At 56.3% G+C, this 230,686-nt stretch carries 195 protein-coding genes, 4 tRNA genes and 1 pseudogene (2 of these 200 only partly in view); 138 read left to right on the forward strand and 62 right to left on the reverse strand.

Annotated elements, in window-relative coordinates:
• Positions 1–325: the beginning of an amino acid permease gene (locus tag WG934_RS03780; RefSeq protein ID WP_339977748.1), read on the reverse strand. The gene continues 1,106 nt to the left of window position 1, outside the view; the window shows 325 of its 1,431 coding nt (coding positions 1–325); it begins with the start codon at positions 323–325; the stop codon falls past the left edge of the window.
• Positions 326–374: 49 nt separating this feature from the next.
• A complete protein-coding gene (locus WG934_RS03785) occupies positions 375–1,316 on the reverse strand; it encodes a DapH/DapD/GlmU-related protein (protein ID WP_339977750.1) in 942 nt (313 codons plus the stop codon).
• A 75-nt stretch (positions 1,317–1,391) separates the two neighbouring features.
• Here WG934_RS03785 and WG934_RS03790 point away from each other — a divergent pair, with 75 nt between their 5' ends.
• The 5 genes from WG934_RS03790 (at position 1,392) to WG934_RS03810 (ending at position 5,393) form a co-directional block, all read left to right on the forward strand.
• Positions 1,392–2,285, forward strand: coding sequence for a hypothetical protein (locus tag WG934_RS03790; RefSeq protein WP_339977752.1), 894 nt, complete (start codon positions 1,392–1,394; stop codon positions 2,283–2,285).
• Positions 2,286–2,351: 66 nt separating this feature from the next.
• Positions 2,352–3,128, forward strand: coding sequence for an LOG family protein (locus WG934_RS03795; protein WP_339977754.1), 777 nt, complete (start codon positions 2,352–2,354; stop codon positions 3,126–3,128).
• 47 nt (positions 3,129–3,175) lie between these two features.
• Positions 3,176–3,988, forward strand: coding sequence for a dihydropteroate synthase (gene folP, locus WG934_RS03800; RefSeq protein ID WP_339977756.1), 813 nt, complete (start codon positions 3,176–3,178; stop codon positions 3,986–3,988).
• 203 nt (positions 3,989–4,191) lie between these two features.
• Positions 4,192–4,359: a DUF3117 domain-containing protein gene (locus tag WG934_RS03805; protein ID WP_339977758.1), complete on the forward strand. Its 168-nt coding sequence runs from the start codon at positions 4,192–4,194 to the stop codon at positions 4,357–4,359.
• 158 nt (positions 4,360–4,517) lie between these two features.
• Positions 4,518–5,393 (forward strand): methyltransferase domain-containing protein, encoded by an 876-nt coding sequence (locus WG934_RS03810; protein WP_339978807.1) that lies wholly within the window; start codon positions 4,518–4,520, stop codon positions 5,391–5,393.
• Here WG934_RS03810 and budA read toward each other — a convergent pair.
• Positions 5,390–6,073, reverse strand: a complete 684-nt coding sequence (gene budA, locus WG934_RS03815) for an acetolactate decarboxylase (RefSeq protein ID WP_445228203.1) — start codon at positions 6,071–6,073, stop codon at positions 5,390–5,392. The two genes, WG934_RS03810 and budA, sit on opposite strands and share 4 nt — an antisense overlap.
• Positions 6,074–6,205: 132 nt before the next feature.
• The gene (gene glgA / locus WG934_RS03820) at positions 6,206–7,402 is read right to left on the reverse strand and encodes a glycogen synthase (RefSeq protein ID WP_339988762.1); all 1,197 of its coding nucleotides are present in this window, start codon (positions 7,400–7,402) and stop codon (positions 6,206–6,208) included.
• A 101-nt stretch (positions 7,403–7,503) separates the two neighbouring features.
• Here glgA and glgC point away from each other — a divergent pair, with 101 nt between their 5' ends.
• Positions 7,504–8,721 carry a glucose-1-phosphate adenylyltransferase gene (gene glgC / locus WG934_RS03825; RefSeq protein WP_339977764.1) on the forward strand — a complete coding sequence of 406 codons (1,218 nt, stop codon included), beginning with the start codon at positions 7,504–7,506 and terminating at the stop codon, positions 8,719–8,721.
• Between the two features lie 108 nt (positions 8,722–8,829).
• On the opposite strand, the gene WG934_RS03830 is transcribed toward glgC, so the two are convergent.
• The gene (locus WG934_RS03830) at positions 8,830–9,504 is read right to left on the reverse strand and encodes an O-methyltransferase (protein WP_339988763.1); all 675 of its coding nucleotides are present in this window, start codon (positions 9,502–9,504) and stop codon (positions 8,830–8,832) included.
• Positions 9,505–9,660: 156 nt separating this feature from the next.
• Here WG934_RS03830 and sigE point away from each other — a divergent pair, with 156 nt between their 5' ends.
• The 4 genes from sigE (at position 9,661) to tatB (ending at position 12,575) form a co-directional block, all read left to right on the forward strand.
• Entirely contained in the window at positions 9,661–10,266 is a 606-nt protein-coding gene (gene sigE, locus WG934_RS03835; protein WP_339988764.1) for an RNA polymerase sigma factor SigE, read from the forward strand.
• Between the two features lie 33 nt (positions 10,267–10,299).
• Entirely contained in the window at positions 10,300–10,671 is a 372-nt protein-coding gene (locus WG934_RS03840) for an anti-sigma factor family protein (protein WP_339977770.1), read from the forward strand.
• The gene (locus WG934_RS03845; protein ID WP_339988765.1) at positions 10,668–11,969 is read left to right on the forward strand and encodes a S1C family serine protease; all 1,302 of its coding nucleotides are present in this window, start codon (positions 10,668–10,670) and stop codon (positions 11,967–11,969) included. Before WG934_RS03840 ends, WG934_RS03845 begins: the two co-directional genes overlap by 4 nt.
• A gap of 78 nt (positions 11,970–12,047) precedes the next feature.
• Entirely contained in the window at positions 12,048–12,575 is a 528-nt protein-coding gene (gene tatB / locus WG934_RS03850; RefSeq protein ID WP_339988767.1) for a Sec-independent protein translocase protein TatB, read from the forward strand.
• Between the two features lie 37 nt (positions 12,576–12,612).
• On the opposite strand, the gene WG934_RS03855 is transcribed toward tatB, so the two are convergent.
• From WG934_RS03855 to WG934_RS03870, 4 genes are read right to left on the reverse strand one after another with little or no spacing between them, the layout of a single operon-like run.
• Positions 12,613–13,692 carry a nitronate monooxygenase gene (locus WG934_RS03855; RefSeq protein WP_339988768.1) on the reverse strand — a complete coding sequence of 360 codons (1,080 nt, stop codon included), beginning with the start codon at positions 13,690–13,692 and terminating at the stop codon, positions 12,613–12,615.
• 21 nt (positions 13,693–13,713) lie between these two features.
• Positions 13,714–14,853 carry an Mrp/NBP35 family ATP-binding protein gene (locus tag WG934_RS03860; protein WP_339988769.1) on the reverse strand — a complete coding sequence of 380 codons (1,140 nt, stop codon included), beginning with the start codon at positions 14,851–14,853 and terminating at the stop codon, positions 13,714–13,716.
• Between the two features lie 12 nt (positions 14,854–14,865).
• Positions 14,866–15,456 carry a DUF1003 domain-containing protein gene (locus tag WG934_RS03865; RefSeq protein ID WP_339988770.1) on the reverse strand — a complete coding sequence of 197 codons (591 nt, stop codon included), beginning with the start codon at positions 15,454–15,456 and terminating at the stop codon, positions 14,866–14,868.
• Positions 15,453–16,793, reverse strand: coding sequence for a magnesium transporter MgtE N-terminal domain-containing protein (locus tag WG934_RS03870; RefSeq protein ID WP_339988771.1), 1,341 nt, complete (start codon positions 16,791–16,793; stop codon positions 15,453–15,455). Before WG934_RS03870 ends, WG934_RS03865 begins: the two co-directional genes overlap by 4 nt.
• A 91-nt stretch (positions 16,794–16,884) precedes the next feature.
• On the opposite strand from WG934_RS03870, the gene WG934_RS03875 reads away from it, so the two are divergent.
• Positions 16,885–17,385 (forward strand): general stress protein, encoded by a 501-nt coding sequence (locus tag WG934_RS03875; protein WP_339977785.1) that lies wholly within the window; start codon positions 16,885–16,887, stop codon positions 17,383–17,385.
• Here WG934_RS03875 and corA read toward each other — a convergent pair.
• Positions 17,382–18,455, reverse strand: a complete 1,074-nt coding sequence (gene corA / locus WG934_RS03880; RefSeq protein ID WP_339977787.1) for a magnesium/cobalt transporter CorA — start codon at positions 18,453–18,455, stop codon at positions 17,382–17,384. The genes WG934_RS03875 and corA overlap by 4 nt on opposite strands.
• A 26-nt stretch (positions 18,456–18,481) precedes the next feature.
• Here corA and WG934_RS03885 point away from each other — a divergent pair, with 26 nt between their 5' ends.
• Both WG934_RS03885 and WG934_RS03890 read left to right on the forward strand, forming a co-directional pair.
• Positions 18,482–19,180, forward strand: a complete 699-nt coding sequence (locus WG934_RS03885) for a hypothetical protein (RefSeq protein WP_339988772.1) — start codon at positions 18,482–18,484, stop codon at positions 19,178–19,180.
• A 54-nt stretch (positions 19,181–19,234) separates the two neighbouring features.
• On the forward strand, positions 19,235–19,606 hold the full coding sequence (locus WG934_RS03890) for an ArsR/SmtB family transcription factor (RefSeq protein ID WP_339977791.1): 372 nt from the start codon (positions 19,235–19,237) through the stop codon (positions 19,604–19,606).
• 27 nt (positions 19,607–19,633) lie between these two features.
• On the opposite strand, the gene WG934_RS03895 is transcribed toward WG934_RS03890, so the two are convergent.
• From WG934_RS03895 to WG934_RS03910, 4 genes are all read right to left on the reverse strand, one after another.
• A complete protein-coding gene (locus tag WG934_RS03895) occupies positions 19,634–19,996 on the reverse strand; it encodes an SdpI family protein (RefSeq protein WP_339977793.1) in 363 nt (120 codons plus the stop codon).
• Between the two features lie 186 nt (positions 19,997–20,182).
• The gene (locus tag WG934_RS03900; protein WP_339977795.1) at positions 20,183–23,869 is read right to left on the reverse strand and encodes a multifunctional oxoglutarate decarboxylase/oxoglutarate dehydrogenase thiamine pyrophosphate-binding subunit/dihydrolipoyllysine-residue succinyltransferase subunit; all 3,687 of its coding nucleotides are present in this window, start codon (positions 23,867–23,869) and stop codon (positions 20,183–20,185) included.
• 109 nt (positions 23,870–23,978) lie between these two features.
• Positions 23,979–27,773, reverse strand: coding sequence for an ABC transporter ATP-binding protein (locus WG934_RS03905; protein ID WP_339978809.1), 3,795 nt, complete (start codon positions 27,771–27,773; stop codon positions 23,979–23,981).
• A gap of 105 nt (positions 27,774–27,878) precedes the next feature.
• Positions 27,879–28,727 (reverse strand): hypothetical protein, encoded by an 849-nt coding sequence (locus tag WG934_RS03910; RefSeq protein WP_339977797.1) that lies wholly within the window; start codon positions 28,725–28,727, stop codon positions 27,879–27,881.
• A 107-nt stretch (positions 28,728–28,834) separates the two neighbouring features.
• Here WG934_RS03910 and WG934_RS03915 point away from each other — a divergent pair, with 107 nt between their 5' ends.
• Both WG934_RS03915 and WG934_RS03920 read left to right on the forward strand, forming a co-directional pair.
• Positions 28,835–29,668 carry a (2Fe-2S)-binding protein gene (locus WG934_RS03915; RefSeq protein ID WP_339988773.1) on the forward strand — a complete coding sequence of 278 codons (834 nt, stop codon included), beginning with the start codon at positions 28,835–28,837 and terminating at the stop codon, positions 29,666–29,668.
• A gap of 181 nt (positions 29,669–29,849) precedes the next feature.
• Positions 29,850–30,686: a hypothetical protein gene (locus WG934_RS03920; RefSeq protein ID WP_339977801.1), complete on the forward strand. Its 837-nt coding sequence runs from the start codon at positions 29,850–29,852 to the stop codon at positions 30,684–30,686.
• 67 nt (positions 30,687–30,753) lie between these two features.
• Here WG934_RS03920 and WG934_RS03925 read toward each other — a convergent pair whose 3' ends face one another.
• Positions 30,754–31,302 carry a hypothetical protein gene (locus WG934_RS03925; protein WP_339988775.1) on the reverse strand — a complete coding sequence of 183 codons (549 nt, stop codon included), beginning with the start codon at positions 31,300–31,302 and terminating at the stop codon, positions 30,754–30,756.
• A 254-nt stretch (positions 31,303–31,556) separates the two neighbouring features.
• On the opposite strand from WG934_RS03925, the gene WG934_RS03930 reads away from it, so the two are divergent.
• Positions 31,557–32,777, forward strand: coding sequence for a hypothetical protein (locus WG934_RS03930; RefSeq protein WP_339977805.1), 1,221 nt, complete (start codon positions 31,557–31,559; stop codon positions 32,775–32,777).
• Between the two features lie 78 nt (positions 32,778–32,855).
• On the opposite strand, the gene WG934_RS03935 is transcribed toward WG934_RS03930, so the two are convergent.
• Complete coding sequence (locus tag WG934_RS03935; protein WP_339988777.1) at positions 32,856–35,081, reverse strand: acyltransferase family protein; 2,226 nt, start codon at positions 35,079–35,081, stop codon at positions 32,856–32,858.
• A 280-nt stretch (positions 35,082–35,361) separates the two neighbouring features.
• Here WG934_RS03935 and WG934_RS03940 point away from each other — a divergent pair, with 280 nt between their 5' ends.
• Complete coding sequence (locus WG934_RS03940; RefSeq protein ID WP_339988778.1) at positions 35,362–36,648, forward strand: MFS transporter; 1,287 nt, start codon at positions 35,362–35,364, stop codon at positions 36,646–36,648.
• Here WG934_RS03940 and WG934_RS03945 read toward each other — a convergent pair.
• Both WG934_RS03945 and WG934_RS03950 read right to left on the reverse strand, forming a co-directional pair.
• Positions 36,632–38,515 (reverse strand): hypothetical protein, encoded by a 1,884-nt coding sequence (locus tag WG934_RS03945; RefSeq protein ID WP_339988780.1) that lies wholly within the window; start codon positions 38,513–38,515, stop codon positions 36,632–36,634. The two genes, WG934_RS03940 and WG934_RS03945, sit on opposite strands and share 17 nt — an antisense overlap.
• Before the next feature lie 5 nt (positions 38,516–38,520).
• Positions 38,521–39,219: a hypothetical protein gene (locus WG934_RS03950; RefSeq protein ID WP_339988781.1), complete on the reverse strand. Its 699-nt coding sequence runs from the start codon at positions 39,217–39,219 to the stop codon at positions 38,521–38,523.
• Positions 39,220–39,706: 487 nt separating this feature from the next.
• Between WG934_RS03950 and WG934_RS03955 the strand changes: the two genes are divergently transcribed.
• Positions 39,707–41,998, forward strand: a complete 2,292-nt coding sequence (locus WG934_RS03955; RefSeq protein ID WP_445228204.1) for a DEAD/DEAH box helicase — start codon at positions 39,707–39,709, stop codon at positions 41,996–41,998.
• Between the two features lie 191 nt (positions 41,999–42,189).
• Here WG934_RS03955 and WG934_RS03960 read toward each other — a convergent pair whose 3' ends face one another.
• The 4 genes from WG934_RS03960 to putP form a co-directional block, all read right to left on the reverse strand.
• Positions 42,190–45,831, reverse strand: coding sequence for a bifunctional proline dehydrogenase/L-glutamate gamma-semialdehyde dehydrogenase (locus tag WG934_RS03960; RefSeq protein ID WP_339988782.1), 3,642 nt, complete (start codon positions 45,829–45,831; stop codon positions 42,190–42,192).
• A gap of 174 nt (positions 45,832–46,005) precedes the next feature.
• Positions 46,006–46,506, reverse strand: a complete 501-nt coding sequence (locus WG934_RS03965) for a DUF2269 domain-containing protein (protein ID WP_339977817.1) — start codon at positions 46,504–46,506, stop codon at positions 46,006–46,008.
• 10 nt (positions 46,507–46,516) lie between these two features.
• A complete protein-coding gene (locus WG934_RS03970; protein WP_339988784.1) occupies positions 46,517–47,062 on the reverse strand; it encodes an HNH endonuclease family protein in 546 nt (181 codons plus the stop codon).
• Between the two features lie 191 nt (positions 47,063–47,253).
• On the reverse strand, positions 47,254–48,774 hold the full coding sequence (putP, locus tag WG934_RS03975) for a sodium/proline symporter PutP (RefSeq protein ID WP_339988785.1): 1,521 nt from the start codon (positions 48,772–48,774) through the stop codon (positions 47,254–47,256).
• A gap of 199 nt (positions 48,775–48,973) precedes the next feature.
• Here putP and WG934_RS03980 point away from each other — a divergent pair, with 199 nt between their 5' ends.
• The 8 genes from WG934_RS03980 (at position 48,974) to WG934_RS04015 (ending at position 58,484) form a co-directional block, all read left to right on the forward strand.
• A complete protein-coding gene (locus WG934_RS03980; protein WP_339988786.1) occupies positions 48,974–51,985 on the forward strand; it encodes a DEAD/DEAH box helicase in 3,012 nt (1,003 codons plus the stop codon).
• Positions 51,982–52,929 (forward strand): hypothetical protein, encoded by a 948-nt coding sequence (locus WG934_RS03985; RefSeq protein WP_339988787.1) that lies wholly within the window; start codon positions 51,982–51,984, stop codon positions 52,927–52,929. Before WG934_RS03980 ends, WG934_RS03985 begins: the two co-directional genes overlap by 4 nt.
• Positions 52,926–54,095, forward strand: a complete 1,170-nt coding sequence (locus WG934_RS03990) for a metallophosphoesterase family protein (RefSeq protein ID WP_339977827.1) — start codon at positions 52,926–52,928, stop codon at positions 54,093–54,095. The genes WG934_RS03985 and WG934_RS03990 overlap by 4 nt, the downstream gene beginning before the upstream one ends.
• Positions 54,096–54,098: 3 nt before the next feature.
• Positions 54,099–56,780, forward strand: a complete 2,682-nt coding sequence (locus WG934_RS03995; protein WP_339988789.1) for an AAA family ATPase — start codon at positions 54,099–54,101, stop codon at positions 56,778–56,780.
• Positions 56,781–56,790: 10 nt separating this feature from the next.
• Positions 56,791–57,333: a MarR family winged helix-turn-helix transcriptional regulator gene (locus WG934_RS04000; protein ID WP_339988791.1), complete on the forward strand. Its 543-nt coding sequence runs from the start codon at positions 56,791–56,793 to the stop codon at positions 57,331–57,333.
• 51 nt (positions 57,334–57,384) lie between these two features.
• On the forward strand, positions 57,385–57,924 hold the full coding sequence (locus tag WG934_RS04005) for a MarR family winged helix-turn-helix transcriptional regulator (protein ID WP_339977833.1): 540 nt from the start codon (positions 57,385–57,387) through the stop codon (positions 57,922–57,924).
• A 91-nt stretch (positions 57,925–58,015) separates the two neighbouring features.
• On the forward strand, positions 58,016–58,267 hold the full coding sequence (locus WG934_RS04010) for a PspC domain-containing protein (protein ID WP_339977835.1): 252 nt from the start codon (positions 58,016–58,018) through the stop codon (positions 58,265–58,267).
• 144 nt (positions 58,268–58,411) lie between these two features.
• Positions 58,412–58,484, forward strand: a tRNA-Arg gene (locus WG934_RS04015).
• A 169-nt stretch (positions 58,485–58,653) separates the two neighbouring features.
• Here WG934_RS04015 and WG934_RS04020 read toward each other — a convergent pair.
• On the reverse strand, positions 58,654–59,583 hold the full coding sequence (locus WG934_RS04020; RefSeq protein ID WP_339977837.1) for an alpha/beta hydrolase: 930 nt from the start codon (positions 59,581–59,583) through the stop codon (positions 58,654–58,656).
• A gap of 276 nt (positions 59,584–59,859) precedes the next feature.
• Here WG934_RS04020 and argS point away from each other — a divergent pair, with 276 nt between their 5' ends.
• The 4 genes from argS (at position 59,860) to thrB (ending at position 65,248) form a co-directional block, all read left to right on the forward strand.
• Positions 59,860–61,524, forward strand: coding sequence for an arginine--tRNA ligase (argS, locus tag WG934_RS04025; RefSeq protein WP_339977839.1), 1,665 nt, complete (start codon positions 59,860–59,862; stop codon positions 61,522–61,524).
• A 61-nt stretch (positions 61,525–61,585) separates the two neighbouring features.
• Positions 61,586–62,983 (forward strand): diaminopimelate decarboxylase, encoded by a 1,398-nt coding sequence (gene lysA / locus WG934_RS04030; protein ID WP_339977841.1) that lies wholly within the window; start codon positions 61,586–61,588, stop codon positions 62,981–62,983.
• Between the two features lies 1 nt (position 62,984).
• Positions 62,985–64,319, forward strand: coding sequence for a homoserine dehydrogenase (locus tag WG934_RS04035; RefSeq protein ID WP_339988792.1), 1,335 nt, complete (start codon positions 62,985–62,987; stop codon positions 64,317–64,319).
• Between the two features lie 2 nt (positions 64,320–64,321).
• Positions 64,322–65,248, forward strand: coding sequence for a homoserine kinase (gene thrB / locus WG934_RS04040; RefSeq protein WP_339977845.1), 927 nt, complete (start codon positions 64,322–64,324; stop codon positions 65,246–65,248).
• A gap of 67 nt (positions 65,249–65,315) precedes the next feature.
• Here thrB and WG934_RS04045 read toward each other — a convergent pair whose 3' ends face one another.
• The gene (locus WG934_RS04045) at positions 65,316–67,034 is read right to left on the reverse strand and encodes a long-chain fatty-acid--CoA ligase (RefSeq protein ID WP_339977847.1); all 1,719 of its coding nucleotides are present in this window, start codon (positions 67,032–67,034) and stop codon (positions 65,316–65,318) included.
• A 331-nt stretch (positions 67,035–67,365) separates the two neighbouring features.
• On the opposite strand from WG934_RS04045, the gene rho reads away from it, so the two are divergent.
• The 16 genes from rho (at position 67,366) to nucS (ending at position 83,131) form a co-directional block, all read left to right on the forward strand.
• A complete protein-coding gene (rho, locus tag WG934_RS04050) occupies positions 67,366–69,492 on the forward strand; it encodes a transcription termination factor Rho (protein WP_339988794.1) in 2,127 nt (708 codons plus the stop codon).
• Positions 69,493–69,560: 68 nt separating this feature from the next.
• The gene (prfA, locus tag WG934_RS04055) at positions 69,561–70,634 is read left to right on the forward strand and encodes a peptide chain release factor 1 (RefSeq protein ID WP_339988796.1); all 1,074 of its coding nucleotides are present in this window, start codon (positions 69,561–69,563) and stop codon (positions 70,632–70,634) included.
• A complete protein-coding gene (gene prmC, locus WG934_RS04060; protein ID WP_339988797.1) occupies positions 70,597–71,574 on the forward strand; it encodes a peptide chain release factor N(5)-glutamine methyltransferase in 978 nt (325 codons plus the stop codon). Before prfA ends, prmC begins: the two co-directional genes overlap by 38 nt.
• 52 nt (positions 71,575–71,626) lie before the next feature.
• On the forward strand, positions 71,627–72,283 hold the full coding sequence (locus WG934_RS04065; RefSeq protein ID WP_339977855.1) for an L-threonylcarbamoyladenylate synthase: 657 nt from the start codon (positions 71,627–71,629) through the stop codon (positions 72,281–72,283).
• 35 nt (positions 72,284–72,318) lie between these two features.
• Positions 72,319–73,503, forward strand: a complete 1,185-nt coding sequence (locus tag WG934_RS04070) for an MraY family glycosyltransferase (RefSeq protein WP_339988799.1) — start codon at positions 72,319–72,321, stop codon at positions 73,501–73,503.
• Positions 73,500–73,973: a hypothetical protein gene (locus WG934_RS04075; RefSeq protein ID WP_445228178.1), complete on the forward strand. Its 474-nt coding sequence runs from the start codon at positions 73,500–73,502 to the stop codon at positions 73,971–73,973. Before WG934_RS04070 ends, WG934_RS04075 begins: the two co-directional genes overlap by 4 nt.
• Positions 73,974–74,423: 450 nt before the next feature.
• Positions 74,424–75,236, forward strand: coding sequence for a F0F1 ATP synthase subunit A (gene atpB, locus WG934_RS04080; RefSeq protein ID WP_339977859.1), 813 nt, complete (start codon positions 74,424–74,426; stop codon positions 75,234–75,236).
• A gap of 130 nt (positions 75,237–75,366) precedes the next feature.
• Positions 75,367–75,618 (forward strand): ATP synthase F0 subunit C, encoded by a 252-nt coding sequence (locus WG934_RS04085; RefSeq protein WP_339977861.1) that lies wholly within the window; start codon positions 75,367–75,369, stop codon positions 75,616–75,618.
• Positions 75,619–75,649: 31 nt separating this feature from the next.
• Entirely contained in the window at positions 75,650–76,210 is a 561-nt protein-coding gene (locus tag WG934_RS04090) for a F0F1 ATP synthase subunit B (RefSeq protein ID WP_339977863.1), read from the forward strand.
• 5 nt (positions 76,211–76,215) lie between these two features.
• Entirely contained in the window at positions 76,216–77,034 is an 819-nt protein-coding gene (locus tag WG934_RS04095; protein ID WP_339988802.1) for a F0F1 ATP synthase subunit delta, read from the forward strand.
• 54 nt (positions 77,035–77,088) lie between these two features.
• Positions 77,089–78,732 carry a F0F1 ATP synthase subunit alpha gene (gene atpA / locus WG934_RS04100; protein ID WP_339977867.1) on the forward strand — a complete coding sequence of 548 codons (1,644 nt, stop codon included), beginning with the start codon at positions 77,089–77,091 and terminating at the stop codon, positions 78,730–78,732.
• Positions 78,733–78,784: 52 nt separating this feature from the next.
• Positions 78,785–79,762, forward strand: a complete 978-nt coding sequence (locus tag WG934_RS04105) for a F0F1 ATP synthase subunit gamma (RefSeq protein WP_339977869.1) — start codon at positions 78,785–78,787, stop codon at positions 79,760–79,762.
• A gap of 2 nt (positions 79,763–79,764) precedes the next feature.
• Complete coding sequence (gene atpD, locus WG934_RS04110; protein ID WP_339977871.1) at positions 79,765–81,204, forward strand: F0F1 ATP synthase subunit beta; 1,440 nt, start codon at positions 79,765–79,767, stop codon at positions 81,202–81,204.
• A 12-nt stretch (positions 81,205–81,216) separates the two neighbouring features.
• On the forward strand, positions 81,217–81,591 hold the full coding sequence (locus tag WG934_RS04115) for a F0F1 ATP synthase subunit epsilon (protein ID WP_339977873.1): 375 nt from the start codon (positions 81,217–81,219) through the stop codon (positions 81,589–81,591).
• A 333-nt stretch (positions 81,592–81,924) separates the two neighbouring features.
• On the forward strand, positions 81,925–82,410 hold the full coding sequence (locus tag WG934_RS04120) for a DUF2550 domain-containing protein (protein ID WP_339977875.1): 486 nt from the start codon (positions 81,925–81,927) through the stop codon (positions 82,408–82,410).
• A 28-nt stretch (positions 82,411–82,438) separates the two neighbouring features.
• Positions 82,439–83,131 (forward strand): endonuclease NucS, encoded by a 693-nt coding sequence (gene nucS / locus WG934_RS04125; protein WP_339988804.1) that lies wholly within the window; start codon positions 82,439–82,441, stop codon positions 83,129–83,131.
• A 412-nt stretch (positions 83,132–83,543) separates the two neighbouring features.
• Here the strand turns inward: nucS and mce are convergent, their stop codons facing one another.
• Positions 83,544–83,996, reverse strand: coding sequence for a methylmalonyl-CoA epimerase (gene mce / locus WG934_RS04135; protein ID WP_339977881.1), 453 nt, complete (start codon positions 83,994–83,996; stop codon positions 83,544–83,546).
• 84 nt (positions 83,997–84,080) lie between these two features.
• On the opposite strand from mce, the gene WG934_RS04140 reads away from it, so the two are divergent.
• Positions 84,081–84,377 (forward strand): thiamine-binding protein, encoded by a 297-nt coding sequence (locus WG934_RS04140; protein WP_339988807.1) that lies wholly within the window; start codon positions 84,081–84,083, stop codon positions 84,375–84,377.
• A gap of 69 nt (positions 84,378–84,446) precedes the next feature.
• Positions 84,447–85,526: a tetratricopeptide repeat protein gene (locus WG934_RS04145; RefSeq protein ID WP_339988808.1), complete on the forward strand. Its 1,080-nt coding sequence runs from the start codon at positions 84,447–84,449 to the stop codon at positions 85,524–85,526.
• Positions 85,527–85,663: 137 nt separating this feature from the next.
• On the opposite strand, the gene glgB is transcribed toward WG934_RS04145, so the two are convergent.
• Both glgB and WG934_RS04155 read right to left on the reverse strand, forming a co-directional pair.
• Complete coding sequence (gene glgB, locus WG934_RS04150; protein WP_339977887.1) at positions 85,664–87,859, reverse strand: 1,4-alpha-glucan branching protein GlgB; 2,196 nt, start codon at positions 87,857–87,859, stop codon at positions 85,664–85,666.
• 314 nt (positions 87,860–88,173) lie between these two features.
• Positions 88,174–90,204: an alpha-1,4-glucan--maltose-1-phosphate maltosyltransferase gene (locus WG934_RS04155; RefSeq protein ID WP_339977889.1), complete on the reverse strand. Its 2,031-nt coding sequence runs from the start codon at positions 90,202–90,204 to the stop codon at positions 88,174–88,176.
• A gap of 156 nt (positions 90,205–90,360) precedes the next feature.
• Between WG934_RS04155 and WG934_RS04160 the strand changes: the two genes are divergently transcribed.
• The 8 genes from WG934_RS04160 to WG934_RS04195 all read left to right on the forward strand — a co-directional run bounded on the left by WG934_RS04160 (position 90,361) and on the right by WG934_RS04195 (position 99,239).
• Positions 90,361–91,209: an ABC transporter ATP-binding protein gene (locus WG934_RS04160; RefSeq protein ID WP_445228179.1), complete on the forward strand. Its 849-nt coding sequence runs from the start codon at positions 90,361–90,363 to the stop codon at positions 91,207–91,209.
• 59 nt (positions 91,210–91,268) lie between these two features.
• Positions 91,269–92,117 (forward strand): NUDIX hydrolase, encoded by an 849-nt coding sequence (locus tag WG934_RS04165; RefSeq protein ID WP_339977891.1) that lies wholly within the window; start codon positions 91,269–91,271, stop codon positions 92,115–92,117.
• Positions 92,114–93,370, forward strand: a complete 1,257-nt coding sequence (locus WG934_RS04170) for a class I SAM-dependent methyltransferase (RefSeq protein WP_339988809.1) — start codon at positions 92,114–92,116, stop codon at positions 93,368–93,370. The genes WG934_RS04165 and WG934_RS04170 overlap by 4 nt, the downstream gene beginning before the upstream one ends.
• 312 nt (positions 93,371–93,682) lie before the next feature.
• Positions 93,683–94,468: an electron transfer flavoprotein subunit beta/FixA family protein gene (locus WG934_RS04175; protein ID WP_339977895.1), complete on the forward strand. Its 786-nt coding sequence runs from the start codon at positions 93,683–93,685 to the stop codon at positions 94,466–94,468.
• A gap of 51 nt (positions 94,469–94,519) precedes the next feature.
• Positions 94,520–95,470, forward strand: a complete 951-nt coding sequence (locus WG934_RS04180; RefSeq protein WP_339988811.1) for an electron transfer flavoprotein subunit alpha/FixB family protein — start codon at positions 94,520–94,522, stop codon at positions 95,468–95,470.
• 310 nt (positions 95,471–95,780) lie between these two features.
• Positions 95,781–96,932: a cysteine desulfurase family protein gene (locus tag WG934_RS04185; RefSeq protein WP_445228180.1), complete on the forward strand. Its 1,152-nt coding sequence runs from the start codon at positions 95,781–95,783 to the stop codon at positions 96,930–96,932.
• Between the two features lie 118 nt (positions 96,933–97,050).
• Positions 97,051–98,214 (forward strand): tRNA 2-thiouridine(34) synthase MnmA, encoded by a 1,164-nt coding sequence (gene mnmA / locus WG934_RS04190; RefSeq protein WP_339988813.1) that lies wholly within the window; start codon positions 97,051–97,053, stop codon positions 98,212–98,214.
• Entirely contained in the window at positions 98,211–99,239 is a 1,029-nt protein-coding gene (locus tag WG934_RS04195; RefSeq protein WP_339988815.1) for a methionine synthase, read from the forward strand. The genes mnmA and WG934_RS04195 overlap by 4 nt, the downstream gene beginning before the upstream one ends.
• Here WG934_RS04195 and WG934_RS04200 read toward each other — a convergent pair.
• Together WG934_RS04200 and WG934_RS04205 are read right to left on the reverse strand one after the other, a co-directional pair.
• The gene (locus WG934_RS04200; RefSeq protein ID WP_339988817.1) at positions 99,236–99,937 is read right to left on the reverse strand and encodes an HAD family hydrolase; all 702 of its coding nucleotides are present in this window, start codon (positions 99,935–99,937) and stop codon (positions 99,236–99,238) included. The genes WG934_RS04195 and WG934_RS04200 overlap by 4 nt on opposite strands.
• Positions 99,937–100,617: a 3'-5' exonuclease gene (locus WG934_RS04205; RefSeq protein ID WP_445228205.1), complete on the reverse strand. Its 681-nt coding sequence runs from the start codon at positions 100,615–100,617 to the stop codon at positions 99,937–99,939. The genes WG934_RS04200 and WG934_RS04205 overlap by 1 nt, the downstream gene beginning before the upstream one ends.
• Before the next feature lie 84 nt (positions 100,618–100,701).
• On the opposite strand from WG934_RS04205, the gene ligA reads away from it, so the two are divergent.
• Complete coding sequence (gene ligA / locus WG934_RS04210; protein ID WP_339988819.1) at positions 100,702–102,813, forward strand: NAD-dependent DNA ligase LigA; 2,112 nt, start codon at positions 100,702–100,704, stop codon at positions 102,811–102,813.
• A 3-nt stretch (positions 102,814–102,816) separates the two neighbouring features.
• Here ligA and WG934_RS04215 read toward each other — a convergent pair whose 3' ends face one another.
• The gene (locus WG934_RS04215; RefSeq protein WP_339988820.1) at positions 102,817–103,479 is read right to left on the reverse strand and encodes an amino acid-binding ACT domain protein; all 663 of its coding nucleotides are present in this window, start codon (positions 103,477–103,479) and stop codon (positions 102,817–102,819) included.
• A 211-nt stretch (positions 103,480–103,690) separates the two neighbouring features.
• Here WG934_RS04215 and gatC point away from each other — a divergent pair, with 211 nt between their 5' ends.
• The 4 genes from gatC to WG934_RS04235 all read left to right on the forward strand — a co-directional run bounded on the left by gatC (position 103,691) and on the right by WG934_RS04235 (position 108,012).
• The gene (gene gatC, locus WG934_RS04220) at positions 103,691–103,993 is read left to right on the forward strand and encodes an Asp-tRNA(Asn)/Glu-tRNA(Gln) amidotransferase subunit GatC (protein ID WP_339977911.1); all 303 of its coding nucleotides are present in this window, start codon (positions 103,691–103,693) and stop codon (positions 103,991–103,993) included.
• Positions 103,994–104,001: 8 nt separating this feature from the next.
• A complete protein-coding gene (gene gatA / locus WG934_RS04225; RefSeq protein WP_339977913.1) occupies positions 104,002–105,516 on the forward strand; it encodes an Asp-tRNA(Asn)/Glu-tRNA(Gln) amidotransferase subunit GatA in 1,515 nt (504 codons plus the stop codon).
• Positions 105,509–106,912: a DHA2 family efflux MFS transporter permease subunit gene (locus WG934_RS04230; protein WP_339988822.1), complete on the forward strand. Its 1,404-nt coding sequence runs from the start codon at positions 105,509–105,511 to the stop codon at positions 106,910–106,912. The genes gatA and WG934_RS04230 overlap by 8 nt, the downstream gene beginning before the upstream one ends.
• 68 nt (positions 106,913–106,980) lie before the next feature.
• Positions 106,981–108,012 (forward strand): 6-phosphofructokinase, encoded by a 1,032-nt coding sequence (locus WG934_RS04235; RefSeq protein WP_339977917.1) that lies wholly within the window; start codon positions 106,981–106,983, stop codon positions 108,010–108,012.
• 44 nt (positions 108,013–108,056) lie between these two features.
• Here WG934_RS04235 and WG934_RS04240 read toward each other — a convergent pair whose 3' ends face one another.
• Complete coding sequence (locus WG934_RS04240) at positions 108,057–108,887, reverse strand: class I SAM-dependent methyltransferase (protein WP_339988823.1); 831 nt, start codon at positions 108,885–108,887, stop codon at positions 108,057–108,059.
• An 81-nt stretch (positions 108,888–108,968) separates the two neighbouring features.
• Between WG934_RS04240 and WG934_RS04245 the strand changes: the two genes are divergently transcribed.
• Together WG934_RS04245 and gatB are read left to right on the forward strand one after the other, a co-directional pair.
• The gene (locus WG934_RS04245; protein WP_339977921.1) at positions 108,969–110,207 is read left to right on the forward strand and encodes a YkvI family membrane protein; all 1,239 of its coding nucleotides are present in this window, start codon (positions 108,969–108,971) and stop codon (positions 110,205–110,207) included.
• 59 nt (positions 110,208–110,266) lie between these two features.
• A complete protein-coding gene (gene gatB / locus WG934_RS04250) occupies positions 110,267–111,775 on the forward strand; it encodes an Asp-tRNA(Asn)/Glu-tRNA(Gln) amidotransferase subunit GatB (protein ID WP_339988825.1) in 1,509 nt (502 codons plus the stop codon).
• A gap of 121 nt (positions 111,776–111,896) precedes the next feature.
• On the opposite strand, the gene WG934_RS04255 is transcribed toward gatB, so the two are convergent.
• Positions 111,897–112,982 (reverse strand): glucose dehydrogenase, encoded by a 1,086-nt coding sequence (locus WG934_RS04255; protein WP_339988827.1) that lies wholly within the window; start codon positions 112,980–112,982, stop codon positions 111,897–111,899.
• A gap of 125 nt (positions 112,983–113,107) precedes the next feature.
• On the opposite strand from WG934_RS04255, the gene WG934_RS04260 reads away from it, so the two are divergent.
• The 5 genes from WG934_RS04260 (at position 113,108) to galE (ending at position 119,893) form a co-directional block, all read left to right on the forward strand.
• Positions 113,108–114,547 carry a DoxX family protein gene (locus WG934_RS04260; RefSeq protein WP_339977927.1) on the forward strand — a complete coding sequence of 480 codons (1,440 nt, stop codon included), beginning with the start codon at positions 113,108–113,110 and terminating at the stop codon, positions 114,545–114,547.
• Between the two features lie 276 nt (positions 114,548–114,823).
• Positions 114,824–115,588, forward strand: a complete 765-nt coding sequence (locus WG934_RS04265; RefSeq protein WP_339988828.1) for a hypothetical protein — start codon at positions 114,824–114,826, stop codon at positions 115,586–115,588.
• A gap of 455 nt (positions 115,589–116,043) precedes the next feature.
• Positions 116,044–117,015 (forward strand): UDP-glucuronic acid decarboxylase family protein, encoded by a 972-nt coding sequence (locus tag WG934_RS04270; RefSeq protein ID WP_339977931.1) that lies wholly within the window; start codon positions 116,044–116,046, stop codon positions 117,013–117,015.
• 9 nt (positions 117,016–117,024) lie between these two features.
• Positions 117,025–118,818: a glycosyltransferase family 2 protein gene (locus WG934_RS04275; RefSeq protein ID WP_339988830.1), complete on the forward strand. Its 1,794-nt coding sequence runs from the start codon at positions 117,025–117,027 to the stop codon at positions 118,816–118,818.
• 40 nt (positions 118,819–118,858) lie between these two features.
• Complete coding sequence (galE, locus tag WG934_RS04280; RefSeq protein ID WP_339977935.1) at positions 118,859–119,893, forward strand: UDP-glucose 4-epimerase GalE; 1,035 nt, start codon at positions 118,859–118,861, stop codon at positions 119,891–119,893.
• Here the strand turns inward: galE and WG934_RS04285 are convergent.
• The 5 genes from WG934_RS04285 to WG934_RS04305 form a co-directional block, all read right to left on the reverse strand.
• Complete coding sequence (locus WG934_RS04285) at positions 119,857–121,455, reverse strand: right-handed parallel beta-helix repeat-containing protein (protein ID WP_339988831.1); 1,599 nt, start codon at positions 121,453–121,455, stop codon at positions 119,857–119,859. The genes galE and WG934_RS04285 overlap by 37 nt on opposite strands.
• Positions 121,455–122,423: a right-handed parallel beta-helix repeat-containing protein gene (locus WG934_RS04290; RefSeq protein WP_339988832.1), complete on the reverse strand. Its 969-nt coding sequence runs from the start codon at positions 122,421–122,423 to the stop codon at positions 121,455–121,457. Before WG934_RS04290 ends, WG934_RS04285 begins: the two co-directional genes overlap by 1 nt.
• A gap of 283 nt (positions 122,424–122,706) precedes the next feature.
• Positions 122,707–124,551: a dihydroxy-acid dehydratase gene (ilvD, locus tag WG934_RS04295; RefSeq protein WP_339988833.1), complete on the reverse strand. Its 1,845-nt coding sequence runs from the start codon at positions 124,549–124,551 to the stop codon at positions 122,707–122,709.
• Positions 124,552–124,716: 165 nt separating this feature from the next.
• Positions 124,717–125,277, reverse strand: coding sequence for a PH domain-containing protein (locus WG934_RS04300; RefSeq protein WP_339988834.1), 561 nt, complete (start codon positions 125,275–125,277; stop codon positions 124,717–124,719).
• Between the two features lie 94 nt (positions 125,278–125,371).
• Complete coding sequence (locus tag WG934_RS04305; RefSeq protein ID WP_339988835.1) at positions 125,372–127,303, reverse strand: mechanosensitive ion channel family protein; 1,932 nt, start codon at positions 127,301–127,303, stop codon at positions 125,372–125,374.
• Between the two features lie 93 nt (positions 127,304–127,396).
• Between WG934_RS04305 and WG934_RS04310 the strand changes: the two genes are divergently transcribed.
• The 7 genes from WG934_RS04310 (at position 127,397) to WG934_RS04340 (ending at position 138,328) form a co-directional block, all read left to right on the forward strand.
• A complete protein-coding gene (locus WG934_RS04310) occupies positions 127,397–129,304 on the forward strand; it encodes an acetolactate synthase large subunit (RefSeq protein ID WP_339977946.1) in 1,908 nt (635 codons plus the stop codon).
• A 33-nt stretch (positions 129,305–129,337) separates the two neighbouring features.
• Positions 129,338–129,847: an acetolactate synthase small subunit gene (gene ilvN, locus WG934_RS04315; protein ID WP_339977948.1), complete on the forward strand. Its 510-nt coding sequence runs from the start codon at positions 129,338–129,340 to the stop codon at positions 129,845–129,847.
• 65 nt (positions 129,848–129,912) lie between these two features.
• Positions 129,913–130,929: a ketol-acid reductoisomerase gene (ilvC, locus tag WG934_RS04320; RefSeq protein WP_339977949.1), complete on the forward strand. Its 1,017-nt coding sequence runs from the start codon at positions 129,913–129,915 to the stop codon at positions 130,927–130,929.
• A 196-nt stretch (positions 130,930–131,125) separates the two neighbouring features.
• On the forward strand, positions 131,126–132,814 hold the full coding sequence (locus tag WG934_RS04325) for a hypothetical protein (RefSeq protein WP_339977950.1): 1,689 nt from the start codon (positions 131,126–131,128) through the stop codon (positions 132,812–132,814).
• 219 nt (positions 132,815–133,033) lie between these two features.
• On the forward strand, positions 133,034–134,629 hold the full coding sequence (serA, locus tag WG934_RS04330; protein WP_339977951.1) for a phosphoglycerate dehydrogenase: 1,596 nt from the start codon (positions 133,034–133,036) through the stop codon (positions 134,627–134,629).
• 204 nt (positions 134,630–134,833) lie between these two features.
• Positions 134,834–136,456 (forward strand): ABC transporter ATP-binding protein, encoded by a 1,623-nt coding sequence (locus tag WG934_RS04335; protein WP_339988838.1) that lies wholly within the window; start codon positions 134,834–134,836, stop codon positions 136,454–136,456.
• Positions 136,457–138,328, forward strand: a complete 1,872-nt coding sequence (locus WG934_RS04340; RefSeq protein ID WP_339988840.1) for an ABC transporter ATP-binding protein — start codon at positions 136,457–136,459, stop codon at positions 138,326–138,328.
• Positions 138,329–138,445: 117 nt separating this feature from the next.
• Here the strand turns inward: WG934_RS04340 and WG934_RS04345 are convergent, their stop codons facing one another.
• Together WG934_RS04345 and WG934_RS04350 are read right to left on the reverse strand one after the other, a co-directional pair.
• On the reverse strand, positions 138,446–139,957 hold the full coding sequence (locus tag WG934_RS04345; RefSeq protein WP_339977957.1) for an acetyl-CoA hydrolase/transferase family protein: 1,512 nt from the start codon (positions 139,955–139,957) through the stop codon (positions 138,446–138,448).
• A 201-nt stretch (positions 139,958–140,158) separates the two neighbouring features.
• The gene (locus WG934_RS04350; protein WP_339988842.1) at positions 140,159–141,268 is read right to left on the reverse strand and encodes a GTP-binding protein; all 1,110 of its coding nucleotides are present in this window, start codon (positions 141,266–141,268) and stop codon (positions 140,159–140,161) included.
• Positions 141,269–141,667: 399 nt separating this feature from the next.
• Here WG934_RS04350 and WG934_RS04355 point away from each other — a divergent pair, with 399 nt between their 5' ends.
• Both WG934_RS04355 and WG934_RS04360 read left to right on the forward strand, forming a co-directional pair.
• Positions 141,668–143,179 (forward strand): acetyl-CoA hydrolase/transferase family protein, encoded by a 1,512-nt coding sequence (locus tag WG934_RS04355; protein ID WP_339977961.1) that lies wholly within the window; start codon positions 141,668–141,670, stop codon positions 143,177–143,179.
• A 251-nt stretch (positions 143,180–143,430) separates the two neighbouring features.
• On the forward strand, positions 143,431–144,450 hold the full coding sequence (locus WG934_RS04360; protein WP_339989247.1) for a 3-isopropylmalate dehydrogenase: 1,020 nt from the start codon (positions 143,431–143,433) through the stop codon (positions 144,448–144,450).
• Positions 144,451–144,457: 7 nt separating this feature from the next.
• On the opposite strand, the gene WG934_RS04365 is transcribed toward WG934_RS04360, so the two are convergent.
• Positions 144,458–145,213, reverse strand: coding sequence for a mycothiol transferase (locus tag WG934_RS04365; RefSeq protein WP_339977963.1), 756 nt, complete (start codon positions 145,211–145,213; stop codon positions 144,458–144,460).
• A 215-nt stretch (positions 145,214–145,428) separates the two neighbouring features.
• On the opposite strand from WG934_RS04365, the gene WG934_RS04370 reads away from it, so the two are divergent.
• The 4 genes from WG934_RS04370 (at position 145,429) to WG934_RS04385 (ending at position 149,558) form a co-directional block, all read left to right on the forward strand.
• Positions 145,429–147,288 carry a DUF294 nucleotidyltransferase-like domain-containing protein gene (locus WG934_RS04370; RefSeq protein WP_339988843.1) on the forward strand — a complete coding sequence of 620 codons (1,860 nt, stop codon included), beginning with the start codon at positions 145,429–145,431 and terminating at the stop codon, positions 147,286–147,288.
• A gap of 31 nt (positions 147,289–147,319) precedes the next feature.
• Positions 147,320–147,955, forward strand: a complete 636-nt coding sequence (locus WG934_RS04375) for a 3'-5' exonuclease (protein ID WP_339977967.1) — start codon at positions 147,320–147,322, stop codon at positions 147,953–147,955.
• Positions 147,956–148,065: 110 nt separating this feature from the next.
• A complete protein-coding gene (locus tag WG934_RS04380) occupies positions 148,066–148,680 on the forward strand; it encodes a trimeric intracellular cation channel family protein (RefSeq protein ID WP_339977969.1) in 615 nt (204 codons plus the stop codon).
• A gap of 89 nt (positions 148,681–148,769) precedes the next feature.
• Positions 148,770–149,558 (forward strand): fumarylacetoacetate hydrolase family protein, encoded by a 789-nt coding sequence (locus tag WG934_RS04385; protein ID WP_339988846.1) that lies wholly within the window; start codon positions 148,770–148,772, stop codon positions 149,556–149,558.
• Between the two features lie 165 nt (positions 149,559–149,723).
• Here the strand turns inward: WG934_RS04385 and WG934_RS04390 are convergent, their stop codons facing one another.
• The 4 genes from WG934_RS04390 to WG934_RS04405 all read right to left on the reverse strand — a co-directional run bounded on the left by WG934_RS04390 (position 149,724) and on the right by WG934_RS04405 (position 155,124).
• Positions 149,724–151,199 (reverse strand): NAD(P)(+) transhydrogenase (Re/Si-specific) subunit beta, encoded by a 1,476-nt coding sequence (locus tag WG934_RS04390; RefSeq protein ID WP_339988849.1) that lies wholly within the window; start codon positions 151,197–151,199, stop codon positions 149,724–149,726.
• A 6-nt stretch (positions 151,200–151,205) separates the two neighbouring features.
• The gene (locus tag WG934_RS04395; protein WP_339988851.1) at positions 151,206–152,780 is read right to left on the reverse strand and encodes a Re/Si-specific NAD(P)(+) transhydrogenase subunit alpha; all 1,575 of its coding nucleotides are present in this window, start codon (positions 152,778–152,780) and stop codon (positions 151,206–151,208) included.
• A gap of 273 nt (positions 152,781–153,053) precedes the next feature.
• Positions 153,054–154,322 (reverse strand): isochorismate synthase, encoded by a 1,269-nt coding sequence (locus tag WG934_RS04400; protein WP_339988853.1) that lies wholly within the window; start codon positions 154,320–154,322, stop codon positions 153,054–153,056.
• Between the two features lie 49 nt (positions 154,323–154,371).
• Complete coding sequence (locus WG934_RS04405) at positions 154,372–155,124, reverse strand: SDR family oxidoreductase (protein ID WP_339988854.1); 753 nt, start codon at positions 155,122–155,124, stop codon at positions 154,372–154,374.
• Positions 155,125–155,251: 127 nt separating this feature from the next.
• On the opposite strand from WG934_RS04405, the gene WG934_RS04410 reads away from it, so the two are divergent.
• Positions 155,252–156,046, forward strand: a complete 795-nt coding sequence (locus WG934_RS04410; protein ID WP_339988856.1) for a TIM barrel protein — start codon at positions 155,252–155,254, stop codon at positions 156,044–156,046.
• A gap of 6 nt (positions 156,047–156,052) precedes the next feature.
• Here WG934_RS04410 and WG934_RS04415 read toward each other — a convergent pair whose 3' ends face one another.
• Positions 156,053–157,183 (reverse strand): SLAC1 anion channel family protein, encoded by a 1,131-nt coding sequence (locus tag WG934_RS04415; protein ID WP_339988857.1) that lies wholly within the window; start codon positions 157,181–157,183, stop codon positions 156,053–156,055.
• A gap of 115 nt (positions 157,184–157,298) precedes the next feature.
• Here WG934_RS04415 and WG934_RS04420 point away from each other — a divergent pair, with 115 nt between their 5' ends.
• From WG934_RS04420 to WG934_RS04475, 12 genes are all read left to right on the forward strand, one after another.
• Positions 157,299–157,499, forward strand: coding sequence for a YgaP family membrane protein (locus WG934_RS04420; protein WP_339988858.1), 201 nt, complete (start codon positions 157,299–157,301; stop codon positions 157,497–157,499).
• A 58-nt stretch (positions 157,500–157,557) separates the two neighbouring features.
• On the forward strand, positions 157,558–159,045 hold the full coding sequence (gene gltX, locus WG934_RS04425; protein WP_339988859.1) for a glutamate--tRNA ligase: 1,488 nt from the start codon (positions 157,558–157,560) through the stop codon (positions 159,043–159,045).
• 208 nt (positions 159,046–159,253) lie between these two features.
• Positions 159,254–159,328: transfer RNA gene (locus WG934_RS04430), tRNA-Gln, on the forward strand.
• A 73-nt stretch (positions 159,329–159,401) separates the two neighbouring features.
• A tRNA-Glu gene (locus tag WG934_RS04435) sits at positions 159,402–159,474 on the forward strand.
• A gap of 111 nt (positions 159,475–159,585) precedes the next feature.
• Positions 159,586–160,515 carry a Sir2 family NAD-dependent protein deacetylase gene (locus WG934_RS04440; RefSeq protein WP_339977989.1) on the forward strand — a complete coding sequence of 310 codons (930 nt, stop codon included), beginning with the start codon at positions 159,586–159,588 and terminating at the stop codon, positions 160,513–160,515.
• Positions 160,516–160,528: 13 nt separating this feature from the next.
• On the forward strand, positions 160,529–161,245 hold the full coding sequence (locus WG934_RS04445) for an HD domain-containing protein (protein ID WP_339977991.1): 717 nt from the start codon (positions 160,529–160,531) through the stop codon (positions 161,243–161,245).
• 137 nt (positions 161,246–161,382) lie between these two features.
• A tRNA-Glu gene (locus WG934_RS04450) sits at positions 161,383–161,455 on the forward strand.
• 165 nt (positions 161,456–161,620) lie between these two features.
• Complete coding sequence (locus WG934_RS04455) at positions 161,621–162,568, forward strand: sugar-binding transcriptional regulator (protein ID WP_339988860.1); 948 nt, start codon at positions 161,621–161,623, stop codon at positions 162,566–162,568.
• A 160-nt stretch (positions 162,569–162,728) separates the two neighbouring features.
• Positions 162,729–163,445, forward strand: a complete 717-nt coding sequence (deoD, locus tag WG934_RS04460) for a purine-nucleoside phosphorylase (RefSeq protein WP_339977995.1) — start codon at positions 162,729–162,731, stop codon at positions 163,443–163,445.
• Between the two features lie 38 nt (positions 163,446–163,483).
• Complete coding sequence (locus WG934_RS04465) at positions 163,484–164,839, forward strand: MFS transporter (RefSeq protein WP_339988862.1); 1,356 nt, start codon at positions 163,484–163,486, stop codon at positions 164,837–164,839.
• Positions 164,839–165,492, forward strand: coding sequence for a deoxyribose-phosphate aldolase (gene deoC, locus WG934_RS04470; RefSeq protein WP_339977999.1), 654 nt, complete (start codon positions 164,839–164,841; stop codon positions 165,490–165,492). The genes WG934_RS04465 and deoC overlap by 1 nt, the downstream gene beginning before the upstream one ends.
• Entirely contained in the window at positions 165,493–167,172 is a 1,680-nt protein-coding gene (locus WG934_RS04475) for a phospho-sugar mutase (protein ID WP_339988863.1), read from the forward strand.
• A 17-nt stretch (positions 167,173–167,189) separates the two neighbouring features.
• Here the strand turns inward: WG934_RS04475 and WG934_RS04480 are convergent, their stop codons facing one another.
• Together WG934_RS04480 and WG934_RS04485 are read right to left on the reverse strand one after the other, a co-directional pair.
• A complete protein-coding gene (locus WG934_RS04480; protein WP_339978003.1) occupies positions 167,190–168,431 on the reverse strand; it encodes an MFS transporter in 1,242 nt (413 codons plus the stop codon).
• Positions 168,432–168,505: 74 nt separating this feature from the next.
• Positions 168,506–169,231 (reverse strand): IclR family transcriptional regulator, encoded by a 726-nt coding sequence (locus WG934_RS04485; RefSeq protein ID WP_339978005.1) that lies wholly within the window; start codon positions 169,229–169,231, stop codon positions 168,506–168,508.
• Positions 169,232–169,305: 74 nt separating this feature from the next.
• Here WG934_RS04485 and leuC point away from each other — a divergent pair, with 74 nt between their 5' ends.
• Positions 169,306–170,745 carry a 3-isopropylmalate dehydratase large subunit gene (gene leuC, locus WG934_RS04490; protein WP_339978007.1) on the forward strand — a complete coding sequence of 480 codons (1,440 nt, stop codon included), beginning with the start codon at positions 169,306–169,308 and terminating at the stop codon, positions 170,743–170,745.
• 35 nt (positions 170,746–170,780) lie between these two features.
• On the forward strand, positions 170,781–171,371 hold the full coding sequence (gene leuD, locus WG934_RS04495) for a 3-isopropylmalate dehydratase small subunit (RefSeq protein ID WP_339988864.1): 591 nt from the start codon (positions 170,781–170,783) through the stop codon (positions 171,369–171,371).
• Between the two features lie 108 nt (positions 171,372–171,479).
• Here leuD and WG934_RS04500 read toward each other — a convergent pair whose 3' ends face one another.
• Positions 171,480–172,457: an NUDIX hydrolase gene (locus WG934_RS04500; protein WP_445228206.1), complete on the reverse strand. Its 978-nt coding sequence runs from the start codon at positions 172,455–172,457 to the stop codon at positions 171,480–171,482.
• A 149-nt stretch (positions 172,458–172,606) separates the two neighbouring features.
• On the opposite strand from WG934_RS04500, the gene WG934_RS04505 reads away from it, so the two are divergent.
• Entirely contained in the window at positions 172,607–173,605 is a 999-nt protein-coding gene (locus tag WG934_RS04505) for an NAD(P)H-dependent glycerol-3-phosphate dehydrogenase (RefSeq protein ID WP_339988868.1), read from the forward strand.
• Between the two features lie 28 nt (positions 173,606–173,633).
• Positions 173,634–174,746, forward strand: coding sequence for a D-alanine--D-alanine ligase family protein (locus WG934_RS04510; protein WP_339988870.1), 1,113 nt, complete (start codon positions 173,634–173,636; stop codon positions 174,744–174,746).
• 90 nt (positions 174,747–174,836) lie between these two features.
• Here WG934_RS04510 and WG934_RS04515 read toward each other — a convergent pair whose 3' ends face one another.
• Positions 174,837–175,799, reverse strand: a complete 963-nt coding sequence (locus WG934_RS04515) for a DUF3515 domain-containing protein (RefSeq protein WP_339988872.1) — start codon at positions 175,797–175,799, stop codon at positions 174,837–174,839.
• Positions 175,800–175,890: 91 nt separating this feature from the next.
• Between WG934_RS04515 and WG934_RS04520 the strand changes: the two genes are divergently transcribed.
• From WG934_RS04520 to ffh, 18 genes are all read left to right on the forward strand, one after another.
• Positions 175,891–176,868, forward strand: a complete 978-nt coding sequence (locus WG934_RS04520; protein WP_445228207.1) for a thiamine-phosphate kinase — start codon at positions 175,891–175,893, stop codon at positions 176,866–176,868.
• A 24-nt stretch (positions 176,869–176,892) separates the two neighbouring features.
• Positions 176,893–177,561 carry a uracil-DNA glycosylase gene (locus WG934_RS04525; protein ID WP_339989250.1) on the forward strand — a complete coding sequence of 223 codons (669 nt, stop codon included), beginning with the start codon at positions 176,893–176,895 and terminating at the stop codon, positions 177,559–177,561.
• A gap of 11 nt (positions 177,562–177,572) precedes the next feature.
• Positions 177,573–179,252, forward strand: a complete 1,680-nt coding sequence (locus WG934_RS04530; RefSeq protein ID WP_339988873.1) for a DAK2 domain-containing protein — start codon at positions 177,573–177,575, stop codon at positions 179,250–179,252.
• Between the two features lie 12 nt (positions 179,253–179,264).
• Positions 179,265–181,424, forward strand: coding sequence for an ATP-dependent DNA helicase RecG (locus WG934_RS04535; protein ID WP_339988875.1), 2,160 nt, complete (start codon positions 179,265–179,267; stop codon positions 181,422–181,424).
• A gap of 33 nt (positions 181,425–181,457) precedes the next feature.
• A complete protein-coding gene (locus WG934_RS04540; RefSeq protein WP_339988876.1) occupies positions 181,458–181,733 on the forward strand; it encodes a biotin/lipoyl-containing protein in 276 nt (91 codons plus the stop codon).
• The gene (gene rsmD / locus WG934_RS04545; protein WP_339978031.1) at positions 181,730–182,344 is read left to right on the forward strand and encodes a 16S rRNA (guanine(966)-N(2))-methyltransferase RsmD; all 615 of its coding nucleotides are present in this window, start codon (positions 181,730–181,732) and stop codon (positions 182,342–182,344) included. The genes WG934_RS04540 and rsmD overlap by 4 nt, the downstream gene beginning before the upstream one ends.
• Entirely contained in the window at positions 182,345–182,818 is a 474-nt protein-coding gene (gene coaD / locus WG934_RS04550) for a pantetheine-phosphate adenylyltransferase (RefSeq protein ID WP_339978032.1), read from the forward strand.
• 89 nt (positions 182,819–182,907) lie between these two features.
• The gene (locus WG934_RS04555; protein WP_339978033.1) at positions 182,908–183,738 is read left to right on the forward strand and encodes a DivIVA domain-containing protein; all 831 of its coding nucleotides are present in this window, start codon (positions 182,908–182,910) and stop codon (positions 183,736–183,738) included.
• Between the two features lie 55 nt (positions 183,739–183,793).
• Positions 183,794–184,369 (forward strand): YceD family protein, encoded by a 576-nt coding sequence (locus WG934_RS04560; RefSeq protein WP_339988879.1) that lies wholly within the window; start codon positions 183,794–183,796, stop codon positions 184,367–184,369.
• Positions 184,366–185,094, forward strand: a complete 729-nt coding sequence (gene rnc, locus WG934_RS04565; protein ID WP_339978035.1) for a ribonuclease III — start codon at positions 184,366–184,368, stop codon at positions 185,092–185,094. The genes WG934_RS04560 and rnc overlap by 4 nt, the downstream gene beginning before the upstream one ends.
• 8 nt (positions 185,095–185,102) lie before the next feature.
• Positions 185,103–185,972 (forward strand): bifunctional DNA-formamidopyrimidine glycosylase/DNA-(apurinic or apyrimidinic site) lyase, encoded by an 870-nt coding sequence (gene mutM / locus WG934_RS04570; protein WP_339988882.1) that lies wholly within the window; start codon positions 185,103–185,105, stop codon positions 185,970–185,972.
• A gap of 44 nt (positions 185,973–186,016) precedes the next feature.
• The gene (locus WG934_RS04575) at positions 186,017–187,477 is read left to right on the forward strand and encodes an alanine/glycine:cation symporter family protein (protein ID WP_339988884.1); all 1,461 of its coding nucleotides are present in this window, start codon (positions 186,017–186,019) and stop codon (positions 187,475–187,477) included.
• Between the two features lie 9 nt (positions 187,478–187,486).
• The gene (locus WG934_RS04580; RefSeq protein WP_339988886.1) at positions 187,487–187,765 is read left to right on the forward strand and encodes an acylphosphatase; all 279 of its coding nucleotides are present in this window, start codon (positions 187,487–187,489) and stop codon (positions 187,763–187,765) included.
• A gap of 20 nt (positions 187,766–187,785) precedes the next feature.
• A complete protein-coding gene (gene smc, locus WG934_RS04585) occupies positions 187,786–191,325 on the forward strand; it encodes a chromosome segregation protein SMC (protein ID WP_339988888.1) in 3,540 nt (1,179 codons plus the stop codon).
• A gap of 61 nt (positions 191,326–191,386) precedes the next feature.
• Positions 191,387–192,298: an ABC transporter ATP-binding protein gene (locus WG934_RS04590; RefSeq protein ID WP_339988890.1), complete on the forward strand. Its 912-nt coding sequence runs from the start codon at positions 191,387–191,389 to the stop codon at positions 192,296–192,298.
• Positions 192,295–193,455: an ABC transporter permease gene (locus tag WG934_RS04595; protein ID WP_339988892.1), complete on the forward strand. Its 1,161-nt coding sequence runs from the start codon at positions 192,295–192,297 to the stop codon at positions 193,453–193,455. The genes WG934_RS04590 and WG934_RS04595 overlap by 4 nt, the downstream gene beginning before the upstream one ends.
• A 114-nt stretch (positions 193,456–193,569) precedes the next feature.
• Positions 193,570–195,129 (forward strand): signal recognition particle-docking protein FtsY, encoded by a 1,560-nt coding sequence (gene ftsY / locus WG934_RS04600; RefSeq protein WP_339988893.1) that lies wholly within the window; start codon positions 193,570–193,572, stop codon positions 195,127–195,129.
• A 588-nt stretch (positions 195,130–195,717) separates the two neighbouring features.
• Positions 195,718–197,340: a signal recognition particle protein gene (gene ffh / locus WG934_RS04605; RefSeq protein WP_339988894.1), complete on the forward strand. Its 1,623-nt coding sequence runs from the start codon at positions 195,718–195,720 to the stop codon at positions 197,338–197,340.
• A 99-nt stretch (positions 197,341–197,439) separates the two neighbouring features.
• Here the strand turns inward: ffh and WG934_RS04610 are convergent, their stop codons facing one another.
• A complete protein-coding gene (locus WG934_RS04610; protein ID WP_339988895.1) occupies positions 197,440–199,572 on the reverse strand; it encodes an acyltransferase family protein in 2,133 nt (710 codons plus the stop codon).
• A 73-nt stretch (positions 199,573–199,645) separates the two neighbouring features.
• Positions 199,646–202,018: an acyltransferase family protein gene (locus tag WG934_RS04615; protein ID WP_339988896.1), complete on the reverse strand. Its 2,373-nt coding sequence runs from the start codon at positions 202,016–202,018 to the stop codon at positions 199,646–199,648.
• A gap of 348 nt (positions 202,019–202,366) precedes the next feature.
• Here WG934_RS04615 and rpsP point away from each other — a divergent pair, with 348 nt between their 5' ends.
• The 4 genes from rpsP (at position 202,367) to trhA (ending at position 205,343) form a co-directional block, all read left to right on the forward strand.
• Positions 202,367–202,846 carry a 30S ribosomal protein S16 gene (gene rpsP, locus WG934_RS04620; protein ID WP_339978051.1) on the forward strand — a complete coding sequence of 160 codons (480 nt, stop codon included), beginning with the start codon at positions 202,367–202,369 and terminating at the stop codon, positions 202,844–202,846.
• Positions 202,847–202,967: 121 nt separating this feature from the next.
• Complete coding sequence (gene rimM, locus WG934_RS04625) at positions 202,968–203,543, forward strand: ribosome maturation factor RimM (protein WP_339978053.1); 576 nt, start codon at positions 202,968–202,970, stop codon at positions 203,541–203,543.
• A 64-nt stretch (positions 203,544–203,607) separates the two neighbouring features.
• Positions 203,608–204,471, forward strand: a complete 864-nt coding sequence (trmD, locus tag WG934_RS04630; RefSeq protein WP_339988897.1) for a tRNA (guanosine(37)-N1)-methyltransferase TrmD — start codon at positions 203,608–203,610, stop codon at positions 204,469–204,471.
• A gap of 176 nt (positions 204,472–204,647) precedes the next feature.
• Entirely contained in the window at positions 204,648–205,343 is a 696-nt protein-coding gene (gene trhA / locus WG934_RS04635) for a PAQR family membrane homeostasis protein TrhA (protein WP_339978832.1), read from the forward strand.
• Positions 205,344–205,377: 34 nt separating this feature from the next.
• Here the strand turns inward: trhA and WG934_RS04640 are convergent, their stop codons facing one another.
• Positions 205,378–205,761 carry a cupin domain-containing protein gene (locus WG934_RS04640; RefSeq protein WP_339988898.1) on the reverse strand — a complete coding sequence of 128 codons (384 nt, stop codon included), beginning with the start codon at positions 205,759–205,761 and terminating at the stop codon, positions 205,378–205,380.
• Positions 205,762–206,059: 298 nt separating this feature from the next.
• Here WG934_RS04640 and WG934_RS04645 point away from each other — a divergent pair, with 298 nt between their 5' ends.
• Entirely contained in the window at positions 206,060–206,629 is a 570-nt protein-coding gene (locus WG934_RS04645) for a phosphatase PAP2 family protein (protein ID WP_339978058.1), read from the forward strand.
• An 85-nt stretch (positions 206,630–206,714) separates the two neighbouring features.
• Here WG934_RS04645 and WG934_RS04650 read toward each other — a convergent pair whose 3' ends face one another.
• Genes WG934_RS04650 through WG934_RS04670 form a run of 5 tightly spaced genes read right to left on the reverse strand, consistent with a single transcriptional unit; the run spans position 206,715 to position 210,019 of the window.
• Entirely contained in the window at positions 206,715–207,725 is a 1,011-nt protein-coding gene (locus tag WG934_RS04650) for a DUF1648 domain-containing protein (protein ID WP_339988899.1), read from the reverse strand.
• 4 nt (positions 207,726–207,729) lie between these two features.
• Positions 207,730–208,083 carry a GntR family transcriptional regulator gene (locus WG934_RS04655; RefSeq protein ID WP_339978062.1) on the reverse strand — a complete coding sequence of 118 codons (354 nt, stop codon included), beginning with the start codon at positions 208,081–208,083 and terminating at the stop codon, positions 207,730–207,732.
• A gap of 3 nt (positions 208,084–208,086) precedes the next feature.
• Entirely contained in the window at positions 208,087–208,875 is a 789-nt protein-coding gene (locus WG934_RS04660) for an ABC transporter permease (protein ID WP_339978064.1), read from the reverse strand.
• On the reverse strand, positions 208,872–209,696 hold the full coding sequence (locus tag WG934_RS04665) for an ABC transporter ATP-binding protein (RefSeq protein ID WP_339988901.1): 825 nt from the start codon (positions 209,694–209,696) through the stop codon (positions 208,872–208,874). Before WG934_RS04665 ends, WG934_RS04660 begins: the two co-directional genes overlap by 4 nt.
• On the reverse strand, positions 209,693–210,019 hold the full coding sequence (locus tag WG934_RS04670) for a PLD nuclease N-terminal domain-containing protein (protein ID WP_339988902.1): 327 nt from the start codon (positions 210,017–210,019) through the stop codon (positions 209,693–209,695). The genes WG934_RS04665 and WG934_RS04670 overlap by 4 nt, the downstream gene beginning before the upstream one ends.
• Positions 210,020–210,166: 147 nt before the next feature.
• Between WG934_RS04670 and WG934_RS04675 the strand changes: the two genes are divergently transcribed.
• A complete protein-coding gene (locus WG934_RS04675; RefSeq protein ID WP_339988904.1) occupies positions 210,167–212,530 on the forward strand; it encodes a Tex family protein in 2,364 nt (787 codons plus the stop codon).
• A gap of 32 nt (positions 212,531–212,562) precedes the next feature.
• On the opposite strand, the gene WG934_RS04680 is transcribed toward WG934_RS04675, so the two are convergent.
• Both WG934_RS04680 and WG934_RS10420 read right to left on the reverse strand, forming a co-directional pair.
• Positions 212,563–213,282, reverse strand: a complete 720-nt coding sequence (locus WG934_RS04680; RefSeq protein ID WP_339978072.1) for a hypothetical protein — start codon at positions 213,280–213,282, stop codon at positions 212,563–212,565.
• Positions 213,283–213,378: 96 nt separating this feature from the next.
• Positions 213,379–213,555 (reverse strand): annotated as a pseudogene (locus WG934_RS10420) (DUF1648 domain-containing protein); the annotation flags it as partial.
• Between the two features lie 251 nt (positions 213,556–213,806).
• Between WG934_RS10420 and rplS the strand changes: the two are divergent.
• The 8 genes from rplS (at position 213,807) to WG934_RS04720 (ending at position 220,719) form a co-directional block, all read left to right on the forward strand.
• On the forward strand, positions 213,807–214,148 hold the full coding sequence (gene rplS, locus WG934_RS04685) for a 50S ribosomal protein L19 (protein ID WP_339978074.1): 342 nt from the start codon (positions 213,807–213,809) through the stop codon (positions 214,146–214,148).
• A 102-nt stretch (positions 214,149–214,250) separates the two neighbouring features.
• Positions 214,251–215,078: a signal peptidase I gene (gene lepB / locus WG934_RS04690; protein WP_339978076.1), complete on the forward strand. Its 828-nt coding sequence runs from the start codon at positions 214,251–214,253 to the stop codon at positions 215,076–215,078.
• A 28-nt stretch (positions 215,079–215,106) separates the two neighbouring features.
• On the forward strand, positions 215,107–215,763 hold the full coding sequence (locus WG934_RS04695; RefSeq protein WP_339989252.1) for a ribonuclease HII: 657 nt from the start codon (positions 215,107–215,109) through the stop codon (positions 215,761–215,763).
• Positions 215,764–215,802: 39 nt separating this feature from the next.
• Positions 215,803–216,108 carry a DUF2469 domain-containing protein gene (locus tag WG934_RS04700; RefSeq protein ID WP_339978080.1) on the forward strand — a complete coding sequence of 102 codons (306 nt, stop codon included), beginning with the start codon at positions 215,803–215,805 and terminating at the stop codon, positions 216,106–216,108.
• A 146-nt stretch (positions 216,109–216,254) separates the two neighbouring features.
• On the forward strand, positions 216,255–216,671 hold the full coding sequence (locus WG934_RS04705) for a YraN family protein (protein ID WP_339978082.1): 417 nt from the start codon (positions 216,255–216,257) through the stop codon (positions 216,669–216,671).
• On the forward strand, positions 216,672–218,216 hold the full coding sequence (locus tag WG934_RS04710) for a YifB family Mg chelatase-like AAA ATPase (RefSeq protein ID WP_339988906.1): 1,545 nt from the start codon (positions 216,672–216,674) through the stop codon (positions 218,214–218,216). It begins immediately after the preceding gene.
• Positions 218,213–219,376 carry a DNA-processing protein DprA gene (gene dprA / locus WG934_RS04715; RefSeq protein ID WP_339988909.1) on the forward strand — a complete coding sequence of 388 codons (1,164 nt, stop codon included), beginning with the start codon at positions 218,213–218,215 and terminating at the stop codon, positions 219,374–219,376. Before WG934_RS04710 ends, dprA begins: the two co-directional genes overlap by 4 nt.
• A gap of 335 nt (positions 219,377–219,711) precedes the next feature.
• Positions 219,712–220,719: a tyrosine recombinase XerC gene (locus WG934_RS04720; protein ID WP_339988911.1), complete on the forward strand. Its 1,008-nt coding sequence runs from the start codon at positions 219,712–219,714 to the stop codon at positions 220,717–220,719.
• Position 220,720: 1 nt separating this feature from the next.
• On the opposite strand, the gene WG934_RS04725 is transcribed toward WG934_RS04720, so the two are convergent.
• Entirely contained in the window at positions 220,721–221,263 is a 543-nt protein-coding gene (locus tag WG934_RS04725) for a M23 family metallopeptidase (RefSeq protein ID WP_339988913.1), read from the reverse strand.
• 399 nt (positions 221,264–221,662) lie between these two features.
• Here WG934_RS04725 and rpsB point away from each other — a divergent pair, with 399 nt between their 5' ends.
• From rpsB to WG934_RS04750, 5 genes are all read left to right on the forward strand, one after another.
• A complete protein-coding gene (gene rpsB / locus WG934_RS04730; protein WP_339978092.1) occupies positions 221,663–222,526 on the forward strand; it encodes a 30S ribosomal protein S2 in 864 nt (287 codons plus the stop codon).
• 159 nt (positions 222,527–222,685) lie between these two features.
• Positions 222,686–223,513 (forward strand): translation elongation factor Ts, encoded by an 828-nt coding sequence (gene tsf / locus WG934_RS04735; RefSeq protein ID WP_339978094.1) that lies wholly within the window; start codon positions 222,686–222,688, stop codon positions 223,511–223,513.
• A gap of 323 nt (positions 223,514–223,836) precedes the next feature.
• On the forward strand, positions 223,837–224,523 hold the full coding sequence (gene pyrH / locus WG934_RS04740) for a UMP kinase (RefSeq protein ID WP_339978834.1): 687 nt from the start codon (positions 223,837–223,839) through the stop codon (positions 224,521–224,523).
• 44 nt (positions 224,524–224,567) lie between these two features.
• Positions 224,568–225,125: a ribosome recycling factor gene (frr, locus tag WG934_RS04745; protein WP_339988915.1), complete on the forward strand. Its 558-nt coding sequence runs from the start codon at positions 224,568–224,570 to the stop codon at positions 225,123–225,125.
• A 59-nt stretch (positions 225,126–225,184) separates the two neighbouring features.
• Positions 225,185–226,087, forward strand: a complete 903-nt coding sequence (locus tag WG934_RS04750; RefSeq protein WP_339978098.1) for a phosphatidate cytidylyltransferase — start codon at positions 225,185–225,187, stop codon at positions 226,085–226,087.
• A gap of 179 nt (positions 226,088–226,266) precedes the next feature.
• Here WG934_RS04750 and WG934_RS04755 read toward each other — a convergent pair whose 3' ends face one another.
• The gene (locus tag WG934_RS04755; RefSeq protein ID WP_339978100.1) at positions 226,267–226,734 is read right to left on the reverse strand and encodes a LapA family protein; all 468 of its coding nucleotides are present in this window, start codon (positions 226,732–226,734) and stop codon (positions 226,267–226,269) included.
• A gap of 163 nt (positions 226,735–226,897) precedes the next feature.
• Between WG934_RS04755 and rlmN the strand changes: the two genes are divergently transcribed.
• The gene (rlmN, locus tag WG934_RS04760) at positions 226,898–227,995 is read left to right on the forward strand and encodes a 23S rRNA (adenine(2503)-C(2))-methyltransferase RlmN (RefSeq protein ID WP_339988916.1); all 1,098 of its coding nucleotides are present in this window, start codon (positions 226,898–226,900) and stop codon (positions 227,993–227,995) included.
• A gap of 158 nt (positions 227,996–228,153) precedes the next feature.
• Here rlmN and WG934_RS04765 read toward each other — a convergent pair whose 3' ends face one another.
• A complete protein-coding gene (locus tag WG934_RS04765; protein ID WP_339978836.1) occupies positions 228,154–228,552 on the reverse strand; it encodes a DUF2631 domain-containing protein in 399 nt (132 codons plus the stop codon).
• Positions 228,553–228,831: 279 nt separating this feature from the next.
• Here WG934_RS04765 and WG934_RS04770 point away from each other — a divergent pair, with 279 nt between their 5' ends.
• Both WG934_RS04770 and WG934_RS04775 read left to right on the forward strand, forming a co-directional pair.
• Positions 228,832–230,064, forward strand: coding sequence for a M50 family metallopeptidase (locus WG934_RS04770; RefSeq protein ID WP_339988918.1), 1,233 nt, complete (start codon positions 228,832–228,834; stop codon positions 230,062–230,064).
• A gap of 54 nt (positions 230,065–230,118) precedes the next feature.
• Positions 230,119–230,686, forward strand: partial view of a penicillin-binding transpeptidase domain-containing protein gene (locus WG934_RS04775; RefSeq protein WP_339978106.1) — the beginning only. Its footprint extends 1,295 nt past the window's final position; only the first 568 of its 1,863 coding nucleotides appear in the window; its start codon is at positions 230,119–230,121; its stop codon lies off the right edge, out of view.

Here is a 230,686-nt window from a genome sequence, read left to right on the forward strand (position 1 = left end):
TCAACATGAACCAGTACAACCAGCCCAAGATGAAGCCGGCAGATGGGCCGAAGGCCATTTCTGCGTAGGTCGAGAAAGATCCTGATGCTGGTCGGGCTGCCGACATCTCGCCAAGCATCTGCATCACGAGAACAACGACGAAACCAGCAACAAGGTAGGAAATAAGAACGCCAGGGCCAGCAGCTTGAATGCCAACACCCGTTCCAAGGAATAGACCAGCGCCAATGGCTGAACCCAGACCCATCATGGTGAGATGTCGGACCTGTAGGCCCTTTCCGAGTTCAGTTTCACCCCCGCTAGCAGGAGTTTGTGAAGTAGAAGTCATGGTTTTCACACTACTAGCCGGGTTAATGGCACATAAACGTAACTCTCAGCTACCCCTCAGGGTTACCCCCATTTTCGAAGCGCATGCAAATAGCGGCGTGATCGGGATCTTGGAAGAAATGCATATTGTTTCGACCAGCGAGTTCCCATGCAGTGACGCGACGATTCTCGTCCAGAATCTCAATTGGAGTTGTGGAGTCGATGAGAATGTTCTTTTCGATCACACAGTCATTGCCCAGATCGACGCCAATGACGCCCGCAGATACGCCAATCTTGCATCGCTCACCGATATGTAGCGGAATACGGCGACCGCGTTTTTCTTGCCGCGCGATCGCAGTACCTGCCAGACCCAGGTGGGTGCCACTGCCAAGTACCACACCGGATGAGAGGCGTCCCTCGATCTTGCATGGACCGAGTGAACCGGAGTTGAATGACACGAAACCTTCGCGAAGTACCGTTGTTCCCGGCGCCAAGTACGCGCCCAGCCGAACACGTTCGGCTTCACCGATTCGTACTCCCGACGGCAACACGTAGTCCACCATTCGTGGCATACGGTCGATGGAATACACGTGAATCAAACCGCGTTGGCGCAGATTCGTACGCATCGACTCGAAATTGTCGGGCAAGGCCGGACCCTTATTCGTCCACGCAACGATATTCAACGAGTCAAAGACATCATCCATATTGATGGTGTGTGGCTCGATAATGCGGTGCGACAGCAAGTGCAGACGCAAGTACGCATCGTGGGGATCGATTGGTGGCTTCGACAAATCAGCGATGGTAGTTCGAACCGCTACTTGCTCGACCCGACGATCCTCGTCGAGAAGAACCTGACGAAGCATCTGTGGAGAAAGATCATGAGCACCGAGGCGTCGCGTGCCACTTTCCCGAACTTTGTCGTCCAAAGCAGGGGATGGGTACCAGGTATCGAGCACCGTCCCATCCATCGCGATATTGGCAATTCCCGTAGCCGAAGCACCAATGGTCATCATGCTTTCGATACTATCTGGTCTGGACTTTTGCTTCGATTTATGTCCCGTCCGTACCCCTTACAGGAGAACCGTCGTATGTCTGGTACCGCGCTGCAGCGAGCACAAATCATCCTTGCCATAGGTGTCGGCGTTGGCCTGCTGCTCGGTGTAGCTGGCGCCGTGCTCAATATGGTGTGGCTCACCCATGCTGCATTGTGGTTCCTCGCCGCAATTGGGTTTTTCTTAATGTTCGCCATTGGATTCACAATCCGGCCAGGACAAGCCCCATGGACCATTGTTGGCGCGATTGCGGTCGCGGTGCTGCTTCTCTTTGGCATTTTCGGCGTAGGCTCGCGGCTTCTCATGCTTGCCGGGGCATTAGCGCTGGCCTCGGGAATGATTTATCGAATGCTGTGGCAACGCAAGCTTCAGCTTCGCGACGATCGAATCAATGCACTACCGAACTGGGAACGTGACGAACTTGGTGAGCGTCTCGCTGCGCAGCTGGATGCGTCGTTTACTCGCCGACCGCAGCCGGCGTTCGATGTGACTGGCGAAGTTGATCCCTCGGAGGTCCGCGGAGCAGAGGCACGACTGTTGCTGGCGCTGTGCCGTCCGCTACCCGGAGCAACAGTGATTGAACGACTTCCGTACCGAGATGACGAGGTTTCAATCTCTGCTGGTGATGGTGGTGGATACGCGAGTGTGGCTCTCTACGGAAGCCGCGTTGCTGTTGTACATACGCAGTGGCCCGCAGGCGTTGTCGTCGACAAGCAGGAGCTACCTGCAGGGGTGACAGTGCGCGAGTTCTTGCTGCGCTCCGGTGATGAGTTGGACGATGCTCCTGAGGATGCGCCGACAATCGTCACGCCTACAGAACCGCATGAGCTGGCGATGTTTGTGGCCGGTGGTGCACCGGCGAACGGCGATGCACTGCATGGGAAGGCTGCAGACTTGCACGATCGCGTGTTGAGCAGACTGTTGCGCTAGTTAACGGGTGGGGCAGTATGACATCTATTCTGCGGAGAAACTGCGCAGCGATTATGTTCGACACTTATGACACCTTCGCGCACTCCATCTCCAGAAAAGCAGCGCCGTCTTCGTGGACCACTAATGGTTCGAGAGTCCGGGCCGCAGTCGTCGACGACTGACCACCGGCTGCTGTCGCCTCAGAAAGACACTGATTGGCTACACACCGACACGTGGCGGGTGCTTCGTATTCAGTCTGAGTTCGTCGATGGTTTCGGTGCGCTGGCAGAGATTCCCAAGGCGATCACCGTTTTTGGATCGGCGCGAGTGAAAGAAGATCATCCGTATTACCACCAGGCATACGAGCTGGGAAAGGCTATTGCGGATGCCGGATATGCGTGCATTACCGGTGGTGGTCCAGGCCTTATGGAGGCACCGAACCGTGGCGCCTATGACGTGGATGGTTTGTCCATCGGTCTTGGCATCGAATTGCCCCACGAACAGTCTCTGAACGAGTGGGTCGATTTGGGCATGAACTTTCGGTACTTCTTCGTACGCAAGACCATGTTCTTGAAGTACTCGCAGGCATTCGTATGCATGCCAGGTGGATTCGGTACTCTCGACGAACTTTTCGAAGCGCTGTGCATGGTACAAACCGGCAAAGTCGTGAAGTTCCCAATCATTCTCATGGGCACCGAGTTCTGGTCGGGTTTGGTCGAGTGGATCGAGGAGCGACTTGTATCGGAAGGCATGATCGCCCCGGAGGACACTCAGTTGATGCTGGTGACCGACTCCATCGACGAAGCGATGGCGCACATTATCGAAGCGCACTCCCACGGCGACGACACGCCAGATCACGCGTAATCCGAATGGTCAGAAGTGCTTTTCAGTCGTCGCCACGTCCTGCGGTGATGGCTATTGTGAATCGAACTCCCGACTCCTTCTACGATCGTGGCGCAACGGCTGCAGAGAAAGCTGCGTTAGAGCGTATCGACGACGTCGTAAAGCAAGGCGCTGACGTAATTGATATTGGCGGGGTTAAAGCAGGTATCGGCGACTACGTGTCTGTTGCGGAGGAAATCGACAGGGTAGTGCCAACGATCGCTGCAGCGCGAGAAAAGTATCCCGACGTGTACATCAGCGTGGACACGTGGAGATCAGAGGTCGCAGCCGCCGCTATCGCAGCTGGGGCGAATCTGGTCAACGACACCTGGTCTGGACACGATCCCGAGCTCGTTGAAGTCGCTGGTCAGCATCGAGTGGGGTACGTATGCTCGCACACCGGAGGGGCGAAGCCACGTACGAACCCTTATCGCGTGCATTACGACGATGTCGTGGCTGATGTCATCGCCGAGACGACGGCACTCGCGGAGCGGGCGGTCGCTGCCGGCGTGCCCGAATCGCAGGTACTGATTGATCCAACCCACGATTTTGGCAAGAACACTCATCACAGCTTGGAACTGCTCCGCCGTGTTGATGACCTCGTTGCTACCGGGTGGCCAGTACTGATGGCGTTGTCTAATAAGGACTTTGTCGGGGAAACCGTCGGGCGTGCAGTAGACCAACGCGTTCCGGGAACTTTCGCAGCAACAGCTTGGGCTGCGCAGCGAGGTGTTGCCATGTTTCGAGCACACCAAGTAGCGGGCACGGTCGATGTTTGTCGCATGATCAGCGCCATCGCTGGCAAGGAGATGCCTATGCGAGTGTCCCGCGGGCTCTTGTAGCCTGAGCGTATGAGCATTGCCGTCGCCGCTGCGTATTTCCTGCTTATCCCACTATTCGCTCTATTGTGCTGGGTCGTGTTCAAAGCGATACCCAACAATGGCATACCGGACACCCAATCTGGAAAAAGGGATATTATGGAAAGCACAGCCGTGGGGCATGATGTCCCACGGCATCTAAACAGTAGTGAAGAGGAAGTGCCCACATGGCAGCTATGAAGCCCCGTACAGGCGATGGCCCGCTGGAAGCGGTTAAAGAAGGCAAGAAGATTGTCATGCGCGTTCCTGCCGATGGTGGCGGACGCCTCGTGGTCGAAATGACCCCAGAAGAAGCAGCAGAGCTCGGAGCAGCGCTGTCCAAGGTAGGGATCTAGCCAAAGAGGTTGATCCTCGCTAGACCTAGGGCTCGTCGAAAAGAGTAAGGGCACAAATTGGTTGTCCGCCACAGGGCGGTACACTGATGTGCCATGCGGTGTGCGTGCATACCGCGATTCTTTTACGACGGCCCTATTTTGTTTTAGGAGTGATGAGGGTGCTCGCCGACATCATTGACGTGCTTGCAGATCCAATTGACGGCTCAGATCTGGAGCGTGGGGATGCCGACTGGGCAACGCTGAAGTCCACCTCAGGGCATAGCTACGATGTCGCAAAACAGGGTTATGTCACGCTCGCTGGAGGCGCTGGACTGCGCTACTCCGGTGACGATGCCAAGATGATTGAGGCTCGCGAGCAATTCCTGTCGGGAGGTCACTACGCACCTTTCGTTGAGGCAGTGACCGGCAACGTCCAAGATGTTCTTGACGACGCGAACGTGTGCGACGACGACAGCCCTGTCATCCTCGAAATCGGAGCAGGAACCGGCTACTACTTGGCCCACACTCTCGACGGAGTGGAGAATTCTCGAGGTGTTGGCATCGACGTGTCGGTGCCCGCGGCAAAGCACCTCGCCAAATGCCATCCGCGAGTTGGTGCCGTAGTCGCCGACGCATGGGCACGCTTGCCTATCCGCGACAACTCCATCGATGCCATCACCGTCATTTTCGCGCCACGCAATGCAGAAGAGTTTGCGCGAGTACTGAAACCAGGCGGTCAGGTCGTCGTTCTGACCGCCGCGCCGGGCCACCTCAGCGAGCTCCGTGCGCCACTTGGCATCATCGATGTGGAACGGGGCAAGGTTGAGCGGATGATTGCACAGGCAGAAGGTCACCTCGTGCCAGTCGGTGAGCCGGAACTGGTCGAATACGAGATGATCTTGGATCAGGAAGCCATTACTACGCAGATAGGCATGAGCCCTTCTGCGCGTCATATCCACCCTGATGTACTTGCCGAGCGCATCGCAGCCCTACCAACGCAAATGACCATCACGGCCCGCGCCCACATCACGCGCCTGGGCTTGGCGCAGAGCTAGTCTTTCACTTCGGTCGCGTGGATCTGTTCGTCCAGATCTTCTGGTGCCAGATCCGCGTCCGAGAACTCCACCGTCAGTGGCAAACGTAGTTGCAGATCCGTTCCCGGGCATAGCTCAATGGTTCCCTCGCGAAGCTTGAAATCCAGGACGTGGCCGCCTGCAGTGTGGTCGTCGTCAAGAAAATGCACGTGGCACCCCGGAACCGAGATTCCCTTCTCGTAGACCGGCGTGCGGAATCCCGCGATAGTGCCACGCACATTTGTGAAGTCGACGGAAGCATCAGATTCCGTTGCCTCGACCATTTTTGGGTAAGGCTTCTGCTGCTTTACGACGGTGCGAGTCTTCACCCATTCAAACTCACCCGTAATTCGCAGTGCGTACATAAAGTTCTGGCTAGGCACCATGCGATCGATGATCGGCGTGATGTCTTTACGCACGATGTTCTGTGGTGCTTGACGGACAATGTGCGGAACAAAGTTGGTGACAACGGTGTAGGGGCTGCGTTGATCCATCGTCGCGCGAGATGCCGAGCCGTCGCCGCGAAGCTGCCAGCACACGCCGTCGAGAATGACCATTTCGCCGTCTAGGCCGTCGAAGGTGCCGATGCCGAAATTGCCGTGCCCCAGAATTTCACCGATAGTCATTTCGCCGTCGTAGATGCCGTCGAGAAGAGCGGACATCAGTGAATTCTGGAAGAACGTATGTCGAACTGTTGGAAGATCATCTGGGGTAGTCACGGTTCCCACGTTAGTTGAATGCAAAAGGCGAGGTTCCTGGTTGGGAACCTCGCCATATGCGGAAATATTACGGAACTACATCAACGACTTGTAAACGTCGACGGTCTGCTCAGCAATGGTTGCCCAGCTGAAGACGTCAACTGCGCGCTTCTTTCCAGCTTCGCCGTACTGCTTGGCAGCGTCGCGGTCGGACACCATCTTGTTCACGGCTTCAGCGATGTCACGCTCGAAGCCCTCTGGATCGCTTTCGTTGTAGTGAACCAGGGTGCCGGTCTCGCCATCAACGACAACCTCAGGAATACCGCCTACGTCGGAGGCAACAACTGCAGTGCCACAGGCCATGGCTTCCAGGTTTACGATGCCCAGTGGCTCGTAAATGGAAGGACACACGAAGGAATCAGCAGCGGTGAGGATCTCCTGGATCTTCTCCTTTGGCAGCATGTCCTTTACCCAGAAGATTCCGTCGCGCTTCTGCTGCAGGTCGCTGACCAGCTGCTCAGTTTCAGCAGCGATCTCTGGAGTGTCAGGTGCGCCAGCGCAGAGGACCATCTGTACGTCCTCATCGAACATGGAGGCAGCCTTGATGAGGTGAGCGACACCCTTCTGGCGGGTAATGCGACCTACGAAAGCGACCATTGGACGCTTCGGGTCCACGCCCAGCTCGTCCAAAACGGACCAGCCATTGGCTTCCTTCGACTCTTCCCAGGTTGGGCGTGGGTACCACAACTCGGTGTCGATGCCATTGAGCACAACGTGTACGTTATCTGGTTCAATGCGTGGGTACGCATCGAGAATTGCATCCTTCATACGTGCAGACACAGCAATCACGGCATCTGCGTACTCCATGGTGTTCTTCTCAGACCAGCTTGATACGTCGTAGCCGCCACCCAGCTGCTCGCGCTTCCATGGGCGGTGCGGCTCAAGGGAGTGCGCCGTAGCGACATGTGGAATGCCCTTCAGCTTGCCGGTGAGGTGGCCACCGAGGCCGGAGTACCAGGTATGGGAGTGTACAACCTGGATGTCAGTTTCAGCCGCAGCATGAGCCATGCGCAAGCCGGTGGATAGGGTCTTGATTGCGCTGTTAGCGTCAGCCAATTCGGGGTCAACGCCGTGGACATAACAGTCCTTTTCGTCTCGCGGACCGCCCATGCAATGGACATCAACACTGACTCCGTCAACCTCGCGCATGAAGCGGGTCAACTCCGTCACGTGCACGCCAGCGCCGCCGTAAATCTCTGGTGGATACTCTCGGGTCATCATCGCAACTCGCATACATCCCAGAGTATCGCCAAATTACGAATCAGGGTGGGGAGTGGTTTCGGGGGTAACAGCTTTTCCAGCACGAGATGGAAAACACATATAGGTTGGAAGACGTGAGGAGTCAACCACATGTTCTGTCCATCGTTCTCGCCGGCGGCGAGGGCAAGCGCCTTTTCCCACTGACGGAGGATCGCGCAAAGCCCGCCGTTCCTTTCGGAGGAAGCTACCGGCTCATCGACTTTGTGCTGTCGAATCTGGTTAACGCAGGTTATGTGAAAATCTGTGTGCTGACCCAGTACAAGTCCCATTCGCTCGACCGCCACATTTCTCAGGCATGGCAGCTGTCCGGCATCACCGGCCAGTACGTCACCCCTGTGCCGGCGCAGCAGCGACTGGGCAAGCGCTGGTTCACCGGATCGGCAGACGCAATTCTGCAGTCCCTTAACCTTGTCTACGACGAGGATCCTGAGTACGTCATCGTTTTCGGTGCTGACCATGTGTACCGCATGGACCCAGAGCAGATGGTCCAGGCACACATCGAGTCTGGCGCAGGTGTGACTGTCGCAGGTATTCGCGTGCCACGCAAGGAAGCTCACGCATTCGGTTGCATCGATGCTGATGACAACAATCGAATCACCAGCTTCCTGGAGAAGCCAGCGGATCCTCCGGGCACCCCGGATGACCCAGACGCTACTTTCGCCTCGATGGGTAACTACGTGTTCACCACGTCCGCACTCATTGACGCTATTAAGCGTGACTCCGAAAACGAAGAGTCTGACCATGACATGGGTGGAGATATCATCCCAATGTTGGTCGATGAAGGCGAAGCTTACGTCTACGACTTCAAGGACAACTTCGTTCCAGGCGAGACAGAGCGAGACAAGGGCTACTGGCGTGACGTCGGTACCATCGACGCTTTCTACGAAGCGAACATGGATCTGATCTCAGTTCTGCCTGTGTTCAACCTGTACAACAAGAAGTGGCCAATCCACACGTTCTCTGAGGAGAACCTGCCACCAGCCAAGTTCGTCCAGGGCGGCATCGCCCAGGCTTCGATGGTTGGTGCCGGAACCATTGTCTCCGGTGGCACTGTCCGCAATTCAGTTCTGAGCACGAACGTCATCGTCGAAGATGGCGCAACTGTCGAAGGCTCAGTTCTGTTCCCGGGTGTCCGCGTCGGCCGTGGTGCAGTTGTTCGCCACGCAATTCTGGACAAGAACGTTGTCGTCTCCGATGGTGCAATCATTGGCGTCGATCCAGAAGCAGATGCTGAACGCTTCAAGGTTTCCGCTGGCGGAGTCGTCGCCGTTGGCAAGGGTGAAGTTATTTAATAGCTTCCACATCAACAAAATGAGGCTGACCGGAATCATTTCCGGGCAGCCTCATTTTTTGTCTAGCAATGGTGCTGAACTAACGCACCACAGTCGGCAGCGCGTTCTCTAGTTCTTCACCAACACGATAGTGCCAGCACCGATAGGCAGGCGCGCGATGGTGGCATCCTCAATAGCGAGAAGATGCTTCTCTGCCTCACGCGCTGCCACGGTATCGCGGTCAGTACGAGTATCGTCGGCCACCGTGCCGTCGAGAAGTACTCCCGTAAAAACAAGCACACCGCCGGAACGCAGCAGAGGCCACGCTAACTCCTGAATTGCAATGACATCGGTTGGTTCCGCATTGATATAGACCAAGTCGTAGGCATCAAGAGCCAGACGACCGAGGACTTCTCGTGGATGCGATGGCAGGAAGCGGTGACGAGACGCCACAGCGCCCGCCCGCTTGAATGCGTCACGAGCCAACTTCTGGTGCTCGATCTCTGGGTCGATGCACGTCAGCTGGCCACCGTTTGGCATTCCGGCGATCAAGTGTAGGCCCACAACACCAGCAGCAGGAGTTGCTGCAACAGCGGCTGCGTTGGTGGTCCGACGAGCGGTTGCCAACGTCATGAGCATGGTGAGCACGGAGCCACTTACATCGTCAGGGGTGCTGAGGCCGAATTCGGCGGCATCATCACGAGCAGCAACTAGCGCCTCGTCGGCAATAGTTGTGGAATTGATGTGGTTGCGAATTGCGTCCAGTGCGGAAAATGGGGCATTCGAAGAAGTGGATTCAGTCACAATCTTGAAGCATAGAAGAAAAAGCACCTGTCCAGGCATGGCACGCCCGAAAACGCTGCAGGTTGGGGCCAGTGTTACCAAATGTATTTTGTACTCTCAACGGTTTATCAGGATAAGGTCAATCAGAGCCCAGACTGATAAGGAACAATGTTCTTCATGACAACTCACGGAACCGCACCTGAAACGGCAGACGTAGCCCTTAGTGGCACGGCTGCGTTCGATGCTGGCGTGGGTGATATGCCAACGTGGTCCGAATTGGTCGAGCAGCATGCAGGCAGTGTGTATTCGTTGGCATACCGGCTCAGTGGCAATCCGCATGATGCAGAAGATCTAACGCAGGAAACGTTTATTCGAGTGTTCCGTTCGTTGAAGCGGTACCAGCCAGGAACGTTTGAGGGCTGGTTGCATCGAATTACCACTAACTTGTTTTTGGACATGGTGCGGCACCGGCAGACGATCCGCATGGAGGCACTGCCGGAGAACTACGAGCGAGTTCCAGGCAATGAGCCAACTCCAGAGCAGGTATTCGTTGATTCGAATCTCGATGCAGATCTCGAGTTCGCTTTGAACGAGCTACAGCCGGACTACCGCGCAGTCGTTGTGCTGTGTGATGTCGTGGGTTTGTCCTATGAAGAAATTGCGGACACACTCGGCATCAAGATGGGGACGGTACGTTCCCGTATTCACCGAGCCCGTACTCAGTTGCGCGCATCGTTGGAGAAGGTAGAGAAGAACAAGCGTTCCGTCGCTCCTGCATACTGATTCCCTCTGGGACTATGGTGGGCACAAGGAGGTATGGGTTTGTCTGATTACCGCTCATCGGAGCAGTTCGCGTCCACTGATCATCTGTGCACGGAGGCAGTCGCCGCGTTCGTCGACGGTGAATTGATGCCGGCTGCTCATAAGCGCGCTATGCAGCATCTACTGGCTTGCCCTGAGTGTCGCAGGGAAGTAGCTCGGCAACGCCAGGCAGCTCAGCGTCTCCGCGACTCGGGCGAGTTCCACATACCATCCGATCTACGCGCACGGCTGGCATCTCTGTCTGAATCGACAGTTCCTTCGGATGTTCCTGATGCCCGCAACCTTGCTCATCGACGTCCAGAGTCCCTAGTCGCAGCAGTCGAATCTGTGCTGCGCAATCTACGTAAAGCGAGAACCGGGCAGTGAACCGATTCGCCCCTCAACCAGGCGAAGCTGGTGGCCTTCAACGCCCACCCATCCCTGAATCACAGCTCACGCGTGACGACGAATCGTCGACAAGCACATACTCCCCGTGGCACGACGATTCCGCGCAGATGATCAGCGGTGCACCGGCGAAGCAGGCCGGGGCGCGTGAGGAAGATCCGGTGCGACCGATCCCGAAAGTTGATATACGGGAAGCTCTTTTTGGCCGTATCGTGCCGTGGCGATCGGTAGCGCTTGCTTCGGCAGTGGTTCTTGCTATCGGCGGTGTTGGCGGTTTTATCGGTGGTTGGGCAGGGAAGACGACGCGCGCGAGCTACGAGGCTGTTGAGCTTCGGCAGGTCGATGGTCGTGCTGGTGGTACAGATCTGACGGCGATTGGTGAGGTTGCCGAGACTATCCGGCCCGCTGTGGTGTCGATTTCTGTGGGTGCCGGCGAAATGTCGGGCGTGGGATCGGGTGTGGTCATCGACGGTGCCGGATACATCCTGACAAACAATCACGTGGTTTCAATTGCTGCCGACAAAACTGACGCAGAGATCAAGGTTCAGTTCAGTGAGGGTGGCGAAACGCGCCAGGTGGATGCGACGCTCGTCGGCCGAGACACCATGACGGATCTGGCTGTCGTGAAAGTAGAAAACGTAACCGGGTTGAAAGTCGCCCAGCTCGCCGATTCTGATGCAGTGAAAGTTGGTGACGGCGTTGTAGCCATGGGATCACCGCAAGGGTTGCAGGGCACAGTTACCCAGGGCATCGTCTCGGCGCTCCAGCGCCCGGTGAAGTTGTCCGGCGAAGGCACCGATACCGACGGTGTCGCCGATGCAATCCAAACTGACGCTTCCATTAACCCAGGAAACTCGGGTGGTCCGTTAGTGGATATGCGAGGTGCGGTGATTGGTATTAACACCGTCATTTTCTCGGTATCCGGCGGTTCGCAGGGATTGGGTTTTGCTATCCCGATGAATACGGCAAAGAGCATCGCAGAGCAGCTCATTGCAGGGGAGCAGCCACACCACCCCTCAATTGGCGTGACGACGCGCACCGCCATCAACGGCACTCTTGCCGGCGCTGAAATCGCTACCGTCGCTGCCGGAGGGCCTGCCGAGCAAGCCGGAATCATGGAGGGCGATGTCGTGACCGCCGTCGGAGATCGCGCTGTTGAGTCTGCCGATGAGCTGACAGTGGCAATTTGGTCTGCTGCATTGGCGAAGCCAGGGGAAGCTTTGCCCGTCACGGTTGTTCGTGAAGGGCAGCGTGTCGAGTTGACGGTGACTCCGTCGTAAAGCAAGTGTTTGATTGGGCGCACGCCGTGTCGTACCTATCTGTGCGAGACGATGTGCCGTTGACTAAGGTTGATACACGTGTTCACCAATGTTGGCTGGGGAGAAATCCTCGTACTTTTCATCGTCGGCCTAGTTCTGATTGGGCCTGAGCGACTGCCGAAGCTCATCGCGGATGTGCGTGCGATGATTCTCGCTGCTCGCACCGCTATTGACGATGCCAAACAGAGCCTCGCTGGTGAATTTGGTGAGGACTTTGATGAGCTCCGCAAGCCCCTCGAGGACATCGGTCAGCTGCGTAGTCTGAATCCACGCACCGCAATTACGCGCACGCTTTTCGACGGCGACGATACGTATCTTGACTTGCTCTCCGGCAAACCAGCCGCTGGGGGAGATGCCAGTGAAGCCAGGGGAGCCGGTGCGGCCGGACAGACAGGGACGACCTCGGCTGGTCAAGCGCCCGCCGTCTCTCCCGCTGCGGTGGCACGACCAGCGCAGACCGCCCCTGAAGTGCAACATTCTGCGCCAGCAAGCTCAAGGAATCCGAGTGACGCAGCTCCTGCGGAGCAACCACAGCAGACCAGCTGGGTCGACGACGACGTCCTTTAAAGCAGCGCTGAACCCCACGTCAGCTTGAGCGCGGTGTTCAGTGAGCTTTCGATGCCAACCAGCGAACAAGGACTCCTGCAGGGAGTTCCTGGCAGTTGACAAATCCAGTCCCGGCCCACAAATTGAGGGCTTCGGGGCTGTTGTTTTCCGCAGGGGCAGTGCGAATTGGTGAGGTCAAATAGTGCACCTGTGGGTATACCGCGGGTGCGACAGCAGTGAATTCCTTCGTGAATTGATTGACCAATGACCTGGCGAGCCGACCCGAAAAAGCACGAGTGAGAACAGTGTCCTCGAATTCACCAGACAGCAACGCTGCCTTGTGTACGGGTTTGGTGCCCGCCTCGTCCGTCGTCAAGAACAGCGTGCCAACCTGAACAATGTCGGCACCTGCAGCAATGAGCTCATCGACATCATGTGGACCCGCAACACCACCCGCTGCGATGACAGTAACCTCAGTGTCGGGCTTCGCAGCGTTCGACAGCACCGGGCGCAATTTATCGAGTAGCTCTCGAATCGAATGCGTAGGAGCAGGCTCAGCCGTTGTAAACGTGGACTGGTGTCCTCCTGCCTCGATGCCCTGAGCAATAAGCACATCGACACCCAATTCCAGGGCAGCCTGCGCATCGGCAACGTTGGTTACCGTCACGCCTACAGCAGTACCGCGTTCTTGCAGCTGCTTTACGACGTCGAGGCGAGGCAACCCAAACGTGAATGACACAAATGGGACGTGTAGGTCCGTGGTGAGGAGGCGGAGCTTGGCTTGCCAATCGTCGTCAGACCAGCGAGGTTCGTAGGGGAGTCCGACATCTGGAAAATCTCGGTGGAGGAGGTTTCGATAAACTTCCCACGCTTCGTGGTCAGCGGGATCCCGCGGATCGGACTCTGTCTCGGGAACGAAGAGGTTGATGCCAAAAGGCAGGGCGGTGTCAGAGTCGACGGCACTCAACAGCTGCTGAGTAGCGGTGATCTGGGCTGCCATGGCATCAGCCGTCAGATAGCCTGCAGCAAGCATGCCGAGGCCACCTGCGGCGGAAACTGCGGCTGCAAGCTCAGGGGTTGATGGACCTCCAGCCATAGGCGCTACAGCGATGGGAGCGGTTACGGGCAGGAGGGTCATGATTGATGCCTTACTAATGGACTAGTTTTTAGGGGTAACGCCAAGTCCCAGGGACTTGCCAGCAAGCGACTCGCGACGAACTACAAGCTTCTCAGCGATATCGTTCAACGCCTTACCAGCGCCGGACTCTGGCAACGACAGGGCAATAGGGGTGCCTTCGTCGCCGCCCTCACGCAGGCGGGTATCCAATGGAATCTGGCCCAACAACGGCACGTTTGCGCCCGTCAGCTGGGTGAGTCGAGTAGCTACAGTCTGGCCACCACCAGAGCCGAAAACATCCATCTTCGAACCGTCTGGCATTTCCATCCAGCTCATGTTCTCAATGACACCGGCGATACGCTGGCGAGTCTGGAGAGAAATCGTGCCGGCACGCTCGGCAACTTCAGCTGCAGCCATTTGCGGGGTGGTGACGATGAGAAGCTCAGCGTTCGGTACCAACTGCGACACGGAAATAGCAATGTCGCCCGTTCCTGGTGGCAAGTCGAAGAGCAATACGTCTAAGTCGCCCCAGAACACGTCAGCAAGGAACTGCTGAATCGCGCGGTGCAGCATCGGACCACGCCACACAACAGGAGCGTTGTCATCGACAAAGTGTCCGATAGAGATCAGAGATACGCCATGAGCCTGTGGAGGCATAATCATGTCATCGACCTGATGCGGCTTGTCAGTCGAACCCATCATGTGGGGGACAGAGTGACCATAAACATCGGCGTCGAGAACACCGACAGCAAGACCCTTCGCTGCCAAGGCAGCAGCCAGGTTCACCGTCACAGACGACTTGCCAACGCCACCCTTACCGGAAGCAACAGCGTATACGCGCGTACGCGAATCAGGCTGGGCAAATGGAATAACAGGCTCAGATGTCGAACCACGCACGGCATTGCGGAACTCGCGCCGCTGTTCGTCGTTCATGACGTCCGTCGTAACGCTGACGGTACCGACACCGTCAATGCCCTTAACCGCTTCTTCTGTACGTTCAACGATGACGTTGCGCATCGGGCAAGCAGCGATAGTCAAATAAACTTCGACGGCTACGTCATTGCTATCGGAAATATCAATGGACTTCACCATGCCAATCTCGGTGATTGGGCGACGAACTTCGGGGTCCTCAACCTGCGCCAACGCGGTGCGGACTTGTGCTTCAGTAATTTGTGTACTCATCAATTGTCGATTCTACGTTTCCGCCTGAGTACCGTTGCCCTCAGGCCGGTGATGTGGGCTATGGGGTAGGTCATGATGGGATTCTGGATGCGGCTGCGATTGGTACAACTTGGCCTCAATGCGTTCCAAAGCGTTCGTGACATCCTCCAGCTCTCGGCGTAGATAGTCACGAGTCACTGCGTCGCCGACTACTGCGCGCACGCCGGCAATTTCCCGTGCCAAGAACTCGGTGTCAGCCTTGGTTTCTTCCGATCGACGACGGTCTTCCGCGATAGCAGCACGGTCGCGATCCTCCTGGCGATTCTGGGCCAACAGAATAAGCGGAGCGGCGTAAGCGGCCTGGGTTGAGAATGCAAGGTTGAGCAGAATGAATGGATAAGGATCCCAGTTCCACTTCATGCCTCCGATATTCAGCAATACCCAGATGATGACGAAAATCGTCTGATATGCCAGATACTTACCCGTTCCCAAGAAACGAGCAATATTCTCAGCGACTTCGCCAACGCGGTCACCATCGAAGTTGACGATATTGCGCCGACGCTCGGTAACTGGGGTGACCAACTCATTTCGGCGGTCACTGCGATCACGATCAATCGAGCTCACGACACACCTCCGTTGGTACGTGGATTTCTCGACTGTGGATTGGTCGACTGCGTGCTTTCAGACGGTGGAGTTCCATCGGGACGAATGCCATGCTCACGCCAATCTTCGGGCAGCAAATGATCAAGCAAGTCATCGACAGCGAGTGCGCCCAGCAAATGGCCTTCGCTGTCAACGACTGGACCACACACCAGGTTATAGGTAGCAAAGTAGCGTGCAGCAGTCTCGTCGCTGTCCTCAGCGAACAAGCGTGGCAGATCTGGATCCAAGATGCCACCGATCTGCGTGGATGGCGGTTCGCGCAAGAGTTTCTGCAAGTGGACACAGCCTAGGTACTTGCCAGTCGGAATCGCCGTGGGTGGGCGGACCACAAACACCATCGAAGCCAATGACGTCGGCAGCTCGGGATCACGCGCTCGGGCCAGCGCCTCAGCAACTGTTGAGTTGGGCTGCAGAATTAGTGGATCGGATGTCATCAAACCGCCGACAGTATCTGGTTCGAACACCATCAAGCGGCGTAGCGCCTGAGACTCTTCAGGAGCCATCAAATCAAGCAACACGTCGGCGCGGTTTTCATCGAGCTCACCGAGTAAGTCGGCAGCATCGTCTGGATCCATTTCCTCCAGAATGTCGGCTGCACGCTCAAGATTCATGTCTTCGAGCACTTCTGTCTGATCTTCGTCTGGAAGCTCCTGAATAATGTCGGCGAGCAGTTCGTCGGCAAGAGCTTCGGCGATACGACGGCGCCTTTCCGTCGGCATCGATGAGATCGCATGCGCGACGTCGGCCGGACGCATTTCATGGAATTCGGCGATAATCTCGGCGTCTGAATCCAGCGGGGAGGTGCTGACCCCCAATCCATGCACGTGATTCCATGGCGCAACGTTTACTTCACGACGGCCACTCCAGCCACGCTTCGGCCCCAATACAGCAACACGTGTCAACACCCAGTCTCGGGTGCGGTTCCGCTCCAATTCGATATCCGTTACCTCTTGTGGAACACCGTGGAGCTTCTCCAGATCCGGATCATCGATCTGCACTTTCGTTCCGACGATATCGCCAATGATGGTGGACTCACCCGGGCGCGTTTTGAACTGGCGCATGGAGATCTGACCGGAAACCATGAGGATTTCCCGTGGCTCGACGACACACCGCCCCATAGGAATGAACAGGCGTCGCTTATCGGTGATCTCAACGACGAGGCCCAATGCCAACGACGATGCACCAGAAGGCCGCAAGCGAACGACGATGTCACGAACACGACCAATGGAATCACCATCGGGGTTTCGGACCTGCATGCCCACCAAACGACCCGCATACACGCGCTGAATTCCACTCATAATAGATAAGAATACAAATGAGGGAACAAGACTGTGAGTCAATGCGTTGAACAGGTAAGACGCAGCTGAAATGAGAAAGAGAGACTCTTCGATGACACGACCAGGTCAGCCTCCACAATCACATAGTGGCCGAGAGCCCTCGGTTCCTGAAGGATGGCCAGTCGGCAGTTTTAGCACGTACAGCCAGGCGCAGGCAGCGGTCGACGAGCTGAGTGATCGTGACGAGTTCCCAGTGTCAGACCTGACCATCGTCGGTGTAGACCTGATGCAAGTCGAGCGTGTGGTGGGTCGCCTCACATGGCCGAAAGTTCTGGGTGGTGGGGCAATGTATGGCGTGTGGATGGGCGTGTTCTTCGGCCTGCTGCTCGGCCTTTTCCAGGAAGACTGGATCCCGCCGCTGCTCACAGGTGTAGTCGTCGGTGCTGTGTTTGGCATCGTGCTTGCCGCGGTGCCGTACGCGATGCAAAAGGGGAAGCGAGATTTTGCATCAACAACGGAAATCGTTGCCGGGCGTTACGACGTGCTCTGCCATCCACGCAACGCTGAGAAAGCAAGGGATGTCCTTGCCCAGCGTCGCCTAGGCGGACGTTAAAGCCACTTGTTGCGTTTGAGCACCCAAACGAGGACAAGAACGATCGCCAACATAATGCCGATGACTACGAAATAGCCGTACTCCATATGTAGCTCGGGCATATTATCGAAGTTCATTCCATAAATGCCGGCTAGTGCCGTTGGTACGGCAAGAATTGCGGCGTATGCCGAGATCGTACGCATATCACGGTTTTGTTGGAGTTGGATCTTCACGGCAGCGGCGTCGATAAGTGCAGATAGTCGTTCATCGAATCCCTGGACCATGTCGGCGGCAACAAGCTGGTGATCAAGGACGTCAGACAAGTAGCGTCGAATCGCTTTGGGCATAAGTTTGCCACGCATATTGACCAGTGTGTTTAGCGCTGGGGTGAGCGGTTCGATGGCATGGCGCATCTCTAGGATTTCTCGTTTGAGGATGTACACTTCCTCGATATCCGAATCTTGCTGAGGCTCGAATACGGAGTTCTCCATGTCCTCAACGCGATCTTCCAGCTGGTGAACAATGCGCAGGTAGTTGTCAACCAACAAGTCGGTCAGCGCCCACAGCACACCAGCGGGACCCTGCTGTAACACTTCCGGGTCAGATTCGACTCGCTGGGTCATCCACTTCATATCATCGCGTGGCATGCCCATACGGATAGTGATGATGTAATCGTTGCCAACGACCATGAGCAGCTGGCCGGAATGAATGAACTCGTTCTCATCGTCGGCCAGGCCATCTGGCGAATAATGGATTGAACGGAGAACGAACACCATGTGGTCGTCGTGCATTTCGACTTTAGGGCGTTGACGTTGAGTCAGCGCATCTTCAACCGTGAGCTCATGCAAGCCGAAAACTTCGGCGATTGAGTCCATTTGTGTTTCGTTAGGCCGTGACAATGACAACCAGGTGAAGCCCTCGCCGAAACGGTTGACCTCTGCGCGACCTGAACGGTGATCGTACTTGCCAGGAAGGCGTTTACCACCTACGAACACTGCGCAATCTCTAATCGCTCCGTTGACAGTGTTATTCCCAGAGCCACTGGACGAAGACATAGCCACGCGACGGGTCGCCCGCTGATTGTCGCCCATAACAAAGCTCCTTTAACCTAGGACTGATGAAGAACCACTCAAGCATAAAGCCTACTGTCGCAGTCCTCGTAGCCGGAGCTGCACTGCTGACGTCGTGTGCTTCCAATGAGCCTACGATGAGTCGTCCCGCTGTACAGGACAGCCAGGTAACTGTGGGGGCCTATGGCACTGATCCACAGCAGTTGGTTCTGGCTGAAGTTTATGCTGGTTCTTTTCAGCGCTCCGGCCGTGAGGGCGTGACGCTCACAGGATTGGCGTCGGGGGAGCGAATCTCCGCAGTCCGTTCCGGTGAAGCGACCATGGCATTTGGCTGCACAGGCGAACTTTTAGGTTTGCTGGATCCAGCTCGTGCCCGGGAGCTTGCGGAAGAATATGCACGTGACGACGATCCTGATAAGGAACTATCGCCCGAATGGCGTGACACAACGTACGCGGCATTTTCAGAGTCTCTACCGGGGTCAATGATGGCAACAGACCCGTCGAACGCCCAAGGGTGCGATGACGTGAACAAGGCCAATCCTGGGGCATCATTGCCTCAGCATGTTGTGCCGTTCTATTCGGTGCCAGCACTGACCCGGCGTGATCGCGTTGACGCGTTGAACCGAGTTGCAGGTTCTCTAACTACAAAAGAAGTAGCGCAGATGACGAAGGATGTTGTTAACGGCGGTGAGCCAGCGACCATCGCTGAAGAGTGGCTTGCGACCTCCAAGTTTGCAACAGGTTAGATACCTGTGGATATGTGCAGGTAGGGGGCATATCTAGGTGGTAGTGTGCCAACTATGCACGATGATCACGACGACCTGCTCCTTGCAGAGCACACTTCCCTCGATCTTGATTCGCCGTATATCGACGTAGCAGTGGAAGTGTTTTCCATGCTTGCCGATACGACGCGACTGAAAATCGTTTTGGCTTTGCGCGACGGCGAATTGCCTGTTGGGGAAATTGCCGAGAAGGTAGAAAAGACCCCAACCAGCGTTTCCCAGCATTTAGCAAAACTGCGCCTGGCTCGCATGGTGACTACACGTCAGGAAGGTACTCGTGTCTATTACTCTATGCAGGACGAGCACGCTTTAAACTTGGTGTCTCAGGCTATCTATCAGGCTGAACACGCGATTGACGGGGATTGGCCACCGCATCAGCGTCATCGCTAGTTGGCTGTGCCAACGAGGTCGGCCTAATTACTTGGTCGATGCTTCGCGAGCCGCGCGGTTACCCAGAACCGCCGAATAGGTAATCAGGGCGACGGCAATTGTTGCACCCACCAAGATGGTGATGATCACTCCAAGCATGTACTGCTGGAACAATGCACCCAGGCCACTGAGCATCATGATCGCGCCCGCAACCATCGTGATGGTCTTGGTGCGTTGATGGGCACGGAGCCAAGCTTCATCACTGGCGATTGTTGCAGAAGTACGAATCCCGGCGATGGCGTTTCGCTTAAGTTTCCCCGATGCCGCCGCGGAAGCGACCCACATGATGACCGCTCCGCCAACTACCATCACGACGAACAAGATAATCCGCATTACTATGTCGCTGTCCATGCTTCCATGGTATCAAAATGCCTGTTCATGGGGCTTTTCGACGTTTCGATGAGTTAACCCGGTCGAATGTGCCCAAAAGCGAAAAGGGTGGGAGTTTCCGTAGAAACTCCCACCCTTCATTGGCTAGTGAACTAAGTTGACCAGCCAATATCGTTTAGAAAGCTAAGGCTCTCGGCAATCCCGGGATTAGCGGAACGCCTCTTCCAGGAGCGCCTTTTCTTCCATTGCGTGAACCTTTGCAACACCGGTTGCAGTCGAGGACTGTGCGCGGCGAGAGACACGCTTCAGCTTTGGCATGTCTGGCAGCAACTCTGGAAGCTGCAGTGCCAGGAATGGCCATGGGCCCTGGTTCGCTGGTTCATCCTGAACGAAGCGAACTTCGGTGGCGTTCGGGTAAGACTCGAAGGTCTCGCGCAGACGGTTGAACGGCACTGGGTGCAGCATTTCCAGTCGGACAATAGCGGTGTCCTCGTGGCCTTCCTTCTGACGCTTCTTCTCGAGCTCCCAGTAGATCTTGCCGGAGCACAGCAAGATCTTAGTGACCTTGCTCTTGTCCTTGCCTGCGAAGTTCTGATCGTCGATGACGGACTGGAACTTCTTGACATCGGTGAACTCTTCGGGGCCAGACACTGCCATCTTGTTGCGCAGCATCGACTTCGGAGTGAAGACAACCAATGGTCGGTGCAGATCCGAGAGAACGTGACGACGCAGCAAGTGGAAGTAGTTCGCAGGAGTCGAAGGCTGTGCGACCGTGTAGGAACCTTCTGCACACAGCTGCAGGAAGCGCTCGATGCGAGCGGAGGAGTGGTCAGGTCCCTGACCCTCGTAGCCGTGTGGCAGCAGCAGGATCAGCTTGGAGGTCTGACCCCACTTGGCTTCACCGGATGCGACGTACTGGTCGATCATGGTCTGAGCGCCGTTAGCGAAGTCACCGAACTGTGCTTCCCAAGCGACGACTGCATCTGGGTTACCCAAGGTGTAGCCGTACTCGAAGCCCATGCCTGCGTACTCGGTCAGAGCGGAGTTGTAGACCATGAAGCGGCCACCGTTGCCCTGTGCCTGACCGTAGGCGTCCATTGCGTTGTACTCGTCGCCCGTGTTCGGGTCGACGAATACTGCGTGACGCTGGGTGAAAGTACCGCGACGGACATCCTCACCAGCGAGGCGAACGGTGCGACCAGCACCAGTGAAGGAACCGAAAGCGAGGAGCTCTGCGGTACCCCAGTCGATGCCACCCTCCTGTGTCATCTGTGCGCGCTTCTTTGCGACAGGGCGAACGCGAGGGTGAATGGTGAAGCCTTCTGGCGTGTTGATGAATGCCTGGCCCATAGCCTGCAGCTCGACCTTGTCGATGCTGGTGTCCAGACCGTGTGGCAATGGCTGGGAGCCAGCAATACCAGTCTGGTCACCTGGCTTGCCACCCTTGTTAGAGGAGCGGACTTCGTTGAAGACTGCTTCCATCTGATCGTGGAAGTCCTGGCGAACTGCTTCGTACTCTTCCTGGGACAGGTCACCGCGACCAATGAGGTCTTCGGTGTACTGAGCGCGAACGCCTTCCTTGTTGTCGATGACGCCGTACATTGCTGGCTGGGTCATCGATGGATCGTCGGCCTCGTTGTGGCCACGCTTGCGGTAGCAAACGAGGTCGATGAAGACATCCTTGCCGAAGCGGTTACGGTAATCGACTGCGAGCTTACCGACCCAAGCAACTGCCTCCGGGTCATCACCGTTGACGTGGAAGACTGGGCAACCGTAGGTCTTAGCAATGTCGGTGCAGTAGTAGGAGGAGCGACCGCTATCTGGCGACGTCGTAAAGCCGATCTGGTTGTTCACGATGATGTGAACGGTGCCGCCGACCTTGTATCCGCGCAGAGCCATCAGGTTCAGGGTTTCCTGAACGATGCCAAGGCCTGCGAATGCTGCGTCACCGTGGAGCAGCATTGGCATAACGGTGTAGCCCTCGTCGCCGAGATTGAGCATGTCCTGCTTAGCGCGGGCGAGACCCTCAACAACAGGGTTGACAGCTTCGAGGTGCGATGGGTTAGCAGTCAGCGTGACGTCGATTTCGCCTTCGCCGAACATCTGGATATGGCGACCCTGGGTACCGAGGTGGTACTTCACGTCACCAGAGCCACCAGCCTGAGCTGGGTCCATGTTGCCTTCGAACTCAGTGAAAATTTGGCTAAAAGGCTTGCCAACGATGTTCGCCAGAACATTGAGGCGACCACGGTGAGGCATACCGATGACAACCTCGTCGAGGCCAGCGCCAGCAGCGGTGTCGATTGCCGAGTCCATCAAAGGAATCAGCGACTCTGCACCTTCGAGGGAGAAGCGCTTCTGGCCGATGTACTTGGTCTGCAAGAAGTTTTCGAATGCTTCAGCTGCATTCAGCTTCTGCAGGATGTACTTCTGCTCGGCGTGGGTTGGCTTTGGCTGGCCACCTTCGACGCGCTCCTGCAGCCACTCACGCTCATCAGCATCGAGAATATGCGTGTACTCGGTACCGACCTTGAGGCAGTAAGCATTGCGCAGGCGAGACAGTACCTCGCGCAGCGTCATGGACTCCTTGCCGCCGAAACCACCGACGTTGAACGTGCGGTCGTAGTCCCAAACCGACAGGCCGTGGTAAGCGATATCTAGGTCACGGTGGTCTGGAGTGATGATGTTCGGGTGGTCAAAGTGCAGCGGGTCAATGTCTGCCAGCAGGTGGCCACGGGAACGGTATGCCTCGATGAGGCGCATAACGCGGGTGTTCTTGTCGATACCCGTGTTCGGCAAATCCTGTGCCCAGCGGACAGGGGTGTAAGGAACACCCATGACTTCGAAGATGTGATCCCAGAACTTGTCGTCGATAAGCAGGTTGCTCATCGTGCGCAAGAACTCACCAGACTCTGCACCCTGAATGATGCGGTGGTCGTAGGTGGAAGTAATGGTGACAAGCTTGCCAACACCGAGCTCGGCAAGACGGTCTGCCGAAGCGCCAGCGAACTCTGCTGGGTAATCCATCGAGCCGACACCAATGATGGCGCCCTGGCCCTTGGTCAAACGCGGAACCGAGTGGCGGGTACCGATGCCACCTGGGTTGGTCAGCGAAATGGTGACGCCCTGGAAATCCTTGCCGGTCAGCTTTCCGACACGGGCGCGAGAAACGATGTCCTCGTACGCATCCAGGAACTCCTTGAAGGACAGCGTTTCACATTCGCGAATAGCTGCTACAACGAGGGAGCGGGAGCCGTCCTTTGCTGGCATGTCGATAGCCAGCCCCAGGTTGATGTGCTCTGGAGTAACTAGGACTGGCTTGCCGTCAACAACCTTGTAGCTGTTGTTCATGTCTGGGTGCAGCATGACAGCCTTCACCATGGCGTAGCCGATGATGTGGGTGAAGGAAATCTTGCCACCACGAGAACGCTTCAGCTGATCGTTAATCAGAGCGCGGTTCTCGAACATGAGGCGAGCTGGCATATCGCGTACAGACGTCGCGGTTGGAATCTCCAGCGAGATATCCATGTTCTTGGCGATAGCCTTAGCGACACCGCGCAATGGAGCCTCGCCGGATTCAACGTCGCCGACCTTTTCGACAGCATCCATTGGAGACTGCTTAGGCTTACGAGCTGGCTGCTTCTGTGGAGACTGGGTTGGTTCCACGCCCTTGGATGGGCGCTTTCCGGTTTCCTTGGCCTCAGCTGCAGTCGCAGCAGCGGATGACGCTGCTGGACCTGCGGTTACTGGCTGAACGTTGGCCTCCATACCGGAGGCGTTCTTAGCGAAGTAATCACGCCATTCCTGACTCAGGGACTGCGGATCCTTCTTGAACTGCTGGAACATCTCGTCGACCAGCCATTCGTTCTGGCCGAAGCTCATGTCGCTGCTCACGGCAGGTACTCGCCTCATTTCGTGTTTGTTTGCATGCACCGCAGGGTTGAAGCGGAGAACAACAATGCGGAAGATAATTTTTGTTGGTCAATCAAGCATAACCGCATCTTTATGAAGTCTCCATGACCCCGTTGCCCTTATGGTACGTGTCCCAAAGCTTTTGGTAGTAGCCACCCGCCCGGAGCAATTCAGAATGGGTGCCCTCCTCGACAACGCGTCCTGCCTCGAGGACAATAATTCGATCTGCTCGTGCTGCTGTAGCAAGGCGGTGAGCGACGATCACAGATGTCTGTCGACGAGTGGCCAAATGGGCTGCATTCAAGACGGTGGCCTCGGTGGCTGGGTCAAGGGTTGCTGTGGCTTCGTCGAGAAGCAGGAGCTTGGGTTCGACGAGCTGAGCCCTCGCCAGTGCGATGATCTGTCGCTGCCCCGAAGAGAGGCCACGCCCGCGTTCCCCGACAGGGTGGTGAAATCCGCCGGGGATGCTCGCAATGATATTGAGCGCTCCAACCCGACGAGCTGCAACGGTGATCGCCTGGGGAGTCGCCTCGGGGTTTCCATACGCAATATTCGATGCGATCGTTCCGGTAAACAAATGCGGTTCTTGCGGGACATAGCCAAGGCTGGTGCGCCAGTCGTGGAGAGGAAACTCACGAATGTCTGTGTCTTCCGCCGTGACTCGCCCTGCAACAGGATCATGGAACCGTGCAAGAAGCTTAACGACGGTCGACTTTCCAGCTCCAGTCGCGCCAACGACGGCGACAGTTTCGCCGGGAGAAATCGAGAGGGAGAAGTCCTGCAAAATTGCAGGGGCGTTCGCAGTCATGGAGTAGCGGAAGTCGACACCGTCAAGGCTGATCTCACCGCTGGCGGCGGTGTGAGCGCCAGGGTGGGTGCCGTCGTCAGGCATTGGCGGGCTGGACAGGAGACCCGAGATGCGGTCGAGGCCAACCTTTGCTTGCTGGTATCCGTCGAAAACTTGGGATAGCTGCTGGATCGGTCCGAAAAGCATACCGAGGTAGAGGGTGAATGCGATGAGTGTTCCGGGGGATGCGGTCCCGCTCATCACTTGTTGAGCACCTACGGCGAGAACGGCTGCCGTCGTGAGTTCAGCGACGAAGTTGATACCAGGGAAGAAGACAGAAACGGCGACCTGAGCACGATTGCGAAGTGTTCGATAGAGGGCGGATTCTTCAGAGAAGTCGGCCAAGATGTCGTCGCGACGCTGGAAGGTTTGGACGTTTCGGAGTCCACCGATAGCTTCCTGGAAATCAGCGTTGACGGTTGAAACCTGCTCGCGAGCTGCTTTGTAGAGCTTGGACGAAATACCTCGAAAAATGGTCGTCGCGACGGCGATGATGGGGACCGCAATCAATGCGACCATGGCGAGCGACACGTCAGTGGAAACCAACATGATCGTGACACCCGCGAGAGTGAAGAGGGCCGTAATGGCCTGGGCTACACCAGTCTGCAGGAATGACGACAGGGCATCGATGTCGGTAGTCATCCTGGTCATGATGCTGCCGGATCGCTGACTTTCAAAGTAGTTCAGGCCAAGCGAATTCAGGTGGCGATACGAGCGAATCCGAAGTGCATAGAGAAGTCGTTCACCAGTACGCGATGCCAATACCGTGGTGCCAGCGACTGCGAGCCAGCTGGTAGCTACAACGAATAAGCCACCCAGAGCCGCTAGCCACAAAGACTGTTCGTTGCCTTGGGTGATGCCTCGGTCAACTGCGTGACGGACAAGCATCGGAAATGACAAATCTGCGGCAGCAGATACTGCGAGCAATACGACAACAGTAGTAATGAGCCATTTCGCGTGACCCAGGAGAGCCCGAAGCGAAAATGATTCCGATCCATCGAAAGCAGCTGTACGGATAGCAGGCTCTTCTGTGGCAGGGGGCAATGCCTCAATGCGTTGAAGCAACTCGGGAGTTGCAGGTGCGTTGAGCATTGCAGAACCCATCGGGCCACCACCGCCACCGCCGCGTCCAGGCGGGCCTTGAGGCGCTGCCGTGGCCGCATGCGAAGCCACCATGCGTTGCGACGTGGACTGCGACGCTACACCAGCACTATCGGCGTCAGCCGTATCTGGCCAAAGTTCCACCCACGTCGGCCCCGCCGCATCTGGTTCGTCAAGGACTAACGGCAATTGCCCCGAGTTAGATGCCGCATGCGCTGCACGGGCTTGCGCCAACTGCTGTGGCGTGACGTCCATCAGATTGACAAAGCGCGGATGCGTAGCAGCGAGCTCATTCCACGATCCATGCCCTGTTATGGCCCCTTCTTCCATGACGACGATGTCGTCAGCGATGTCGAGCGTCGACGAGCGGTGAGCCACGACGATGACGGTGGTGTCGACACAGCGTCGTCGTAAAGCGTTGAAAATGAGGGCTTCGGTGGATGCGTCGATTGCGGAAGTCGCATCGTCGAGAACCAGAATGCGGGGATTGGCAAGGAAGGCGCGGGCGAGAGCAACGCGCTGGCGTTGACCGCCGGAGAGATTATGGCCACGCTCGCCGATAACGGTATCCCAGCCGTTGGGGAGCTGATCAACGAAGGTGACCTGGGCATCGGCGGCGACCGCTTCGAGTTCCGCGTTGGAAGCCTGCGGATTGGCAAAGAGGATATTGTCGCGCAAAGTGCCGGAGAAAAGGTGTGGTTCGTCGGGGACGACGGTAACGATGGAACGAGCATCATTGCTTGACAGTGCAGTGAAGTCGACTGTCTCACCGTTACTTCCCAAAAGGGAAATACTTCCCGAGTCTGGCTGGTAAAAGCCACCGAGTAGCTCGGTAAGAATGGTCTTACCGGCGCCCGGTGGACCCACCAGCGCGAGAGTGGTGGCAGGTGGCACCGTGACCGAAAAGTCTGACAGCAGCACCCGGTTCTTGCGAGAGTGCGACACGTTGTCGAGGACGAGGCCTACTGGACCATCTGGAATTGGAGCAGAGGTGGCGGGGCCTGTGTAGTCAGGCTCGGTGCGGATCACTTCAGCCACGCGGTCAATGCTCGCGGAAGTAAGCTGCAAGCTGATGAGCATGTTGGCCAACAAACGCGACAGCGTCGTCATGGTGGTGAGATATGTCGCGAACGCGACGAAGGTGCCGACCGTAATATGCCCATGCAGCGCCAACCAGCCACCAACCGCGATATTTGCCACCAGCGATACCTGAGGTAATGACTGCAGCGCGGGCTGATACCGCGCATTGAGCTTGGCTGCTCGCAAACGCAGACTGTACAAGCGACGAGACAGTGCGGTCAGCTTTTCCGACTCTCGATCTTCCTGGCCGAATGCCTTGACGACGCGTACGCCCGTCACAGTTTCCTCGACATGTGTGGCGACATCGGCAGCTTGTTGCTGCGCTGACCAGGTCGCGGCATGAAGAATACCTCGAGATTTGAGCGCGACTCCGACGATCATCGGGACAACCGCGAGACCAACAAGGGTGAGTGGAATCGACAACGTCACCATGACGATGATGGTCAAAACGAGTTTGATCAGCGATCCGAGCGTCAAAGGCAGCATCGCCAAAAGACCCTGAATAGCTTGCAGGTCGGAGATAGACCGGGACACCACTTGGCCGGTTCGGATGCGGTCTTGGGCCGGGCCGTCGAGAAGTGTCAGTGAGTCGAGCAAACGCACACGCAAATCATGCTGGACATCAAGCGAAAGTTTGCCCGAGAGAAATCGTCGAGCTCCTTGAGCCACAAAGCGAATGATGCCGACGGCGATAAATACAGAGATCACCGCAGTCAGTGGTGACAACTGAGGGAAGGTCTGGGCAGCCATGCCACCCGTCCCTTGGCCAGTTGCAGTGTCGATGGCATCGCGGGTGAGGAGTGGAAAGACGGTTTCAAGAATGACGACCGCTAGCGTTGCACCAGCGACACCGAGCATTGTGCCCAAGTGCCGTGTGCACGCCTTCCACAAAAACGATGTCGCAGATGATGTTGCTTTATTCATGTGTGTGCTGGGAAACGCAGAAGTGGGATTCCCCGACGACTACTTTTTGGCATCTGCAGAAATTGCAGAGTTGCGAGCAGATTCGACGTTGTCAGTTTTATCGTGAGCGTCTGCCACCGCGTCAAACTCAGTCCAATTGTGGGGGAGTGGACCAAGCGAGGTACGGGTGTTTTCGATGAGCATCTTGCCCAGCTTTCGGTTGGCTACAGAGCCAACGACGACACCGATACCCATTGGCATAATCTTGCCCAGGAGTGCAGCTCGCCCTGACTTCATCAGGCGTTTTTGTGCTTCCTTGAACAGCAGCTTGTTCATTCCACCGAGCTGGGGGACACCCAGGGTATTAATCATGGTGCCGGCATTGGTGCTTGCGTTGTTGCGACGAATGGCTGCCAGGCTCGAGTCTCCCATTGTCGTAGCGACCAGCGCGGTACCTCGTGCACCGGTGAGTGAGACGAGAATGAGGCTACGACGACGCTCCCGTTCAGAGATGTCGATGCCACGGAGTTCTGCTGATGCAAGAGCGTGCCACGCTGCAGCTTCGAGAAACAGCAAGGATTCGCCTGCTACCGCCAAGGTGCCGGTGACAAAGCCCACGCCCGGAATCACTGCTGCACCGCCAGCTGCACCGCCTGTGCCGGTGACGATATTCAACAAGTGCTTATCGATCCGTTGCTGAATCTGAGCCGGAGTGTCTTTCGGCGACTTCTTGCGAAGGCTGCGGACATAGGCAGAAATAGCGCTTGTCTGCCACGACATTGCGTTATCCAGGGTGCGGATGAGCAGCTTGCCAACCATGCCTGCGTCACGTTCGAGCGCCACTGGATCTGAACCAACTGCATCGGTGACGGAGCTGTCCTTAGAGTTCTGCCTCTTGTTGCCGATCATCGGTAGGTACCTCCTTGAGGTGGTGTCGCTAGTGCTACTTGCAACAATAGATTGGGAGTTAGCAGAAGTGTGGACTGTTTATGGCACTGCAAGAGGGAAGTAATGCAATGGAGATTGGCAAACAGTATTTACGGTTGCTCGGTGAGATGCCTCGGTTGCGAGCCGAAGTGGTGCCGGACGTTCACGTGTCTGCAGACGCATACCATCATGGGTATGCCGCCAGGGATTGGTTGTCATCGGAGAAAACTGTAAGTGCCCGTATCGACGCTGGTCATGCTCTCTTTCCGATGCCGGATGTAGAGGGAAGTACGCGATTTCAAGCTCAGCTCTGGTGGTGGTCGATGTGCGGTTCGATTGTGAACCCTTCTGTTGCTTCAATCTTGGCGTGTGAGTCTGCGCCGAGGTTGGATTGGGGCACGTGGACGGTCTTTGAGCGCGACGCGTATTGGCTTGGTTTCGCTGGTAGCGAATTTATGGAAATGGCGCCGGATTCGGGCGACAAAGTCATTGAATACGGGGCGTCGATTGCTCGTTTCCTCGCTCCAGTCGCCGAGATAGTCGGTGATGTTGGGGGACTAAAGGATGCGCCACTGTGGGCCGTAGCTGCGGATGCGGTGGCTGGTGCTGCTGTTGCTGCGGGAAATGAATTGATGATGCCGTGGGCGGGCGCTGCAGTTGGTGACTTGTTGGTGGAAGGTATGGCGACTGAGTATCGAGTGCCATCGCCACGTTTCGTAGACGTGAGTGAAGATGAGGTAGTGCTCACAGACATGGAGGCTGCGAAAAGCGGGGAAGATGCGCCATTTAATGTTGTGACGCACTTGATGCGAGCCACGTGCTGCATGATCTATCATTCTCCGGATGCGGATCTGTGTTCGTCATGCCCGAAACGCAAGCGCGAGGAACGCGAGTTGGAGTGGCAGCAGAATTTGCTGCTGTAGGCGTAGGCGAGGAGATAGGTGGGGGGGAGCCGGGCGTAGAGCGAGGGGCAGAGTTTCGGTTGGGTAGCCGGTGGATCGCCACAACGACATTGTTGGCTGGTTATCGCTACCATTGGCGGAGGGTCGCGACCGTACAGGAATTGCCGTGACTTTCTTGTTGACGAGGGAAGGATCCCCACCCATGAGCTTTTTCGAGCAAATCGCTGCTGCGCTGGATCGGGACGGCATTGAGAGCCGCGTAAACGACGACACTTTGTTTGTTCCAATCACATCCGACCTTGAAGTTCAGTTCGTCACTATTGATGAAGACCTTCCGGCAGCTGAGGTATACGTTGCCGCAGCTGATGTGGACGATGAAGACGATGAGTTCGAGGCTGTGCTGGTCTCTGCGGTCTTCTCTGTTGAGGATGCGGTTGCAGCTGTCGCTCATCATGTGGCTACGGATAGGGTCGTGGCATTGCTGCGTACTTTGCTGGATGGCGATGATGATCGTCTTGCAGAACTTGATTTCGAGCAGGACCCAGAGGAAGCGACGCTGGTATCTGCCGAGATTGGCGAGTCCTCTCTGCTACAGGTTCTCGTTACAGCGCATGGCAATGTTCCGAGCGCTCATGTTCGTTTCGTGTCGCAGGACGCGAATTTGGACGAGATTGTTGATCAAGCAATTGCTGAGTTCTGGGATTCCGATACCGAAACGATTTTGACTGACGACGACCGTCGCCGGATGTTTGCCGACCTTTATGCAGATGTGCAGGACTTGCGAAACGAGGTCTTGTCGTTGGGATCCTTCGAGGACTTTGACAAGTTGCTGGATGTTCTGGCGCTGGCAGTTGAACGTGCAGGAGATTGGGAAGATCAGTTAGCTCCTGTCGATGACGGCTATGCAGAATCGCTGTACGCGCCATACGTAGATGATGAAGAAGACGATGACGACGACATCTACGACGACGGTGACTACGACGACGAAGATGACGAGGACGACGTCGACGAAACAAGCGGCGATGCCAGCGCCGAGTAGCTACGGCACACAGCGCTAATGGTGCTTGGCGGTGGCAATTGTGCCTCGTTGTGGTGAGCTCTCTGCGCTACGCTGCGGTGCGACCATTCTTGAATAATTGATGTGGAGACGGCAATACAGTCCCGTTTGCAGTGCCAAGCCATGCAAAGTGGTGGGCCCGGTGCAGCGGATCAATGCCGTCTCTCTGCATGTAGGCAGTGAATTGGTCGGGCACCATCGCCTGTGCGACCGCAAGTTCGCGTTCGCCCGGAGGTAGTTGCTTAGACCACGCGATCTCCCCGCCATCATCCATATCCAGCGATACCGAGACCGAAAATAGGTAGACAGTTTCGCTACCGATCAGCAAAAATTCGGGATAATGCAGCGATAGCTCTCTGACTAGCTGCTGAGGAACTGCGACACGACGAGGACGGACTGTCGCGTACAGTCCGGGCACGTCGGGGAGTGGGAAAGAATGGTTGAGTGCTTCACGCCGAAATCGTCGTGAAGCAGACGGGTGTCTCAGTAGCGTTGCTGCCAATTCGATGTCATCGCGACACTCGAGTCGGTAGATATCCGCAAGATTGTCGGTGGCGGGTAGCGACTGTTGTGGGATGTGGGGAAGCGGGCTAGTCATAGCCGGCACATTAGCGCAAGCGGCGGACACATGTTCGAAAGGATCGAACGTGTGTGCGAATTTTGACTAATTCTCAATAGTTGACACTTCTTCAAAATGTGACTCATGGGACCCGTGTGAATCTAGTGAACTAGTGTGTTGACCTGCGGAAATAGGTTGCTTGAAGGTCGGGCGCTCAGCCAATCTATCGGTTATGGTGAATTGAGTTAGATATATAGCCAAGGCTATTCACCACCGGAAGCAGGGCCGTCATCTTGAAAAATATTCGCTCCACCACCGCACTGCTGGCAGCAGTAGCGGCAACGTCTATCGCAGCAAGCGCAGCTGTAGTAGCTGCACCTGAAACTTCCGCTGCAGCTCCAGGTCAGCCTGTGCAGACCGCGCCACCGGCTGCGCCAGAAGCTCCAACCGCCGCACCAGAAGGAGCAGTCGTTGTGGGCCCAGGCTCGCCAATTCGGATGCCGTTCCCAGACACCCCAATCGATAACGGTCGATTCATCTCAGCTCCAAGCTGCTCCCTTGGTGTGCCGGGAACTGTGCGCGATGAGAATGGCAACGAACGCGAAGTCATCCTCACGGCTGGTCACTGCCTCGAAGCGGAGCGTGAAATTGGAGTGGGGCCGAAGGTCACCGGAGATGTGTACGTACCAACTCCTGATGGTGACATTCTGATCGGCACCGCAGACGTGGTGAACATGGGCGATATTGATGACAGCGCGATTCTCGGCGGTCCTATTGTTCTCATCAACTCAATGTTCAACCAGGCGGACTATGCCTTCATTCGTCCCGCTGATGGTGTCGAGGTGACGTCGATCAGCGAATCTCGTGATGAGTACGGACAGGTTCACGGTGAGCCTGTGCAGATGGTGGGAGTTGTCGATCGTCGTACGCTGCAACCGTATGAGATCGCAGTTGACAACTTCGGCGAGCCAATCTGTAGCGACGGCATGCGTACTGGTCGCAACTGTGGCTACCAAGTCTTCCGTGCACGACATGGAGTTTGGGCCGTCGGAATGGGCATTGACCACGGCGATTCCGGTGGAAACGCCTACGACCCACGAACGAATGAAGTTATCGGTGTGACGTCGATGGGTGTCGGTCCACTGAGCCGCTTCCAGGCCGCTGATGTCGCGATCGAAGAGGCCTACGGAATTGAGGATGGCAAGGTCAACGAGAACTTCACTGTGACACCTAACAATCAGTCACAGTCTGAGTTCCGTACGTTGGAAGAAGACCAGGCATACAACCAGGAATGGGAAGCGGTCAACGGTCCTGCATACCCTGACCAGGCACAGGAAGAACTTGCTCCGCTGCCAGAATCTCCGGCAATTCCATTCGTAAATGCGCCGGCAGACTTTGCTCCGCAGGCTCCCGCTGAGGTTGCACCGCTTGTCGACGCCACCAACCAGGCAGTAAACCAGGCCGTGGTAGATGCGAATGCGACGATGCAGAGCCTCGTTGGGCTGTACAACTAAGTGCTACTAATTCCTGCGCGTTGAGTTAGCATCCTGCTAGGAATTAGCCAGCCTGGATGGCGTTACGGCTGATTAGCGTTACAGCGTTGGGGTGCCAGGCACCACGGTGGCATCGGGAATGCCCAAGGTATCTGGCGCCTCTTGTAGCGGTACTTCAGGCAGCGGTACTTCAGGCAGTGATTCCACCGGGATCTCTTGTTCTAGCGGTGGGGTAGCAGGAATGTCGCCCCATGCGCCAGTCGCCCACAAGTGGCGCCCCAAGTACTCCCACAACACGGGTTCAAGTGACCGGCCATAGGCGTTGGTGATGTGGTCGCGATCTCGATAGACCACGATGTTGCCAATGACGGGCATGCACCATCCGCCAGGACAGAACCATTCGGCAGTGTCCACTGACATTGCGGTTGGCCACTGCGCCAGAACCTGGTCCGCAGGATTTTCTGGATTGTAAATGCGCTCTCGTGGGACCGCGCATTCCTGGATGTTTCCCTCCTTCTGTTCGAGGCATTCATTCGGATGGAATGGTTTCATGCGGGCGTCGTAAAGCCGTGGGTTGTCGCGCAGGCCGAGCATCGGAATGTTGTGATCGGCCAGTTGTTGCCAAAACTCCTCGGCTCCAGGGAGGACCCACTCGGCATCGTCCTGCCAACCGCGTGTTGAGGTAGTTGTCATAGTGACAACCATGTCCGGGTCAAGATCCACGATGCGCTGGGCGGCCATCTTCGACCATTCGACACAATCTGCTGAGGCCAAGTCAGATTCTTTGAAGGTTACGGAGCACGCCTCACGGATCACCGGGATGACCTTGAATCCATACTCGCGCCCAAGGTCGTGTAATGGCTCGACGAGAGTATCGGCATGCGAATTTCCCGCGACAACGACAGTGACTTCAGCATTGGTGTCACCATATTCACAATCCACGAACTCATCGGGTTTGGCATCAAGTGGGAGTAGGCAGCCTGCACGCCAAGAACGAGTACCAAGGTGCGGAGCCATTTTCGGGAAGGGCTCTGCAGAGGGGGCAGAAACTCCAAATAAACTCATCGCACCCGGATGTGTCTCAGGATTGGCTCGCTTTGTATCGAGCTTTGTGAGGTAAGCAACCCACCCAGAATGCGCCATCACGCCGCCGCCTGCTAGAACAGCGACGAGAACTGCTGCAGCAACCTTGCTCTGGAACGAAAACGAGCGTCGCTCCTCCTGCGTCGGAAACAAATGCTCGGAGTCCTTTGTAGGGCGCTTCTTCGCTTGTTGTAAGGGCTTTTCGACGAGCGCATGTGTGGCATTGGCCAGAACCATCGAGATCATAAGGACACCGATTCCGAGCCAGAATGGTGGTTTCCAATAGCCAGTGAATAGCGTCAAGATGATCAGCAGTGGCCAGTGCCAGAGGTACAACGGATATGAAACTTGGCCGAGCCATTGCATGAATGGAGTGCTGAGGAACCGGGAAGCCACGCCGTCGCTAGTGGAGAGAATCACTAGCACGGCACCGCCGATCGGGAGCAATGATAACGGTCCAGGGAATGCGAGAGTGGTCGGAATGACCGCACCAGTCGCGACCAACATGAAAAGGCCGACGACAGCTGCTGGACCAGAAATGGCTTTAGGGAGGCGGATACGACTTGCATAGATCCCCAACACACCACCGAGCGTGAGCTGCCATGCTCGCGACAACGTGGAATAGTAACTTTCCATCGTTCCGTACAGGCCATCGCGTGATGCCCACCAAAAAGATGCAATCGTGATTGCGATCAGTATCGGGCCAATTACGAATAAGCTAATCCGCTCAGAATTTCGCAGTCTAAATAGGCGATTAAGTAGCGTCGCAACGGTTCCTAATGCAATCGCGAAAACATAGAACTGACCCTGTACCGACATTGACCACAAATGCTGCAAGGGCGACGCCGATGTAGAAGCCGCAGCATAGTCGGAATCTTGTGAAATCAACTCAAAATTCAAGACGTAAAAAAGGGCAGCGCGAAGCTGTTTTGTGAGGTCCTCGGCGATGAGCTGCGGAGTGAAAATAGAAATCAGGATTGCTATGCCTGCTAGCACGATCACAAGTGATGGGACCAGTCGGCGGACTGTACGCCAAAATGGCCACCACGGGTTGATGAGTGCATTGGCTCGCGAAGCGTATCGCATTTGCGAGCTGAGGAAAAAGTACCCGGTCAATAGGAGGAATACGTCCACACCGCCGGAGACTCGACCAACGAATACGTGGTAAACAACTACCAGTCCAATGGCCAGTCCGCGCAGGCCGTCCAAATCAACTCTTCGGACAGTGGATGGCGATCCCATACATATCTCCAGTCGCAGAAATTTGTTGAATAATCCCAACTAATGAAAACGATATTAGGAATTAATTTTCCCAGTAACGCTAGCACTGTTGAATAATGGAAACCATTGGAAGCACAATAGCGGGCAACCCCCGTTTTACAGATCGATTCATTTTGATAACAGCCGTTCTGTACCCGCTTCGCTAGCGACTGCGACCTCATCCGAGCGTTACATTGACGCATTGATTCACTAGGGTGGCGGATGAGGTTCAAGTCGTGTGGCGGAACCTCTTAGAGGAGGAATGTTTTCTTTGTCGTTGGGTCGTGAAGGCCGAAGGGATCGTCGTCAAGCAGTTGCGAAGACGGCGATTCCGCAAGAAATCTGGGTGCTCGTAAGCGCCGCGTTTGTGATTGCATTGGGGTTCGGGCTGATCGCGCCGATTCTTCCGCAGTATGCACGCAGCTTCGATGTGACCGTGTTTGCCGCCAGTTTTGTCGTGAGTTCGTTTTCGATCTTGCGACTTCTATTCGCGCCGGTGTCGGGGCGGATGGTAGATAGGGTCGGTTATCGGCATACATATCTTTTGGGGCTGACGATTGTCGCACTATCCACAATCCTCGTTGGCATCGCGCAAACATACTGGCAGTTGTTATTTTTTCGGGCACTGGGTGGCATCGGTTCGACGATGTTTACCGTCTCGGCAATGGGCTTGATCATTCGGATCTCGCCACCAGATATTCGGGGGCGTTGTTCTGCGGCGTATGGCACTGCGTTCTTGTTGGGCAATGTCTTTGGCCCCTTGGTTGGTGCCTTCATGGGTATGTGGGGAATGCGCGTCCCTTTCTTTGTTTACGGCGGTGCACTTATCGTGGCGACGATCATCGTCGCTATTCGCTTAAACCCAGAACACTTGCGACATGTTGTGCCGAAGCGAACGACGCCGGTGATGAACTTTGCGGAAGCCTGGCGCGACAATGCTTACCGTGCTGCGCTTCTAGGTGGTTTTGCTAACGGCTGGTCGAACTTTGGTGTGCGTGTCGCCATCGTCCCGTTGTTCGCTGCAGCGACGTTTGCTGGTGTCGCCAACGGAGATAATGCGGTAGAAGCGACGGCCACAGCGGGCTTTGCGTTGACCGCTTTCGCGGTGGGTAACGTGGCTGCTCTGCAGTTCTCGGGGCGACTATCGGACAAGGTTGGTCGAAAACCTCTGCTGCTCGTGGGCTTTGCAGTCAATGCAGTCTTTGTTGGAATCGTGGGGTTCACGACAGGCGACATCAGCCTCCTTGTCGTATCCGCTCTGTCTGGTTTGGGCGCAGGCATGATTAATCCAAGCCAGCAGGCGGTTTTGGCGGATGTGATTGGTTCGGATCGCCAAGGTGGACGCGTGTTGGCGAGCTACCAGATGGCGCAGGACTTCGGTGCCATCTCAGGTCCGTTGGTAGTCGGCGCAATTGTTGATGTCGCTGATTATCGCGCCGGCTTCGTTGCTTGCGGAATCATCGGTGCGGCTGCGTTCGTTTCATGGCTGTTCGGTCGCGAAACGCTGACCAGCACGCCGTGCACAGTGTCACCTACGACTTCCCGGTAACTGACTCGCCTCCGATCACGGCTGGCACAGTTGCCGGTTCATCACCGAATAGTTCGCGCTGGAACTCACTCTGCTCAAAATCCTGTATTGCCTTGTGCTGGACTGCCTCAACCATTGCGTTTCGACGATCTCCCTTGCCCCTGCCACCTCCACTGAGCAGGGTAGAACCGTGGGGATTTCGGGAGTGTTGTGGCGATCCGGCCTGCTGGGTTCCTGGCGCGCCACGAATAGCCCCATTGTTATTAGTTGAGCCAACAGTGCCGGATGCCCCGGGCATACTAGTTCGGTTGTGGATTCCGGTGTTGAGATGAGGCCGATGAGTCTGCTGTGAGCCATTGTTTCCGGTTTGCGTCAGGAACTCACGACCTGTCGGCAGTCCGCTCCTGCCAAATGCCGAATTCGCACCGCGCCCGATACCTATAGCTCCAGGGCGCACATTTCGTGTTGCAGTTTGTGGTGTTGCCGATTGCTGCCTAGCTAAGTTGTGTGCTCCGGTCGTGCTCAAACTCCCTGGTCGGCGGGCTCCACCTTGGTGAGTCGTGCCACCGAGCGAAAGTGGAGTAGGGCCCGCAATTACAGGTGAGATCGAGTGCGGACTGCTTGTGCTGTGGGGAGCCGTACCCTGTGGCGATGTCAAGGCGCCGTCGGGAGCAACCTTGGGCAGTGACGCTGCTGCCGTGTGCGTCGGCATCCCCAGCATATCCGTACCCTGTGTTCGAGGTGCCGAGCTGAGCCCAGTTATCGGCTGTGGCAACCCGTTCTGTGAGGAAGTTGCGAGGGCAGGGTTCGTCGTCACGTTCCCTGGAGTTCCAGTGGAAGTCATGGAAGTGGCGAGTGGTGTAGGAGAAGCGGTGGAAGTCGCGCCGGGTGCTGTGGCTGATGCGGTGTGAGTCGCTCCGGAATAACCGTCGGGATGTGCAAAACTCGTACTGGTTCCAGCGGGACCGTTGAGTCCATTAAGGCCTGCTTGAACTGTCGTTGCAGCTCCACTACTGATGTTGGGCTCGGTGAGCTTGGTGATGTTCGGAACCGCCGCCTGCAGCTGTGCCGTGTACGGCCCCGTGAGAAATGCTGCGATTTCGGTGCGTTCGAACTGCTCGCGAGCCACGGGATCTTCAATCAGTGCTGATTGCGCTTCAATCGAAGTCAAGGCGTTGACTGCCATCGCCTTCACCGCAGGCAGGACTTGCAAATGTGTGGCCATAGTGCTTGCCGACGTTGCGACGTTTATTGCTCGATCCGCAAGTGTGCCAAGCGTGGCGGTAGCGGTATCGAACACCAGGCCATCGTTTGAGCCGATGAGCTGCTCTGAGGCAGCGGTGATTTCCAATGCCAAAGCGGTCATGGCCGAAGCGAAGTCGGTCCAGTAAGCGACAGCATCCAGGACAGCTCCATCGTTTGTTGAGCTGAACATGGATAGGAGAGTGGTGGCATCGTGGCCGATTTCGCCGGCGACCATCGCTGGTGAAAATACGAGGGCACCGGGATTAAACGGTGGGCGTCCTTCAAACGAGTCGGTGATTGCAGACAAACCAAGTCCGGTATTTAGGCTTCCGCCACCATTGGTGTTGATGGAATTGAGCGCACCTGAAACGCTGTCTTCGTGGCTCTTGATCACATTGGAAAGTGATCGAAGATTAGTGGCTGCCCACTCGACTTCGCGACCTAGTGCAGCGCTGACCAGTGTGGCTGATCCTGATGCTCCGATGATGGCTGACGAATGCTGGGTTGCAACGGCCTGCAGTGACGGGATGGGCGAGTATCCGGCGAGTGCAGGCGCTGACGCAATCGAAGTGTCTAGAGCCATTACGCTGCCGGAGAGACACTCAGATGAGCGGTCAATCGAGGAAATATGTGACTTGAGCATTTGATCTAGTCCCCCAAGAATCCAATGAGCAGCGAGGCTGCTTTAGCGCAAGCTTGTGATTGAAGTTGGGTCGGCCGCTCTTCCGAGTAAGGGACGTTGAATCCGATCGTGCCGTTCTCGGTTTCGATGCCCGCGAAACAGGAATACGAGGTTGCTGATTGCTGTCCAACTAGGAAACCCGTAAATGAGCGATCTTTCGATTGGAGCAACTCGAATCCCCTGGAAGCAAAATCCCTCTGGTTCGAATTTTGGCGGTTGAATGCCGCTACCGCGTCTCCCTCTTGTCCAATCAGACAGCCCATTTGCCAGGGAAGGTCATGCCGCCCAATCGCAGTTTCAATCTCCTCGTAACCGAGTGCTCGAAGTCTCTCCATTAACTCCGGCGAATCACATGGGTCAGACAGCACGAAGTCATCAGCCGAGTAGTCGTAGTGGCCATCGGGGCCCAGTCGGGCAGATCCCGGTGCCGGATTCTCACTAGGTGGTAGTACACCCGGTGGCAACGGTGTGCCGTCAGGCGCAAACTTTCGAGAATCGTCTCGACCGTTGCCGGAAGATAGATCGATTGACCAGGTTTCGGGATCGGTGACACCTGTGGAAGCAGAAGTCGGAGTGCTCGAACTGGGAGCGCAACCGACAATTAACAAAGAGGCAGAAATTAATCCTGCCAGCGAAAAAGGTATGAGTTTAGAGCGTGCCTTCATCAAAATTATTCCCCCCCTAAAAGCACTTAGGAATTGTTATAACACCGGTGCACGGGCACTGCTCGTCGAGAAGCGAAAGGCGTAGTAATTCCCATCACATTTCCGCAAAGGTACAGGAAGACGGGGTTACTCCCATAAACCCCGGGTGTGGGAAGAATCGCCATTTGGTTGTCGATGCGAGTAGCCTGGTGGAGCAATGTGCACAACCGATTTCGGGTCCGGCAACGAAAACCAGCCGGAAAATGGGAACGAATCGGTATCCACGGACAGCTCGCAAAGCGAAGCTCCACTTTCCATCGATGACGTACTAGGCGCAGACAGCGCTGCAGATGTACCTATGGAAGAAGCGGCGGAGAATTGGGAAAACAGCGAGTCTTTGGACGCTGATGATGGGCGGACCGACGCGGTCCATGAAGTAGGGAAATTGAAGACTGAGAACGCGGCAGAGGCCGCTGATGGGGCCCTAGAGGCCCAGGGAGAGACCCAGATGGGCAACGAAGAAATGAATAACCACAACGAGAATGTTGAAACCGCTGACGTAGAGAACAGCGTTGTGGAAGAGAATAACGAGAAAACTGAGAACGTCGAGATCATCGAAAACACTGAAAATAGCGACGTCGCTGTAGAGGTTCCCTCCGAGGAAAATCCAGCTGCGAACGAAGAAGTAACTGCAGAAGCCACTGAAGTAACAGAAGCTGCAGAAGTAAAAGAAGAAAAAGAAGAAGCAACAGCTAACAAGGAAAAGAAGTCCGAAAAGGACGGCGTAAAGTTCTCTGACCTGGGACTTCCAAACGCTGTTGTAAAGGCAGTCGAGAAGGTCGGCTTCGAAACGCCATCCCCAATTCAGGCTGCAACCATCCCAACTTTGATGGATGGCCGCGATGTAGTCGGACTGGCACAGACCGGTACCGGTAAAACCGCAGCATTCGCGCTGCCAATCCTGGCTCGTATTGACGAAGGAAACCGCTCCCCACAGGCCTTGATTCTCGCTCCAACGCGTGAACTTGCACTGCAGGTCGCCGACAGCTTCCAGTCTTTCGCAGACCACCTGGGTCGCATTCAGGTGCTCCCAATTTATGGTGGCCAGGCATACGGCATTCAGTTGTCAGGCCTGCGCCGTGGTGCACAGATCATCGTTGGTACACCAGGCCGTGTGATCGACCACCTCCAGAAGGGCTCGTTGGATATCTCCGGCTTGCGATTCCTCGTTCTCGACGAAGCAGACGAGATGCTGCAGATGGGGTTCCAGGAAGATGTTGAGCGCATCCTGGCGGACACTCCAGAGGACAAGCAGGTTGCACTTTTCTCGGCAACGATGCCAGCAGTCATTCGTCGCCTGTCGAAGCAGTACCTGAACAATCCAAAGGAAATTACTGTTAAGTCGGAGACTCGCACCGCCGAGAACATCCGCCAGCGTTTCCTCATGGTGAGCCACCGCAACAAGCTCGATGCTCTGACCCGCATTCTTGAGGTCGAAGAGTTCGAAGCAATGATTGTGTTCGTGCGTACCAAGCACGAGACCGAAGAACTTGCAGAGAAGCTGCGCGCACGTGGTTTCAGCGCAGCAGCCATCAACGGTGACATTCCACAGACCCTGCGTGAGCGCACTATCGATCAGCTGAAGGATGGTCGCCTCGATATTCTCGTGGCAACCGATGTCGCTGCTCGTGGTCTTGACGTTGACCGCATCAGCCACGTTGTTAACTTCGATATTCCTCACGACACCGAGTCGTACGTTCACCGCATTGGTCGTACCGGCCGTGCAGGTCGTTCGGGCGAAGCATTGTTGTTCGTCACCCCACGCGAAGGCCGTCTGCTGCGCTCCATTGAGCGTGCAACCAAGTCTTCTCTGCACGAAATGAAGTTGCCGAGCGTGGATGAAGTCAACGACTCTCGTAAGCAGAAGTTCGCTGATGACATCACCGAGGCTCTCGCAGACCCACAGGTCAGCATCTTCCGGGACCTGATCGAGACCTACGCGACAGAACACGACACCCCATTGGTCGATATCGCGGCAGCGCTTGCTTCCCAGTCCCAGTCCGGCGACTTCCTGATGAAGGAGCCTCCTCGCGGACGTCGTAACGATCGTGGCAATGACCGCGACCGCTTCGACCGCGAGCGTTCCCGCCAGGGCCGTGATGGTCGTTCCCGTGGTGCACGCGAGGGCAAGCGAACGGATCGCGTTCAGTTCGATCGCGAAGGCATGACCACGTACCGCATTAATGTCGGTCGTCGTCAGCATGTTCGCCCAGGTGCAATCGTTGGCGCAATTGCGAACGAGGGTGGCCTGGAGTCAAAGGACTTCGGACACATCGATATCCGCGGCGACCATACTCTGGTCGAGCTGCCATCGAACTTGCCTCAGGAGGTCTTGAATAACCTCTCTGATACCCGTATCTCCGGCGAGCTCATTCAGCTTCAGCCTGACGACGGCACGTCTGTCGACGACGGCAGCGGCTGGGGTGGAGATCGCCGTGGTGGCGGCCGTGGCCGCGATCGCGATGATCGCCGTGGCGGTCGCGGAGGCTTCCGTGGTGGCCGTGACCGTGGCGACCGTGGTGGTCGTGGCGGACGTGGTGACCGCGAAGGTGGTTACCGTGGTCGTCGTGACGATCGCGAAGAGGGCGGTTACCGTGGCCGTCGTGACGATCACGAAGACGGTGGCTACCGTGGTCGCGGCCGTGATGACCGCCGTGGTGGCTACCGTGGCGACCGAGACGGTGGCTTCCGTGGTGGCCGTGGTCGTCGTGATGATCGTCGTGGTGGATACCGCGACTAAGCACGAACAGTTGCAGACGTACCGTGTCAGGCCGAGAGCTGTAGGCGTACTGCGCTAACGGAGCTTGCCTGACAACGTCGGCCTTCTGACACTGTCATCAGTCTGACAACGCCAAAGAGCTACCTGGAGGAAACTCCAGGTAGCTCTTTCGTTTGTCTAGCAATGTGGTTGGACTTAGCGAAACATCGTAATCATCGAGAGAGATTCAGCGCTTCGGTCACAGCAGAGTCGGTGTCAGCAGAGATATGGCCAAATCTGTGCATCGACCACGAGATGGATTGCTCACGGAGGTAGTGCAGCATTTCGAATCTTCCAGATTGCACAACGCCTGCACGTTCCAACCAGCTTCCATTCTCAGCGGCGATGCTCAAAGCCTCGTCACTGACCGTTCCACAGCAGCGGATTCGCGAGGATACGGACTCCCGAATTCGCTGTACAAAAGCGGTGTCCGATTCCACGACTACTTCGGCCAAGCCATGCCGCACGATGATCTCCAAGGCATCGGTGACTACATCATCGACATCGGGAGCCACCGTTACGGTGACAGCATTCGAGCTGACCTCCCCAGCAGCTACCGCCGCCAGCACGGTGCGCGTGACAGTTACTACCTTGGCATTTGCCGCAACTCTGACAACTGCGTCGGGAAGTGCACGATAGCGGAAGACATTTGCTTCCCCGATGAGACCAGATTCATCTCGAGGTCGGTCAAACTCGACCGCAAGTGCGTGCGCATCGGAGTGGGTAGCCGTCGTAACGTAGTCTGCGTCATCGCCGAGCACTGCCTGCAATTCGCGCACGACGCGGCCGATACGTCTGGTCGGTGTTGCCTGTGCCAACGCATCGGAGGCTTCCGACGAATCCGTGACGGAGCCTTGCTGGGCTACATAGTTCGGTCCTCCGGCTTTCGCACCCGGCCCCACAGATGAGCCTTTCCAGCCACCGAACGCTTGACGACGAACAATCGCCCCCGTGGTATGTCGATTTACATAGGCATTTCCGACTTCAACGCGGTCCAGCCAGTAGGCAACCTCGTTGGAATCGAGAGTGTGGATGCCACCGGTCAATCCGTATTCGACTGCGTTTTGCCATTCGATTGCCGTGTCTAGGTCTGGTGCTCGCATAATTCCGAGGACAGGGCCGAAACACTCGGTCATATGGAACCAAGAACCGGGTTGGACATTGTCCCGCACACCCGGCGACCACAGCGTGCCGTCACTATTGAGTTGTTGAGGTTCTACCAGCCATTTCTCGCCCTTTTCGAGGGAAGTCAGCGCACGGTGGAGCTTCTCTCCAGGTGGTTCCACGAGTGGGCCCATATCGGTGCTGAGGTCACGACCGTGACCAACCTGGAGAGTCCTGGTGGCATCGAGAATCTGATTGAGCAGACGATCGGATTTGCCGGCCGCGCCTACCAGAATGACCAATGAACCCGCCGAACATTTCTGTCCGGCATGACCAAACGCGGAGGTCACCACATCAGCCGCAGCAAGATCTGGGTCCGCAGCAGGAGTGACGATCATGGCATTCTTGCCACTGGTTTCTGCAAACACTGGAAGTGATGGTTTCCAACCACGGAACAGCGCAGCGGTTTCTGATGCGCCGGTCAGAATAACGGCATCAACATCATCGTGAGTGAGCAAGGCACGACCAGCATCAGCCTCGTCGGTGTTCGCTAACTGGATGAGATCGGGATCGACCCCGGCATCACTCAACCCATCACGTAACGCAGCAACCGCGACTTCCGCGACACGAACTACCTGTGGTGCCGGCGCAATGACAACAGCAGAACCCGCGGCCAACGCTGCAGTCATGCCACCGATAGGAATAGCAATGGGGAAGTTCCACGGTGGCGACACAACGGTGACGCGATGTGGCGCAAAATCCACGCCCGGTTCGCGATCCATCTCGCGTGCACTTGTCGCGTAATAACGCACAAAGTCGATGGCTTCGCTTATTTCAGGATCCGTTTCGGCGACAGTCTTTCCGGGTCCATGGATCGCTGCTGCTAACAAGTCGCTGCGTCGTGAAGCCAAACGCTTTCCGACGACTTCCAATACATCAGCGCGGCCCGCTCCACCGCGAGCGGCCCAGTCTGGCTGAAGTCGAACGGCCTTTGCGACGATGTCGTCGACATCGACCACATCATCGATGAGCGGTGAAACAGCAGGTCCAGGATCAGAGGTGATATCCACAATGCTGCGAGCCCACTCGCGATTAGCCGGCAAGGCAGGATCAGTGTCGGGCTCATTTGTGAAAACGGTGGTGGATTGCGCTCGCTTGGCCTGTGATGTCGTCACTACTCCCGGAGTGGTTTCGTAGCGACGATCTTGAGTGCGGCGTGGCTTAGTGCTTGTTGAATTTCGGTCATGGATCGCAGCGAGATAGCGACGCATTTGCCCGTGCATGGCGTCGTCATTGTCGCTGCTGGTCATTGCATGCAGGAAGTTTTCTTCGGCTGCATTCTCTTCTAACCGGCGAACCAAGTAGGAAACCGCGACGTCGAAACTGCGCACATCGACAACTGGGGTGTACAGAATTAATCGGCCAACCTCTGCTTCGATTGCCTGCTGTTGTCGTGGCGCCATTCCTTGCAGCATTTCTGCGTCGATTTGGTCTTCGACCCCACGAGCATGGGCAAGCTCGACCGCGGTCGCCATCGAAAACAGGTTGTGGCTGGCGACGCCGACACGCAGGTGAGGAGCGATATCGGGGCGGAGCAGCAGATCAAGCAGTCGGAGATAATTCGCGTCCGTTTCCGCCTTAGTTGCATATGGAGCGCGTTCCCATCCTTCAGCATCTGCGACGACGGTCTCCATGGAGAGATTCGCACCCTTGACCAAGCGAACCTTGAGCGGGGCACCACCTTCGGTTACGCGTTGCTGTGCGAACTCCACGAGTCGATGAACCGCGGCAACGGAGTCCGGCAAATAGGCCTGGATGACGATTCCCGCATGCAGCGGAAGAAATTCCTCTTCGCTCATGAGGCGTTCGAACACCGCGAGCGTTAACTCTAAGTCGCGGTACTCTTCCATATCCAAGCTGATGAACGGCTGACGTTCACGGTCAGACATTGCAATGCGGTACAGCGGGCGAAGCGTCTCGATGAGTTGGTCGACGCTGCCGTCGAAATCCCACGGATTCAATTGTGAAACAACGCTGGATGCTTTTACCGATACGTAGTCAACGTTCGGACGAGACAAAAGTTCGATGGTGTCCTGCAACCGACGTTGTGCTTCGTCACGGCCTAGTACTGCTTCACCGAGCAGGTTGAGATTCAGTTGTCGACCGTGGCTGTGGGCATCGTCGAGAAGCTCTTGGAGGGCTGACCCTTCGGAATCCAACACTAAATGGTTGACCAGATCGCGCATCCGCTTGCGAGCAATCGGCATGACAACGCCGGGAATGCGCTGGGACAAAATGCCACCGAGTTTCATTGCCGCGCGATCCAGAGAAGAAAGGAACGATGGGGTGGCGGAGCTGGTGGTGAGACGAGATAGCTGACGAGCTGCAGTCTTGTTGTCTTCAGGACGTGCAACACGGTCGACGAATGTCATGGTGAAGTCGACGCCTGCTGGATCGTGCACCAGCTTCGCTAGCTGCGTAGCGGCATATTCGATTCTCGAATTTGGTTGAGCGGGTGAATCGGTGGATGCGGGAGGGCCATGGCCTCGGGGAGCATTTGTCGACCCAGCGAATTCTGTTTCTATTTCTGCCTGATTCAGCCAGCGCATAGCGCGACGGATTGCAGCGTCGGCGACGCTGTCTAGAGGGGGAAGCGTTTCGTTCGTTGGTGGTCGATCGAACTGCGGTTGTCGATCGTGATTGTTAGACACTGTGACCCCTTACGTGTCATCGGCCGTCTGATAATGAGCATTTCCTCGGATTAGGAGATGCTTTTAGTGATGATACGACCAAGCCGCACGGGGATAAGCCAAAACGAAAAACCCGCCCACAGTCATCCACTTGCTGGAGACTAGGGGCGGGGAGTACGCGGAAAAGGCGTGCGCTTACAGGTAGAACATCAATACTGCGACGACAACCCAGATTGCGGAGAAGATACCGGAGAACATGGCAAGCTGCCCCTTAGCCTTGTCCCAGTCCATCTCGTCGGCTGCGGCCTTGCGGGCGATGAAGTCGGGATCGTCCGCATCTTCATCGTCGTCAGCAACGCCGAGGCCCGCCATCATCTTCTTCTGGCGAGGAATGATGAGGAAGAACAGCAGCGCCCACGCGATGATTGCGAGAGTGATGGACGTGTGCAGCAAGCCATTCTTGATGTATCCCTGCACGTCCATGAAGAACACACCAAAGCCAAGTAGTGGAACAATCAGAGAGATCATGCCGTAGGTGCGGGAGATAGCGTGCATGGTTCGTGCAGCACCAACGGTGCCAGGCTCGCCGAGGCGGGCTGCCAGTGCGAGCTTCGGGAACATGGAGATTGCGACTGTCACTGGGCCGAGCAACAGGATCGCTGTCAGAACATGAGCGATGATGAGGATCTGATTCATAGATACGAGTCTAACGAACCGCACGGATTCCACAGGACTTGGCCATAACTGACCAATCGTCAACAGAGACAGCGAGATCCCACTTCACTGCCACCGCAACAAATCGTGCAGCGTAGTCGCAACGAAGTTCCCGCTGCGTAGGCATCCATTCGGACGGTGTCAGATCCGATTTTTCTCGATTGATTGCGCTCATCGTGGGCACCAAATTCGCATCGAGGTCGTTCGCAAATTCGCGTCTTCGTGAGCTATCCCACTGCGCCGCACCAAAATCCCACGCCGCCGCCAGGGGATAAACATGATCGACATCAACCTGGGCGGACAGCACATCCTTGCCTGTATACGGATCTGCAATCGCGGCATCCTCGTCAAGTTTGCACCCAGAACCACCGAACCACCTCACGAGTACACGCTGTCGAGTATCACACGCACCGTCGACACTCCAACCACCAAAAAGTTCGCGCTCATACCCCGTGATAGTGACACGTTGCGGTTGTACTCGTACCGATTCCAACAGCGTGACGACGTCGCGTCGAGGCAATTCGCGCCACCATCGCACTCGCGGGATGGCAATTGCGGCTGCTGCGATGAGTGCCAGGCAAGTAACAATGACGAAACTGACTACGAGTGAGTGCCTAGGCAGTAAAAAACCGCGCCCAGCGTGGGAGTGAAAATTGTGGCTCACACCCATACTGACGCGGTCGGTGGGGAAGCGGTTCCCCGGGGTGCAGGATTACCTGCTGGGAGTGCTTAAAGTTTTGCTTCGGCAGCTGCCTCTTCGAACTCAGCAAGCACCTTGTCGTTTGGAGCTGGAGTCAGGAGGGAAACGACGATCATAACGATTGTCGCTGCAGCGAAACCAGGGACAATCTCATACAAAGTGTCCGTCAGTGGGCTCATACCCCACGCGAACGACACGACAGCACCTGTGACCATGCCAGCGGCAGCGCCCAAGGAGTTGAGACGGCGCCAGTACAACGCAGCAATGATGACAGGACCAAACGCAGAACCGAAGCCAGCCCACGCAAAGCCAACCAGATCAAGAATCGAGCTATTCGGATTCGCGGCAATAACCGCAGCCACGATTGCAACAAGTGCGACGGCGACACGAGACAGCATCATGTACGTTTGAGGTCGCAAGGACTTGTTCACAACACCCTTGAAAAGGTCCTCAATCAGCGCAGACGAAGAGACGAGCAACTGCGAAGAAATCGTCGACATGATGGCGGCCAAGACAGCAGTCAGAATAAGGCCTGCAATCAGTGGGTGGAACAGAACGCGAGTCATATCCAAGAAAATGGTTTCGTACGATTCGCGATCAGTAACGACCGCGTCGGAGCGCAGTGGGAAGAACGCCGTCGCGATGATTGCAACGAAAACCGCACCGAGCATGCAAATGAACTGCCAGCCGATGCCCCAACGGCGTCCCTCGACAGCATCCTTCGAGGAACGAAGTGCCATGAAGCGAACGATAATGTGTGGCTGCCCAAAGTAGCCCAGACCCCAGCCCAACAGGCCAATAATGGTGATTGCAGGAACCCCCAAGAACGGGTTGAACCAGTCCATGCTTGGTGCAGATTCAGCACCTTCATATGGGTTGTTTGCTGGCCACGTGAGCAGGTCGGTTGCAGATGCGTCGCCAAGCAAAGTAATAAAAGCAACAGTTGGCACGATGATGAGAGCCAAAAACATGATGATGCCCTGAACAGTGTCGGTATATGACACCGCCAAGAAGCCACCGAACAAGGTGTACGCAACGGTAATGCCTCCGACGAGCAGCATGCCGGTTAGGTAGTTGCCGTCAAATGTGGACTCCCAGTAACGGCCACCGGTGACCATGCCGGAGGATACGTAAAAGGTGAAAAAGACCAGAATGATGAGACCGGCAGCAACGCGCAAGAACTTCGACTTGGAATGGAAACGGTTCTCCAAGAATGACGGAACCGTAATCGAGTTACGCGCGATCTTGGTATAGGTACGAAGCCTCGGTGCCGTGAACTTCCAGTTCAGCCACGCGCCAATGACCAAGCCAACGGCAATCCAAGTTTTATTCAGGCCAGTTAGGTAGATCGCGCCGGGCAGGCCCATGAGTAGCCAACCGGACATATCGGACGCGCCAGCCGACAATGCGGCGACGAATGGATGGAGGCCACGGCCACCGAGCATGTAATCGTCGTACTGTTGGGTCTTCCGCCAACCGGTCCAGCCGATATACAGCATGGCCAGTAGGTAGATGACAATTGCTATCAGGAACCACGTTTGTTGTTCCATGAGGTTTACTCCTCAATAGCCAGCTGGTGTGCTGACGCAGGGTAGTTGGTGCATTTATTACTTAATCTAATTACTTGCATTCTTGAAACAATTGTAGAATACGAAGAAAATAGAATGTCTGTTCGATTGCTTGTTGTTTCCGGTGGGGATTCTTAAAAGCCGATCCGGAGGAGATGGCACAATCAGAACCATGTCTGGCATGGAGCACAAAAATTCAAGGGATTCTCCCGTGTTTGTGCTGCATGGTTTGTGGTTGCCGGAGGCCGGGCTGAGCCTGTGGGTCGAGAAACTCGACGGACATAGGCTAATGGCCTCCCTCAGCGATGTTGAGGTACCAGCGCAAGAACGCGAACTTTTCAGTGTTGTCGACGGTGTCGCTCGGGGCCGGCACGAAGTGCAACTACAGACCCCTAAGGGTAAACACGTTCGACGCGTGATTCCAACCTGGGATTTCATTTCGGATGACGCCGTTGCGTTGTTGGTGCAGCTCCGAAATCACACATTTTCGCCTGCAATGGCACCAGATCTGCGCTTTCTCGTGGACGTGGCACAGGGGCTAGAACGGTGGGCGCTCGCAGGTCGCGCGCTCGTCGCTGTGGTGTGGGAGGACAATGAATGGTGGCCACAATGGCGCATGGTTGACGGTCTCCAGGAAATGTCGTGGCGGGCGCAAGTCATCGAGCGAACACCGCCCGTGGTGGTAGCCAATGGAGGTAAAGCTGTGGTCGATGATCTGTTGCAGCGCCTGTTTCACTGGACGGTGAATGTGTTGTTGTCAGATATGGATACACCGGTGTCAGCTCGGCAAGGCTTTGTTCGGTCATTAGTCAGTTCTGAGGCCCTGCGAAAAACCAGTGCCTCAGTTGCTGCGGACTTAGCTAAGTGGCGAGGCTCTGCCGCAACCGACAACATTCAGCTGATTTTCGTGCTCGAAGAACCTGCTCATGACGACGACGCTTTGTGGCCCATCCGTATCTATTACCGAGTAGGCGTGTCAGCACCTGATCGTTTGAATCCTCAGTTGTGCAAGCCGAGTGTGCTGAAGCAGTTACGTCCGCAACTTCATGCTGCACAAAAGGCATTTCCTCCTTTCGAAACCGCGCCGTCGGAAGGCTATGGTCTTGATGTTCTGTTAACTGCTGGCCAGGTTGTGGAGTTGGTCCGAGGTGGCGTTGAGAAGCTGCGGGCGGCAAACATCGACGTAATGTTGCCGAAGGCGTGGCTTGAGGGTGAGCCATCGTTGAAGTTGGTGACCAAGACCGAAGAGTTGGAACCGACGGGTGCGGCACCAGGTGCTCAGGAACCACGTCTGGGGTTCAACCAACTTGTGAAGTACCAGTGGAAGCTGTCTATTGGCGATACCGAGTTATCGGAGGCTGAGCTGAGGACACTGGCGAAGTCGGGCAGCGGGCTGGTTAAGTTGCGCGATAAGTGGGTTCACGCCGATGCTCGGGCAACTCGAGACGCGTTACGTTTCCTGCAGGAGCAGACCGCGGCTGGCGAGAAAATAGGAGCTGGTTCAGCAACTCTGAAGGAGCTGCGTTTCGACGGCGGTGCGGAGCAGGCAGCCCCTGTGCCGGTGACTGTTGAAGGAGAGGGGTGGCTGCGCGAAGCCTTCAACACTGAAGATGGGCTGGAACGCGATGTCGACGTGCCAGTGCCAGCGGGTTTTGTAGGGCAACTGCGAGACTATCAACAGCGGGGCGTGAACTGGCTAGCCTGGATGTCCCTGGCGGGTTTCGGGGTGATTCTGGCCGATGACATGGGTTTGGGCAAAACTGTTCAAATCTTGACGTTGCTCCAGTATGAGAAAGAAACACGTGAGGTTAAGCCCACGTTGTTGGTCGTACCAACGGGAGTCCTCCGCAATTGGGCGAAGGAAGCAGCAACGTTTACCCCGACACTGCGGTTAGGTGTGTTGCACGGAGGCAATCGCCCTAATGGTGATCAACTTCAGGATTTCATCGCGCAACACGACATCGTGCTGACGACGTACGGAGTTGCTACACGGGATGCTGTCGAGCTCGGGGCGGTTGAATGGGAACACATCATCGCCGATGAAGCCCAGGCGATTAAGAATCCAAATTCGCAAGCGTTCCGCGCATTGCGGTCATTTCCGGCGCGCCAACGAATTGCCATGACGGGAACCCCCGTCGAGAACAATCTCGGTGAGCTGAGAAGCATCATGGATTTTTGTAATCCGGGGATGCTGGGTTCGGCACGAACATTTCGGTCGCGCTTTGCTATGCCCATCGAGCGTGATGGCAATGAAGAAAAGCTTGAACTGCTCCGCAGTATCACATCGCCGTTTGTGCTCCGCAGGATGAAAACTGACCCGGCAATCGTGCCTGACTTGCCCAATAAGGATGAGCAGACTGTTCATGTTGCTCTCACAGCAGAACAGGCGTTTTTGTACGAAGGATGCGTCAAAGATATTGAAGAGCACGTTAATGCAGCCAAGGGAGTTAAGAAGAAGGGCGTGATTCTGGCAGGAATCACGAAGCTTAAGCAGATCTGTAATCATCCGGCGCACTATCAAAGTGACGGCTCTCAGATTTTGGATCGAGGACAGCACCGCTCCGGAAAGCTGATCGAGCTGGATCACATCATTGACGCTGCTTTAGATGCAGGCGAAAAGGTCTTGGTGTTCACTCAATTCGTGGAGTTCGGAAATATGCTGGCGCCGTACTTGTCGCAGCGTTGTGGGGTTGAAGTTCCGTTCATTAAGGGACAGCTCACGCCAAACAAGCGCGAACAAGCGGTGGAACTCTTCAACTCGCCGGATGGACCTCCAATCATGGTGCTATCGACACTCGCAGCTGGTGTTGGCATCAACCTCACCGCAGCTAATCATGTCGTTCACATGGACCGGTGGTGGAATCCCGCCGTGGAAAACCAAGCGACGGACCGTGCTTACCGCATCGGCCAGCTTAAGGATGTGAAAGTGCACAAACTTGTCGCTGCTGGAACGCTGGAAGAGCGCATTGATGAGCTCATCTTCGACAAATCCGTACTTGCCGACGCCGTGGTTCAAGCAGGAGAAACCAAACTCACCGAAATGACCATGGATCAGCTGCACTCAATGTGGAGGCTAGACAAGACGCGAGCCACTCAGTTGGCAGCGGACGTTGAACAACGGTGGGAAAACAAGAAGCAACAACAAAAGAACTGGATCGACTTGACGGAACGTATCTGGGGTGACGAAGAATGAGCACACGCGGAGAAGACCAGGACATCACCTGGGGCGATAACGTCATCTATGCGGACTTTTCCGGGCGTGCCGGTCGCAACGGTACAGGCGCACGTAAAGGACAGAAGCGCGCGAGTGTCAGGTCACACAAGGTTGCTTTTCGTTCTCCTGTAGCGCAGGCATTGTACGACGGCGTCGTAAAGCATGCAGATGAAGGACGCCGTCGACGTGGGGAGAAGTATTTTGCGGACGGGCATGTCCTAGGCGCGACGATGAGCGACAAGGTAATAGTTGGTGAAGTCGAAGGCACCCAGTTAGATCCGTTTACGGTCGTGATTCGGTTGCCACATCGAGATACCAGTGACGTAACTCAGTTGTTGACGTGGATGGTGGATAACCCCAGCACGATTGAGGACAGCAAACGGGGAGTGCTACCAGAATCCAAAATTGCTGAACTCTTAAGCGACGAGGACGAACAAATCGTCTGTCAGTGCACTTGCCCTGATCACACTGCGGTGTGTAAACATGCCATCGCGGTTGTCGCATATGCAGCTCGGGATGTCGACGACGAGCCACTTCGTGTGTTTGAGCTCCGAGGGCTACGGGAGTCCGATTTCCAATCAAATCTTCAACGATTGTTGAGGGAGAAAGCTGCGCGGCAGCGGCAGAAGGTTGAAACAGCGCGCAGCAAACTAATGGCACCGCCCCGAATTCAGTTTGGTCAACAACCTGTTCGAATCGTCGAATCCGACTTTTGGGGTAAAGATCTTCCTAGAGTGGAACTTCCACAGCCGGAACCCATCAATGTGCTGAAAGAAACCGACCAGGTGTTGCTGCACGAAGCGTTGCGGCCAACTTGCGTTCTTCCACGCGAGACATTGCGAGCAGTCTCTGACTTGGAAGAATGTTGGGATCATCTCCAGTCATGTCAAGAGCTCGCCGATAGAGAGGGACCAACACAGTGAAGTTCATCCATACGTCGGATTGGCAACTCGGCATGACTCGTTGGTTTCTAACCGGCGAAGATGGAGATTCCCAGGCTCGGTTTAGTGCAGCTCGGTTGGCGGCGATTGACCGTATCGGGGAAGTAGCTTTCGCAGAAGACGCTGACTTCATCGTGGTGGCCGGCGATGTATTTGATTCGAACACGCTACCTGCGCGCGATGTAGGTCGAGCGATGGAGCGTCTCCGTAGTTTGCCGGTTCCTGTCTATCTGTTGCCGGGCAATCACGATGCGTACGATGCATCGTCGATATATCGGAGAGACCCATTTCCACAGAGCTCTACCTCTGGCGATGGCGCGTCGTTGGTGGTGTTGAAGCCTGGTGAGAACGTCGTCACACATAAGAGCGGGCGGGGCACCGTGGAGATTGTTGGTATCCCGCTGACAAGCAAGGTGGGTGATCCGCGAGACTTTGAAGAAACACTGGCTGATTTGCAGCCGATTGATTATCCGCGGATTGTCGTGGCTCACGGTCAGGTTGAGGGGTTTGGCGGAGATGCAGGTGCGAGCCTGTCGCTCGAGGCAGCGGAGAAGGCTATTTCGGATGGGCTTGTCCAATACATTGCTGTGGGAGACTCGCATTCGACGCGGCAGCTCGATAGTCGTGGATATATGTGGTTTTCCGGCGCTCATGAAACTACCGATTATGACGATGTCGAGTCGGATTCCGGCAATGTGCTTGTTGTTGAGATCGATGGCACAAGTGCTCCGGTAGTAGCGAAACACAAGGTAGGTGAATGGGAGTTCCAGGCGCATACCCGAGATTTTGCCGATTTTGCGGAAGTTGAAGAGTGGCTCGAGCAGTTGGAGCTACTTCCGAATAAAGACAGGACAAGCATTAAGTACTCGTTGTTCGGAACAGTGACACTGGCACAAAAGGCTGATTTTGATAGGCGTCTTGCAGCCCTGGCTCCAGTTTTCGCTGCCGTGTACAAGCGGGGTAGTGGTTCTGATTTAACGGTGCGGCCAGAGGACGGCGATATTGCAGCAATGGGTGTTTCCGGATTTGCGTTGGCAGCCGCCGAAGAATTGCAACAGATCAGTGACAACCCGGACCTGTCTGCGGCTGATCGAACGGCAGCAGTAGATGCACTCGGATTGCTCGCACGAATCGTGGGAGGTAACTAAGCAATGAAACTACATTCCATCAAATTGTCATCTGTTCGCGGAATCGAGCAGCTGCACCTCGCCGATCTCCCAGACACCGGGGTAATTGTCATTTCCGGCGAAAACGAAGCTGGAAAATCCACGATTGCCGATGCGGTATATGCCGCGTTGAAGTTCCCATCGCGTTCGCAGGCTCGGGAAGTTAAAAGCCTAAGGCCTGCATTGAACGACAAACTTCCTGTTGTGGAGTTAGACATGACGCTGGGAGACTCCAGGTTTGTCGTGCGAAAGGTGTTCGCGGGTGGCACTAAGAGTTCCGAGACAACGATTCGTGTGATTAGCCCAGCTCCTCAGAATTTTACTGGCCACGATGCCGAGTCCTGGCTCAAGAATCTGTTGGAAACAGAAGGCACTCAGCATTTGTGGGATGTGTTCGTCGCAAAGCAAGGCCAGGCACAAACGGTGCTGTCAATGGGTGCGCATGCGCCAATCACCAATGCGCTGCAGGAGGCATCCGGTGGGCGAATCGAGACGAAGTCAGAGCAAACCACCATCGAGGCAGTACACGCTGAGTACCTGAAGTACTACTCAGCTAAAGGCAGAGAAGCCACAGCTTTGACGAAACCGAAGGCTGCGCTGGAAGAAGCCAAACAGCGAGTCGAAGATGCCACTGTTGCCGCTGCTGCCATCAACGACAAAGTCCAAGAAGCAGCTGAAATCGATGAACGACAAGGAGATTTTGCGGAGAAGTTGCCGGAGGCAGAGCGCGAGGTAGAGCATTGGCAAGCAGCGGTGGATGAGCTCAAAGAGTTTATCCAGGTTGAAGAGACCGCGAAAAACCACTTTAAGCTCGCCAACTCGAGCGCTGAGGCGGCTAAGAGTGCCCATGAACAGCGCGTCTCACTGAAGGATCAGGTCGCTGCTGCAGAGAAGGAAGCGCAGGAAGCGCAGCAGGAAGTGGAGCAATTGACCGAGGAAGTCAGCGCAGAGCAGCGTCACATCGACGAAGCCACTGCTGCAGTCGAATCCGCCAAGACCGCGTCTGATCGTGCGACTCTCATCCGACGCATTCTTCAATGCGAGGTCAAGCGTTTTGAAACCACTGCGAGCATCCACGACCTCGTCACATCGCTGGCCCGTGTGCACAAACTTGACGACGTCGTGAGGCAGGCGCACACCCGTTTGGCGGCGCTCACGGTGACAGAAGAGGACATCACGCGCGTTCGACAGGCACACACGGTGTGGCAGTCGGCCGTTGGTATTCTGGAGACAAACAGCCCGCAGGTAGCACTCACTGCGACTTCTCCGACCACCGTGCGTATCGATGGTGTGCCACAGGACGTGACGGGCGAAGTGCTCGAGAAGGCAGTGAGCACTGACACGGAAATTGTGGTGGGCGATGTCACCCTCACTGTTTCCCCTGGTATGAGCTTGTCCGACGCTCAGTCTGGTGTCGAAGATGCTCGAGCCACGCTTGACCGGCTCCTGAGTGAACTCGGAGCAACGGACCTCAACGATGCGGAGGATAAGGCCAAGGAACGTCGGGAAGCAGTGGTGGCCCAAAAGAGCGCCGAAGACGTACTCAACGGTGAACTGCGCGGACAATCTGTGGAGGATATGAAAGCGCGAAAGGCTGAACTCGACGGTCAGCTCGCGAGACTGAATGCTGATCGAAAGTTCCTGGCCGAGCAATGGGCAGAGCTGTGCCCGGATGAGCCGGAACCCGACTCCACCGGCACGCTTCACGATGTTCGCGCTGCAGCTGATGAGTCTGAAGAAATCGAGGCGGAGGCCGTCGCGAAGTTCCAAGAAGCGAATGCGACAGCGCGTGGAGTATCGACGCGCCCGAAGCTGACGAAACAGCACATCGCTGTCGCACAAGCGCAGGCTAAGGCAGACACAGCGAAGCAACTTGCCGAACAATTGACCGAAGCGCGTGAAAAAGCGAGTGATTCGGACGTAACTGGGGAATATCTGCAGGCAAAGTCAGCTGCGGAAGCGGCAGCTCAGGCGCTGGCAGAAGCGGAGAAGAAGCGCAAAGATCTTGATACCGACGATGCAGCAATGTCGCTTGAAGGCGCGCGGCAGAATCTCAAGAACCTCAAAGCTGATCAGAGTCGAGACGCTCAGCGTCGATTCGTCATCACAGGTGAACTCAATGCGGCAGCCGGCACATTTGAAGAGTTAGATGCTGCTGAAGGAGAATTGCAGCGTGCTCAGCGCGCGTACGATGCAGTGACGCGTCGCGCGCGTGCCGCCAAGCTCTTGTATGAAACGTTGTTGTCGGCGCGCAGGGATACCCGTGAAAAAATCAGCGAACCACTGACAAACAAACTGAAGGAATACGGGAGGGATCTTTTCGGCCACGATGTCAGCTACGAATTGACCGATGATTTGGCTATCCAATCGCGAACGACCCCACATGGGACCTTCGAGTTCAGTGAGCTGTCTGGCGGCGCGAAAGAGCAGATCGATATTCTGCTGCGTCTCGCAGCAGCCGGTTTGATGGACGGGAATGCGGGTGCACCGGTCATTATTGATGATTCACTTGGGTACTCCGACCCAGCTCGACTCCGCAAAATGAACAATGCGTTGGCAAGGGCCGGCCACGATTCACAGGTCATTGTTCTGACATGTTTCCCAGAGCGTTTCTCACGTGTCAGCGGGAGCCACCAAGTAAACATGAACGAAATCACGATGGGGTAAACTCACCGCCATGCGGGAGCACCAAATGGACGAAGTTGTTGATAGCACCAAATTAGCTGGCGAGGCTGACGCGAATTCGCCAGTTGTGCCGTGGCTAACTGAGCACGAGCAGATGTTTTGGCGCGCAGTCCTGGACGCTCACCGTGCCGTGGAACGCATGATCGACACCCAGCTGTTGGTTACTTCAGATATTTCGAACGCGGACTTTTCCGTGTTGGTTGTCTTGTCTGAATCTGACAAACAGACAATGCGGATGCGTGAGCTGTGCGAGGACTTGGATTGGGATCGAAGTCGCATGTCTCATCAAATTACTCGCATGGAACGTCGTGGCCTCGTGGAGAAAATTCGCTGCGAGAAGGATAACCGTGGCATCGATGTGCATTTGACAGAACATGGTCGCGAGCTCATTGAACGCGCAGCTCCTGGGCATGTGCGTGCAGTGCGCAAGGTTCTTTTTGATACCTTGCACGATATTGATTTGGATGCCGCGATGGCGCGGTACAACGCCGTTGCTGAAGCCGCTCACAAGCTGCAGGCAGAGCTTCGCCCATAGGTTTCGTGTTTTTGCTTCGGGCATTCGTTTTGCGCATTAGCGTATGAATGCATGACCACGGATGACCGATTTGATGCCCAGCTCGACCACGTCAACGCTGCCAACTTGCAGGATCTTACCGACGACGTCGAGTGGCTGACCAGTGAAGAACAGCACTTTTGGCAGCTAATCGTGTCCACGTTCCGCAGCGTGGAGCGAAAGATTGAATTGAGGCTGCGCGACAAAGCCGGATTGTCGTTTGCCGATTTCACGGTGCTCATTGCACTAAACGAAACGACGGAAGGCATCATGCATGTCGACCAGTTGTGCGAGCGATTGACATGGAATCACTCGCGTGCGCGGTTACATGTCAATCGCATGGAGAAGCGTGGCGCAATCAGCGTAGAAGAAGTCGGAGTAGATCCCGATGCTGATTACACCATTGTGCTAACCGGAGTAGGTCGACACCTGCTTGTTGAATTCGCCCCAGATTACGTCGATACCGTGCGGTCAGAAGTCTTTCGGCCGGTAACGAGCACCGATGTTTCCAACGTCACTGCCTGCTTTAACCGCATTATGGAGAATGCGCGGGCAGAAGATGCCTTGGGTTAGTGCTGCACTCTGAACAGCTACGTGTTCACTCTCACCCTTCGGCTGCTCGAAAAAACAGGTGACGCGAGCAGAAGAACGGTACAAAGGAGGTATGGATAACCCACAGCAAAATGGACTATTCAATTCCGAGCAGATTTCTCAGGGGATCGATAAGGCAGTAGGTAGGCCCGTCCGCCGTAGCCACTCCAACCGTATGGTTGCTGGTGTCTGTGGTGGCTTTGCCGACGCAACGGGTTTCGATGTCACAGCAATGCGCGTAATCATGGCTGTGCTGGGTATTGCAGCGACACCGGTGGCATTGGTGTTGTACTTGGCTGCATGGCTGTTTGTGCCTAGTCAGTAACCACATCAAACTGTAGCGACGACGGTGCGGAAACACGGGCGGAGTACCTATTTCTAACCGAGCGTAGGGCAGTGGTAGTATTTTCCACTGTTACGCTCACTGCGTTGGACTGGCATCGCCGGTAGCGCAGTGCGTTGTGCGGAGGCCTCCGTAGCTCAGTGGATAGAGCACCGGTTTCCGGTACCGAAGGTCGGAGGTTCGACTCCTCTCGGGGGCACTCAAGACAAAACCTCAGGTCAGCAATGGCCTGGGGTTTCGTTGTTTCTACTTTTTTCGCAGTTCGAGGTTAATTGCCTAAACCCAATTTTGGCAGTGGAAACGCAACTTCTAGGCAAAGCACCTCAGCTATTCATTTCTGGCTCAGAATTCGTTGTTGTTTCAGCAGACTATTCAGTTAGCGGTACAACGCTATTCAAGAATTCAAGTTGCTCCGCGATGATCTGCTTAAACTTAGGGTCGACGTATGGGTCAAAGTGACCACCGTTGTGTAAGCGAACTGTGGCATTCGGAATCTTGAGTGCAGCCTTTACAGCAGCAATTGCCGGCGTGACAGCATCTCCAGTCATAATTTGCACCAAACTCGGGCATGAGATTCGATGGGCTGTACGGCCTGGCGAGTAGAAACCGATTCGAGCTAGGACGCGTGCTGCAACTGTTTCTGGGTAGTCCCCAGGTTTCACACCACTTGCTTCAATGAGTCGGTCTTTACCACTCATTGCATCGGGAGAGCTCATGACCGCGACATCGCCAGGATTGCCAACAGAATCAATGTATCGAGGTTCTTTTCCTAGCAGTCCTCTCAACAAATCAATCGCTGCTGACGGGGCTACTCGCAAAGAGCTTTTCAAACCTGTTGCTCGCACGGCAGCTGGGCCACTTACATGAGGAACCTGGGTGACGATGGCGGCGAAGTCTTCTCCCCGGCCAGCCAATGTGAGCACATGTCCACCAGCAAACGAAGTTCCCCAACCGACGATTCGTTGTGAATCCACGCCTTCTAGCGTGCGGGTAAAGGCAACTGCTCTACGCCAATCTTCTAGTTGTTTGTTGATGTCCAGCAATTGGCGTGGTTGACCCTGGCTTTCGCCGAAATAGCGGTAGTCGAAAACGACCACGATGTATCCGGCTTGCGCGAACTCTTCCGCGTATCGGTAAAGGCCAAGAGCTCGGGGAGTGCCGAATCCGTGCCCCATCACAATCGCGGGTGAATTCTTCCGGTCCGTAAACGGTCGGTAAACTGCTGCGGCACAAAGCAAGCCTTCTGATTCAAACCAATCGTCTGAACGAGTGTATTTGTTGCTTGACAAAGTAGTCATGGGAGTCTTCCTTCCAACTGACTATTAATAGAGAAACTATTGTTCAATCTAGCCATACAGTCGGTTGTTCTCACGAAGTCGGTGAATTTCCCGAATGTGCACGTGAGGCAGCTAGATGGATGTACGGCTATTGCAATACCTGGTGTTCCAGTCTGGGAGCGATGCCGAAATGGATGCTTCGCATCTATGACGAAGTTGGGGATGACGGGGGCTAAAGAGCACTACACGGGAGCCGATATCGAAGAATTAGGTTGCAACAACATAGGATAGGTAACCGTGACTCCAGCAGATCTAGCCGTAATTGTTCGTGAAGCAACTATCGAGGTCCTTTCCGCCCAGGACAAGGACACTTCACTGGTCCCTGATTCCCTTACCGTCGAGCGCCCTCGTAACCCCGAGCATGGCGACTATGCCACCAACGTTGCTCTGCAGCTTGGCAAGCGTGTCGGCATGGTTCCGCGTGAACTTGCGCAAGGTATCGCCGACAATTTGTCTGCCCGCGACGGGATTGCTGAATGCTCCATTGCTGGCCCCGGCTTCATTAACATCCGTCTGGCTGCTGATGCGCAAGGAAAGATCGTCTCTGAGGTACTCCAAGCGGGCGACGCATGGGGCAGTGGCGATGACTTCGCGGACAAGATGGTGAACCTCGAGTTCGTTTCGGCAAACCCTACTGGCCCAATCCACCTTGGTGGTACCCGCTGGGCGGCTGTTGGTGATGCTCTCGGTCGAATTCTCACCGCTCGTGGCGCACAGGTCACTCGTGAGTATTACTTCAACGACCACGGTCGCCAGATTGACCGCTTCGCAATGTCGCTTGTTGCTGCAGCACGCAACGAGCCAACGCCAGAAGACGGTTACGGTGGCGCTTACATTAACGAGATTGCAGCGAACGTTCTGTCCAAGAAGCCGGATGCTCTCGACGGCACCGAGGCTGAGGTTCAGGAAAAATTCCGCGCGATTGGTGTTGAACTCATGTTCAGTCACATCAAGGAATCACTCCACGAGTTCGGCACCGACTTCGACGTCTTCTTCCACGAAAACTCCTTGTTCGAATCGGGCGCTGTGGAGGCAGCCGTCGCCAAGCTAAAGTCCGACGGCAAGCTGTACGAAAACGATGGCGCATGGTGGCTGAAGTCGACGGATTACGGCGATGACAAGGATCGTGTGGTTATCAAGTCTGATGGCGACGCGGCGTACATTGCAGGTGATATTGCGTATGTGAAGGATAAGTTCGATCGTGGTCACAACCTGTGCATTTACATGTTGGGTGCTGATCACCATGGCTACATCGCGCGTCTGAAGGCTGCTGCAGCAGCGCTGGGATACGACGCTGATGGTGTTGAAGTCATGATCGGTCAGATGGTGAACCTGGTGCGCGACGGCAAGGCTGTTCGTATGTCCAAGCGTGCGGGCACCGTGATTACTCTCGACGACCTGGTAGAGGCAATCGGCATTGATGGAGCGCGATACTCGATGATCCGGTCGTCGGTGGACTCCTCGCTGGACATTGACTTGGAGCTGTGGGCATCGCAGTCTAGCGATAATCCGGTGTATTACGTCCAGTACGGACATGCCCGCCTGAGCTCCATTGCCCGGCGCGCAGCGGAAGCCGGCATTTCCAGCCAGGAAGCAGACTTTGGCCTGCTGGTGCATGAGCGCGAAGGTGACTTGATCCGCACCATCGGTGAATTCCCAGCAACGGTCAAGGAAGCTGCGCAGTTCCGCGAGCCTCACCGTATTGCTCGCTACGCCGAGCACCTGGCCAGTGTCTTCCACAAGTTCTACGACTCCTGCCAGATTCTGCCGAAGGCTGGTGCCGAGGAAACTCGCGAAGATGCTGCGCTTCACGCAGCTCGTCTGGGACTTGCTGAAGCAACCCGTCAGACTCTTGCAAACGCACTGCACTTGCTGGGAGTTAGCGCACCGGAACGCATGTAAGCGTCAATCCGAAACCGCAACCATTTTTCCAGTTTCTCTAACAGAAAGTTGACCGACCGCCATGGCAATTTTGGGTAACGGATTCGAGCCAGGTGGCTTCATCCAACCTGACACGTCGGACTTCAACGGCCTGCCTGCAAACGTATGGCCAAAGAATGCTCGACGCACGGAGACTGGCGACATTGAAATCGCTGGTCGCACCCTGGCTTCGCTCGCCGAGGAATTCGGAACGCCACTTTTCGTCATGGACGAGGACGATTTCCGTTCCCGCTGTCAGGCAATGGCCGATGCTTTCGGGGGTGCCGAGAACGTCCACTACGCATCCAAGGCGTTCCTTTCCAAGACCATCGCGAAGTGGGTCCACGAAGAGGGCCTTCACCTCGATGTAGCGTCCTGGGGCGAGATGTCCGTGGCGCTGGCTGCTGACTTCCCAGCCGAAGACATGACCTTCCACGGCAATAACAAGTCAGTTGCTGAGCTTCACGACGCCATGTCCGCAGGCATCGGTCGTATCGTTGTGGACAGCAACACCGAGTTGACCCGCATCAGCAAGGTCGCTGCAGAGCTTGGCCGCGTGCAGGATGTATTCATTCGCGTAAAGCCAGGTGTGGAAGCACACACTCATGAATTCATCGCGACTGCGCACGAAGACCAGAAGTTTGGTTTTTCCATCGCCTCAGGCAGTGCGCTTGCTGCTGCGTCTCGTGCCGAAGAAGACGAGCATGTCCGTCTTGTTGGCCTGCATTGCCACATCGGTTCCCAGATCGTCGACGCTGATGGCTTCATTGTGGCGGCGGAACGTGTACTGGGAGTCGTCGAAAAGCTGGTGGACAAGTACGGCACCGAAATTGCCGAGCATTTCAACATCCTTGACCTCGGTGGCGGATTCGGAATCGCGTACACGGCAGGAGAGCAGGCGTTGAACGTGGCTCCACTTGCCGACGAAATCCTCGGCGCGGTGGGCAATATGGCGCGAAAGATTGGTATTCCAACGCCGACGGTCGCAGTAGAACCTGGGCGTGCCATTGTTGGTCCATCAATGGTGACGGTGTACGAAGTTGGCACCATCAAGGACGTCCATGTTGACGATGCGCAGACGCGCCGATACGTTGCAGTTGACGGGGGCATGAGCGATAACATTCGCCCAGCTCTGTACGGCTCTGAATATGATGGACGTATTGTCAATCGGATGGTGGCCGGCGATCGAGTGCCAACTCGTGTCGTCGGCAAGCACTGTGAATCTGGAGATATCTTGATTCGCGATGCTCACTATCCAGACGGTATTGAAGAGGGAGACCTCTTCGCTATTGCTGCTACCGGCGCGTATTGCTACGCAATGGCTAGTCGCTACAACATGCTGTCGCGTCCGCCAGTAGTGGCGGTACGTGATGGTGAAGCCCGCGCTATCCTGCGCCGGGAAACCTTAAATGATCTACTCAGCCTGGAGTGTGACAATTAATATGACTGCCACCAGCTACAACCCCGGAATGGGCGAAGGACACCCTGTTGGTGTCGCAATTTTGGGATTGGGCACCGTCGGTACTGAGGTACTGCGCTTGCTCCGAGAGAAGGCTGAGGATTTCGAACGCCGTATCGGCGGTCCCGTCGAGATCCGTGGTGTCGCTGTACGCGACAAGTCCAAGCCACGCCCAGGCGTCGAGCCTGAGCTATTGACGGATGATGCCTACGCTCTGGTAGAGCGTGACGACGTCGACATTGTCGTCGAGGTCATTGGTGGCATTGATTACCCACGTCAGGTTGTGCTCGCGGCGTTGCGTGCGGGCAAGTCTGTTGTTACTGCGAATAAGGCACTTGTTGCTGCTCACGGTGCTGAGCTGTCGGACGCTGCTGATTCTTCTGGCGTCGACCTCTTCTTCGAGGCTGCGGTTGCAGCAGCAATCCCAGTTGTTGGTCCGTTGCGTCGTTCCTTGGCTGGTGACACCGTCAACAAGGTCATTGGCATCGTTAACGGCACCACGAACTTCATTCTTGATGCAATGGATTCGACGGGCGCTGATTACGACGAGATGCTCGCGGAAGCAACCCGTTTGGGTTACGCCGAAGCCGATCCGACCGCTGACGTAGAAGGCCACGACGCTGCGTCGAAGGCAGCTATTCTTTCGGGTCTCGCTTTCCACACCCGCGTGACCGCAGACGATGTGTACTGCGAAGGCATCTCGAAGATCACGGCTGAGGATATTGAGGCTGCCAAGGCTGCGGACTGCACCATTAAGCTGCTGGCCACGTGCGAACGAGTCGTCAAGGAGGACGGCACGGGGGGCATTTCTACTCGCGTGTACCCAGCGTTGATTCCACGTCGCCATCCGTTGGCAACGGTGCGTGAGTCCTTCAACGCTGTCTTTATTGAGGCTGAAGCTGCAGGTCGCCTGATGTTCTACGGTAATGGTGCTGGCGGTAACCCAACCGCATCCGCTGTGCTGGGTGACCTCGTTGGTGCCGCTCGCAACAAGGTGTTCGGCGGTCGCGCACCAGGTGATTCCACCTACGCAAACCTGCCAATTTTGGATTTCGGCACGGTGGAAACCCGCTACCACATTGATCTGCATGTCGACGATCGCGTGGGAGTGCTCGCTGATGTCGCTCGCACTTTCGCAGACCACGGCATTTCCTTGCGCACTGTTCGCCAGGAGGGTGGTAACCCAGGTGCACGGCTTGTCATCATTACGCACCGCGCAAAGGAAGCTGAGCTCGAGCGCACCGTAAAGACCTTGAGCGAAATGGATGCAGTTCTCGAGATAAACAGCGTCATCCGCATCGAGGGAATGGACATCTAGACATGGCTCAGGAGCTTTTCCCTGGCCAGAGGGTAAAGGTGACGGTCTGCGGGTCGTCTGCGAACCTCGGGCCGGGTTTCGACACACTTGGTTTGGCGATTGGCCTCCACGACATCGTGGAAGTTGAGGTCACCGAATCTGGTGTCGAAGTTGAGGTACACGGAGAAGGTACCCAGGATTTGCCTCGCAATGAATCACACCTTGTGGTTCGTGCGATTCGCGCTGGTCTACGTGCTGCGGGTGTCGACGCCCCTGGCCTGAAGGTGGTGTGCCACAACACCATTCCGCAGTCGCGTGGTTTGGGTTCTTCTGCAGCAGCGGCAGTTGCTGGTGTGGCGGCGGCTAATGGCCTCAGTGGCTTCGCATTGAGCGACGAGCAGGTCATCCAGGAAGCATCCGTATTTGAGGGGCATCCAGATAACGCTGCTGCGTCTGTCCTTGGCGGGGCAGTGGTGAGCTGGACAGACAAGCCTGTCGATGGGCGAACTGCGCCTCAGTATCATGCTGTTGGTTTGAAGGTTCACCCTGATATCAAGGCAACGGCAATTGTGCCAAGCTTCCACGCATCAACCAATGCTGTTCGTCAGGTTCTGCCTAGCGACGTCAGCCATGTCGACGCCCGCTTCAACGTATCCCGCGTTGCCGTGATGACCACCGCATTGACGGAACATCCAGAGCTGCTGTGGGAAGGCACTCGCGATCGTTTGCACCAGACGTACCGTGCGGAAGTACTTCCGGTCACGGCAGAGTGGGTTAACCGACTGCGTAACCGTGGCTATGCCGCGTTCTTGTCTGGAGCCGGACCAACGTGCATGGTGCTGTCGACTGAGTCGATTCCAGAGAAGGTTCTGGACGAAGCCCGCGAGGCAGGCATGCGGGTTCTGGAACTGCCTATCGGCGGTCCAGTGAAGGTAGAAGTCGAGCGCTAAGCGTGGTTTCGGCGGTAACGAGGCTGTACTAGTGCGCAATGTCAGCGCTAGTACAGCCTTCTTCTGTCTACTTTTCGCCAGGGCCCTTCAGCTTAATGACATCAAGTTCGCCCTTACGTAGGTGTTCGCGCAGATCCTTCTTGTCGAACTTGTCCACGGAGGTTTTGTCGATGTGATCGACAAAAGCCCAGTATTCAGGCAACATCCACTTTGGTAGCTTGGCGCGCAAATGGTCGCGCAGTTCCTCGGCTGTTTCCTTCGTGCGTGGCACCTCTGGGTAGAGCACAGTCACTGCAAGCGGTCGCTCGCCCCACTTCTTGTCCGGCATACCAATGACGGCGCATTCGACGATGCGTGGTGACTCCATGACCAAGTTTTCCAGCTGCGCCGAGTAAATCCATTCGCCACCAGAGCGAATAACATCACGGGCGCGGTCCTGCACATTCAAGAAACCGTCGTGGGTGATAGAGCCGACATCGCCGGTGCGTAACCAGCCATCCTTCGTGAATTTGGAATGCGCGTCCTCGACCTCGTCGCCACGGAAGTAGTGTGCGTAGCCACCTTCTTCTTCCTCCGGGGAGTGGTAGTAGCTGCCGGTGACAGTATTTCCGCGAACTTGCAGCTCACCTTGGTTACGGTCATGCAAATCAAGCGGATTGTCATTCTCGTCGACGATGCGGAATTCCATCATGTCAGGGAAACGCCCCTGACTGATGCGGTAACGCTCGCGTGCCTCACCTGACGCTCCATATGGAGGTCGGGCCACCGTTCCGACTGGAGAGGTTTCTGTCATGCCCCACAGGTGGACGATGTCGACACCGTAGCGCTCTTCCCACATTCGAATAAGCGCTGGAGGGACAGGTGAGCCACCGACGAAAATGTCTTGGAGACTCATTCGTTTTGGTGGATTGTTTAAGTAGTGGACCATAAGAGAGATCCACAACGTCGGAACACCCTGGGCCATTCGTGGCATTGAGGTTTCGATGATTTCTGCGAGCCGAGGAGCGGACAAATCCGGACCGGGGAAGATCAACGCCGCGCCACACGCAAATGCGGCGAGCGGAACACCCCAGCTCAGGACGTGATAAATAGGCACACAACACAGCCACGGCACACCATGGGAGATTGCAAACGAATCTGTTGTCCGCAAATTCAAGCTGTGCAAGAACAGCGAACGATGGCTGTACACCACTCCCTTCGGCGCCCCCTCGGTGCCGGTGGAGTAACACATAGCCGCCCCATCAGTTTCATTCACCGTGGGCCAGTCGTAGTGGGACGGGCGACCGTCGAGAAGCGCTTCGTAAGAATACGTAGAAACGCTCTCTGGGAACTCGCCCTTGATCTGTGACAGCGGGGTAGTGCCGGTGAAAATGACTGCCCGCACATTAGGGCACTTCGGCAGTATGCGTTCGAGTAAAGAGCCGAGGGAAGGGTCGGCGATCAGCACTTCGTCATCCGCATGATTGATGATGTGCACGATCTGATCCGGCATCAGCTGCTTATTCAGCGGCTGGAACACGGCACCCATCGCTGCGACACCAAGGAAGACTTCGAGGTGCTCGGCACAGTTGTACATGAGCGTGCCGACGCGCTGATCAGCATCAATGCCGAAATCATCATGCAGTACGTGAGCGAGAGCCGACGCGCGCGCAGCAATAGCTGCAAATGTAGTGGTCTCTGCTCCATCTGGGCCCCACGATGTCACTGTGGTGCTGCCGTGAATGTTGCGACCGTATTCCAGAATCCTGGCTACGGAAAGCGGGATCTCCTGCATGGTGCTGCGCATGCTTATCAACACTACCGACGCGCCGTAAAAACGCCCGTGTTGCTGTATAGGCGTGTGGGAGATTAATCTGGAGAACAAGGTTGTCGCTGTACTTTGACCTAAGTGTTTACCGTTGGCCACGCGCCGGGTACGGGAACAACTTACTCGTGGGCCTTGCAAGCACTGCTTCCCACTGATTCTTGGTCTAATGCGGCACCACGTGCAACCCCCACAATTTCTTTGGAAGTTCTCCACTTTTCCCCAGCTTTCTATGCGGGTAGTGGAATCTGTTGGCATTTTGCTTGTCAACGAACATGGCCGTTAGTGGGGGATCAATAACGAAAGGAATTCCGTGACCGATACGGACACCACCGCTTCTGAGCACAATGGCCAGGAGAACTTGACTGCCCTACGTATGCCTGAATTGCGTGCGATTGCTGTGCAGAAGGGCATTCGCGGTGTTTCTGCGATGCGTAAGCATGAGTTGATCGCTGCAATTCAGGGTGCGCCATCTGGCGGGGCGGATGCTCCTCGCGGAGGTCGTCGTAAGGCGACGCGTAGCGCTGGCACCCCTGAAGAGTCAGTAGCTCCCGCAAAGGACGACAAGCCTGCTCAGGTCGCAGATGATTCGAAGTCTGTCGACTCGAAGTCGGACGACAATAATGCTGGCGCAGCTGAATCTGGAAACGAATCAAAGAATGATTCGAAGAATGATGACCAACTGTCGCGGTCGCAGCAGCGTCGTCAGCGTCGTAATCGTCAGCGTCAGCGCGATACGGATCAGCATGACGACGATCAGCAGGGCAGTGCCACCCGTGGTGATGACCAGCGCGGTAATGAAGAGCGTGGCGGTGAAGAGCGCGCTAATGACCAGCGTGGCGACTCGCACGAAGGCGAGAATCGTCAAGGTGATCACGATGACAGCCGCGATAATGCTTCTGCTTCAGAGAACAACGATGATTCGTCCCAGCAGAATGAAAATCGTCGCGAACGTGGTGGTCGCAATAACCGTGGTCGCAACCGCAATGATCGTGGTGAACGCAACGACCGCGGACACAACGACCGCGGACACAACGATCGTGGTGAACGCGGAAATAACGACCGCAACGACCGCAACGACGACAGCGACGATGACAATCGCAACCGTCGCGGACGCAATAACAACAATCGCAACAACCGCGGTGATCGCAATGATGACGACAATCGTCGGGGCGGTCGCAACCGTCGCAATCGTCGTGACCGTCGAGGCCGCGACGGCAACCGGAGTGGTCAGGACGAAATCCGCGAGGATGATGTTCTGCAGCCAGTGGCCGGCATCGTGGATGTGCTGGAAAATGGCTCCGCATTTGTTCGCACCACTGGCTACCTGCCAGGCAGTACCGATGTGCACGTGTCGCAGCAGATTGTTCGCAAGTTCGGCCTGCGTAAGGGCGATTACATCACCGGTCAGGTCCGGATGCCTCGCGAAAACGGTGCAGGCCAGGTAACTCACGGAAATGGTCGTAACAAGCGCAAGTACAATCCGTTGGTCAAGGTGGATATGGTCAACGGTTTGGAGCCAGAAAAGGCTGCCGAGCGACCAAAGTTCTCCAAGCTGACCCCTCTGTACCCAAACCGTCGTCTGCGTCTCGAAACTGAGCAGAACATTCTGACCACTCGTGTCATCGACCTCATCATGCCTATTGGCAAGGGTCAGCGTGCGTTGATCGTGTCACCACCAAAGGCTGGTAAGACCACGATCCTGCAGAACATTGCCAACGCAATCGCTACGAACAACCCTGAGTGCTACTTGATGGTTGTGCTTGTCGACGAGCGCCCAGAAGAAGTTACCGACATGCAGCGCAGCGTTCGCGGCGAGGTCATTTCTTCGACGTTCGACCGTCCGCCATCAGACCACACGACTGTGGCTGAACTGGCCATCGAGCGTGCAAAGCGTCTCGTCGAGCAGGGACAGGATGTCGTCGTGCTGCTGGACTCGATTACTCGATTGGGCCGTGCGTACAACAACTCGTCGCCAGCGTCGGGACGCATTCTGTCCGGTGGTGTCGACTCGAACGCGCTGTACCCACCGAAGCGATTCCTCGGTGCTGCCCGAAACATCGAAGAGGGCGGTTCGCTGACCATTATCGCTACGGCCATGGTCGAAACTGGTTCTGCCGGCGATACCGTGATCTTCGAAGAATTCAAGGGCACGGGTAACGCAGAGCTGAAGCTGGATCGAAAGATCTCGGAGCGTCGCGTATTCCCAGCTGTGGACGTTAATCCTTCCGGTACTCGAAAGGATGAGCTGCTGCTGGCACCGGAGGAAGCACGCATTCTGCATAAGTTGCGCCGTATTTTGTCTGCTCTGGATCCACAGGCTGCGATCGATCTGCTGATCAAGCAGCTGAAGAAGACGAAGAATAACTACGAGTTCCTTACTCAGGTAGCAAGCTCTGCGCCAATGGCTGCAGACGTGGATGTGGACGACATGCTCTAGCTGGGGCACACATTTTCCCAGCCAGCATTCATTCACACTCACACCTCTAGAGAGGACAATTATTCGCTATGTCTGACCAAGTCTCTGCAGTAGATGACATCCTGTCCGAATACCACGGACTCGAAGCTCAGCTGTCTGATCCGGACCTGCATAACGACGCAGCACGTGCCCGCAAAGTTGGTAAGCGATTCAACGAACTGCAGCCCATCATCCAGTGCCACAATCGACTCACTGAAGTGAAGGACGACCTCGAAGCCGCACGCGAGATGGCGTACGAAGACTCTGAATTCGCAGCTGAAGCAAAGGCACTTGAATCCGAGCTTGAAGAGCTGGAAGAGAAGCTCGCCGACTTGTTGGCTCCCCGTGACCCGCATGACTCCGACGACATCGTCATGGAGATTAAGTCTGGCGCAGGTGGTGAAGAGGCTGCTTTGTTCGCTGGCGAGCTTGCTCGTATGTACCAGCGTTACGCGGAAAAGAACGGCTTCACCACTGAGGTACTTGGTGTGTCCGAGTCCGATCTTGGTGGTGTCAAGGACATGACCATGTCTGTTCGTGCCAAGAACCCTTCGCGTGACGGGGCATGGAGCGTCTTCAAGTTCGAAGGTGGCGTCCACCGCGTGCAGCGCGTTCCTGTGACTGAATCGCAGGGTCGAATCCAGACGTCGGCAGCTGGTGTGCTGGTATACCCAGAGCCAGACGAGATCGAAGACGTCGAAATCGATGACAAGGACATCCGCGTCGATGTGTACCGCTCCTCGGGTAAGGGCGGTCAGGGCGTGAACACGACGGACTCTGCAGTTCGTATTACGCACTTGCCAACTGGCCTCGTCGTAACGTGTCAGAAGGAACGTTCGCAGATTCAGAACCGTGCGCGTGCAATGCAGGTGTTGGCGGCTCGTTTGCAGCAGATGCGTGAAGAGGAAGCTGCAGCGTCCGCGTCGGATGCCCGCAAGTCGCAGGTTCGTACGATGGACCGATCCGAGCGTGTCCGCACCTACAACTTCCCAGAGAACCGCGTGTCGGATCACCGCATCGGTTACAAGGCTCACAACCTCGACACCTTGTTGGGTGGCGACATGGAAGACCTGCTGAAGGCACTCCATGATGCCGAGCGCGCAGAGCGACTGGAAGCTGAGTAAGACAATCAGCACTCTCACAATCGGCGAGCTTCTCGAGGACATTACCTCGAGACTCGCCGCCTCTGGCTGTGCCTCCCCACGCACTGACGCGGAGCAACTCATGTGCCACGTCTCCGGTCGCAGTCGCTTTGACCTGCTTCTTTCCCGACGTGACGTGCTTACCGACGACGACCCCCTCATTCAGCAGCTTCCTGTATTGGTAGCTCGTCGTGAAGCGAGGGAGCCACTGCAACACATCCTCGGTACGGCGCCGATGTGTGCGTTAGAGCTCGACGTTGGGCCGGGCGTGTTTATTCCGCGGCCGGAGACTGAACTCCTCGCGGAGTGGGTCGTCGGCGAAGCTCGTCGTATTTCGGCAGCGCAGAAGAAGGCTGCGAGTGGGGCAGAGGGGAGCGTCGGAAAGCTCCGTATCGTGGATTTGTGTACTGGTTCGGGGGCGTTGGCGTTGGCCATCGCTGATGCGGTGCCCGATGCGGAAATCTTCGCAGTGGAGCTTGACGAGCGAGCGTTGGTGTGGACGAAACGCAATCTCGACAAATGCCAGAAGTTGTGGCACGACCGAGGTGAACCCGTCCGGGACATCGAGATTCGGCAGGGAGATGCCACAGACCCCGACGTGTTGGCAGACATCGCCGGCACGGTCGACATTGTGGTGTCGAATCCGCCATATGTTCCCGATAGCACTGAAGTAAGCCCAGAAGTTCACGCTGATCCCCGGCATGCAGTGTTCGGGGGAAGTGATGGCCTCGACGTCATCAGGCTTATGATGAACGTCGTGCGCGGTCTGCTCCGACGAGGCGGAGTCATAGGCATCGAACATGACGACGACTCCCGCATCGACATTGCCGATGTATTCGGTAACGACGGTGAGTGGGAATGGGTGCTCTGCCATCAAGACTTGGCAGGTCGAGACCGATTCACGACCGCGGTTTATTCTTAACTTGAGCGAAAAGTAGTTCTGAAAAATTACACGAAAGGAACGGGCTACGCAGATGAGCATGGTGTATGACTGCACTACCGAAAAAGGCCTCGCACTTGGCCTTGATGCAGCGGTCAATGCGGTAGAGGCAGGCCGACTCGTTGTCTTGCCTACCGACACCGTTTACGGCCTCGGCTGCGACGCTTTCAATAATGAAGCTGTCGCATCCCTGCTTCGCGCGAAGCACCGTGGACCAGATATGCCGGTTCCTGTTCTCGTTGGCTCGTGGTCAACAGTTGACGGCTTGGTCCGCGAGCACACGGCTGCTGGTCGGGCGCTTGTCGAAGCCTTCTGGCCAGGGGGACTGTCCTTGGTCGTGAATCAAGCACCAAGCTTGCCGTGGAACCTCGGCGACACCCGTGGCACGGTCATGCTGCGCATGCCACTGCACCCAGTAGCAATTGAGCTGCTGCGTCGGACCGGGCCGATGGCCGTGTCCAGCGCAAATATTTCGGGCCAGGAACCAGCAACAAATGTCATTCGCGCCAAGCAGCAGTTGGGTAAAGAAGCGGCTGCCTACTTGGATGGTGGTAACGCAACTATCGGTAAGCCATCCACCATTGTTGATCTTTCTTCGGCCGAACCACGTATCCTCCGAGAAGGTGCCATCAGCGCTGAGCGTATTGGCGAAGTATTGGGTAAAGATCCAGAAGCGCTGCGCGGAAAGTAGAACGTAACCGTACTCCACACGTGAGATAAAGATATATGACATCCGCAGGACTCAGCCTCTTTGCCGCTCCCGTCAGCGGCGGTGCTGGTGTGCCAATTCGAGAATTGGCGATGCTGGTTCTTGTCTCGGCTGCGGTGTCGTATTTATTGACTGGGTTCGTCCGCTACGCCGTCGTCAAGTCTGGGCGCTTGGACATGCCTCGTGCGCGCGATGTGCATGATATCCCGAAGCCACGGCTTGGGGGAGTGGCGATGTTCTCGGGAATCTTGGTCGCCATTTGGGTAGCTAGTGAACTGCCTGCGCTCACGCGGGGGTTCCCTCCGATGACGCCCGACATGACCGCAATGGCAATCGCCGCCACGATCTTGCTCATAGTCGGCATTCTTGACGACCTGTTCGATCTGAGTGCTCTGGTGAAACTGATAGGGCAGATCGTTGCCGCCGTCGTGATGTCCACGATGGGAGTGACATGGTATCTGCTGTACATTCCGTTTGGTGGCGGAACCACGCTGATTCTCGACCCAGTATCGTCTACAGCCTTGACTGTGTTGTTTACAGTCGCGCTCATTAATGCTTTCAACTTTGTCGATGGCATTGATGGACTTGCTGCAGGACTCGGCATGATCGCTGCGGCATCAATCTTGATTTATTCAATGGTCATGTTGCATGACCAAGGTGGAACGGTCTCTGCCTACCCACCAGCGATGATTTCGGCGTGTCTACTTGGAGCTTGCGCAGGATTTCTGCCACACAACTTTGAACCAGCCCGCATCTTCATGGGCGATTCCGGTGCAATGCTCATTGGCTTGATGCTCGCGGGAGCATCGACTTCGGCTTCCGGCCGTATCTCCCCAACGATGTACGGCACTGCAGACTTTGTTGCTCTGATGTCGCCGATCGTCGTCGTCATTGCTGCAGTCAGCGTGCCAATGCTCGATCTACTCTTAGCTATTATTCGACGCACGCGTAGGGGGCAGTCACCGTTCTCGCCGGACAAAATGCACTTGCACCACAGATTATTGGGCATGGGGCACAGCCACCGGCGCGTTGTCCTTGTGCTGTACATGTGGGTGTCCGTGGTGGCCTACGGAGCTGTCGGAACGACAGTCTTTCCGGCACCATTCGTCGCGATTACATTTGGTCTGATGCTGATCGCCGCAGTCATACTGACACTGCTGCCACAGTGGAAAACTCGTAAAAGGTATCATTTGCAACCGTGACTGATCACAACATCGCGAACAATGACGACAACGTGGGTGCCGCTTCCTCTGAAGAGCTATCCAAGTACGACGACGTACGGATTCCACTCCTTAGCGCTGCTCGTTCCGGTGCACTTGCACTCGTCGGATTGACCGTCCTATCCCTCCTGGTGTGGGGAGGAAAGGAAGGCATGCCTGGTGTGTGGGGCGTTCTGCTCGGTGCAGGCATTGGCGGTGGCTTCGTCTTGCTGACTGTCCTGTCAGTTCTCTTCACCGCAAAAACCAGCCCGACCACGACGGGTGCTGTAGTCATGGGTGGGTGGCTGCTGAAGATCGTCGTCCTCATCGGCATTCTTTTGCTCATCCGCGACCTTGAGTTCTACGACACAATGGCGTTCTTCATCACAGTTATCTTGGCGTTAATTGTGACTTTGGGCGCTGAAGTCTGGGGAATGGCTCAGTCAAATCTCACATATATCCAAGCTAAGTAGTGGTTTTCGCTTGACGACGACTTCGTCGTAAAGGTGGCAGCTACGTGCACAAGAGGTAAAAACGCGGGCAAAATTCGGAAAAATAGCTGAAAATTGCCCCCTTTAACGACGGCAAAACCCACGGGGCATGCCGTCGTTCTTTGCGTTTTCGGGGGTCAGAGCGTTGGGGGTGTGTCGGGTGGGGAAAACATAAAGATGCTGTTATCCTGAGTGATGGGTAAGACCGGCTTGTCTTTTTGTTGCTGCGTAAAGCGGGAACTGTCGGGCAAGACGAAGGCGGCTTTCGCGCAAGCGGGGTCACCTGGAGGTGTAAACCCCGTGAACGCCGCTCAGATGTGCGAATGGAATCCGCGGCGTGGCACGTTAAACGACGTCCTTCGCACCGCTTGATCTTAAGTTCTTGCGGCCCAATCACGGGAGAGAACGCTGAGCGTTACAACACTTGCCGAGATGAAGGGTGAGTTTCACTCACCTAACCTGACGGAGGAGTATTTCCCGGGTGAGCTGTACGGCTTCATTTTTGGTGGTTCGGGTACCTCGCCTCTTTTTGAAGGCTCCTGGTACGCAATGGATCGCCTGATGTTTGTTCGTCTGCTCATGGCCGTGATCGTCGCCGTGTTCTTCGTTGTCGCCATGAGGCGTCCGAAGCTCGTGCCGACGGGTCTGCAGAACGTCGCGGAATTGATGTTGGACTTCGTCCGTATCAATGTCGCAGAAGAGATCCTGGGAAAGAAGGAAGGTCGTCGGTTCCTTCCGGTTCTGGCAACTATCTTCTTCCTCGTAATCTCGATGAACATTGCGGCTATCATTCCTGGCCTCAATATTTCTCCAAACGCACGAATCGGTATGCCACTGGTTCTGGCTCTGTTTGCTTACATTGCTTTCATTTACGCGGGCGCGAAGAAGTACGGCTTCTTCAAGTTCGTTAAGTCGGCAGTGGTTATTCCAAACTTGCCTCCGGTACTGCACCTGATCGTTGTGCCAATCGAGATTTTCTCAACCTTCGTTCTGCGCCCGGCCACACTGACCATCCGTTTGATGGCCAACATGCTGGCCGGTCACATGGTTCTAGTTCTTCTGTTCGGTGCCACGAACTTCTTCTTCTGGCAGATGAATGGCTGGACGGCCCTATCCGGGTTGACCCTCATTGCTTCGATTCTGTTTACGCTGTTCGAGCTGCTGGTTATCTTCCTGCAGGCGTACATCTTCTCTCTGCTGAGCGCTGTGTACATCGAGCTGTCGTTGCATGCTGACGAGCACTAGCACGGTTTGAAACCGACATCGGTTCCTGACCTTCTAACTAAATACGCAAGACCCACTTGACCCAACGCCCCGGGTACTAACTCAAAATGACAATCAACCCGGGACTCCTTACGAAAGGGAACGGTTCATAATGAACGACGTCATCCTCTCCGCCCAGGACGCAGCTGCTGCAGTTGACACCAACGCTGGCCTGAAGACCATCGGCTACGGCCTGTCCACCCTGGGCCCAGGCCTGGGTATCGGCATTGTTGCTGGTAAGACCGTTGAGGGTATGGCACGTCAGCCTGAGATGGCTGGCCAGCTGCGTACCACCATGTTCCTGGGTATCGCCTTCACCGAAGCTCTGGCACTTATCGGCCTCGTTGCAGGCTTCGTATTCTAAGTCCGGACCTCAAGCGGAGAACACGTAAACCATGACCAATTTCATTTACCTGGCAGCAGGGGATCTTCCGATGACGGAATCGATCAACCCACTGGTGCCAAAGACTTATGACATTGTCTGGTCCGTTGTCCCGCTGGTTATCATCTTGGTTCTTTTCTGGAAGCTCGTTCTTCCTAAGTTCCAAGAGGTCCTGACTGAGCGGGAGGACCGGATTGAGGGCGGCATTGAACGCGCTGAGGCTGCACAGGCTGAAGCGAAGGCTGCCCTTGAGAAGTACAACAGCCAGCTCGCAGAGGCCCGAACTGAAGCAGCAAAGATTCGTGACGAAGCCCGTACTCAGGGTCAGCGCATCATTGCAGAAGCTACATCGAAGGCTAATGACGAGAGCGCCCGAATCATCGAGTCCGGTGAAAAGCAGCTTGCAGCCCAGCGTGAGCAGGTAGTTGCAGAACTGCGCAAGGAAATGGGACAGAACTCGATCAACCTTGCTGAGCGTCTGCTCGGCCAGGAACTGTCTAGCGAGGTTAAGACCTCCTCGACGATCGACAACTTCCTTAACAACCTTGACACCGTGGCCCCGACCGGAAAGTAGGCGACATGCACGCAGCTAGCCGCGAATCACTGGCGTCGCTAAGCGCCGGACTGGACTCCGCCATTGGCGGACGTGCAGTTTCCGTAGCTACAGCAGCGCAGACCGGTTCCGAGCTTTTCGACGTCGTCGAGGTCCTCGACTCCGACCGCGGCCTGCGTGTCGCTGTCGCCGATGCCTCGGCGGCGGCGGAACAGCGTTCTGGCATTGTCCAGAAGCTGTTCGCGGGCAAGGTATCGGAATCGACCTTGAAGGTCGTTACTGATGCAGCCACGCAGGTATGGTCTACCCCTCGCGAAATGCGGGATGGCCTAGTGGAGCTGGGACGTCGTTCCTTGCTTCGCTCTGCAGAAGGTCAGGGACAGCTCGAGACTGTAGAAAACGAGCTGTTCCAGCTTGGAAACATCCTGGCCGAGCAGCCGCAGCTGGAACAGCTGTTGGCTGACAAGGCCGCCACCCCAGAAGCCAAGCGTGGGCTCCTCGCTTCGGTGCTGTACGGCAAGGTCACCTCGGTGACGGAAGCTCTGGCACTGCAGGCAGTAGGTCGCCCAACCAAGCGCCCCGCGGACGACATCGACTCCCTGTCCCGGCTAGCCGCCGGCCTGCGGAACCGCGTCGTCGCCCGCGTGACCAGTGCAACCGCTATTTCTGCTTTGCAGCAGCATGCGCTGGCGGACAAGCTTTCTCGCATCTACGGGAAGGATGTGTCCATTCACACCGTGATCGACAAGTCGATTATTGGTGGACTGGTCATCCGGGTCGGCGACGAGGTCATCGACGGCAGCATCTCCAAGAAGTTGGAAAAGATGCGCGTCGGCCTCGGCTGACGGATGGTTTGAGAAGTAAAAACTGGAAGAGAATTTACTGAGAGCAGGAAGAACATGGCGGAGCTGACGATCTCCTCCGATGAGATCCGTAGCGCGATTGCGAACTACACCTCGAGCTACTCCCCGGAGGCCTCCCGTGAGGAGGTCGGCGTAGTCATCAGCGCAGCTGATGGTATCGCCCAGGTTTCGGGAATGCCATCGGTTATGACCAACGAGCTTCTCGAGTTCCCAGGTGGCGTCATTGGCGTCGCACAGAACCTCGACACCGACAAGGTCGGCGTTGTTGTTTTGGGTAACTTCGAGTCGCTGGCTGAGGGCGACGAGGTCAAGCGGACGGGCGATGTCCTGTCCATTCCGGTTGGGGATAAGTTCCTCGGCCGCGTTATCAACCCACTGGGCCAGCCGATTGATGGCCTGGGCGACATTGAGGCTGAAGAGGACCGCGTCCTCGAGCTGCAGGCACCTTCCGTGCTTCAGCGTCAGCCTGTCGAAGAGCCAATGGCAACCGGTATTAAGGCCATTGACGCAATGACTCCAATCGGCCGTGGTCAGCGTCAGCTGATCATTGGTGACCGTAAGACCGGTAAGACTGCGGTTTGTATTGACACCATCCTGAACCAGAAGGCTAACTGGGCAACTGGCGACCCAAAGAAGCAGGTACGCTGCATCTACGTCGCTATTGGCCAGAAGGGCTCGACCATTGCTGGTGTGCGCAAGACCCTCGAAGAGCAGGGCGCACTTGAGTACACCACCATCGTTGCAGCTCCAGCATCTGACGCTGCAGGCTTCAAGTGGCTCGCACCATTCACCGGTGCAGCACTCGGCCAGCACTGGATGTACCAGGGCAAGCATGTCCTGGTTATTTACGATGATCTGACCAAGCAGGCAGAGGCATACCGTGCCATCTCGCTGCTGCTGCGTCGCCCACCAGGCCGCGAGGCTTACCCAGGTGACGTTTTCTACCTCCACTCCCGTCTGCTCGAGCGTGCTGCAAAGCTGTCCGACGACATGGGTGCAGGTTCCCTCACGGCACTGCCAATTATTGAAACCAAGGCGAACGACGTCTCCGCGTTCATTCCTACCAACGTAATTTCGATTACCGACGGTCAGGTATTCCTGGAGTCCGACCTGTTCAACCAGGGCGTCCGTCCGGCTATTAACGTCGGTGTTTCGGTTTCCCGTGTTGGTGGCGCTGCTCAGACCAAGGGTATGAAGAAGGTCTCCGGTAACCTCCGTCTTGACCTGGCTTCTTACCGTGACCTCGAGGCATTCGCGATGTTCGCATCCGACCTGGATGACGCTTCCAAGCGTCAGCTGGAGCGCGGTCAGCGTCTCGTCGAGCTGCTGAAGCAGGCTGAGAACAAGCCACAGGCAACCGAGTACCAGATGGTCTCGATCTTCCTGGCAGGCGAGGGCGAATTCGACGATGTTCCTGTAGAGGACGTACGTCGCTTCGAAGCTGAATTGATGGAAAACCTGCAGCAGAACCAGGGCGCAGTATTCGAGCAGATCGATGGTGGCGCGGCACTGACCGACGACTCCAAGTCTGCACTGAAGAATGCAACTGCTGAGTTCAAGAAGACCTTCCAGACTTCTGAAGGCGGCCCTATCGCGAAGGAAGCTCCGGCTCACCCAATCGCTGATAAGGACGTCAAGAAGGAGCAGATCACGGTCTCGCGCAAGACTGCCAAGAAGTAGGCAGGGCGTGTTTCAAATGACCGTAATCGCAACAGAAGGGAGGCGTTAGGACATGGCGAATCTTCGCGAACTTCGAGCCCGAATCAAGTCGGTGAACTCGACCAAGAAGATTACCAAGGCCCAGGAACTCATCGCGACGTCGCGCATTACGAAGGCTCAGCGTCGGGTAGCTGATTCCCAGCCATACGCTGATGAAATCGAGCGAGTTATTGCTCGGTTGGCATCTGCATCCTCGCTGGATCACCCGATGTTGAACGAGCGAGAAGGCCATCAGCGTTCGGCTGTTCTCGTAGTAACCTCCGACCGCGGCATGTGTGGCGGTTACAACCACAACGTCCTCAAGAAGGCCGCTGAATTGCGCGCCAATCTTGAAGAAAAGGGACACGAGGTTGTTACCTACGTCACCGGCCGCAAGGGCATCGATTACTACGACTTCCGCGAAATGCCACTTGCTGGCACGTGGGAGGGCTTCTCGCAGGACCCTGACTACGCATTGACCCACGACGTTCGTCGTCATCTCATCGATGGCTTCAACGCATCGTCGGAAGGCGAGGCAAAGTACCGTGAGGGACTTCGCGTTGCTGAGGGTGAAGGCATTCAGGGCTTCGATCAAGTACACGTGGTTTACACCGAGTTCGTGTCCATGCTGAAGCAGATCCCACGGGCGCATAAGATGCTCCCAATCCAGCCAGTCTACGAAGACGAAGAGCTGGATCTCAGTGGCGATATGCTTTCGAACACGGGCGAGCTGGTAGCAGACTACGAGTTCGAGCCGGATGCAGACACCTTGTTGGCAGAACTTTTGCCACAGTATGTATCCAAGAGCCTGTTCGCAGTAATGCTGGAGGCAGCGGCTTCTGAGTCCGCTGCACGACGCAACGCTATGAAGTCTGCAACTGACAACGCAACGGAACTGGTCAAGGACCTGTCTCGTGTGGCCAACCAGGCACGTCAGGCACAGATTACCCAGGAAATCACAGAAATCGTCGGTGGCGCCGGTGCGCTCGACGACAGCGGAGAAAGTGACTAGATATGAGCACAGCTCTTAAAGAGCAGAACACCACCACGGCTGTGGGCCGTGTTGTGCGTGTCATCGGTGCCGTCGTCGACGTGGAGTTCCCGCGTAACGAACTGCCGGCACTGTACAACGCGTTGACCGTGGAAGTTACCCTTCCATCGGTTGCGAAGACCATCGTTCTCGAGACGGCACAGCACTTGGGCGACAACATGATTCGCACCATTGCTATGGCTCCAACCGACGGCCTCGTCCGTGGTGTTGAGGTCAAGGACACTGGCAAGCCAATTTCGGTTCCTGTCGGTGATGTCGTTAAGGGCCACGTCTTCAACGCATTGGGCGATTGCCTCGACCAGCCAGGTCTTGGCCGCGATGGCGAGCAGTGGGGCATCCACCGCGAGCCACCTGCTTTCGACCAGCTCGAAGGTAAGACCGAGATCCTGGAGACGGGTATTAAGGTCATCGACTTGCTGACCCCATACGTTAAGGGTGGCAAGATTGGTCTGTTCGGTGGTGCTGGTGTTGGCAAGACCGTTCTGATCCAGGAAATGATTACCCGTATTGCGCGTGAGTTCTCCGGTACGTCGGTATTTGCCGGCGTTGGTGAGCGTACTCGTGAGGGCACCGACCTCTTCCTCGAAATGGAAGAGATGGGCGTTCTTCAGGACACCGCGCTTGTGTTCGGCCAGATGGACGAGCCACCGGGAGTTCGTATGCGTGTGGCTCTGTCCGGCCTGACCATGGCGGAGTACTTCCGCGATGTTCAGCACCAGGACGTGCTGCTCTTCATCGACAACATCTTCCGTTTCACCCAGGCCGGTTCTGAGGTTTCGACCCTGCTGGGTCGTATGCCATCGGCAGTGGGTTACCAGCCAACCCTGGCTGACGAAATGGGTGTTCTCCAGGAGCGCATTACCTCTACCAAGGGTAAGTCGATTACCTCGCTGCAGGCCGTTTACGTCCCTGCTGACGACTACACCGACCCAGCTCCTGCAACGACGTTCGCGCACTTGGATGCAACGACCGAGCTCGACCGTGGTATCGCTTCGAAGGGTATTTACCCAGCAGTGAACCCACTGACCTCGACCTCTCGTATCCTTGAGCCTTCCATCGTTGGCGAGGAACACTACCGTGTTGCTCAGCAGGTCATTAACATCCTGCAGAAGAACAAGGAACTCCAGGACATCATCGCCATCCTCGGTATGGACGAGCTGTCTGAAGAGGACAAGATCACCGTTCAGCGTGCACGTCGTATCCAGCGCTTCCTGGGTCAGAACTTCTTCGTTGCTGAAAAGTTCACCGGCCTGAAGGGCTCCTACGTGCCACTGAAGGACACCATCGTGGCGTTCGACCGCATCTGCAAGGGTGACTTCGATAACTACCCAGAAATGGCCTTCGACGGCTTGGGTGGTCTCGACGATGTCGAGAAGAAGTACGCCGAGATGCAGAAGAAGTAAGGGGCAAACCTCATGGCTGAAATCACCGCCGAATTGGTCGCTGTCGAGCGCAAGCTCTGGGAGGGCAAGGCTACTCTCGTTAGTGCTGTGACCACCGAGGGTGAGATCGGCGTGCTGCCCGGTCACCAGCCTTTCCTTGGCCAGCTGGTCAAGGATGGCACGGTAACCATCAAGACAGCAGAGGGCGAGAATCTCGTCGCTGCTGTCGAGGGTGGATTCATCTCGGTTTCGACTGAGAAGATCTCCATCCTGGCTGACTCAGCAACGTGGGCTACTGAAGTCGACGTTGCTGATGCTGAGGCCGAGCTTGCTTCCGAAGATGAAGCAGCAAAGGCTCGAGCTCAGGGTCAGTTGCGCGCTGCAAAGCGTGCATCGGGCGCTGCGTAGGCCCGCCGGTCGCACGACCGAACCTCTTCCTGCCTTGTAAAAAAGGAGGGAGGGGGAGCGGTCGGTCAGAATTACCTTTTTCGGGGTTCTGTCCGACGTACTCCTCCTCCCTCCTTTTTGTATTCTCTTGACCTGACTCGCCGTGTACGTAGCGCTCGCCGCTGACCTGTTCAACTGGCAACTGATGGCTCAGTCACCGATATGGGGATCGTCGTTAAGCCCTAGTTTCCGAGGGCATTCATTTCAGCTAGAGTATCTAGAAAGCCTTTGGTGCCAACCCCATTCATTTGTGGCTCAGTGGTACCAAGACCTGACCCTGATTGTGAGGCGTGCATGGACGGAATCTCCGTGTTTGTAGTGACCGTTGGGGTCTTGTGTGCCACCGGAGCTGGTTTGTCGCTTTGGCGCTGGGCGAGCCTGCGTTCGAAGGGCACGCAGGTCATTATGCGGCCACTTCCTGCAGGGGATGGCCATGCGTGGCGTCATGGAGTCATGATGTATTCGGACTCGCTCCTGAATATGTATAAGCTTCGTTCGCTGCGTCCAGGCGCTGATGTGCGCTTTTCCCGTCGTGACATTGAGATTGTCTCTCGTAGGCAGCCCTCAGTTGTCGAGGCGGGTTTTTTCGATCCTGGACTAGCGGTAATTGGCATTACGTCGCAGTCTCAGGGTGAATGGGAACTTGCCTTAGATTCCTCGGGCGATACTGCGTTCGTGGCGTGGGTAGAGTCTTCGCCATCGGCTCGCCAAACCCGTTCCTTGCCCACGAACATCGAGCAGGGTTTTCGCGCATCGCGCCAGCGGGGTCAGCGCTTCTAGCAAACACTGCTCATTATAAGGTGGGGGAATGCGCTTAGTCATTGCTCGTTGCACCGTTGATTACGTAGGTCGCCTCACCGCCCACTTGCCTGAGGCACTCCGGCTCTTGCTGGTTAAGTCTGACGGTTCCGTATCCGTACATGCCGACGACCGCGCCTATAAGCCACTGAACTGGATGACTCCGCCGTGCACTCTCCGAGAAGAGCCAATTCTCGATGAGTCGGGCGCGGAAACCGGTGAGCAACTGTGGATTGTGGAAAACAAGAAGGGCGAGCAGCTCCGTATCACCGTTTCTGAGGTTCTTGCTGACGACGAACATGAACTCGGCAATGACCCTGGCCTTGAAAAGGACGGGGTGGAAACGCATCTCCAAGAACTTCTCGCTGAGCATTTCGATACATTCGGTGAAGGCTTCCAACTGATTCGTCGTGAGTACCCGACGGCGATTGGCCCCGTAGACCTGTTGGGCCGGGATGCAGATGGCGCGACCGTAGCTATCGAGGTTAAGCGCCGCGGTGGCATTGACGGGGTTGAACAATTGACCCGATACCTGGATATGTTGAATCGCGACGAGCTGCTCGCGCCAGTTACAGGAATTTTTGCAGCTCAGGAGATCAAGCCGCAGGCACGAACGCTCGCTGAGGACCGTGGCATCCGGTGTGTAGTCGTCGATTATGACGAATTGCGAGGCGTGGAGTCTAACGAGTTGAGGTTGTTCTAAGTGCCACGTCGAAATAGGCGGTCGTCGGGAAGCAAGAAGCGAGCCGGAAGCAAAGGTGGCTCGGCCCCGCGCCCACTGCCGTCGTTTGGCAGTTCCTTTCAATCCACCCGGACTGAGGCGGGTCCGGGGCGCCTGTCAAACGAAGATTTTCATGTGCGGAACATCTCGTCAGGACAGGCGACGAAGTGGTATCGCTGTCCGGGGTGCGATCAGGAAATTCCGCCGGGTGTGGCTCATGTTGTGGCATGGCCGGTTGAGTACGGTGGGCGTGCCGACGATCGCCGCCACTGGCACACGAATTGCTGGGGCAAACGTGCGCATCGCGGTATAACGCGACGCTGGAGTTAAAGGGACACGAAAAAGCTCCCGGGTAGGAATTACTACCGGGGAGCTTTGCGGTATCTAGCGGTGATTACTTGGCTGGCTCGACGAGCTCAAGGAGAACGCCACCGGCATCCTTAGGGTGGATGAAGTTGATGCGGGAGTTCGCGGTGCCGCGCTTTGGTTCTGGGTACAAAACGCGAGTGCCCTGTTCCTTCAAATGAGCCATCAGAGCGTCGAGGTCCGTGACGCGAACAGCGTACTGCTGGATGCCAGGACCTTTCTTGTCGATGTACTTCGCAATCGTCGACTCTTCGTTCAACGGTGCGAGAATCTGAACCAGGGTGCCACCTTCGACCTTGTCGGCTGGGCCGAGCATTGCCTCGTGAACGCCCTGCTCTTCGTTAGTCTCGTCGTGGTAGTTGACGAAACCGAGATTTGCGCGGTACCACTCGACCGCAGCGTCGAAGTCTGGAACTGCAATGCCGACGTGGTCGACAGCTACAACGTACTTGTGTGGGACTGGGATGTTGTTATCGCTCATGCCTACCAGTTTAGGCACATTTGCCTGTGCGTGCGCTGGGGGTCCACGCGTCATGAATCCGGCGGTATCGCTACCATCGAGACCATGATTGTTGCTTTCTCTGTAGCACCCGCGCATTCAGATCCTGATGCCGGAATGGCGGACGCCGTAGCGGAAGCCGTTCGGATAGTTCGGGAGTCTGGGCTTCCCAACGAAACTAACGCGATGTTCACTCTTGTGGAGGGGGAGTGGGACGAGGTCATGGATGTCGTCAAGGGTGCAACTGAAGCGGTTGCTGCCGTATCTCCGCGGACGTCGCTCGTATTGAAGGCTGATATTCGCCCAGGATATTCAGGTCAGCTTTCGGCAAAAATAGAGTCCATTGAGAAGCGGTTGGGCTAGTAGCCACTTCCATCAGCGTGACGACGATTAGTCGGCGCACACCATAGACATTGAACGGAAAAGGGACGTATGACGCGCGCACACGGTCATTCTCACTCGCACGGCCATGGGCATAGCCACAGTAATGGGCATTCACATGGACACTCGCACGATGGACATCGTGAGTGTGCAACGCCTCCTCCGCCACCTGGCACCGTTGATTTAGCTGAGCTTCAGCGTAAGGCGGAGTTGGAGGCGCGTCGTAAAGAGGAGCTGGAGAAGCAGCTCGGTGACCAAGGTGAGGGTTTGCCTCCTATCGTGGAAGTGATTCCGCAGAACCTCGAAGCTGAAGTTGTGGTTCGGTCGGAGAAAATTCCGGTCATTGTGCTGATTGGTGGTGCGGGTGCACCGGAGTCGGTTCGGTTGCGCTCAGAGCTGGAAGATATGGCTCGTGATGCGAAGTTGAACTGGATTCTCGCGTGGGTCGATGCCGATACACAGCCAGCGGTCGCGCAAGCATTTGGTGTGCAGGCATTGCCAACAGTGACTGCAGTGGCGATGGGCAGCCCGATTGGCATGTTCGTTGGCGAGAAGACCCGAGATTGGCTGGACCAGTGGATTGCTCAGGTCATGGAGGCAACTACGGGACGATTGAAAGGTCTTCCTGCGGGTACCCGCATGGCCGGGGACATCGAAGCAGAAGGCTCCGGTTCCGGTGAGCCAACTGATGCGTGGGGCAATCCAGTACCAACGGATGATCCCCGGTTGGACATTGCCGAAGAGAAGCTCAACGAGGGGGACTTTGAAGGAGCCCTCGATGTATACGACGAGATTCTGAAGTCCGAGCCAGCAAACCACCTGTTGAAGATGGCGCGCACGAATGTTGCTTTCCTGGCGCGTGCACAGAAGATTGATCGCAGTAGCGACCCCATCGCGCGGTCTAATGCTGACCCGAAGAACGTGTCGCTTGCTTTGGATGCCGCAGATGTAGAGATGCTCGTGGGTGATCCGCGACAGGCTCTGGAGCGTCTCTTGACACTCTTGCCACTGGTTTTCGGCGACGAGAAGAAGGCTGTTCAGGAACGTCTCGTCGACATGCTGCAACTGTTCGATCCCGCTGATCCAGTAGCACTCGATGCGCGGCGCCGAATGGCAAGCGCACTGTTTTAGATGAGACTACGCCGAGGCTCCGGATGAAAGCGGGTGGGCGACACATCCAGCTGAATATCAGCTCAATGTGTCGCCCACCCGTTTTATTTGACAGGGCATTCGCAGCCAGCCCGCACTAATGTGGGAGGCCTACAAAACTAGCCTTCAAACTTGAACACGACAGCGGTCTGCGCCGGCAAAACCATTTCGATGGATTGGTCGAGGCCGTTCCAACTCTGTGGCTCGGTCTGCTTCACACCGTTCAGTCCGTAACCTGAACCTTCGTAGCGCTCGTGGTTGGTATTGAGAACCTCAGCCCACGTACCGGGCATTGGCAAGCCAATGCGGTAGGACTCTTGCGTAGCGCCAGACAGGTTCAGAACAACTGCGATTGCCGAGCCATCAACACCGTAGCGAACGAAGGACAAAACGCTGTTCTGTGAGTCATCTGCGTTGATCCAGCGGAAGCCTTCTGGGCGGTCATCCTGCGAGTAGAGGGCAGGGTTTTCGCGGTACAGCGAGTTGAGATCCTTCACCAGCAACTGAATGCCACGGTGGAACTCGCCAGCCCAGCCCTCGAGGTTGTCCCAAGCAACGGATTCGTCGTGATTCCATTCGCGGTTCTGTCCGATGTCCTGGCCCTGGAAAAGCAGCATCTTGCCAGGGTGGGTCCATTGGAAGCTGAGCAGAGTACGCAGACCAGCAGCCTTATTCCAGTCATCGCCTGGAATTCGCTCCCACAGGGAACCCTTGCCGTGAACAACCTCGTCGTGGCTGAATGGCAGAATGAACTTCTCAGAGTAGGCGTAGACCATCGCGAACGTGAGGTCATGGTGGTGGTACGAGCGGTGGATTGGATCCTTTGCGAAGTACTCAAGGGTGTCGTTCATCCAGCCCATGTTCCACTTCATGGAGAAGCCCAGGCCACCGTGCTCGGTTGGAGTAGTCACTCCTGGCCACGACGTGGACTCCTCGGCGATAGTGAGGAAGCCAGGGAAGTACTTGTGAACGGTCGCATTGGTTTCCTGGAGGAACTGCATCGCGTCAAGATTCTCACGACCGCCGTACTGGTTAGGCAACCATTCGCCGTCGTTACGTGAGTAGTCCAGATACAGCATCGATGCCACCGCGTCTACGCGAAGGCCGTCGATGTGGAACTCGTCGGCCAAGTAGAGCGCGTTGGCATACAGGAAGTTACGGACCTCGTTACGGCCGAAGTCGAAGACATATGTGCCCCAGTCCTTCTGCTCGCCACGGCGCCAGTCTGGATGCTCGTAGCATGCAGTGCCGTCGAAGCGGGCAAGAGCCCAGTCATCCTTAGGGAAGTGGCCCGGGACCCAGTCCATAATGACGCCGATGCCGGCTTCATGGAATGCGTCGACAAGTGCGCGGAACTGGTCTGGAGAACCGAAGCGGCTCGTCGGTGCATAGTACGAGGTGACCTGGTAGCCCCAGGAACCTGAGAATGGGTGCTCGGACACCGGCATGAACTCGACGTGGGTGTATCCCATGTCTACGACGTAGCGCACCAGCTGCTCAGCCATAACCTCGTAGGTCAGTCCTTGCTTCCACGAGCCAAGGTGAACCTCGTAGATGCTCATTGGCTGAGCATTCCAGTCAACGTTCTTGCGGTTCTCGATCCATTCGCTGTCCTTCCACTCGTACTGGGACGTCGCGACGATCGAACCCGTTGCAGGTGGCAGCTCCGTAGCAAATGCCATTGGGTCGGCCTTATCGCGACGGTGGCCTTCCGGAGTGGTGATGGCGAACTTATACACGTCACCTTCGCCGACTTCAGGGATAAAGACTTCCCACACGCCTGCGCCACCCATGGAACGCATGGGGTACTGTGCGCCGTTCCAGCCACAGAAATCTCCCACCACTGCGACGCCACGAGCGTTGGGTGCCCACACTGTAAATGAGGTGCCCTCGACAGCTCCGAGGTCAGTGTCGTAAGTCTGAACATGCGCACCCAGGACTTCCCACAATCGCTCATGACGGCCCTCACCAATCAGGTGCAAGTCGCCTTCCTGGATCGTAGGAAGGAACCGGTAGCCATCGGCACGCTCGACAGTTTCACCGGTGCTCCACGTAATACGAAGGCGGTAATCGAAGTCATCGCCACCAGGGATCAGCGCCGCGAAAATAGCATCACCGAGGTGCTCCGCCTTGAAGTCACCGCGAGTGGTTGCAACTACGACTTCCTTCGCTCCGAACACCCGAGCGCGAACGACTGTGTCGCCCTCGATGACGTGTGCACCGAAGTACTGGTGTGGATCGTGGTGGCTGCAATTATGCAGTCGTTCCATGTCACCAGTTGGGATGGTCAGGCGCGGATCAGAAGGGGCGCTCATAGTGGTCCTTCCAGAGAATTATCGAACAAATTCGTAGGTTGTGTTTCTATTCCAGAGTAGGCGCGTTTTAACGTTTGCGCTGTCCTGGGGAGAACTAGGGGGAACAAATACAAGCCGTTTTGGTGAACTCGTGGTGGCTTGTTCATTGACCACCCAGACCAATAGGTACGGGTGATTCACATGGTGATCGATGTGGTCGTAGACGAAAAAAAGGGCTAGTTCCATGCATAGCAAAGAACTAGCCCTTCACGCTGTGGAGCTCTAGCGGTTCGTCGTTAAGCGGAACCTAGAGCGCGCTGTAGACCGTGGGGTGTTTAGCCCTCGTAAACAGGGACATCGCGCCATGCCAGCTTGCGGCGCAGGCCTTCTGGAAGGTCAGGCAGCTGAATGATGTGAGCAACGTTTGACCAAGGCTCGAGGCGAACGAAGTTGTCGGCGCCCCAGTTGAACTGCTGGTCAGTGATGAGGTCGCGAACATCCATGCGATCTGCCTCAGCGTGGCCGACCTTCTCCATGTCGATGTGCAGCATGCCTTCCTGAGCGTTCCAAGGATCGAGGTTGATGACAACCAAAACGCAATTGCCCGTCAACGCATCGAACTTGGAGTAAGCCAGGAGGTTATCGTTGCCGATCTCGTGGAAGTGGATGTTGCGCAGCTGCTGCAGAGCAGGATTGTCGCGACGGATCTGGTTCAGCAAGGTGATGAATGGCTCCAAGGAGTCGCCTCGCTGCAGCGCAGATTCATAGTCGCGGGAACGCAGCTGGTACTTCTCGCTGTCCAGGTACTCTTCGGAGCCCTCGGCAACTGGAACGTTCTCGAATAGCTCGTAACCGGAGTACATGCCCCACAGTGGAGCCATCGTCGATGCCAGGGCAGCACGAATAGCGAACGCACCACGGCCGCCCTTCTGCAGGAACTCGTGCAGAATGTCTGGGGTGTTAACCCACAGCGATGGGCGCGCGATGTCAGAGTGGCGCTGAATTTCCTCGCCGAACTCAGTCAACTCTTCCTTGGTGGTCTTCCATGGGAAGTAGATGTAGGACTGCGTGAAGCCAGCCTTCGCCAGGCCGTAGAGACGAGCTGGAGCAGTGAATGCCTCAGCCAAGAAGATGACTTCTGGGTTCGTCTTGTGAATCTCTTCGATCAGCCATTCCCAGAAGTTGCCTGGCTTGGTGTGTGGGTTGTCCACGCGGAAGACCTTGACACCGAGCTTGATCCAGTGCTTAACAACGCGCAGAACCTCTGCGTAGAGTCCCTTTGGATCGTTGTCGAAGTTCAGTGGGTAGATGTCCTGGTACTTCTTTGGTGGGTTTTCCGCGTACGCGATGGTGCCGTCTGGGAGGACGGTGAACCACTCTGGGTGCTTCGCTGCCCAAGGGTGGTCAGGTGCGCACTGCAGGGCCAGGTCGAGAGCGACTTCCAGGTCACGTTCCTTGGCTGCCTTAACGAAAGCCTTGAAATCCTTTTCGTCGCCGAGCTCAGGATGGATGGCATCGTGGCCACCTTCAGCAGAGCCGATTGCCCATGGCGAACCAACATCGGTTGGCTCTGGGGTCAGGGTGTTGTTGCGACCCTTTCGGTTAACTTCACCGACTGGGTGGATTGGTGGCAAGTAGACGACGTCGAAGCCCATGCGCTTTGCACGATCCAGCTGTGGGATTGCGGAGGCGAAGGTGCCGTGCTTCAGTTGGCCATTTTCGTCGTAGCCACCGTTGGAGCGAGGGAAAAATTCGTACCACGAAGCAAACAACGCTTCACGACGGTCGACCTTAATCTTGCGAGTCTTGCCACGGGTAAGTAGCTCGCGAAGGGGATGGAGTTCGAGGATTGCGCGAGTCTCGTCAGAGAGAGCTGGGGCGACGCGTGCACGGAGATCACCCTCAGCACGAAGGGAGGTTGCGCAGTCACGGAGGTGTCCGCGGTACTTCGCGGCAGCGCCGGCAGCAGCGCGCTCGAACAGAGCGGCGCCGATCTCCATATCGTTGGCAAGTTCTTCTTCTGACTGGCCAGCTTCGATCTTCTTGGTGACAGCGTTACGCCACGTTGCCATTGGGTCAGACCAAGCATCAACACGAATGGTCCACAGGCCTGGGCAGTCCGGTACGAACGTGGAGTTAACCTGGTTCGGGTCACCGTCGCTAAAGCGCATTGGCAGGCGCTGGCTGCGGGATGCGGAAGGGGACTCCTTCGGGCCCTTGACATTGAGTGTCGCGTTCAACGCGTCGTGTCCCTCACGCCAAACGACGGAGAACACAGGAACGACCTCTCCGACCACCGCCTTGGAGGGAGTTGCTCCGCCGTCAACTTGAGGGCGAGTATCTTCGATGCCAAGCCGGCCTGTCATATCGAAATTCTCCTTACCGAGACAAAAGGTTGCTCCTTAAACAGTAGTTGAGTTCTCTAGGTTTCACAGGACTAGATTGCGTGGCACGCCAGCTGTTTCAAATAACGCGGTCGTGGTAACTCCACAAACGACGCCATTTGGGGCACGATAGGAGACGTGGCTGCGACAGATGCGTTTGATGATGAGTACAACGAAGACCTTTTGCTGGACTTTCACGGTGTTTCCCTCGTCCGAGGTGGCAACACTCTGATCGGTCCACTCGACTGGCAAGTGGAGTTGGACGAGCGGTGGGTCATTCTCGGCCCCAACGGTGCAGGTAAGACGTCTCTGTTGCGCGTCGCAGCAGCGGAGGAATATCCATCAACAGGTACTGCGTTCGTGATGGGCGAGCAGCTGGGCCGTACTGACATGCGTGATCTGCGCACGATGATCGGTCTCACTTCTTCGGCGTTGGCGCACCGTATCCCTGCCGATGAGAAAGTCGCAGACCTTGTTATTTCCGCGTCGTACTCTGTTCTCGGTCGCTGGCGGGAGACGTACGAAGAGATGGACTTCGAGCAGGCCTCCGAGATTCTAAACCGAATGGGGGCAGCGCACCTCGCGGATCGACGCTGGGGAACGTTGTCAGAGGGCGAGCGCAAGCGAGTGTTGATTTCCCGCGCGTTGATGGTGAATCCCGAACTTTTGCTTCTCGACGAACCTGGCGCCGGCCTTGACCTCGGCGGGCGTGAAGATCTCGTTGGTTACCTAGGCGAATTGGCTCTTGACCCGGATGCGCCTGCGATGGTCATGATCACTCACCACGTTGAGGAGATCCCTTTCGGGTTCACGCACGCGATGTTGCTCGATGACGGTGGTGTTGTCGCGCAGGGTCTCATTGAAGATGTCATTACCTCAAAGAACCTGACCGATGCGTTCCATCAGCCCATCTCGGTCGTCAGCATTGATGGTCGCTACTTTGCTCGACGGGCACGAAACGTCGGCATGCACCGGTCGAGCCATTAGCTCAGGCTGTTACACCCATTCGCAGGAAAAACTCGATACTTCAGGATTAAATGGTGGTCATGAGCGTACAAACTTCTGGTTCAGCGAAGACACCGGCTACACCACGACTCGCGTCGACTGTGTTGTTGCTGCGAGATTCGCTATTTGGGCTCGAGGTGTATGTGCAGGAACGCGTCTCGACGATGCGTTTTGCTGCCAACATGACTGTCTACCCAGGTGGCGGTGTTGATTCTCGCGACTTCCCTGGAGACATCGATGGTGACGGGCATGACAGCCCAGAGCTGGAATGGAGTGGGTACTCGCCAGAATGGTGGGCGGAGCGTTTGAACGTGACTCCTGCTACCGCCCGTGCGCTTGTGTGTGCGGCGGTTCGTGAGACGTTCGAGGAGACCGGCACGCTTCTTGCTAGTGACACCGAGGGCAACATCGTGACGGATTCGTCGAAGTATCACGAACAGCGAAAAGCTCTTGAATCTCATGAGCTGTCCTTTTCGGACTTCATGGCAGCTGAAGGCTTAGCGGTGCGCGCGGACTTGCTGCGCCCGTGGGCCAACTGGGTGACCCCTCCGAAGAACCCAGTTCGTTACGACACGTTCTTCTTTTTGGCCGCGCAGCCGGAAGGTCAGATCGCCGATGGCGATACCTCGGAGGCGTCATCGACAGGCTGGTTCCGTCCGGTGACGTTGCTTGATGGTTGGCGTGCCGAGAAGATTTCATTGATGCCACCAACGTGGGCGCAGCTGAAGCGCCTCCTGGAGTTCGAGACGGTTACGGATGTGCTCGATGCGTCGGCGAATTTGCACGTGGCACGTACCCAGAGCGACTTTTTTGGCCACCCATTCATGGATGAGTACTTCGCGGTCGCGACACACATGGGCCATCTCCGTAAGGAAGTTCGGGGCCTGTGAGCCTAGCTGTATCCGACGTTCGCGAACTCGTTTCGCATCCTGAATATCTTGAGCGTGCCAGTGAGCTTTCGCTTGACGACGGTTCGCTATTGGCCGACCTAGCCATCTTGAAGACGGAATGTGGTGAGGTTTCCCGTGCTGTTGTCGAAGTCGTCAAGGCTCGACGCGGTGTTGCAGGAAAGTTGCCTCAGTGGTGGGTTCACCACGCTTTGTTGAGCTCGGATGCCGCCCAACAATCCACTCCTTACGCTGTTGCTTGGCTTCGTGCGCAGCGATTGGCGGGGCACTTTGGTGGTGGACCTGCAGAGCTCAACGCGGTTGGCGTTCATGATGTGACGTGTTCGATCGGCACGGAAGTTGCAGCGCTTATGGAGACTGGACTCGATGTCGTCGGATCAGATCTCGACGAAGCTCGTGTGCTGATGGCCCGACACAACGTGCCGGGCGCTACCTTCGCAGTTGCCGATGCCTTGCAGCCAATGGCCATGCCCGAGTCACTTGTTGGTGAAGACAAACGCATCATTGTTGCGGATCCTGCGCGCCGGGCAAGTGGTCGTCGATTAGCGAAACCTGAAGATCTATTGCCTCCGCTGCCAGACTTGGTATCTGCCTGGGAGGGACACGACATGGCCATCAAGTGTGCGCCAGGCTTGGACTTCTCAGAGTGGGACGGAGAAGTAGCAGTCACCTCTGTGGACGGCGGAGTAAAAGAGGCATGCTTGTACACGCCAAGGTTAGCTCTCGACGGGTTAACTGGCGGGCGGGCGAGACGGTCGGCATGGATATTGAAGGATGTTTCAGCTGATGGAGTTGCTGCTTCCATTACCCGTTATGACGACACCATGGATGACGACTGCGGAAGTGGCGCTGCCGGGCGATTCATTATTGATCCCGATGGGGCAGTAGTCCGCGCTGGTTTGGTTCGCCATTTTGCGACGAAGCACGGGTTGTGGCAATTGGATGAGCGCATCGCGCACGTTACTGGCGATGCGTTGCCTGCAGGAGTTTCCGGTTTCGAAGTGCTTGAACAAGTGAGTCTCAAACAGGTTCGCAAGGCACTGGCTGCGCGTGGTTGCACATCAGTTGAGATTCTGGTCCGTGGCGTTGATGTCAACCCGGATGTTTTACGCAAGCAATGGAAGTTGAAATCAAAGGGTTCGTCCCGAAACAGTCAATCTTCATTAGCTGTTGTGATTACACGAATAGGTAAGACTGCCACGGCCTTCATCTGTGACTCTCGCCAGTGGGGGTAGACCGGTTACACGCGGTAGCTAGAGTGCGGGGGTTTTGTTTGATGACGGTCGTCGTAAAGTAAAAACGTAGTTGACCAGGCAAAAGGCCACAATGTTGCCCTGGTGGGGTCATGTGTTGAAGAAATTGTCGAAAAGATAACCAAATTCTTGGGTAATTCCTGCAATCCCGAGTACTAACTTTGTTATCTTCGACACAGAGCGCGTGAAATTGCGTGCTTCCTCACTTTGTAAATCTTCATTAACATAGGTGACGGAGGCGTATGCACGCCGAAAATAATTCCACCAGTAGCAACCAGTAAGGACGACAGACATATGCCGAACATTGTGGTTCTGGTCAAGCAGGTTCCGGACACGTGGTCCGAGCGCAAGCTCACGGACGACAAGTTTGTACTCGACCGTGAAAGCGCCGACGCAGTTCTCGACGAAATTAACGAAAACGCTGTCGAAGCAGCTCTGCAGCTGAAGGAAGAGCATGGCGGCAACGTGACTGTTGCAACCGTCGGCCCAGACCGTGCAGTAGAGGCTCTCCGCAAGGCCCTGTCTATGGGCGCTGACGATGCAGTGATTCTTTCCGACGAAGCTCTGGAAGGCTCCGACGCAGTTCAGACCGCATGGGCACTGTCCAACGTGATCGACACTCTCGAGGATGTTGACCTGATCGTCACCGGCAACATGTCCACCGACGGTGGCACTGGCTCGGTTCCATCGATTCTCGGTGTTTACCGTGGTCTGCCAGTTCTCACGCATATGCGTTCGGTTCAGATCGACGGCGACTCCGTTACCGGTGAGCGTGAAGTTGAAGACGGCGTGTACCAGCTCAAGGCATCCCTGCCTGCAGTGGTATCCGTCACGGAGAAGGCTAACTCGCCTCGCTTCGCATCCTTCAAGGGCATCATGGCTGCGAAGAAGAAGCCAGTTACCGAGCTTTCGCTTGACGACGTCGCGGCTGAAGCAGATCAGGTTGGTCTGGAGAACGCAGCAACTGGTGTTACTGGCGTAACTCCAAAGCCTGCGAAGTCTGCTGGTGAGCGCATCGAAGATGAAGGCGATGCAGGCACCAAGCTGGCCGAGTTCCTCAAGTCCAAGAAGTTCATCTAGTTCGTCTGACGCGAATAAGACCAAAGCGATCAATCAAGGAGAAAGATCACTATGACCGACGTCCTCGTTCTCGTCGACCACATTAACGGCGAACTGAAGAACACCACCGCAGAACTGCTCACCGCAGCACGTGCGTTCGGCACCCCAGCTGCTGTCGTTGTTGGCACCCCAGGCACGGCTCAGAATATGGCCGAGACTCTTGGCCAGTACGGTGCCGGTGAAATCATTGCTGCTGAGTCTGATGCTGCTGGCAAGTACCTCATCACCCCAGAAGTCGACGTTCTCGTCGGCCTCGCAGGTGAGCGCGAAGTTCCGGTAGTCGTTGCAGCTTCTGCTACCGGCAAGGAAATTGCAGGTCGCGTTGCAGCACTGACTGGATCTGGTGTGCTGTCCGATGTCATTGCTATCAATGACGACCGCTCTGCTCAGTACTCCATCTTCGGTGGCGAGTTCATCGTTGACGGTGTTGGCTACGGTGTTTCGCCGGTGTACGCGCTGCGTCCAGGTTCTGTCGACCCAGTAGAAGCAGCGGCATCCCCTGCAGTGACCGAGGTTGCCTTCCCTGAGGTTGCAGACAACGCTGTCGAGATTGTTTCCTTCACCCCAGCAGAGGGTGGCGACCGTCCAGAGCTGACCGAGGCCAAGATTGTTGTCTCCGGCGGGCGCGGTGTTGGTTCCGCAGAAGGCTTCTCCGATGTTGTTGAGCCACTGGCTGACGCTCTGGGGGCGGCTGTCGGTGCTTCCCGTGCTGCTGTCGATGCTGAGTACTACCCAGGTCAGTTCCAGATCGGTCAGACCGGTAAGACTGTCTCCCCAGACCTGTACCTGGCGCTGGGTATTTCTGGTGCAATTCAGCACAAGGCGGGTATGCAGACCTCCAAGACTATCGTCGCCGTGAATAAGGATGAAGAGGCACCAATCTTCGAGATTGCAGACCTCGGCATTGTTGGCGACCTGTTCAAGGTTGCTCCACAGGCAACGGACGCAATTAAGGGTTCGTAGTTGACTTTGATGGTTTTGTTCACGCCAATGTGATTCGTAGCACAATATGACTGCTCGTCACGCGGATGACGTGTGGCTGGGTTACGGTTTTGAGTGAACCAAGGCGCGGCTCTGGCACTTCGAGTGCTGGGGTCGTGCTTTTTTATTTCGCGTTAGCCTGCAACTGTTGACGGATTGTCACCCGGATTAGGCGTTAGTCGCTCTGGATATAGAATGATGAAAAATTATCCGCGCGAATTCGCTATTCGCGCTGCATAATGCATGACGCATGCATCCTGCCCACATAGAAGAGGAAGCGGAAAACCTGCACATGAGTATCACGATGCCGGCCCGACATTTCCTTGATCATGCAGCTACATCTCCGCTGCGCCCTGAAGCACGTGACGCGCTAGTCAGGAATCTACATTTGTCGAACCCCTCGGGACAATACGCAACGGGACGGGAGGCCAAGCGAGTACTGGAGGAATCTCGAGAAGAAGTGGCAGAGATTCTTGGTGCCGACCCTATTGAGGTAGTTTTCACTTCCGGTGGCACAGAAGCCGATAATCTAGCCATTTCCGGCCTGTACTTCATGCGCTCAGGGTCGAAGATTGTGGTGCCTGGTATCGAGCACGATGCTGTTCTGAAATCATGCCAGTACCTGGAAAAAGAACACTGGGCTGAACTCCAGCAGGTTCCTGTTAATTCCGACGGTCGGATTAATCTAGACCAGCTTCCAGAACTTGATCGTCGTGACACCGCTTTGGTGACCTGCATGTGGGCCAATAATGAAACCGGTGCGATCCAGCCTATCGAACAGCTAGCTGAGATCGCCTCCGCAGCGCATGTCCCCTTGCATGTCGATGCCGTCCAGGCGATCGGACATGTGCCCGTGAACTTCCATGACAGTAAAGCCACGACCATGGCGATGTCAGCGCACAAATTCGGCGGACCGAGAGGCGTTGGGGCTTTGTTGGTTCGTCGTGAAGCGAAACTTGTCGCGCATAACCGTGGCGGTGGGCAGGAGCGAGGACTGCGTTCAGGGACTCAGGACGTGGCATCGGCAGCTGGAATGGCAGCCGGGTTACGGGCAGCAGTGGCTGATCTAGAGGCGGACGCTCAGCGAACCCGCGAGCTTCGCGACGATCTCCTGCGGGCAATAGCGTCCATCGATGGTGCGCTGATTCATACGACGGAACCGTCGCTGCCTGGCCACATTTATGCGAGCTTTCCTGGGGCTGAGGGCGATAGTCTCATTATGTTGTTTGATGCAGCGGGTATTGATTGTTCGACCGGATCGGCGTGTTCAGCGGGAGTGAATCGCCCGTCTCATGTGCTGCTGGACATGGGAGTATCCGAGTCGGACGCGCGCAGTGCAATTCGGTTCACGCTGGGTTGGACAACGACGCAGGACGACATCGACGCAGTGAAAAATGTGCTTGCAGATACTGTTGCGAGGGCGCGGTTGGCAGGAATGGCGTAGTCAGTCACAGCCTAATGCTGAATGATTCTCTACAATCGCGGACTGCCATTTGTGCCAGGTCGTAGTGTATTCTTGGCTACTTTGGTCGACAGGTAATCCAAAAGGAGTACGAAGAACTATGCGAGTTCTTGCTGCAATGAGCGGTGGCGTTGACTCTTCAGTGGCCGCTGCGCGCGCGATCGCTGCAGGGCACGACGTTGTTGGTGTGCACCTGGCATTGTCAAAAGATCCGCAGTCAGTTCGTGCTGGGTCGCGTGGCTGCTGTTCGCTGGAGGACTCCGGCGATGCGCGTCGTGTCTGCGACGAGCTGGACATTCCTTTCTATGTGTGGGATTTCTCGGAGCGTTTCAAAGAGGAAGTGATGGATGACTTCTTCGACTCCTACGAACGTGGAGAAACCCCGAACCCGTGTCTTCGCTGCAACGAGCGCATTAAGTTTGCGGCGTTGCTGGAGCGTGGCATCGCACTCGGCTTCGATGCGGTCGTGACCGGGCATTACGCACTGCTGACCGACGGTCTGTTGCGACGTGGCCGGGATCCAAAGAAGGATCAATCCTATGTTCTCGGCGTGCTCGACCGTGAACAGCTGCGTCGCTCGATGTTCCCAGTCGGTGATACAGAGAAGCCGCAGATTCGCGAAGAAGCTCGCGATATGGGACTTGGCACTGCGAATAAGCCAGATAGTTACGACATCTGTTTTATTCCAGATGGCAATACGCAGGCCTTCTTAGGGGCGAAGATTGGCCGTCGTCCGGGTGCCATTGTGGACTCGGAGACTGGGCAGAAGGTCGCTGATCACGACGGTGTGTACGGATTCACCATTGGTCAGCGCAAGGGCATTGGCCTGGCAGGTCCGATGGCAGATGGGAAACCACGCTACGTCACTGGCATCGATGCCACCGATGGCACTGTCACCATTGGCACGGCGAAGCAGCTCGCAGTGGATGTGTTGGAGGCAGATCGTGCCATCTGGCTTGCTGAACCGGATGATGTAATTTCCGGACCGGTCCAAGTTCAGGTGCGCGCTCATGGTCGCCCGGTGGATTGCACGGTGGACGTCATCGCCGGGCCTGACGACGACATCACAGGCCGAGGTGGCAGCTTCCGCTTGCGGTTGAAAGAGCCGCTTCGTGGCGTAGCCCCTGGTCAAGCAGCGGTCCTGTACCGTCCAGATACAGACCAGGGCGACTATGTCCTGGGTTCGGCAACAATTGTGGCAACAGGTCGAACTGAACAGACTGCCGCGGGGGAATCTGAAACGGCGGAGGAGTCCGGCAAGTGAAGTTCCACGGTCTCGGCTCCATGCCTGGAACCGATGTGGCCGAAGCAGCCGACATCATCGCGGGCGAATCCCACAATGGTGCCCTAGTCCTGCCTGTCCTCCCGGGCCGTGGCCTCGGGGCAGATCACATTGGTCGCACTGGAGCATTGCTTGCTGACTTAGCTCTCGACCGCGGCCCACGCAGCTGGCGCGTTGTGGAAGGCTCGGCTGAACGTCTTTCTCGAGCATCATGGCACGCACGTGACTACCTGCAGCGCGATCTGGATACCTGCGAAGAAGTGTGGGGAAATGCTGTCGACGAGCTGCGTGTCACCGCAGTCGGGCCATGGACTCTCGCAGCTTCTATAGAGTTGTCGCACGGTCACGCCTTTCTCACGGACAAGGGTGCCGTTCGCTTCCTCGCCGACTCGTTAGCGCATGGCTTGGCGAATCACCTTGCGGAGGTACGCCGTCGTCATGCATGTGCCACCGTCAACGTTTTGCTCCGCGAACCATTACTTGCCGACGTCACCCATGGACGCATTCTCGACGCTACAGGTGGACATCGACTTTCAGCAGTCGGACATGTGGAAATGTCAGAAGTGTGGCGACGCGTCACTGAGGTCATCGTCGATGAAAAAACGTCAGTCACCATCATGCCGGGCGGTGCAGCAGGGGAGCTATCTATTCATGCCCTGTCGGCATCGGGCGCGCAAGGGATTGTCATGTCCATAGACCGCATTCGCGGTACCCAGGCACTTGACAACATCGGGGTACTCATTTCTGACGACATGAACCTGGAGATGGGTGTTGTCCCGGGGCGGCCGCCGATTGGTGTATCTGAGGCGCCGGAGGAACGGTCGCTGGCTCAGGCTGTCGCGAAGGTGTGGGATGAGCTCAGCTTCCCACGAACGGACATGTTGACGCGACTGGATATTACGACGCGTGGCGATATGAATAACGCTCCGACTTCATGGCCCGCACAGGCACTAGCCGCTGGGCGGAACACCGCCGAACTGATTGCACGGGCAGCAGGGGATCTCTAGCCCATCAACGTTCTGCGCAATGCAGACTCGAACTGGTCGGTGTGAGTGAGATCCGGCAAGACATGATCCGCTCCAGCGAGCTCATCGGCGGTATACAGCCCGGCCGCGACAGCGATGACTGGAATGTCATGTTCGTGCGCGGCATCGATATCATGTGGCGTATCGCCAATAGCGATTGCGTGTGTGCCTCCTCGTGCGCGCCACGCCTCCAGACAGCTGAACAACACATCGTGTCTCCGCGCCGCATGATCTCCGAAACCAGCGAGAGAAATGTCTATGCTACCGGGGTGGGAATGCATGGTGCTTTGCGACGTCGTCGGCACGCCCGCATGTGCTAATTTCAGCAACCCTGTTGTGCGAGTATTCCCTGTTACGACGGTTTGAGCCGCAGCTATGGTGCCCGCAATCTGGAAAGATTCGGCCGCGCCGGGCATAAACTTCCCAGACCAGCGAGCATGTGTGCAGGCAGTCGCATAGTCAGCAAGTACTTGAGGGAGAAGTGAGCCTGGCAAACCATTGTGGTCGAGGATCTCAGACCAAATTGCGTGGTCGGTGCGACCTGCAAAGGTAAGTCCAGAAGGAACGGATCCGCCCAATTCCGAAATAATGGTGTCGACCTCGCGATGTCCGAATCCACCGGCGTGAATGAGAGTCAGGTCGATGTCCCAAATGACAAGAAGACTGCGTGCAGTATCCATTACCCATCCATAGGCCAGGACGTGCCTACGTCCGTCGCATCTTTACCTTGGTCTTCGAGATACTGCTTGAACGAGGATGCCTGCTCGAAGTACCAGACAGCCTGATTCTCCATTAGCTCCTCGGCATTCATCGTTGTCAGCTCAGGCCACTTCCTTGCCATCATCCAGGCCACCCGGGCAGCAGCCAAGGCGTCTTCGGTTGCATCATGAGCCGCTTCGAGACGGACCTGGTAGTGCTCGCACGTTGCCTCCAAGGTGCGCTTACCTTTGCGATAGGTATCGAACTTCTTGTCAATCACATAAGGGTCAAAGACCAGCCCATCTACTGTAAAGGTGGGATCTTGGGTGCGCAGTACCGTCAAATCGTAGGCAGCGTTAAACGCAACAACAGCGAATCCGTCCGCCCACGCAGCACGAAGCCCTGCGATGGTGTCTGCCAATACCTCGTCGTGCGGACGGCCATGCTCTTGTGCGTACTCCGTGGAAATGCCATGCACAGCAGTGGCTTCTGCTGGGATATCCACCCCTGGGTCCGCGAGCAGCAGCGTTGCGTCTTTGTCTCGACCAGCGAGTCGGACCATAGCCGATGTCACGATTCGACATGAGTGCGGATCTCGACCCGTGGTTTCCAAGTCGAAGGCAAGCATGCGTTGGACGTCAAACGTTTGTGGGGTGCCCATCATGGCTTCAACTCTAAACGGTTCCACGGATGAGGTGTGCGGGGTGATCAAAGTAAACATGCGCAGCGCACTAGACTTGGTTCCGTGACTGAGACGACGAACACTGAAGCATCTGTCCCAAGCCAGATTCGGCATGAGTGGGAGCAGCTTGCCGACGACGTCCGTAAAAACGCATCCCTCTATTACCTGGATCAGCCGGTTATTTCCGATGCCGAATACGACGAGATGTTTCGGCGCCTGCAGGAGTTGGAAGCTCAGTACCCGGAGCTAGCAACTCCGGACAGCCCCACTCAGACTGTGGGCGCTGCGGTTGAAATTCCGTCCGATGGTGCTGTCTTCGAGCCTGTCGAGCACTTGCAGCGCCTTTACAGTTTGGACAATGTCTTCGACGAGGCAGAGCTGCGCGATTGGCTAACCCGAACACCGGGTAGTGCGTATCTCACGGAGCTGAAGATTGACGGGCTGTCAATCGATCTGGTGTATGAAAACGGCCGATTGGTTAGGGCAGCAACGCGTGGCGACGGTCGCATTGGCGAAAACGTCACAGCAAATGCACGGACGATCCCTGACATTCCACAGGAGCTCAACCAAGACGCGGGCGTGCCAGTGCCGCAGGTGCTGGAAGTACGCGGCGAGGTGTACATGTCTGTGGCGGAGTTTGAACGTCTCAACGAAGCACGAGTCGCGGAAGGGAAGCCAGAGTTCGCGAATCCCCGCAATCTTGCGGCAGGCTCTTTGCGGCAGAAGAATCCAGAAGACACCGCCAAGCGTAAATTGTCCATGATCTGTCATGGCATCGGGCATGTGGAAGGGTGGCGACCGGATTCCCAGCACGGTGCATATGAAGCGCTCGCTGCGTGGGGATTCCACGTGTCTCCGTACACGAAGCGAGTTTCCAGTGCTGAGGACGTCGTCAAGGAAATGCAGTACTGGGGTGAACACCGCCATGATGCAGAGCATGAAATGGACGGGCTCGTCGTCAAGTTGGATCTGCTCAGCGAGCAGCGCGCAGCGGGTGCGACGTCGCGTGCTCCGCGGTGGGCGATCGCATACAAGTACCCGCCAGAGGAAGTGACCACGGACCTACTGGATATTCGCGTATCTATCGGTCGCACCGGTCGTGCGACGCCGTATGCGGTGATGACTCCGGCGCGAGTTGCTGGCTCCACGGTGGAGATGGCAACCCTGCATAATCCAACCGAGGTGCAACGCAAGGGAGTGCGTATTGGCGATCGGGTGATCATTCGCAAAGCGGGCGAGGTCATTCCGGAAGTGCTTGGTCCCGTCGACGAGCTCCGTGATGGCACTGAACGCGAATATGTATATCCGACATTGTGCCCGCAGTGCGGTACCCGGCTAGCTCCGTCCAAGGAAGGTGATGCCGACTGGCGTTGCCCCAACACGCGCTATTGCCCAGGTCAGTTGCGGAGACGCGTAGAGTTTCTCGCCGCTCGTGGCGGTTTCGATATTGAAAACCTTGGCCAGCGGGGAGCGGAAGACCTCATTCATCGTGGCATTCTCGCCGATGAGGGGATGCTCTTTGACCTCACCGGGAGCGATCTGGCTCGCTCTGAGGTTTATACGACGGCGGCTAAAAAGAAGCGTGACGACGACGGGGTCTTTCGAGGCACACTGTCCGCAAATGGCAAGAAATTGCTAGCAAACATTGACGCTGCTAAAGACGCGGAATTGTGGCGCGTGCTGGTCAGTCTGTCAATCCGACATGTCGGTCCGATCGCTGCGCGGGCCTTGGCTCAACGATTCGGGTCGATGGATGCGATTAGGTCTGCACGTCGCGAAGAACTGGCTGCAGTAGAGGGGGTCGGTGGCATCATCGCAGACTCTGTTGTGGAGTGGTTCGCGGTTGATTGGCACCGCGAAGTAGTCGACCGATGGGCAGCGGCGGGGGTTCGCATGGCTGACGACGTCGTCGATAAGCCAGATCAAGTTCTCGAAGGACTCACCATAGTGGTGACCGGATCCTTAGAGAACTTCACTCGCGACAGCGCTAAGGAAGCCATTCTGGTGCGCGGAGGTAAAGCAGCGGGATCGGTGTCGAAAAAGACATCGGTCGTTGTCGTTGGCGAAAATGCCGGCTCGAAGGCGACGAAGGCGGAAGAGCTGGGAGTACCAACCTTGGACGAAACAGGTTTTGAGAAACTGCTCGAAATCGGGGCAGAAGCAATTCCGAGCTAGGCGCTACGCCAAAATTGCACCGACAATATCGCCAATGCGGCCCAGGTGTTCCACCTCGCTAGGGAGGAAGTCAGGACCACCAGGGCGGCCGATCACCAACGTGTAGTTGGTTCCCATTGGGGCAGCTGCCAGTGACGAGTCCATCACCGTCCATGATTCAGGAAGCCATTCCTCGACTTCCGGATCCAGGTGAAGGGGCTTTTCTACCGGTGAGCTGCTCAGCGTGCGACCGTCGTCTTCCGGCGCAGCCATAGACGCGGCAATTCGAGTGGTTTCACCATTGTTGTGCGCAAGCATCAAAGCCCACCCAGCAGTCATAGTCTGTGGAAGCCCATCAACGATCTCTTGCATAGCGCGCACCGGCTGATGGCGGTGCCGAGCAAGCTCCGCGAGCAGTGCGATTTGGCCTCTACGGTCGACAGAACCGAAAAATGGGCGGATCGAGTCGACTTCAACACCGTCAAGAGACTGCGCTGCAGTAATAAGAGTCTCCGGCAACGTGCCCGAAGGGAGGTCAACAACGATGTCATCGATAACTGTGCCATCTGGAGAATGCTCCACAACATCGACGCTGCGAATATCGCCCTCAACCTCGCCCAGAGCTGCAGCCAGATATCCCAAAGAGCCTGGGACATCTGGGAGTTGAACACGTAAGAGGTATGACATAAGTCTCTAGGCTACCGGGATTAGCCGTAGTCTCGCTGAAGTTTTCGAGTAGAAAGGCCTGAGAGTTTCGACGGGTGACAGATATTCACCGCATGCCCGCGGTGGGGCATTCCGGCATTGCCGACCCCAATACTGAACCAAATCCGCGGTAGCGACTACCCTTAGGGGACACATACTCGAGTAACGATCTCCAACATGAAAGGGGTCACGCGTGCCCGCCATCTCGCGCGACGAGGTTGCCCACCTCGCACGACTGTCCCGCCTGGCACTGACCGACGCTGAGCTCGATGAGTTCGCCGGTCAGATCGACGGCATTATCAACCACGTTCAGGCTGTTCAGGAAGTTGCTGCAGCTGATGTGGAACCAATGAGCCATCCGTCGTCGTTGGCTGGTGTCATGCGTGAAGACACCGTGGTACCAACTCTGTCACCGGAGCAGGCATTGGATCAGGCTCCATCGTCTGAGGAGCAGCGTTTCGAAGTTCCACAGATCTTGGGCGAAGAAGAGGAGTAGGGCGCAGCATGTCTGACCTAAATAAGAACTTGCATGCCGCTGTTGCTGAAGATCCAATCCTGGGTCTGACCGCAGCTGAATTGGCAGAGAAGATCCATGCGCGTGAACTCACGTCCGTAGAAGTTACCCAGGCGTTCCTTGATCGCATTGGTTCGCTCGATGGCGATATCCACGCCTTTCTTCATGTTGGTGCAGAAGAAGCGCTCGCAGCTGCTAAGGCTGTCGACGAGTCGTTGGACCGTGGTGAAGCGCCCGCCTCAGCTCTCGCTGGTGTCCCACTGGCTCTGAAGGATGTCTTTACCACCACCGATGCGCCAACGACTTGTGCATCGAAGATGCTCGAAGGGTACATGAGCCCTTACGATGCAACGGTGACGCGCAAGCTGCGTGAAGCGGGTATCCCAATCCTGGGTAAGACCAACATGGATGAGTTTGCAATGGGCTCGTCCACCGAGAACTCTGCATTCGGGCCAACTCACAACCCGTGGGATCTCGAGCGCACCGCTGGTGGTTCCGGTGGCGGTTCGTCTGCAGCACTGGCTTCAGGCATGGCACCTATTGCGATCGGTACTGACACTGGTGGGTCGATTCGCCAGCCAGCAGCGCTGACGGCAACTGTTGGCGTGAAGCCAACGTACGGCACCGTTTCTCGTTACGGTCTTGTTGCTTGTGCATCATCGCTGGATCAGGGCGGTCCGACCGCACGCACGGTCCTGGACACTGCGCTCTTGCACGAGATCATCGCCGGCCACGATGCCTACGATTCCACCTCCACCGAGCAGCCAATCGCTGATGTCGTGGCTGCCGCAAAGGAAGGCGCCAATGGTGACCTCTCGGGTGTGAAGATTGGTGTCGTCAAGCAGTTCAACCGTACCGACGGATACCAGCAAGGTGTACTTGATAGCTTCCACGAGGCCGTCGACAAGATGAAGGAAGCCGGCGCTGAGGTTGTCGAGGTCGATTGCCCTAACTTCGATCACGCACTGAGCGCGTACTACCTCATTCTTCCGTGTGAGGTCAGCTCGAACCTGGCTCGATTCGATGGCATGCGTTACGGCCTGCGCGAAGGCGATGACGGCAACCATTCGGCAGATCAGGTCATGGCGATGAGCCGTGCGGCTGGATTCGGCGACGAGGTGAAGCGACGCATCATTATCGGTACGTACGCACTGTCCGTTGGCTACTACGATGCCTATTACATCCAGGCACAGCGTGTTCGTACGTTGATCCAGCAGGATTTCGAGAAGGCATTTGAACAGGTTGACGTGTTGGTTTCGCCAACCACTCCGACCACTGCCTTTAAGCTCGGTGAGAAGATCGACGATCCGCTGAGCATGTACATGTTCGACCTGTGCACCCTGCCACTGAACCTTGCTGGCATGTGTGGCATGTCGGTGCCATCTGGCATTGCTAAGGACACAAACTTGCCTGTGGGTCTGCAGATTATGGCCCCACGCCATGGCGACGACCGCCTGTACAAGGTCGGTGCTGCGTTCGAAAAGGTTCGCGGGCCGATTGCGTAACAGCACGACATACCTAGCGCCGCGGGAAGCCTATTTGGCTCTCGCGGCGTTGTCGCTTGGGTTCTTCATGAATCTGCTTGATCAGTCCATTGTGGCTGTGGCGATGCCGGACATCATGAAGTCCTTCGATGCGGGCTATGACACCGCGATTTGGGTGAGCAGCGCGTACTTCTTGGCGTACGTGATCCCGCTGTTGGTCACTGGTCGACTGGGCGATCAGGTGGGGCAGCGGCGCATGTTCATCACGGGCATCGTGATGTTCACGGTGACATCTCTGTGGTGCGGAATGTCTTCGACCATCGAGTCGCTCATCGTGGCGCGCTTTGTCCAGGGACTCAGCGCTGCGATGATTGCCCCACAGACTCTCGCAATCATCACACGCATTTTTCCACCAGATAAGCGTGGACCAGCAATGGGACTGTGGGGGACAGTGGCGGGTCTTGCTCATCTCACGGGTCCAGTACTGGGCGGTTTCTTGGTGTCTAGTGCTGGTTGGGAATGGATCTTCTACATCAATATCCCTGTCGGTATTGTGTGTATCTTTCTTGCCGCGAAGTGGATCCCGCAATTGCCGACAAACTCCCACTCGTTCGACAAAGCCGGCATCGTGGCGTCGATTGTCGGTATGAGCTGTCTCATTTTCGGCATTCAGCAGGGTGAAGCAGTTGGCTGGGATTGGTGGGTCTTTCTCTTATTGATAGTCGCTGCCATTGCATTGGCCGCATTCGTGAAACTGCAGTCGACCGCTGCGCAGCGCGGTGTTGAAGCGCTTGTTCCGTTGAGTCTGTTCGCGCACCGCAACTTCTCGCTCGGTGCGTTCTCTATTGCAGCGATGGGTTTTGCCGTTGCATCGAACGCGCTGCCGGTGATGTTGTACCTGCAGCAGGCAGAGGAAAAGTCAGCCCTTGAAGCGGGATTGTTGTTCGCCCCGATGGCCGTGGTGGCCGGTGTGCTGGCACCCATTGTTGGTGGTCTCATCGGTAAGTTCACGCCACGTGTGCTGTCAGTTGTGGGCTTTGCGACGATGGTCCTCGGCCACATCGCCATGTTCTGGGCAATGCGCCCGGAGTTGCATCTCGGTTGGGTGGTTGTCGCGAGCGTGATTCTGGGTATCGGCAATAGTTTCGTCTGGGCGCCTAACTCGACGACGGCGATGCGCGATGTCGCTGAGCATTCGGCGGGAGCCGCCTCAGGTGTGTACAACACCACTCGGCAGGTGGGTGCGGTGTTGGGTTCGGCAGCGACGGCTGCGTTCATCCAATTCCGGGAAAACGCCGGTGCTGGATCAGAAATGTTCGGACACGTTTTGCTCATGCAGGCGGTCGCCCTGGTGTTGGGACTTATTGCGGTGTCGCAGTTTGTCCAGCACTCTGACGGGCAAAAACCCGGGGCGTAATACTCTGACAATTGCAGAGGAATGCCCTCAGGAAGCAGGACTTGTCAACCAGTACTAAGGTGGTGCTCATGCGAATTGCGACCCTCACTTCCGGTGGCGACTGCCCCGGCCTTAACGCCGTCATCCGTGCCATTGTGCGTACCGCTAGCAGCGAGTACGGATCTACTGTCGTCGGTTTTGAAGACGGCTGGATTGGTCTTATGGAAGACCGTAGGGTCCAGCTTTACGATGACGAGAATATTGACCGCATGCTCCTGCGTGGTGGCACCATGCTTGGCACTGGCCGTGTTCACCCAGATATTTTGATGTCCAGCCTGGATCGAATCAAGGAAAATCTTGACGATGCCGGCATTGACGCCCTCATTCCAATTGGTGGTGAAGGCACGCTGAAGGCTGGCAAGTGGCTAGCAGACAATGGCGTTCCTGTCGTGGGTGTACCAAAGACCATTGATAACGATGTCAACGGTACTGACTACACCTTCGGTTTCGACACGGCAGTGGCTGTGGCTACCGATGCTGTCGACCGTTTGCATACGACTGCAGAGTCGCATCAGCGTGTGATGATCGTCGAGGTTATGGGTCGCCACGTCGGTTGGATCGCCCTGCATGCAGGAATGGCAGGTGGCGCTCACTACATCGTTATTCCTGAGCACCCATTCGATATTAACGAGATCTGCAAGTCCATGGAGCGTCGTTTCCAGATGGGCGAGAAGTACGGCATTATCGTCGTCGCTGAAGGTGCGTTGCCAATGGAAGGCACGATGGACTTCCAGGAGGGTGGCGTGGACCAGTTCGGCCACCAGACCTTCACCGGCATCGGCCAGGTTATTGGCGATGAGATCAAGCAGCGTACTGGCTATGACGTGCGTACCACCGTGCTCGGCCACATTCAGCGTGGTGGCACCCCAACTGCATACGACCGCGTGCTGGCAACGCGTTACGGTGTGCACGCAACCCGCGCAGTTCATGAGGGCGATTACGGCAAGATTGTTGCGTTGCAGGGCGAAGGCATCGTTCGCATCAACATTGATGATGCCGTTGCAGAGTTGAAGACGGTTCCAGCGAGCCGCTATGACACCGCAATGGCGTTGTTCGGCTAGTAACTTGCCATTTCGCTAACAGCTACGACCGTGGTGTTTGAGCTTCACGACGGTCGCAGTAGAAAAGCGTCACACCGGTACGGAAGGTCGACGCAAACCCCCGGGGCAAAGCCCAGATGGTCATACAAATACCAGCGGAGGTTTGCCTCGACCTTTTCGCGTATCTGGGTCTTGGCATTAAGCCAATATGAGCGGGTACGAGCAAGCATGACAATCTGCTCGGGAGTCAGCTGTTGCTGCCACTCGGTACGCAGCACTTCACAAATCCGCAACGGTGCCACCACCTCAGGTAAGAAACCTGGCTTCTGCACGTCACCGGCGTGCATGATCCGAGTGAGTCGATGTACCCACGGAATGCGAACATCGAGGGTATTCCACACGAGCAGCGCCACACCGTCGTGTGACAAGACTCGGGCGAACTCTGCCGAGGCTTCCGCTACATTGACCCAGTGCCAGGTTTGAGCGCAAGTAATGATGTCGGCGGAGTCGTCGTCAAGCATGGGCATGGACTCGGCAGTCCCAAGAAAGCGGCGTGCGTCGGGACATGTTGTGGCGAGGGTATCGAGCATCACGGTACTTGGATCGATGGCGTTGACTGTAGCGCCGGCATCGAGGAGCTGTCGGGTTAGTTGTCCAGTGCCAGCGCCGACATCGACAGCATGGGTACCAGCTAAGTTCGTGAGGCTGAGCATTTCCAACACTTCGTGCGGGTAGCCGGGACGAACAGAATGGTAACCGAGTGCTCCGTCATCGCTATTCTTTAACTGGTCTGCGAAGGAAAAACGCGCAGTATCCCGCAGCTCCGCAGAACGGAAAAGCGGATTGTCCCGCTTCGATGTAGGCGGAATCGGAGGGTGTTCTTTCGGGCTCGGCACGATCAATAGCGTAGCGGAGGCCAAAAGTCATTCGCAGACCCACGAGGTTGGTGGCACTTCACTGTGCAATAGGATCGTTCTATGCTTACCCGCATTGTTTCTATCGCTTTAGCATTTGTCGGACTGATCGTCGGCGCAGGGTTTGCCTCTGGACAAGAGGTCATGCAGTACTTTGTTGCTTTCGGCATGGAAGGGGTGTGGGGCGCGATTGCGTCGTGCATCATCATGACGGTGTCTGGCTTGGTCGTGTTGCAGCTTGGTAGCTATTTTCAGGCTCAGGAGCACACTGCGGTTTTCAAGCGGGTGTCGAAACGCTGGGTTGCCATGTTCCTCGATGTGGCAGTCATGATCACGCTGTTTTCAACGGGCGTGGTCATGATGGCGGGCGCGGGGTCCAATCTCAATCAGCAGTTCGATGCCCCGGTGTGGCTTGGCACGACCCTAATGCTTGTCTTCATTTTGGCAGCGGGCATGTTGAATGTGGACAAAGTCAGCACCATTATTGGTGCCATTACGCCATTCATCATCGTGTTCTTGGTCATTGCATCGATTTACGCGGTGTCTAAGGCCGAAATGTCTTTCGGAGATGCAGCGACGTATGCCGAGACCCATGTCCAGACAACGCTGCCACATTGGGGCGTATCTGCCCTGAATTACGTCGGATTTAACTTGATGGTGGCAGTGTCGATGGCGATCATTATCGGTGGCGACAACTTCAACCCGCGCGAAGCTGGCATCGGTGGTCTGCTTGGTGGTCTGCTTTATGGCGGTCTGCTGTTGTTGTCAACGGTGGCGCTGATGTCGTCCATCACGACGGTGGAAAACGACGAACTGCCGATGTTGTCACTTGTAAATAGCATCCATCCGGTGCTGGGAACTGCTATGGCAGTGGTCGTGTACGGCATGATCTTCAACACCGGCATCGGCATGTTCTATGCCCTGGCAAAACGTGTTACTGCACGTAAACCACAACAGTTCCGACCATTGTTCATTGCGGTGACTCTCATCGGATTCGGGCTTGGTTTCCTCGGATTCAAAACCCTCATTGCATACGTGTATCCAGCACTTGGTTATGTCGGCGTCGTGCTCATTATCGTGATGTGCATTGCGTGGCTACGAGGACGCATCCGCATCACTGAAGAAGCCCACCGACGCCGTCGCATGTTGGATCTGGTGCGCATGTTTGGCGGTCGTCGTGACGCGGATCCTGCGGACTCTGGACGCACACGCATTGAGCTAGAGCAGGAGATGGCCGCCTCGAATTTGCCTAACGACGAACTGGAAAAGCGGCTTCTCGACCGCCGGCCAGATAGTCGCTAAGCGGTGGTCGGGAGGGTCTCATGGGTACTGGTGGCGTGTGACTAGTAACATGTGATTCCATGACCGCCGCTTACGCTGATGACCTGATGGACTTTGATGAAGTCCTGGAACGCTTCGATCCTGTGATGGGTATGGAAGTGCACGTTGAGCTCGCTACGAACACCAAGATGTTTTCGGCGTCCTCGGCGAACTTCGGTGCCGATCCGAATAGCAATGTAGACCCAGTGAGTCTGGGTCTACCTGGCGCACTGCCAGTTGTTAACCGCAAGGGTATTGAATGGGCAATCAAAATTGGTCTTGCCCTGAACTGCAAAATTGCAGAGTCTTCGCGTTTTGCGCGCAAGAATTACTTCTACCCAGATCAGCCGAAGAACTACCAGATTTCTCAGTATGACGAGCCCATTGCATACGACGGCTACCTGGATGTCGTTTTGGACGACGGCACTGAGTGGCGCGTTGAAATTGAACGCGCACACATGGAAGAAGACACCGCGAAGTTGACTCACCTGGGTGGCACCTCGGGACGTATTCATGGTGCAACTCGATCCCTGGTGGACTGCAACCGTGCAGGCGTGCCATTGATTGAGATCGTGACGAAGCCAATCGAGGGCGCAGGGGAGCGCGCTCCAGAAGTCGCCCGTGCATATGTCTCCGCGCTGCGTGAACTGGTGAAGGCCCTTGGGGTGTCGGATGCTCGCATGGACCAGGGTTCGATGCGCTGTGACTCCAACCTTTCTCTTCGCCCAAAGGGGCAGACTGAGTTCGGTACCCGCACGGAAACCAAGAACATCAACTCGGTGAAGTCTGTTGAGCAGGCTGTTCGCTATGAGATGCAGCGTCAAGCGGCGGTGCTGACTGCTGGTGGTTCGATCCGTCAGGAAACCCGCCACTATCAGGAGACTGATGGTTCGACGACAGCTGGTCGTATCAAGGAGACCGCGGAAGATTACCGCTACTTCAACGACCCAGATCTGCCACCAGTATTGGCACCACGTGAGTGGGTCGAAGAAATTCGCGCGACACTTCCTGAACTGCCATGGATACGCCGTGCTCGCATCCAGGAAGAGTGGAAGCTCTCCGATGCTGAGATGCGTGACCTGGTCAACGCAGGTGCTATGGATCTCATCGTCGAAACCGTCGAGGCCGGCACTACTCCAGACGAAGCTCGTGCATGGTGGGTTTCGTACCTGGCACAGCAGGCAAACAAGCGTGAGGTGGAACTTGATGCCCTGGAGATCACTCCGGCACAGGTCGCGCGTGTGGTCGAGCTGATCAACGAAGGCAAGCTGACGAACAAGCTGGCCCGTAAGGCTGTTGACGGTGTTCTTGATGGCGAGGGCGATGTTGACGACGTCGTCAAGGCTCGTGGTCTTGAAGTAATGCAGGACGACGGAGCTATTGAAAAGGCTGTCGACGAGGCCCTGGCTGCAAACCCAGACATCGTGGAGAAGTACAAGGCCGGCAATAAGAAGGTCACCGGCGCGATTGTTGGTGCAGTCATGAAGGCAACTCGTGGCAAGGCTGACCCAGCGCAGGTCAACAAGATGATTGCTCAGAAGCTGAAGTAGTCAGCAATCAAACAACCAGGGCACCACGCTCATTAGTGACCGTGGTGCTCTCTTATTTTTGGCGAAGGCACTAGGTGGTGCGGGGCAAGGCGGTGCGGGGCACGTGCTGAAGTCCCACGCACTAATCTGGCGATCCACCACCGCCGGCACCGGCCGGCAGACGGATAACTCGGTCGTCGTTTTCGCCACCAGGAATGGTTCCCGGGTCAATCGCGCGCTCGGGTGACTTATTCGACGTGGCTCCCCAGATTTCGACGCCTTGTCCGCTTACCACGCCTGCTACAGAGGTGATATGACCGAAGTCGCCGTCGACAAGAACTTCCGGTGAACCTTCGACAACCCAATGCGGATCCAGCGGATGATTGTCGCTGCCGATTTTGATGGAAACCACCCGTTGGACATCGGGGACAGCGACGATGACGCTATCGCCGACGATGGCGCAACCGCCGATCGAATTGTCCAGGTCAACGCCACCCACCGGAGTCAGATAGCCAGCTGACCATTCCACCAGCATGGGCACACCATCGAGAATTGCCGTGCCCAACTGTGGCAATCCGGTCGCGCCATTGCCGTGACAGAACGTCTTGAAGTCAATGCCTGGATCGCCGATAAGCAGCTTCTGCAAGCCCTCGTCAGAGTCCATGAAAATGCTCAAAATCCCAGGTTCGTTGAAATCCGACAGCTCCCTTACATCGACGTGACCGCCGGGCATCAACGTCAGACGCGCAACCGTCGAATCTTCGCGCAGCATGTACACCTGGCCGTCTTCCTCCACAGTGGGAGAGGCAAGGAACTGACGCACAGGTGCCCGATTGTGCGTGACGACGGTTGGCGCTAGGCCAGGAACGACCAGCCACACATCACCGTCCGCAGTTGCTGCTAAACCACGACCGATGCCCGCGTGACTGAGGGCGGTAGTTTCTGGCAGACATGCGGCAATGACGACATCGTCAAGTGAGCACGGAGGACGAGGACCACGCGGAGAATGCGTAGGAGCGGCGGACTTGGGGAGCTCTGGGCTGTCCATCTTGGGCATCTTGATGCCGGTAGGTTCGCCAGCGCGCTCGGTAAATGCTGCCTGCAGGTCAGGGGAATTATCCATGCAACCAGTCAGAGTCACGGAGACTGGCACAACAACAGCAGCAACGCAACCAACTACGCGACCGAACTGGGTACGAATGCGAGTGCTGAGCCGTGGACTGGACATGATGTTCAAGGATAGGTCATTGCGCGGATTTTGAAGCAGTGACGAAGACACGTGCTGGTGAAACTTTTCGACACACTCGGCGTGCGCACACGAAAACCCACGGTAAACAACCTAGGCTGGGCATTGTGAACGACGAAGAGAAGAACCCGAATACCCAGAACATCGAGAATGTAGATGACGGGCTCGACGACGATCTTGACGTCCCGACCTACCGCAAACTCGCTGACGACTCCGCTGACGCTGCTGACAACACCTCCGCGGGAAACGCCGTGGCGGGCACCCGCGATGTCGAACCGAACAATGCCGAAACAGAGATTCTCGCTGCTGACAATGCGCCAGCCGGCTCTGCATCAGCAGTAAGCACAGACGACTTGCCGAATAGCGCAGACACGAACCCGCGTATGGAAGCAGTGACTGCATTGGATGCGGAAGATCTCGTTGACGCAGGGCTCGATGATTCGTCGACTGCTGCATCTGCTACCGCTGCTTCTGGCGGTGCTGCTTCTGGCGGTGCTGCGGCGTCGGATGAGACTCAGATGCTTGATAAGCATGACGCAACTTCGAAGAGCGACTCTGAAAAGGCTCGTCGCGGAGATCCTTACCGTGCTGCGGGTAGGGCAGCACCGCAGGTCATTGCGCCGTTGGCAGCGGCTAAGAATTATCGAGAAGCAGATGCGGATTTCGCCGACTCCACCGCTGCGGATGATCTTGAGGCAACTCAGGTGGCTCCTGCAGCTGGGTCGCATGATGGTGATGACGCGCCAACGGAGATGTACGACGCCTCCGATAATTCACGTGTCGACGGCGACGATAACGCAACCTCCGTCATGTCAGGAGCACTCGCTGCTGGTGCAGCCGGTGCAGGAGCAACGGCAGTAGGTGCCAGTGCACTCGGCGACCGAGATGGCGATGACACGCGCGACCTCGATCGCGACCGTGACCGTGATCGTGACCTCAATCGTGATCTTGACACGGATCGCGATATGACTCGGGCGCACGACGATGCAGACTTCTACGACGAAGTGGAACCAGAAACCCGTCGCGGAACCATCGACTTCGGTTTACTTATACTGCGTCTTGGTGTCGGTGGCCTGCTGTTGTTCCATGGCTTGGCTACGTTCTTCGGCCTCGGCGAGGGAGCGGGCATTGGTTCGCTTGAAAGTGAATTCACCGCACAGAACTTCAACTTCGCGGGAGTTTTGGCAACTGCAATCCCAACCATCCAGATCATCGCTGGTGGTTTGTTGATTCTTGGTCTCGCAACGCCACTGGGCGCGTCCCTCGCACTTGCGTTGTCAATCTTCCTGACGATGTTCGAGTCTGCACGGTCCGGTGCCGGACTTGCTGCACTTGGCGACGACACCGCAGGTATTCAGGGCCAATTGATGCTCACCATCGCTGCTCTGGCTTTGCAGTTCACAGGCCCGGGTCGGATTGGCTTGGACTTCAGCCGTGGTTGGGCGAAGAGACCATTGGTAAGTTCCTGGATCTTCTGCGTAGTGGCTATCGCCGCTGCAGTCGCTGCTTGGTACTTCACAACGGGTTCGATTCCGTTCATGAGCTAACCAGAAAGCGAAATAGTGCTGGTGGCTTGAGCCGACCGCAATGGACCTTCCTAGGAAGGTCCATTTTTTATGCACCACTTCTAACAGGCCACGGCGCTCGGCCACCCGTAGATTTCCATGCCATTCACGTTGGGTCTTCTTCCTCGGGACGGAGTGAATGGAATGGAAATCCACGGGGACAGGCTCGCCCGGGAGTCGCTCACACGGGGGAGTCCGAAATGATGCGGCAAGTGGTACTCGGGTGTTAACCCTCAAGTTTAAGTTTATAGTTAGAGAATGCTTAAACTTCGTCGCTTTCCTCGGGTAGTTACGTCAAGTGTTGTTGCCTCGGCTGTTGTCGCAACGTCGTTGACCTTCGCAGCGCCAGCTGCACAAGCCATCCCACAGCCACCCGTCAACTCTATCGGAAATATGCAGTCGCCGGAGCGAACCCAGATTTCTGTCGCGCTCCCATTTGGTCTTCGATTCGGCACTGCAAACCAACATGATTCGCGGCCAGGATTGTCCATGGTGAAGTTGTACATCGGACAGTACGTCGTAAAGCATGGTGAACCTGGCGACATTGCCAAAGTCAGTCGGATGATTGCTTCGTCTGACGACAACATTGCGACGCAGCTGTATCAGAAGTATCCGAATGCAATTCAGTGGGCGAAGGACACATATGGATTGCACGACACTCATTCCGCTTCACACTGGGGAAATGCTTCGACGTCGACGTATGACATCGTGACGTTTATTGAAGCGGTTCGGGTGTCCGATCCCGTTGGTCCGGTGATGAACGGAATGCGCGGAAAGACTGCTGTTGCAGCCGATGGCTACACACAGGACTACGGAACGGCAACACTGCCAGTTGTGACTGGTTCCAAGCTTGGCTGGTCGGATGATCGAAATTCGTTCCATGCTTCGGCATCGTTTGGTCCGGGCTTTTCTGTAGCCGCTGCTACGAATGGTTCGAAGGAGCAGCACAACCAGGATGTGCATGGAGCGATTTACGGACCAGCTGCGGGGACCCTGAATTCTCCAGCGCTGCCAGGCTTCTAACCGGGGACTGGGTGCGGGGTCTGACTATCGCGAGTTGATGCGATCAGTGTTGCTTGACCCCCATTTGAGGTCAGTCAAAGAGTGATCTCTGTCATGCAGCTCGGTTACTTCGATTCGAAGTTGATAAGCAACCATCTTTCTAAATAGCAGTTTTTCCATATCGGAAAATGGCTTCTTTCCGTTACGGAATAATTGTAAATGCATCGAGTTAACTAAAAATCTTCGTGTTTTCTTCCTTTATAGGTTGTGGGTAGTGATGGACATAGTCCTAATATCCCTTGGTTCGCATTTAAGTCAATTTCCTTGAGGCTGAGAATTTGCTTGGTGGGTACTTAAATGCTTTTGCGTGACTGTCCGGGAGTTACTAATCTTTACGGGGGTTAATAGCTATTCCCCTCGGACTGGATTCGCGATAACCGCGGAGCGACGGTCGGGGATTGAGCACGGAGGAATACGTGAGAACTCGGTACTTAGTCACAGGTGGCAGTGGATTCATCGGATCGCACTTGTGTGATCGATTGCTGGCCGACCAGAACACCGAGCTTGTTGTCTGTATGGACAATCTCGATACGGGGCACCTCGACAATATTGAGAACGCTTTGCAGGATCCGCGGTTCCATTTCATTGAAGCCGATGTTCGGAACGAGTTCGAGATTCCATTCGACATTGACGCGGTTTTTCATTTGGCAAGTCCGGCATCGCCTCCTGGGTATATGCAGGATCCGGTCGGCACATTGCTCACGGGTGGCGTCGGCACATACAATGCAGCGCTTTTCGCCAAAAAGAATAACGCTCGCATCGTGTACTCATCTACTAGCGAGGTGTATGGCGATCCCAAGGAACATCCGCAGAGAGAAACCTACTGGGGAAATGTGAATCCCAATGGGCCACGTTCGTGTTATGACGAGGGCAAGCGATTTGGTGAAGCTATGCTCTTCGCTTTCGCAAAGAACGAGGGGCTGAACATCGGGGTCATTCGTATTTTCAATACGTATGGTCCACGTATGCATCCGTCGGACGGCCGGATCATTTCGACATTTGCCGACCAAGCTTTGAGTGACGCTCCCTTGACCATTTACGGCGATGGTTCTCAGACTCGAAGCTTCTGCTACGTCGACGATCTCGTCGAAGGCTTCGTCGCCATGATGCAGTCAGATGTCACTGGGCCTGTTAATTTGGGCAACCCGATCGAAAAATCAGTTCTGGAAATTGCAGAAATCATCCGAGCCGAAACTGGTTCGTTGTCTGAAATTACGTACCACCCACTTCCTGCTGATGACCCTACTCGTCGTCGCCCAGACATTTCTCAGGCAAAGGCAGTCTTGGACTGGTCACCACAGGTGTCTTTGAAAGAAGGCTTGCGACGTTGTCTCGACTGGCATGTCGAGCGTCGCAAGAAGGCTGCTGTAGTTCCAGCTGACGCGTAGGTTGGGGCAGTGTCATTGAAGAAGGGTGAGGCTCAACCTCTGACCACCGTTGATGCTCCAGGAATCATCGACTTCCCAGCCGACGGTCCTGTCTATCGTGACAATAAGGTCAGGCCTGCAGTCGCTCCGTCTTCTCTCTTTATTCCAGCAATGACGGGTTGGCAGCGTTTCCAGGTTGGAATCATGTCAGCGCTGTGGGTTGCCGGCGCCGTGATCTTCATGCTGTGGTGGGCAAATCCTAGCCACATTATTGGTCCAGTTCGATTCGCTTTCAACACCCTGCTGCTGAGCTATCTCATTCTGATGCCAGCAATTTTCGTCTGGCGCATTCATAAGATCCGCAAGGTATCGCCTGATGTGTCCGTCCCAGTTTTGCGGACAGCGTTCGTCGTCACGCGCGCGCCGAGCGAAGAATGGCACGTCGTAGAAACCACCCTCCGCGCGATGCTGAACCAGAAGATACCGATCGCATATGACGTCTGGCTTTGCGACGAAAGGCCAACGAGCGCTATCCGTCGCTGGTGTGCGAATAATGGAGTGCTGCTGTGTAGCCGGGACGGGGTAACGGAGTATCACCAAGAAGTGTGGCCACGTCGGACACGGTGCAAAGAAGGAAATCTGGCCTATTTTTATGACACCGTGGGATACCAAAAATACGATGTTGTCGCTCAGCTCGACTGCGATCATGTGCCGTCGCCGACGTACCTCGCGCACATGCTACAACCGTTTTCCTGCGACGAAGTCGGCTTCGTAGCCGCGCCAAGTATCTGTGATTCCAATGCGGAAGAGTCATGGGCAGCTAGGGGCCGGTTACATATGGAATCAGTGTTCCACGGCCCGTTCCAAGCGTCGCACAACGGCGGAATGCTCCCAATCAGCATTGGTTCTCACTATGCGGTACGCACAAGCGCGTTAAAAAGAGCTGGCGGAATTGGGCCAGAATTGGCAGAAGACTTTTCGACGTCGTACCTCATCTATCAGGCTGGATATGATGGCGCGTTCGCCATTGATGCAGAGGCGCACGGCTTAGGTCCTACGACCTGTGCTGCGATGTTGACCCAAGAGTTTCAATGGACACGTAGTTTGACCGTGCTGGCTTTGGGCCTCGTGCGCAGAACTGTGCGTCGAGTCCCGGCGAAGACGCAGGCACGGTTGACTTTCGGTGTGACATTCAACGCTGTTTTTGGCGCGATGGCACTCATCGGCACGTTGTTGGCTCCTGCATCGGTGGTTTTTGACTTCCCATGGGCTTCAATCAATTTCCTCGAGTTTCTGGTCTTCTTGAACTTGCTGTCGCTGCCGTTGGTAGCGATGGTGGGCTTGCTGCGGGGGGCAGGATTATTGCGTCCCGTTGATTCCAAGATCATCAGTTGGGAGCTCGTGCTGTATCAGATCGTGCGGTGGCCATTTCTCGTTCACGGAACAATCGCAGGTGCGCGGCAGGTGCTGACGGGGAAGAAGACTGAGTTTCGGGTGACTCCCAAAGCAATGACGGGGGTTGAACCTTTTGCTTTCAACCAATTGATTCCGCTGTTGCTTGTCATCTATGTCCAGCTCATTCCTGGTATTTGGGGATTGGTAGCAGACCGGTCCATTGGTTACGCCGGATTATGCCTGCTCGGTGCCGTGTTGTATGCCGTGGCCGCGTTCAGCATGCCGATCCTTCATGCAGCAGAACTAGAAGGTGTGGAACCTGACGTTGGGCCTCGAGCACAAGCCGTTGCGGGGCCAGCAATTGTTGCTGGTTTCACCCTGGCTCTGTGTGTCGCAGCAATTGTTTGGTATAGCATCGTAGTCTTTTAAGAACTGGGTTTTCCAGAATCTACAAACGAAGGATCCGTACATGTCTGACCAAAAGCAGGGCCTCACTGTATTCGTTACCGGTGGAGCTGGCTTTATCGGAAGCCACGTCGTTGTTAGTCTCATCGAAGCCGGCCATACCCCGGTTGTTTTCGATGACTTCACAAACAGCAATCCAGCTGTCTTCGACAAAATTGCCGAGCTCACCGGCACAACCGTCGAGTGGATCGAAGGCGACATCACGAATGCGGAACAGCTCACAAAGGCTCTTTCGACCCATGAATTCGATGCAGTCATGCACTTTGCCGGACGCAAGGCCGTGGGCGAGTCCTGCGATGAGCCTGAGCTGTACATGGATGTGAACATCGGTGGAACTGCAACACTGTTGGCAGCGATGCGAGATACCAACGTGAAGAAGATTATTTTCTCGTCTTCATGCTCCGTGTACGGAATTGCAGAGAGCGAGCCACTGACTGAGAAGTCAGCAACGGCGCCGACGAATCCGTACTCGTGGTCAAAGTTGACATGTGAAGGAATGCTGGAAAACGTCGCAAACTTCCGCGATGGATTCGCTGCTGTCTCGCTGCGCTACTTCAACCCGATCGGTGCCCACCCGTCCGGTTTGATTGGTGAGGATGGTCGAGCTGATTCGCCGAACATCATGCCGCGACTCCTGGAGGTCGCAACTGGCGAGCGTGACAAGATCACCGTATTCGGCAAGGACTACGACACTCGTGACGGTAGCTGCATTCGCGACTACCTCCATGTGGTGGACATCGCTGATGCCCATGTTCAGGCGCTCGCGCTTCTCGACGAACCAGGCCACGACATCATCAATCTCGGCACTGGTGTGGGAACGACTGTTTTCGAACTCATCAATGAGCTATCTGCCGCTTCGGGCAATGACGTCACGTACGAAGTCGGCGACCGTCGTCCAGGCGATGTGCCAGCGTTGGTTGCTGATGCCCGCTATGCAGAAGAGGTCTTGGGCTGGGTACCTAAGTACGATGTTTCTGAAATGTGCAGGGATGCATGGCGCTTCTACACTGAAGGTCGCACTGCACCAACGAACGGCTGATTGCCTACCTTCTGGCCCGCAAGGTCAGTAGCAGTCGCATCGAACTCGTCTCCGCACACCGCGGCAGGCGAGTTTTGTGTTACTGCCTGGGTGCTCGGATCAAAATGCAGGTCAGCGACCTTTGCTGACGCACCCTTGGCTGGGGCAATCGATTCGAACGACCCAGTATCTGTTGGAGAAGCAGACCACCATTCTGGGAACGTCGTAAAGCTAGTGCCTATGGATTCCACCGCATTCGTGGAGTCTCCAGTGAAATAGGCGTTGCCACAGAAACGGGCTCCGGTGGGATTATTGAGTTCGCTGAGCTTGACGACGGGGCCAGGCGCGGTCATTTCGAAGTAGTTGCGGAATATTCGTGCGTTGGAAACATCTGCGGCGATCGAAATTGACTGCCCTGAGGTAGAAGGACTGGAAATGATTGAATTGTTGGTTACCAGCAGGTCATTAATTTCAGATAGTGGTCCGCCATCGTTCAGTCCGCCTCGGATACTAATTTGCCCATGGTAATTGCCCCAGCGAGTGTCATTAACGCTGGCGTTGAATCGGACGATGTTTCGCGATGACTTTTGCCCGTCGTTGGCGAAAATGAGGTATCCAGGACCCATATTGTCCTTGGAGACATTACGTTCGAGAATCGAATTAGTGACCCCGAGATCTAAGCCGAAGCCACCGCCGTCCGCTTCCTTAGTTTTGTTGTCTCTCGAAATATTGTCGCGAATCGCGATGTTATTGGAGCGGTACGCCCACATTCCAATAGGGCCTTCAGTTGCACTCGAATAGGCGCCGTTATTTTCGGCCAAGGATCGTTGAATAACACCACCGTCAACATTGCCTAAAACAATTCCACTGCCAGAATTTGCTTCGGCTGTTGCATCACCAGTTGTGCCGGTGACTTGGACGCCGTCGATAAGTACGTTCTTGTGCGAGAAATGCGGGGAGTCGGGAACAGCGTTATGAAAAAGAATGCCCTGCATTCTGTTATCGGATAGCACCGAATTTCTAATGGTGACATCCGTGAAGCCAGCTTCTCCGTCGCCGGAAACAAGAATGCCATGCTTCAACTTGCTCACTCGGACGTCGTCGATGCGAATGTCCTCGTTAGGTACATCGGTACGCTCGGCTTTGATCCATATGCCCTCAGAGTCTGTGGGGTTGGTGGGGTTCGCTTTGATGTCGATATTGCTAATGGAAATATGGGAAGAATCCTGAATAGCGATGCCGGCTTTACCAGGGGCAACAGTGATGGAAGCACGCTCGTCTTCGCCAGAAGTGACCACAATGGGATCTTCTTTGGTGCCCTTCAACTCGGAGAGGTTAAGCATGCCGTCGATGCCTTGACCCAGCAGGACAATTTTGGTGCCCGGGCGAATCTTTTCCCGTGGGACATCTGACAGCGATGATAGCGCTGCTTTGGGGGAGGACCCATCGCCGTGGGCAGAGCCCTCAGCTGAGACGAACAAGGTAAGTGGGCTGTAGTACTGCTTGAAGACATAATTTCCAGCAGCGAAGAGTGCAGCGATAATTGCCCCAGCAATGGCAATACGGAGAATACTGCTGCGCACTATCGTGGCACCTCCGAGTAGTAGTCCGGCTCAATTGGGTGGAGTCCAGAGTTGTGACGAGTAGTAATTGTATTGGTATTACGAGCTATTCGAATCGGCGACCTGCCAGACTGATTCGAAATCCAATTGTTAGAAATGTCCACATCGTTGATGTATGGAGAAACTGTAATCTCACCATGCCAGTGTGTCCTATTGCAATTGTTGATCAGCCGATTGCCTTGGATCCGATGAGAGCAATGTTTCTCAGTAGGTGATGCATTCCAGAGCATGACTCCAGCTCCGTCGTTGCCATATGCGATGCAGTCAGCAATTTCGGCATTGGTGACACCAATATCAAGATCGAATCCAGTGCCGTCAGCGGGACCGCTTGTGCGATTACCAATACTCACACAATGGCGAATGGAGACGGCATCCGAATAGTACGTCCACATTCCACAGGGTCCTTCGGAAGCAGAGCAAAGAAAGCCGTTTCCTGATGCAGTACATCGTTCGATAATCAAGTTCTGGCATTGACCCGCAACGATCCCTGACCCTGAATTTCGATTAGTCCATTCTGGAATGCCCGATGTGGAAACCACGGAAGTGTCAGCTATAAGAACATCGTGGTTGACATATGTCAATGTCCCATCCCCGTAGATGAGAATTCCATCTCGTAAGCAATCCTGGACATGGCAATTAGTGATGCTCACACCGGTGAGTGCCTTTTCACAAGCGCCCCCAACGGCAATTCCGACATGCGCACTAGAAACCCGCAAATAACGAAGTTCGATGCCTGCTGTTCCGGTTAGATCTGACCACACTGACACTGCGTCTGATTGCCGTGAGCCAATGATAGTGAGATTCACCACCGCAATATGCGAGGAATTTGCGATATCAATCCCACGAGATCCGTCCGGCGCAATAATCACCGCTGGCTGGGGGAGATGCGACGAGGTTACGTCGTCAAGTTCGATCGTGGCGGAGCTCACCGTAATCGGTGCACCAGGTTCCCCGGAATGGCGAATGCGTAGGGTTCCACTATGAGTTGCGCCCGGCTCGAGAAATACAAAATCCCCTGGGCACAGCTCATGATGGGTGACACGGTCAAGAGTGCGCCAAGGGGATCTCACGCTGCCGTCCGAGCTGTCATTACCACTGGTTGGTGATACAAAATATTCAGTCACGAACGGCAGATCCTGTCATTACGCAAAACGGTTAATCTGATTTGTATTTTACAAATTATCCCATTCAACGGACAGGTACACGTGGGGGCTAATCAATAATTCGCACCGCACCCTTATCTGCGGACGAAGCCATCTTGGCATACGCGCGCAAAGCCTTCGAAACCTTGCGAGGACGTTCCTGATGAGGAGTGAACGGCTTATCCCGCTTCAGTTCTTCCTGACGGCGCTGCGCCAATTCTTCATCGCTGACCTGAATCTCGAGTCGTCGTTCAGCGACATCGATGTAGACCGGATCGCCATCGCGGACGAGACCGATCGCTCCGCCGGCGGCAGCTTCAGGGGAGACGTGGCCGATAGAGAGTCCGGAGGAGCCACCGGAGAAGCGACCATCGGTGACCAGCGCGCAGACCTTACCCAAGCCAGCGCCCTTAATGAACGCGGTTGGGTGCAGCATCTCCTGCATTCCCGGGCCACCCGAAGGGCCTTCGTACAGAACAAATAGAACCTCGCCTGGCTGCAGCGTCTTGTTCAGGATGACGGAAACCGCTTCCTCCTGGCTTTCGACGACTCGCGCAGTACCTTCAAAGTGGAACTGGTCTTCGCTGATGCCGGCGGTCTTTAAGATTGCGCCGTCCTGGGCGATGTTTCCGCGAAGCACGCACAAGCCACCTTCCTTGGTGTACGCATGCTCGACGCTTCGGATACAGCCGTTTTCTGCGTCAGTGTCCAGGGATTCCCAGCGGTTCGACGTCGAGAATGGCTCGGTAGTGCGAACTCCGCCAGGAGCTGCATGGAACAATTCGATTGCTTCGTTGGTAGCCTTGCCCCCGCGGATGTCCCAGTCGTTGAGTTGCTGCTCAAGTGAAGGGGAGTGGACAGAGTGAACGTCCGTCTCCAGCAGCCCACCACGGTAAAGCTCACCGAGGATTGCTGGGATACCACCAGCACGATGGACATGCTCCATGTAGTAGTCCGAGTTTGGTGCAACCTTGGACAAGCATGGAACGCGGCGCGAAATCTCGTCGATGTCAGCGAGATCGAAGTCGATTTCGCCTTCCTGAGCTGCTGCGAGAATGTGCAGCACGGTATTGGTGGAACCGCCCATGGCGACGTCCAGCGTCATGGCGTTGACGAAGGCATTTCGGGAAGCAACGTTACGAGGAAGAACAGATTCATCGCCGTCCTTGTAGTAACGCTTCGCGATGTCGACGATGAGCTCACCCGCGCGAGTGAACAGGTCTCGACGAGCTTCCTGGGTAGCCAGCGTCGAACCATTGCCCGGTAGGGACAGGCCGAGTGCCTCGGTCAGGCAGTTCATCGAGTTAGCGGTGAACATGCCGGAGCATGATCCGCAGGTTGGGCACGCAGAGCGCTCGATATCGAGCAACTGCTTGTCATCGATGTTGTCATTTGCTGATGCCGAAATTGCAGAAATCAGGTCAGAGCCGGGCTTTACGACGCCGTCAATAACCACTGATGATCCGGATTCCATCGGCCCGCCAGACACGAACACCACTGGGATGTTCAAGCGCAATGCGGCGTTGAGCATGCCTGGGGTGATCTTGTCGCAGTTGGAGATGCAGACCAGTGCATCTGCGGTGTGCGCGTTAACCATGTATTCGACCGAGTCAGCGATAATTTCGCGACTTGGCAAGGAATACAGCATGCCGTCGTGTCCCATGGCGATGCCATCATCTACAGCGATGGTGTTGAACTCACGAGGAACGCCACCAGCTTCGACGATTGCTTCGGCGACGATGTCACCGACATTCTTCAGATGTACATGGCCTGGAACGAACTGTGTGTAGGAGTTGGCAATAGCGATGATTGGCTTGCCAAAGTCACTGTCAGTCATACCCGTTGCACGCCACAGTGAACGTGCGCCTGCGGCGTTGCGGCCTGCGGTAGTGACCTTTGAACGAAGAGGGATCATGGGCTGGCCCGTTCCTAACTAATGGGGGACTACAGACGAATCTGTATTCATCTTTACACCCTCCATCATAAACACGAAAACACCGCCAAGTCCCATCGGGTGATACTTGTGTTTCACATAATGAGATATGGCGGTGTTATTGCTGACTGCTAGAGCCGGCGATGCTTAATTCTTTTCCTCGCGCGCGGCCTGTACATCGTTGTCTTTGCGGGCCTGCGCTTCAATCTCGTCGCGAGTCTTCAGAACCGAATAGCCGTTGCGGTCAAAGACTTCGACTTTCTCGTTTTCGGCAACGCGACCCGGAGTAACGGGGTCGGGGATCAAGCCACGGGTGGCCTTGTTTAGATCCGGGAGAGAGTTGAACGAGATTGCCGGCAGTGGGAAGCGACGCTCTTTTGCGCCGTCCTTACCGCCGTCGACAGCAAGCGCACGGCCAGACTTGTCGAATAGGATGCCTCGAAAGTTGTCCCACGACACCGACTTGCGACCTTGCAACAGATAAACAGCGGTGATCCCGCGAGGGCCAACGGTAGTGCGAACCCGCATGATCCACACCGCATAAATCAGTGGAGCAATCAGTGTGAAGACGAACCAGGGGCTGAAGCCCATGGCGATGGCACACAAGACCAGCATGAACGCCACAATGAAGAAGTGAGTCTTGTTCGGGCGAAAGCGAGTGGTCTCGATATTCTTGCGGGCCGAAGCTGTCGGCTGGTCAGTGCTCATGTGTGCTCATTCTAATCAGACTGCGAATCGGGCTATGCACCGACTCGCGCTCGTTCCGGGGAACTGGCAATTGCCTTGTGCTGACTTACGCACCCTATGGAGAGGTGCTATCAGGAGCTGCTTGCCCGTTGTTGTCGACGGCACCTTGATCGGTTGCGCCACCGTCAGTTGTCGTTGGGGCATCAAACTGCGGTGCGTCTGGCGCGTCATTTGTTGCTCCGGCATCACCGCCGGAGGTGCTGCCAGTGCCTCCTGCAGTGCCGTCGCTACCCGCTGAGCCTCCGGTGCCAAACCTTTGGTTGGTCTCGTTTGTCCCACCTGAGTCTGGATTGTTGGTGTCACCCGCGGTGCCTTCATTGCCGGTGTTATCTTCCGGCTGTTCAACCGCGGTGGTTGGCTTCTCGGGTGTCTTCTTTTCTGCATCGTCAGGCTTGGACGTTGGTTCGGTCGCATCCGTTGGAGTTTCCTCTTCGCCAATGCTGAATCGACTTGGCGCGAGCCAGCCATTCGGACCGTCTTCAGTTTCGACCGTTGCCAAGTTGAGAAGGCCAAGGATAAACAGCGAAATCAGGAGAACCACCGTGGATGGCCGTGCGCGACCTCCTGCAGAGAGAACTCGACGAATTTTTTGACGGCGGGTTAGCTCGCCCCATGACTTTCGCGCGTCGACAGGATCTTCCCTTATCGTCGAGCCATTGTCAGTGTCGTTTGCTAGGTTGGCGTCTCCAGTGCCACCCGAACCCTTGCTCTCGTCCCGCTGGGAATCGGACTTCTTCGACTTGGCATGCTTTGCAGCGTGATACTCCTGGTCGAGTCGGGCGCCGGCACTTGGGATATCAGGACGCGCGCCATCCGAGTCAACATTCAGGACAGCGGTATTTTGTTCCTCGGTGTTCCAATCATCGGGCTTTACGACGGGACTTGCGTAACCAGGCATGACCTCAGTTTTCGCGTGAGTCGCGAGGGCATCTCGTGCAGCGTCCTGATTTGCGGACTCTGTCTCTGCGACGCTTCCGACACGAAGCTTTTCAAGCATGCTGGTATCCCGGTAATGACCGGTGATGGATTCAGCAGGGGATAGTGGATTGCCTTCGGCGCGCTGACCGTAGTCGTCCCACCAGGTGTCGATGACTGCCGCGCGGACAGCGCGCTCGATGAGCCACTGGTCGCCTGGTTCGCAATCGACGACGAGTCGCATCGTCACTGTCCACGGCAACCCCATTGCGGTAGGTGGGTTGATCTCCGTGGAGGATTGCAACTTGATTTCCGACAGCACATGCTTCTTGATGCTTGGTACGGAAATTGCTTCTTCTGCTGATGTCAAAGTGCGTTCTTCAAGATCCTTGATGGAACCACCGGCGGTCATTGGTACAGGTACTTCCACCACCGCGCGGGACCAGCGCGAAGAATAGTTCACACACATGCGGGCATCACTATTTGGAATAATGACTTCCTCGCCTTTCATGGTGCGGATCGTTGTCGCGCGCAACGTCATGTTGACGACATCACCCTGAACCGTGCCGGATGGGGAGTGGAATTCGACCCAGTCGCCAATTCCGTATTGCTTTTCCGCAATGATGAAGATGCCGCCTAGGAAGTCGCCGATGAGGCCCTGGGCGCCAAAACCGATAGCTGCGGAAATAACAGTCGCAGGAATCGCCGCCGCAGTGAGCGAGATTCCTACTTGTCCGAGGATCGCCAAAATGATGATGAAGTAGGCGATGATTTCGACGGTGTAGACAACGGCACCGATGAGGGCGCGTCGCCCCTTGTTCTCTTCCTGATCCGCTTCCATATTCGATGTTGCGATGGCAAGAACGAATCGGCGGATACGTGGAATGAGGACGATGAGAACAAGGAGGGAAGCAATGGATAGGCCATGCGTTGCTATCCACGACCATATTCGGATAAGTAGGTACTGCAGAAATTCCATGCCCCAACCGTAAAGACCGAGGCTGAGAATTTTGTAAAACGCGATGAAGATAGTCTTGATGTCGGAGTGTGGGGTAGGTCGCAAAAAAGACACGCTGTCCAACCCTGTGAGATTGACTTCTCACTATGTGGACGTTACTGTGTTGTATATCGCTAGAGTCCATCCAGAGTCAGGAGCGCAGCCACGATGAATGCCGCCCCACCGAACAGCCCGTCGCCTGCTACTTTTGCAGCCCAGGCCCGTCGTTCCACCCCGGAGCGCATGACCGGCGCAAAAGCTATCGTACGTTCCCTCGAGGAGCTAGGTACCGAAACTGTATTCGGCATCCCAGGTGGTGCAATTTTGCCCCTGTATGACCCGCTGTTTGACTCGGAGAAGCTCCGTCACGTGCTCGTTCGACACGAGCAGGGTGCTGGTCACGCAGCTACTGGCTATGCGCAGGTTTCCGGCAAGGTTGGTGTCTGCATCGCAACTTCCGGCCCAGGTGCCACCAACTTGGTGACTCCACTGGCAGATGCACAGATGGACTCCGTTCCAGTCGTTGCTATCACTGGTCAGGTTGGTATGCCACTGCTTGGCACGGATGCCTTCCAGGAAGCGGATATTCGCGGTGTCACCATGCCGATCACGAAGCACAACTTCATGGTCACCAAGGCTGAAGATATTCCGCGCGCCATCGCGGAAGCGTTCCACCTTGCGTCGACAGGACGCCCAGGTGCAGTCCTCGTCGATGTGCCGAAAGACCTGCAGAATGCCGAGATTGACTTTGTGTGGCCACCAGAGGTGAATCTTCCTGGTTACCGTCCTGTCACGACTCCTCACAATCGCCAAATTGAGGAAGCTGTCCGCATGATTTCGGCGGCAAAGCGTCCAGTCTTGTACATCGGTGGCGGTGTTATTAAGGCTGATGCACACGCTGAGCTGCTGGCATTTGCTGAACTGACCGGAGTTCCAGTTGTCACCACGTTGATGGCCCGCGGTGCTTTCCCTGATAGCCATCGTCTCCACATGGGTATGCCAGGCATGCATGGTTCTGTGTCCGCGGTTGGAGCGATGCAGAAGTCTGATCTGCTCATTACTATTGGCGCGCGTTTCGACGATCGCGTGACGGGTCAGCTCGATACATTCGCTCCTGAAGCCAAGGTTATTCACGCTGACATTGACCCAGCGGAGATTGGCAAGATCCGGGAAACTCACGTGCCAATCGTGGGCGATGCTCGTGAGGTGTTGGCTGCGCTGCTGTCGGCATACAGGTCGATGAATTTGCCAGCGCCGGATGTTGCCAAGTGGTTCGCGGAGCTCGACGGGCTGCGTAGTGACTTCCCGTTGGGTTGGGATGATCAAGCTGACGGTTCGCTGTCTCCTCAGTTCGTGCTGAAGACCTTGTCGGATGTCGTCGGTCCAGATGCCATTTACTGTGCTGGCGTTGGTCAGCACCAGATGTGGGCTGCGCAGTTCATCAAGTACGAGAAAGCTCGTACCTGGTTGAACTCCGGCGGTCTGGGCACGATGGGATACTCCGTTCCAGCTGCAATGGGCGCCAAGGCTGGCGCTCCTGATAAGGAAGTGTGGGCCATCGATGGTGATGGCTGCTTCCAGATGACTAATCAGGAGCTCACCACCGCGGCTGTCGAAGGTTTCCCAATCAAGGTCGCACTGATCAACAACGGCAACCTGGGTATGGTTCGCCAGTGGCAGACGTTGTTCTACGACGAGCGTTACTCCAACACCCAGCTCCGTCCGAAGGACGAGTACGTACCCGACTTCGTCAAGCTGTCGGAAGGACTAGGTTGCGTTGCTATTCGCGTCACTAAGGAAGAGGAAGTTATCCCAGCGATCCAGAAGGCTCGCGAGATTAACGACCGACCGGTAGTCATCGACTTCATCGTCGGCGAGGATGCTCAGGTGTGGCCAATGGTTGCTGCCGGCAAGTCGAACGACGAGATTGAGTCTGCTCGTGGACTCCGTCCGCTTTTCGACGATGACATGTCGGCAGGGGAATCTCCAGCCGATATTCACGAGACGATGGTTGAGAACGCAGATGATGCCGCTCTCAAGCCTGAAGCTAACCACCCGACCATGAACGCCCGCTAACGGGTATCGACGAAGAGGAAAGTGAAGCACATCATGGCCGAACTGCACACTCTGTCCGTGCTGACTCTCGACGAGCCGGGCATTCTGGTCCGCATTGCGGGTATGTTTACCCGCCGCGGCTTCAACATTCAGTCCATTACCTCGGGCATCACTGAGGTAGAAGGAGTCAACCGCATCACCCTCGTGGTTGAAACTGAGAACCTGCCAATTGAACAGATCACGAAGCAGCTCAACAAGCTGATTCCAGTTCTGAAGGTTGTCCGTCAGCCAGAAGAGACTCTCGTGTCTCGCGGTTTGCTGATGGTGAAGGTGAGCTGTGACAACAACAACCGCCCACAGGTGGTTGACGCGGCAAAGCTGTTCCGCGCTCGTGTTGTCGACGTTTCCCAAGAATCTGTTGTCATTGAAGCAACAGGCGAGCGTTCCAAGCTGCGTGCCCTACTGGACGTTCTCGAGCCTTTTGGCATCCGCGAGCTGATTCAGTCGGGAACGGTAGCAATGGCACGCGGTCCTAAGCCGATGCTTCAGTCTCGCGCTGGCTAGACTGTCAACGTAAAAGACAACAATCCATCTTTTTTTAAACTCCACTACGAAAGAGGCTTTCCAACATGGCCATTGAACTGCTGTACGACGACAACGCTGATCTGTCCATCATCCAGGGCCGTAAGGTTGCCATCCTTGGCTACGGCTCCCAGGGACACGCTCACGCGCAGAACCTGCGTGACTCGGGCGTCGAGGTTGTCATCGGCCTGCGTGAAGGCTCCAAGTCCGCTGCGAAGGCACAGGAAGCTGGCTTCGAGGTCAAGTCCAACGCTGATGCGGCTGCTTGGGCAGACGTTGTCATGATGCTGGTTCCAGACACCACTCAGGCGAAGGTTTACACCGAGGACATCGCTCCAAATATGAAGGACGGCGACGCACTGTTCTTCGGCCACGGTCTGAACATCCACTTTGACCTGATCAAGCCAGCTGAGGGCATCACCGTCGGTATGGTTGCACCAAAGGGCCCAGGCCACCTGGTTCGCCGTCAGTTCGTTGACGGCAAGGGCGTTCCTTGCCTCATCGCAATCGACCAGGACCCACAGGGCAATGGTAAGGAACTGGCTCTGTCGTACGCTTCCGCAATCGGCGGTGGCCGCGCTGGTGTTATCCCAACCACCTTCGAAGCTGAGACCGTTACCGACCTGTTCGGTGAGCAGGCTGTTCTGTGTGGCGGTACTGAAGAACTGGTCAAGGTTGGCTTCGAGGTTCTCGTTGAGGCTGGCTACGAACCAGAGATGGCGTACTTCGAGTGCCTGCACGAACTGAAGCTGATCGTTGACCTCATGTTCGAGGGTGGCATCGAGAACATGAACTACTCGGTTTCCGATACCGCTGAGTTCGGTGGCTACGTTTCCGGTCCACGCGTTATCGACGCTGACACCAAGAAGCGCATGAAGGACATCCTGACCGATATTCAGGATGGCACCTTCACCAAGCGCCTGGTTGCCAACGTTGAAGGTGGCAACAAGGAACTCGAGGGCCTGCGCGCTGAGTACAACAACCACCAGATCGAAGAGACCGGCAAGAAGCTCCGCGATCTCATGAGCTGGGTCAAGGTTGACGCACGCGCAGAAACTGCGTAAGTCCTCGGAAGCAGTTTTTAGCTGCTAATTGACGCCGAAAGCCTCACTTCGAAAATTTTTCGATAGTGAGGCTTTTTCATGCCCAGGCTGACAAATACCGTTAATGAAGTCGGTTACTGTTGAGTCACGTTAAATCGTCTTACCTCTTTATTCATTTCAATATCGTCTTCGTGCCGTCATCTTTTGGAGGATTCTCGTGCAGCTTTTCCGCTCGCAGCGATACTCATCGGTAGACCAGGATTCTGGTGTCGCCGTCGCAGCCACTCAGCCTGAACAACAATCCCAGCGTTTCGGTGTTCTTGTGGCACTGCTGGCAGTCGCTGCGCTCGCCGCAAGTTTGTTGACTGCCTGTGGCTCCGACAGTGATTCCGCTAAGGGATCTGATCTCCCAGAAGAACCAATTGCTGTGTCCTCTGACGTTTCGGCATCAACCGAGTTGTTGGAATCTGCATCCTCTGCAGTTGTTTCTTCGCCTGACGACGAAAACCAACGCCGTGCAGCTGCCGTTGCGATTGCAGCACAAGCGCCGATGTTCGTCGTGAAGAAGGGGGAGAAGGCACAGCAGGACGTCGAAGCGGAGCTGAAGCGCCTAGGTGTGAAGAACGTTTTTACGTCGGGTGAGGTGGCACTCGCGGATGCTGATGGGCGTACGGTCGTGAAGGACCCAGGTACGATCGACGGGCTGAAGAAGATCGTCGATGTCGAATTCGCGGAGGCTAAGAACTCGGCTAAAGGGTCGGTAGAGGCTGCTCGTGAAGTAGCGGAGATGGATCCAGAGAAGCCAACTGTGCCGAAGGGCTCAGGCAAGTCAGCTGGCGAAGGTAAAGCTGAGGGATCGTTCCCGCGCAGTGAGGCGAAGGCAAACGACGATGCAATTGCGTTCGCTGATCCAAAGTCGCCACTGGGTGCAATTGCAACTGCTCGTGCCGCAGGTTTGCCAGTGAAGTGGCTGCCAATTGGAGATGCGCGCGCGACGAAGGATTCAATTCAGGCGGCTCGCGATGGCAAGAAGCTGGTGGGTCTTGGGGAAGGCTTTGGTGACGCAAAGAAGTTTGCAAAGTCTGTAGAGCTTGCTCGTGACGAGTCGATTGAACAGCTTCCTGGTGGTGGCACCTTGCTGTTCCCAGGTCGACACATGGTTGCTACCTACGGTCACCCAGGTGTGGCTCCACTCGGTGTAATGGGTGAGGAAGACCCTGAGGGAGCGGTGAAGACTGCGCAGGAGTACGTCGATAAGTACCAAAATCTGACTGATGACAAGGTGATTCCAGCGTTTGAGATCATTGCGTCGGTGGCGCAGGGCGCTCCGGGACCACGGGGTGATTTCACGGAGCCAGCGCCTGTGGAGGTGTTGGAACCGTATGTTGATGCGATGACGGAAGCGGGCGGATACGTCATTATTGACCTGCAGCCGGGTAGCGCAGATTTCGTGGAGCAGGCAAAGCTTTACGAGCCTTTGCTGAAGCGTCCAAACGTTGGTCTTGCGTTGGATTCTGAGTGGAAGATGCAGCCGGGAGAACTGCCAGGCAGTCGTGTCGGCAATGTCGAGATTGAGGAAGTCAACCGAGTGGTTGATTGGTTGGCTGATCTGACCGAGAAGAATAACCTGCCGCAGAAAATGCTGATGCTGCATCAGTTCCAGCTGCAGATGATTCGCGACCGTGAGAAGTTGGATCTGTCTCGTCCAGAGCTGTCGGTGGTATTGCATGCGGATGGCCACGGAACTCCGCAGGAGAAGTTCGAGACGTGGGATGTTCTGCGTCAGGATTTGCAGCCGGAAATTTTCATGGCGTGGAAGAACTTCATCGACGAAGACATGCCAATGTTCACTCCAGAACAAACGATGGATATTGAGCCTCGACCATGGGTAGTTACCTACCAGTAGCTCTCACACAGGTTGAAAAGTGTGGCGGGGGACACCCTAGGGGTCTAAATCTGGGATAGCGCACCGTGTGTGCGTTGGACTCTATACCCCCGTAGGTCACCCCTAGGGGATATGATGGGACAGTCGCACGCCACGAGGATCGGCGTGGGCCTGTTTAGTTATGGCAATTGTTGTCGTGACCTGCAGGACAAAGAACGCACAATATTCAGGAGTTTGCTCGTGAGCCAAAACGCTCGCCCGGTTGTCCTCATCGCCGATAAGCTCGCGCAGTCCACCGTTGACGCGCTTGGTGATTCCGTCGAGGTTCGTTGGGTTGATGGCCCGAATCGTCCGGAACTCCTTGCCGCAGTGCCAGAAGCGGACGCCCTGCTCGTTCGTTCCGCCACTACCGTGGACAAGGAAGTACTGGAAGCCGCACCAAATCTAAAGATTGTTGGTCGCGCAGGCGTTGGCCTCGACAACGTTGATATTGAAACCGCAACCGCTCGCGGTGTCATGGTTGTCAATGCGCCAACCTCTAATATTCACTCCGCGTGTGAGCAGGCAATCGCGCTGCTTCTCGCTACTGCTCGCCAGGTTCCACTGGCTGATGCATCGCTCCGCGAAGGTGAATGGAAGCGTTCTTCCTTCAAGGGAGTAGAAATCTTTGGCAAGACCGTCGGTATCGTCGGTTTCGGCCACATCGGTCAGCTATTTGCACAGCGCCTCTCTGCATTCGAGACCACGATTATTGCGTACGACCCATACGCCAACCCTAAGCGCGCTGCACAGCTGGGCGTTGAATTGGTTGAGCTGGAAGAGCTCATGGGTCGCGCAGACTTCGTCACCATTCACTTGCCAAAGACCAAGGAAACTGCCGGCATGTTCGATGCCGAGCTGCTTGCGAAGGCAAAGGATGGCCAGATCATCATCAACGCTGCACGCGGTGGCCTTGTCGACGAGCAGGCGTTGGCAGACGCTATCCAGTCCGGCAAGATTCGCGGCGCAGGCTTCGACGTCTACGCAACCGAGCCTTGCACCGACTCTCCATTGTTCAAGCTTCCACAAACCGTGGTGTCGCCACACCTGGGTGCTTCCACCGTAGAAGCTCAGGATCGTGCTGGCATCGACGTCGCAAAGTCCGTTCTTCTCGCGCTGTCCGGCGAGTTCGTTCCAGATGCTGTGAACGTTTCCGGTGGCGCTGTGGGCGAGGAAGTTGCTCTGTGGCTCGACCTGGCTCGCGAGCTCGGTCTGGTTGCCGGTGGTCTGCTTGAGGGCGCACCAGCGGCAGTTGAGGTCACCGCACGCGGTGAGCTGTCCACTGAAGATGTCGATGTACTCGGACTGTCCGCAGTTCGTGGCCTGTTCTCCTCGATGATCGAAGAGCCAGTCACTTTTGTTAACGCACCTCGCATTGCTGAAGAGCGTGGCGTGACTTTCACCGTCGAGACTGAAGCTGAGTCTGTTTCTCACCGCTCTGTTCTCGAGGTCAAGGTCATCGGCGCTGATGGTTCTACCGCAACGGTCGTCGGTGCCCTGACCGGCTTGCAGCGTATCCAGAAGATCGTCCGTATCAACGGCCGCGGCCTGGACATGCGCTCCGAGGGTCGCAACCTGTTCCTCGTTTACAAGGACGAGCCAGGTGCACTGGGCAAGGTCGGCATGGCTCTGGGCCAGGCAGGCATCAACATTGAGGCTGCTGCACTGGCACCTCAGGAAGACAACGACTCCGCAATCCTCATCCTGCGCGTCAGCGAAGAGGTTCCGGAAGAGCTCGTCGAGAAGATCTGCGACGACATCGATGCTTCCCGTTCACTGCAGCTGCAGCTGGACTAATAGCGAGGCGCTTACGCGCTAGCTTTACGACGAACCCGCCGCGCCACCACTTGCCTCACGGCGAGTGAGGTGGTTTGGCGGGTTTCTCGTTTTCACCAACCGATATTGGTAAGGGTAAGCTCAGTCAAATACTTCGTCTTACCTGAGTTGGTGTGCGTGTAGTACGTCGCCACTAGGTTTCTCCAGCTAGTAAGGGAGCACCACGTGGCGTTTTTCCGCGCTCCGGAACACCCAACTCCGTTGGCGCCTCCGGCATTTGATGACTCAACGAGTGTTTCGCGCTATCAGTTGCGCGTGATGTTTGCCCGTCCGCGCTTGACCATCCCGGCAATGTTCTTGAAAATCGGGCACCAAGTGTGTGAGGCACTCATCCCCGTTATTGCAGGTAAAGCTGTTGACAATGCCATTGCCACCGGGGATGCGAATCAACTGTGGTTCTGGCTGGCCATCTTGGTGCTGGTATTCGCAGTCCTGGATTTCAGTGCTCGGTTTGGTGGTCGTATCGGAGCGCTGGTGTCGCAGATGGTTGAGCATACGCTGCGAATGCAACTGACCGACCGCATCATGGATCCTCGCGGTTTCCGCAATAACACCAGGCAGCCAGGTGCGTTGCTGTCTATCGCCAGTAGCGATGCTCAGCACACTGCGCGAATGATCATGCTGGGTCTTATGCCTGTGTCCGAAGTCGCGGCACTGATCTTCGCTTCTCTGGTTTTGCTGACAGTGTCAACGCCGATCGGCACGGCAGTTCTGGTGGGTGGTGCGCTGCTGACATGGGGCTCTATGAAGGCAGGCGGACCGCTACGCCGACGCACAGTTGTCCGACAAGAGGCAGTGGCACGAGCTTCTGCCACGGCAACGGACCTCGTCAGCGGTTTCCGGACGTTGGCGGGTTTGGGGGCGCGTCGTCAAGCTGCGCGCAAATACGCAGCGCGGTCTCAGGACGCGTTGCATGCCACCTACGACGCCATCGAGGCGGAGAAGTTCTTGACTGGTTGGGTCGAGATTTTGGGCGGCGTCTTCGTCGCAGCTATTGCGGCCGGCTCTGGCGTAGCCGCGATCAATGGCAGTTTGACGATTGGCGAGCTCATCACCGTTGTTGGTTTGGCTCAGTTCATCATTGAGCCAATGACGAAGCTGGGCAAAAATGCATCTGCCGTCTGGGCTCGGGGTGCTGCGTCCGCGCAGCGTGTGCTGGCTGTACTCCGCGAGCCGTATGAAACCTCGGCCGATGGAGCAGCCGTTCCGCTTGCCGACGACCTCGTCATCAATGGGCACGTGATCGCTTCTGGCTGTCACGTCGTCATGCCAATGGAAACGGGCGAGATGGCGAGTGTATGCGATGCGTTGTCGCTGACTCATCGACCGGAGGCAGGGAAGTACTTCGTGGGTGGTGTGGATCTTGCGGAGGCAAGCCTGGTGGATACGTTGGCGAGGGTATTGGTGGCTCCTCATTCAGCGGATCTTTTCGACGGCACAGTCGAGGAGAATTTGCGTGCGGTGAAGCCAGATGCGTCGGTACAGGAACTAGATAGGGCGCTGGATTCTGCCGGTTGTGCAGACATTATTGAGGTGCTGCCACGCGGAATTGACACTCGAATCGGGGATGCTGGTGTGATGCTCTCGGGAGGTCAGCGGCAGCGTATTGCCTTGGCCCGAGCATTACTTGCTGATGCACCGATATTGGTTCTCGCTGAGCCAACAACGGCGCTGGACTCCGTGACCGAAACAAATGTCGCGCGGTCAGTGACTGAGTTCCGGCGAGGAAAGACCACCGTAGTGATTGCATCCGCCCCTGCTTGGGCAAGCCAGATGGAGGTGGCGTAGATGAAGTGGCGTGACCTGATCAGCCGTGACCTGCTGAACCCAGAGTTCACCGCAGACGCCCGAACTACAGATGTCGCCGAGGACCGTTTTCCAGTTGCCACGGCGCGGGAGACTTTGGCGTACCTCGTACAGCGCTTGCGGGGACGCCGGCTGTCCGTGCTGCTGGCCGTCATTGTTCTTATTGCCGCAGCGTGGTTTGGCGTTGCTATTCCGAAACTGCTTGGCCAGATCGTCGATGTTGTTGCGGATGGTGGTACCACTTCGGATATCGTCGGTGATCTTTTGATTCGGATGTTGGCAGCAGCTATCGGCGCTGGCGTATTCGGCGCCCTGGGATTCCGTATGTCTGCGCGACTTGCCGAAGATCTCATTGCCGAACTTCGCGAAGACATGGTTTCGACGACACTGCGTCTCCCGGTCTCACGTGTCGAACGCGCCGGCGCCGGCGACGTAGTCTCGCGTGCCACAGACGACGTCGATCGCATCTCCGATGCAGTCACCCAGGTGCTGCCGGTGGCATCTAGCGCGTTGTTTACCGTCCTTGTGTCGATCGTCGGCGTCGGCAGTGTGCATCCGGTGTTCATGCTTGCGTTCGTCGCCACGATTCCAGTCCACATTGCAGCTGTCCGCCGTTACCTGCGCACCGCACCACCCGTCTATGCTGCCGAACGCGCAGCTATGGCAGAACGCGCTCGATACGTGCTGTCCACGATCCACGGTATGCCTGCGGTTCGCGCTTTCGGCTTGACGACGATTCGTCGCCAAGAAATCAGCCAGTGGAGCTGGCAAACAGTGCGACATGGTGTGGATGCGCGGATTACGCACAATATCGTGATGGGGCGGATGCACTTCGCAGAGCTCGTCGGCCTGGGAACGACTTTGCTGCTCGGGTTCTACTTGGTGCGCGAAGGCATGTCGACGGTTGGTGGCGCGACTGCTGCCATGCTGCTGTTCATGCGACTCTTCGGACCATTGACACGCATGGTGATGATGCTCGACATCGCACAGTCTGGTTTGACGTCTCTGACTCGGATCGTCGGTGTGGTTCGTGAACGTCCAGCACCACACGGTGAGGTGACTCCTGACCGGAGTGAGGGCGTCGTGCTTCGGAATGTGTCCTTCTCGTACGTAGAGGAAGCTCAGCCGACCAAGAGCGATCAGACTGAGAATCATGCTGTAACGACGCACAATGCAGTCGACGACGTTTCTTTGGAGATTCCGGTAGGAGCAACGGTGGCGCTTGTTGGCTCGTCGGGTGCGGGAAAGTCGACGCTTGCCGCGATTGTCGCGGGGCTTCGCTTGGCTGACAGTGGCGAAGTGCGTGTAGCCGGATGCGATATGAATACGCAGGCTGAAGCTGCACGCGGAACTGCCGTGGCGCTGGTGACGCAGGAAGTCCACGTCTTCGAGGGGCCACTTCGCGATGATCTCACTCTCGCCGCCCCCGGAACTTCTGATGCACAGATCATCGACGCCTTGCACAGTGTCGGTGCCAACTGGTTCGAGCACCTCCCAGACGGCCTCGAATCCGTGGTCGGCCGTGGCGGACATCAGTTGAACGCAGTCGCAGCGCAACAGGTTGCGCTTGCCCGAGTACTCCTCGCAAATCCACCTGTACTCGTACTCGACGAAGCAACAGCCGAAGCCAGTTCCGCAGCATCCAGCGTGCTTGGCGATGCCGTCGCCACCGTCATCCGCAACCGAACGGCACTCGTTGTTGCCCACCAGCTCGATCAAGCTGCCGCTGCAGATGCCGTCGCGGTCATGGAGCACGGTCGAGTCGTTGAGTTCGGCTCGCACGAGGAATTGCTTGCCGACGGTCGTCGTTACGCACAGCTCTGGGAATCGTGGATCACGGGTCGAGAAGCGTAGCGGGGTAGTGGCGATAGCGTGACCGCGACATGAAAAAGCCCGCTCCGGGATAGCGCACTCGGTGAGTGCGAACCTGGAGCGGGCTTAGTCGTGTGTGGAAACTAGCTCACGAAGAAATTACTGCTTCATGGAGCCGGTCTCGACGAAGCGGTGGTGCCAGCCGAGTGCTTCCTGCAGGTCGTGTGGAGTGTGGAGAGCGGACTTGCCGGACTTCTCTGCACGCTCGACGTACTCCATGAGAGCGTCCTTGTACATTGGGTGAGCACAGTTCTCGATGACAACGCGTGCACGCTGGCGTGGAGCCAGGCCACGGAGGTCAGCAAGACCCTGCTCGGTGATGATGACCATGGTGTCGTGCTCGGTGTGGTCATGGTGCGAAACCATTGGGACGATCGCCGAGATGTCGCCACCCTTAGCGGTCGAAGGCGACACGAACGTCGAAATGTATGCGTTACGGGTGAAGTCACCCGAACCACCAATGCCGTTCATCATGCGGGTACCCATGATGTGGGTCGAGTTCACGTTGCCGTAGATGTCAGCCTCGATCAGACCGTTACAAGAAATGACACCGAGGCGACGAATGACCTCTGGGTTGTTGGAGATGTCCTGTGGACGCAGAACGATCTTCTTCGCGTATTCAGCAGCCTGGTTGTTCATGCGCTCTGCAGCCTCTGGGGAGAGAGCGAAGGAGGTTGCGGAAGCAACGGACATGGTGCCCTTGTCCAGCAGCTCGACCATGCCGTCCTGAATAACCTCGGTGTAGGAGGTCAGGTTCTCGAAGTCGGAGTCCAACAGACCAGCCAGAACAGCGTTTGCAATGTTGCCAACGCCCGACTGTAGTGGCAGCAGGTTCTCTGGCAGGCGCTTCATTGCGACCTCGTGCTCGAAGAACTCGATGAGGTGGCCAGCGATTGCCTTGGAGTCATCGTCCAGTGGCTTAAATGGGGAGTTACGGTCTGCAGCGTCAGTTTCCACGACTGCAACGACCTTCTCGACGTCAATGTCGATGGAGGTCGAGCCAACGCGCTGACCGGAAGCCTCGATTGGGACGATAGAGCGCTGTGGTGGCAGACCTGCACGCCAGATGTCGTGCATGCCCTCGAGGCCCTCGGACTGCCAGGAGTTGACCTCGATGATGATCTTCTCAGCGGCATCCAGGTATGCAACTGAGTTACCAACGGACGACGAAGGAACGATGGAGCCGTCTTCCTTAATGCGGACAGCCTCAACGATGGCAACGCCGGTCTCGCCGAAGAAGCCCTGCTGTACCTGTGGACCCGAGTGGGACAGGTGCATATCCGAGTAGTAAGAAGTGCCATCGTTGATCTTGCCACGCATGACCGGATCAGACTGGTATGGCATACGCCATGCAACACCATCAGTTTCAGCCAAAGCCGCATCGAGCTCTGGGGCGGTCGAAGCGCCGGTCAGAACCTTGATACGGAACTGCTCGCCGCGCTCCTTAGCCTCGGTCAGGCGCTTTGCAATTGCACCTGGCAGAACCTTTGGGTAGCCAGCTCCGGTGAAGCCGGAGAAGCCGATCATGTCGCCGTCCTTGATGAAGCCAGCAGCCTCATCAGCGGACATGACCTTGCCACGAAGGCCAGAGTGAGCAATACGGTCAGACATATAGTCCTCCTCGTTGTGAAAACGATGTAGTCGTGAAACTTTTCCCCGACGCTACACGGAAAACAATGCAATGTATTCGTCCGCAAAGGTATCGGGATTGCCACCATCTTGGCATAATTGGCAAATTTGCAAGTGAACACTGTCATCTTTGCTAACGAGTGTGACATCTTTCACAAGATGGGGCGTAGTGTGGGGGTAGTCCTAGTGGATGAGTTTCATAACCTCTTCGTCGGTCAGCATTGCGTTCTCAAATGCGGTGAGTGCCTGTTCTTTATCAAGGTCAATACCAATGAGTACCACCTCGCTTGATGGCTTCATGCCAGTTCGTGCCCATAGGGTTGCGGGCTGAATCTGTAGATTTGGGCCCGCCTGGCTCCACACTTGTGCGACATCTAGTCGGTCCGCAATCCAGCAGTGACCCTTCGATCGAATGAGGCCACGAGTGGACCGAAGTGCATCAATGAGTCGGTCGCGATCGAATGGACGGTCACCGCGGAAGACGCACGAGGAAATGCCATATTCTTCGGTTTCTGGGGTATGGGGATTCTCTAGCTCATCGGCGTAACCGTGGTAGATGGCCGCGGTTTTTTCGTCGTAAAGAGCGGCATCGAGTATGGCGTTGACTGCAATATCGCCATTGGTTACGCGCGCAATGCGAGCGCGTGGGTTCATCGCGCGCACTGTGTCTTCGGTTGCTGCGGTGAGTCGTTCGTCGACGAGATCTGACTTCGTGATGAGGATCAGGTCGGCGAACTCCACCTGGTCAACGAGAAGGTCGGCGACTGTGCGTTCGTCGTCGGGAGTTGCTTGGGCGTCTTCGTCGGAAAGTTTGCGACCGTAGCGGAGTTGTTTGAGGAATGTCGAGGCATCGACGAGTGTCACCATTGTGTCTATCGGGGCGACATCGGCGAGGCGGGATCCGTCTTCACATTCCCACTCAAATGTGGCGGCGACGGGCATGGGCTCGGAAATTCCTGTGGATTCGATGATGATCTGATCGAATTTTCCGGAGCGTGCAAGCGTGCCGACGGAATCTACAAGGTCTTCTCGCAAAGTGCAGCAGATGCAGCCGTTGGAGAGTTCGACGAATCGCTCTTCGCCTCGTTCAAAGTGGCTGCCGGAGGCAACGAGCGCTGCGTCGACGTTGACTTCGGAGAAATCGTTGACGATGACTGCGAGCTTTCTGTTCTCGCGATTGCGGAGCACGTTGTTGAGGAGCGTTGTTTTACCTGCGCCGAGAAATCCGGACAGAACCGTGACTGGGGTTCGCTGACTGTTTGGAGAGGTCGTGGGTTTTGATGGTTTGTACACGGTTGAAGCGTACCGTAATGGAAACCATTATCAATAGAGGGGTGTGGGTGAGCCGTGAAACGGGGTGCCGTGGTTCACGTTCGCCACCCCCGGATGGGATGAGTGAATGGGCGGTAAAGAGGGGGCGAATTACTCAAATAAGCTTTCGGGTATGCAATTAATTATGGATTAATGTGAGGCTATTTAATTGCGAGCTGCGGATATGTTGACGACCTCGTCGTAAAGATCATGTGATTCAGGCTACCGGTGTTGCGCTGTTGTGATGTGGGCAATAATTGCAGGAAAATGTGTTGTGTAAAAGATTTCCGCGAGAAACGTGCAATTTTTGCTCTGTTAAACTTTGGGTGTCGCGTGTAATTATCGCTTCTAACTTTTTTCCCATTAAGGAAAGGCATCCAGATGACGGATCGTATTGCTCATGCCGGTCTTCGCAGCAAGGTGATGACGGCTGAAGAGGCTGCAGGTTTCATTAAGCATGGAGACATGATTGGCTTTGCTGGCTTTACCGGTGCTGGCTACCCAAAGGTCGTACCACCTGCATTGGCGGAGCGTATTAAGGAAGCACACGCGCGCGGCGACGAATTCAAGGTCAAGGTTCTGACCGGCGCTTCGACTGCTCCAGAGCTGGACGGTGCACTCGCTGAGGTGGACGGTGTTGAATGGCGCATGCCGTACCAGTCTGATGGTCACATGCGTAACCGCATCAATGCTGGTGACGCCAATTACAACGACATGCACTTGTCGCACTCTGGCCCACAGATCGAGCAGGGCTTCTATGGCAAGGTTGACTTTGCCATTGTTGAAGTCACTCGCATCACCGATACTGGCACGTTGGTCTTTGCTTCTTCCGTTGGTAACAACGTTTCGTACCTGAATGCCGCTGAGAAAATCATCATTGAGGTCAACTCTTGGCAGTCGCTGGATCTTGAAGGTATGCACGACATTTACAGTGTTGGCCTGCCTCCACATCGCCAGCCAATCTCGATCACCGCTCCTGGTGACCGCATTGGTACCACCGATTGCCCAATCGACATCGACAAGGTTGTTGCTGTGGTCGAGACAAACTCGCCAGACCGCAACTCTGCCTTCAAGCCTGTCGACGAGGATTCCGCAAAGATTGCTGGCTACCTGCTCGATTTCCTTGACAATGAGGTTAAGCAGGGTCGTCTGCCGGAGAACTTGTTGCCAATGCAGTCGGGTGTTGGCAACATTCCAAACGCCGTGTTGGCTGGCTTGGCAAAGTCCAAGTACGAGAACCTGACCTCCTACACCGAGGTTATTCAGGACGGCATGATTGACCTTATGGATGCAGGCAAGATGTCTGTTGCTTCCGCAACTGCCTTTTCGCTCTCTCCTGAGTATGCCGAGCGTATGAACGAAAACGCTAAGGATTACCGTGACAAGATCGTTCTGCGTCCACAGGACATCTCCAACCATCCTGGTGTTGTTCGTCGCCTTGGCCTGATCACCACTAACGGCATGATCGAGGCTGATATCTACGGCAACGTGAACTCGACCCACGTTGCTGGCTCTCGCATGATGAACGGCATTGGTGGTTCGGGTGACTTCACCCGTAATGCTTACATTTCGACGTTCGTGTCGCCATCGATTGCGAAGGGTGGCGCTATTTCGGCGATTGTCCCAATGGTGTCCCACCAGGATCACTCGGAGCATGATGTCATGGTCATCATTACCGAGCAAGGTCTGGCTGACCTGCGTGGTCTGTCTCCTCGCAAGCGTGCGCGCGTTGTCATCGAAAACTGTGCACACCCTATGTACAAGGAAGCATTGCTGGAGTACGTCGAGCGTGCGGAGAAGGCAACGCCTTTCAAGCACACCCCACATGATCTTGGAACGTCGTTCGACTTCCACCGTCGCTTCCTTGAGAATGGCTCCATGCTGCCTAAGTAAGAGGTGCGGACAGATTGCCTAGGTGGGTTGCGATGATAGCGCGCTTAGGTCGCTTGTTTTTGCTTTGCTGATATCTGATTCCCCTTTCCTGCGGATTGCTATCCGTGGGAGAGGGGTTCCGCTTTGTGAGGCGCGACGCGGGTTGGGTGCGCAATGTGACGTGATATTAGCGAGAGGAAGAGTCTGCTAAGCTCAAAGTGTCCATATAGTGAGAAGGGAATCTCAAAATGAATAGCGCTGCTGGCAGCCCCCTGAAAATCGCCGTCATCCCTGGCGACGGAATTGGTACCGAAGTAACTGCCGAGGCTCTTAAAGTGCTTCGTGCGACCATCGGTGACTTCGAGATCACGGAGTATGACTTGGGTGCTCGTCGTTACGAGCGCAATGGAGAGCTGCTGACCGACGCAGATCTGGATTCCCTCCGCGAACACGATGCGATTTTGCTGGGTGCGATTGGAGATCCTCGCAAGGTTCCACCAGGAGTGCTGGAGCGCGGTCTGCTGCTGAAGATGCGGTTTGCGTTGGACCATCACGTCAACTTGCGTCCGTCGAAGCTGTATTCAGGTGTTGAGTCTCCTTTGAAGAACCCTGGCGAAATTGACTTCGTCGTCGTCCGCGAAGGCACCGAAGGCGCGTACACCGGCAACGGTGGTGCGATTCGCATTGGAACTCCTCAGGAAGTTGCTAACGAGACGTCCGTGAATACTCGCTTCGGTGCGGAGCGCGTCGTTCGTTATGCGTTTGAGCTGGCAATGACTCGTCGTAAGAAGCTGACACTGGTGCACAAGACCAACGTGCTCGTGCATGGTGGCGGAATGTGGCAGCGGACTGTCGACGAAGTGGCGACCGAGTACCCAGAGGTCGAGGTGGACTACAGCCACATTGATGCGGCGACCATTTACTTGGTGACGAACCCATCGCGCTTCGATGTTATCGTTACCGACAACCTGTTCGGCGACATTCTGACCGATGAGGCTGGCGCCATCTCCGGTGGTATCGGCCTGGCCGCGTCCGGCAACATCGATGCGTCCAACACCAATCCATCGATGTTCGAGCCTGTGCACGGTTCGGCTCCTGATATTGCTGGTCAGGGCATCGCAGACCCAACCGCTGCCATCCTGTCTGGCGCCATGATGCTGCGCCACCTCGGTCGTGAGGAAGATGCACAGCGCATTGAGCGTGCCGTCGAAGCTGACCTCGCCAACCGTGGTGACTCCGCGATGGTCACCACGGAGGTCGGCGATCGTATTGCAGTGGCCGTCGCAAAGTAGTGGAGAGCTAATCCTCCAACAGCGCCGTCAGCTGCTCCCGCACGATCCAGCGACGGCGCTTGTTGCGCTCTTCAGCAGGTAATTCCTGCGGGACGCGCGCACACGCTGCCTCAATATCAATCGTCGTGAACTGAATGCTGTCGACGGTCGTAATGACATGCCCGCCGTACTCCTCGTCCGGCCAAATCGCATCTGCTGCATGACCCTGGCGGTCCAGCTCAGCGATAATCAAATCCAGCACAGATGACTTCTCACCAGCTCGAGGCATTCCCGCAATCAGCACGTCGCGGGTAATCTCCATATGCCCTAAATGCTGTGCTGCCTCGCGATATACATGCACCATCACGCCACCAATCGTCGGCAGCCACCACCGCTGCTTATCCGTAGGCACCGCAGCCGGCTCCGCTAACCAATCCGCATCGTGCAGTTGCTCCAAAGCATCAGCAATAACCGCGCGCTCGCGCTCAAAGCGTTCTAGCTCTTCCGCAACGGAAGCTGTCGCACTGAACTCATCAGCCCGATCCCGCACATTCTCATTGCCTAAGCACACATGATCCAACCAAAACCGCGCCGAGCCACACGTGTGCCGCAGCAGCACAATCGGCGAATTGGACCCGGGCATATCCGGGCGGGCGTTGGCCGTAATGTCATCGAGCTTGCCGACGATCGTCGCTAAGCCATCCAGCGCTTCGAGGATGTGCGACTCGAGTGGGCGGGTGGGATCGGTGTAATCCGTTGGGGAGTGGAAATCTGTCGTGTTCATGGTGAGCATCATAATCTGCAGCCCAGAGCATCGGGTGATGATTCTCACAAGTGAAAGCTGACTGTGATGTGTAGATCCCCGGAATGTTCAATCTGCGTTCGTTATTCTGGGCAAAAGCATTAGTTGCAAAGACCGTTTTAGCTGCATCAGCGCCTCGCACAGGTTTGTCTGAGTAGACCCAGCCACCTCGGCCCATTATTAAAGGAGCACGAACCGTGTCCGTTGAGATTGATGAAATCCGCGCTTTCCTGCGCAAGATTCGGCCCTTCTCCGAACTTAGCGAAGAGGAACTCGCGACCATCCCCGCAAACCTGACCATGCGGTACGCGCGACGTGGCGACGAAATCGTGCGGGCTGGTGGGGCAAACGACCACGTGTTTATCGTGCGTTCTGGCCTGGTGGATGTCTTTGATCCGGCGGGTAATCTCCTCGACCGTCGTGATGTCGGCGATCACTTAGGCTATTCGAGTCTGCTGTCCGGCGAACCGTCGCTGTACACCATGACAGCAGTTGAGGACTCTTTGCTGCTGGTCATGACCCACGAGGTCTTCAATAACCTGATGGCCACAATGCCAGCGGTGAGTCGTTACTACGGTGGCGAAAACGCGCGCATCCGTGCGGTGGCCTCAAAGCTTCGCAGTAGCGCCGCTTCGGAAGCACTGCGGACTCGTGTGGTTGATTTGATGTCGCCGAATCCTGTGACGTGTTCGTCGTCAGATTCGATTGGCGAGGCAGCCGGCATCATGACGGAGAAGAACGTTTCCAGCCTGCTCATTGTGGACAATGGCAGCCTCAACGGCATCATTACTGACCGCGACTTACGACGACGCGTGCTGGCAAAAGGCAAGGGACCAGAGGTCATCGTCGGGGATGTGATGACGCCAAACCCCATGACGGTTGAGCCGCAAATGTTGGCGTTCGAAGCCATGCTGCTGATGGCCGAGCGTGGCTACCACCACCTGCCGGTGGCTGATGAATCTGGTGTTGTCGGGATGGTGGTCATCGGTGACCTGCTCCGCACACTTCATACCGATCCCGTGTACGCGACGGCAACGCTGGCTCGAAAGAAGGATGTCAAGGACATCGCTGAAGTGGCAACGAACGCTCGCCGTGTCGTCGGTCGCTTCATCGAGCGTGGTGTGAGCGCTGAGGAAGTATCGAAACTGCTCACCGTTACTGCCGATGCGGTGGCGCGCCGCCTCCTGGTGCTCGCGGAGGAGCGCCTTGGCCCACCGCCAGTTCCGTACTCTTTTGTGGTCCTTGGTTCGCAGGGACGTCGCGAAATGGGACTTGCATCCGACCAGGACAATGCGTTGATCCTGCACGACTCGTACGACGAAGCGAAGCATGGAGCGTACTTCAAAGAGCTTTCCGACGAAGTGTGCCAGAAACTCGACCTCTGTGGCTATCCACTTTGTCCAGGCGACATGATGGCATCGAATCCGGAATGGCGGATGACGGTATCGGATTGGTCTTCTACTTTCCACCGCTGGATCACCGCACCGGATGGAGATGCGTTGCTGCATGCGCAGACGTTCTTCGACATTCGTGGCATTCATGGCGATATGGCGTTGGTCGATGAGTTGCGGTCGCATTACGTGCCAGTCGCTGAAGGCAGTAAGCGACTACATGCCCACTTGGCGAAGTTGGCCGCATGGCGCGAGCCACCGCTGGGCTTCTTCCGTGGCCTGGTGTTGGAGAAGGGCGGCGAGCACGGCGAAACCTTGGACATCAAGAAGGGTGGCATTGCCACGGTTGTGCAAATGGCGCGACTTTTTGCCGTTGCAGGTGGTTTGCCGCAGCTCAGCACTCGGGAACGCCTGGCCGCAGGCGCCGGTGCGGGCACGGTGAGCCGACAGGGCGCTGCTGACCTTGCTGATGCATTCGAGTTCCTGTCAACTGTGCAGTTCAACCATCAAGAATTTCTGATGCGCGAAGGCAAGGAGCCAGACAATCACGTCAACCCCAAGAACTTGTCTCGACTAGAGCGGGAACACCTGCGTGACGCTTTCGGTGTCATCCGCAAGCTCCAGCAGAGCCTCGGCGCTAAGTATCCAATCCAGTCGATGTCGTAGTCGAAGTCCACGCGGAAATGAGTGAATGTCAATGAGCGGATTTTTCGGCGGATTCCGGAAGGCATCGGCAAAACGCAAAGCCACAGGTCCATTGGCGGAGTTCTACGCCACGCCAACGGAAAAGGACAAATACCTTGCTGTCGACGTAGAGACGACTGGGCTGGACCCCAACAAGTCACGCTTGCTCTCCATCGGCTGGGTACCTGTCGACGGCCCGGACATCATCCTCGGCGGAACTGAGCACCTCATTATTCGAGGAGCCGAGGGTGATGCGTCGGTAGGAGAGTCGGCCACGCTACACGGACTGACCGATGATGCAGTGGCGCAGGGTGTTGCTGAAGAGGAAGCCGTCGCAAAGCTGTTGGAAGCGATGAAGGGGCGAACTCTGCTGGCACACTTCGCGAAAATGGAGGTTGGGTTCGTGGATCTCGTGTGCAAGCGTCATTTCGGTGGCGGTTTTCATGTCGAGCCGGCTGACACGATGTCGCGTGAGTACTTGCGAATTGTGGAGGCAGGCAGGGAACCGGAACGCGACGAGCTGAGGCTGTGGAACCTCCGGGAAAAGTATGGGCTGCCGGTGTATAAGGCTCACCATGCGTTGACGGATGCGTTGGCGTGCGCAGAGTTGTGGTTGGCACAGGATGCGGCGAAGTTGCCCCGGAAGTAATGAATGAGCGGAGGCGTCGGGAGATGAGCGCTGGGCGAGTGTGGGAAGGTGACGCAGGACAGTGACGCAGCCCACGTTCGTTAACTGCCGTGTGTTAGATTGACAGCCTTATGTTGCTGCACATTCTTTGGGTGATCGGTATCACCGCGGAAGGTATGACCGGCGCGTTGGCGGCGGGTCGTCAGAAGATGGATCTCTTCGGCGTCTACACCATTGCGTGTGTGACGGCGATCGGTGGTGGCACGATCCGCGACATGGTGCTGGGGCATTACCCATTGGTGTGGGTGAAGAGTCCCGAGTATCTCTTGCTCATCATTGGTGCAGCGACGCTGACAGTATGGGCGCATGTGTTGGCTAAGCACTTCCGCATGGTGTTCCTGGTGTTGGATGCCGTGGGCTTGTCGGCATTTGCCATCATTGGTGCGCGAATTGCACTCGAAATGGGACACGGAGTGATTATTGCGGTCGTCGCCGCGATCCTGACTGGTGTCTTCGGCGGTGTTCTTCGCGACCTCATGTGTGACCGCGTTCCGCTGGTGTTTCAGAAGGAGCTCTATGCGTTTGTGGCGATGGTGGGCACGCTCATGTACGTCGCAATGGATGCCCTAGGCCTCAACGAGAACGTCACGATTGTGGTTTCGGTGTTGACAATCTTCGTCTACCGTTTGCTCGCGATTTGGCGCGAGTGGTCGCTTCCAGTGTTTGACTACCAAGAACAGGAATAGCTGGGCGAGCGGAGCGCAAGGCTTCGGTCGACGCGCGAGCGCCTACCCCTAATGCTTGAATGCCTGGGCAGCCGTGTAACCTATCCCACATGCGTATTGCTCGAATCGCCCACCCAGAGGGCATGTGCTTCGCGCTGGTTGAGGGCGAAGGCAATGAAGTTACACTCCACGAAATCGACGGTCACCCATTCGGTGACGTAAACAAGACTGGTCGCAGCTGGCCACTTGCCGACGTTCGTCTGCTTGCACCAATGCTTCCATCCAAGGTCATCGCCATTGGTCGCAACTATGCGGACCACGTGGCCGAGGTGTTCAAGAAGTCGGCGGAAACTCTGCCACCGACAATGTTCATTAAGCCACCAACGGCTGTTGTTGGCCCAGAGGCACCAATTCGTATCCCAGAGTTCGCTACGAACGTTGAGTTCGAGGGTGAGCTGGCACTTGTTATTGGTAAGCCATGCAAGAATGTGAAGAAGGAAGACGCTCACGACGTCATCTTCGGATACACCATCGTCAACGATGTTTCTTCCCGTGACCTGCAGTTCGCGGACGGCCAGTGGGCTCGTGCGAAGGGCATTGACACGTTCTGCCCACTCGGGCCATGGATTCAAACTGAGCTGGACTACGAAGGTCTGCCAATCAAGGCGCACCTCACCCAGAACGGCACCACCGAGACTAAGCAGGACTCCAACTCGGATCAGATGATCATGTCTATCCCGGAGATCATCGAGTTCATTACTGCATCGATCACCCTGCTGCCAGGCGATGTCGTGTGCACCGGCTCCCCAGCAGGTACGGCACCGATGTTCCCAGGCGACCGCATTGAGATTGAGATTCCTGGAATCGGTACTCTCGCTAACCCAGTCGAGCGTGCTTAGTACTCGCGTCCAGCCACGCGCAGCCTCCGACTGCGTGTGGGTACGTGCAATGGCGCACGTTTAAGCAAGAACCGGCGTAGCAGGGAAGTGTTTTCCCTTGCTACGCCGGTTTTTGTGTCCCTTTTTCGTTCTATGCGGCGAGTGAGTTGCGCCGGGGCACACCGTCTATCCCACAGATACCGCCGCCGTCGCTAGTTCTCGGTTGAGTGCATCGATGCTCGCCTTAGCGTCACCGATCAGCATGTCCGTGTTCTCGTTGTAGAACAGCGGATTCTGTACGCCGGAGTAGCCGGAACCCATCGAGCGCTTCAGCACGATGACGTGCTCGGACTCCCAGACCTTCAGCACCGGCATTCCGGCAATCGGCGATCCCGGCTGCTCAGCGATGGGGTTCACAGTGTCATTGGCGCCGATTACGAGTACGACATCAATGTCGCCGAAGTCGTCGTTAACCTCGTCGAGCTCAAGCACGATGTCGTATGGCACCTTCGCTTCAGCCAGCAGCACGTTCATGTGCCCAGGCAGTCGACCTGCGACAGGATGGATACCGAAAGTCACGTCCTTACCCTGGTCGCGCAGCTTGCGAACAAGTTCGGCAACTGCGTACTGTGCCTGCGCGACAGCCATTCCGTATCCAGGTGCAATGAGAATTCGGTCTGCGTTTCGCAGCGCTTCCGCCGTATCTTCATGGTTAATTTCGGTGTGCGAGCCAGTGGTCTCGCTTGCCGACGACGTCGCCTCTGAGCCAAATCCGCCCAAAATAACGTTGCTGAACGAGCGGTTCATTGCTTCGCACATGACGTAGGACAGGTAGGCACCAGAGGAGCCGACTAACGCGCCGGTGATAATGAGCAGGCTGTTACCGAGCATCAGCCCCGCGAATGCGCCTGCCCAGCCGGAGTACGAGTTCATGATGGAGACCACGACTGGCATATCTCCACCGCCGATGGCGACGACCACGTGCCAACCAATGAACAGTCCGAATACCGTTGCTGCTGCGAGTGCCACCCACGCAACGGTGGTCGAGTCAGTAACGATGAACACGATCATAAAAGCAAGGGTGAGCAGCAGAACCGACACATTCAGTAGGTTCCGGCCTGGTAGCAAAAGCGGCGATCCCTTGATCTTCTCCGAGAGTTTCAAGCCTGCGACGATGGAACCGGTGAACGTCACGGCACCGATGAACGTGCCGATGTAGATGGAGCCAAGCTGGAATGCTCGTTCATCGGCAGCAATGTCGTCGATGGTCATCAGCGAATTGACACCGATGAAAACTGCTCCTGCTCCAACCAGTCCATTGAACAGAGCAATCAGTTCTGGCATACCGGTCATGGCAACTTTGCGTGCTCGCGACAAGCCAACGACTGCACCCATGGTCACTGCGATGGCAATGAGCATCAGTGTGGTGAACGGCGACAGGTGCGTCTCCGGTGAGTTCTTCGAGATGACGAAAGCTTGGATCACCGCGACGACAACGGCAATCGCCATTCCTGAAATACCGAGGAGGTTGCCACGCTTTGCGGATTCCGGCTTGGACAACGCAGCCAAGGCAAGCAGAAACAGCAGGGCTGCAATGACATAGCCGACATTGGATACGCGCTGCGTGAAGTCAATCAGGGATGAGGTATCAGTAGGGAACATAACGGCCTATGCCTCCTCTTTCACGAACATGCTGAGCATGCGATCGGTGACAGCGAAGCCACCGAAAATATTGATCGAGCTGACGACGATCGCTGCGAAAGCCAAGCTCGACACGATAGGATTATTGCTTCCGACCTGTAGGATTGCGCCAACAACCACGATGCCGGAGATCGCGTTGGTTTCAGACATCAACGGCGTATGCAGTCGAGGTGTGACGGCAGAAATGACGTAGAAACCCAACACAATAGACAGCGCCAGAACCATGAAGTTTGCGCTCACCGAATGGGGAGCGACGAACATGATCGCAACGGCCAGCAACACCGCGATGCCAAGACCGACTTTCGTTCCCAATCCGCCGGAGCCGATGAACGAGACTTTTTCTGGCTCGTTTTCGTGAAGCGCAGCCTGGTGGGCCTGTTGCTCCTGCCGTGTTGCCACCGGTGTGACGGACACCTTGATCGGAGGTGGCGGCCACAGCACATCTGCCGACGACGTCGCGGCTTTGGTGACGGTGATGCCTCGGATGATGTCGTCGTCAAGATCCAACTCGGGGACACCGTTCTTCTGCGGGGTCAAGAGCTTAAACAGATTGACGATATTCTGACCAAACAACGACGATGCCTGCGTCGGCAGCCGGCCAGCGAGGTCCGTGTAGCCGATGATGGTGACACCGTTGTCGGTGACAATCGCTTTCCCGGGGACAGTGAGCTCGCAGTTGCCACCACCAGCCGCAGCCATGTCGACGATGACGCTGCCTGCTTTCATCCCTGCAACGTCTGCAGCGGTGAGCAGGAGCGGGGAGCGTCGGCCTGGAATGTTGGCGGTGGTGATCACAATGTCGGCGAGCGCGGACTGCTCCGAGTACAACTTAGCTGCAGCTGCTGCCTGGTCGGAGGTCATCTCCTTGGCATAGCCGTCGTCTGATTTCTCGGTTGTGGTCGGGATTGGGACGAACTCCGCGCCCATGGACTCGACTTGCTCGCCAGCTTCCGGGCGCAGGTCGGTTGCCTTGACGACGGCGCCCATGGAGTTCGCCGTACCAATTGCCGCAAGACCGCCGACGCCAGCGCCAATGACGTACACCGTCGCTGGGGGGAGCTTTCCTGCTGCGGTGACCTGGCCGGTGAATAGGCGGCCGAACGCGGAGGCTGCCTCGATGACGGCACGGTAACCGGAGATATTGGCCATGGACGACAAGACGTCCATGGACTGCGCTCGCGAGATTCGAGGGACGGCGTCTACGGCGAGTGCCGTGATGTTGTGAGCTGCAAGTTCCTCGATGAGGTCAGGGTTGCGTCCAGGGGCGAGCCGGGAAATCAGGATTGACTCGGGGCGCATCATGTCACGGTACTGCTGGGGTGGGGTATCCAAGGTGACGACGATGTCACTGGCCCACACCGCACTGTCGACGATGGTCGCTCCGGCAGCTTCGTAGTCCGCATCACTGAATGTCGCTGCTTCGCCCGCAGCTGATTGCACGCAGACCTCATAGCCGAGCTTCATCAGCTTGCCGACGGTCTCTGGTGTCGCTGCAGCGATTGTTTGTTGGGGATCGGGTTCGATAGGGATGCCGATACGCACTGGTTTTCTCTTCTACTTTGGTCGTTAATGACGGTACGGATTCAGTCGGTGTAGAAGAAGTTATTGCGTTACGACGAGTTCGTCGCCCACTTTCCCGAAATCTGTGGCTAAAACTATCTATATAACGGTGGTGTAGTCGACTTTAAGGAGTTCAGGAAAATGGGAAAGGGGGTGGCAAATGGGGGGTGAAAAGTGTGGGGTATTGCCGGGAATGAAAGTGTTCGACGTTTCTCTATTGAGGGAAACGGGGGCGAATATGGGTGCAGAGTGTGGTTATCGCAAACCGAACGCGCGCAGCACAGTACCAAGCTTGGCTTCGGTTTCTGCCAACTCATCTTCGGGGGCCGAAGTCTCGACGATTCCGCCACCAGCCCACAAGCGAGCATTCGTGCCATCCATGCTCATTTCTGCGCAGCGGATCGAAACGACGAACTCGCCATCACCATTGGAATCGCACCAACCCACGGCTCCTGCGTAGAAACCGCGCTCGGTCTCTACAGCGTTAATGACCGAAAAGGCTGATTCGGTTGGCGTGCCACAAATCGCGGGTGTTGGGTGAATGGTCAGCGCCAGGTCAAGTGCTGACGTCGATGGATCCTTCAGTTCGCCGTAAATATGGGTGCCTAGATGCCACATCTCGGAGGTAGACAGCAGTTCGGGTTCCTCAGGGACACGAAGGTTCTTGCACAGAGGTTCTAGGTTCACAGCGATGTCATCAACGACATATGCATGCTCCTCGTTGTTCTTACGAGAATCAGCCAGGCGTGCCTTCGCGGCATCGTCAGCAGCCTTGTCCCGTTCACGAGGGACAGAACCAGCGAGTGGGAAAGCCTCTACATGAGTACCACGGCGACGCACCAGCATTTCTGGCGAAGACCCCACCAAAACTCGATTCTGGAAGCGATGGCCCGCAGGAGTGAGGTCGGCAATGAAGCCATCGCGGTTCGGGGAGCCGTCGATAAGCCGAGAGGCCAACTGCAACGGATCCACTGGCGGATCGATGGCGAGATCAAGACTGCGCGCAAGAACAATCTTCTCTAGTCCAGAGGCCTTGATGGTGCGCACAGCTGCAGATACACGCTCAATGTGCCACTCTGGCTCGGGATCGCAGCTGGTGATGGTCGCGTTAATGGGTGGCGCATCCCAGCGGTAATGCGCTGGGGGCTCGAGAGGTTGATCGGAGCGAATTACGTCGCGAGGAACTGTCAGCGCCGAAGGGAGATCCAAGTTGAACGGAATCGCGCCAACGACCATGTGATGGATACCAGAGCGCAAATGTTCGGCGGCAAGCCACGGGTCGGTGTAGGTAGCGATACTGCCTTGGGTGCGAATGGAACCATGTGCGCGGGACAGTAAGAAGTCTGGAGCTGTAGCTGGGCGACCGGCTGGCCAGCGCCCTGAGCGAGGCTTCGTTGAATAGTCGTAGTCAGAAGGCTTGGCACACCCCGACGACTCGTGCCGTGAACCCTGACGGGACGAGGTCTCACGGCGATTATTTGGGCGTGACCTATCCGCAGATGGGTGATTGCCACCAGCAGTCATAATCGCTTTTCCACCTCTTACTTAGTGTCCCCGTAGTTTACCTGGGGGCTTAACCGCGCCCCAAAAATGGCATGCCGGAGGCAGTGATCGTCAGCTCGTCCACTGTTGCAGACGCAGGGAGCGATGCTGCATAAACGAAGCTCCGGGCCGCGTCGGCAGCATCCAAGAATGGCTCTTCTTTTACCGAACCATCAGCTTGAAGGGCTCCCGTTGTGGATCCAAAGGAATCCAACAGGGCAGTGGCTGCATTGCCAATATCCACGCGCGTGACATTGATGCCGTGGGGTCGCCCGTCGATAGAAAGTACCCGAGTCAATCCCGCAAGGGCGGACTTCGACGCTGCGTAAGAAGCGGTGTGCGGACGTGGTACCTGGGCGGCAATCGAGCAATTCACCAGGATCCGACCGCCATTCTGCTGTGATCGCATGACACGGAATGCTTCGCGAGCAGTGAGGAAAGAGCCGGTGACGTTAATGCTCAGGGTCGTCGTGAAGTCGTCGAGCGAAACGTCGCCGAACTCCGCTGGTGTGCCGGGAACGCCAGCGTTGACGACGACGGCGTCGATACGCCCGAAGTCCGCCACCGCGTTCGCGAACAAGTCGGTGACAGCCTGTTCATCGGTGATGTCGCACACTGCCCACGAGATTGCCCCCGGTGCTTCGACAGAAACCGTGGCACACGTTTCCTGCAGGGTGGCCTCGGTTCGGCCGCAAATCCGCACCCGCCAGCCGTCGGCCGCGAAGGCATGGGCAATTTCGCGACCGATTCCAGCTCCGCCTCCGGTAACGATGACTGACTTCATTGCAGACCCTTTCCCGACCCCGTGATCGACTACTGCGAACAACTACTGCGGTCAACTACCGCAACCGCCTGTCACGGCCACCTTCTGTACGCCCGCGATTGTGGCATGACCGGATATCCTGACAACCATGAACCCAGGTTATTCACGTGTTGTTAACCCGACCGGTCCGGATGGTCCGTTGTGCACCGTGCTCAATTGCTCGACCGTGTTGAAGGAATTGACGCAGCCCGAGAACCTGTCGGAAACGCTGCCGACGGCCCTGGAAACGGCTGCCGAATCGGGTTTTACTGCCGTCGAGTTGTGGTGGCCGTTTGCCACTCCGACGCCCACGGATACGGCGCTGAACGATTTCATTGATGCGATTACGTCCGCGCCAGTTCGCCTCATCGCAATGAATTCCTGGGGAGGGGACATGCCCGCAGGCGAGCGTGGTGTTCTCCACCGCGAGGCGCTGCCCACCGCTCACTTCGACGCTTTACGACGAATCGCTGACGCAACCGGGCTCCGGTTCACCAACACACTGCTGGGGGCGAGTGGCGATGCAGTGACAGATACACAACGCGAACACCTAGCAGCATGGGTGAACACACTCGCAGAGGTAGGGGTGCAGCCACTTGTAGAGCCAATGTCTGCGACACCGAATTACCCAGTTACCTGTCCGTGGGCTGCCGAAGATCTTGCCCGAGAAACTGGTGCCGGAGTATTGCTCGACTTCTATCATCTTGCGGTTAACGGGGTCGACGTCGAGAAGTGGTTGACCGATGTAGAAACCGGGGCTGTGTCGATGCCCGCTCACGTGCAACTTGCCGACGCGCCGGGACGTGGCGCGCCGGGCACAGGGGAAGCACCGCTGCAGAAATGGGTAAGCCGGCTGCGAACAGCCGGCTATCGCGGTGACGTCGCCGCGGAATGGACGGGGTGAGTGTCGCTAGTCGCGAGGCTTACCTTGTGGGACTTCGTCGCTAAGAGGAGCCTGTTCGACCTGAGCAGTGTCCTCGCCAGTTGTAGTCTCTGCGGATGCTGCAGGTTCTGCAGCGGCGACAGACTCTGCGGATGCGGAAGGTTCTGCCTTTTCCTCTGCCTTTTCAGCGGTCTGTGGTTCAGGTGCTGGGCCACCTTCTGGGGCGAAAATGCCGCCACGGAAGATCTCGATGATCGTGCGAATCCACAAGCCTACGATGATGATCGTTGTGAGGGTCAGGAAGAAGATGCCAATCTTCTTGTCATAGATCAGCGCGGAGGAGGACAACGCAGCCAGGGGGAATGACATTGCCCAGTGAGGGATGTTGAACGGCAGCGAAATCAGCTCAGGCAAACGAGTCAACGTGAGCAAGAAGAAGCCAATCGCGGAGTAAAAGAGAACGCTCGATGCAAGCGACGTTTGGCCATTAATGAAAGCGAGAGACGAAGCGCTCACGGCTGCAGGGGCGATGAGGATGAACATCGTAGGGATGAACTTCGGCATCATCGGCTTGTCAAAAGCGAACAAGCGATACAGCACGATAGGCAAGATGCCCAGCCACATCACGATGCCGATAGAGAACGAGAAGAAGCTCATCTGCTGAGACGTGGAATCCAGCTGCATACCACCGAGCGGAGCAATGACGTTACCGACCACGGGAATGAACCACGCTGGCGTGACATGCGCAATGGTAATTTCCGGGCGCATCCACATACGCATAGTGACGAGCATCAAGAACAAGTGCCCGACAACTGCGATCCACCACAGGATCGTCGTAATGGTGACCGGCAGAATGGAGATGCCCGCAGTCGCGACCAACATCAAGCTAATGGTGATGGCGGTCAGGAATGTCACCTTGATGGGGTGATGCAGGTCAGCCTTTAAGTTCGCCGGATTGCCCAAGATGCGGGCAAGGTACGCGATAAGAAGAAGCACAAACGTAATTGCCGCGAGGAAGTACAGCGCAACCCCAATGACTTCAGGAGCATTGAGAGCCTCGGCAGCGCGTTTCCACGCCGTCGACAAGCCAGCCGTACCCATCACCACAGCAAAAATTGGAAGCGGTGTGTGGGAAAGTTTTTCTTTGATAGAAGTCACAATTCTTGACCGTACCCACTCGATACCCTAGGTGGTAATTTTAATACCCGGTAGGGGCATGTTGTTTACCCCGTAAATAAGGGTGGCATCTTCTGCTGAAAGGTATCGAACCAACATGGTTAAAAATGTTCATGGCGGAGACCGCGCCGTACGCCTGGTCATCGCAGCGCTTGCCGCATACTTCGCCACAATGAATGACGGCGCAGTCCAAATTATCCTGTGGGTTGTCGCGGCAATCATGGTGCTGACCGCAGCACTCGGCTTCTGCCCGCTATACCGACTCTTTGGTGTTTCGACGTGCAAGGTGAAGAAGTAGCGCAAACACCCAAGGTCAACATGATGGGCGGAGCTGCTGGCGGGTATCGTCGTAAAGCATGTCAGATGTTCGTGTTCGCTTTTGCCCATCGCCAACCGGAACGCCACACGTTGGCTTGATCCGAACTGCCCTTTTTAACTGGGCATACGCTCGCCACACTGGTGGCAAACTGATTTTCCGTATTGAAGATACTGACGCCGCACGTGACTCCGAGGAGTCCTACCAGGCTATTATCGACGCGCTGAATTGGCTCGGTCTGGACTGGGATGAAGGCGTCAATGTCGGTGGCCCGCACGAGCCGTACCGCCAGTCGCAGCGCAAGGACATCTATAAGGATGTTCTGCAGCAGCTCATCGATGCTGGCGAAGCGTACGAAGCGTTTTCCACGGCTGAAGAGGTCGAAGAGCGTCACAAGGCTGCCGGTCGCGATCCGAAGCTTGGCTACGACAACTATGATCGCACCCTCACCGAAGAGCAGAAGGAAGCGTTCCGCGCGGAGGGACGCAAGCCTGTTATTCGCCTGCGCATGCCAGACGAGGACATCGTATTCGAGGACCTCGTGCGTGGGCGCATCGAATTCAAGGCTGGCGTTGTGCCGGACTATGTCATTGCTCGTTCCAACGGCGAGCCGCTGTACACGCTGGTCAATCCAGTCGACGACGCGCTGATGGAAATTACCCACGTTCTGCGTGGCGAGGACTTGTTGCCTTCGACGCCTCGTCAGATTGCTCTGTACGAGTCGCTGAAGCGCATTGGCGTTGCCAAGTTCACGCCAGAGTTTGGACACCTGCCATTCGTGATGGGGCAGGGCAACAAGAAGCTGTCGAAGCGTGATCCAGAGTCCAATCTCTTTATTCACCGCGACAACGGCTTCATTCCAGAAGGTCTGCTGAACTACCTTGCGCTGCTGGGCTGGTCTATCTCTGCGGATAACGAGATCTTCACCATGGACGAGATGGTCGCAGCTTTCGATGTTCGCGATGTGCTCTCGAATCCTGCACGCTTCGACCAGAAGAAGGCTGACGCGATCAACGCGGACCACATCCGCATGCTCGATGCTGCTGACTTCGCTGGTCGCCTTCGTACGTACCTGGAGCAGTACAAGGACTTCCCGGCTGACTTCCCGGAGGACAAGTTCGCGTTTGTTGCCGAGCTGGTTCAGACCCGCATTAAGACTCTCGGCGACGCCTGGGATCTGGTGAAGTTCCTCGTGATCGACGAGGACGAGTTCGCCTTCGATGAGAAGTCCGCGCGCCGTAACTTCAAGGAAGACGCAGCACCAGTTCTGGATGCCACGATCGCTGCTGTAGAGAAGCTTGACGACGACTCCTTCGTTACAGCAGAACTCGAAAAGGCAATCAACACTGTCTTGATCGACAAGATGGAGCTGAAGCCACGCAAGGCATTCGGACCAGTGCGTGTCGCTGTCACTGGTGCACAGGTGTCGCCACCGCTATTCGAGTCGATGGAGCTGCTGGGCCGGGAGCGCACGTTGCGTCGCTTGAAGATGGCTCGTGAAGCAACGCCGTGGGTTTCTGAAGCCTAATGGTTGAAGAGGAGAGCAATATGGGCAAGCGTCGGTTCCGAAAGGTGTGGTCGCTTGTCCATGCTTTTATTTGCGCCAATTTCACCCATGTAATTTAGGTGTTTGACCAGCGGATTTGTGTTGGTAGGTGAATTCTGGCTATATTAGTCCTCGTTGCAAGGGCAGCGGGCACGAGCCGAAAGGAACGTGAACGAGGTCTGAAGCGCAGTGGCCTATGGTGTAATTGGCAACACAACGGTTTCTGGTACCGTCATTCTAGGTTCGAGTCCTGGTAGGCCAGCCACATTGAAAATTTCACAACAGTGCTTGTTCACTACAGTGATCGTGCTGCTTTGAAATTGACAGTGTTTTTGTATGCCCCGTTCGTCTAGCGGCCTAGGACACCGCCCTCTCACGGCGGCGGCACGGGTTCAAATCCCGTACGGGGTACAAAGTAAAAGACCTCCACCTTAGGTGGGGGTCTTTTTGCGTTGCGGGTTGGGTCGGGTTGGGTGTGCATACATGCGCGCCAAACCAACCCAGACACATATGCTGATAATCATGCTCGAACACGCTCCGATCGCCCGAGCCCATGCTTCAGCTCTGCGCTCCATCGCACGGGTCGTCCACGAAACGGCCACACCGACGCCACCCGATCAAGCGCTCACGGAGATCGCCACCCAGCTGCGAAACTCTCCGGCGCTTGTTCTCACCGGCGCGGGCGTTTCCACTGATTCCGGAGTTCCTGACTACCGTGGTCCCAGCGGTTCACTGTCCCGCCACCGACCCATGACCTACCAGGAGTTTCGCCACGACCCGGCTGCTTCCCACCGCTATTGGGCGCGCAGCTTCGTTGGCTGGCGCATCATGGACCAGGCCCGCCCGAACCGCACCCACTTCGCACTCGCCGAGCTGGAGCACGAGGGGTTTGTCACGGGTGTTGTGACTCAAAACGTTGACGGCCTCCACATCGACGCTGGACAGCCCACCGTCATCCCACTGCACGGAAACCTTGCGAGTGTGGTGTGCCTTGAGTGCGGATTCGTCGAGAAGCGAGCACTTTTCGACGAACGCCTCAGCGCAGCAAACCCCGAATTTTTCGAACAGGCGGGCGTGGATGAGTCGACGGTGAATCCGGATGGTGACGTAGATTTGCGTGCCGACTTGGTCGAGAAGTTCGTGATGGTGGGGTGCGCGCAGTGTGGTTCGCGGTTGTTGAAGCCGGATGTGGTGTATTTCGGGGAGCCGGTGCCGGGGGATCGTAAAGAGGCGGCGTACGAGCTGTTGCGGGAATCTGAGTCGCTGCTGGTAGTCGGATCGTCACTGGCGGTGATGAGTGGCTACAAGTTTGTGATTGAGGCTCAGAAAGCAGGGAAGCGGGTCGCCGTCGTCAATGGTGGGCCCGGGCGTGCCGACGGTCGCGTGGATACGTTGTGGCGCACGGGCGTGGGGCCAGCGTTTGATGCGGTGTTGGACGAGTTGGGTTTGTGAGCGCTGCTAGCGCATGAGATTGGAGATTGGATACTTGACGATGGACAAGACTACGACGACTGGCACGACTGAGCCGGACGTGGTTAAGACGGACGTGGCTGAGGCGGTGACCAACATACCGAGCCCGCGCCTGTTGCGGGCGATGGAAGTGGCTGCGCGCGCCCATGACGGGCATTACCGCAAGGGCACGCAGACTCCGTACGTTTCGCACGTGTTTGGTGTCATGCACATTGCGTCGACCGCACGGTGGGAACGGACTGGGTTCGGCGTGGATGTGGATGCAGGGATGCAGCAGCCGTCGGAGGATTGCCTGATCGCGTGCCTATTCCACGACATCTTCGAGGACGTTCCCGACTCCTACCCGAAACAATGCATGCGCGAGGAGTTCGGCGATTACGTTGTCGAACTTGTGCAGGCCGTAACAAAGGACGAGTCTTTGCCTTCGTGGCGCGATCGAGGCGAAGCGTATCTGGAGGCGCTGCGCAATACACCTCACGACGAGGCCTTCATCGTCGCTTGCGCCGACAAGTTGCACAACATCACGGCAATACTTGCCGACGAAACCGAGATAGGTCAGACCTTCTGGGATCGATTCAACGTTGGTTTGGCAGGACAGCAGTGGTGGTACGAGAGCATGTGCGACATCATCGGGCAGCGGTTGCCGGATCTCAACCTGTTGGAGGCGTTGCAGGAGAGAGTGAAGCTGCTGAGTGCGATTGAGTACGAGTAAGAGACGAGGATTGTCGACTCTTCTTTTCCTGCACTGACCTGCAGATTAGGTAGATGGCGGGTGGCTTGCTAGTCTTAGCGGGTCTGCAACGCAGTATTCGCCGGGTCAAGGCCGTATGGCATTGTCAGACATCGCTAGCCCCGTTCGTCTAGCGGCCTAGGACACCGCCCTCTCACGGCGGCGGCACGGGTTCAAATCCCGTACGGGGTACAAAATGAGGGACCAGCTTCGGCTGGTCCCTTTTTGCCTGTCCATTAAGACTTGTATGGCATGGCTAGTTGTACTGGATGCCGACGAGTCCGCGCCAGAGCTCCAACTGTTGTCCCAACTGATACCCCGCACAACACTCCAGCCATAAAGTGCAACAATAGAAGCATGTTGGACCGCAAAGATTGCCAAGCCATCGACGCTGCTCGTCTGTACTACGATGCGCAATTGAGTCAGGCGGACATCGCTAAGAAGCTTGGTATCTCACGTCCGACGGTGTCCAAGCTGCTGACGCACGCTCGTGAAAACGGCTTCGTCACCATCACCATCAACGATCCCCGCGAGCAAGCGGGCGAAGTCATTACTGAGCTTCAACGGCTGTTCAACCTTGAAGTCGTTCGGATTGTGCGCCCCGCGACGTCGTCGCAAAGCGAGCTCTACAAAGATCTCGGTGGTGTAGGGGCGGAGGTGCTGGAGGCCATCCTGGCCGACGGTATGTCCGTGGGAATTTCGTGGGGGCAGACGCTGACATCGATTGCGGAGCATCTGCGGCCACAGTCATTGCATGACATGAAGGTGGTGCAGCTGAAGGGTGGTCATTCGCATACGGAGCGAAACACTAAAGATGTGGTGACGCTCACCAGATTTGCGCGGGCATTGGATGCCGAAATGATGGCGCTGCCACTGCCCGTCATTCTGGATTCGAAGCAGACGAAGGATTTGGTGGTGACGGATCGTCATATAGCGCACATGCTGGCGGAAGGCGCGAGCACGGATGTGGCGGTGTTTACCGTCGGTGATGCGCGGCCGGAAAGTCTGCTCATGAACCTGGGCTATCTCACTGATGAAGAAGTGGAGCAGCTAGGGAAGAACGCTGTCGGCGATGTGTGTTCGAGGTTCTTTGACTCGCAAGGCAATATCGCTGACCCAGAAATCGACGCTCGCACGGTCGGCATTTCCATCGACGATCTCCGGTCGCGTCCGATCCGCCTTCTCGTAGCTGGTGGCACGCAAAAAGCCGATGCGATTGCCACGGCCCTCCGAATGGGTCTGGCGACGCATCTCGTCATCGACCATGACACCGCGACGCGAATCACCAATATGGAACAAATGTAAAAGCAGCTATTGACAGATGTGCATGGGTGTCGTTAATCTGTAGGAGACAGGGCAGCGTCGCCCACTGCGAAAGATCTCGCGTCGACAGCGTAGAAGTAGAAAGAACGCGTAGAAGAAGCGGGTGTGCTGCCAAACTTCGTTGCTACAGGAGTGCGCAACAATGGCTGACAAGAACACCCCGCACATCAATCCACATGGCGTCGATATCGCCGAAACTATCCTCATGCCAGGCGATCCGCTACGAGCAAAGTTCATCGCCGAGACCTATTTGGACGACGTCGTGCAGTTCAATGAAGTCCGCAATATGCTCGGCTTCACCGGCACCTACCAGGGAAATCCGGTCTCCGTCATGGGCTCGGGCATGGGTATCCCATCGATTGGCATCTACGCCTACGAACTCATCAACTTCTTTGAGGCAAAGAAGGTCATCCGCGTCGGATCCATTGGCGCGATGCAGAAGGACATTGACCTCTACGACATCATCATCGGCATGTCGGCGTCGACGGACTCTAACTTCGTCTCTCAGTACAACTTGCCAGGCAACTACGCCCCAACCGCTTCGTGGAAGCTGCTCAAAGCACTGAACGACGAAGCTGAACGACGCGAGCTACCCGTACATGTCGGCAACATCTTGTCGTCGGACGTGTTCTACAACGCTGATGAAACAGTCAATGATCGCTGGGCGCGCATGGGCGTGCTGGGCGTCGAGATGGAATCCGCCGCGCTGTACTCAATCGCTGCGTACGCAGGCGTCGATGCGGTCGGTTTGTTCACCACCTCCGACAACCTCGTCACTGGCGCTGCAGCAAGCGCAGACGAACGCCAGAACGCTTTCACCCAAATGATGGAGCTAGCCCTTCCGCTAGCTGCCCTCTAAGCGGCGTAGTATCGCAGCGCCCTAAGGACACGATCGCAATGACTACTCGCGTAGCACCTCCCACGCTTAACCCGAAGGCAGCCGTACCGGTACTGCTGTTCTCCTTCGTTTTCTGCCTTGTCATCGACAATGGCTTCAAGACCATGACTGGCCCAATGGCCGCCGGCCTTGGCATCGATTCGAATACGGCCAGCCTCCAGGCGTCGCTTGCCGGCGTGATCATCGGCATCGGCGCCGTTGTGTACGCCGCACTGGCTGACTCCATTAGCATTCGCAAACTGATGATCGCTGGCGTCGGCTTGATTGTCGTCGGCTCTCTCATTGGTTTCTTCTTCTCCGGCTCTTGGCCAATGGTCCTCGCCGGACGCCTGATTCAAACCACCGGTCTCGCCGCCGCTGAAACGCTGTACGTCATCTACGTACGAAAGCACCTGTCCGAAGCAGACCAGAAGACCTACCTCGGCTTTTCGACGGCCGCCTTCCAATCAGGCCTGCTCATTGGCGCTCTGACCTCGGGAATTATCTCGACATACATCAGCTGGACCGTCATGTTCCTGGTGCCACTGGTACTGGTTCTGACCATCCCGTTCCTTATCAAGCACGTGCCCGAAGACGAAGCAATCGAAGGTCACTTGGACGCACTCGGTCTTTTCCTCATCGCTGTCTTTGCAGCCTCGCTGACCATGTACATCCAGGCGTTCAACTGGTTGTGGCTCATTCCAGCCATCTTGGGCATCATTGCCTTTGGACTGCACGTCGCAAAGGCAAAGGCGCCACTGGTTACCCCGGAGTTCTTTAAGAATGGTCGCTACGTATGGGCCATCATCCTGGTCTTCATCGTGTACTCGACCCAGCTCGGCTTCATCTTCATGCTGCCGTTCGCAGCGCAAGATCTCCATGGTCTGGCGCAAGACCGGGCAGCCATGCTGATGATCCCTGGCTATGTTTGTGCAATCCTCGTCGGCATCTTCTCCGGCAAGATCGGCAAGGTGCTCAGCTCTCGCACCACGATCTACCTCGCGCTCGCTTCTATTACCGGTTCGCTAGTACTTGGCGCAATCGGTATCCACATCTCGCTGGCCCTGCTCATCTTCGCGATTGTGCTCTTCGCCTCCGGCTTCGCGTTGATCTACGCACCACTGGTGAACACCGCACTCAGCAATATCGTGCCGGAGCGCGCAGGAATCGCCATCGGTTTTTACAACCTGATCATCAACATCGCCATTCCACTGGGTATTGCCTACACCGCCAAGCTGCAGGCAATGGAACTGTCCTACAACAACGTTCTGTGGGTCCTCGCCGCTGTCGCTGCTGTTGGCTCCGTGATTTACATCGTGTCTGACCGTGTCATGGCAGCACACGAAGAACCTACTCTTGAAGGAGTACCTGCGTAATGTCTACTCGTGAAGAAGTCGCTCGTATCATCGACCACACGCTGCTCAAGCCCGAATCAACTGCAGCCGACGTGTCCGCACTTATCGACGACGCCGTGCGTCTCGGCACCTACTCCATCTGCGTGTCGCCGTCACAACTTCCTGTCGAGGTGCCAGAAAGCCTGCACGTAGCCACCGTCGTTGGATTCCCATCCGGTGCCGTCAAGCCTGAAATCAAGGCTGCTGAAGCTGCACGTGCCGTCGCTGATGGCGCTGAAGAAGTCGACATGGTCATCAACATCGCATTGGCGAAGGAAGGTCGTTTCGATGATCTGCAGGCTGAAATCGACGCAGTTCGCGAGGCTATTCCGGCTCCAACGATTCTCAAAGTGATCATCGAATCGGCTGCGCTTAACGACGACGAAATTATTGCAGCATGCCGTGCTTCCGAAGCTGCTGGCGCTGATTTTGTGAAGACCTCGACTGGCTTCCACCCAGCAGGTGGTGCCTCTGTTCATGCGGTGAAGCTGATGGCGGAGACCGTCGGCAAGCGGTTGGGCGTGAAGGCGTCGGGCGGTATTCGCACGGCTGCAGCTGCGCAAGAAATGATTGATGCTGGAGCTACGCGACTTGGGCTGTCGGCGTCGGAGAGCATTCTTGGGGAGCTGGAGTAGATGACTGAGTCAGTGCTCGATATTGCGCGTGAGTGGGCTGACCACGACCCGGATCCGGTGACGAAGGACGAAGTTCTGCGTCTCATCGACGCTAACGATACCGACGAGTTGGCACGTTCGTTTGCCGGTCCGCTCAGTTTCGGCACCGCAGGATTACGTGCAGAAGTAGGCGCGGGTGAGTCGCGGCTCAACCGTGCGGTGATCATGCGGACCACGCACGGACTGGTGTCGTGGTTGCAGTCGAAACTGTCCGACGCTGGATATGCTGATGCACAGCCGGTTGTGGTGATTGGTTGCGATGCTCGCCATGGCTCGGAGCAGTTCCAGAAGGACGCGGCTCAGGTTGTCGCAGCAGCGGGTGGGCGGGCACTGGTTCTGCCAGCGAAGAATCCGACTCCACTGACGGCGTATTCCGTGAAAGCTTTGCATGCAGATGCCGGAATTATGGTGACTGCCTCTCACAACCCGCCGGCTGACAATGGGTACAAGGTCTATCTTGGTGGTCGCGTTGCTCAGGGTGCAGGGGAAGGCGTGCAGTTGGTGGCGCCAGCCGATTCTGAGATTGCTGCGGCTATTGCCGCTGCACCACGTGCCGACGAGATCCCGCTCAGCGACACCGGCATTCAGGCCATTGATACCCGGGACGAATACCTCGCGCGCGCCACGAAACTCGTGGGCGAGAATACTGATGTGACCATCGCTCTGACTGCTATGCATGGCGTGGGTGCGGCACTTGGTCAACAATTGTTGAGCAATGCGGGTTTTACCGTGTCCTTGGTACCTGAACAGGCCGAGCCGGATCCAGATTTTCCGACAGTCGCGTTTCCGAATCCCGAAGAGCTAGGCGCTCTTGATTTAGCGAAACGACATGCGACGAGCATTAATGCGGATGTCATCATTGCGTATGACCCAGATGCTGATCGCTGTGCTGTCGCAACGCCTGATAGCGATGCGGACGGTGGCTGGCGACAGCTCACCGGCGACGAACTAGGTGCATTGCTGGGCAACTACATCGCCACGCAGCGCGCTCAAGATGGCCACACCGGAGGGGCTTTCGCGAACTCGATTGTGTCCGGTCGGTTGCTGGCAGCCGTCGCGAAGCACCATGGCTTCGCGCACGAGGCCACTCTCACCGGTTTCAAATGGATCGCTCGCACGCCTGACTTGGTGTTCGGCTACGAAGAAGCGATTGGGTACTGCCCGGATCCAGAAGCAGTCGCTGATAAGGATGGTATCGCGACATCACTGGTCGCAGCTTCGCTGGTTGGCGTTCTGAAGGCGGAGGGGCGCACACTTGACGATGCCCTCGATGACCTCGCCCGCACACACGGTCTCTTCCGCACGGCACCGTTGACGTTCCGGGTCGACGACGTCGCAAAGATCGCGCAGGGCATGGACACGCTGCGGAAGAATCCGCCAACCGTGCTCGCAGGTAGCGATGTTGTCACTGTCCACGATCTCGCTGATGATCCATTCGGTATCGGTCCAACTGATGGCATGTACTTCCTCACGGATGCCAATGACCGCATCATTTGCCGTCCATCCGGTACGGAGCCGAAGCTCAAGTGCTATCTGGAAGTCGTGCTTCCGGTCGTGGCGGGCAAAGAGATTCCGAAGGCCAAGGCCGATAGCAGGTTGGCGCAGCTGCGCGCTGACCTGACCGAGTGCCTCGGCTTCTAGAGCAAATCGCTGTGCTGCTAGTTCCTCGCGGTTGATTCCTCTGAGGTTGATTCGTTCGCGACGTCGAGCTGTGCTTTACGACGCTCATCGTCGCGAGGCGACACCGCCAACGCAATCGCGGGGAATACCGCTGACACAGCAAATAGGGCAGGAAAGCCAAGAGCTGCCACAATCGCGCCGGACAGCGGTGGCGTCGACGCATAGATGATGTTCTGGAACGTGTTCTGCGTGCCCATCGCCCGTCCCGACCACAATGGGCCGGCGTACTCCGCAACAGCGGTAAAGGCCAAGCCGTTTGGAGACACGGCGGATACCGCCAGCGCAGCCATAATGACAGTCGCGAGAATACTCAACGCGCTGTGGCCTGAGGTGGTGTCGGAGTTGCTGATCGTGACGTCGAAAAGCACCATGAGCACACACAGCACAAACGTGACGACGGCGACATGTCGGTACGGGCGAATGCGGGAGCGGGCGCGGTCGGAGACGAAACCAATTGCGGCGCGAGAGCCGGCGCCGAGAAGCTGGGCGATCATGACGATGACTCCGGCAGTGGCTGCAGCGTAACCACGATCGAGCAGCCACACCAGGATGAACGAGCCCATCATTGACTGAGGCCAGGACAACATCGCTGATGCAATATGAATGCGGACGAGATACTTCGAATCGCGGTAAGGGCTGCGGGCGGCAGCGACGTGATCAGCGGAACCCGCTTTAGGTCGGGGCGGATCGGTAATGCCGATGAGGCATGCGAGGCTCAGCACTCCGCACAAGACAGCAGCAAAACCCAAAGACACATGAATGCCGTGGTTCGCAGCGAGCACCGGCAAAGTCACTGCAGACAGGGCCGCGCCGAGGGGCTGCGCAGTCTGCCGGATGCCCATCGCGGTGCCACGCTGCTCCGGGGGATACCAGCCAGATACGACGCGTCCCGACGCAGAATTCACTGAAGCAGCGGCACAGCCAGCGAAGAACAAGGCCACACCAAGGATGAGAGGACCTGAGGTGGAAGCAACCGCAGCGATGCCTGTCATTACAGCGGTGAGTCCAAGTCCGAGACTAAGCGCTGCCCGCTCACCGAACTTATCGACGAACCAGCCCCACGCAATCAACGTGAACACAATGCCGGCGGCGGGCATGGCAGCAATAAGCCCTGCAGTCGCAAGCGGGAGACCAGTAGCGACTAAAGCGGGGATGAGAAAAGGTGTGCCCATGTGAACCACGGACGAACCGACGGCTGCGAGGGTGGACAGAAGGAGCACGAAGTGTCGATATGCGGGACTAGATTTCACGTCATGCTCGTTTCGCACTTGTCTTGATGGGGCTTCCTTGGGCTTTAGAGTCGCTTACTCATCTCGTCAGCGGCGTCGAGAACTTCCTTGCCCCATGCCGTAAATGGTGAAGGGGAGAGGCGTTCGACTGGGCCGGATACTGAGACGACAGCGATCATCTCGTCGGCCGAGTTCCATACTGGGGCTGAGACGCTGGCCAGGGCCGGGTCGCGTTCACCCATGGACTCTGCCCAGCCTTGTGTGCGAATGTCATCGAGTTCGGCTGCGTCGAAATCCGCGTCGGGAATCATGCGCTCTGCGAGACCCTCGGGGCCAAATGCGAGCAAAACCTTTGCAGCAGAACCAGCGGTCAGAGGCATTCGCGAGCCAACAGGCACTGTGTTGCGCAGGCCGGTAGGCGGTTCCATCGAGGCGATGCAGGTTCGGGTGTCGCCGGTGAGGCGGTAGATCTGCACTGACTCGCCGGTCTTGTCCAATAATTGAGGTAGAACATGCGCGGCAGCGTCGGCAAGCAGGTCGGCAGTCACCGGGGTCAAAGCGGTAAGCCCCGGGCCGGTGGTCCACTGGCCGTCGGGCGTTCGGGTAACAAGGCGATGTACTTCAAGCGCCGTCGCTAAGCGGTGGGCAGTGGCGCGAGGTAAATCGGTGGCCTCGCACAATTCGGCGAGGGTGCAAGGATTTTCCGCGATGGTCTTCAAGATAAGAACCGAGCGATCGAGGACTTTGATGCCACTCATTGGCGCGTTATCTTGTGTGCTAGTCTGTCCCATACCATGATATTATCATCTCACGATTTGAGATGAAACCTTTCCAGCCTATGGAACCTTTAAGAGAGGGCCAACAGATGAGCACCACGGACGCAAGCCCGAAAACGCTCGCCGAAAAGGTATGGCGTGACCATGTAGTCAAGCCAGGCGAAAACGGCGAACCAGACCTGATTTACATCGACCTACATCTCGTGCACGAGGTTACGTCACCTCAGGCATTCGATGGGTTGCGTCTTGCTGGCCGAAAGGTGCGTCGCCCGGATCTGACGATTGCGACCGAGGATCACAACGTACCAACCACCGTCGCTGGTGGTGAGATTCAGCTTATCGCAGAGCCGACCTCACGTACGCAGATCGCGACGCTACGCAAGAATGCTGAGGAGTTCGGCATTCGACTGCACCCAATGGGCGACCGTGAGCAGGGCATTGTTCACGTGGTTGGCCCGCAGCTCGGCCTGACCCAGCCAGGAACCACTGTTGTGTGTGGTGACTCGCACACCGCGACGCACGGTGCATTCGGTGCGATGGCATTCGGTATCGGTACTTCTGAGGTGGAGCACGTACTGGCTACCCAGACGCTTCCTCTCAAACCATTCAAGACCATGGCTGTCAACGTCACTGGCGAACTGCAACCGGGCGTGACATCGAAGGACCTGATTTTGGCCATTATCGCCAAGATCGGCACCGGCGGTGGCCAGGGCCATGTCATTGAATACCGTGGCGAAGCTATCGAGAAGTTGTCGATGGAAGCCCGTATGACCATCTGCAACATGTCCATCGAAGCCGGTGCTCGTGCAGGCATGATCGCCCCAGACGAGACCACGTTCGAATACCTGAAGGGTCGTCCACATGCTCCGCAGGGCGAGGAGTGGGACGAAGCAGTTGAATACTGGAAGTCGCTGGTCACTGACGACGACGCTCAGTTCGACACTGTCGTCGAGATTGACGGTTCGGCGCTGACACCATTCGTCACCTGGGGTACCAACCCTGGTCAGGGAGCGCCACTGGGCGATGTTGTCCCAGACCCTGAGTACATTGCTGAAGATTCCGAACGCATCGCCGCTGAGCGCGCACTCGAGTACATGGATCTGAAACCTGGCACGCCGCTGCGCGAAGTACCTATCGACGTAGTATTCGTTGGCTCCTGCACCAACGGACGCATCGAGGACATGCGTGCTGTCGCGGAAATTCTGGAAGGTCGCAAGGTTGCCGAAGGCGTCCAGATGCTGGTTGTCCCAGGTTCTGCGCGTGTGCGCGAGCAGGCTGAGGCAGAAGGCCTTGGCACGATCTTTGAGGCTGCAGGTGCGGAGTGGCGTATGCCAGGTTGCTCGATGTGCCTTGGCATGAACCCAGATCAGCTTGAGCCAGGTCAGCGCTGTGCATCGACGTCGAACCGAAACTTCGAAGGCCGACAGGGCAAGGGCGGTCGCACCCACCTGGTTAGCCCTGCCGTTGCTGCAGCTTCTGCTGTAGCAGGTACTTTGGCATCCCCAGCTGATCTGTCAGCAGTTAACTAACGACGAGCACGCACTACAGAAGAGGAATTATTCCAATGGAAAAGTTCACAACCCATACCGGCGTTGGCGTGCCTCTGCAGCGTTCCAACGTTGACACTGACCAGATCATCCCGGCTGTCTACCTTAAGCGAGTAACCCGCACTGGTTTCGAAGATGGCTTGTTCTCCAACTGGCGTACCAACGAAAAGGACTTCGTTCTGAACCGTTCTGAGTACGGCAATGGTTCTGTGTTGGTTGCAGGCCCAGACTTTGGTACCGGCTCGTCTCGTGAGCACGCTGTGTGGGCGCTCATGGACTATGGTTTCCGCGTCGTCTTCTCGTCTCGCTTTGCCGATATCTTCCGTGGCAACGCTGGCAAGGCTGGTCTGCTCGCAGCTCAAATGTCGCAGTCTGACATCGAATTGCTCTGGAAACTTATGGAAGCGCAGCCAGGCATGGAGCTGACCGTGAACCTGGAAAATCGCACCGTCGAAGCTGGCGACCAGGTCTTCACCTTCGACGTTGACGACTACACCCGCTGGCGCCTGATGGAAGGTCTCGACGATATTTCGTTGACCCTGCGCAACGAAGCTGACATCGAAGCGTATGAGTCGTCGCGTCCGACGCATAAGCCAAAGACACTGTAGAGAAGACTGAAGAAGGGCATGGGCCCTGAGAAAACGCCGGTGCACAACACCATTCCTTGATGGTTAGTGAACCGGCGCTTTTGTGCTCCGAGCTAACGTGAATTGGACCTACTTCACAGGCAACGGCGACGCATAGTAGTCAGCGGTTGTCATCACACCGTCGTTGAAGCCGAGCACCCACATGGAGCCCTTCTTGCATGGGATGTCCTCCAACGGCAGGGTGCCTGCTGCCGAATACGCCGCGATCAAGTCCGGAATAACCAGGCCCTGTGCACACACCACGGAAACACCACCTTGGGCGACGATTTCGTCGTAACGCTTCTTGGACTGCACCATGGTGGAAATCCACGCCGTGTCGCCGAGCACATCCTCGACGTTGACGTCGATGGCGAGTTCCGCAGCAAGTGGTGCCACAGTCGAGGCGCACCGCATTGGAGCAGCGGAGTAGACACGCTCCGGGCGGAACGGCAGGATCGCAGACACCAGAAGCTCTGCTTGACGACGTCCCTTCTTGTCCAGCGGACGCAGATTGTCGTTTCCAGACCAGTTCTTGCGGGAATGAGCATGTGCGTGGCGAACAAGAATGATGCGCGTGTCTGGTTCGTTGCCCAGGCGCTTGCGAGCCTTATTCAATACCTCGACATCAAGGTCATAAGTGAGAAGCTCTGCAGCGTTGTCCCAGTTGAGCCAGCGAATCTCGTCGACTTCCTTGTTTGGCGTGAATTCGCCACCTAGCACTTCAGCCGTCCAGTACCAGACAACTTTGGTGCGACCTGCGACTGGATACTGCACGTCGCCAAGGAGCTTGCCCAAGCGGACGTGATAGCCAGTTTCTTCGCGGATTTCGCGTTCAGCGGTCGTCGGCAAGTTCTCGCCTGGATCGAGCTTGCCTTTGGCCAGCGACCAGTCGTCGTAAGAAGGGCGGTGAATAACCGCGATCTCCGGATTCGATGCATCACCGCGCCACAACACTGCACCAGCAGCGAACGTTGGCTTAGATATGTTTTTGCCTGGATCCGCCTCGATCTGACGCAGCCTGCCTGTCAAATTCTTGTCGTTGACGAGGTCTTTGTCGTTCTCATGCATGGTCATGTGGAGTGCTCCTGGCCGTGGTCGGCCGATAATCCGAGTGCGGTTTCCTTCCGTCGATTCTAGCGCTGGTTCCACGATTTCATCGGATTGACCGGCTAGGCTCAGTGGGGAAACCAATCGGGCGGAATCGTAAAGGACAGGCAATGGTTCAGGTTGCAGTCATGGGCGCTGGGTCATGGGGAACCACCCTGGCCAAAGTCTTTGCCGATGCAGGAAATCCGGTGACCTTGTGGTCGCGCCGCGAAGAGCAGGCGCGTCGCATCCAAATCACCCGTGAGAACCACGACTACCTTCCAGGGCTTGGGCTGCCTGCAAATATCTTTGCGACGGCTAATGCCGAGGAAGCAATGGACGGCGCTGACATCATTGTCCTGGGTGTGCCGTCGCAGACGCTGCGCGAGAACTTGTCGGTGTGGCGTGAGTTCATTCCTGAAAAAGCTACGTTGCTGAGCCTCGCGAAGGGCATCGAGCGGGACACGCACTTGCGTATGACGGAAGTCATCATGCAAGTGACCGACTTGCCTCTGGATCGAATTGCTGTGCTGTCTGGGCCGAACCTGGCTAGGGAAGTAGCTGCAGAACAGCCGGCAGCGACCGTCATTGCTTGTACTGATGAGAACCGTGCACGCATGGTGCAAGCAGCTGTTGCAACGAGTTACTTCCGCCCGTATACCAACACCGACGTGATCGGCTGTGAGTTTGGTGGTGCCTGTAAGAACGTCATTGCTCTTGCCTGCGGTATGGCTTCTGGCCAAGGGCTTGGTGAAAACACGTTGGCAACCATCATCACACGTGGCCTGGCGGAGATTACGCGCCTGGGTGTCGCAGCCGGTGCGCAGGAGAAGACGTTTTCGGGGCTTGCTGGCCTGGGTGACCTCGTCGCAACGTGTTCGTCTCCGTTGTCTCGAAACAGAACTTTCGGTGACCGACTTGGTCGTGGCGACACGGTTGAGCAAGCCCAGCACGCAACGCGTGGACAGGTTGCAGAGGGCGTTATCTCGTCAATTTCAGTGCGGGAAGTTGCACAGTCGCTCGATGTTGAAATGCCAATGACCGAAGCCGTGTACAAGGTTTGCCATGAGGGTGAATCTGTCGCGGAGACGATTCGTGCGCTGATGGGGCGCAGTCGTAAAGCAGAGTAAAAGCAGAGTAAGGATAGTATTTACAACCATGACTTCGTCCGAACACGTCGACTCTGTCGAAACCGTCACCACCGTTGCCGTTATCTACGGTGGAAATAGCCCCGAACACAGCGTTTCTTGCGTGTCAGCTGGTGCAATCATGTCGCACCTGGACCCACGTAAGTACACCGTCATTCCGGTCGGTATTACCCGCTCCGGTACCTGGACTGTAGGAACCACCGATGTCGAGTCGTTGAAGCGCCAGGGTCGCGTTATGCCTCAGGTCCCTAATGGGGGCATCGAGCTGCAGTTGTCCATAGACCCGGCTCGTCGTGGCGAAATCCGCTACGTATCGGGGCCGAACGCCGGCGAAGTTTACGCCAACGTGGACATTATTTTCCCAGTGCTGCACGGCCCGAATGGCGAGGACGGCACGCTCCAGGGCATGTTTGAACTTTCCGGTATCCCGTATGTCGGCCCGGGTGTCTTGGCATCCTCTGCAGGTATGGACAAGGAACGCACGAAGAACCTGCTCTTCGCTGCAGGACTGCCCATCGGCGAACAGGTTGTTCTTCACGAGGGCGAAGAACTTGATGACGCTACCAAGGAAGCATTCGGCCTCCCAGTGTTCGTGAAGCCTGCCCGCGGTGGTTCGTCGATTGGTATTACCCGTGTCGCTGATTGGGCGGAATTGCCGGCAGCTATTGATTTGGCTCGCGAGCATGACTGGAAGGTGATCGTCGAAAAGGGGTTGGTCGGTGCAGAGGTCGAGTGTGGTGTGTTGCAGTACCCAGACGGTCGGGTTTTTGCGTCCGAGCCTGCGTTGTTGAACGGCACTGAGGATTCAGACGAGGGCTTTTACGGTTTCGACACGAAGTACCTTGACGACGTCGTCACTGCGCAGATCCCAGCACCACTTGATGCTGACACTCTGGCAGCAGTCAAGGATATTTCAGTTCGCACGTTCAGGGCAGCGGGCTGCGACGGTCTGACTCGCGTGGACTTCTTTATTACCGAAGACGGTCCGGTTATTAACGAGATCAACACCATGCCGGGCTTCACCCCAATTTCGATGTATCCACAGATGATGGCTGCATCCGATGTTGCATACGAGGAGTTACTGGACACGTTGTTGCAGCGTGCGTTGGTGGCGCGTCGTTAAGCTCTGCCAAGCGCAGTGCCAATAGGAAAGCCCCTGTGCAGATCTTGTAAAAGATCCGCGCAGGGGCTTTTGTGTGGCTAACTTGAGCGGCTACTTCTCTTCGCTAGGAGAAATGTTCTTCAGATTCGAAGCGATGATGTCCGATAGCAGTGGCATGATTTGGGCGCCTTCGGATACCGGGAGGTCAACGGCAACGTAGCGCTCACGGCCCATGGCGTACCATGCGCTTGTCGTGCCCGCGGACATAGTTGGTTCGTTGAACCAGACGATGTCATTGACCTGGGTGAGCTGCTCGGTGGTATCTGCGTAGCTCACAGGTTCTTCGAGACCACAACGCAGCGACACGATATCGCCATTGTCGTCTGACCAGACCACCATTCCATCTGGAACGTCGAGACCGTCAACCAACTTTCGGCCACCAAGTTCCTTAGGCAGCGCAGCAATGAAGGACTTGCACAGCTTGTCATTGTGTGGAGCCTTGGCGTCCGACAGCGGAATTGGGGACAGCTCTGGCTTCTTGGTGAACTCTGTATCCGGGCGCAACGCCTCGGCCAGTTCCTTCAGAGCATCCTCGCGGGTTGGATCCGAGGTGACAGCGACTACTGGCGAACGGCCGACCGCAAACCACGTCACCAAATTCTCGTCCGCTGCATCGACAACGCGAAGCCACTTCACGCCGTCAACATCCTGCGTCTTGGCAAGCTCGTTGTACTGAGTTGGCACTGGGGCGCCACAGCGCAGAGTAATGCGGTGATCTTCGACATCGCGCCACACAGCAGCACCAGCTGGGGCGGGATCAGCGAGTTCAGCGCGCACCAGGCCATCAACGCGCTCTGGCAGCCTGCCGAGCAGTTCGGCACACTCCGGGGCGTTGTTGTCTGGCATATCTGGGCTGGACAGCGCAACAGGGTTGCTAGCCTGTTTATCCTGGACGACTTTTGCTGCAACAATGATGCCGAGGGTCAGAACAATCGCAATAATCAATGCAATTGCTGCATTGCGGCGGTTACCCTGAGCCTGGACCATATTTTCCGATTCGGGTGTATCTCCCATAGTTCGAGAGTCTACCTATCGCGATCGGAACGAAGACGGAAGGCTGCCGGTGCCGACGGAACCACAAGAGAATCGCTTTGAGCACGCACAGTTGCCCCCGCGATCGGGGCAGTTGTCGCATGTCTCCATTGGAGAACTCGGCGAGCTGAAAGTTATCTCGGAAATTAGGAAAGTCGCGCCGTCGAAACGCAACGGCGATGATGCCGCAGTGCTTGCGATGACAACCCCGAACGCGCGCTACGTTGCGTCCACAGACATGTTGGTGGAGGAGCGACATTTCACTATGCGCTGGTCCACTCCACAACAGATCGGCGCGAAGGCCGCTATTCAAAATTTCGCTGATGTGGAGGCAATGGGTGCCCGCCCTACTGCCATCTTGTTTGGCATCTCGGCACCACCTGAGACTCCGCTCGGTGTGCTCACTGGCATTGCCCGGGGGCTTTACGACGAAGGCCGTAAGTGCGCAGCCGACTTGGTTGGTGGGGACATCGTCAGTGGCGATAACCTCGTCGTTTCTATCACCGCGATGGGTGAATTGGGCGGGCCATTGCCGCCGTTGTGGCGAGGTGGAGCACGCCCCGGTGACACCTTGATCGCGGCGGGGCCGATCGGTAAGTCTGCAGCTGGTTTTGCGATGTTGCAGCATTTTGGCAGTCCAGCAAAGGTGCCTGGTGAGTTTGCCGGTCTCGTTCGCGCACATCTGGTGCCCGAGTTTTCGTATGGTCGTGGCCCCACGGCGCGCGCAGCGGGCGCCGTTAGTTTGACGGATAATTCCGATGGTCTGGTCGTCGATCTTGGTGAAATCGCTCGGATGTCGGGCGTTAGTGTCGACGTCGATAAGCAAGCCATCGCGCCAGACGAAGAAATGATCCGCGCTGGTGAGGTATTGAGCATTGACCCGTGGGAGTGGGTGCTTCGTGGTGGTGAGGACCACACGTTGCTGGGCAGCATCCCCGGAGAGCCGCCAACAGGTTTCCGCGCTATCGGTCGGGTGCTGAAGGAAAGCGAAGAGCATGTGACAATCGACGGCGAGAGGCCATGGCTGCATGGGGGATGGGTGTCCTTTTAAATGACTGAGAGTGTTTCCGAAAATATGGCAGGTCGACCGCTTCCCGTCGAGGCAGGTTGGGCACAGGCATTAGCACCGGTGGCTCCGCAGATTCACGCAATGGGCGATTTTCTGCGAGCCGAGAACGCAGCAGGTCGTGGTTATCTTCCTGCAGGTCCAGATGTATTGCGTGCGTTTACCTACCCGTTTGACAAGGTGAAAGTACTGATCATCGGGCAGGACCCGTATCCAACGCCCGGTCACGCGATGGGACTGAGCTTCTCAGTGCAGCCAGATGTGCAGCCGGTGCCGAGATCGCTTGCCAACATTTTCAAGGAATACTCGTCTGATCTCGGCTTGCCGACGCCGACTAATGGCGATCTCACTCCATGGGCTGAACAGGGGGTTGCATTATTCAACCGAGTGCTAACAGTCCAGCCTGGAAAGGCTGCGGCACATCGTGGCAAGGGGTGGGAAGCCGTGACTACTCATGCCATCACAGCATTGGCGCAGCGAGACGAACCACTCGTGGCCATTTTGTGGGGACGTGATGCGCAGTCGGCGCAGCCTCTTCTCCAAGGTGTGCCGTGTTTGTGCTCTCCGCATCCGTCACCATTGTCGGCATCACGCGGGTTCTTTGGCTCGCGTCCGTTCTCTCGGGCGAATGAAGAGTTGATTCGTCTTGGGGCGGAACCAATTGACTGGAGACTGTAGGATTATCGGTCATGTCCACCTCTATTGATGACGCAACGAACCGCCAGGCCACACCAGCCACAGGCGTATCACGCGTTACAGAAAAGGGGGAGGGTGCTGGAGTTCCTGACGTTATCACCGCTGATGTCATGTTGCGATGGTTGCGCAGGTCAGTCGCTGTATTGGATCGCCGTCGCGAAGAGATCAACCAGCTCAACGTATTCCCAGTCCCAGATTCCGACACGGGCTCAAACATGGTGGCGACGCTGTCATCATCGGTTGCTGTGGCAGAGGAGTTGGCAGCCACCGCTGCAGAAAAGGGTCAGGTGGCGGCAGCTACTGATATGGCAGCAGCATTGTCCTCGGGAGCGGTGCGCGGTGCCCGAGGAAACTCCGGGACGGTGCTGTCGCAGGTGTTCCGTGCCGTCGCTGAGTCGACGACCGCAGAAGGCGTCGGAGCAGACGATATTCGTCGCGCGTTGAAGCTCGCGGTTCGACATGTCGATGCTGCAATTGCAGATCCAGTTGAGGGCACAATCTTGACGGTGCTTCGCCAAGCGGCGGTTGCGGCAGCGGAAAGCGAATCAGATGAGTTGTTGACCGTCGTCACGGAAGCAGCTGGTGCAGCGCGTGTTGCACTGGCAAATACTCCATCGCAGTTGCCGGCGCTCCGCAAAGCCGGTGTGGTTGATGCCGGTGGCGCGGGGTTGGTTCTTCTTCTCGATGCACTCGTCGATGAGCTCACGGGCAAAGATTCTGAAGACGCTGACTTGCATGTCGAACAGGTAAAGGCAGATGGGCCGGAAATAGAGGTGATGTTCCTCCTTGAGGCGGAAGAGGAACCGCTTTCGGAGCTGAAGCGACGCCTAGAGAAGATAGGCAACTCACTCATCGTTGCTGGCGAAGATGAACACACGCACATGGTGCATATTCATTCGCAGCAGCCGGGCCTTGTTTTGGAAACAGCCATGGATTACGGTCGTCCGACCAAGATCCACATCGAAGCGTTAGTGCTGGACAAGGACACACCTGCGGACCCTGGTCGCTTGGTTCTTGCCATCGCGCCTACTGGACCGATCGCCGATCTGTTTCACTCGGCTGGTGCTCGCATTATTGCGCCGTCGTCGCCAAATACCGCTGACGATGATGCCGTGGATCGTATTGTCTCGGCTCTCAATAGCGTTCCGGCACAGAGTGAGATTCTGCTGTTGCCAAATGGGTTGCTGTCGAGCCGAGAGATGGTGCAAATCGAGCTTGCAGCCCAGGCAACCGAGCATGCCATCAACATTTTGCCGACGAGCACGTTGGCAAACGGTATTGCCGCAATGGCGGTACACGACTCCGAACGGCCTATGGCTGTCGATGCCTACGCAATGAGTGAGGCCAGCGCCGGTATGCGCACTGCCATGCTCCACCAGGCCACGTCAGCGGGACTCACGGCCGTGGGGCCATGCGCGCGGGGTGATGTCCTGGCCTCTGTAAATGGCGATATTTTAGTGATCGCGGACGACGTCGATAAGGCTTTGAACCAAACGGTAGACCTCATGCTGAAGTCGGGCGGCGAGCTGATCACCGTGCTTCTCGGCACCGGCGTTGATCCACGCTGCGCGACCAGTCTCCGCGCCCGACTGCTCGAACACACCGACGATATGGATGTCGTCGCCTACGCTGCCGATGGCATGGCGGAGTTGATTCAGGTCGGCGTCGAGTAGCAGGGACGTATCGTGCTGGGTTGGTTGTCGACACCGGATGCGCGCACTTCGCTGCGCGACGTCCTCGGTGACGCTGATGCAAAGAAGCTGAAGACTGCCTTCGGTGTATCCACTGTGGGCGAATTCTTGACGACGTTCCCTCAGCGCTACCTCGCTCATGGACGCACCTTGGACGTCAACTACGAAGACCTGGGTGCGACGATTACGGCTGTTGTGCGAGTGGAGTCTGTGTCTGCTGCTCCGTCGGGTGGACAAGGTTGGGGAAGCGGTCGTAAGCAGCCGTTCAAGTTCACTGTCACTGACGGTAAGCGTTCTATGCCTGCTGCCATCTTTGGGCATGACTACTTACGAAACTTCGTGAAGCCGGGAATGATGCTGTTGGTGCTGGGCACGCTCGGCGAGTTCCGTGGGCAGCCACAATTGAAAAACGTTGACATTCTCGTGCTGAATGCTGACGGCAGTCTTGGGCAATCGACTGGACGGTTGGCAAAACTCGTCGACACAGCTGATGGGCTCGCTGAACTTCATCGAGTGTTGAATCGCCCGTACGTCCCCATCCACAGGGGACGAAAAGGCATTCCGGGCATTGTCATGGCAATTTACACCGAGCGGGTGCTGCGATGGTTACCCACACAAGATGATCCTTTGCCGAAGAAGCCGGACGAGCTGCTTCCATTCGATACCGCGTTGCGCGAGGTCCACTTTCCCGGCGCGCATGGGCCACAGCAGGCGATCGAAAGATTGAAGTACGACGAAGCATTGGAACTTCAGCTTGCTATGGCGCTGCGTCGACAAGAAATGGTGCAAAGAACTGCCCCTGAGTGCCCGCCAATGCCCACAGGCAGCAAGGAGCACCTCCGCGACAACCTGGGTTTCGAACTCACCGAAGGGCAGAAATCGGTTGTTGACACCATCGCGCGTGACCTCAGCTCAACCGTGCCGATGAACCGTCTGCTCCAGGGCGAAGTGGGCTCGGGTAAAACCGTTGTGGCGCTGCTGTCCATGCTGCAAGTCGTGGACAATGGGATGCAATGTGCAATGCTCGCGCCCACAGAAGTACTCGCAGCTCAACATGCTCGATCCATTATTTCTATGCTTGCCGACGCCGGTATCGACGTCCCCGTGACACTTCTGACGGGATCAATGACAGTTGCGAACAAGCGACAGGCGTTGCTCGATATTGTGTCGGGTTCAACTGGCATCGTGGTGGGTACTCACGCACTGATCTCAGATGGGGTGGAGTTCTTCAATCTTGGCTTGGTAGTCGTCGATGAGCAGCATCGGTTTGGAGTTCGCCAACGCGATAAACTGCGCGAACGAGGTCGCGACGGGATGACTCCCCATGTTCTGGTGATGACAGCGACTCCCATTCCGCGCACCGTTGCCATGACTGTCTTCGGGGACCTCGATGTGTCGGAGCTGTCGGAGCTACCTGGGGGCCGTCGTGAAGTGAAGTCCTTCGTGGTGCCCATCCTCGAATTGCCGGCTTGGGAGGCGCGGACCTGGGCTCGCATGAACGAAGAGGTTGCCCAGGGAAACCGTGTGTTCATCGTGTGCCCGAAGATCGTTGCGACGGAGCCCGGTGACGAATCACTCGAAAACGTACAGCAGCGGGCACTCCAGGAAATGCCTACGGCCCGGATTGGTGTCGTACACGGGCAGCTACCAGGGCAGGAAAAAGACCGCATCATGCAAGATTTCGCGCGCGGGAACCTCGATGTGCTCGTCTCGACCACTGTCATCGAAGTTGGCGTTGACGTGCCAGAAGCAACCGTCATGATGATCCGCCAAGCCGAGAGTTTCGGCGTTTCCCAGCTGCACCAGCTGCGTGGTCGCGTGGGCCGTGGCACTCGCGCCGGGCTGTGCTTCCTCTGCACGGCATCGCTGCCGGATTCACCGGAGCGCCGTCGTCTCGATGCCATCGCCGCGACTAACGATGGCTTTGAACTCGCACAGCTGGATGTAGCGACCCGCAGTTTTGGCGATGTACTTGGCGACGACCAGTCGGGCATCGCTACCGGACTCGGTCTGGTCGACCTAGTCGACGACTTTGACATTATCGATCGCGCTCGCGATGACGCTGCAGCTCTCGTCGCGCAATCGTCGGATATAGCGCGAGCATTGACAGTCGATATCACTGAGGAAGAAGCCGGGTATCTCGAGCGGTCGTAAACAAATTGGCGACTACGTCGTAAGCTATGTGTCATGAAGGAATCGAACGCAGCTGTGCCGACGACGGAATCAGTGTGCGCACCATTTGCTGGTGTCGTGCGACTGGAAGTCGAAGCAGGACAGACCGTGCAGACCGGTGATGTTGTCGCGGTTGTTGAGGCCGTGAAGCTGGAAGCTCCAGTGCTGGCGCCATGCCCTGCCACGGTAGAGAGCATTCCTGTCGAGAATTTCTCGGATGTGACAGGTGGAGATGTTGTGGCGGAGCTTTCGCCACTGCAGTCCACAGCGGCCAAGGATTCCGCACGATGACCCGCATTATTGCTGGTGAGGCCCGCGGACGGAGATTAGTCACGCCAAAGGGAACCGATACCCGGCCAACGTTGGACCGGGCTCGGGAAGCAATCTTCTCGTCATGGTCGACGCGTTTCGGTATCGAGGGCACGAATGTGTTGGATCTTTTCGCTGGATCTGGTGCGCTCGGGCTGGAAGCTGCATCAAGGGGAGCGGATCAGGTAACCCTCGTCGAGAATTCCCCCAAAGCTATCGCTGCCATTCGCACCAACATGCAGACAGTTGGACACCCACGCTGTCATCTGGCCGAGATGAAAGTCTCGACCTTCCTGTCGGGAACTCCATCGCAGCAGTTTGACCGCGTCATCGCAGATCCACCGTATGACCTGTCCGGTGAAGCCGTCACAGAGATGCTCGAAGCATTGCGTCCTTTTCTTGCCGACGGAGCCGTCGTCACGATTGAACGCCACCGCGATGACGAGGAAACTGTGTGGCCGACGGGCTACGACATGCTGCAGCAGAAGCTAAAACGACGAATCCACGGACTTGCGCGCTTTGATACGGCAATCTTTGATGCGGAGCAGGAAGCGACGGGGGAGCCGTCGACAAGCGAAAGCGAGGAATCGTAAGTGACTCATGTGTGCTGCCCAGGTTCGTACGATCCGCTGACTAGCGGTCACTTGGATGTGATTGAACGTGCATCCGTGCTGTTTGAGCAGGTAACGGTGCTGGTGACCCACAACCCAAATAAGTCAGGTCTGTTTACCGCAGACGAGCGGATGGATTTGATCCGCCAGTGCACAGAGCATCTTGGCAATGTCCGCGTAGATTCGTGGACTCGACTCCTGGTGGAGTATACGACTGCGCATGACATCAAGGCGCTGGTGAAGGGGCTGCGCTCGGCAGCGGACTACGAGTACGAGGTCCCGATGGCGCAGATGAATCGTCGCATGAGCGGTGTCGACACGTTGTTTATCGAGGCTGACCCAAAGTACGGGCATGTGTCCTCGACGCTGATGAAGGAAGTTGTGCGCTACGGAGGTCAAGTCGACGGTCTCGTGCCAGATAAAGTGGCCGAGGCGTTGCGCGCGAAGCTGTTGTAGGAACGCAAAGCTCCTGAACGTGACTGCATTTCGCTCATACCTCGCGAGTCATCCAACCAACTTTTCTTTTCGGTGGCATGCTGGTTTGTATGTATCGCGTTTTCGAGTCCCTTGATGAACTAGTGCAGACCGTCGAGGAGGCCTATGGCTTTCCTATGACTCCAAATTGCATGGTGCCACGCCGTGATGTTCTCGTTTTGCTCGATGAGCTGCGTGAGGCTTTGCCACACGAGCTCGATGATGCACAAGATGTGCTTGATCAGCGAGATCAGATTGTTGCGGATGCGGACGCTCAGGCTGCGGCTTCTCTTGCAGATGCTGAAGCAGAAGCGCAGCGCATTATCGATGAAGCAAACGAACGAGCACGTGCCACCGTTGAAGATGCAGAGCTTCGTGCGCACAACATGGTAACGAGCGCTCAAGATGACGCTGATCGCGTTCGCGACGATGCCGATCGTGAATACCGCCAGGTCACCGATCGCGCAGCATCTGAGGCGGATCGCCTGATTGCCTCAGGTAACGAAGCGTACGAACGATCCGTCCAAGAAGGCCTCACCGAACAGGCGCGTTTGGTGTCCGAGTCTGTCGTTGTTCGTGAAGCGGAAGAAGAAGCGCGTCGCCTCGTGGAGCAGGCTCACGCCGATTCAAATCGTCTGCGCACAGAATGCGACGTGTACGTCGATGGCAAGCTCTCTGAATTCGAGAACTCTTTGACGACGACGCTGCGTAGCGTCAGCCGTGACCGCGCCGCTATTCGTAAGGGAGCAGGTGCAGTGGGAGCTGGCCACGACGGTGGCGGTTCGCGCTACAGCCGCGACTATGACTCCGATCGCGATTACAACACTGACCGCAATTACGATGCCGATCGCGATTACAACACTGACCGCGGTTACGACGCGGATCGCAATTACGACGCATAGTGATAATCACTGACATCGGGGATTCGGGGTCCCGCGGGGTAGAATGAGCGACATCATGAATGAATCTTCTCCATTTGTTTTGGACGTAGGCAAGGTACTCCGCGAGGGCATGCCTGAACCTTTCTTGCGGGTCGGTGATTCTCCGGACCGCATCGGTGCAGAAATGATCGCCGTTGAGCCGGGCACCGAAGTCACCGTCGAAGGCATGATCACGCCGCTTGGTGGCGGTGTTCTTGTCGACGCTGATGTTCGAGCACCATTGACCGGCCAGTGTGTGCGATGCCTGGCAGATCTCGTCGATACGCTTGACGTGCATGTTTCGGCTGTTTTCTCTGCTAGTGAGGACTTCATCACGGGTGAAGATGCCGAGGAAGGTGACGAGATCGCACGGGTCATCGATGACAAGGTTGACATGACCCAGGCTGTCATCGATGAAGCCGTCTTGGCATTGCCGTTCAATCCCACATGCGAACTGATCGGTGCGGGCGAATGCTCGGAAGCGAAAACTGGGGTGCCAGCTCCAGATGGAGTGTCGGGTGAGGAAGAACGCGTTGATCCGCGGTGGGCTGGATTGGCCGAGAAGTTCGGCAATCTTTCTGCGGACGACGCTGACGAAGGTGACAAGAAGTGAGTCGTAAGCGTCGTTTGACGGGTGAGGCTGCCCGTTCGGCTGCGTTCAACAGCGTTGATCATGCTCCATTGTTGGAAGCACTGGGTGTGCAATTGGAAGAAGACCGTTTGTGTCTTGCTCTCACGCACCGTAGCTTTGCCAACGAGAATGGTCATTTGACCAACAATGAACGTCTTGAGTTTTTGGGCGATGCTGTGCTTGGCATGTGTATCGCGGAGGAGCTGTACAAGCGATTCCCAGATCGCGCTGAGCAGGATATTTCAAAAATGCGTGCGGGCGTAGTCAATATGTACGCACTCGCTGATCTTGCGCGTCGTATCGAACTCGGTCCGCACATTCTGCTGGGGCGCGGTGAAAAGGGAACAGGTGGCGCCGATAAGCATTCGATTCTGGCAGATACCACTGAGGCTTTGCTGGGTGCCATTTACCTTGAACACGGTTTCGACGTCGCGAAGGACACCATCCTCCGTCTCTTCGACACGATGATCGATGGTGCCCCCACTGAGTCTCGTGGCCGTGACTGGAAGACTCTGCTGCAGGAACGACTCGCAGCGAAGAAGATGCCTGCGGCCGAGTACACCGTCACGACCACCGGCCCTGATCATGAGCTCACATTCTTCGTCGATGCCGTTGTCAATGGCAAGGTCATCGGCCATGGCGAAGGCGGTACGAAGAAGGAAGCTGAGATGCACGCAGCTCATCAGGCGCACAGCTCACTGGTCTAAACACTTGTATGCCTGAACTTCCCGAAGTCGAAACCATTCGCGTTGGCCTGGAACCCTACGTCGCGGGCCAACACATTAGTGGTGTCGACGTATTCAATCCGCGTGCTGTCCGCCGTCAACCCGGTGGCGCCGAAGAATTCCGAGCGCGTCTCACCGGCAACCGAATCTCCCACACGGATCGACGGGGTAAGTACCTCTGGCTGGTACTTGACGACGACGCCTGCCTGGCCATCCACCTCGGCATGAGTGGCCAACTGATCGTTCCTTCTCCGGAACGGAAGCGCGATGGACACACGCGGGCCGTCGTCACGTTGAGCAACGGGACCGAGTTGTGGTTCCAGGATCAGCGAACTTTTGGGTGGCTCTGGGCGTGCGATGTAATTCCTGCGGTGCATGTTGCGTCGCGGAAGGTACCGGCAAAGTTGGTGCCGGGGCCGGTGGTTCATATCGCGCCAGACCTGCTGGAACCGGGGCTGGACCCGGTTGTGCTTGCACATCAGATGCGATTGCGCCGGTCGGGGATAAAGAGGGTGCTATTGAACCAGGAAGTGGTCAGCGGCATCGGGAATATCTATGCGGACGAGATGCTGTGGGCAGCACGGGTGCACGGAGAAATCCCTGCGAGTGAATTGTCTGTGCGGAAACTCGCGCAGCTCATTCGGGCGGGGCAGGGCGTGATGCGGCGAGCTATCGCTGCTGGTGGCACCAGTTTTGATGAGTTGTACGTCCACGTCAACGGTCGCAGTGGGTATTTCTCCCGGTCGTTGGAGGCATATGGACGTGCTGGAGAGCCATGCAGTCGGTGCGGAGGGCTAATTGTGCGACAGAGTTTTATGAATCGCTCCAGCTATTTTTGTGCTCGTTGTCAGAAAAATTAATGAGCTGACTTCGATGGCAGTTAAAATCGTTCACTATGGAATGGATGGAAACTGCAACCGGGTGGGTTGAAGCCTGGAATGACAAGTACTGGCTGCTGATGATTGCGCTGCTAGTCTCGGCTGGTCTGTACTTCTGCGTGCGAACGTTCGTCGTTCAGGTGCGCTACGTGCCTGAGATGTTTCGGGCAATCACGGAAAAACCGTCAGACATCTCGGAAGGCATCAAAGGTATCTCGGCCTTCAAAGCCTTCACAATTTCGGCAGCTTCGCGCGTGGGTACGGGCAATGTGGCAGGTGTCGCGGTTGCTATTTCGACGGGTGGTCCGGGCGCTGTCTTCTGGATGTGGCTGCTCGCCATCATTGGTGGTGCGACCAGTTTCGTGGAATCAACACTGGCGCAGCTGTACAAGGTTAAAGATGACGATGCCTATCGAGGTGGACCCGCGTACTACATCACCAAAGGTTTGGGCGAGAGGTGGCGATGGATGGCCGTTCTCTTCGCCATCGCCATCACTGTGACCTATGGTTTCGTATTCAATGCTGTTCAATCGAACTCGATTACGTCTGCTCTGAATGAATCGATGGGACTTGACTCGACTGCTGTCAAAGCGGGCATCGGTATTGTTCTGGCGATCCTGACCGCGTTGATCATTTTCGGTGGTGTACAGCGTATTTCGGCTATCACCCAGGTGATCGTTCCGGTGATGGCCACGCTTTACATCGTGCTTGGTGTGATCGTTCTCGTCCTCAACCTCGCTGAGGTGCCAGGAATGCTGTTGCTGATCGTCGAGCATGCATTCGGCATCCGGGAGATCGCAGGAGCAGCCTTCGGTACCGCAATCATGCAGGGTATCCGTCGAGGACTGTTCTCTAATGAAGCAGGTATGGGTTCGACTCCTAATGCTGCTGCGTCGGCGTCCGTTTCGCATCCGTGCAAGCAAGGACTTATCCAGACGTTGGGTGTCTACTTTGACACGTTGATCGTCTGTACCGTCACTGCGGTCATCATTTTGCTTTCCGATCCCACTTACGGCGGGGACGTTGAGGGCACGAGCCTGACCCAGTCTGCGCTTGCAGCGCAGGTAGGTGGCTGGGCAATTCACGCGATCACGATCATTATTTTCTTCCTGGCGTTTTCGTCGATCATTGGCAACTACTACTACGCAGAGGCGAATATTCCGTTCTTGTCCAATAGCGCAGCGTTGAAGAATGGTGTCCGAATCCTCGTCTTGCTCTGTGTTTTTGGTGGCGCAATTGGTTCGGTACCGCTGGTGTGGGCACTGGCTGATGTGTTCTCTGCATTGATGGCAACGATCAACATCGTGGCAATTCTCCCGCTCGGTGGCGTAGCAGTGGCTCTGCTTGGTCATTACGCGAAGCAGAAAGCCCAGGGTCTCAATCCGGTCTATCACCGCGACGATCTGCCCAATATTCGAGGACACGAGAATATTGAGTGCTGGGACGGTAGTGACCCAATGACTCGTCGAGAAGCAGAATCTGTCTAACGTAGAAGCATGAGTGAGACGATACGGCTAACCGCGTGGGTCCACGGACATGTGCAGGACGTTGGCTTCCGCTGGACCACGCGGTCGCGAGCATTAGAGCTCGGGCTTGTCGGTTTTGCCAAGAACTACCCGGATGGGCGAGTGCTCGTGGTGGCCGAAGGCTCAGCCGAAAAGTGTGAGGAATTGCTTGCCTGGCTCAACGGACCGGATACGCCTGGTGTGGTCGAAACAGTTGTCAGTGATTTTTCCAAGCCACACGGCGATTACCTAACCTTTGATCGCAGGTAACTCGGGTATCCTGACCTGATATGCACCTCAAGTCGTTGACCCTCAAAGGATTCAAGTCCTTCGCGTCAGCGACGACCCTAAAATTCGAGCCAGGAATTTGCGCCGTCGTCGGACCGAACGGGTCAGGTAAATCGAATGTCGTTGATGCCCTCGCGTGGGTCATGGGCGAACAAGGCGCAAAGACGCTGCGTGGCGGCAAGATGGAAGATGTCATCTTCGCTGGCACATCTGGTCGAAAACCACTGGGACGAGCAGAAGTAACCCTCACCATCGACAACACTGATGGTGCGCTGCCGATTCAGTATCGCGAAGTGTCGGTAACCCGTCGCATGTTCCGCGATGGCGCCTCTGAGTATGAAATTAATGGCTCCCGCTGCCGCCTCATGGATGTCCAAGAACTTCTGAGTGACTCCGGCATTGGTCGCGAAATGCACATCATCGTGGGGCAAGGACGCTTGTCGCAGATTCTCGAAGCACGCCCAGAAGAACGGCGTTCCTTCATTGAAGAAGCTGCGGGTGTGCTGAAACACCGCCGTCGTAAAGAGAAGGCGCAGCGCAAGCTAGCCTCAATGCAGGCGAACTTGGACAGGTTGACAGACTTGACGACGGAGCTGCGTCGCCAGTTGAAACCGCTGGCTCGGCAAGCTGAGGCAGCGAAGCGTGCGCAGACTGTGCAGGCGGATCTGCGTGACGCAAAGCTTCGGCTGGCTGCTGCGGATTTGGTGGAGCTGCGGGCATCATTGAACGATGTCGCTGAGCAAGCGCGCATTATTCAAGCCAAAGTCGATGATGCGACGATGCGCCTGGAAATCGCGACCGAGCGCCGTGACGAATTGGAAGCCGAGCTGGAACGCGTCACGCCACTTGCGGAGTCCGCACGAGAGCTGTGGTTCCGACTGTCGGCGTTGTCCGAGCGAGTAGGTGCGACCCGTCGTATTGCTGCTGACCGTGCTGCAGATGCAGTTGCGGTGCCATGGGCTGGTCAAGACCCCGATGATCTGGAAGCTCGGGCTGACGTCGCTGCCGAAGAAGAAAATGTACTGGCAGAAGCAGAATCGCAGGCTCGCGAACGGCTGGAGACCATTCGCGATGTGCTCGCTGAAGCTGAGGAAGAAGCCCGTGCGGCGGAGCATGAGCACCTAGCAGCGGTGCGGGCGATTGCCGATCGTCGTGAAGGTGTTGTGCGGTTGGTTGCTGCGGAGGAGTCGGTGCGAACGCGATTACAGGCGGCGCGCGATGAGGCAACACGTCTCGACGAACAGTTCGCCGAAGCCGATGATCGCCGGGCCGATGCAGCGCAAGCGGTGGAAGAAGCAGCTGCCGAGCTCGCTGAAGCCGAGCTAGCGGTGCCCGAATTGCGCGAATCTCATGAGCGTGCACAAACCGAAGCACAGGATGCAACACGTCGAGTGCAGGAATTGCGCAACCAGGAACGTGCATTGGAACGTGAGATTTCTGGTTACCAGGCGCGTATCGAGGCGTTGACGGCGGCTCGTGATGCCGCAGCATCAGACGGTGCGGGGTGGCTTCGCAAGAAGTTTGAGTTGGGCAGCATTTCCGAGCTGCTGTCTATCGAGCCCGGCTGGGACACTGCTATCGCTGCAGCTCTCGGGTCTGCCGGTGATGCCTTGGTAGCTAATGGTGACACCCACGCGGATGCAATCATCGCTGAGCTCACTGAAGCTGCTGCTGGCCATGCAGTGGTGGTGCAGCCGTCGCAGGCATCGACGTGGCGCCTCGATGTTGAGGTTCCCGCTGATTGCCAATGGGCGCTAGACGCTGTGCAGTTCCCTGATACGTTGGCAACATCCATGACGGCTCTACTTGTCGACGTCGTGCTGTGCCCGGACCCTGAATCTGCGCGCAGCGTGGTCGATAACGACAACCGACTTCGCGCTGTGACTGCTGATGGCAGCTTGTTTGGCCCAGGCTGGGTGATGGGTGGCCGCACTGGTGGCTCGAAGAAGAAGGGGTCTGCGAAAGGCACAGCACAGTCAGGTCAGTCGAGCGTCGAAATTTCCGCTGCTATCACGCAGGCAGAAAAGGACCTCGCAGCGGCTAAGAATCGACTCGCTGACCTTGCCGGTGTTTTGTCGGGAGCCACGCAGGAAGAAGAGGATCGTCGCACTGACGCGGCTGCAGCTCGCGCAGCACTTCGCGATCAGGAGCACACGATCAAGTCCTTGTCCGATGCTCGTACCCGAGCCCAATCCCAGCTCGCTAGTGTCGAGCATTCCTCACAGCGCGCGACTGAGCGTAGGGAAGAGGCTGCAGGTCGCGTCGATAAGCTCACTGCTGAGCTGGAAGAAGTAGCCGACCGGCTTTCGCGTATCGACGATGACCCTGCCGAAGGTGAACCGTCCACAGAAGAGCGCGATCGTACTCAAGCGGCGCTGGCACAGGCTCGGGCGATGGAGACAGAAGCTCGATTGGCTCTGCGTACTGCCGAAGAACGCGCCGGTAGTGTGCGTGGAAAAGCGGATCGACTGCGCCGTGCTGCTGTAGCAGAGCGGGCAGCGAAAGCGCGCCACGAGCAGACTCAACTACGTAAAGCTAAGCAACGCGAATTGGCTGCGACCGTGGCAGACTTGGCCGAAGCGCTGTCGGGTCGAGTGTCCATTTCCCTCGATCGGGCGGCTGCAGATCGTGATGAGCAAGAAGAAGAGAAGAAGCTCGTATCAGCGGCGCTGCAGCAAGCTCGAAACGAGGCGAACCAAGCATCACAAGAGCTGGCGAAGCTGACGGACTCGGCTCACCAAGGAGATCTCGCGCGCGCAGAGGCACAGGTCCGGGTTAATCAGGCTGAGGAGACTGTCACTGATCAGTTGGGTTTGGCTGTCGACGAACTTCTGGCTGACTACACGCCGGATGAGGAGTTTGATAGGGCTGCGACCGTCGCAAAGCTGAAGCAAGCGGAGAAGGATCTTCGCGTGTTGGGTCGCGTGAATCCGCTGGCGCTTGAGGAATACAAGGCGATGGAGGAACGCTACACATTTTTGTCGACGCAGCTCGATGATGTGCAGCGAGCCCGTAAAGATCTGCTGGGCGTTGTGGAAGAAGTCGACGATACGATTCTCCAGCTTTTCACCGATGCATGGCATGACGTTGAGGCTGAGTTCCCGAAGGTGTTCAACACCTTGTTCCCAGGTGGTGAGGGACGACTGGTTCTGACTGAACCTGATGACATGCTGACCACGGGTATCGAAGTCGAGGCTCGTCCACCGGGCAAGAAGGTGAAGCGCCTGTCTCTGCTGTCGGGTGGCGAAAAGTCACTGACCACGTTGGCCATGTTGGTGGCTATTTTCCGTGCTCGCCCAAGTCCGTTTTACGTCTTGGATGAGGTTGAGGCAGCGCTCGATGATGTCAACTTGCGACGTCTCATCGCGCTGCTGAAGGAATTGCGCGAGACGAGCCAGCTCATCGTGATCACGCACCAGAAGCCGACAATGGATGTCGCGAATGTGTTGTACGGCGTGACGATGCAGGGCGATGGCGTGACGCGCGTGATTTCGCAGCGAATGTCACCTCAACTGGAAGCCGAGCCCGTCTCCCCGGAGTGACCTTAATCACAACTAGTGTTCCGTAGGGCGTTAGATTTCCCGTTTTGCCTAGGGTTGTGTCATGACTATTCAGGCACAAGCGGTACGGCGATCCTTCGGCACAAATGTCGCTGTCGCACACGCTGACCTTGATATCCGTGAGGGAACCGTAACGGGTCTGATTGGCCCTAACGGATGTGGCAAGACTACGTTGCTGCTGATGCTCGCCGGGCTTCTTGCCCCTGATATTGGCAGTATTCGCATTGCTGGGGTCAATCCTGTGACACATGGCCACGCAGCACGGGCGAAAATTGGGTGGATGCCTGACCACGTAGGTACCTGGGAAAGTCTGACTGCCACTGAAATTCTCGTCACCTTCGGTGAGCTCTATGGGATTCCAGAGAATCAGGGTTTCGGTATTGCACATCAGCTACTTGAGGAAGTCGGGCTATCCAAGTTCGCCGACCGAAAGGTCCGAGTTCTCTCCCGTGGCCAGAAACAACGCCTGTCGCTTGCCCGAGCGTTAGTCCATGACCCTGAGGTTCTCCTACTCGACGAGCCTGCCTCAGGCATGGATCCAGAGTCCCGACTAACTCTCCGTGAAATCATTCGTCGTCGTGCCCAGCAAGGCACAACAGTGGTGATCAGTTCGCATATTCTGCCGGAGCTCGAAGCGATGGTGGACGACGTGGTGATGATGCAGGATGGTCGAACTATTGCACAGGAATCCTCAGGGACGTCGCCGGTATGGCGCATAGTCAGTCGTGATAGCGAATTACTGCTGGAGTGGGCAACAGCCAATGGACTTGCGCGACCCCGACCAGTAACGGACTCATCGGTAACTGGTGGATCTGAGGTTGAGTTCACAGCACCAGAAACAGAAGCATCGCGGTACTTGTCAAGCGCCCTGCAAGCTGGAGTAACTGTTGTGCAGTTTGGTTCTCGGTCACTGGAATCGCGCTACCTCAATATGACTACACAAAAGGACGCATGATGAGCCTACAACTGCCTGATTCCGTTGAGTCGACGGGAAGTACAGCCCAGGCCACCAAGTCGAAGCAGCCGAGGACCAGTGCAATTAAGTCTTTGACTCAGATGGAATTGAAGCAACGGGTTCGATCCGGACGCTGGCGCATTACCTTGGGGATCTGGTTTGCCGTCCTCCTTGCGTTGACGTTCGCACAGCTCTTCTTCTTTGATTCCAACTTGAGTGGCACTGCAGGAACCTACTCGCGGCCGGGCGCGGCCAATGTGGCAGGAACGACGCTGCTCGTTGTTCTTCTCGTAGGACTGGTCATTTCTCCAGCGCAAACAGCGACATCGATCAACGGCGATCGTCGTGACGGAGTATTGGCTCTTGTGCAAGCAGCACCGGTGTCGACGTGGAGTTTAGTGCTGGGCAAGCTCCTCGCAGCGTGGATTGCTGCACTGGCTTTCCTTGTGACAAGTCTTCCGGTCCTGCTGTGGATGGCTGCACTCGGTGGCATTCCGTGGTGGAGCCTGGGGTTGGCAATCGTTGTTGAAGCGCTGCTCCTTCTCGCAGTGTGTGGAGTTGGCCTTGGCTTGTCGGCGTTGACCCCGCGAACTGGGGCCTCCACCATGCTGTCCTATCTCTTCGTCGCAGTGATTGTGATTGGATTGCCCTTCCTCATGTTGATGCTGACCCCAGCAATGGAAGTATCCGAAGAGCGAACGGTTGCTAGGCAGACATACTACGACTACGAATTCAACGACAATCTAGAGAACGTCAAAATACCGTGCACTGAGTCAAGAGAAGTCGTATACACCACCGATGCAAGACCGTTCGTGTGGCTATTGTTCCCAAATCCTTTGGTCATCGTCTCGGATGCAATGCCGATCCAAGAGGGAATGCTCACTCCCACCTCATTGATTAGAGACGGGCTATCCGAACTGATGTCACCACCGGACTATCCGCCGTCCACCTGCGAAGAGTTTGAGAGACGGTATCGAGAAAACTCGAGCTCGACTACCTACGAGCCATTCCAGGGCGAAGCAGTCAATCGTCCTGGGTGGATCTGGATCGTTGGGCTTGGTGTCAATCTTCTCTTCGGCGCTGGAGGGTTGTTCTTGGCTTATCGACGACTCCGTGTCCCGGCAACCAAACTTCCAGATAACGTTCGCATCGCCTAGAACTGACCACCCGGAATACACCGACTAGGGTCTACCAAGGAAATGTTGTGAAGTTTCACAACAATAGGATGGCCTTGAGCTGATATTTCTCGAAGAAACTGAAAGACTGTTTTCATGACGCCTAACCAATGGATTCTCATCGCTGCGCTCGTCGTAGTGCTCCTCATCATCATTGCTCTGGTGGCTGGATATCTTCGTCGCAAGAAGAACACCATTTCTTTCGAAGAGAAGAAGCAGCCTGAAGAGCTGACGCAGGCTGAAAAGTCGGGCAACTATCAAGCGCAGGGGGGTTTCAATTTCGCACCAGCGAGTTCTGAGGCGAAGGAGAAAGCACCTGAGGTACTTCCAGGTCAGGAGATTCGCCGGCCAGGAACCGCTGAGGCAGCATCCCCGGCTATTTCAGATGAACCACGGATTCCAACTCCACCAGCTACTGAAACCACTCGCGACGACTCGGTTGTTAACGAGGACGAGCTGCGTGAGGCGGAGAAGCCTGAGAGCATCGTCGTCAAGCCAGAACCCGAAGCAGAACCGGAACCAGTCGGGGATGCGACCGAGGACGACGTCAAAGACGCATTGGCAGAGGTTGAAGAGTCGCTGGAGCTGGAGGCAGTAGAACTCGACGAACCGGAGATCGCTGACGAGGCTCCAGTGGAGGTATCGGAGCCTGCGATTGCGCAAGAAGTTCCGGTCATGGAGACCCCTGTTCAGGAGCCGGTTGCTGCTCAGGAGCTGGATCAGATTGATCCAGCTGAGGGGCGTATTCACCGACTGCGCGGTCGGCTGTCCCGCTCTCAGAATGCGATCGGTCAGTCCGTGCTGGGTATTTTGGGCGCAGGCGATTTGGATGAAGACGCGTGGGAAGAAATTGAAGATACGCTGATCATGGCGGATCTGGGCGCGACGACGACCATGTCCGTGGTGGAAAAGCTCCGCGATCGGATCGCATCCCGCGGTATCTCTAGTGAGGCCGAGGCACGTGCGCTGCTGCGTGAAGTACTCATTGAAGAGTGCCAGCCGGATATGGATCGATCGATTCGCGCGTTGCCACACGAAGGCAAGCCAGCGGTGATTTTGGTGGTTGGCGTTAACGGCACTGGAAAGACTACGACGACGGGCAAACTTGCTCGAGTTTTGGTTGCACAGGGGCACAAGGTGGTACTTGGTGCTGCGGATACCTTCCGAGCCGCTGCCGCGGACCAGCTGGAAACCTGGGGTCGTCGCGTCGGGGCAGAGACTGTTCGTGGCGCAGAGGGCGCGGATCCAGCATCAGTTGCTTTCGATGCGGTGGCTCATGGCATTGATACTCAGGCAGATGTCGTTATCGTCGACACTGCTGGGCGCCTCCACACCAAGACCGGCCTGATGGATCAGTTGGACAAAATCAAGCGCGTCGTCGAGAAGCGCAGCCGTGTGGACGAAGTGATTTTGGTTCTCGATGCGACGGTCGGCCAGAACGGTTTGACTCAGGCTCGTACTTTCCGCGATGTTGTCGATATCACCGGTGTTGCACTGACCAAGCTCGATGGCACCGCGAAGGGTGGCATTGTGTTCCAGGTGCAGCGTGAACTCGGCGTACCCGTCAAGCTTGTCGGCTTGGGCGAAGGTGCGGACCATCTCGCACCGTTTGAGCCTGCCGGATTCGTGGACGCATTGTTAGGAACCCACAACTAGTCGTTGACGATTAACCCGGTAGCGCAAAGAGTTTCAAAAAGGCCAAACCCGAGCAGCGTCCATCTTCACTGCTCAGGCTTCTGAGTCAACCTAGGGCTTGGCTAGTCCACGTGCAATTCAGTTCTTTTTTCAGGAAGCACGTACAGCTAGGACACCTGCGCCCCCATGCCGAGTGCGAGGAAACCCGCTGCTACAACCGAAGAAGTCCTTTTCATCATCTTGGTACCTTCCTTCTAAGAAGCATGGGGAGTGGCGTTATGTTAGCTACGAATTGCAATCCGAATTAATTAATGGAATTCGTGCCATGATCATTTTCGTTCTTCAGAATTGAAGTTTGAACTCGCTTCGTGGAACTACGTATCACTTGCTTTTCTTAAGTCTTGTTGAGGTAGAACGCACGTGTACGGGGAGTATCCAAAGGGCGAGTTTTCAGGAGCGATTTCGTCTGACAGCGGCGACGAATTGCCACCGGCCTATATGTAGGCTGCGTGGGCCCGGTGCTAGCTGTTTTCTCGGACCGTCACCAGGTAGTCTGGGGAGGTTACTGACGGCCTGTGCCAGATTGCTGTAATTACTGGGAGCGAAATTTTGTTTGAGTCACTGTCCGACCGCTTGACCGGCGCCCTCAAGGGGCTGGGGGGAAAGGGCAAGCTTACTGAAGCTGATATCAATGCCACTGCCCGCGAAATTCGTTTGGCGCTGCTCGAAGCTGACGTCTCGCTGCAGGTGGTTCGAGCTTTCGTAAAGCGAATCAAGGAACGCGCTAACGAAGTCGTTCAAACCCAGACTGTCAATCCTGCGAACAAGGTCATTGAAATTGTCAATGAGGAGCTTGTCGAGATTCTGGGCGGCGAAACTCGTCGGCTCAATCTTGCCAAGAATCCGCCGACCGTCATCATGCTTGCCGGCCTGCAGGGCGCGGGTAAGACGACGTTGGCCGGTAAGTTGGCTAAGTACCTTTCGGGCCAGGGGCATACCCCGGTCTTGGTTGCATGTGACTTGCAGCGTCCGGGTGCCGTTCAGCAGCTCGAAATCGTAGCTGAGCGAGCTGGTGTACCCTGCTTCGCCCCATTCCCAGGCACCGCAGTGGATTCCACCCATGAGATGGGTACATCGCAGGACAGTCCGGTTGATGCTGCGTTCCGTGGTATGGCTTACGCTCGTCAACATCGACATGACGTTGTTATCGTGGATACCGCAGGCCGACTCGGTATTGACGAAGTGTTGATGCAGCAGGCATCAGATATTCGTGAAGCGATTAATCCAGATGAAGTCCTCTTCGTCATCGATGCCATGATCGGCCAGGATGCTGTGGAAACAGCAAAGGCCTTCCGTGACGGTGTCGATTTCACTGGTGTTGTATTGACCAAGCTGGACGGCGATGCGCGCGGTGGCGCTGCGCTGTCGATTCGTGAGGTCACGGGTAAGCCAATTCTGTTCGCTTCGACGGGCGAAAAGCTGGAAGACTTCGATGTCTTCCACCCTGACCGTATGGCGAGTCGCATCCTCGGCATGGGCGACCTCAAGACATTGATGGAAGTTGCCACCAAGGAGATCGATCAGGAGCAGGCGCAGAAGACTGCCCAGAAGATCGGTAGTGGTGAGCTCACCCTCGATGACTTCCTCGAGCAGATGATGATGGTGCGCAAGATGGGGCCAATTGGCAACATCTTAAAGATGCTCCCAGGTGGCTCCCAAATGTCGGAAATGGCCGACATGGTGGATGAGAAGCAGCTGGATCGTATCCAAGCCATCATCCGCGGTATGACCCCTCAAGAGCGCGAAGACCCAAAGATCCTGAACGCATCGCGACGCAAGCGAATCGCTAATGGTTCAGGTGTGACGGTTTCCGAGGTCAATCAGCTAATCGAGCGTTTCTTCGAAGCGAAGAAGATGATGAGCCACATGGCTGGTCAGTTCGGTATGCCTGGTGGACGTCCTTCGAATCGTAAGAACAAGAAGGGCCGCAAGGGCAAGAAGGGCCGCAACAAGGGACGTGGCCCAACTCCACCAAAGGCAATGCGCCAGGGAATGGGTGGTGGCATGCCGGGAATGCCAGGCATGCCGGGAATGGGCGGCATGCCGGGAATGCCTGGTGGGCAGGGAATGCCAGACCTTGCAGAGCTACAAAAGCAGATGAAGGGCCAGATGCCTCCAGGCATGGAGGACATCGACTTGTCCCAGCTCGACTTCGGCAAGGGCAACAAGTAGTAACGCCCGCCTGACGACGAGTCGTCGAAAAGTCACTTCCCTTGGAAAAGGGGGAGTGGCTTTTTGTGTGTTTACCGTGCGCGAGTCGGCACCGAGTAGTTATGCCTCGTTGAGGAATGGCAGGAGACGACGTGTCATTTCCTTCGATAGGCTCTCAGCAATTTCATTGGAAATGTGATTGTCGTCGCGATAGACGTAGGTGTTTCCGATGATGGCACGGCAGCGCTGATCATCACAAAACTCATCGGTGAAATCGAGTGAAAGAGCTCGTGGCTCGTCGGCGAAAACGTAGTCTGCTTCGTTTTCGGGACTCATGACGAGTACACGGGGAATGTCACACGGTGTGTGTAGCGACGAGTCGGATTCCGGCATCGTCGGGGTGGATCGTGGGTGGATCAGACACTTCGTCGGTGAGAAGGACTCTCCGTTGGTGTCATATGCCCAGGGGGTGTCTCGAATACCGATGACGCGTGGTCCACGTGCCAGAACTTCCTGGTAAAACTCCTGGTAGCCGGAGGGCATGTAGTCAGTCAATTCGGAACCGGGGCGCGATGATGTGGCTACTACAACATCTGGATCAATGGTGTCTAGGTAGTCGAGCACAGCATGAGTCCATTCAATGCAAATGTCTCCGACTCCTTCAATAGGGCTCATCATTGGTGGACAGCCCTGGCGAAGAATGATGACGAGTCGGTAACCAGCTTCCTTCGCGGCCGCATCAAGAGGGGAGAACCAGTGCTCACTGTGCGAGCCCCCGACTAGAACCATCGTCTTGTCACCATTGACATCGCCGTACACACAGGGGGAATCGTCGGTCAATCGCTTGGTGGTAATAACTTTGTCAGCTTCTTCGAGACCCAATGTGATGCAGCCATCGAATGCAGGCTGTGGCCACAAGTCGCGGATATAAGAAGGATTCGGCTGAATCCTCTTGACATCCGGTACGTGAGCGCCGTCAGTTACTTCGAGCATGCCTGGATAATCACGTTTATCGAGCACCGATGCAGAGGCAACCTCGACTCGGTACGCATGAATCGGCTTCAAAACCAGCATCGACCCGGCAATCGTTGCGAGTGCGATACCAGCCATCGCGCGACGCCGTGAAGCAGCGGAGGTTTTCAGTAAAGCTGTTGCTTCCGCTACGACATCTTCATCTTTGCGTGGGCGTCGGCGTCGTTGAGCCAACGGCTTTTCGACGTACCGGTTAGTGAACCACGCCAGCACGAGGGAAGCGACGATGACTGCCGTGCCAACCGCGAACGATGGCTCGGCTTGATTGAAAAAGACTGTCGCAATGATGAGTAGCGGCCAATGCCAGAGGTACAGGGCGTAGGCGATTTCGCCGAAGAAGAGCATCGGTGGTGAGGACAGGACTCGTGTCGTGAAGCCGGGTTGTCCACCTGCGATGATAACGAAGGCCGCACCAAGTAGCGGCCATAGTGCCCACGGGCCGGGGAAGAGCTGACCTCCGTCGAAAAAGAAGCCAGTGGAAATCACCATTACGAGGCCCAATGGCGCAAGAATTCGTGATGCTGTGGAAGAGACCGTGAGTCGTGATTGGTGGAGTACGAGCAGTCCGCCGAGACAGAGCTCCCACAGTCGTGCGCCGGTGGAGTAATAGGCAAAGGCTTGGTTAGTGAGATGCAGGTGCCATGCCCAGCCAAATGATGCCAAAGTGAATGCGAGAAGGATCCATTGAAGAATTGACGCTAGTCGAGAGGCTGCGGTGGTTAGGTTACGTTGGAGATACCATGCCAGACCGGAAATGATCAGAATGGCTGCCAGGTAGAATTGTCCCTGTACAGACATCGACCACAAGTGCTGCAATGGTGAGGTGTCGTCAGCAGCCGCAGCGTAGTCGGCACCGTGCCGGGCCAGTTGATAATTCTGATAATACAGAATCGATGCGAATAGCTGCTTCGCGTTCCGGCCCTCTATCAGCGTCGGTGCAAGCGTGAAAGCCGCGATCGTGGTCGCTGCAAGAACGACAAGCAGCCCGGGGGCGAGCCGTCGTAACGTTCTCCAAATTGACCACCATGGATTGATCGATTGCTCAGGTTTCTGTGCATTGCGGACTAGCGCGCCGAGGAAAAAGTATCCCGAGAGCAGCAAGAACACATCGACTCCACCCGAAACTCTGCCGACATAGACGTGAAATACAACGACAAGGGCGATGGCGATGCCACGGAGACCATCGAGATCGAAGCGGTATTTGGACGTTGCACTAGGCATAGAGCTGACATCACCCACGGAAGCGGAATCGGCAAAGTTAAACAAATTTACTATCTACATTAGGGGGCGCGGACTATCGTGCAGAAGTCGGGGTAGCTGACTTGGACTGCGAGGTTGACGTCGGCTTTGATAGGGACGTTGAGGTCGACTTTGACCGTGACGGCGAGGTCGACGGCGACGTTGATGTCGATGAAGCAGCTGACTTTTTAGAGTCTTCCTTCAAAAAGCTGTTCACTTGGCGATCAAGCTCGGTGGCTAGCGTCTTTGCGAACGTCACGGAAACATGGTTGTTGTCGCGGTAGACGTAAACATTGCCAATGACGGCGGGGCAGCGGTTGTCATCACAGAAGACATCGGTGAAATCCACCGAAATTGCATCAGGCAGGCTTTCCAGGACTTCCTTTGACTCATTCTCGGTGGGAAAAGCCCGTTTGCGGGGAATATCGCACTTCGTCGGCGCATTACCTCCGTGCTTCGATGCGCGATCAGCGTCGGTGATAGGCATTTTCTGTGTGGTGTTGTCGTCTTCCATACATGAAGTCGGGGCAAACCGGTGCCCATCGGTATCGAATGGCCACGGATTATCTCGAATGCCGATGACGCGAATGCCTCGATCGGATACCTCATTGAGGAATTCTTCGTATGCCCACGGCATAAAGTCGACTCCGTCGCGACCGGCACGAGTGGTTGTCGTTACCACGACATCGGCCTTCACTTCGTCGAGGTAGTCAAGGACGTTGCGGTTAAACGCCTGGCAGGTCTGCGGGCGCGCAATATTATCCACCCAACCAAGCGCAGACGGGCAACCTTGGCGAAGCACGGTGATGAGTTTGTAGCCATTCTTCTTTGCAACCACATCGAGCGCTGGGAACCATTGCTCACTGTGCGAGCCGCCCACCAGCACCATCGTCTTCTTCGACTTCTTGTCTCCGTAGATACATGGGTGAAGTTCGGAAGCTGGAGCAGGGGTCATCGTGACGCATCCATCCAAGCCTGGCTTCGGATACATTTCACGAATGACATCTGGGTCTGGCGAGTACTCCGTTACCTTCGGAACCGGTTCCTTATCTGTTATTGCGAGCGCTCCCGGATACTTATTGACATCAAGAACTACAGTCTTCGCATCATCCAACCGCGAATCATGAATCGGTTGCAGCGACAACATCAAGCCAGCCACCACAATCAGTGCGACACCGGCCAGAGCCTTAGCCTTTGCCTTTCCGGATCGTCGCAAATCAAACCAGGCATTCGCCACAACTGGCTCAGTTCGGCCCGGTCGGCGGCGTGATTGCATCATTGGCTTTTCGACGAAGCGGTGCGTCAACCACGCCAACACCACGGAAACAACGATGATCCAGGTACCGAGCATTGCTGTTGGCTTCTTCTGGCCGAAATACGCGGTGGAAACAATCAGCAGTGGCCAATGCCAGAGGTACAGCGAGTAGGCGATATCGCCAAGGAAACGCATTGGACTACTGGAGAGAATCTTTGTTGCCATGCTCGGACGACCACCGGCAACGATGATGAGAACGGCTCCAGCAATCGGCCATAGTGCCCACGGGCCAGGGAATAGGCGTGCCCCGTCGAGGAAGAAGCCAGTAGAGACAACCATTGCCAGGCCGATGAATGGGAGAATTCGGTAAATAAATGGTGTGGCTTCTGTTTCGTCGGTCCGAGTAGTAGCTGCCGCGCTAGAGCGTGCGCGCAGACTTAGCGCCAATGCCAACACGGCGCCGAGTGTTAGTTCCCACAGTCGCGTGGGCAATGAGTAGTAGTTCAGGGGTTGGTTCTGCCCATGCTGAATCAGTGCCCACACGAACGACGCAATGGTCACTGGCACGAGGATAGCCAGCGCAACTGGGACAATCCGGCCACCTGTCGCGTCCTTTCCCTTGGATAGGAATCGAGCATTGCGCTTGGCGGCAGTCGAACCAATGTCGACCGAATGCTTGCGAAGGAGCCACGCGAGAATGGTGACAAACGTAATTGCGAGCACATAGAACTGTCCCTGTACTGACATGGACCACAGGTGCTGCAGCGGAGAAGTCTCAAGCGTTGCGGCCTCGTAATCTGCACCCTGTTGTGCAAGTTCATAGTTCTGAAAGTAAAGAACTGAGGCTGTCAATTGCGCTGCAATTTCACCACTTCGCAACGAAGGCACCAGCCATAACACGGCGACCGTAGTTACTCCCAGAGTGAGTAGCAAGCTTGGCAGGAGTCGTCGTAACGTTCGCCAAAACGACCACCATGGATTCATCGATTGTTCGGGGCGCTGCGCATTGCGGAGCAGCGAGCCAAGGAAAAAATAGCCAGAAAGCAGCAGGAAAACATCAACGCCACCGGAAACCCGCCCCACATAAACGTGGAATAGGACGACGAGTGCGATGGCAATACCGCGTAGGCCATCGAGGTCATAGCGGTATCGAGAGGCTCTGGATGATGCCATTCTGGCGTAGGGCTCCTCATGAGTTGTGCGAATATGGCGGATAATCTCAGTCCAGCGTTCAGATTCTAGTCAGTGAAGAACAGTTAAGCCTTGTTTGGGTCTGTGCCGGTGATTCCAGTGGGCTAGTAGCGGGAATTCCGGTTTTTGGAAATGGAGAGTCCCGCTGGTACTGTTTTTCAGGTTGCCACCTGGCAATACTGCGGAACATTAGAACTGACCACGGTCACCTAATGGTCACCCGCAGGAAAAACTAAGGGCTAAACCGGCCGAACAGAATTCAGCGTGTCCGCACGTCATTACTGTCGGTGTCATAAGAATTGCCCGTGACCACAAGATTTGGAGACTTCTATGTCCGTAAAGATTAAGCTTCAGCGCCTTGGCAAGATCCGTGCACCTCACTACCGCGTAGTTGTGCAGGATTCCCGCACTCGTCGCGACGGCAAGGTCATCGAGAACATTGGTACCTACGAGCCAAAGTCTGAGCCTTCCGTCATCAACATCAACTCTGAGCGCGCTCAGTACTGGTTGAGCGTTGGTGCACAGCCAACCGAGCCAGTACTCGCACTGCTGAAGGTCACCGGAGACTGGCAGAAGTACAAGGGCATCGAGGGTGCAGAAGGCTCCCTCAAGGTTGCAGAGGAAAAGCCATCCAAACTGGACCTGTTCAACAAGGCTCTCGAAGAGGCTAATAACGGCCCAAGCGCAGAGGCAATCACCTCCAAGCGTCGCGAAGCTAAGGAAGCTGCAAAGGCTGCTAAGGAAGCAGAAGAAGCAGCTGCAAAGGCTGAGGAAGCAAAGGAAGAGTCCGCTGACGAGGCTGCAGAGTAATTCTGCTCCGTCGCACTTTTAGTAGCTTTCGAGCTATGAACTAGCGCAGTAGACCGCCACTCATGTTCCATCAAGGAGCAGAGTGGCGGTCTTTTGTGCCCTATCGGCTACCATCTTTAGGGTGAATAGTAGCGACCTGGTGCAGATTGGCCGAGTGATCAAGCCCCACGGTGTCCGTGGCGAACTCGTTATTGACCCAACGACAGATGACCCGGACGGGCGATTCGCCACGGGCGAAAAACTCGTTGGAAAGCAGCGTGGCAAAGAGCGCGAGCTCGTCGTCAAGTCCATGCGCCCGCACCAGAATCGATTGCTCGTGGTGTTTGAGGAAATCAATGATCGAACGGAAGCGGAGACGCTGCGGGGAATGCGCTTTTATGCCGAGCCTGTGTTCGATGATGCCGATGAAGAAGCCTTCTATGATCACGAACTCGTTGGCCTCAGTGTGCTGAACTGTGGTGCTGTTGATGAGCAGACGGCTCACAATCGTGCCTACGAAGGTGCCCAGCCTGAGCCAGTTGAGGTTGGTGAAGTTGTAGGGGTGCTCCGCAATCCAGCTCAGCGCTTATTGGAAGTGCGATTGGAATCTGGGGAAGTTGTGCTCGTGCCCTTCGTCCACGCCATCGTTCCAATTGTGGATGTGGACAACGGCGCTATCGTCATTGCACCTCCCGACGGGCTGTTGGACATCAACTAGGAAAATTAGAGCAATTACGGCGGACCTTTCCCGGACTGGCCAGGACTGAAAGTAGAAAACACCGATGCGTCTCGATGTCGTCACGATCTTCCCCGAATACCTCGATCCGCTGCGCCATGCTTTGCTGGGCAAGGCGATGGAAGATGGCTTGCTCGAAGTAGGCGTCCACAATTTGCGACAGTGGGCTCCAGGTGTGCACCAGGCTGTCGACGATTCACCATATGGTGGTGGGCCAGGAATGGTCATGAAGCCAGAGGTGTGGGGGCCTGCGCTTGACGACGTTGCCACTGGAACGGGGCTTGCTGCTACCGGGGATTCCCTGGAAAGCGCCACACCGCATGTAACGAAACTTCGCCATGATGACATTGAAGGCTTGCCACGAGAGTCGTCGTATAGCGATGTTATGAACGAAGCGGACAAGCCGCTGTTAATTGTGCCGACCCCGGCTGGGAAGCCATTTACTCAGGAGATGGCGCGGAGTTGGTCGCACGAGAAACACATTGTTTTCGCGTGTGGGCGGTACGAGGGCATTGATCAGCGAGTCGTCGATGAAGCAGCGAATCGATACCGTGTGGAAGAAGTCTCGATTGGTGATTACGTGCTGATTGGCGGGGAAGTGGCTGTCCTCGTGATTGCAGAGGCCGTCGTTCGTCTGGTGCCGGGGGTGCTGGGAAACCGCAAGTCGCACGAGGAAGATAGCTTCTCCGATGGGCTCTTAGAAGGACCGAGTTACACCAAGCCTCGCGAGTGGCGCGGACTAGAGGTTCCTCCCGTATTGTTATCGGGGAATCATGCGAAGGTGGATCGTTGGCGACGTGACCAGGCTTTATTGCGTACGCAAGCACGCCGGCCAGAGTTGCTCGATGGTATTGACCTAAGCAACCGTGACCAGGAAGTGCTGGAGCGCGGTGGCAGCCCCGAAGAATGACAGGGGTTGCCTAGAAAGTTCATATGAATTGCTATATGTAGATAAGCGATAGACTTGCAGAACCGCAGTAAAGCCGATTTACGGCACACCATGGCTTGTGGCTTATATCTCGTTCGGAGCACTACATGAATTCTTCTCAATCCCCAGGCACGAGAACCCACAATATTTCGGATCACATGCCGGATCGAGAATCGCTTGTGCAATTGACCAAGTTCGTCTTTGACCGTGGCCAGCGACCACTGATCCGTGGGTGGTTCCACCTTGTTGCAGCATTCTTATCGATCATTTCTGGATCGGTGTTATCGACGTATGCTTGGATGACTCTGCCGTGGGTACAAGCAGTGGGCGTCACAGTGTACGCTCTCGGCTTCTTCAGCCTGTATTCCGTGTCTGCCGCATACCACCGTGGCCAGTGGAGACATAGGCACACAGTTGAGTGGTGGCGTCGCGCGGATCATGCCACAATTGCCGTCTTTATCGCATCGACTTACACGCCCTTGTGCCTCATTGCGTTACCAGGGGGCAAGTCGACACTCATGCTAACGATTGCATGGACAGGGGCTCTTGTTGGAGTCGTCCTCAGTCTTGTATGGATTAACCATCCGCGTTGGCTGGCAGTGATCGTGTATATGGTCATTGGCTGGCTTATTGTCCCGTTGATCCCCGAGCTGTGGAACAACGCTGGCCCCACCATCGTGTGGCTGCTATTCGCGGGCGGCATCGTGTACACGGTGGGCGCCATGGCCTACGCATTTAAGTGGCCTGGGCGTGAGGCTCGTTTGTACGGCTACCACGAGCACTTCCATACCGCGACAATTGTCGCGGGCATCATTCACCTGATTGCTGTGTGGATGGTCGTCGTCAACGGTTAAGAGTTAAAGCTCAGTTTCACTGTTTCAGATCTATCTACTCTGGATGGCCATCGAACCCGCCTTGGTCGCCTGTGTGCAGAATCAACTGCATGATGGCACCGTGTTTTGAGTGCACACTGTGTTCAATTCCTGCAGGAACATACAGCACAGTGCCTGGTTGGAGTTCCTCGGTGCGATTGCCAATCGTGAAATCGACAGCGCCTTCAATCGTTTGCACTGTGATCGCGTGCGGAGCATGATGCTCGAGTAGTCGCTGTTCTGGGCCGAAACGGAATACCACGATGGTTGCACCATCGGATGTTGTCACTCGCTTTGCGACGGCGTAGTCGCCCGGCTTTATTGCCGGAGCTTCAGCGCACAGGTCGATGAGGCGAATGTCTTGGAAGTCTGGATCGGAATAGCTAGAGCTGTGGGACATGGTTTCCCTAACGTGGCATCGTGTGTCGATTGTGGCGGACATACAGTTTCGTTGACGCATCGGCGTGCGTGACTCGAGGCTTATGTGACTCCACGTCTACACGGACTACGGCGTAAAGTCACGGGTCTGGTCCAACGGATGGCGCGGGGGATTAGTAACCGAGCAGGGACGTTGGGAAGTTGCCCGACGGACTCGAGTGCTAGAGGGATTTTCGAGGAAAGAGCAGAGGGGATAGGCATTGCATATTACGAGGCCACGACACGTTGTGGGGTGGATAGCTGCAATTGCGTTAGTTGCAGTGTTTGCATCGACTGCGCAGGGGGCGGAATTGGATACGCAGTTCACGCGCCTCGTTTCCGAGCAACGTGGCGGATCTCTCGATGAGTTCTTCATCGAGATCAGTCAGATCGTTCGTCCCCTGTTCATTGCACCTGCGACGCTGGTGGCTGCCGCCCTATTGTGGTTTCGGTTCCGCGCGTTGGCCTTGCTATTGCCAGTCTCTTTTGGCTCGGCGATCGCGATGACCTACGCGATGAAGTGGTTCTTGGGTCGTGAGCGCCCAGCAGGTGACTTGTCCATGGTGAACTTGCAGGACGCTGCTTTTCCGTCAGCGCATGTAGCTGGCACCGCAAGCGCGAGCATGGCGCTGCTTCAAATATTGATGCCCGTGTTGCGTCGTACTATGCGTCGGCTACTGGAAGTCGTAGTTCTAGCGCTGGTGGCATGTGTCGCCTTGAGCCGGGTGTGGATCGGTGCGCATTGGTTGACGGATGTTATTGCTGGCTTGTTCGTTGGTGTCGTTGGCTTGCTGATCGGCCTATTGGTGCTGCGGTCGTCGTGGTTTCGTCGGCTGATACGCACTCGATAGAACACAATGGGTGGGCGTCGTGTCTGAGCCAAGTCGGTTAGTGGCGTGGCGGTGTGACGAAGCTGCGTCGTGACGTCGGGAGTTGCTAACTCTGGAGTGACTGACGCTTGTGAAGTGCCTGGGCTAGTGCTGCAGCCCGGTCTGCGTCGTCGACGGTAATGAACAGATCGGCCCCAATAGTCCGCTCGATACGCAATGCTTCTCCTTTTCGAAGCAGGATCGCCGTGCCTTGGGGTCCTAGCCGGTAACCCCAGCCACCCCATTCGCCGGGGCTGATGTTCGTCGCACTGATCTTCTTGATGCGCGCATACGGGATGTGGCTGCGTGGAAAGCCGAGGCCGAACGACCAAGTAATGCCACTGTCATCAACTCGAACTCGGACTGAGCTCATGGCGATGCCGAGAACTATGACAACCAAGCCAATCGAAATAAAGATAATGGCACCTGCAGCGTCGCTGCGGGTGGCAGCGATGACACCCCAACCGAGTAGGAAGGCGCCGAACCCGACGAGGATAAATAGAGCCCATCGCGACATAACGCCACGACCAAACCACACTGCGCGAGTCGTTTCGGGGAGTTCGCGAGAACTGCCTTCCCGGCTTGCTTCTTCACTGTCAGGCAAGGGGCGGGAGATGAGAGCTCCTATGGTGCCGAGGATGAGGGCAAGGGCAAGAACCGTGAGAATGTGCCACCCCGGGAGAACGAAGCCGTTGGCTGTTTCGAGGCCTCGTTGTGGATGCGCAACCACGATCAACATTGCAGACATGAGCCCTGCCGTGCCGACTGCCGAGCCCGCCATTGCTCGTGCGCCCCAGCCACTAGACATGCCACTAGCAGCGAAACCAATGAGCAAGGCCGCCGCAGTTAGCCCTAGCAGAAACGATCCGATGCCAAAGAACTCGACGGAGGTAAAGCCGTCGGCCACTCCGTTGATGCCAAAGTGGGTCGCCAATGGATCTGGAAGTTCGGGGATGATCACCGAATACCACATCAAGCTCGACAAAGAGACGATCGCGATCAGTACGACAGGCGGGGCAATGAACCTGAACTTGTCTGCTGGTGTCGGTGATTCCATGTGAGTCGGCCGAGCGGTCATCTTTCTACTTCACTCCCCGAACCGTAAGTCCAGCTATTAACTCGTGCAGCGAAACTTGAGAAGAATGAGCAGCAGTCGCAAGTTCGTCTAGAGCTTGCTCCACGTAGCTGTTCTGGTCAGGACGCGTGACGACGATCGCCCCTCGGCCACGTCGCAGCTCTACCCACCCGTCGTCGCGAAGTTGTCGATATGCACGCAGCACAGTGTTCTTATTGAGATCGAGTGAGCCGGCAAGCTCCGCAGCGGTGGGCAACTTCTCTCCGGGGGAAACATCACCCGTGGCAATTGCTTGGCGAAGTGCCGCAACGAGCTGCGAGTACAGGGGAGTCAACGACGAGGTGTCGAGCTCGATGAGCATGTCTTACAGCTCCCTTCGGTTAAAGGCGTAGAGACCCACGGCGATTGCCAATGCGGTCAGGATGACGGTGGAGGCGATGCTGCCGACGAGGTCCGGTGTCTCCACGGTTGACCCTGATGATAATTCTGCAACGGCACTGAGGAGGCCAGCTGGCGACCAGGGGCGGGCTGCTGGCCATAAGGAGGCAATGGAGACGGTTCCGTAATAGCCGATACCTGTAGCAGTTGCGCCGAGCGCGTTGGCACCGGCTGACGACGCTGCCATAGTGATCGCGATAAGTGAGAAAGCGAATACCAAGTACAAAGCTGTTGCGACGATGGGGCGCCAGGGCTCTGTGACATCGCTGAAAAGAAGAAACGTGCCACCAATTTCCGCTGCAGTTGCTGCCATGAGTACACAAAGAATAGTGGTGCTGGCTGCAACAAAGCCGGTCAGCCACACCGCGCTGCGGCGAACTGGCCGAGCGAGAATTGCGACGATTGTTCCCTTGGACACATCGGAAGAGATGACAGCTCCGCCGATGATCGCGATGATCATAACGACGATCTGTGAAAGGTTGCTGGCCCATTGTGTCCATGAGTCGATCGACGTGGGGTCGGGTATCGCTGATAGATCTATGGGGATGTCCTCGGTGCCAACCATGGCTTGGAGCATCTCGGGCATATATCGCGCAGTGACAGGTGACAGTACTGCGAAAAACAGCGCGACGATGATCAACGTCCAAAGTGACCATGAATATCGAAGTGCAGTGAATTGACGGCGAAGGAGAGTACGCACTGTGTAAGCGTTCATCGCTTGTCTCCTAAGGCGTTGGCGAATGCATCTCCGAGGCTGGACGGTTGAGGGTGAACAACCACGTCGGAGCATCCTGCAGCTGTGAGGATCTCTGGAATGCTGTCGGGTGAGTCGGTCCGGAACGTGGCAACAAACTGGTTCCTTGGATTCGATCCGTACCTTTGCGTGAGTTCGTCGATAGTGCCTTGCGCAATAGCGCGACCATGGCCAAGAAACGCTGCATTGTCACAGACGGCTTCTACATCTGCCATGGAATGTGTGGAAAAGAACACGGTGGCGTGACCACGAAGGCGGCCAATGAAGTCCAGTACTTCAGCACGAGCGATCGGGTCGAGTGCTGAAGTAGGTTCGTCGAGAACAATGACAGATGGGGTTGCCAAAACGGCTTGGGCGATCCCGAGGCGTTGCCGCATTCCACGCGACAGGGCACCGATTGGCCTATGAACCTCTTCAAGTCGTGCCAGTTCCACCGCGTCGTGCACTCGTTGGCGCACATCGCGTCCCCGTAGATTACTCAGCTGGCCAACATAAGTTAGATATTCAGCAGGGCTTAACCATGGATCGAATGCTGGCACGTCGGACAAATACCCAAGGTTGCGCCTGGCCTCGATGCTGCCAGCAGGACTACCGAGAATAGATACTGAGCCCGAATCCGCATGACCTAAACCCATCAGAACTCGAATCGATGTTGTTTTCCCTGAACCATTAGGACCCAGAAATCCGAAGATACTGCCAACGGGGACCTCAAAGCTGAGGTCATTCAAGACAACATGCTTGCCGAAAGACTTGCGGACATTCTTGAAAGAAATCGCGTTCATTGCTGTTCATACCTGTCCACGAATGCTTGGCCGGCAGGGTCCCGCACTTGGTAGCCATTGGGGGCCGGTTGGTCCATTGCAGCTGACGGCCTTGCTTTGATCTGACGCTCACGACCGATCGTCAGAAACACCAGCGGGCCGATGATATTTACCAACAAAATCATAAGAACCCACAGCCCCTTGGAAAGGTGCTGAATGCGCTGTTTGGGAGTTCGAACTAGAACGATCAGAGCAATAACCAACAGGGCAATTTGCACCGCTGCGAGGGCAATTACCGCGATCAGAGGGCCATCGGACAACTGCATGAGTTCGTCGACGTTCATGGTTGGAACCTTTCTAGAGTGGCGCATCCCTTACAGCCCATTGTGCTAGTGGAACTAGCACAAGTCAAGGAGATGAAGATCTTATTCAACTGAAGGGAGTAGCCCTGTTGCGATCGTCGGCAAGCGAGCCCCGGTAACATCGTCGGAATGATCGCTTCAACCATTGCTCGTGAACTTTCCGTTCCTGAATCGTCAGTTACCGCAACTATCACGCTGCTTGACGAAGGCAACACCGTGCCGTTCATCTCTCGATATAGGAAAGAAGTCACGGGCGGACTCGATGATTCCCAGCTGCGTCAAATTGAGGAACGGCTGACGTACTTGCGGGAGTTGGAAGCTCGAAAAGAAGCGGTGCTCAAGGCCATTGAGGAGCAGGGAAAACTTACCGACGACCTGCGTGCCTTGATTCTCGGCTGTGAGACGAAGGCTCGCCTCGAGGACCTGTACCTTCCGTACAAGAAGAAGCGCAAGACGAAGGCGGATACGGCTCGTGAAGCGGGATTGGAGGCACTTGTCGACGATCTGCTGTCCAATGTTTCCGCTGATCCAGATGAGCTGGGTGCGAAGTACATCACGGAAGGATTTGCCGATGCCAAAGCCACTCTCGCTGGTGCTCGTGCCATCTTGATTGATCGCCTTGCTACTGACGCTGACCTCGTCGGTGCTGTTCGCGAGAAGGTATGGAATGACGGTCGAGCAGTCGCATCCGTAGTGCCGGGAAAGGAACAAGAAGGTGCCAAGTTCCGTGACTATTTTGAGCATTCTGAACCGCTAGAGACGATGCCTGGCCATCGAGTTCTCGCCGTGCTACGTGGCGAATCTGAAGGCATCTTGCAGCTCAATGTCGACGCTGGCGATGACACGCAGTACGAAAATATGGTGCGTGAGTCCTTCGATCTGCCTGAGTCTCAGTGGATCGATCAGGCCCTGCATTTTGGATGGCGAACCAAGATGGAAGTGTCGGCAGCTTTAGACGCACGCATGCGATTGAAGGAACGCGCCGAGTCTGAAGCTGTGGAGGTATTTGCGAGAAATCTTCGTGACCTGTTGCTCGCAGCTCCAGCCGGCCAGCGCGCGACGCTCGGGCTGGATCCGGGCTACCGAAATGGTGTGAAATGCGCCGTTGTTGACCAGACCGGCAAGGTGCTTGACACGGTGGTTGTCTACCCGCATCAGCCACAGAAACAATGGGACTCCGCACGTGAGAAGCTGGCGACGCTGTGTGCAACGCATCGCGTTGAGTTGATGGCCGTGGGCAATGGCACTGCCTCGCGGGAAACGGACCAGTTGGCGCGTGAAGTTGCGGACCTCATTGGTCAAGCTGGTGGAGTCAAGCCTGTTCCCGTGACCGTTTCAGAGGCCGGAGCCTCCGTGTACTCGGCATCGGAGATTGCGGCTCAGGAATTCCCTGACTTGGATGTGAGCTTGCGTGGCGCGGTGTCGATTGCACGCCGTTTGCAAGATCCACTTGCCGAGCTCGTGAAGATCGACCCAAAGTCCATCGGCGTTGGCCAGTATCAGCACGATGTTTCGCAGGCGAAGCTCGCGCATTCGTTGGATGCAGTGGTGGAAGACGCGGTGAATGCCGTCGGTGTCGAGGTGAACACGGCATCTGCTCCGCTGCTTAGGCGTGTCGCTGGAGTGTCGTCGACTATTGCGGAGAATATCGTCGCGTACCGCGATGAAAACGGTGCCTTTACCTCCCGCAAGGAATTGCTGAAGGTGCCACGTCTCGGGCCAAAGGCATTCGAACAGTGTGCAGGCTTCTTGCGAGTTCGCGACGCGAGGAATCCTCTCGATGCTTCTGCCGTGCACCCAGAGTCATACTCAGTTGTCGACCGTATCGCCCAGCAGGCTGGCCTCGGTGTCGCGGAATTGATTGGTAACTCCCGGGTGTTGCAGGGGTTGCGCCCTGCTGACTTCGTCGATGACGCAGCCGGCATCGGTCTTCCGACGGTGACCGATATCATCGCTGAGTTGGATAAGCCTGGCCGCGACCCGCGTCCGGAGTTCACCACGGCAACCTTTAAGGACGGCGTCGAAAAGGTCTCTGACCTGACTCCAGGCATGATTCTCGAAGGCACGGTGACCAACGTGGCGGCCTTCGGTGCTTTTGTGGATGTAGGAGTTCACCAGGACGGACTCGTTCACGTGTCTAACATGAGCCATGGTTTCGTGTCTGATCCACACGACGTCGTCAAGTCCGGCCAGGTTGTGAAGGTCAAGGTCATGGATGTCGATGTTGATCGTCAACGCATCGGCCTGACGCTTCGGCTTGACGACGAACCCGGCAACGATTCAGCCACGAAGAAGACAGCAGGGGCGTCGCAGGGCGGTGGAAGCCGTGGCGCGAATCGAGGCGACCAGCGGGGCAGTGGCCGAGGCTCTCGCCACGGGAAACAGGGCCGTCAAGGCCAGCAACGAAGCAGACAGCGCCAGGAGAAAGGCATCAATCAAGGCGGTGGCGGTTCTATGGCGGATGCGCTTCGCCGAGCGGGATTTGGTAAGTAGATCGCTGACTTGTAACTGATTGTTATCTCTCACTAATGCTGGAGATGTGATGCGTTTCCATTGTTGGCAATGCGCAGATCGCATCGGCGATTGATATCGCCAGCAATGTCGGTTGCCGTGCCATCGGGGACGACAACTACGTAGTTGGTCAAGACTGTATTGATGCGGACAGCATCTCCAGAACGGGCTGCAACGTAGATGACACCGTCACCGGAGGAGCGGATTCCTATGCCACCTCCGTCGGCCCAGTTGTAGGAGGTCGGCTGTGCTGATGTCACGATTCTAATGGGGACCGAGAAGTGCAGCCTGGCTGGGCCGCAACCAGAGTGAATGATGATCTCGTCATCAGTAATGCGTAGGCCAGTAGTTATGCCCATTGCGAGCAGCGGAGTGCACATCAAAAAAACGAGCCCAAGTAGTAGATTCAGGAAGCACAGGGCCGCACTAGTAATTAGCCACATCGTGAGAAAAATGATCATCAGCGATCCAGCTGTGACTGATACTGGTGCGGTGGCAGGGCCGCGTGGGAATGCAGGCGGTGGTGGGGTGCCTGCACGCATTCGTGCCAATTCTGGTGCTTCGTGAATGAACCGACTGAGATACGCGCCTGCAAGTACTCCCAGAATTGTAGCTCCCACCACAATTGGAGCAGATGGGGCAACATTGCGGGCATCAGAGATGCCTAACTGGGGTACCGCAGTGCCAACCACAATGCCTATGAGCAGAAAGACAAGACCATATGCAATAGGCATGGTCAACTTACGGAGCGCTAACGGCTGCTTATTGGTCGAGCTGGCTAATCCGATAAGCGAGCATAGACAAGCTATTCCCAACAGGACCGAGGCGAAAACCATCGGTGAAGTGAAGCCATCGGGCGTATTTGAACCTGACCAATGAGAAGCAAATGATTCAGGTAGGCGATCTCTAACAGCCAACGTCCATCCGTATGTCACTATGACACAAACAAGGGGGACCACGATGGTAACCCTCAGCGAACGACGATCCCATGTTGGTAAAGGCATCATAGCGCCAGGCTACCTAGATACCTGACCTGTAACGACGGGCGCTCGGAAGGCAGCGTCGTAAAGCAATCGGCAGGAGCATACCAGTGATTTGGTTCTGGCCAGCCACTCATGTAATACTTGGCCAGTTGTCTTTAGGTGCGTGACGCGCCAGGGCAGCGTTACCTGTTTCGGGCATGAACCGGCCGAGCGTCCCACGAGGGAAAGTGCCGCCAGGGTCCTCTGTCTATGCATAAAGCAAAGGAATAACTTCCATGAACATTCTTGACAAGGTTGATGCAGCATCGCTCCGCGATGACATCCCAGAGTTCCGCGCGGGCGACACCGTCGAGGTCAATGTAAAGATCGTCGAAGGTAAGACCGAGCGTATTCAGCTCTTCAAGGGCGTAGTCATCCGCCGCCAGGGTGGCGGCATCCGTGAGACCTTCACGGTCCGCAAGATCTCCTTCGGTATCGGCGTTGAGCGTACCTTCCCAGTACACTCCCCAAACATCGATTCCATCAAGGTCACCTTCAAGGGCGACGTTCGCCGTGCGAAGCTGTACTACCTGCGCAACCTGCGCGGTAAGGCTGCACGCATCAAGGAGCGCCGCTAATTCGGTGCCCCACAGGGCGCGTGTCAGAGCTCGAGTTTTCTCGGCTCCGGCACGCGCCCTGTTTCGTTTTTGGGCAGCTTCAGTGGCGTATAGTCGCTAACCATGACTGATGAACGCGGAACTGTTGACGACTCCTCGATTAAGCATGAGGACGCCGGCATTGACACCTCTGATGATGCTCATAGCGTCGGCAGTAATGACAGCGCTAAGGACAATGCAGACGAGGAAAAGTCGACTCCGTGGTACATCGAACTGCCGATCATTATCGTCATTGCATTGCTTCTCAGCGTTGCCGTGCAGACGTTCATTGGTCGCGTCTATCTGATTCCGTCCGAGTCGATGCAGCCAACGCTGCACGGCTGTGAAGGATGTACAGGCGACCGCATCTGGGTCGATAAGGTTGCCTACAGGTTCTCTGAGCCCGAGGCCGGAGATGTCCTGGTGTTCAACGGTCCCGATTCCTGGAATACCGGTTATGTGTCGCAACGATCAACGAACCCGATCCGCAATTCTTTCGAAACCCTCGGTAGTTGGACCGGGCTTACCGCTCCAGATGAAAACGCCCTGGTGAAGCGCGTAATCGCCACAGGTGGTCAAACTGTGCAATGCCGCGAAGGCGACCCCGGTGTCATGGTTGATGGCAAGAAAGTCGATGACTCTTTCATCATGACTCCGCCACAGTTCCCAATCGATAGCACCACGGGTTCTGAACAATGCGGTGGCGGCTACTTTGGCCCTGTCAAGGTTCCAGAAGGGCACCTGTGGATGATGGGCGACAACCGCACCAATTCCGCCGATTCTCGTTTCCATATTGGCGATGAACTTCAGGGCACGGTTCCGGTTGAGAACGTCGTCGGCAAGGTGCAGTCCATTATTCTTCCGTTTAACCGCATCGGTGGTGTCGATGACCCGGACATTCAGTCCAAGTGATGCTCGCACCGCAGTCACTGCACTAGGGTTGCGCCCGCCTGCTCTTAGGAAGTTAGCTCAAGACCGCATGTTTGAGGTCAGCCTCGCGCGCCATGGCCTCGGTCCTGTTGCTGGTGTCGATGAAGCCGGCCGTGGCGCATGCGCAGGTCCCATTGTGATTGCCGCATGCGTGCTGCCGCAGAAGATTATTCCCGAGTTGAGCACGTTGACTGACTCCAAAGCGCTGTCTGCACGTGCCCGGGACAAACTATTCCCGGTCATTAAAGAACATGCTGATTCATGGTGCGTGACGACGATCTCGTCGGCAGATATCGATGCCTATGGGATTCAGCACGCCAATATCTCCGGCATGCGGCGGGCCGTGGCGGGTCTATCGGGGTGCGTGGGGTACGTCTTGACCGATGCGATGCGAGTGCCAGGACTGACCTCGCCACATTTGCCCATGATCGGTGGAGATGCAGCAGCCCGATGCATAGCCGCTGCGAGTGTCTTAGCCAAAGTGACGCGTGACCGGATTATGGTTGATCTCGATGATGCTTTCCCTGGCTACGGGTTGGCGTCGCACAAGGGTTATGGGACGGCTGCACATATGGTGGCCGTCGAAAAGCTGGGTGCGACACCGCATCACCGAATGAGCTACGCCAATGTGGCTGCCGCGCAACAGCGGTACCTGCAAGACTTGTAAATTACGACACCACATTTTGTGACGAGGGGAGCCACGACCGTGAGCGCCGAAGACCTAGAGACTTATGAGGCAGAGGTCGAACTGTCGCTGTTTAAGGAATACCGCGATGTCGTCAGCCAGTTTTCCTACGTGGTGGAGACCGAGCGTCGTTTCTACCTGGCTAACGCCGTTGAACTGATTCCACACAACACCGACGGTGAGGTGTACTTCGAGCTGCGCATGTCTGACGCATGGGTGTGGGACATTTACCGCCCGGCGCGCTTCGTTCGATACGTTCGTGTGATCACGTTCAAGGACGTGAACATCGAGGAGCTGGATAAGCCGGAGCTCGGCATCCCAGACTAGTTTTCTTTACGACGATTGTGATCTATCCACAGTCGCCGTTCTATCCACAATCCCGCCTGGAAAAGACTTCCGGCGGGATTTTTGCGTCTCTAGCTACGTCATTCTGGTGTCGCAAAGGATGAGTTATTGGAGATTGGTGGGGAACATTGCTGGAGGACTACGGGACGGATACCGGGAAGTCGGCGACGGCGAGATCGGCGACGAGCCGATCGCTTCTGGGCGAGCAAGGGGAAGAAGCAGCGACGCAGTTCTTGCAACGCCAAGGCTTAACGCTGATCGGTCGCAATATCCGCCATGGGCATTGCGAAATAGACGCGCTGTTCGTTCACGATGGTGTGCTTATAGTCGTTGAAGTCAAAACCCGGTCGAGCAATCGTTTCGGTGATGGTTTTGATGCCGTAACTCCACTCAAGCAGCAACATTTGCGGCGAGCTATCGTGGGATGGCTCCACACGCAGGAGGCATGGTTTTCGGAGATCCGCTTTGACATCGTCGTCGTGACGCCGATGCAGACATCAGCGGGGCAGGACTTCCTGTTCCAGCATTCTCGAGGAGTGTTTTAGATGGCTGTAGGGCGGGCAGTGTCAGTGGCGCTGAATGGTATCGACGGAACGATAGTGCACGTGGAAGCTGATGTCGGGCATGGTCTGCCGGGAATGCATATCGGTGGCTTGGGTGATGCTGCAGTCAGTGAAGCACGGGAGCGGGTGCGTACCGCTGCAACGAATTCAGGAATCGCGTGGCCACGAACGAAGATCGTGGTGAGTATGTCTCCTGCGAGTTTGCGGAAACACGGATCCATTTTTGATGTCTCCATTGTGTGTGCCGTGCTTGCGGCTTCAACGAGGGACGAAGAAGCTCAAGAACGCCTTAACCAAACAGTTGTACTTGGCGAGGTAGGACTCGACGGAAGCGTCCGGGGAGTCGATGGGGTGTTGCCGGCTGTGCTCGTCGCAAAGGAAGCTGGGTATCGGACGATCGTCGTGCCGGAAGCCAATGCCGTAGAAGCAGCAATGGTGGAAGACATGACCGTTGGCTGTGTGGGGTCGCTTAGTCAGCTGTGGCACTGGGTTAGAACAGGAGAGGGGCAGCTATCGGTTGCTAAAGACATCGAGGAACAGCGACTGGATCTCCCTGATATGGCCGATGTTCATGGTCAAGACGAAGCACGATGTGCACTAGAGGTAGCTGCAGCGGGAGGACATCACCTGTTCTTAATGGGGCCACCTGGCACAGGGAAGTCAATGCTGGCTGAGCGACTGCCGGGCATCCTCCCTGAGCTGACGAAAGAGCAAGCGCTAGAGACGATGGCTGTGCGATCGGTACTTGGTCAAGTCGCACCCGATAGCCTCGGAGTTCGACACCAGCCACCTTTTGTAGCACCCCACCACACTGTGACTCCTGCAGCGTTGATAGGTGGTGGGGTGCACCCGCAGCCCGGGGCATTGAGCCGTGCTCACCATGGAGTGCTGTTCTTGGACGAAGTGTCGTTGATGAGCCCCCGGGCATTAGACACGTTGCGCACGCCACTAGAGCTAGGAGAGATCGTCCTCATGCGTGCCAGGCAACAAATTCGCTATCCCTGCAGAGTCCAGCTAGTGATGGCCGCCAATCCTTGTGGCTGCGGGGCACAAGACGCTGAGAACTGTCGCTGCACCGCACATGCAAGAAAGCGGCACCTAGCGCCGCTGTCAGGACCCCTGCGAGATCGAATTGACCTCAATATTGCTGTGCATCCTCGGCATGCAGTGATTACTCCGGAACTCGGAGAACCGTCGACAGCTATTCGCGAGCGCGTCACCATCGCCAGAGAACGAGCACGACAGCGGTGGCAAGGCATCGAAGGCATCGATGACCTGAGAACTATTGCTTCTAATGCCGACGTACCTGGTCCACTGTTACGTCGATATGCACCCGCAACAGACGATGCCATGGCGTATCTCGAAGCGCTTCTGAGTAGCGGAGACATTAACCAGCGGGGAATCGATCGGTCATTACGAGTCGCGTGGACATTGGCTGACCTCGCCGGCACGTCGCAACCGACAATCGATGAAGTAGCCCACGCTGTCGATCTTCATGACTCAGGAAAGGAATTGGTGCCCGCATGACGAACGACAGTACTTTCTCAAAGACAGAGCGTCGGGCGCTGGCGTACCTTAATCGAGTTGTGGAAGGGCCACATCGGCATCTGTCCGCACTAGTTCATCGGGTCGGCATCGAAGATGCAGCAGAGCTGATCAAACGCAGAATCAATCTCACTCCAGAACTTCGCAGTGCTACCGAAAGTCGACATCACTTCCGGCAGGAGGACAATGATCTGGACGATGCAGCGAGACTTGGTTTCCGCATTATCGCGCCGGGCAGCCCAGAGTGGATGCCCTCGTTGACTAACCCATTTTCTGTGGTGGATTCGTGCTCCCTCACTGAGGGGCCACCCGTGACACTGTGGGTGAAGGGATGTTCACTGGACTCACTTTTTGTTGATTCCACAGCGGTCGTCGGTACACGTGCAGCAACCCGATATGGACTCACCATGACCACGAAGCTTGCAGGTGAGTTAGCCCGGAGAGGGACAACGATCGTCAGCGGTGGCGCGCTAGGGATTGACGCTGCAGCTCACCGCGCCGCGCTCGATGTTGGAGGCCGCACAGTGGTCTTTGCAGCTTGTGGCGCGGGTGTTTCGTATCCGGCAGCGCATACCGAATTATTCCAACGAATCGCTGGTAGTGGAGCAATCGTGTCTGAATATCCACCGGGGATGAGACCTGCCCGACATCGCTTCCTCACCCGCAACCGACTCGTGGCAGCTACTTCTGAGGCAACAGTTCTTGTCGAAGCCGGTTGGCGATCCGGGGCGAGGAACACTGCAACATGGGCATTGCGGATGGCAAAGCCACTTGGGGCGGTACCCGGGCCGATAACTTCGGCAGCCTCTACAGGCTGTCACGATCTGATTCGCAATCAAGAGGCAACTCTTGTGACCAGCGCTGAGAACATTCTTGCCCTCTATCGTCCGGTGGGCAGCGTCGATGAAGATGGATTGTTGGAGCTTGAATGGGCATCGACAGCCGTACAGAAACTCTCTCAACCAGAGCTAAAGGTGTACGACAGTCTGCCTGCACGCGGTGGTGCAGATGCTCACGACGTTGCAACGGCCGCAGGGCTTCCTCTCGGTCTCGCTGTGCATTTGTTGGTCGCATTGATGAAGCAGGGACTCGTCGTAAGGCATGGGTCTCGGTGGGAAAGGGCTTCGATGGATTCAAGTTAACTGCCTTGCATCGTGGGGAGCGCGAAGAGCGTTACTTTCTTTCTCTTGAAGAATTCCGAAAACACTATTGCACTATCGGTCACACTGTGTAGGATAGGGCAGGCAAGCCTAAGTAAGTGGGGAGTTCGGGCTGGTACTCCTCACTTATGGTTTCCATTAATTGGGTAGGGCATTGCGCTCCTTGCAGCGTCTCAGGGGTCGCTGTAGGACACGCTCTATCTGGAGATCAAGGTCTTGCATCATGGGTGAGGCACAGACGGCGGCTTTGGGGCGTATGGCATTTCATGCGTACACTTCAAAGTCGCCGTCGCCGATTCATAAGCAGGGGAGTTGTAGTGGGTACACCGACCGATAATCAACTCTCGCCGAACATCGATGGGGTCCTCGGTGATTTCCTTGACTACCTATTGCATTCCAGGGGGCTTTCGGAACGGACGGTCGCTGCATATCGCGCCGACCTCATTCCACTGCTGAGTCCATTAGACGCGATTGGTGAGCTCGACAAACGACGAATTCGTGCATTTCTTGGCCACAAACATCAAGCTGGGGCTGCCAGAACTTCAATCGCGCGTGCGACGACATCTATTCGCCAGTTTTGTTCGTGGGCCTGCGCTGGCGGCTATTTGACATCAGACCCATCTGCGCAGATAGCCACGCCATCGGCTCATCGACATTTGCCTGAAATCATGAGCGTGCAACAAGCTGCCGCGATGGCAGAGGGAGCGAGAGAGTCGGAAGCTGCGCACGGGGCTGACAGTAAAGGGCCTAGCTCACGTGACGTCAGCACCGGAGCTGCGTCGGTGCAGTCTCAACCTGTATCGCCACGGCAGCTGGCTGAACAGCGACGGGACACGGCGATAGTCGAGTTGTTCTATGCAACGGGAATCCGTGTCTCCGAGCTGTGCGATTCCAATATTGGGGATCTCGATTTCGAACGACAAACCCTGCGCGTTACGGGCAAGGGCAATAAGCAGCGGGTTGTGCCGTTCGGAAGCCCTGCCCTCCGGGCTCTACGGTCATGGTTGGAAACTCGCCCTGAACTAGTCGCAAGGGATCCGGCGAGCGGATCAGTTGACGCCCTCTTCCTTGGTCGTCGGGGCGGGCGACTTGATCCACGACAGGCACGCAGGATTGTGCACCGGCGCACCTCCGAAGCGGGAGTCGACTTATCTCCGCACGGCTTACGGCATTCAGCTGCGACTCACCTCGTCGAAGGTGGTGCCGACTTGCGTGTCGTCCAAGAAATGCTTGGGCACAGTTCTCTTGCAACGACACAAATCTATACGCATGTATCTACTGACCGACTCCGTGAAGTGCATAAACGAGCTCATCCGCGAGGCTAGGTCACTGAGGTGTCACTGGTTTCAACACAATCGTGCGTGAACCCAGGAGGTCCAATGGGTTCAGGTAGGTCTCACCCCGTAAAGCTCCCCAGTGCACACCACGCTCGTCGAAAAGTTCGGGCGTGCGCACATGCCCGAGTACTTGCCCGCGAGATACTCGATCACCACGCTGAACGATGAAGTCCACTGGTTGATATGTCGTTCGAATACCATCTGCGTGCATCACGGAAATACTGGGTCTACCTGCAATCACACCCGCAAAATGAACCACCCCAGCTGCCGAAGCGTGAACAGCATCACCATCACTGCTCGCTAGATCCACTCCGCGGTGGCCCGCGAGCCACCTCTTCTCTGGCGGTTGATACCCGCGCGCCACCTGCCCCGGCACGGGCTTCGAATGTACGACGCTCGTCACAGAAGACGTCGACTCCTGGACAGCATTCGCGCTCGGCTGTTGCGTGACGACGACTAGCGCTGCAACCATCATCGCCATTGATAAGAAAATGGATGCCAGCGGTTGTACAGAATCGTGAATATTCCTCATGGCGCAATGAAGCGACACGGCGAAGATCGTCGCAACGCGTCAAGAATGGGGTTGTGGACAGTGTTGGCGTGACCCCCGAAACAGTCAAAAATGTGGATCACAGCGTGTCATCTTTGGAATTGGCGCAAGAAGTCCGCTATTATTGCGCCCGCAGTATGTCCGCTTGACCTCGGAGGTGCTGACTACGCGCGCTATCACTTCCGGTCAATAGATCCAGGTGCTTGGTGCTTGTGAAACTCATGCAGTTTGCGCAGGTGGCAAGTGGTGAAAGTTGTCTAGGTAGCGCCAGGATGCAGGGAAAACCTGCATATGACATTAACCAAGTTTTTTCGGAAAGAGAGGAAGGGAAGCAGCCGCGGTCCCAGTCAGGCCGGTCGTGAGGATCTTCCCTGAATACACATGGCTGTCGTTTCCATGCGTGAACTGTTGGATGCTGGTGTGCACTTCGGTCACCAGACCCGTCGTTGGAACCCAAAGATGAAGCGCTTCATCTTCACCGACCGCAACGGCATCTACATCATCGACCTGCAGCAGACGCTGACCTACATCGATGAGGCATACGAATTCGTCAAGGAGACCGTTGCACACGGTGGCAACATTCTCTTCGTTGGCACTAAGAAGCAGGCTCAGGAAGCTGTTCAGAACGAAGCTGAGCGCGTTGGTATGCCATACGTCAACCACCGCTGGTTGGGTGGCATGCTCACCAACTTCTCGACCGTTGCTAAGCGTCTTGCACGTCTGAAGGAACTTCAGGCTATGGAAGCTGCAGAGAACGGCTACGAGGGTCGCGGCAAGAAGGAAATCCTGATGCTGAACCGCGAGCGCACCAAGCTGGAGCGCACCCTCGGCGGCATCCGCGATATGTCCAAGGTTCCTTCCGCAATGTGGATCGTGGACACCAACAAGGAGCACATCGCAATTGCAGAGGCTAAGAAGCTGGGCATTCCAGTTGTCGCAATCCTCGACACCAACTGCGACCCAGATGACGTCGACTTCCCAATCCCGGGCAACGACGACGCTATCCGTTCCGCAACTGTTCTGACCCGCATCATCTCCACCGCAGTGGAAGAGGGCCGGAAGGTCCGCGCTGAGCGTGAGATGGCTGCTGCTCGCGAGTCCGCTGGTGACGCTGCTCCAGCTGAGGCTGGCAAGGACGCACCAATCGAGGCTGCTGCTGAGAACACCGACCAGGCTGTAGAGATGGATGCCGAAGGCTCCCAGGCTCAGCAGACTGAAACCGCTGAGGGCACCACCGAAGCGTAAGTCGTTACTGCTCGCCTCGGCGGGCTAGTACTGGCTGCTTTACCGCAATGTGGGGACACTCAACCGGGCATACCTTGCCCGGACGTGTCGCTCCAGTTGTGTAAGACTGTCTAGGACGGACAGTCTCTTTTAAAACGACACCAAGGAGGAACGCCAACCATGGCGAATTTCACCGCTGCCGACGTGAAGAAGCTTCGCGAAATGACCGGCTCTGGCATGAAGGCTTGCAAGGACGCTCTCGTTGAAACCGACGGCGACTTTGACAAGGCTGTAGAGATCCTGCGCATCAAGGGTGCAAAGGACGTAGGCAAGCGCGCTGAGCGCACTGCTGCCGAGGGCCTGATCGCGGTTTCCGGTAACACCATGGTCGAAGTTAACTCTGAGACTGACTTCGTTGCGAAGAACGCAGAGTTCATCGAGTTCGCAAACAAGGTTGCTGAAGCTGCAGCTGCTGTTAAGGCAAACTCCCCAGAAGAGCTCGCTGCTGCTGACATGGGTGGCACCACCGCTGGTGACGCTACCCAGGAACTGTCCGCAAAGATCGGCGAAAAGCTGGAGCTGCGTCGCGCTGTCACCCTCGAGGGCGACAAGGTTTCCGTTTACCTGCACCGCCGTGCAGCTGACCTGCCTGCAGGCGTCGGCGTCATGGTTGCATACACCGGTGAGGGCGAAGCTGCTGAAACTGCTGCTCACTCCGCTGCTATGCAGGTTGCTGCACTGAAGGCTGAGTACCTGACCCGTGAAGACGTTCCAGCTGAGCGCGCAGACGCTGAGCGTGCTGTCTTCGAGAAGATCTCCCGTGAAGAGGGCAAGCCAGAGGCTGCACTTCCAAAGATCGTTGAAGGTCGCATGAACGGCTTCTACAAGGACGTTGTCCTTCTGGATCAGCCATCTGTCGCTGACTCCAAGAAGACCGTCGGCAAGCTGATGGAAGAAGCTGGCGTTACCCTGACCAGTTTCGCTCGCTACGAGGTTGGTCAGCACTAGTTGACCGCAGGGCCACCGCGCCCGACCTAGCAGCCCTGTGGGGCTGATCTAATGAGTGGTTCGTCAAGTCTCATGACTTGTACGGGCCACTCGTTCTGCTTTTGCGGGAGGGGCTTCTTTACGACGATTCGTCGTGAAGCAAAAGTGCGTCTGGGGCGCTGCTGTGCGATTGATCCCAACATCGACGGCGACGTTTCATGAGTCCAGGCGCAAACCCGGTAGGATGGGCGACCGGTATAGCAAGAATCCACACCAGCGTTGAAGGAGTACCCGCGGTGACCTCTACCAACAATGAAGGCGAACGTAACGGCTTCCGCCGAGTGATGTTGAAGCTTGGCGGTGAAATGTTCGGTGGTGGCAACGTCGGTGTCGACCCTGACGTTGTGCAGAATGTTGCGCGCCAGATCGCTGAGATCGCGCGTGACGGGGTTGAGGTGTGCGTAGTCATCGGTGGCGGCAACTTCTTCCGTGGTGCTCAGCTGCAGCAGCGAGGCATGGACCGCGCCCGTTCGGATTACATGGGCATGCTCGGTACTGTGATGAACTGCTTGGCATTGCAGGACTTCTTAGAGCAGGAAGGTGTTGATTGCCGAGTTCAGACCGCAATCAACATGGCACAGGTCGCAGAGCCGTACCTGCCGTTGCGCGCAAAGCGTCACCTGGAAAAGGGTCGTGTAGTTATCTTCGGTGCAGGCATGGGTATGCCGTACTTCTCCACGGATACGACGGCTGCACAGCGTGCGCTGGAAATCGGTTGTGAGGTTCTGCTGATGGCGAAGGCCGTCGATGGCGTGTACTCCGCCGATCCGCGTGAAGTGCCTGACGCTGAGCTGTTCACCGAGATCTCCCACCGCGAGGTGCTGGAGCGAAACCTCCGCGTTGCAGATGCAACGGCATTCTCCTTGTGCATGGACAACAAGATGCCAATTCTGGTGTTCAACATGCTGACCGATGGCAACATTGCCCGCGCAGTTGCTGGCCAGCGCATCGGCACCTTGGTCCACAGCTGATAAATTAGTATCCGACTAAACCACTTCAAAGATAAGAGGCGACGATGATCGACGAGACTCTGCTCGATTGCGAAGAGAAGATGGCAAACTCCGTAGAGCACTGCCGTGACGAGATGACCACCATTCGTACTGGCCGTGCGAACCCCGGCATGTTCAACGGCGTCATTTGTGACTACTACGGTGTGCCAACCCCTATTACGCAAATGGCGACTATTTCTGTTCCAGAGCCACGTATGTTGCTGATCAAGCCATACGAGATGGGCGTGATGGGCGACATCGAGAATGCAATCCGTAATTCTGACCTTGGGGTGAACCCAACCAACGATGGACAGGTGCTGCGAGTCACTGTCCCTCAGCTGACAGAAGAACGTCGTCGCGATATGACGAAGGTTGCCAAGGGCAAGGGCGAGGATGCGAAGATTGCCATCCGCAACGTTCGTCGTAAGGGCATGGAAGTTCTGAAGAAAATTCAGAAGGACGGCGACGCAGGCGAGGATGAAGTTCAGACTGCTGAGAAGGAGCTGGACGGCATTACGAAGAAGTATGTAGACCAGGTCGATGTTCTGGTTGAGCGCAAGGAAAAGGAGTTGATGGAGGTCTAGTACCTCCACAGCTTTCTACCGTTTTCTTTACTCAATTCCACCATCGATTTGGAGCCGCCGTGCCACCCAGGAATCGGGAGCGTCTTTTAGAGGATCTTCGGGTCCCCAAACCTCGAAACTCCGCTGGTCGAAATTTGCCAGTGGCTATTGGTGTCGGTGTCTTTCTTGGTGCCATCGTCATCGGCGGGCTTATTGTCGGGCCGATGGCGTGGTACCTCATCGTGGCTGTGGCTGCGGCGATTGGAACATGGGAAGTTGGGGAGCGGCTCAAGGACAGCGACTGGCAAGTGCCACGACCTGTGCTCATCCTCGGCGGACAGTTGATGATTTGGCTGACCATTCCGTGGGAGACCACGGGGCTCGTATTCGGCTTTGTAGTCACAGTGCTGGTGCTATTGGTCAGTCGATTATTCCTGCACGGAACGCACGAAGCTCCCCGAAATTGGCTTCGCGATACGTCCGTTGGCGTGTTCATTCTGTTTTGGATACCAGCGTGTATCGCCTTGGCCGCAATGCTTGCCCGCATGGACAATCCATGGGATGTTCGCCCCCAGTTTGTCATCCTGGCGTTCATGCTCTGTGTCGTCGCCAACGACGTCGGTGGTTATGCCGCAGGCGTGTTTTTCGGTAAGCACCCCATGGCACCTGCGGTAAGTCCAAAGAAATCATGGGAAGGATTCGCTGGCTCGGTTATCGCAGCTGCCGTTGTAGGTGTTGTCATTGCCATCTTCGCGTTTAATTCCGAGTGGTGGGCTGGCCTGGTATTGGGCATTTGTCTCGCCGTAGCATCCACGCTTGGCGACCTCGTCGAGTCGCAGTTCAAACGCGATCTCGGTATCAAGGACATGTCCTCGCTTCTCCCGGGGCATGGTGGTCTGATGGACCGTCTGGACGGAATGCTGCCAGCTGCAGCCATGACGTGGCTGGTTATTACTTTGTACGAGAGCTTGTCTTTCCTGTAGTGGCGAGTGCGCCCAGCGCTCAGCTTGACGACGTCATCGTGCATGTTGTTCGTACTCAATGGAGATGACAGCAGCGTGGCCTACGTACCGCATGCCAAAGATCCCTAGCGCAACATGGCGCTAGGGATCTTTGTCCGTCTAGAGAGTGGTCGCAGACTCAGTGCCTGCGAAAGCACGTGTTACTGCTGAGTCAGACGCTTATTAGCCTTCTTGACCTGGCGACGCAGTTCGAACATTCGCCAGCCGCCGAAGATCGCCATGATCAGGGCACCAGCAATTGCCGACAGGAGCATGCCGATTCCTACTGGGAAGTTCCACGTCCAGGAGAACAAGTTCAGCTCGGTAGCCTGTTGGTTCTGCATGATGAAGATCAACAGCATGATGAGAAGGAAGGCACCGACGATCAGCGCTGCCCATGCACCTGATGCGAAAGAGCGCTCTACCTTTTGTGGCTTCGGGCGAGTGTTCTTCGTGGAGTCGTTGTGGACAGTGTCCTCGACTGGAGCAGGGGAATTCGAGGTTCGTGAATCCGAGTAGTCGTCGTTATCCGTCAGGCCGTGATCTGCGCCCAGGCCCGGTTCCTGCGAATTCTGCGCAGGGAAATCAGCGGTGGAACCGGAGTGATGTGGGTTATCGCTTTTGCTCATACTTTCTATTGAACATCGTATGGGCCAGCATCTCTACCCAATCTGCGTAACGTTCTTTTAACAACGCTGAATGGCCTACATACATTTTGCTAAGGAAAGCACTAGCGCGTAGCTGCAGCGTGGGTTGGGCGGTTATGCGATGACGTGCGATGATTGAAGCATCATGAGCAAAGAACTTCCCCTGGTTTTCAACGCACCTCGACGTGGCATGCCGTCGACTCACCTGGCTGATTTGGATTCTGAAGGTCGCAAAGCAGCGGTCAAGGAACTTGGTCTGCCAGCATTCCGCGCTGATCAGATTGCGCGTCATTATTATGGTCGCCTGGAGGCGGATCCAAGCACCATGACTGACCTTCCCACAGCAGCCCGTGAGAAGGTCAAGGAAGCTCTCTTCCCGCCGTTGTTGACTCCCGTTCGGCATATTAGTTGTGATGATGGCGAGACTCGCAAGACGCTGTGGCGTGCCGGTGACGGCACGTTGCTCGAGTCCGTGCTCATGAAGTACCCAGGTCGAGCTACGCTCTGCATTTCGTCTCAGGCAGGTTGCGGTATGGCCTGTCCATTCTGTGCAACGGGCCAGGGAGGTCTGCAGCGCAACTTGTCCACCGCTGAGATTGTTGACCAAGTCCGCGAAGCAGCTGCAACGATGCAAGCAGAAGGCAGCCGGCTGACCAACATTGTCTTCATGGGCATGGGGGAGCCACTGGCCAACTACAAGCGCGTGCTCGCGGCAGTAAAACGCATTACAGAACCCGTGCCAAACGGTTTCGGCATTTCTATGCGCAATGTCACAGTCTCGACGGTGGGCCTGGCGCCAGCGATTCGTCGACTCGCGGATGAGGAGTTGTCAGTAACTCTAGCGGTGAGCTTGCATACGCCTGACGACGAACTTCGTGACACGTTGGTTCCTATCAACAATAGGTTCGAAGTCTCGGAAGTACTGGATGCTGCGCGCTATTTTGCCGACAAGACTGGCCGGCGTGTGTCTATTGAGTATGCCCTGATTCGAGACATCAACGATCAGGGATGGCGAGCGGATCTGTTGGGGAAGAAGCTGCATAAGGCGTTGGGATCACGCGTGCATGTCAACCTGATTCCGCTGAATCCAACTCCAGGATCGAAGTGGGACGCTTCGCCGAAGGATCGGCAGGATGAATTCGTTGAACGCGTCCGTGCGCAAGGCGTACCGTGCACTGTGCGGGACACCCGTGGCAACGAAATCGCTGCGGCGTGTGGTCAGCTTGCAGCTGAAGGTGAGTAAACGCTAAAGGCGCCACACCTCGTGATTGGGAATTAGTAAGGCCTCCATCGCGGTGACGATGGAGGCCTTGTGCCTTTAGGGCAGTTGAGGGCTGCTCAGACAGCGAAATCGCTGACCAGTACCTCAGCAGAATGTGCCTAGCGGGAGATCACGACAGCTTACTTGGCGCTTGGGTCGATGTTCCAAGCACGCTTCTGGGACTCGGTCAGGTCAGCGTAGACGCCGGTGCCGTTCAGCTGATCCTCGGTCCAGTTCGGCTCAACATGGCCAGCAGGCTTGTTGTGTCCGGTAACCGTGCGTACCTGGGAGCCACGAGGAGCGAAAGCGTGGAACAGCAGGCCAATAGCGAACAATCCAGCGATGGACAGCAGCCAGATGTTCTCGACGTTGCCGTGGTGGTTACCCTGGGTCATTGCAACCAAGAAAAGAACGGAAATCCAGCCGGCAATCTGAAGCGAGCGCTTGCTCAAGCCATGCCAACCCCACTTTGCCGATGGCTCATCTAGGGTGCTGACGCCGTTGTAAAATTCTTCCGTTGCGTGTGCGTTAGCCACTATTAAGTCCTCCTGTTAGCGCCGATAAGAGTCGAACGACTACGTCAGTTCCTTTGTAACCAACCCCACGTGTGGGATTGAAACTCTGAACATTGCCATCCATACTCACGGGTATTTTGGCACATTCTCAGCGAATGTTGAGTATCGAAGGTAAGGATACCGCAGATTTCCTCAGGAATCTCATTCCTTGGGGTGTCGCTTATCTCTGAGGTGAAATGTTGCCCCATTCTCGGGGGTAGGGCGTAGAAAAGCTTGCGTAGGAAAGTCGCTAGGGTAATCGACGTGACTTTTCTCTTTGGCGTAGTTCTCTTTGCACTCGGTATCGCGGTCACGATCGCGTTGCACGAATGGGGCCATCTTGCAGCCGCACGGCTGTGCGGGATGCGGGTGCGTCGTTACTTCATCGGATTCGGGCCAACGCTGTGGTCAACGAAGAAGCACCATCACGGCGCTGGAGGCCATGAGACGGAGTATGGCTTCAAGGCTGTACCGCTGGGCGGATTCTGCGATATCGCAGGCATGACTGCTCAGGATCCCATCTCACCTGATGAAGAGCCATACGCAATGTGGAAGCAGCCATGGTGGCAGCGGATCGTCGTGTTGTTGGGTGGCGTCATCATGAATATCTTGATTGGTGTCATTCTGATTTATGCAATTGCCGTGTCCTGGGGACTGCCAAATCCGAACGTGGACATGACCCCGCGTGTACAGCAGACCTCATGTGTGCCGGCTACCCAGAATGCAGATGGCACACTCTCTGAATGTAGTGGTGTTGGGCCTGCTGAAAAGGCTGGATTAAAGGCAGACGATGTCATTGTGTCAGTGAATGGCAAGGACACTGATACTTACCCAGAAGTTGTCGATGAAATTGGAAAGGCCACAGGAGAATCGATTGCCATTGTGGTGTCTCGAAATGGTCGAGAAGAAAGCATCACAGTTATTCCCGAACAAGTTGAGCGTCGTTCGAATGATGGGTCGCTAAAGACGGTTTCTGGTATCGGTATCGCTTTTGAACGTCCGAAAAACGGAATCATCGAATACAATGCGGTAACTGCGGTAGGGGGATCGTTGACCTTCACCGGACACATGTTCGGTGCGGTATGGGACGGCCTGCTGTCATTGCCTGCGAAGGTTCCTGGAGTCGTTGCATCGATTTTTGGTGCAGAACGTGACCAAGAAGGGCCAATGAGCGTCGTGGGTGCGTCCCGTGTTGGCGGTGAAATGGTCGAAGCAAACTACTGGTCGAGCTTTGTCATGCTGTTGGCAAACTTGAACTTCTTCTTGGCGTTGTTCAACTTGGTGCCACTTCCTCCATTGGATGGTGGGCATATTGCAGTTGTGCTGTACGAGAAGGTGCGAGACTTCATTCGGCGTCGACTAGGCAAGCCTGCACTGGGGCCAGCTGACTACACAAAACTGATGCCGGTGACGATGGCTTTCACTGCTGTGCTTCTCGTCTTCGGTGTAATCGTTATCGCTGCTGACATCATCAATCCTATTCGCTTGTTGGGTTAGTGATTCGCGGCGAGCCGTCGGGGTTCGATCCGGGTGAAGTGTTAGCCTCCCCACATGAGGGAAAACGCAGTGCGAAAGCGTCAAGGTTACACGCTTGTCCAGCAATTGTCGGCGCTGGTCGCATCTATTGCATTGGTGTTTTCTGCAGTGTCGTGTACGCCACGCCCAGATATGGGCGAAGAGGTGCTGTCAAAGTTCCTTGAAGCGTTGTCTGCAGGTGATATTGAGACCGCGGTTGGCTTTACAGATCGAACCTCGGATGCGCGTCGAGACCTGACTGCGGCGTGGGATGGCTTGCAGGCAGAGGGGCTTCGAGCGCAGTCCTCAAGCATTAATGGTGATGGGTCCCAGTCAACCGTAGAGGTTGATATGACGTGGAGCCTGCCACGGAATCGTCAGTGGCAATACACATCTGTTATTCGGTTGTCTCGCACAGAAGACGAGTGGGCAGTCCGTTGGGCACCGTCTGTGCTGCACCCTCAATTAGGCCGGAACCAGCATCCAGAGCTTCGCGCAGTTGAAGCGCCACAAGCCTCCGTTCTTGGCTCAGATGGCACAACACTTTTAGAGCCTGGCATTGTCCATAGAGTTGTCCTCAATCGGGATGAGACTCAAGATGTCC

Source organism: Corynebacterium sp. H78, from assembly GCF_037572275.1.
In the GTDB taxonomy this organism is placed as follows: Bacteria; Actinomycetota; Actinomycetes; order Mycobacteriales; family Mycobacteriaceae; genus Corynebacterium.

Coding starts and splice junctions, on each gene's coding strand:
- WG934_RS03785 (WP_339977750.1), bottom strand. CDS start 1,316: ATGATGACCATTGGTGCTTCGGCTACGGGAATTGCCAATATCGCGATG.
- WG934_RS03790 (WP_339977752.1), top strand. CDS start 1,392: ATGTCTGGTACCGCGCTGCAGCGAGCACAAATCATCCTTGCCATAGGT.
- WG934_RS03795 (WP_339977754.1), top strand. CDS start 2,352: ATGACACCTTCGCGCACTCCATCTCCAGAAAAGCAGCGCCGTCTTCGT.
- folP (WP_339977756.1), top strand. CDS start 3,176: ATGGCTATTGTGAATCGAACTCCCGACTCCTTCTACGATCGTGGCGCA.
- WG934_RS03805 (WP_339977758.1), top strand. CDS start 4,192: ATGGCAGCTATGAAGCCCCGTACAGGCGATGGCCCGCTGGAAGCGGTT.
- budA (WP_445228203.1), bottom strand. CDS start 6,073: ATGTCCGCTCTTCTCGACGGCATCTACGACGGCGAAATGACTATCGGT.
- glgA (WP_339988762.1), bottom strand. CDS start 7,402: ATGCGAGTTGCGATGATGACCCGAGAGTATCCACCAGAGATTTACGGC.
- sigE (WP_339988764.1), top strand. CDS start 9,661: ATGACAACTCACGGAACCGCACCTGAAACGGCAGACGTAGCCCTTAGT.
- WG934_RS03840 (WP_339977770.1), top strand. CDS start 10,300: ATGGGTTTGTCTGATTACCGCTCATCGGAGCAGTTCGCGTCCACTGAT.
- WG934_RS03855 (WP_339988768.1), bottom strand. CDS start 13,692: ATGACCCTCCTGCCCGTAACCGCTCCCATCGCTGTAGCGCCTATGGCT.
- WG934_RS03860 (WP_339988769.1), bottom strand. CDS start 14,853: ATGAGTACACAAATTACTGAAGCACAAGTCCGCACCGCGTTGGCGCAG.
- WG934_RS03870 (WP_339988771.1), bottom strand. CDS start 16,793: ATGAGTGGAATTCAGCGCGTGTATGCGGGTCGTTTGGTGGGCATGCAG.
- WG934_RS03875 (WP_339977785.1), top strand. CDS start 16,885: ATGACACGACCAGGTCAGCCTCCACAATCACATAGTGGCCGAGAGCCC.
- corA (WP_339977787.1), bottom strand. CDS start 18,455: ATGGGCGACAATCAGCGGGCGACCCGTCGCGTGGCTATGTCTTCGTCC.
- WG934_RS03885 (WP_339988772.1), top strand. CDS start 18,482: ATGAAGAACCACTCAAGCATAAAGCCTACTGTCGCAGTCCTCGTAGCC.
- WG934_RS03890 (WP_339977791.1), top strand. CDS start 19,235: ATGCACGATGATCACGACGACCTGCTCCTTGCAGAGCACACTTCCCTC.
- WG934_RS03895 (WP_339977793.1), bottom strand. CDS start 19,996: ATGGACAGCGACATAGTAATGCGGATTATCTTGTTCGTCGTGATGGTA.
- WG934_RS03905 (WP_339978809.1), bottom strand. CDS start 27,773: ATGCTCGGTGTCGCTGGTGCAACGCTAGCGGTCGTCATTCTTGAAACC.
- WG934_RS03910 (WP_339977797.1), bottom strand. CDS start 28,727: ATGATCGGCAACAAGAGGCAGAACTCTAAGGACAGCTCCGTCACCGAT.
- WG934_RS03915 (WP_339988773.1), top strand. CDS start 28,835: ATGGAGATTGGCAAACAGTATTTACGGTTGCTCGGTGAGATGCCTCGG.
- WG934_RS03920 (WP_339977801.1), top strand. CDS start 29,850: ATGAGCTTTTTCGAGCAAATCGCTGCTGCGCTGGATCGGGACGGCATT.
- WG934_RS03925 (WP_339988775.1), bottom strand. CDS start 31,302: ATGACTAGCCCGCTTCCCCACATCCCACAACAGTCGCTACCCGCCACC.
- WG934_RS03935 (WP_339988777.1), bottom strand. CDS start 35,081: ATGGGATCGCCATCCACTGTCCGAAGAGTTGATTTGGACGGCCTGCGC.
- WG934_RS03940 (WP_339988778.1), top strand. CDS start 35,362: ATGTTTTCTTTGTCGTTGGGTCGTGAAGGCCGAAGGGATCGTCGTCAA.
- WG934_RS03945 (WP_339988780.1), bottom strand. CDS start 38,515: ATGCTCAAGTCACATATTTCCTCGATTGACCGCTCATCTGAGTGTCTC.
- WG934_RS03950 (WP_339988781.1), bottom strand. CDS start 39,219: ATGAAGGCACGCTCTAAACTCATACCTTTTTCGCTGGCAGGATTAATT.
- WG934_RS03955 (WP_445228204.1), top strand. CDS start 39,707: ATGGGCAACGAAGAAATGAATAACCACAACGAGAATGTTGAAACCGCT.
- WG934_RS03965 (WP_339977817.1), bottom strand. CDS start 46,506: ATGAATCAGATCCTCATCATCGCTCATGTTCTGACAGCGATCCTGTTG.
- putP (WP_339988785.1), bottom strand. CDS start 48,774: ATGGAACAACAAACGTGGTTCCTGATAGCAATTGTCATCTACCTACTG.
- WG934_RS03980 (WP_339988786.1), top strand. CDS start 48,974: ATGGAGCACAAAAATTCAAGGGATTCTCCCGTGTTTGTGCTGCATGGT.
- WG934_RS03985 (WP_339988787.1), top strand. CDS start 51,982: ATGAGCACACGCGGAGAAGACCAGGACATCACCTGGGGCGATAACGTC.
- WG934_RS03995 (WP_339988789.1), top strand. CDS start 54,099: ATGAAACTACATTCCATCAAATTGTCATCTGTTCGCGGAATCGAGCAG.
- WG934_RS04000 (WP_339988791.1), top strand. CDS start 56,791: ATGCGGGAGCACCAAATGGACGAAGTTGTTGATAGCACCAAATTAGCT.
- WG934_RS04005 (WP_339977833.1), top strand. CDS start 57,385: ATGACCACGGATGACCGATTTGATGCCCAGCTCGACCACGTCAACGCT.
- WG934_RS04010 (WP_339977835.1), top strand. CDS start 58,016: ATGGATAACCCACAGCAAAATGGACTATTCAATTCCGAGCAGATTTCT.
- WG934_RS04020 (WP_339977837.1), bottom strand. CDS start 59,583: ATGACTACTTTGTCAAGCAACAAATACACTCGTTCAGACGATTGGTTT.
- lysA (WP_339977841.1), top strand. CDS start 61,586: ATGGCAATTTTGGGTAACGGATTCGAGCCAGGTGGCTTCATCCAACCT.
- WG934_RS04035 (WP_339988792.1), top strand. CDS start 62,985: ATGACTGCCACCAGCTACAACCCCGGAATGGGCGAAGGACACCCTGTT.
- thrB (WP_339977845.1), top strand. CDS start 64,322: ATGGCTCAGGAGCTTTTCCCTGGCCAGAGGGTAAAGGTGACGGTCTGC.
- WG934_RS04045 (WP_339977847.1), bottom strand. CDS start 67,034: ATGCGCAGCACCATGCAGGAGATCCCGCTTTCCGTAGCCAGGATTCTG.
- prfA (WP_339988796.1), top strand. CDS start 69,561: ATGTCTGACCAAGTCTCTGCAGTAGATGACATCCTGTCCGAATACCAC.
- prmC (WP_339988797.1), top strand. CDS start 70,597: ATGATGCCGAGCGCGCAGAGCGACTGGAAGCTGAGTAAGACAATCAGC.
- WG934_RS04065 (WP_339977855.1), top strand. CDS start 71,627: ATGAGCATGGTGTATGACTGCACTACCGAAAAAGGCCTCGCACTTGGC.
- WG934_RS04070 (WP_339988799.1), top strand. CDS start 72,319: ATGACATCCGCAGGACTCAGCCTCTTTGCCGCTCCCGTCAGCGGCGGT.
- atpB (WP_339977859.1), top strand. CDS start 74,424: ATGAAGGGTGAGTTTCACTCACCTAACCTGACGGAGGAGTATTTCCCG.
- WG934_RS04085 (WP_339977861.1), top strand. CDS start 75,367: ATGAACGACGTCATCCTCTCCGCCCAGGACGCAGCTGCTGCAGTTGAC.
- WG934_RS04090 (WP_339977863.1), top strand. CDS start 75,650: ATGACCAATTTCATTTACCTGGCAGCAGGGGATCTTCCGATGACGGAA.
- WG934_RS04095 (WP_339988802.1), top strand. CDS start 76,216: ATGCACGCAGCTAGCCGCGAATCACTGGCGTCGCTAAGCGCCGGACTG.
- atpA (WP_339977867.1), top strand. CDS start 77,089: ATGGCGGAGCTGACGATCTCCTCCGATGAGATCCGTAGCGCGATTGCG.
- WG934_RS04105 (WP_339977869.1), top strand. CDS start 78,785: ATGGCGAATCTTCGCGAACTTCGAGCCCGAATCAAGTCGGTGAACTCG.
- atpD (WP_339977871.1), top strand. CDS start 79,765: ATGAGCACAGCTCTTAAAGAGCAGAACACCACCACGGCTGTGGGCCGT.
- WG934_RS04115 (WP_339977873.1), top strand. CDS start 81,217: ATGGCTGAAATCACCGCCGAATTGGTCGCTGTCGAGCGCAAGCTCTGG.
- WG934_RS04120 (WP_339977875.1), top strand. CDS start 81,925: ATGGACGGAATCTCCGTGTTTGTAGTGACCGTTGGGGTCTTGTGTGCC.
- nucS (WP_339988804.1), top strand. CDS start 82,439: ATGCGCTTAGTCATTGCTCGTTGCACCGTTGATTACGTAGGTCGCCTC.
- mce (WP_339977881.1), bottom strand. CDS start 83,996: ATGAGCGATAACAACATCCCAGTCCCACACAAGTACGTTGTAGCTGTC.
- WG934_RS04140 (WP_339988807.1), top strand. CDS start 84,081: ATGATTGTTGCTTTCTCTGTAGCACCCGCGCATTCAGATCCTGATGCC.
- WG934_RS04145 (WP_339988808.1), top strand. CDS start 84,447: ATGACGCGCGCACACGGTCATTCTCACTCGCACGGCCATGGGCATAGC.
- glgB (WP_339977887.1), bottom strand. CDS start 87,859: ATGAGCGCCCCTTCTGATCCGCGCCTGACCATCCCAACTGGTGACATG.
- WG934_RS04155 (WP_339977889.1), bottom strand. CDS start 90,204: ATGACAGGCCGGCTTGGCATCGAAGATACTCGCCCTCAAGTTGACGGC.
- WG934_RS04165 (WP_339977891.1), top strand. CDS start 91,269: ATGAGCGTACAAACTTCTGGTTCAGCGAAGACACCGGCTACACCACGA.
- WG934_RS04175 (WP_339977895.1), top strand. CDS start 93,683: ATGCCGAACATTGTGGTTCTGGTCAAGCAGGTTCCGGACACGTGGTCC.
- WG934_RS04180 (WP_339988811.1), top strand. CDS start 94,520: ATGACCGACGTCCTCGTTCTCGTCGACCACATTAACGGCGAACTGAAG.
- WG934_RS04185 (WP_445228180.1), top strand. CDS start 95,781: ATGAGTATCACGATGCCGGCCCGACATTTCCTTGATCATGCAGCTACA.
- mnmA (WP_339988813.1), top strand. CDS start 97,051: ATGCGAGTTCTTGCTGCAATGAGCGGTGGCGTTGACTCTTCAGTGGCC.
- WG934_RS04200 (WP_339988817.1), bottom strand. CDS start 99,937: ATGGATACTGCACGCAGTCTTCTTGTCATTTGGGACATCGACCTGACT.
- WG934_RS04205 (WP_445228205.1), bottom strand. CDS start 100,617: ATGGGCACCCCACAAACGTTTGACGTCCAACGCATGCTTGCCTTCGAC.
- WG934_RS04215 (WP_339988820.1), bottom strand. CDS start 103,479: ATGTCATACCTCTTACGTGTTCAACTCCCAGATGTCCCAGGCTCTTTG.
- gatA (WP_339977913.1), top strand. CDS start 104,002: ATGTCTGACCTAAATAAGAACTTGCATGCCGCTGTTGCTGAAGATCCA.
- WG934_RS04235 (WP_339977917.1), top strand. CDS start 106,981: ATGCGAATTGCGACCCTCACTTCCGGTGGCGACTGCCCCGGCCTTAAC.
- WG934_RS04245 (WP_339977921.1), top strand. CDS start 108,969: ATGCTTACCCGCATTGTTTCTATCGCTTTAGCATTTGTCGGACTGATC.
- gatB (WP_339988825.1), top strand. CDS start 110,267: ATGACCGCCGCTTACGCTGATGACCTGATGGACTTTGATGAAGTCCTG.
- WG934_RS04255 (WP_339988827.1), bottom strand. CDS start 112,982: ATGTCCAGTCCACGGCTCAGCACTCGCATTCGTACCCAGTTCGGTCGC.
- WG934_RS04265 (WP_339988828.1), top strand. CDS start 114,824: ATGCTTAAACTTCGTCGCTTTCCTCGGGTAGTTACGTCAAGTGTTGTT.
- galE (WP_339977935.1), top strand. CDS start 118,859: ATGTCTGACCAAAAGCAGGGCCTCACTGTATTCGTTACCGGTGGAGCT.
- ilvD (WP_339988833.1), bottom strand. CDS start 124,551: ATGATCCCTCTTCGTTCAAAGGTCACTACCGCAGGCCGCAACGCCGCA.
- WG934_RS04300 (WP_339988834.1), bottom strand. CDS start 125,277: ATGAGCACTGACCAGCCGACAGCTTCGGCCCGCAAGAATATCGAGACC.
- WG934_RS04310 (WP_339977946.1), top strand. CDS start 127,397: ATGAATGCCGCCCCACCGAACAGCCCGTCGCCTGCTACTTTTGCAGCC.
- ilvN (WP_339977948.1), top strand. CDS start 129,338: ATGGCCGAACTGCACACTCTGTCCGTGCTGACTCTCGACGAGCCGGGC.
- ilvC (WP_339977949.1), top strand. CDS start 129,913: ATGGCCATTGAACTGCTGTACGACGACAACGCTGATCTGTCCATCATC.
- WG934_RS04340 (WP_339988840.1), top strand. CDS start 136,457: ATGAAGTGGCGTGACCTGATCAGCCGTGACCTGCTGAACCCAGAGTTC.
- WG934_RS04345 (WP_339977957.1), bottom strand. CDS start 139,957: ATGTCTGACCGTATTGCTCACTCTGGCCTTCGTGGCAAGGTCATGTCC.
- WG934_RS04355 (WP_339977961.1), top strand. CDS start 141,668: ATGACGGATCGTATTGCTCATGCCGGTCTTCGCAGCAAGGTGATGACG.
- WG934_RS04365 (WP_339977963.1), bottom strand. CDS start 145,213: ATGAACACGACAGATTTCCACTCCCCAACGGATTACACCGATCCCACC.
- WG934_RS04375 (WP_339977967.1), top strand. CDS start 147,320: ATGAGCGGATTTTTCGGCGGATTCCGGAAGGCATCGGCAAAACGCAAA.
- WG934_RS04380 (WP_339977969.1), top strand. CDS start 148,066: ATGTTGCTGCACATTCTTTGGGTGATCGGTATCACCGCGGAAGGTATG.
- WG934_RS04385 (WP_339988846.1), top strand. CDS start 148,770: ATGCGTATTGCTCGAATCGCCCACCCAGAGGGCATGTGCTTCGCGCTG.
- WG934_RS04390 (WP_339988849.1), bottom strand. CDS start 151,199: ATGTTCCCTACTGATACCTCATCCCTGATTGACTTCACGCAGCGCGTA.
- WG934_RS04400 (WP_339988853.1), bottom strand. CDS start 154,322: ATGACTGCTGGTGGCAATCACCCATCTGCGGATAGGTCACGCCCAAAT.
- WG934_RS04405 (WP_339988854.1), bottom strand. CDS start 155,124: ATGAAGTCAGTCATCGTTACCGGAGGCGGAGCTGGAATCGGTCGCGAA.
- WG934_RS04410 (WP_339988856.1), top strand. CDS start 155,252: ATGAACCCAGGTTATTCACGTGTTGTTAACCCGACCGGTCCGGATGGT.
- WG934_RS04420 (WP_339988858.1), top strand. CDS start 157,299: ATGGTTAAAAATGTTCATGGCGGAGACCGCGCCGTACGCCTGGTCATC.
- gltX (WP_339988859.1), top strand. CDS start 157,558: ATGTCAGATGTTCGTGTTCGCTTTTGCCCATCGCCAACCGGAACGCCA.
- WG934_RS04440 (WP_339977989.1), top strand. CDS start 159,586: ATGCTCGAACACGCTCCGATCGCCCGAGCCCATGCTTCAGCTCTGCGC.
- WG934_RS04445 (WP_339977991.1), top strand. CDS start 160,529: ATGAGATTGGAGATTGGATACTTGACGATGGACAAGACTACGACGACT.
- WG934_RS04455 (WP_339988860.1), top strand. CDS start 161,621: ATGTTGGACCGCAAAGATTGCCAAGCCATCGACGCTGCTCGTCTGTAC.
- deoD (WP_339977995.1), top strand. CDS start 162,729: ATGGCTGACAAGAACACCCCGCACATCAATCCACATGGCGTCGATATC.
- WG934_RS04465 (WP_339988862.1), top strand. CDS start 163,484: ATGACTACTCGCGTAGCACCTCCCACGCTTAACCCGAAGGCAGCCGTA.
- deoC (WP_339977999.1), top strand. CDS start 164,839: ATGTCTACTCGTGAAGAAGTCGCTCGTATCATCGACCACACGCTGCTC.
- WG934_RS04475 (WP_339988863.1), top strand. CDS start 165,493: ATGACTGAGTCAGTGCTCGATATTGCGCGTGAGTGGGCTGACCACGAC.
- WG934_RS04485 (WP_339978005.1), bottom strand. CDS start 169,231: ATGGGACAGACTAGCACACAAGATAACGCGCCAATGAGTGGCATCAAA.
- leuC (WP_339978007.1), top strand. CDS start 169,306: ATGAGCACCACGGACGCAAGCCCGAAAACGCTCGCCGAAAAGGTATGG.
- leuD (WP_339988864.1), top strand. CDS start 170,781: ATGGAAAAGTTCACAACCCATACCGGCGTTGGCGTGCCTCTGCAGCGT.
- WG934_RS04500 (WP_445228206.1), bottom strand. CDS start 172,457: ATGCATGAGAACGACAAAGACCTCGTCAACGACAAGAATTTGACAGGC.
- WG934_RS04505 (WP_339988868.1), top strand. CDS start 172,607: ATGGTTCAGGTTGCAGTCATGGGCGCTGGGTCATGGGGAACCACCCTG.
- WG934_RS04510 (WP_339988870.1), top strand. CDS start 173,634: ATGACTTCGTCCGAACACGTCGACTCTGTCGAAACCGTCACCACCGTT.
- WG934_RS04515 (WP_339988872.1), bottom strand. CDS start 175,799: ATGGGAGATACACCCGAATCGGAAAATATGGTCCAGGCTCAGGGTAAC.
- WG934_RS04525 (WP_339989250.1), top strand. CDS start 176,893: ATGGCAGGTCGACCGCTTCCCGTCGAGGCAGGTTGGGCACAGGCATTA.
- WG934_RS04530 (WP_339988873.1), top strand. CDS start 177,573: ATGTCCACCTCTATTGATGACGCAACGAACCGCCAGGCCACACCAGCC.
- WG934_RS04540 (WP_339988876.1), top strand. CDS start 181,458: ATGAAGGAATCGAACGCAGCTGTGCCGACGACGGAATCAGTGTGCGCA.
- rsmD (WP_339978031.1), top strand. CDS start 181,730: ATGACCCGCATTATTGCTGGTGAGGCCCGCGGACGGAGATTAGTCACG.
- WG934_RS04555 (WP_339978033.1), top strand. CDS start 182,908: ATGTATCGCGTTTTCGAGTCCCTTGATGAACTAGTGCAGACCGTCGAG.
- WG934_RS04560 (WP_339988879.1), top strand. CDS start 183,794: ATGAATGAATCTTCTCCATTTGTTTTGGACGTAGGCAAGGTACTCCGC.
- mutM (WP_339988882.1), top strand. CDS start 185,103: ATGCCTGAACTTCCCGAAGTCGAAACCATTCGCGTTGGCCTGGAACCC.
- WG934_RS04575 (WP_339988884.1), top strand. CDS start 186,017: ATGGAAACTGCAACCGGGTGGGTTGAAGCCTGGAATGACAAGTACTGG.
- WG934_RS04580 (WP_339988886.1), top strand. CDS start 187,487: ATGAGTGAGACGATACGGCTAACCGCGTGGGTCCACGGACATGTGCAG.
- smc (WP_339988888.1), top strand. CDS start 187,786: ATGCACCTCAAGTCGTTGACCCTCAAAGGATTCAAGTCCTTCGCGTCA.
- WG934_RS04590 (WP_339988890.1), top strand. CDS start 191,387: ATGACTATTCAGGCACAAGCGGTACGGCGATCCTTCGGCACAAATGTC.
- WG934_RS04595 (WP_339988892.1), top strand. CDS start 192,295: ATGATGAGCCTACAACTGCCTGATTCCGTTGAGTCGACGGGAAGTACA.
- ftsY (WP_339988893.1), top strand. CDS start 193,570: ATGACGCCTAACCAATGGATTCTCATCGCTGCGCTCGTCGTAGTGCTC.
- WG934_RS04610 (WP_339988895.1), bottom strand. CDS start 199,572: ATGCCTAGTGCAACGTCCAAATACCGCTTCGATCTCGATGGTCTCCGT.
- WG934_RS04615 (WP_339988896.1), bottom strand. CDS start 202,018: ATGGCATCATCCAGAGCCTCTCGATACCGCTATGACCTCGATGGCCTA.
- rpsP (WP_339978051.1), top strand. CDS start 202,367: ATGTCCGTAAAGATTAAGCTTCAGCGCCTTGGCAAGATCCGTGCACCT.
- trmD (WP_339988897.1), top strand. CDS start 203,608: ATGCGTCTCGATGTCGTCACGATCTTCCCCGAATACCTCGATCCGCTG.
- trhA (WP_339978832.1), top strand. CDS start 204,648: ATGCCGGATCGAGAATCGCTTGTGCAATTGACCAAGTTCGTCTTTGAC.
- WG934_RS04640 (WP_339988898.1), bottom strand. CDS start 205,761: ATGTCCCACAGCTCTAGCTATTCCGATCCAGACTTCCAAGACATTCGC.
- WG934_RS04650 (WP_339988899.1), bottom strand. CDS start 207,725: ATGACCGCTCGGCCGACTCACATGGAATCACCGACACCAGCAGACAAG.
- WG934_RS04655 (WP_339978062.1), bottom strand. CDS start 208,083: ATGCTCATCGAGCTCGACACCTCGTCGTTGACTCCCCTGTACTCGCAG.
- WG934_RS04660 (WP_339978064.1), bottom strand. CDS start 208,875: ATGAACGCTTACACAGTGCGTACTCTCCTTCGCCGTCAATTCACTGCA.
- WG934_RS04665 (WP_339988901.1), bottom strand. CDS start 209,696: ATGAACGCGATTTCTTTCAAGAATGTCCGCAAGTCTTTCGGCAAGCAT.
- WG934_RS04670 (WP_339988902.1), bottom strand. CDS start 210,019: ATGAACGTCGACGAACTCATGCAGTTGTCCGATGGCCCTCTGATCGCG.
- WG934_RS04675 (WP_339988904.1), top strand. CDS start 210,167: ATGATCGCTTCAACCATTGCTCGTGAACTTTCCGTTCCTGAATCGTCA.
- WG934_RS04680 (WP_339978072.1), bottom strand. CDS start 213,282: ATGCCTATTGCATATGGTCTTGTCTTTCTGCTCATAGGCATTGTGGTT.
- rplS (WP_339978074.1), top strand. CDS start 213,807: ATGAACATTCTTGACAAGGTTGATGCAGCATCGCTCCGCGATGACATC.
- lepB (WP_339978076.1), top strand. CDS start 214,251: ATGACTGATGAACGCGGAACTGTTGACGACTCCTCGATTAAGCATGAG.
- WG934_RS04710 (WP_339988906.1), top strand. CDS start 216,672: ATGGCTGTAGGGCGGGCAGTGTCAGTGGCGCTGAATGGTATCGACGGA.
- dprA (WP_339988909.1), top strand. CDS start 218,213: ATGACGAACGACAGTACTTTCTCAAAGACAGAGCGTCGGGCGCTGGCG.
- WG934_RS04725 (WP_339988913.1), bottom strand. CDS start 221,263: ATGAGGAATATTCACGATTCTGTACAACCGCTGGCATCCATTTTCTTA.
- rpsB (WP_339978092.1), top strand. CDS start 221,663: ATGGCTGTCGTTTCCATGCGTGAACTGTTGGATGCTGGTGTGCACTTC.
- tsf (WP_339978094.1), top strand. CDS start 222,686: ATGGCGAATTTCACCGCTGCCGACGTGAAGAAGCTTCGCGAAATGACC.
- pyrH (WP_339978834.1), top strand. CDS start 223,837: ATGTTGAAGCTTGGCGGTGAAATGTTCGGTGGTGGCAACGTCGGTGTC.
- frr (WP_339988915.1), top strand. CDS start 224,568: ATGATCGACGAGACTCTGCTCGATTGCGAAGAGAAGATGGCAAACTCC.
- WG934_RS04755 (WP_339978100.1), bottom strand. CDS start 226,734: ATGAGCAAAAGCGATAACCCACATCACTCCGGTTCCACCGCTGATTTC.
- rlmN (WP_339988916.1), top strand. CDS start 226,898: ATGAGCAAAGAACTTCCCCTGGTTTTCAACGCACCTCGACGTGGCATG.